This is a genomic window from Bradyrhizobium sp. HKCCYLRH3097 (assembly GCF_051167875.1).
Classification (GTDB): Bacteria; Pseudomonadota; Alphaproteobacteria; order Rhizobiales; family Xanthobacteraceae; genus Bradyrhizobium.
The window spans coordinates 56,216-223,626 of record NZ_JBNPTX010000013.1; the positions used below are offsets into that span (position 1 = coordinate 56,216).

The 167,411-nt window shown below is 63.8% G+C and carries 157 protein-coding genes, 1 tRNA gene and 2 pseudogenes (1 of these 160 cut by a window edge); 67 read left to right on the top strand and 93 right to left on the bottom strand.

All coding sequences use genetic code 11. The features are described 5' to 3' along the window. The 9 genes from ACQR0U_RS26535 to ACQR0U_RS26575 all read right to left on the bottom strand — a co-directional run. Positions 1–406, bottom strand: partial view of a hypothetical protein gene (locus ACQR0U_RS26535; protein ID WP_434842770.1) — the beginning only. 932 nt of this gene lie to the left of the window's left edge; 406 of the gene's 1,338 nt are visible here — the first part of the coding sequence; its start codon is at positions 404–406; its stop codon lies off the left edge, out of view. A 335-nt stretch (positions 407–741) separates the two neighbouring features. After that, positions 742–1,347 carry a DUF2478 domain-containing protein gene (locus tag ACQR0U_RS26540; RefSeq protein WP_434842769.1) on the bottom strand — a complete coding sequence of 202 codons (606 nt, stop codon included), beginning with the start codon at positions 1,345–1,347 and terminating at the stop codon, positions 742–744. A 45-nt stretch (positions 1,348–1,392) separates the two neighbouring features. After that, on the bottom strand, positions 1,393–1,686 hold the full coding sequence (locus ACQR0U_RS26545; RefSeq protein WP_315750143.1) for a hypothetical protein: 294 nt from the start codon (positions 1,684–1,686) through the stop codon (positions 1,393–1,395). A 10-nt stretch (positions 1,687–1,696) separates the two neighbouring features. Then, a complete protein-coding gene (locus ACQR0U_RS26550) occupies positions 1,697–2,521 on the bottom strand; it encodes a peptidylprolyl isomerase (protein WP_315827701.1) in 825 nt (274 codons plus the stop codon). Positions 2,522–2,524: 3 nt separating this feature from the next. Further along, entirely contained in the window at positions 2,525–3,247 is a 723-nt protein-coding gene (gene narI, locus ACQR0U_RS26555; protein WP_315714236.1) for a respiratory nitrate reductase subunit gamma, read from the bottom strand. 10 nt (positions 3,248–3,257) lie between these two features. Beyond that, complete coding sequence (narJ, locus tag ACQR0U_RS26560; protein ID WP_434842768.1) at positions 3,258–3,968, bottom strand: nitrate reductase molybdenum cofactor assembly chaperone; 711 nt, start codon at positions 3,966–3,968, stop codon at positions 3,258–3,260. Further along, positions 3,965–5,488, bottom strand: coding sequence for a nitrate reductase subunit beta (gene narH / locus ACQR0U_RS26565; RefSeq protein WP_434842767.1), 1,524 nt, complete (start codon positions 5,486–5,488; stop codon positions 3,965–3,967). The genes narJ and narH overlap by 4 nt, the downstream gene beginning before the upstream one ends. Further along, positions 5,485–9,237, bottom strand: coding sequence for a nitrate reductase subunit alpha (locus tag ACQR0U_RS26570; RefSeq protein ID WP_434842766.1), 3,753 nt, complete (start codon positions 9,235–9,237; stop codon positions 5,485–5,487). Before ACQR0U_RS26570 ends, narH begins: the two co-directional genes overlap by 4 nt. An 11-nt stretch (positions 9,238–9,248) precedes the next feature. Continuing rightward, positions 9,249–11,993 (bottom strand): nitrate/nitrite transporter, encoded by a 2,745-nt coding sequence (locus tag ACQR0U_RS26575; RefSeq protein WP_434842765.1) that lies wholly within the window; start codon positions 11,991–11,993, stop codon positions 9,249–9,251. 197 nt (positions 11,994–12,190) lie between these two features. On the opposite strand from ACQR0U_RS26575, the gene ACQR0U_RS26580 reads away from it, so the two are divergent. After that, entirely contained in the window at positions 12,191–12,889 is a 699-nt protein-coding gene (locus ACQR0U_RS26580; RefSeq protein ID WP_315750137.1) for a helix-turn-helix domain-containing protein, read from the top strand. 680 nt (positions 12,890–13,569) lie between these two features. Here the strand turns inward: ACQR0U_RS26580 and ACQR0U_RS26585 are convergent. Further along, complete coding sequence (locus ACQR0U_RS26585; protein WP_434872322.1) at positions 13,570–14,124, bottom strand: TetR/AcrR family transcriptional regulator; 555 nt, start codon at positions 14,122–14,124, stop codon at positions 13,570–13,572. Positions 14,125–14,238: 114 nt separating this feature from the next. Between ACQR0U_RS26585 and ACQR0U_RS26590 the strand changes: the two genes are divergently transcribed. Beyond that, positions 14,239–15,021 (top strand): SDR family NAD(P)-dependent oxidoreductase, encoded by a 783-nt coding sequence (locus tag ACQR0U_RS26590; protein ID WP_316169260.1) that lies wholly within the window; start codon positions 14,239–14,241, stop codon positions 15,019–15,021. A gap of 124 nt (positions 15,022–15,145) precedes the next feature. Continuing rightward, a complete protein-coding gene (locus ACQR0U_RS26595; RefSeq protein ID WP_434872323.1) occupies positions 15,146–16,066 on the top strand; it encodes an alpha/beta fold hydrolase in 921 nt (306 codons plus the stop codon). A gap of 155 nt (positions 16,067–16,221) precedes the next feature. Here ACQR0U_RS26595 and ACQR0U_RS26600 read toward each other — a convergent pair whose 3' ends face one another. The 5 genes from ACQR0U_RS26600 to ACQR0U_RS26620 form a co-directional block, all read right to left on the bottom strand. After that, the gene (locus tag ACQR0U_RS26600; RefSeq protein ID WP_315750133.1) at positions 16,222–16,710 is read right to left on the bottom strand and encodes a MaoC family dehydratase; all 489 of its coding nucleotides are present in this window, start codon (positions 16,708–16,710) and stop codon (positions 16,222–16,224) included. A 235-nt stretch (positions 16,711–16,945) separates the two neighbouring features. After that, on the bottom strand, positions 16,946–18,766 hold the full coding sequence (locus tag ACQR0U_RS26605) for an AMP-binding protein (RefSeq protein WP_434872324.1): 1,821 nt from the start codon (positions 18,764–18,766) through the stop codon (positions 16,946–16,948). A gap of 145 nt (positions 18,767–18,911) precedes the next feature. After that, positions 18,912–20,081 (bottom strand): iron-containing alcohol dehydrogenase, encoded by a 1,170-nt coding sequence (locus tag ACQR0U_RS26610; RefSeq protein WP_434872325.1) that lies wholly within the window; start codon positions 20,079–20,081, stop codon positions 18,912–18,914. Positions 20,082–20,226: 145 nt separating this feature from the next. Beyond that, entirely contained in the window at positions 20,227–20,940 is a 714-nt protein-coding gene (locus ACQR0U_RS26615) for an SDR family NAD(P)-dependent oxidoreductase (protein ID WP_434872326.1), read from the bottom strand. After that, positions 20,937–21,518 carry a 2-hydroxychromene-2-carboxylate isomerase gene (locus ACQR0U_RS26620; RefSeq protein WP_434872327.1) on the bottom strand — a complete coding sequence of 194 codons (582 nt, stop codon included), beginning with the start codon at positions 21,516–21,518 and terminating at the stop codon, positions 20,937–20,939. The genes ACQR0U_RS26615 and ACQR0U_RS26620 overlap by 4 nt, the downstream gene beginning before the upstream one ends. A gap of 497 nt (positions 21,519–22,015) precedes the next feature. On the opposite strand from ACQR0U_RS26620, the gene grxD reads away from it, so the two are divergent. After that, positions 22,016–22,342, top strand: a complete 327-nt coding sequence (grxD, locus tag ACQR0U_RS26625) for a Grx4 family monothiol glutaredoxin (RefSeq protein WP_315714222.1) — start codon at positions 22,016–22,018, stop codon at positions 22,340–22,342. A 230-nt stretch (positions 22,343–22,572) separates the two neighbouring features. Next, complete coding sequence (locus ACQR0U_RS26630; protein WP_434872328.1) at positions 22,573–23,898, top strand: 4Fe-4S binding protein; 1,326 nt, start codon at positions 22,573–22,575, stop codon at positions 23,896–23,898. A gap of 37 nt (positions 23,899–23,935) precedes the next feature. Here ACQR0U_RS26630 and ACQR0U_RS26635 read toward each other — a convergent pair whose 3' ends face one another. Both ACQR0U_RS26635 and ACQR0U_RS26640 read right to left on the bottom strand, forming a co-directional pair. Next, positions 23,936–24,970, bottom strand: a complete 1,035-nt coding sequence (locus ACQR0U_RS26635; protein ID WP_316169269.1) for an NAD(P)H-binding protein — start codon at positions 24,968–24,970, stop codon at positions 23,936–23,938. 66 nt (positions 24,971–25,036) lie between these two features. Next, the gene (locus ACQR0U_RS26640) at positions 25,037–25,627 is read right to left on the bottom strand and encodes a TetR/AcrR family transcriptional regulator (protein WP_315714219.1); all 591 of its coding nucleotides are present in this window, start codon (positions 25,625–25,627) and stop codon (positions 25,037–25,039) included. Between the two features lie 117 nt (positions 25,628–25,744). Between ACQR0U_RS26640 and ACQR0U_RS26645 the strand changes: the two genes are divergently transcribed. Beyond that, a complete protein-coding gene (locus tag ACQR0U_RS26645) occupies positions 25,745–26,530 on the top strand; it encodes an oxidoreductase (RefSeq protein ID WP_434872329.1) in 786 nt (261 codons plus the stop codon). Positions 26,531–26,643: 113 nt separating this feature from the next. Then, positions 26,644–27,738 carry an alkene reductase gene (locus ACQR0U_RS26650; RefSeq protein ID WP_434842763.1) on the top strand — a complete coding sequence of 365 codons (1,095 nt, stop codon included), beginning with the start codon at positions 26,644–26,646 and terminating at the stop codon, positions 27,736–27,738. Between the two features lie 49 nt (positions 27,739–27,787). Here the strand turns inward: ACQR0U_RS26650 and ACQR0U_RS26655 are convergent, their stop codons facing one another. Beyond that, positions 27,788–28,408, bottom strand: coding sequence for a TetR/AcrR family transcriptional regulator (locus tag ACQR0U_RS26655; protein ID WP_316186748.1), 621 nt, complete (start codon positions 28,406–28,408; stop codon positions 27,788–27,790). 219 nt (positions 28,409–28,627) lie between these two features. Here ACQR0U_RS26655 and ACQR0U_RS26660 point away from each other — a divergent pair, with 219 nt between their 5' ends. Next, the gene (locus ACQR0U_RS26660) at positions 28,628–29,824 is read left to right on the top strand and encodes an acetyl-CoA C-acyltransferase (RefSeq protein WP_315714215.1); all 1,197 of its coding nucleotides are present in this window, start codon (positions 28,628–28,630) and stop codon (positions 29,822–29,824) included. A 103-nt stretch (positions 29,825–29,927) separates the two neighbouring features. On the opposite strand, the gene ACQR0U_RS26665 is transcribed toward ACQR0U_RS26660, so the two are convergent. Then, complete coding sequence (locus ACQR0U_RS26665; RefSeq protein WP_315714214.1) at positions 29,928–30,422, bottom strand: winged helix-turn-helix transcriptional regulator; 495 nt, start codon at positions 30,420–30,422, stop codon at positions 29,928–29,930. A 161-nt stretch (positions 30,423–30,583) separates the two neighbouring features. Between ACQR0U_RS26665 and ACQR0U_RS26670 the strand changes: the two genes are divergently transcribed. The 4 genes from ACQR0U_RS26670 to fabF are packed head-to-tail and all read left to right on the top strand — an operon-like array spanning position 30,584 to position 35,571. Continuing rightward, a complete protein-coding gene (locus ACQR0U_RS26670) occupies positions 30,584–31,075 on the top strand; it encodes a (2Fe-2S)-binding protein (protein ID WP_315714213.1) in 492 nt (163 codons plus the stop codon). After that, a complete protein-coding gene (locus ACQR0U_RS26675) occupies positions 31,072–33,444 on the top strand; it encodes a xanthine dehydrogenase family protein molybdopterin-binding subunit (RefSeq protein WP_434842762.1) in 2,373 nt (790 codons plus the stop codon). Before ACQR0U_RS26670 ends, ACQR0U_RS26675 begins: the two co-directional genes overlap by 4 nt. Next, positions 33,441–34,295: an FAD binding domain-containing protein gene (locus ACQR0U_RS26680; protein WP_316225914.1), complete on the top strand. Its 855-nt coding sequence runs from the start codon at positions 33,441–33,443 to the stop codon at positions 34,293–34,295. The genes ACQR0U_RS26675 and ACQR0U_RS26680 overlap by 4 nt, the downstream gene beginning before the upstream one ends. A gap of 13 nt (positions 34,296–34,308) precedes the next feature. Continuing rightward, positions 34,309–35,571 carry a beta-ketoacyl-ACP synthase II gene (fabF, locus tag ACQR0U_RS26685; RefSeq protein ID WP_315714210.1) on the top strand — a complete coding sequence of 421 codons (1,263 nt, stop codon included), beginning with the start codon at positions 34,309–34,311 and terminating at the stop codon, positions 35,569–35,571. A gap of 81 nt (positions 35,572–35,652) precedes the next feature. Here fabF and ACQR0U_RS26690 read toward each other — a convergent pair whose 3' ends face one another. From ACQR0U_RS26690 to ACQR0U_RS26740, 11 genes and pseudogenes are all read right to left on the bottom strand, one after another. Continuing rightward, positions 35,653–36,201: a winged helix-turn-helix transcriptional regulator gene (locus ACQR0U_RS26690; protein WP_315768661.1), complete on the bottom strand. Its 549-nt coding sequence runs from the start codon at positions 36,199–36,201 to the stop codon at positions 35,653–35,655. A 110-nt stretch (positions 36,202–36,311) separates the two neighbouring features. After that, positions 36,312–37,576 (bottom strand): annotated as a pseudogene (locus ACQR0U_RS26695) (CaiB/BaiF CoA transferase family protein). Between the two features lies 1 nt (position 37,577). Continuing rightward, complete coding sequence (locus ACQR0U_RS26700) at positions 37,578–38,375, bottom strand: enoyl-CoA hydratase/isomerase family protein (RefSeq protein WP_434842760.1); 798 nt, start codon at positions 38,373–38,375, stop codon at positions 37,578–37,580. 99 nt (positions 38,376–38,474) lie between these two features. After that, positions 38,475–38,981 (bottom strand): annotated as a pseudogene (locus ACQR0U_RS26705) (fumarylacetoacetate hydrolase family protein); the annotation flags it as partial. 106 nt (positions 38,982–39,087) lie between these two features. Continuing rightward, positions 39,088–39,798, bottom strand: coding sequence for an SDR family NAD(P)-dependent oxidoreductase (locus tag ACQR0U_RS26710; RefSeq protein ID WP_316169282.1), 711 nt, complete (start codon positions 39,796–39,798; stop codon positions 39,088–39,090). Further along, positions 39,795–40,625 (bottom strand): enoyl-CoA hydratase-related protein, encoded by an 831-nt coding sequence (locus ACQR0U_RS26715; protein WP_315827682.1) that lies wholly within the window; start codon positions 40,623–40,625, stop codon positions 39,795–39,797. The genes ACQR0U_RS26710 and ACQR0U_RS26715 overlap by 4 nt, the downstream gene beginning before the upstream one ends. A 65-nt stretch (positions 40,626–40,690) precedes the next feature. Beyond that, positions 40,691–41,695, bottom strand: a complete 1,005-nt coding sequence (locus ACQR0U_RS26720; RefSeq protein WP_316172582.1) for an NAD(P)H-dependent flavin oxidoreductase — start codon at positions 41,693–41,695, stop codon at positions 40,691–40,693. A 19-nt stretch (positions 41,696–41,714) separates the two neighbouring features. After that, the gene (locus ACQR0U_RS26725) at positions 41,715–42,899 is read right to left on the bottom strand and encodes an acetyl-CoA C-acyltransferase (protein ID WP_434842759.1); all 1,185 of its coding nucleotides are present in this window, start codon (positions 42,897–42,899) and stop codon (positions 41,715–41,717) included. Positions 42,900–42,913: 14 nt separating this feature from the next. Then, positions 42,914–44,053, bottom strand: coding sequence for an acyl-CoA dehydrogenase family protein (locus ACQR0U_RS26730; RefSeq protein WP_316169284.1), 1,140 nt, complete (start codon positions 44,051–44,053; stop codon positions 42,914–42,916). Positions 44,054–44,077: 24 nt separating this feature from the next. Beyond that, a complete protein-coding gene (locus tag ACQR0U_RS26735) occupies positions 44,078–45,259 on the bottom strand; it encodes an acyl-CoA dehydrogenase family protein (RefSeq protein ID WP_434872330.1) in 1,182 nt (393 codons plus the stop codon). 12 nt (positions 45,260–45,271) lie between these two features. After that, positions 45,272–46,009, bottom strand: a complete 738-nt coding sequence (locus ACQR0U_RS26740) for an SDR family oxidoreductase (protein WP_315714199.1) — start codon at positions 46,007–46,009, stop codon at positions 45,272–45,274. 241 nt (positions 46,010–46,250) lie between these two features. Here ACQR0U_RS26740 and ACQR0U_RS26745 point away from each other — a divergent pair, with 241 nt between their 5' ends. Further along, positions 46,251–46,994, top strand: coding sequence for an SDR family NAD(P)-dependent oxidoreductase (locus ACQR0U_RS26745; protein ID WP_316172586.1), 744 nt, complete (start codon positions 46,251–46,253; stop codon positions 46,992–46,994). 10 nt (positions 46,995–47,004) lie between these two features. Further along, entirely contained in the window at positions 47,005–47,682 is a 678-nt protein-coding gene (locus ACQR0U_RS26750; RefSeq protein ID WP_316169625.1) for a glutathione S-transferase family protein, read from the top strand. On the opposite strand, the gene ACQR0U_RS26755 is transcribed toward ACQR0U_RS26750, so the two are convergent. Beyond that, on the bottom strand, positions 47,679–48,878 hold the full coding sequence (locus tag ACQR0U_RS26755) for a CaiB/BaiF CoA transferase family protein (protein WP_316172587.1): 1,200 nt from the start codon (positions 48,876–48,878) through the stop codon (positions 47,679–47,681). The genes ACQR0U_RS26750 and ACQR0U_RS26755 overlap by 4 nt on opposite strands. 85 nt (positions 48,879–48,963) lie before the next feature. Further along, entirely contained in the window at positions 48,964–49,590 is a 627-nt protein-coding gene (locus tag ACQR0U_RS26760; protein WP_434842918.1) for a 2-hydroxychromene-2-carboxylate isomerase, read from the bottom strand. A 245-nt stretch (positions 49,591–49,835) separates the two neighbouring features. On the opposite strand from ACQR0U_RS26760, the gene ACQR0U_RS26765 reads away from it, so the two are divergent. Continuing rightward, positions 49,836–50,354 (top strand): winged helix-turn-helix transcriptional regulator, encoded by a 519-nt coding sequence (locus ACQR0U_RS26765; protein ID WP_315827680.1) that lies wholly within the window; start codon positions 49,836–49,838, stop codon positions 50,352–50,354. A gap of 53 nt (positions 50,355–50,407) precedes the next feature. On the opposite strand, the gene ACQR0U_RS26770 is transcribed toward ACQR0U_RS26765, so the two are convergent. The 7 genes from ACQR0U_RS26770 to ACQR0U_RS26800 all read right to left on the bottom strand — a co-directional run bounded on the left by ACQR0U_RS26770 (position 50,408) and on the right by ACQR0U_RS26800 (position 59,748). Then, positions 50,408–52,084 carry a long-chain-fatty-acid--CoA ligase gene (locus tag ACQR0U_RS26770; RefSeq protein ID WP_434842757.1) on the bottom strand — a complete coding sequence of 559 codons (1,677 nt, stop codon included), beginning with the start codon at positions 52,082–52,084 and terminating at the stop codon, positions 50,408–50,410. Between the two features lie 63 nt (positions 52,085–52,147). Then, complete coding sequence (locus ACQR0U_RS26775; protein WP_434842756.1) at positions 52,148–53,350, bottom strand: ABC transporter substrate-binding protein; 1,203 nt, start codon at positions 53,348–53,350, stop codon at positions 52,148–52,150. Between the two features lie 634 nt (positions 53,351–53,984). Further along, entirely contained in the window at positions 53,985–55,439 is a 1,455-nt protein-coding gene (locus ACQR0U_RS26780; protein WP_434872331.1) for an aldehyde dehydrogenase family protein, read from the bottom strand. Between the two features lie 90 nt (positions 55,440–55,529). Beyond that, on the bottom strand, positions 55,530–55,988 hold the full coding sequence (locus ACQR0U_RS26785) for a 4-oxalocrotonate tautomerase family protein (protein WP_316191995.1): 459 nt from the start codon (positions 55,986–55,988) through the stop codon (positions 55,530–55,532). Positions 55,989–56,139: 151 nt separating this feature from the next. After that, on the bottom strand, positions 56,140–57,747 hold the full coding sequence (locus ACQR0U_RS26790) for a DUF2306 domain-containing protein (protein ID WP_434842754.1): 1,608 nt from the start codon (positions 57,745–57,747) through the stop codon (positions 56,140–56,142). A gap of 173 nt (positions 57,748–57,920) precedes the next feature. Further along, positions 57,921–58,580, bottom strand: coding sequence for a TetR/AcrR family transcriptional regulator (locus ACQR0U_RS26795; RefSeq protein ID WP_315750115.1), 660 nt, complete (start codon positions 58,578–58,580; stop codon positions 57,921–57,923). Positions 58,581–58,839: 259 nt separating this feature from the next. Beyond that, positions 58,840–59,748, bottom strand: coding sequence for an FCD domain-containing protein (locus tag ACQR0U_RS26800; protein ID WP_434842753.1), 909 nt, complete (start codon positions 59,746–59,748; stop codon positions 58,840–58,842). 101 nt (positions 59,749–59,849) lie between these two features. Here ACQR0U_RS26800 and ACQR0U_RS26805 point away from each other — a divergent pair, with 101 nt between their 5' ends. Genes ACQR0U_RS26805 through ACQR0U_RS26825 form a run of 5 tightly spaced genes read left to right on the top strand, consistent with a single transcriptional unit; the run spans position 59,850 to position 64,810 of the window. Next, positions 59,850–60,785: a hydroxymethylglutaryl-CoA lyase gene (locus ACQR0U_RS26805; RefSeq protein WP_434842752.1), complete on the top strand. Its 936-nt coding sequence runs from the start codon at positions 59,850–59,852 to the stop codon at positions 60,783–60,785. After that, positions 60,785–62,002 (top strand): CaiB/BaiF CoA transferase family protein, encoded by a 1,218-nt coding sequence (locus tag ACQR0U_RS26810; protein WP_316191999.1) that lies wholly within the window; start codon positions 60,785–60,787, stop codon positions 62,000–62,002. Before ACQR0U_RS26805 ends, ACQR0U_RS26810 begins: the two co-directional genes overlap by 1 nt. Before the next feature lie 49 nt (positions 62,003–62,051). Then, positions 62,052–63,098, top strand: coding sequence for an ABC transporter substrate-binding protein (locus ACQR0U_RS26815; RefSeq protein WP_315827671.1), 1,047 nt, complete (start codon positions 62,052–62,054; stop codon positions 63,096–63,098). After that, a complete protein-coding gene (locus ACQR0U_RS26820; protein WP_410052295.1) occupies positions 63,095–63,943 on the top strand; it encodes an ABC transporter ATP-binding protein in 849 nt (282 codons plus the stop codon). Before ACQR0U_RS26815 ends, ACQR0U_RS26820 begins: the two co-directional genes overlap by 4 nt. A 15-nt stretch (positions 63,944–63,958) precedes the next feature. Beyond that, positions 63,959–64,810 carry an ABC transporter permease gene (locus tag ACQR0U_RS26825; protein ID WP_316225910.1) on the top strand — a complete coding sequence of 284 codons (852 nt, stop codon included), beginning with the start codon at positions 63,959–63,961 and terminating at the stop codon, positions 64,808–64,810. Between the two features lie 43 nt (positions 64,811–64,853). Here ACQR0U_RS26825 and ACQR0U_RS26830 read toward each other — a convergent pair whose 3' ends face one another. The 3 genes from ACQR0U_RS26830 to ACQR0U_RS26840 form a co-directional block, all read right to left on the bottom strand. Then, the gene (locus ACQR0U_RS26830; protein WP_316169296.1) at positions 64,854–64,982 is read right to left on the bottom strand and encodes a hypothetical protein; all 129 of its coding nucleotides are present in this window, start codon (positions 64,980–64,982) and stop codon (positions 64,854–64,856) included. Positions 64,983–65,729: 747 nt separating this feature from the next. After that, positions 65,730–66,932: a DUF5666 domain-containing protein gene (locus ACQR0U_RS26835; protein ID WP_434872332.1), complete on the bottom strand. Its 1,203-nt coding sequence runs from the start codon at positions 66,930–66,932 to the stop codon at positions 65,730–65,732. Next, positions 66,929–67,804 (bottom strand): DUF6502 family protein, encoded by an 876-nt coding sequence (locus ACQR0U_RS26840; protein ID WP_434872333.1) that lies wholly within the window; start codon positions 67,802–67,804, stop codon positions 66,929–66,931. The genes ACQR0U_RS26835 and ACQR0U_RS26840 overlap by 4 nt, the downstream gene beginning before the upstream one ends. 116 nt (positions 67,805–67,920) lie before the next feature. Between ACQR0U_RS26840 and ACQR0U_RS26845 the strand changes: the two genes are divergently transcribed. Both ACQR0U_RS26845 and ACQR0U_RS26850 read left to right on the top strand, forming a co-directional pair. Continuing rightward, positions 67,921–69,126: a glycosyltransferase gene (locus ACQR0U_RS26845; RefSeq protein ID WP_434872334.1), complete on the top strand. Its 1,206-nt coding sequence runs from the start codon at positions 67,921–67,923 to the stop codon at positions 69,124–69,126. Between the two features lie 169 nt (positions 69,127–69,295). Continuing rightward, positions 69,296–69,850 (top strand): hypothetical protein, encoded by a 555-nt coding sequence (locus ACQR0U_RS26850; protein WP_434842750.1) that lies wholly within the window; start codon positions 69,296–69,298, stop codon positions 69,848–69,850. Positions 69,851–70,461: 611 nt separating this feature from the next. Here the strand turns inward: ACQR0U_RS26850 and ACQR0U_RS26855 are convergent. The 6 genes from ACQR0U_RS26855 to ACQR0U_RS26880 all read right to left on the bottom strand — a co-directional run bounded on the left by ACQR0U_RS26855 (position 70,462) and on the right by ACQR0U_RS26880 (position 74,147). Continuing rightward, a complete protein-coding gene (locus ACQR0U_RS26855) occupies positions 70,462–70,968 on the bottom strand; it encodes a helix-turn-helix domain-containing protein (RefSeq protein ID WP_434842749.1) in 507 nt (168 codons plus the stop codon). A 208-nt stretch (positions 70,969–71,176) separates the two neighbouring features. Further along, positions 71,177–71,253, bottom strand: a tRNA-Met gene (locus tag ACQR0U_RS26860). Positions 71,254–71,490: 237 nt separating this feature from the next. Continuing rightward, positions 71,491–71,841, bottom strand: coding sequence for a hypothetical protein (locus ACQR0U_RS26865; RefSeq protein ID WP_316192004.1), 351 nt, complete (start codon positions 71,839–71,841; stop codon positions 71,491–71,493). A 76-nt stretch (positions 71,842–71,917) separates the two neighbouring features. After that, the gene (locus tag ACQR0U_RS26870; protein ID WP_316192006.1) at positions 71,918–72,553 is read right to left on the bottom strand and encodes a class I SAM-dependent methyltransferase; all 636 of its coding nucleotides are present in this window, start codon (positions 72,551–72,553) and stop codon (positions 71,918–71,920) included. 27 nt (positions 72,554–72,580) lie between these two features. Further along, positions 72,581–73,777 (bottom strand): tRNA 2-thiouridine(34) synthase MnmA, encoded by a 1,197-nt coding sequence (gene mnmA, locus ACQR0U_RS26875; RefSeq protein WP_316192007.1) that lies wholly within the window; start codon positions 73,775–73,777, stop codon positions 72,581–72,583. Between the two features lie 142 nt (positions 73,778–73,919). Next, positions 73,920–74,147 (bottom strand): hypothetical protein, encoded by a 228-nt coding sequence (locus tag ACQR0U_RS26880; protein WP_316192008.1) that lies wholly within the window; start codon positions 74,145–74,147, stop codon positions 73,920–73,922. Here ACQR0U_RS26880 and ACQR0U_RS26885 point away from each other — a divergent pair. From ACQR0U_RS26885 to flbD, 8 genes are all read left to right on the top strand, one after another. Then, positions 74,134–75,735: a flagellar hook-length control protein FliK gene (locus tag ACQR0U_RS26885; RefSeq protein ID WP_316192009.1), complete on the top strand. Its 1,602-nt coding sequence runs from the start codon at positions 74,134–74,136 to the stop codon at positions 75,733–75,735. The two genes, ACQR0U_RS26880 and ACQR0U_RS26885, sit on opposite strands and share 14 nt — an antisense overlap. A 12-nt stretch (positions 75,736–75,747) precedes the next feature. Further along, positions 75,748–76,446, top strand: a complete 699-nt coding sequence (locus ACQR0U_RS26890; protein ID WP_315714169.1) for a flagellar hook capping FlgD N-terminal domain-containing protein — start codon at positions 75,748–75,750, stop codon at positions 76,444–76,446. A 272-nt stretch (positions 76,447–76,718) separates the two neighbouring features. After that, positions 76,719–76,994: a DUF1153 domain-containing protein gene (locus ACQR0U_RS26895; RefSeq protein WP_002714638.1), complete on the top strand. Its 276-nt coding sequence runs from the start codon at positions 76,719–76,721 to the stop codon at positions 76,992–76,994. A gap of 335 nt (positions 76,995–77,329) precedes the next feature. Then, the gene (gene fliF, locus ACQR0U_RS26900; RefSeq protein ID WP_315714168.1) at positions 77,330–78,928 is read left to right on the top strand and encodes a flagellar basal-body MS-ring/collar protein FliF; all 1,599 of its coding nucleotides are present in this window, start codon (positions 77,330–77,332) and stop codon (positions 78,926–78,928) included. A gap of 44 nt (positions 78,929–78,972) precedes the next feature. Further along, positions 78,973–80,067: a flagellar motor switch protein FliG gene (gene fliG / locus ACQR0U_RS26905; protein ID WP_315714167.1), complete on the top strand. Its 1,095-nt coding sequence runs from the start codon at positions 78,973–78,975 to the stop codon at positions 80,065–80,067. Then, positions 80,067–80,687: a FliH/SctL family protein gene (locus ACQR0U_RS26910; protein ID WP_316192010.1), complete on the top strand. Its 621-nt coding sequence runs from the start codon at positions 80,067–80,069 to the stop codon at positions 80,685–80,687. The genes fliG and ACQR0U_RS26910 overlap by 1 nt, the downstream gene beginning before the upstream one ends. Positions 80,688–80,717: 30 nt before the next feature. Beyond that, complete coding sequence (fliN, locus tag ACQR0U_RS26915; protein WP_015669138.1) at positions 80,718–81,065, top strand: flagellar motor switch protein FliN; 348 nt, start codon at positions 80,718–80,720, stop codon at positions 81,063–81,065. Positions 81,066–81,118: 53 nt separating this feature from the next. Beyond that, positions 81,119–82,498, top strand: a complete 1,380-nt coding sequence (flbD, locus tag ACQR0U_RS26920) for a sigma-54-dependent transcriptional regulator FlbD (RefSeq protein ID WP_316192012.1) — start codon at positions 81,119–81,121, stop codon at positions 82,496–82,498. Between the two features lie 444 nt (positions 82,499–82,942). Here flbD and ACQR0U_RS26925 read toward each other — a convergent pair whose 3' ends face one another. The 6 genes from ACQR0U_RS26925 to ACQR0U_RS26950 form a co-directional block, all read right to left on the bottom strand. Next, a complete protein-coding gene (locus ACQR0U_RS26925) occupies positions 82,943–83,098 on the bottom strand; it encodes a hypothetical protein (RefSeq protein WP_315714164.1) in 156 nt (51 codons plus the stop codon). A 91-nt stretch (positions 83,099–83,189) separates the two neighbouring features. Then, on the bottom strand, positions 83,190–83,765 hold the full coding sequence (locus tag ACQR0U_RS26930; RefSeq protein ID WP_316192014.1) for a flavin reductase family protein: 576 nt from the start codon (positions 83,763–83,765) through the stop codon (positions 83,190–83,192). Positions 83,766–83,779: 14 nt separating this feature from the next. Further along, a complete protein-coding gene (locus ACQR0U_RS26935; protein WP_315827662.1) occupies positions 83,780–84,640 on the bottom strand; it encodes an ATP-binding cassette domain-containing protein in 861 nt (286 codons plus the stop codon). Between the two features lie 9 nt (positions 84,641–84,649). Then, on the bottom strand, positions 84,650–85,456 hold the full coding sequence (locus ACQR0U_RS26940; protein ID WP_315827661.1) for an ABC transporter permease subunit: 807 nt from the start codon (positions 85,454–85,456) through the stop codon (positions 84,650–84,652). After that, positions 85,453–86,631, bottom strand: coding sequence for an FMNH2-dependent alkanesulfonate monooxygenase (gene ssuD / locus ACQR0U_RS26945; RefSeq protein ID WP_315827660.1), 1,179 nt, complete (start codon positions 86,629–86,631; stop codon positions 85,453–85,455). The genes ACQR0U_RS26940 and ssuD overlap by 4 nt, the downstream gene beginning before the upstream one ends. A 36-nt stretch (positions 86,632–86,667) precedes the next feature. Then, positions 86,668–87,624, bottom strand: a complete 957-nt coding sequence (locus ACQR0U_RS26950) for an aliphatic sulfonate ABC transporter substrate-binding protein (RefSeq protein ID WP_315714159.1) — start codon at positions 87,622–87,624, stop codon at positions 86,668–86,670. A 389-nt stretch (positions 87,625–88,013) separates the two neighbouring features. Here ACQR0U_RS26950 and napE point away from each other — a divergent pair, with 389 nt between their 5' ends. From napE to ppk2, 7 genes are all read left to right on the top strand, one after another. Continuing rightward, complete coding sequence (gene napE / locus ACQR0U_RS26955) at positions 88,014–88,199, top strand: periplasmic nitrate reductase, NapE protein (RefSeq protein WP_315714158.1); 186 nt, start codon at positions 88,014–88,016, stop codon at positions 88,197–88,199. Between the two features lie 16 nt (positions 88,200–88,215). Next, positions 88,216–88,536 (top strand): chaperone NapD, encoded by a 321-nt coding sequence (locus tag ACQR0U_RS26960; RefSeq protein WP_315714157.1) that lies wholly within the window; start codon positions 88,216–88,218, stop codon positions 88,534–88,536. 15 nt (positions 88,537–88,551) lie between these two features. Further along, on the top strand, positions 88,552–91,056 hold the full coding sequence (napA, locus tag ACQR0U_RS26965; protein ID WP_315750092.1) for a nitrate reductase catalytic subunit NapA: 2,505 nt from the start codon (positions 88,552–88,554) through the stop codon (positions 91,054–91,056). A 5-nt stretch (positions 91,057–91,061) separates the two neighbouring features. After that, the gene (locus ACQR0U_RS26970) at positions 91,062–91,532 is read left to right on the top strand and encodes a nitrate reductase cytochrome c-type subunit (protein ID WP_315714155.1); all 471 of its coding nucleotides are present in this window, start codon (positions 91,062–91,064) and stop codon (positions 91,530–91,532) included. After that, positions 91,529–92,191, top strand: a complete 663-nt coding sequence (locus ACQR0U_RS26975) for a NapC/NirT family cytochrome c (RefSeq protein ID WP_315714154.1) — start codon at positions 91,529–91,531, stop codon at positions 92,189–92,191. The genes ACQR0U_RS26970 and ACQR0U_RS26975 overlap by 4 nt, the downstream gene beginning before the upstream one ends. A gap of 267 nt (positions 92,192–92,458) precedes the next feature. Beyond that, the gene (locus tag ACQR0U_RS26980) at positions 92,459–93,568 is read left to right on the top strand and encodes an ATP-dependent DNA helicase (RefSeq protein WP_315733892.1); all 1,110 of its coding nucleotides are present in this window, start codon (positions 92,459–92,461) and stop codon (positions 93,566–93,568) included. Between the two features lie 146 nt (positions 93,569–93,714). Beyond that, positions 93,715–94,845, top strand: a complete 1,131-nt coding sequence (gene ppk2, locus ACQR0U_RS26985; protein ID WP_434842748.1) for a polyphosphate kinase 2 — start codon at positions 93,715–93,717, stop codon at positions 94,843–94,845. A gap of 10 nt (positions 94,846–94,855) precedes the next feature. Here the strand turns inward: ppk2 and ACQR0U_RS26990 are convergent, their stop codons facing one another. Next, on the bottom strand, positions 94,856–95,107 hold the full coding sequence (locus ACQR0U_RS26990) for a hypothetical protein (protein WP_315750090.1): 252 nt from the start codon (positions 95,105–95,107) through the stop codon (positions 94,856–94,858). Positions 95,108–95,285: 178 nt separating this feature from the next. Continuing rightward, the gene (locus ACQR0U_RS26995; protein WP_434842747.1) at positions 95,286–95,543 is read right to left on the bottom strand and encodes a hypothetical protein; all 258 of its coding nucleotides are present in this window, start codon (positions 95,541–95,543) and stop codon (positions 95,286–95,288) included. A gap of 761 nt (positions 95,544–96,304) precedes the next feature. Between ACQR0U_RS26995 and ACQR0U_RS27000 the strand changes: the two genes are divergently transcribed. The 6 genes from ACQR0U_RS27000 (at position 96,305) to ACQR0U_RS27025 (ending at position 102,580) form a co-directional block, all read left to right on the top strand. Next, positions 96,305–98,395, top strand: coding sequence for an AAA family ATPase (locus tag ACQR0U_RS27000; RefSeq protein WP_316169314.1), 2,091 nt, complete (start codon positions 96,305–96,307; stop codon positions 98,393–98,395). A 74-nt stretch (positions 98,396–98,469) separates the two neighbouring features. Then, positions 98,470–98,781 (top strand): hypothetical protein, encoded by a 312-nt coding sequence (locus tag ACQR0U_RS27005; protein WP_316169315.1) that lies wholly within the window; start codon positions 98,470–98,472, stop codon positions 98,779–98,781. Positions 98,782–98,797: 16 nt separating this feature from the next. After that, a complete protein-coding gene (locus tag ACQR0U_RS27010) occupies positions 98,798–99,901 on the top strand; it encodes a PD-(D/E)XK nuclease family protein (protein ID WP_316169316.1) in 1,104 nt (367 codons plus the stop codon). 760 nt (positions 99,902–100,661) lie between these two features. Next, the gene (gene msrA / locus ACQR0U_RS27015; RefSeq protein WP_316225897.1) at positions 100,662–101,375 is read left to right on the top strand and encodes a peptide-methionine (S)-S-oxide reductase MsrA; all 714 of its coding nucleotides are present in this window, start codon (positions 100,662–100,664) and stop codon (positions 101,373–101,375) included. Between the two features lie 112 nt (positions 101,376–101,487). Further along, complete coding sequence (gene msrB, locus ACQR0U_RS27020; protein ID WP_315750087.1) at positions 101,488–101,898, top strand: peptide-methionine (R)-S-oxide reductase MsrB; 411 nt, start codon at positions 101,488–101,490, stop codon at positions 101,896–101,898. Positions 101,899–102,295: 397 nt separating this feature from the next. After that, positions 102,296–102,580, top strand: a complete 285-nt coding sequence (locus tag ACQR0U_RS27025) for a hypothetical protein (RefSeq protein WP_315714146.1) — start codon at positions 102,296–102,298, stop codon at positions 102,578–102,580. A 99-nt stretch (positions 102,581–102,679) separates the two neighbouring features. On the opposite strand, the gene ACQR0U_RS27030 is transcribed toward ACQR0U_RS27025, so the two are convergent. Together ACQR0U_RS27030 and ACQR0U_RS27035 are read right to left on the bottom strand one after the other, a co-directional pair. Continuing rightward, positions 102,680–103,213: a DUF4112 domain-containing protein gene (locus tag ACQR0U_RS27030; RefSeq protein ID WP_315750086.1), complete on the bottom strand. Its 534-nt coding sequence runs from the start codon at positions 103,211–103,213 to the stop codon at positions 102,680–102,682. A 75-nt stretch (positions 103,214–103,288) separates the two neighbouring features. Further along, a complete protein-coding gene (locus tag ACQR0U_RS27035; RefSeq protein ID WP_315714144.1) occupies positions 103,289–104,248 on the bottom strand; it encodes a helix-turn-helix transcriptional regulator in 960 nt (319 codons plus the stop codon). A 261-nt stretch (positions 104,249–104,509) separates the two neighbouring features. Here ACQR0U_RS27035 and ACQR0U_RS27040 point away from each other — a divergent pair, with 261 nt between their 5' ends. Together ACQR0U_RS27040 and ACQR0U_RS27045 are read left to right on the top strand one after the other, a co-directional pair. Then, positions 104,510–104,755 carry a hypothetical protein gene (locus ACQR0U_RS27040; RefSeq protein WP_315714143.1) on the top strand — a complete coding sequence of 82 codons (246 nt, stop codon included), beginning with the start codon at positions 104,510–104,512 and terminating at the stop codon, positions 104,753–104,755. 32 nt (positions 104,756–104,787) lie between these two features. After that, positions 104,788–105,036: a GCG_CRPN prefix-to-repeats domain-containing protein gene (locus tag ACQR0U_RS27045; RefSeq protein WP_434842746.1), complete on the top strand. Its 249-nt coding sequence runs from the start codon at positions 104,788–104,790 to the stop codon at positions 105,034–105,036. A gap of 24 nt (positions 105,037–105,060) precedes the next feature. Here the strand turns inward: ACQR0U_RS27045 and ACQR0U_RS27050 are convergent, their stop codons facing one another. The 6 genes from ACQR0U_RS27050 to ACQR0U_RS27075 all read right to left on the bottom strand — a co-directional run bounded on the left by ACQR0U_RS27050 (position 105,061) and on the right by ACQR0U_RS27075 (position 112,046). Further along, complete coding sequence (locus tag ACQR0U_RS27050) at positions 105,061–105,498, bottom strand: DUF5413 family protein (RefSeq protein WP_315750083.1); 438 nt, start codon at positions 105,496–105,498, stop codon at positions 105,061–105,063. A gap of 54 nt (positions 105,499–105,552) precedes the next feature. Next, positions 105,553–107,202, bottom strand: a complete 1,650-nt coding sequence (locus tag ACQR0U_RS27055) for a hypothetical protein (RefSeq protein ID WP_434842745.1) — start codon at positions 107,200–107,202, stop codon at positions 105,553–105,555. A 36-nt stretch (positions 107,203–107,238) separates the two neighbouring features. After that, positions 107,239–108,531, bottom strand: coding sequence for an adenylosuccinate synthase (locus ACQR0U_RS27060; RefSeq protein ID WP_315714139.1), 1,293 nt, complete (start codon positions 108,529–108,531; stop codon positions 107,239–107,241). A gap of 347 nt (positions 108,532–108,878) precedes the next feature. Then, positions 108,879–109,562 carry an ABC transporter ATP-binding protein gene (locus tag ACQR0U_RS27065; RefSeq protein WP_434842744.1) on the bottom strand — a complete coding sequence of 228 codons (684 nt, stop codon included), beginning with the start codon at positions 109,560–109,562 and terminating at the stop codon, positions 108,879–108,881. Further along, positions 109,555–110,781 carry an ABC transporter permease gene (locus ACQR0U_RS27070; protein ID WP_315714137.1) on the bottom strand — a complete coding sequence of 409 codons (1,227 nt, stop codon included), beginning with the start codon at positions 110,779–110,781 and terminating at the stop codon, positions 109,555–109,557. Before ACQR0U_RS27070 ends, ACQR0U_RS27065 begins: the two co-directional genes overlap by 8 nt. After that, entirely contained in the window at positions 110,778–112,046 is a 1,269-nt protein-coding gene (locus ACQR0U_RS27075; RefSeq protein ID WP_434842917.1) for an efflux RND transporter periplasmic adaptor subunit, read from the bottom strand. Before ACQR0U_RS27075 ends, ACQR0U_RS27070 begins: the two co-directional genes overlap by 4 nt. Before the next feature lie 208 nt (positions 112,047–112,254). On the opposite strand from ACQR0U_RS27075, the gene mgtA reads away from it, so the two are divergent. Together mgtA and ACQR0U_RS27085 are read left to right on the top strand one after the other, a co-directional pair. Next, the gene (gene mgtA / locus ACQR0U_RS27080) at positions 112,255–114,813 is read left to right on the top strand and encodes a magnesium-translocating P-type ATPase (protein WP_434842743.1); all 2,559 of its coding nucleotides are present in this window, start codon (positions 112,255–112,257) and stop codon (positions 114,811–114,813) included. A 143-nt stretch (positions 114,814–114,956) separates the two neighbouring features. Then, the gene (locus ACQR0U_RS27085) at positions 114,957–115,886 is read left to right on the top strand and encodes a DMT family transporter (protein WP_315750078.1); all 930 of its coding nucleotides are present in this window, start codon (positions 114,957–114,959) and stop codon (positions 115,884–115,886) included. A 10-nt stretch (positions 115,887–115,896) separates the two neighbouring features. Here the strand turns inward: ACQR0U_RS27085 and ACQR0U_RS27090 are convergent, their stop codons facing one another. Further along, positions 115,897–116,679: a sulfite exporter TauE/SafE family protein gene (locus ACQR0U_RS27090; protein WP_434842742.1), complete on the bottom strand. Its 783-nt coding sequence runs from the start codon at positions 116,677–116,679 to the stop codon at positions 115,897–115,899. A gap of 41 nt (positions 116,680–116,720) precedes the next feature. Next, complete coding sequence (locus ACQR0U_RS27095) at positions 116,721–117,326, bottom strand: TetR/AcrR family transcriptional regulator (RefSeq protein ID WP_434842741.1); 606 nt, start codon at positions 117,324–117,326, stop codon at positions 116,721–116,723. Positions 117,327–117,522: 196 nt separating this feature from the next. Between ACQR0U_RS27095 and ACQR0U_RS27100 the strand changes: the two genes are divergently transcribed. Continuing rightward, complete coding sequence (locus ACQR0U_RS27100; protein WP_315750076.1) at positions 117,523–118,452, top strand: DMT family transporter; 930 nt, start codon at positions 117,523–117,525, stop codon at positions 118,450–118,452. Positions 118,453–118,509: 57 nt separating this feature from the next. On the opposite strand, the gene ACQR0U_RS27105 is transcribed toward ACQR0U_RS27100, so the two are convergent. The 6 genes from ACQR0U_RS27105 to ACQR0U_RS27130 all read right to left on the bottom strand — a co-directional run bounded on the left by ACQR0U_RS27105 (position 118,510) and on the right by ACQR0U_RS27130 (position 127,882). Beyond that, positions 118,510–120,195: a methyl-accepting chemotaxis protein gene (locus ACQR0U_RS27105; protein WP_315750075.1), complete on the bottom strand. Its 1,686-nt coding sequence runs from the start codon at positions 120,193–120,195 to the stop codon at positions 118,510–118,512. 117 nt (positions 120,196–120,312) lie between these two features. Next, complete coding sequence (gene ftsH / locus ACQR0U_RS27110) at positions 120,313–122,169, bottom strand: ATP-dependent zinc metalloprotease FtsH (RefSeq protein WP_315714130.1); 1,857 nt, start codon at positions 122,167–122,169, stop codon at positions 120,313–120,315. Positions 122,170–122,299: 130 nt separating this feature from the next. Continuing rightward, on the bottom strand, positions 122,300–123,967 hold the full coding sequence (locus ACQR0U_RS27115) for a mucoidy inhibitor MuiA family protein (RefSeq protein WP_434842916.1): 1,668 nt from the start codon (positions 123,965–123,967) through the stop codon (positions 122,300–122,302). A 444-nt stretch (positions 123,968–124,411) separates the two neighbouring features. After that, complete coding sequence (serA, locus tag ACQR0U_RS27120; protein WP_315714129.1) at positions 124,412–126,001, bottom strand: phosphoglycerate dehydrogenase; 1,590 nt, start codon at positions 125,999–126,001, stop codon at positions 124,412–124,414. Between the two features lie 275 nt (positions 126,002–126,276). Further along, on the bottom strand, positions 126,277–127,449 hold the full coding sequence (locus ACQR0U_RS27125) for a phosphoserine transaminase (RefSeq protein ID WP_315750074.1): 1,173 nt from the start codon (positions 127,447–127,449) through the stop codon (positions 126,277–126,279). Between the two features lie 145 nt (positions 127,450–127,594). Further along, positions 127,595–127,882 (bottom strand): hypothetical protein, encoded by a 288-nt coding sequence (locus tag ACQR0U_RS27130; protein WP_434842740.1) that lies wholly within the window; start codon positions 127,880–127,882, stop codon positions 127,595–127,597. A 106-nt stretch (positions 127,883–127,988) separates the two neighbouring features. Here ACQR0U_RS27130 and ACQR0U_RS27135 point away from each other — a divergent pair, with 106 nt between their 5' ends. Next, positions 127,989–128,975 (top strand): aldo/keto reductase, encoded by a 987-nt coding sequence (locus ACQR0U_RS27135; protein ID WP_316169321.1) that lies wholly within the window; start codon positions 127,989–127,991, stop codon positions 128,973–128,975. After that, positions 128,972–129,823 (top strand): amidohydrolase family protein, encoded by an 852-nt coding sequence (locus ACQR0U_RS27140; protein ID WP_434842739.1) that lies wholly within the window; start codon positions 128,972–128,974, stop codon positions 129,821–129,823. The genes ACQR0U_RS27135 and ACQR0U_RS27140 overlap by 4 nt, the downstream gene beginning before the upstream one ends. On the opposite strand, the gene ACQR0U_RS27145 is transcribed toward ACQR0U_RS27140, so the two are convergent. The 4 genes from ACQR0U_RS27145 to glmM all read right to left on the bottom strand — a co-directional run bounded on the left by ACQR0U_RS27145 (position 129,824) and on the right by glmM (position 133,916). Continuing rightward, positions 129,824–130,279, bottom strand: a complete 456-nt coding sequence (locus ACQR0U_RS27145; protein ID WP_316169323.1) for a GNAT family N-acetyltransferase — start codon at positions 130,277–130,279, stop codon at positions 129,824–129,826. Between the two features lie 28 nt (positions 130,280–130,307). After that, positions 130,308–131,135 (bottom strand): outer membrane protein, encoded by an 828-nt coding sequence (locus tag ACQR0U_RS27150; RefSeq protein WP_315750070.1) that lies wholly within the window; start codon positions 131,133–131,135, stop codon positions 130,308–130,310. Positions 131,136–131,323: 188 nt separating this feature from the next. Further along, a complete protein-coding gene (locus ACQR0U_RS27155; RefSeq protein WP_434842738.1) occupies positions 131,324–132,166 on the bottom strand; it encodes an outer membrane protein in 843 nt (280 codons plus the stop codon). Positions 132,167–132,566: 400 nt separating this feature from the next. Next, the gene (glmM, locus tag ACQR0U_RS27160; RefSeq protein ID WP_316169324.1) at positions 132,567–133,916 is read right to left on the bottom strand and encodes a phosphoglucosamine mutase; all 1,350 of its coding nucleotides are present in this window, start codon (positions 133,914–133,916) and stop codon (positions 132,567–132,569) included. Positions 133,917–134,324: 408 nt separating this feature from the next. Here glmM and ACQR0U_RS27165 point away from each other — a divergent pair, with 408 nt between their 5' ends. Then, positions 134,325–135,461 carry an alpha-hydroxy acid oxidase gene (locus tag ACQR0U_RS27165; protein ID WP_316166518.1) on the top strand — a complete coding sequence of 379 codons (1,137 nt, stop codon included), beginning with the start codon at positions 134,325–134,327 and terminating at the stop codon, positions 135,459–135,461. 265 nt (positions 135,462–135,726) lie between these two features. Here the strand turns inward: ACQR0U_RS27165 and ACQR0U_RS27170 are convergent, their stop codons facing one another. From ACQR0U_RS27170 to ACQR0U_RS27205, 8 genes are all read right to left on the bottom strand, one after another. Beyond that, the gene (locus tag ACQR0U_RS27170; protein ID WP_410051253.1) at positions 135,727–136,305 is read right to left on the bottom strand and encodes a hypothetical protein; all 579 of its coding nucleotides are present in this window, start codon (positions 136,303–136,305) and stop codon (positions 135,727–135,729) included. Positions 136,306–136,448: 143 nt separating this feature from the next. Beyond that, complete coding sequence (locus ACQR0U_RS27175) at positions 136,449–137,291, bottom strand: shikimate dehydrogenase (protein ID WP_315714120.1); 843 nt, start codon at positions 137,289–137,291, stop codon at positions 136,449–136,451. A 102-nt stretch (positions 137,292–137,393) separates the two neighbouring features. Further along, on the bottom strand, positions 137,394–139,157 hold the full coding sequence (locus ACQR0U_RS27180; protein ID WP_315714119.1) for a SulP family inorganic anion transporter: 1,764 nt from the start codon (positions 139,155–139,157) through the stop codon (positions 137,394–137,396). Between the two features lie 94 nt (positions 139,158–139,251). Next, positions 139,252–139,554 (bottom strand): helix-turn-helix domain-containing protein, encoded by a 303-nt coding sequence (locus tag ACQR0U_RS27185; RefSeq protein WP_315714118.1) that lies wholly within the window; start codon positions 139,552–139,554, stop codon positions 139,252–139,254. Between the two features lie 206 nt (positions 139,555–139,760). Continuing rightward, positions 139,761–141,809: an elongation factor G gene (locus ACQR0U_RS27190; RefSeq protein ID WP_315750067.1), complete on the bottom strand. Its 2,049-nt coding sequence runs from the start codon at positions 141,807–141,809 to the stop codon at positions 139,761–139,763. 176 nt (positions 141,810–141,985) lie between these two features. Next, positions 141,986–142,462 carry a DUF992 domain-containing protein gene (locus ACQR0U_RS27195; RefSeq protein ID WP_315714116.1) on the bottom strand — a complete coding sequence of 159 codons (477 nt, stop codon included), beginning with the start codon at positions 142,460–142,462 and terminating at the stop codon, positions 141,986–141,988. A 197-nt stretch (positions 142,463–142,659) separates the two neighbouring features. Further along, positions 142,660–143,184 carry a DUF992 domain-containing protein gene (locus tag ACQR0U_RS27200; RefSeq protein WP_316166516.1) on the bottom strand — a complete coding sequence of 175 codons (525 nt, stop codon included), beginning with the start codon at positions 143,182–143,184 and terminating at the stop codon, positions 142,660–142,662. Positions 143,185–143,304: 120 nt separating this feature from the next. Further along, on the bottom strand, positions 143,305–144,507 hold the full coding sequence (locus tag ACQR0U_RS27205; protein ID WP_315714114.1) for a pyridoxal phosphate-dependent aminotransferase: 1,203 nt from the start codon (positions 144,505–144,507) through the stop codon (positions 143,305–143,307). A gap of 191 nt (positions 144,508–144,698) precedes the next feature. Between ACQR0U_RS27205 and ACQR0U_RS27210 the strand changes: the two genes are divergently transcribed. The 5 genes from ACQR0U_RS27210 (at position 144,699) to ACQR0U_RS27230 (ending at position 148,006) form a co-directional block, all read left to right on the top strand. Continuing rightward, positions 144,699–145,931: a glycosyltransferase family 87 protein gene (locus ACQR0U_RS27210; RefSeq protein WP_316166515.1), complete on the top strand. Its 1,233-nt coding sequence runs from the start codon at positions 144,699–144,701 to the stop codon at positions 145,929–145,931. A gap of 193 nt (positions 145,932–146,124) precedes the next feature. Continuing rightward, positions 146,125–146,775, top strand: a complete 651-nt coding sequence (locus ACQR0U_RS27215) for a glutathione S-transferase family protein (RefSeq protein WP_315714112.1) — start codon at positions 146,125–146,127, stop codon at positions 146,773–146,775. 194 nt (positions 146,776–146,969) lie between these two features. Continuing rightward, complete coding sequence (locus ACQR0U_RS27220; RefSeq protein WP_316192023.1) at positions 146,970–147,221, top strand: hypothetical protein; 252 nt, start codon at positions 146,970–146,972, stop codon at positions 147,219–147,221. 67 nt (positions 147,222–147,288) lie between these two features. Further along, positions 147,289–147,483, top strand: coding sequence for a hypothetical protein (locus ACQR0U_RS27225; protein ID WP_315714111.1), 195 nt, complete (start codon positions 147,289–147,291; stop codon positions 147,481–147,483). A 61-nt stretch (positions 147,484–147,544) separates the two neighbouring features. After that, positions 147,545–148,006, top strand: a complete 462-nt coding sequence (locus tag ACQR0U_RS27230) for a GNAT family N-acetyltransferase (RefSeq protein ID WP_434842737.1) — start codon at positions 147,545–147,547, stop codon at positions 148,004–148,006. Positions 148,007–148,167: 161 nt separating this feature from the next. Here the strand turns inward: ACQR0U_RS27230 and ACQR0U_RS27235 are convergent, their stop codons facing one another. The 4 genes from ACQR0U_RS27235 to ACQR0U_RS27250 form a co-directional block, all read right to left on the bottom strand. Then, entirely contained in the window at positions 148,168–150,150 is a 1,983-nt protein-coding gene (locus ACQR0U_RS27235) for an AI-2E family transporter (RefSeq protein ID WP_315750063.1), read from the bottom strand. Between the two features lie 586 nt (positions 150,151–150,736). Beyond that, on the bottom strand, positions 150,737–151,057 hold the full coding sequence (locus tag ACQR0U_RS27240; protein ID WP_315714107.1) for an antibiotic biosynthesis monooxygenase family protein: 321 nt from the start codon (positions 151,055–151,057) through the stop codon (positions 150,737–150,739). A gap of 136 nt (positions 151,058–151,193) precedes the next feature. Then, on the bottom strand, positions 151,194–152,417 hold the full coding sequence (locus ACQR0U_RS27245) for a DUF1501 domain-containing protein (RefSeq protein WP_315714106.1): 1,224 nt from the start codon (positions 152,415–152,417) through the stop codon (positions 151,194–151,196). After that, complete coding sequence (locus ACQR0U_RS27250) at positions 152,414–153,934, bottom strand: DUF1800 domain-containing protein (RefSeq protein WP_315714105.1); 1,521 nt, start codon at positions 153,932–153,934, stop codon at positions 152,414–152,416. The genes ACQR0U_RS27245 and ACQR0U_RS27250 overlap by 4 nt, the downstream gene beginning before the upstream one ends. 140 nt (positions 153,935–154,074) lie before the next feature. Here ACQR0U_RS27250 and ACQR0U_RS27255 point away from each other — a divergent pair, with 140 nt between their 5' ends. The 4 genes from ACQR0U_RS27255 to ACQR0U_RS27270 all read left to right on the top strand — a co-directional run bounded on the left by ACQR0U_RS27255 (position 154,075) and on the right by ACQR0U_RS27270 (position 156,319). After that, positions 154,075–154,296 (top strand): cysteine-rich CWC family protein, encoded by a 222-nt coding sequence (locus ACQR0U_RS27255; RefSeq protein WP_315714381.1) that lies wholly within the window; start codon positions 154,075–154,077, stop codon positions 154,294–154,296. Next, positions 154,293–154,976, top strand: coding sequence for an HAD family hydrolase (locus ACQR0U_RS27260; RefSeq protein ID WP_315714104.1), 684 nt, complete (start codon positions 154,293–154,295; stop codon positions 154,974–154,976). Before ACQR0U_RS27255 ends, ACQR0U_RS27260 begins: the two co-directional genes overlap by 4 nt. A gap of 347 nt (positions 154,977–155,323) precedes the next feature. Then, complete coding sequence (locus tag ACQR0U_RS27265; protein ID WP_315714103.1) at positions 155,324–155,821, top strand: hypothetical protein; 498 nt, start codon at positions 155,324–155,326, stop codon at positions 155,819–155,821. Between the two features lie 15 nt (positions 155,822–155,836). After that, positions 155,837–156,319, top strand: coding sequence for a hypothetical protein (locus tag ACQR0U_RS27270; protein ID WP_434842736.1), 483 nt, complete (start codon positions 155,837–155,839; stop codon positions 156,317–156,319). Here ACQR0U_RS27270 and ACQR0U_RS27275 read toward each other — a convergent pair. Continuing rightward, on the bottom strand, positions 156,294–156,923 hold the full coding sequence (locus ACQR0U_RS27275) for a TetR/AcrR family transcriptional regulator (RefSeq protein WP_434842735.1): 630 nt from the start codon (positions 156,921–156,923) through the stop codon (positions 156,294–156,296). The genes ACQR0U_RS27270 and ACQR0U_RS27275 overlap by 26 nt on opposite strands. A gap of 96 nt (positions 156,924–157,019) precedes the next feature. Here ACQR0U_RS27275 and ACQR0U_RS27280 point away from each other — a divergent pair, with 96 nt between their 5' ends. Beyond that, entirely contained in the window at positions 157,020–157,802 is a 783-nt protein-coding gene (locus tag ACQR0U_RS27280; protein WP_316225881.1) for a crotonase/enoyl-CoA hydratase family protein, read from the top strand. On the opposite strand, the gene ACQR0U_RS27285 is transcribed toward ACQR0U_RS27280, so the two are convergent. From ACQR0U_RS27285 to ACQR0U_RS27295, 3 genes are read right to left on the bottom strand one after another with little or no spacing between them, the layout of a single operon-like run. Continuing rightward, complete coding sequence (locus tag ACQR0U_RS27285) at positions 157,799–158,494, bottom strand: glutathione S-transferase family protein (RefSeq protein WP_434842734.1); 696 nt, start codon at positions 158,492–158,494, stop codon at positions 157,799–157,801. The genes ACQR0U_RS27280 and ACQR0U_RS27285 overlap by 4 nt on opposite strands. A gap of 30 nt (positions 158,495–158,524) precedes the next feature. Continuing rightward, positions 158,525–158,764, bottom strand: coding sequence for a hypothetical protein (locus ACQR0U_RS27290; protein WP_434842733.1), 240 nt, complete (start codon positions 158,762–158,764; stop codon positions 158,525–158,527). A 7-nt stretch (positions 158,765–158,771) separates the two neighbouring features. Next, on the bottom strand, positions 158,772–159,536 hold the full coding sequence (locus tag ACQR0U_RS27295; RefSeq protein WP_434842732.1) for a TSUP family transporter: 765 nt from the start codon (positions 159,534–159,536) through the stop codon (positions 158,772–158,774). 90 nt (positions 159,537–159,626) lie between these two features. Between ACQR0U_RS27295 and ACQR0U_RS27300 the strand changes: the two genes are divergently transcribed. From ACQR0U_RS27300 to ACQR0U_RS27325, 6 genes are all read left to right on the top strand, one after another. Next, on the top strand, positions 159,627–160,550 hold the full coding sequence (locus ACQR0U_RS27300) for a LysR substrate-binding domain-containing protein (protein WP_315768693.1): 924 nt from the start codon (positions 159,627–159,629) through the stop codon (positions 160,548–160,550). A 65-nt stretch (positions 160,551–160,615) separates the two neighbouring features. Further along, entirely contained in the window at positions 160,616–160,828 is a 213-nt protein-coding gene (locus ACQR0U_RS27305) for a hypothetical protein (protein WP_035655128.1), read from the top strand. A gap of 201 nt (positions 160,829–161,029) precedes the next feature. After that, positions 161,030–161,212, top strand: a complete 183-nt coding sequence (locus ACQR0U_RS27310) for a hypothetical protein (RefSeq protein WP_315714095.1) — start codon at positions 161,030–161,032, stop codon at positions 161,210–161,212. A 188-nt stretch (positions 161,213–161,400) separates the two neighbouring features. Continuing rightward, positions 161,401–164,682, top strand: a complete 3,282-nt coding sequence (uvrB, locus tag ACQR0U_RS27315; RefSeq protein ID WP_434842731.1) for an excinuclease ABC subunit UvrB — start codon at positions 161,401–161,403, stop codon at positions 164,680–164,682. A 31-nt stretch (positions 164,683–164,713) separates the two neighbouring features. Continuing rightward, positions 164,714–165,022 (top strand): transcriptional regulator, encoded by a 309-nt coding sequence (locus ACQR0U_RS27320; RefSeq protein WP_434842730.1) that lies wholly within the window; start codon positions 164,714–164,716, stop codon positions 165,020–165,022. A gap of 411 nt (positions 165,023–165,433) precedes the next feature. Further along, positions 165,434–166,135, top strand: coding sequence for a BglII/BstYI family type II restriction endonuclease (locus ACQR0U_RS27325; protein WP_434842729.1), 702 nt, complete (start codon positions 165,434–165,436; stop codon positions 166,133–166,135). Here ACQR0U_RS27325 and ACQR0U_RS27330 read toward each other — a convergent pair. Continuing rightward, positions 166,132–166,767: an MT-A70 family methyltransferase gene (locus ACQR0U_RS27330; RefSeq protein ID WP_434842728.1), complete on the bottom strand. Its 636-nt coding sequence runs from the start codon at positions 166,765–166,767 to the stop codon at positions 166,132–166,134. The two genes, ACQR0U_RS27325 and ACQR0U_RS27330, sit on opposite strands and share 4 nt — an antisense overlap. Positions 166,768–167,411 lie beyond the last annotated feature (644 nt).

A 167,411-nucleotide genomic window follows, 5' to 3' on the forward strand; every position in this document is an offset into this window, starting at 1 on the left:
GAGTCAGGCCCAGATCGAGCGCGACCATCGCCAGACCCGCGCCGAGCACCACGCTGCCGGCCGGCAGAAGCCAAACGGCTGGAGCAATTCGTCCGGCCAGTGAGAGGAAGCCCAATATCAAGCAGACCAGACCGACGTTGATGAGGAACAAGGCCGGCAAGGCCCATTTGTCGAAGGGGAGCGGCCTTGCGACGAGAACGGGAACGAACTGGAACAAGGCGCCGCATACCGAGAGACTGAGCCAACCGATACAGACCGCATGCACAACGACAAGCGTATCGGGAGCGCCGAGCTCTGCGGCGGGGTAACCGAGTCCGCCGACCAGCATTGCCAAGGCAACGAGCAGCCACCCCAGCGCTGCCGCGAAATAGCTCATCGTCCAGCGCGAGATCTTCGCCCCAATCATGAGCGGCTCCAGTTGTTGATCGCGGACGCAGCACTCGCCACGACGATGCGCCATTCGGCAGTTGCCGTGGCGCCCGGAGGAACGCAGCCAAGGGGGCGCGAACAATGAGCTTGCGCCATACAATCCCCGGCGATCGGAAAGATGCTAAACTGGCGCGACCGGCCATTCTTTGTCGGAGCGCAACATTCCGTGTCATCAGCGTCGTGATGACCACTCCAGATCGACCGGCGGGTTTCCTGTCTCGTCGAGGAACATCCATGTCAGCCGGCAGACATCTTCGACGGTCTGGCTTGGCAGTTCTGTGTCCCCGACCCCTCGATTGCTCGCAATCGCAATCAGCGCAGCTGGCTGGCTGAGTCTATGGTTCGATCCTGCCGAACACTTTCCAGCCACCGCTCCACGTCTCCGCGGGCTTCGAGCTCAACCCCCATATCTCCGGCGAAACCTCTCCAGGCATCGATATTGCTGCGCGGCACGCCGACAATCGTCGGTATCGCAAGGTCCAACGCGCGGGCGATCAGATCAAGCGTTCCGCCTCCCCCGCACTCTGCCTTACCAAATTTGTTCAACACCAGGATGTTTGGACGCGTATCCAAGCTGGCGAGGACCCGAACTGTCACCTCTGCAAGCGCCGATTCATCCAGCCGGCAACCTCTCGCTCCCGATCCACGATCCTCGAAGATCGGGGTTTGATTTGCCGTGTCGATCTCCTCGAGCAGGACGTCGCACCTGCGATTTTCGTCGAGGAACAGCCTTCGCTGCAGTGCGCCGGCGACCTTCAATCGCGCTCGACGCGAGTGATCCACGAGGTGATCGAACGTCTCGTAGGGATATTTCCCGTCGTCGTATACGAGCGCCACGAGCGGCGCGGCCGCAACGCCGACTTTCTCTACCATCACATCGTGCATGCGAATCCCAACATCAATTTGACGCTTCGACATTTTTGACCCGCCCCTCCAGCACGGATAGCCTGCGGTGGATCCGTTCTAGGAGAGCTCGATTTCATCCCTCTGCAGCGACCACTTGATCATGGACGTCAGACAGACGATCGCGGGGTCGGCGGCGCGGTCGATAGCGCTCATCAACCCGAGCCAATCCTCATTCTCTGCGAGATTTGCAAAGCGCCGGACAGCAGCCGACGCATACTCACCGACATCCTCGCCGAGGCGATCCGCGACAGAGCTGATGCGCACCAGGAGCGTGAGGTCGCCGCACCCCTGCAACACCGCACTCGACTTCGCGTCGTCACTGAGATCGTGAATGAGATCCCCGAGCAGCATGATCGCCCCCCTACTGCGGCAGTACCGATTGCGGCGCCGGCAACGTCACGCCAACGATCTCCGCGCGGTCTGCCAGATTGGCTACATATTGCGCGAGCGCCTGATGCCGCACACGCTCGGTGAGATATTGCGAAATGCGCGCCCTTGCCATGTCGAACGGCAGGACTTGTCCGAGGGCCCGTCGGTCGAGGCGCACGACATGGATACCAAAGCGTGTCTCAATCAGACCGACCTCTCCAACCGACATCCGGGCCAGCGCGGCGTCGAACTCTGCGGTCGTCTGCCCACGCGACAGCTGCCCGAGCCTGCCACCATTCTCCGCCGAGACCCTGCAATCGGAGCGATCGCGCGCGATGGTCTCGAACAGTTCCGGGCTTCTCTGCACGGCCTCCACGATCGTCCGCCCCTCGTCTCGCGCAGCCGACCGAGCCAGCGAATCGCTGCTCGGCGCGATCAGCAGGATGTGAGACGCTTCGTAGAGTTCTCCGACCAGGAACCGCTGCCTGTTCTGATCGTAGAAGCGACGGCACGTCGATTCGTCCGGCTCGTGTATCAGAACCTCACGCGCGATCAGCGCCCGCATCGCCGCCTCTTCCTCGGTTTCGCTTCGACCTTCGGCATCGCGCAGAGGAGCGGCCGTTATGCCGAGCCGCATGACCTCCTGTCTCAGCAATTCGCGCACCGCAAGCGCGCGCGCCGCCGCTTGCCAGGCGAGGATCGGCTTGTCCGACGGATGGTTCTGAACTTCCCGGGCAATGACGTCGCGTTCGATCACGACCCCGTTCACACTGACCGGCTTCGGCTTTGGAAGCGCCGCGCCCAATGAACAGTCCATCGGCTACTCCGCGGGCTGAATTGGTTGCACAAGATGACGGCGCCCGTCGCGGCTGCGCACCACCTGATAGCCGCGGCGGCCGAGATACCACACCGGCGCACTCCAGATGTGGACAAGGCGGGTGAAGGGGAAGAGCAGGAAGATAGTCATTCCCAGGACCAGATGCGCCTTGAAGATCGGATGGACGTCGACAATGTTGGCGGCGATTCCGGGCTGCAACGTGAGAATGCCCTGCGCCCAGGCCATGAACTTGACCATTTCATGACCATCGAGATGACCGAGCGACACGGGGATGGTCGCCAAGCCAAGCAGCAGCTGGACGAACAGCACCAGAAGGATACCCGTGTCAGCAAAAGACGACGTCGCGCGAATCCTGGGATCGAAAAGCCTGCGATGCGCGAGGAGTGAAATGCCGACCAGGCACATCAGTCCGGCGCCGCCACCGGCGACGATCGCGAGCATCTGCTTGAAGCCGTGGGACACGCCGAGCATGTCAAACACCCAGATCGGCGTCAGCAGCCCGACGAAATGACCCGCAAAAATGAAGAGGATCCCAACATGGAAAAGGTTCGAGCCCCAGATCAATTGGCGCCGCCGAAGCAGCTGACTCGAGCCTGAGCGCCACGTGTATTGCTCACGGTCAAATCGAATCAGACTGCCGACCAGAAAGACTGTCAGGCAGAGATAGGGATACCAGCCGAAGACGATGGCATTGAGTGTTTGCATGGCCAATCCCTCATTGCAACTGTGACGGCGGCGCGTTGACCGCACGTTTGGCGTGGCGCAGTTTTGCGATCAGATTGTCGTGCCCACAGGCTGCCTGGTCGCCCCCTCCCGGGCCGAACCTGACCTCTTCATCCTCCCAGGCCGCGTCGAGCGCGTGCAGGTCCATCGGATCCACGTCCGCCGCCTTCAGCAGCTCATCGACGATCTCCGCGCGGGGCTGATCCGCGGCGATCTGGAGCAGCGCATCGAACACCGCCCGATAGCTCGACTGCCGACGCCCCAATCGTTCCGCGAGCGCGGCGATGATGTGGCTGGTCTGGCCAAGCAACTCGCGCGCGTCCGCAAGCTCCCGGGTGGCGAGAAATTCGAGGAACAGCGGCAGATAATCCGGCAGCTCGTTGCCGGCGATGACGAGGTTCGCACGGTCATACATGGCCCGCAGGTCGACCATGGCCTGGCCGCGGTCGCGGCCTTCGCCATGAACGTGCTCGAACAGATGCAGCGCCAGGGTCTTGCTGCGGTCGAACAGCAGGCCGTAGCGCTCCTGCAGGTCGTAGACGTCGCCCGTGGCGATCTCCTGCAGCAGCACATCGAGCTCCCGGCGATTGCCAGGCTGGACGAGGCCTTCCTGGTCGAGCACCCGCGCGAGCTCCGGGATGGCCGTGATCAATTCCCCGCTCGGATAGTTCAGCAATGCCGACAGCACCTTGAACGTCTTCATCCGGCGACCTCCATCGGGTTCTTGGCCTTACGCGGCGATCCGAACAGGTTGACTTCGCTTTCGCCCCCGGAGCAGCCGTTGCCGAACGAGAAGCCGCAGGAGCCGCGGATATCAAACGCGTCGGCACCGAGCTCGCGGTGCGCGGTCGGGATCACGAAGCGGTCCTCGTAGTTGGCGATCGCCATGATGTGGTACATGTCGTCGATCTGCGGGCCGCTCAGGCCGACGCGCCTTGCGATCGCCTCGTCGACCACGCCGTCGATGGTCTTGGCCCGCATATAGGCACGCATGGCCAGCATTCGCTCGAGCGCCAGCGTCACCGGCTTCTCGTCGCCCGCAGTCAGCAGATTGGCGAGGTACCGCATCGGAATGCGCAAGGATTTGACGTCGGGCATCTCGCCATCGTGCCCGATCTTGCCGGACGAGGCCGCCGACGTGATCGGCGACAGCGGCGGCACATACCAGACCATCGGCAGGGTCCGATATTCCGGGTGCAAGGGGAAGGCGACCTTCCATTCCATCGCCATCTTCCAGATCGGCGACCGTATCGCCGCCTCCAGCCATGCATGAGGGATGCCCTGGCGCTCGGCTTCCGCAAGCACGTTCGGATCGCTCGGATCGAGAAAGATGTCGAGCTGGGCCTGGTAGAGATCGCCCTCGTCGGGCTTGGCCGCGGCCTCTGCGATACGGTCCGCGTCATACAACACGACACCGAGATAGCGAATGCGCCCGACACAGGTCTCGGAGCACACGGTCGGCTGCCCCGCCTCGATCCGAGGATAGCAGAAGATGCACTTCTCCGATTTTCCCGAGGACCAGTTATAATAGATCTTCTTGTATGGACAGCCGGAGACGCACATTCTCCAGCCGCGGCACTTGTCCTGATCGATGAGGACGATGCCGTCCTCCTCACGCTTGTAGATCGCGCCGGACGGGCAGGATGCGACGCATGCCGGATTGAGGCAATGCTCGCACAGCCGCGGCAGATACATCATGAAGGTGTTCTCGAACTGGCCGTAGATCTCCTTCTGCACGCCGTCGAAATTGATGTCATGAGAGCGCTTGGCGAATTCGCCGCCCAGGATCTCTTCCCAGTTCGGTCCCCACTCGATCTTTTCCATCCGCTCTCCAGACACCAGCGAGCGCGGCCGTGCCGTCGGCATCGCAGATGCCTCGGGCGCACTTTGCAGGTGCTGATAGTCGAAGGTGAACGGCTCGTAGTAGTCATCGATCTCGGGGAGGTCGGGATTGGCGAAGATATTCGCCAGAACCCGCCACTTGCCGCCGATCCGCGGCTGGATCGACCCGTCGCGATTGCGCGACCAGCCTCCCTTCCAGCGGGACTGGTTCTCCCAATCCTTGGGATAGCCAACGCCCGGTTTGGTCTCGACATTGTTGAACCACGCGTATTCCATCCCCTCGCGGCTGGTCCAGACGTTCTTGCAGGTCACGCTGCAGGTGTGGCAGCCGATGCACTTGTCGAGATTGAGCACCATTGCGATCTGAGCACGGATCTTCATTCTGCAGCCTCCGAGGGGGTCGTGGCCGACCGGTCAGCAGTCGGCTGGTCCAGCCAATCAATCTTCGACATCTTCCGGACGATGACGAACTCGTCGCGGTTGGCGCCGACCGTGCCGTAGTAGTTGAAGCCATAGGCCTGCTGAGCGTAGCCCCCGATCATGTGCGTCGGCTTCGGAACGACACGCGTGACCGAATTGTGGATGCCGCCGCGCTGCCCCGTCTGCTCGGAGCCCGGCACGTTCACGATCTTCTCCTGAGCATGATACATCATGCACATGCCCTGCTTGACCCGCTGCGAGACCACTGCGCGCGCAACCAGCGCGCCATTGGTGTTGTAGGCCTCGATCCAGTCATTGTCGGCGATACCGGCACCCTTTGCGTCGATCTCGCTGATCCACACGATGGGACCGCCGCGCGACAGGGTCAGCATCAGGAGGTTGTCAGTATAGGTGGAGTGGATGCCCCACTTCTGGTGGGGCGTAATGAAGTTCAGGATAACGGACGCATTGCCGTTCGGCTTGCGATCGATCACCGGCTTGACGGTCTTGGTATCGATCGGCGGCCGATAGACGCAGAAGCCCTCGCCGAAGGCCCTCATCCATAGGTGATCCTGATAGAGCTGCTGCCTGCCGGTCAGTGTCCGCCAGGGGATCAGCTCGTGGACATTGGTGTAGCCGGCGTTGTAGCAGACCTTCTCCGACTCGAGCCCCGACCAGATCGGCGACGAGATGATCTTGCGCGGCTGCGCGACGACGTCGCGGAATCGGATCTTCTCGTCCTCCTTCGGAATGGCGAGATGAGCATGGTCGCGGCCGGTGAATTGCTCCAGGGACGACCACGCCTTGACCGCGACCTCGCCATTGGTTTCCGGCGCCAGGCTGAGGATCACCTCGCAAGCGTCGACCGCACTGTCGATGCGAGCCAGCCCCCGGGTCGGCCCGTCGTCGGCGACGACGCCGTTGAGACGCTTCAGGAGCTCGACCTCATGGTCGGTGTTCCAGGTCATCCCCTTGCCGCCATTGCCGAGCTTGTTCATCAACGGTCCAAGCGAGGTGAAGCGCTTGTAGAGATTCGGATAATCACGTTCGACCACGGTGACTGCTGGCATGGTCTTGCCGGGGATCGGATCGATCTCGCCCTGCTTCCAGTCCTTGACGTCGAACGCCTGCGCGATTTCGCCCGGACTGTCATGCATGATCGGCGTCAGCACGACGTCCTTCTCGACCCCGAGCACTTCGGGCGCGACCCTGGAGAAGGCCTCGGCGATCCCCTTGTAGATGTCCCAATCGCTGCGCGATTCCCACACCGGATCGATCGCCGCCGAGAGCGGATGGATGAATGGATGCATGTCGGACGTATTGAGGTCGTTCTTCTCGTACCAAGTGGCCGTCGGCAGCACGACGTCCGAATACATGCACGTGGTCGACATCCGGAAGTCGAGCGTGACCAGCAGATCGAGCTTTCCTTCCGGGGCCTCTTCGTGCCAAGCGACCTCGACCGGTCTATTGTGGCCCTGGTCGCCGAGATCCTTGCCGATCACGCCATGCTTGGTGCCGAGCAGATGCTTGAGGAAGTATTCGTGGCCCTTGCCTGAGGCGCCGAGCAGATTGGAGCGCCAGACGAACAGGTTGCGGGGCCAGTTCTTCGGATGGTCGGGATCCTCGCAGGCGAGCTTCAGCTCGCCCGACTTCAAGGCCTTCGCGACGTAGTCCTTCGGCTCCAGGCCCGCGGCGGCGGAGCGCTTCGATACCTCGATCGGATTGGCCTGCAGTTGCGGCGCGGACGGCAGCCATCCCATGCGCTCCGCGCGGACATTGTAGTCGATCAGCGCTCCCTCCCAAGAACCGGCCGGTGCGGTCGGTGAGAGAATCTCGCTGACATTGACCGTCTCGTAGCGCCATTGGTCGGTGTGAGCGTAGAACGCCGAAGTCGAATTCATCTGCCTCGGCGGGCGCCCCCAATCGAGCGCAAAGGCGAGCGGCGTCCAGCCCGACTGCGGCCGCAGCTTTTCCTGCCCCACATAATGCGACCAGCCACCGCCGGACTGGCCGACACAGCCGCACATCACCAGCATGTTGATGATGCCGCGATAGTTCATGTCCATGTGGTACCAGTGGTTCAGACCGGCCCCGACGATGACCATCGAGCGCCCCCGGGTCTTGGACGCGTTCGAGGCAAACTCGCGGGCAACCGCGATGATCTGGCCGCGCGGCACGCCGCAGATCGCCTCGGCCCATGCTGGAGTGTACGGTTCCAGATCGTCGTAGCTCCTGCCGAGGTGGTCGCCGCCGAAGCCGCGATCGACGCCATAATTGGCGGCGAACAAATCGAACACAGTGGCCACGGCCGCCTCGCCATCGGCAAGACGAAGTCGCTTCACCGGCACGTTGCGGGTCAGCACATCCGGATGATTGGTGCCGCTGAAGTGGTCGTGCTGACGGTTGCCGAAATAGGGGAATCCCACCGGTGCGATGTCGTCCTCGATGCCGGCCAGAGACAGCCGCAGCCGGGTGTCGTTGTTCGCCGAGCTCTTCTCTTCCAGGCTCCACTTGCCTTTTTCGCCCCAGCGGAAGCCGACCGATCCCTTGGGCACGACGATGGCCCCGCTGATCTCATCATAGGCGACGGTCTTCCATTCGGGATTGTTGGCCTCGTCGAGAGATGTGGCGAAATCCGAGGCGCGCACGAACCGCTCAGGAACGAGCCGTCCCTCGGATTTCACCAGCCGCACCAGAAATGGCATATCCGTATACTGGCGCACATAGTCGTTGAAGTACGGCGTCTGCCGGTCGATGTGAAACTCCTTGAGGATCACGTGACCCATCGCCATCGCGAGCGCCGCGTCGGTGCCCTGCTTCGGCGACAGCCAGAGATCGGCGAATTTCGCGGCCTCGGAATAATCCGGGCAGACAACGACGCTCTTGGTCCCCTTGTAACGAACCTCAGTATAGAAATGCGCATCCGGCGTACGCGTCTGTGGCACGTTGGAGCCCCACAGCATCAGGAAGCCTGAATTGTACCAGTCCGCGCTTTCAGGTACGTCGGTCTGCTCGCCCCAGGTCTGTGGCGAGGCCGGCGGCAGGTCGCAATACCAGTCGTAGAACGACATGCAGACGCCGCCGAGCAGCGACAGATAGCGCGCGCCGGCCGCGTAACTCACCATGGACATCGCCGGGATCGGCGAAAATCCGAACACGCGGTCCGGACCATGGGCTCTGACCGTATAGGCATTGGCTGCTGCGATCAGCTCATTGACCTCGGCCCAACTCGCCCGCACGAAGCCGCCCAATCCGCGCTTCTGCACATAGTCCGAGCGCTTGCCCGGATTCTCGACGATCGACTTCCAGGCTGCGACCGGCGTCATCCGCGCTCGCGCCTCGCGCCACAGCCTGAGCAGCCGCGAGCGCACCAGCGGATATTTCACCCGGTTTCCGGAATAGAGGTACCAGCTATAGCTCGCGCCGCGGGCGCAGCCGCGCGGCTCATGATTGGGAAGATCAGGGCGCGTCCGGGGGTAGTCGGTCTGCTGGGTCTCCCAGGTGACGATGCCGCCCTTGACGTAGACCTTCCACGAGCAGGAGCCGGTGCAGTTCACGCCATGCGTCGAGCGCACGATCTTGTCGTGCTGCCAGCGCTTGCGATAGCCCTCCTCCCAGGAACGGTCCTCGGTCGTCGTCACGCCGTGTCCGCCTGCGAACTCCTCCTTGGCCCGGGTGAAGAAGGTCAACCTATCGAGAAAATGGCTCATCTTTTACGTCCTCATTCAGCGGGTTGGGCAGCGGCCGCGATCGCCCGGCGTCGTTCGACGTCGTGCAGGACGCCGCCCTTGCGGGTGTAGACGGCCCAGGTGATCAGCACGCAGGTGACGTAGAAGCCGAAGAAGCCCCATAGGGCGGCCTGCACGCCGCCGGTGAGGTCGATCGAGGTGCCGTAGGATTTGGGAATGAAGAATGCGCCGAAGGCGGCAATCGCGGAGGTGAAGCCGGTGATGGCGGCGGATTCCTTCTCGGCCTGGCGCAGCCGCGTCTCCGCGTCCGCGGTCGGCATGAGCCGGATCATTTCCTGGCGCATGATGTTGGGGATCATCTGGAAGGTCGATGCATTGCCGACGCCGGTCGCGAAGAACAGCAGCAGGAACATCGCGAAGAAGCCCCAGAATGCGCCGGGCTGATCCTTGATGCCGAGGAAGTAGAGCACCCCGAGCACGCCGGCCATCATCAGCAGGAACACCCCGACGGTCACGCGCCCGCCGCCCCATTTGTCGGCCATCCAGCCCGTCGCGGACCGCGACAAGGCACCCACCAGCGGCCCGAGGAATGCGAACTGCAACGCGTCGACGGCCGGGAACTGGGTCTTCGCCAGCAGCGGGAAGCCCGCAGAATAGCCGATGAACGAACCGAACGTGCCGGTGTAGAGCCAGCACATGATCCAGTTGTGCCGCCGCTGGAAGATGACGGCCTGATCAGCGAAGGACGCTTTCGCGGAGGCGATGTCGTTCATCCCGAACCAGGCGGCGAAAGCACTGGCGACGATGAACGGCACCCAGACGAAGCCGGCGTTCTGAAGCCAGATCGGCATCGGCTGCGACCCGCTCGTCGCCATCGCCGGATCTCCGCCGAACCAGCCGAACACGCCGACCGTGATGACGATCGGCACCACGAACTGGACCACGCTGACGCCGAGATTGCCGAGGCCGGCATTGAGCGCGAGCGCGTTGCCCTTCTCGGCGCGGGGGAAGAAGAAGGAGATGTTGGACATCGACGAGGCGAAATTGCCGCCGCCAAAGCCGCACAACAGCGCCAGTATCAGGAACACCGGATAGGGCGTTGCGGGATTCTGCACCGCATAGCCGATTCCGATCGCGGGTATCAGCAGCGACCACGTGGCCAGCGTGGTCCACAGCCGGCCGCCGAAGATCGGCACCATGAAGGAGTAGAAGATGCGCAGAACTGCACCGGAGATCCCAGGCAGCGACGCCAGCCAGAACAGCTCATCGGTCGTGAACTTGAAGCCGACCGAAGGCAGCTTCGCAACCACGACAGACCAGACCTGCCAGACCGCGAAGGACAACAGCAGCGCCGGAATGGAGATCCAGAGATTGCGTCGCGCGATGGCTCGGCCCTGCTCCCTCCAGAACGTGTCGTCCTCAGGCCGCCAGTCGGTGAGAACCGCGCCGGACAGGGCTCCGATGTGCTCGGGCCGGTGGATCTCCTCCATTTCCGGCAGCTCCGGCAGCCGCTTCAGCGCCTCGCCGGCAACGCCGCGCTCCATCTGCCGGATCGAGAGATGCATCCAGACCAGCGCGACCCCGACGAGCAGGAAGAGCAGCATGAAGCAGCTGGTTCGCAGACCGGTGAGATCGACCAGCGCGCCGAACGCGATCGGGAGCACGAATCCGCCGAGCCCGCCGATCATGCCGACCAGGCCGCCGACGGCTCCGACATTGTTCGGATAGTAGACGGGGATGTGCTTGTAGACGGCGGCCTTGCCGAGCGCCATGAAGAAGCCGAGCACGAAGACGATGACGACGAACGGGACGAGCCCCATCTCCAGATGAAAGCCGACCTTTCCGTTGACGGTCGTCACGACGTAGTCCGTCGGCGGGTAGGACAACAGGAAGGTCGCGGCGACACCGACCAGAAATGTCCAGTACATCACGCGCCGGGCACCGAAGCGATCGGACAAGTGTCCGCCATAGGCGCGAAACACGCTGGCCGGAAACGAGAACATGGCGGCCATCATGCCGGCCGACTGGATTCCGACGCCGTAGACCTTGATCAGGTATTGCGGCAGCCACAGCGACAGCGCGACGAAGGCGCCGAAAACGAAGAAGTAATACAGCGCGAAGCGCCAGACCTGGATGTTCTTGAGCGGCGCGAGCTCGAGCCAGGCGCTGCCGGCCTTCTGCTTGCGCTGCCTTCGCGAGCGGACCACCGGGTCCTCCTCGGAGAACAGCCAGAAGACGATCGCCATGACGCCGATCGCGAGCGCCCATATCTGCGCCACGGTCTGCCAGCCATAGGCGACCAACACGAACGGCGCGACGAACTTGGTGACGGCGGCGCCCACATTGCCGGCGCCGAAGATTCCCAGCGCAGTGCCCTGCTTGGCCGTCGGATAGAACCGCGACACGTAGGCGACGCCGACCGCGAACGAGCCACCGGCGATTCCTACGAAGAGCGCGGCGACGAGAAATTGCGGATAGGTATGCGCCCAGGTCAGGAGATAGGTCGCGACCGCCGCGGCGAGCATCACGACGGTGTAGACGCGGCGCCCGCCATACTGATCGGTCCAGATGCCGAGCACCAGCCGGATCAGCGAGCCGCTCAGGATCGGGGTGCCGATCAGGAGACCGAACTCGGTTTCGTTCAGATCCAGCTCTTGCTTGATCCGGATGCCGATGATCGAGAAGATCGTCCACACCGCAAAGCAGATCGTGAACGAGATTGTTGAGAGCCAGAGTGCTCGCGTTCGGTGCTCAGGGCTGAAATCTACGGCGTCCATGGTGGCCTCGACATATGGCTTCGACGCCACAGCAGTTATTCGGGGCACCGGGAAAAGGTTTTGCGATGCATCAACCGGACGGTCCGGTCGGCCACAATCTGCCAAATGTCTCAGATCGAATTATCAGACTGCATGTATGCAATTGACTTTTGTCACAGTTCGGCGCGATAGCGGGTGAGTGACTCTTGGAGCTTCGCTTGCGCCCCGACGAACTCGCCCAGTTGAAGACGCTGCCGCTGTTTGCGGACCTCAGCGAGGAGAACCTGAAGCGGTTGCTCGGCGCGGCTCTGCTGCAGCAATTTCCGGCCGGGGTACGGTTGGCTCGCGAGGGAGATCAGGCGGACTTCCTGCATGTGCTGATTGGCGGGTTGGTGGAAATCTACACCGAGCAGGACGAGGCCGAGTGGGGCATCTCACTGCTGCGTCCCGTGTCGACCTTCATACTTGCTGCAGTCGTCGTCGATCAGGCGTATCTCAATTCAGCCCGCACGCTGACGGAGTCGCGGGTGCTGCTGATCCCCGCCCGCGATGTAAGGGCGCTCTTCGACGAAGACATCGCATTCGCACGGATTGTTGCTCAGGAGCTGGCGTATGCCTATCGCGCTTCTGTCAAGAAACTGAAGGGCACCCTGGCCCGGTCGAGCATCGAGCGCCTCGCCAACTGGATCCTCGCCGAAGCCCAGCGCGAGCCGGGGCATGCGAATATCGTCATCCCATTCGACCGCGGCACGCTGGCCTCCCACATCGGCACGACGCGCGAAAACCTGTCACGTAGTCTCGCCCAACTTACGAGCCATGGGGTTCGCGTCCGCGGACGAGAGATCGTCATCGACCACAAGGAGCGGTTGGAGCTGTTTGCCCGGCCAAAGCCCCTGATCGACGATCCCGGCTCGTAGGCTTCTTTTGCGATCGGTCCTGCCCCTCTGTTGGGAACGGCAAATCAGCAGAGTACGGAAACGGAGCCGTCGATATAGTTCTTCTCCGCCGCACACCCACCCCGCGTGGCAGTCGCTGAGACGCCCCGAAACCGATCGGCCCTGGAACGTGCGGCCGGCAAAACCGTGATCGCGGGCGATGCTGAGGAAAGCAAACCGGACCCCATGGAAACGGTCACAGCCTCACCGCTTGGCGGAGAGGCGTATCCGAGCCGAATGAAGCGAATGCAGGGAAAGGTGGTCGCGGGGGAGCGCTACCGCCTTTCCCCACAGCCGGCGGACCTACGATACTTCCTGCAATCCTACGCATAACGAGGCTCCTTGGTGCTGGCTCGGTCAGCACCTCATGCTGGACCATCGCTTCCGGCCTCGGACCCGCGTTCCAGGCGAGGCTCGGGCCGCCGTTGGATTTCTGCGCTAAGGGGTCCATGAAGCGTTCCGACATCGGCAGAGGCGATTGCGATGCGCACAGAAAGGTTTGGCGCCTACTAGACCGGAGCACCTTCAGGACCGCCTTTTGGCGATCTTCGGCGTTGCGCCCTCTTCGCGCACGTATCGAATTGACCGCCCGCTTCGCCAGCGAGGATCTGCGCGACGGCTTTGGACAGGCGATTATGACCGCACTTTGGGAATTCCAGCTCTCAGGGCTCCGCGCCGAGGAACGCGCGGGTCGCCCGTAGGATTTCGTCCGACAGTTCTTCTGAATCGGAGATGCGCGCGAGCAACATCGCCCCAATCATCGCTGCCCAACTGCCGATCGCCGCGACACGCTTCTGGTGCGGATCGTCACCTGGCGCCGAGGCCGTGAATTGTTCGATCTGCCGTCGCATCTCCTCGGTCAGGACGCGGCGTGTGGGCGCCGGCGCCCGCGACATCTCGGGCCCGAGCGCCGCGAAGACGCATCCCGCCCCCGCCGCATCCCGATGTTCTGGCCGCAGATACGCGCGGGCGAAGCCACGGACATCCGTCGGCAGCAGGGGTTGACGCCTGCTGGCCTCGAAAACGTCCGCCAGGGCCTCGGTCACGAGCTCCTGTTTGCTCGCAAAGTGCCTTGGAAAGCCGCCGTGCGTCAGCCCCGCTGCGTCCATGATCTCGGCGACGGTAACACCGTCAATTCCCTTTTCCCGGAACAACTTAGCGGCCGAGTTCACGATCGCCCGCCTGCTCTCCGCCTTCTGCTCCCGGCTTCTCGCCAAAATAGATCTCCCTCAATTCAAAAAATGTAGATGACAAACGTCATCTTTGCAAGTAGATGATGATCGTCATCTACATTTTGGGGACGGATTGGCCCCTCCCACGGAGAAGAAGACATGTCCACTGCACTCATTACCGGCGCCTCCAGCGGCATCGGCGCCGTCTATGCGCGGCGCCTTGCCGCGCGCGGCCATGACCTCGTCCTCGTCGCTCGCGCGACGGAGCGAATGGCGGCCCTGGCCGCGGAACTGCGCAAGGCGCACGGGATTGCCGTCGAAGTCCTGACAGCGGATTTGACGGATGCCGCGCAGCTGCAAATGGTGGCGAACCGGCTCCGTTCGGGCAGCCCAGTCGAGATTCTGGTCAACAACGCTGGCGCGGCGCTGCTCGGCCCGTTCGAGGCGGCGGATCCCGCCGCCATGGAGCAACTGCTCAAGCTCAATGTGACTGCGCCGACGCTGCTGGCTTCGGCGGCGATCGGGGGCATGGTGAAACGCGGAAGCGGCGCCATCATCAATCTCGGTTCGGTGGTGTCGTTCATGCCCGCGTTTTTTCCGGGGATTTATTCGGCGACCAAGTCTTACGTGCTCACGTTCTCGCAGGGGCTGGCGGCCGAGGTCGGGCCCAAGGGCGTCTACGTCCAGGCCGTGGTACCGGCGGCAACCAGGACCGAAATCTGGGAACGAGCGGGTGCCGATCTCTCGAAAATTCCCAATCTCATGGGCGTCGAGGACCTGGTCGACGCGGCGCTGGTCGGCTTCGATCGCCGCGAAGCCGTGACGATACCGCCCCTTTCGGACCTGGGCCTCTGGGAGGCGTTCGAGGGCGCACGCGCGGTTCTGCCCTCAGGTTTGGGTGCGCAGCCCGCCGAGCGCTACCGCGCGCGCGCCAGCGCCTAGTCCCAATGCTCCGATCGGCCGGCGATACCGGCCGATCGGTACTCCCGCTCCTCATCTCGAAACGCGTAGCCATCCCTTCGATCCAGCGTGCAGCCTCAATGCTGCCTCATCAGGAATTGCGGACATGAACTCTCAATCTCGTCGCACGATGATCACCGCCGGAGCGCTGGGCGCTGCGGCACTTGCGCTACCGCTGAAGGCGCAGGCCGCCGCCAGTTCGGCGACCGCCTCCACCCAGTTCGTCGACGTTGGCGGACGCCGCCTCGCCTATCGATCCGTCGGCACGGGCAAGCCGCTGGTCCTGTGCAACCGTTTTCGAGGCGTCCTCGATCTTTGGGATCCCGCCTTCATCGACGGATTGGCCGCACAGGGCTTTCAGGTCGTAACCTTCGACTATTCAGGTCTTGGCCAGTCGACTGGCGAAAAATCCTACAATCCGATGTCGCTCGCGAAGGATGGCAAGGATCTCATCGAGGCACTCGGCCTCAAGGACGTCGCGATCGGTGGATGGTCGATCGGTGGGATCGCCGCGCAGATCTTGCTGGCAATGACCGGGCCGATGGCAACTCATGTGGTTCTGCTGGCCACGACACCTCCGGGCCCGCTGGTCAAGACGGGCGAACAACTCTTCTATGATACCGCGGCAATCCCCGGCATCGCATTGGAGCAGTTCACGACTGTGTTCTTCGAACCTGCGGACGCAGGCAGCCGGGCGGCTTCAAAGCGCTCGTTCGATCGCATCATGGCGCGAAAGAAAGACCGCAGCCCCGACGTTCCGGCCGACTGGGCCATGGCGCAGATCGGCAACACGCCGCGTAACCCGGTGTTTCCATCAGACCAGATTTTGCAGCTCTTGAAGACGACGTCGGTTCCGATCCTGCACCTGGGAGCCGACCACGACATCGTGTTCCCGATCGAGAACTGGTATGCGTTGAATGGGCAGCTGCCGACCTATGCGCGAGCCGGGCACGGGCCGCATCATCAATATCCGGACGAGGCTTCCGCCCAAATCGGCGCTTTCATCAAGGCCACCAGCAAGGGCTGAACATTTTCGAGGCCGCGGAGCGAGGGGCAGTTGGACAAAAGAGATAACCGCTAACTGCTCCTTCTCTTCCGCGGCAGACGTTGCGAGCACAGCATAATGTTCGCGGCTCTTCTTCGCTATGTCGACCCGACGCAGATGGAAGTATCCGCGGCGAATTAGACGACGACGGCTTCGGCGAAATAGGCCACTCCGAGCCATTCGGCGATCAACGCGGGTTTTTGCGCCCCCTCGATCTCGACAGTGACCTCCAACTTGGTGGCCACCTCCTTCGGATTGCGAGCCGTCATATCCAGAAGTTTGAATCTGGCCCGCACCCGACCTCCGGATCGTACGGCGGACATAAATCGTATCCTGTCGAAACCGTAGTTGACCGCCATGACTCTCCCCGAAAGCTTCGGAAGCGCGTCAAACGCCATCGGCGCAAGCAAAGAAAGCGTCAGGAAGCCGTGAGCGACCGTTCCGGCAAACGGCGTCTCGGCGGCCTTTACCGGATCTATGTGGATGAATTGCCAATCCTCCGTAATGTCGGCGAATTGGTCGATGCGAGATTGGTCAATCTCGAACCAGCGTGACACGCCGACCTCCTTGCCCACCATTGCCGCATATTCCTTCGGCGAAATGTCAGGCAGGCTCGATCCTTTCATTGCCCTCGTCCTCGTTAGAGACCGATGATTTATTCCGCGTGAGCCGAGTCTGCGCCGCACCGACCATCGGCTCTCCTCTGATGAGGTCGACTGTCAGGCGCCGACGAGCGTCTCAACTTCAGCCGATGGCTTCGCCGCGATGACAACGTCTGAGATGGAGGGACCTTGCTCAGAGCCGGTTCAGCGCCACCTCGGACCTTCACTTCCAGGAGCACTCCTTGCGAAGTCGGGGCACTCAGATGAAGGTCACATCTTCAGCATGTGACCCGGCATACAATTCCTCAACGCTATGCGCCCGGTGGCCGAGTACAGCCCGCTGATTTACATAGGCCTTGTCGGTGATTTCACCAGCGGCAAGCGACGGAAGCTCCTTCAGCAACTTGAATGAGCGGATTCGTTCGCTGCTTCCGACTGTTTCGTTGTGTGCCCGAAAGCACTCTCTCAGGAATGCCAGCACGCCTGGATCTCGCTCGAGATCACCAACGGGCCCGGAGACGTGTTGTTTGGCTTGGCTGGGATTTAGCCAGGCAAGAACCGCGCATTGGTCCCGGTTTTCGCCCGCAATGACGACGTCCTGAAGAACGCCACGCGTTGCGCCGAGGATGGTCGCCCTGAGGTTCCCGACAACCACCCAGGTCCCGTTCGTGAGCTTGAAGTTTTCGGAAAGACGGCCCGTGAATCTCAATCCGAGATGCGGCTGCTCCGGGTCGAGGAAAGCCACGGTGTCTCCAACCCGGTAGTAGCCCTCCTCGTCGAATGCACTTTCCGTGAGATCGGATCTGCCGAAATATCCCGGCGTGACGTTCGGTCCCTTTACGCGAACCTCGTAACTATCTCCCGCAGGCAGCAGCTTGAGCCTGAGACCAGGTCCCGGAAGGCCGACCTCTCCCGGTTCCTCGGTGGCCCAGTGCGTCGTGCTGATCGTTGGCGCCGTTTCGGTCGTGCCGTACCCAGACATGACGGGAATGCGGCGGCCGGTCGCACGAAATGACAGGTCATAGAGCTTGTCCAGCGTGGACTGCGGAATTGCCGCTCCGGCGTAGGTCATTCGCTCCATGCGGTTGAAGAATGTATTTCTGAAATGCTCGTCCGCTTCGAGAGCATCACACAGGAGCGTGTAGCCGCCGGGCACGTTGAACATCGCTGTGGGGGAAATTTCCCTCAGGTTGGCGATGGTCTTATGGAAGAGTTGCGGGACGGGGCGTCCGTCGTCGATGTAGAGCGTCCCTCCATTCTTCAGGGTGCCCTGCAGAATGACATTGCCCCCCATCGTGTGATGCCAGGGCAACCACTCGACCTGAACCGGAGCTTGGTTTGCCGGCGCCAGCAGACTGCCCATTTCGAGGGCGCATGCCATCATGCGATGCGTGTTGATGACGCCCTTCGGCAGGCCGGTCGAGCCCGACGTGAACAGAATTTTTGCGATGGCGTCACGATCGAGGTTTCCGAACCGCCGCTGAAACTCCGAGGTTGGTCGTCCCTCGTACAGGGTCTCAAGCGGCAGAAGCCCGTCGGATCCACCGCATGCGATCCAAGTCGCCTCCTCCAGCCCACTAACTGATCGGGCTGCAGCAAAGGCGCTGCCGTCCTGCACGAATACAAATGATGGCCTGAGCAGCCGAGCGATGTCCGTCAAGCGGGACAGCCCGCCCGGCATCAATGTATAGTTGGGCGAAATGGGAGCGACGGCCATCCCGATCGACATGGCCGCGAACATGACGATTGCATGCTCGATCGAATTCCCCGAGAGAATTGCAATCCTGTCGCCCGGCTGAGCTCCGCGATCGATCAACCCCTGACCTACGGACTGAGTCCGTAGCCACATCTGCCGATACGAGATCTTTTGCCACCCGGCAGCTTCGCGTTGCGCCAGAAAGACGCGATCGGGCTCCTGCATCGCCCATACGGGTAGAAAGTCGGTGATCGACCAGCTCGGCTCGACGAAGTTGATCGGCGACCTCAGGATGAGGCTTCCGTCGGGTTGCGCTTCGATACTGACCTCGCGTGGAGCGAAGTTGACGTCAGACGTGGCGCGCGCGGCAACATTCGTCGTCATGGATTTCCTCCGCTCCCATTCACGAGCGACTTGAACACTCTGCAATTTGCTCGCCTTCCGTTCGGCCGGTCTATCCGATTGAAATAGACGAGCTTTGTACCGACCGTACGGCCCACCGCATCCCTGGCCGCCGGGCTGACACGCGCTAAGCGGCCATCCGGAGAATCTTAACGATGTCTTCGGGGCCTTTGATCGGACGCGGGTTTGCGCGCGTGAAAACCGAAAGCATCGCGTTCCGTCCGATCAGATCGAATTTGTCCTCGGCCACGCCAACTTCAGACAATCGACGCGGGAGCTCCAACTGTCGTATAAATTCGGCGAACGTCTCGCTTGCTTTCGCCCCCGGCACTCCCCAAGCTTCGGCGAGCTTGTCTTGTGCTCCAGCCGTATCCGGGCGATTGAACTCCAGCACGCTGGGCATCATGACCGCGGTGCAAAAGTAATGCGGCACATCGCATGTACCGCCAAGCACGTGTCCGATAGCATGGCTCGCCCCCATCGGAACCCGACACTGCAGCCCGAAGGCGGACAGCCACGACCCGAGTTGGCAGGATTGCCGGGCCTCAAGATTGTCCGGATTCATTTTTGTCGCGAGCAGCCCGTCATAGAGATAGCGCAGTCCTCGCAGGCAAACGCTTTCGACGAGGGGATTGCCTCTCGGCGAGCAGACGGCTTCGATCCCGTGGTCCATCGCGCGCGTTCCGGAGCCGAGCCACAAGTTTTGAGGTGTGTGAACCGTAATCGCGGGGTCGAGGATGATCGAACGAGGCATCATCAAGGGATGGTGAAAGATCTGCTTCAGTTTCCGCCGTGTATCGGTAACGAGGCTACCGGCGTTGTATTCGCCGCCGGACAATGTACTCGGGATGGCGATCATCCTGACGCTCGGAGCTCGAAACGGACCAGGGCGCGGGCCCTCCGGGGTCGAGACTACTTCAAACCCGTCGAGGCCGCCCTCATCGGTGATCTTGTGCTCAATGCACATCAGAACGATTTTTGCCGCGTCGACGACGGAACCACCGCCGACGGCCACGATCAGGTCGGCGCCCGCCCCGACCGCCCTTGCGGCTGCAGCTACGGCAGACGTACGTGTGGTGTGCTGCGGGACCCCATCAAACGTCCCCGCATACCTGGAACCTAATGCTTTGCGGATCTTTTCGATCTCGTCGGTTTTCGTATTCAACGTATGGCTGGCAATCAGAAACACCCTGTGCGCGTCGAGCCGCTCCGCCTCCTCGGCCAGCGCTTGCCCGGCAGGCTTTCCGAAGATCACCTGATCCATCGGGGGATATTGATGAAGTCCAACCTTGATCATGGGCTCCCTCCTAAAAAGAGGTTGTCGTCGCACCAACCGGGAGTTGGCTGTTTCCTCCCGATCAGTCAGGCGGGCTGCCCGATGACGTTCAGATGTGGAGCGCGGCGCCAACACCGCGAACGACGACGGACCGCTCGCCCTGGATCTACCAGGGTTCGCGGTACGGTCGCACTTCCGAGAGGAAAGACCACGCCGAGCGGTCCTGATGCGCGATGTGGTAGATTTCCTCGGCGATCGCCGCGGGTTTGATGAAGAACTCGTCGGGCGCGTCCTTCATTCGCTCCCGCTGCCATGGCACGTCAATGACCGCATCGATGACCAGATAAGCCACGTGAATCCCTTGCGGGCCGAGGTCGCGCGCGATCGACTCGGCGAGGATACGCTGGGCTGCCTTCGTCGGCGCAAAACCCGCGAAGTTCGCCTTTCCTCGCAGAGCCGACGTGTTGCCCGTTACGAGGAGCGCTCCGCCGCCAGCCGCTATCATTGGGGGCGCGACGTGCCGCGCGAGATGGAGCAGTGCCATCACGTTTGTCTCGAAATTGGCTCGGAGAACCTCGGGACCTACCTCCTGAAACTTTCCGAACGCCCCGCCAACCGCATTATGGACAACGACCTTCGGCGGGCCGGACCGCCGGTCGATCTCCTCGAGCACCCGCGCGAGCGCTGCCGAGTCCGAGACGTCACACGCCATCGGAATACTCGACGGAATCTCCGCCGATAGCGCGTCCAGGCGCGCCTTGTCGCGCGCGAGCATCACGACGCGATACCCTCCGGCCGCGAACCGCCTGACGATAGCAGAGCCGGTACCAGGTCCGACTCCGGTGACAATTGCCAGCGGCTGCGCATCAATCTTGCTCATGCTGCCCTCAGTGCTTCGCGAATGAATTCAAGGCGGTCATTGTCGAAAAACATTTCGTCGTTCACGATGAAGGTCGGCGCGCCGAAGATGCCGCGCGCTCCCGCTGCTTCATTTCCCTGCGTCAACCGATCATCCAATTCGGTGCTATCGGCTCTGGAAGCAACTTGGGGGTCACGTATTCCGGAAGCTTCAAGGATCCGCACCAGATCCCCGGCTGTGCTCAGCGGCAAGCCATGTCGCCAGAACGCCGGAAAGATCGCCGCAACGACCTCCTTGGCGAGACCGCAATCTTCCGCCGCGAGCACCGCGCGCAGCAGCCTGCGGCCGTCGATCGATTTTATGTCCTTATGCCGGCTCAGCGGTACGCCGTATCTCTTCGCCCGGCGCTGTAGATCTGCGCCGGCGTATTTGCCTTTGGTCGGACAGGTCAAGGCCGTCGGCGTGTTACCGACCTGCTTCATGGCTGCGACGATATCTACAGGATGGTCGCTCAGCTCAGCATCCAGCGTGCCGAGCTGAGAGTGGGCGAGATAGGAATAAGGACTGCGAAAGTCGAAATAGAAGTCGATGCTGGTCATTGCGCTCGTCATCCAACTCCCCGGCAGAAGCAGCGGAGCCTGCCAAGACGGACTGTTAAGACGCCTTGAGTCTGGACCAGACGAATTCGACCGCCCCGGTCGCCTTGAGCTTGCCGCCCCCTGATGCGCGGACAACCTCCAAATTCCAAAAATTGGGGTCGAGCGCCCATTTTCCCTCCTGAAACAGTGGCTTCGGCGCAGACGACAGCCATCAGTCTCTTCTTGTGATTGACCCGACTTTAGCTGCCACAGAGCGCTCGTCAATTCCTTTTTAGAATTGATATTCGATCCAATCGAGCGCCCGGTCGTTCTAATCCCTCCAAGCGATGGTCGACTGTCCGATCGACCGCATCCTTCGTGGACTCTGCGGAAAATAATAGCTACCGCGCCTTAGCGCGAGGCCGGCCAAGCAGGCTTCAAGGCAATTTCGCTCTTTTCTGGCCCGACCATTAAGTGCTAAATTCGAACTGATGCGACGGACAGATGGAGAGACCAACATGAGCGTTGCGCAGTTCATTCGCAGTGAGGTGGAGTCCAACGAGATCGTCCTGTTCATGAAAGGTACGCCCTCGTCGCCGGCCTGCGGGTTCTCGGCGCAGGTAGTTCGCATCCTCGATCATCTGGGAGTTTCGTTCAAATCGCACAACATCTACGAGTCGGAGGAGTTGCGGCAGGGTATCAAGGACTACTCGGACTGGCCGACCATTCCACAGCTGTATGTACGGGGCGAATTCGTGGGTGGATGCGATATCGTGACGGAGATGTTCCGGTCTGGAGAGCTGCAGGCCATTCTCTCGGAGCCGCAGGAAGCGGCGCGATCATGAACCACGGCTGGGCTCTCTGTCGATGGCCTACCCCGTCATCAGAGGGCGCCGATGTCGCGAAAACACATGAGCGTCCGCGCAATGTTTGGTCATTTGCCGTGTGATGTGCAGGGCCAAGCGCTATCGAGGATGGGGCAGCGCCTGGTGGCAGTCTCAGCATTCTTTCGTTGCATCAATCGCCGGTCGCTTCGCAGTCGGAATGACACTCGACGCATCTGAGGAGACGAAAATTGACCATTGAGGATCATCCGACGGTAAAGGCCTTTCGGTCGCGCAGCCTGGCCCGGACCGGCGCGGCGCCGCTGTCGGCGGAGCTCGTCAAGAGGATCGCGATAAGCTGTGGAGCGGACGATGTCGGGCTGGTCGAGATTGGCCGTCCGGCAATCAGTCCCCAAGTCGACTACATCCGAAAGGTCTATGGCCGCACGAAGTCCTTGATGGCGATCGCATGTCATATGAATCGCGAGCCGGTACGCTCTCCCACTCGCTCGGTGGCTAATGAGGAATTTCATGGAACCTATGACCATGTGAACGAGACTTCGCGCGCAATTGTCCGCGCCCTGGCGGAGCACGGCATCGCGGCCTGCAATTCGGTTGCCGCATTTCCCATGGAGATGGACCAGGCACGCATCATGATGGTGCAGCACAAGCCGGTCGCCGTCGAGGCCGGGCTGGGTCGCATGGGGATTCATCGCAACATCATCCACCCGAAATTTGGCAGCTTCATCCTGCTTGGAACGATCTTGCTGGCGGACGAGATCGATGCCTATGACCAGCCGATCGACTATAATCCTTGCTTGGAATGCCGACTATGTGTCGGAGCTTGCCCCGTCGGCGCGATAAAGCACGATGGGTACTTCGATTTTCAGACCTGCTTCACGCACAACTACCACGATTTTCTCGGAAACTTTACCAAATGGGTCGAAGAGGTTGCGGACTCGCGTGACGCGAAGGACTACAGGTCCCGCGTGAGCCCTTCCGAGACTCAGAGCATTTGGCAATCTCTCTCATTCAAGCCCGGGTACAAGGCTGCATATTGCGTATCGGTCTGCCCGGCTGGCGAGGATGTAATCGGACCATATCTTGATGACCGGGTGTCCTATGTGAATGATGTGGTCAAACCTCTGCTCGAGAAAGAAGAGACGCTGTTCGTGATTCCTGGATCGGACGCCGAGGAGAGTGCGCCACGACGGTTCCCGAATAAGACGATCCGGCATGTGCGCGCAGGACGTCCGATCGGAAGCGTTCAGGCGTACCTCTTTACACTGAGGCTCGGCTTCCAGCGTGGAAAGGCAAAGAAGCTCGATCTGGTCACTCATTGGACCTTTACGGGAAAAACTCCGTTCCAAGGGACAGTGCGCATCAACGACAAGATTCTGGATGTAACGCCCGGAACCCATGCCGGCGACGCCCGGCTTTCGATCACGGCCGATAGCGAGGCATGGCTCCGAGTGCTTAGCCGCGATCTCGAGCTTGCGGAGGCGATCGAGTCGCGGCTCATCGTTCCAAGCGATGCAGATCTGTTCGCCGCCTATATGCGCTGCTTTCCATTCTAGGGCTTTCAGGTCCGGAGTTTTGAGCGAGGCAAAGCCGCTATGCCTGCAAGACACGGGTCGGGTTCAGATCCTTCACTTCGCGGTGCTGCAGATGGTTTGGCGTCCCCCTCTCGAAGCGCCACGCCTCCTTTTCAATGACCTTCCTGAATGTGGTGGCCGGCCGGCCGAGCAGCTTCTCGACGTCCTGCGTTACCTCGGCAATATACCGATCACCGCCATTTTGCATGCACAGGTTTTCCAGATGCAACGCAGGATGCTCAGCGATATGAGGCATGAGCTTACGCATACGTTGCCGAAACTCTTCCATCGTCGTCGGCAGGTATTCGATCTTTCGACCGAGCGCCGCCGAGTAATCCTCGGCAAACCCGTACATGTCCTTTCGTTCCGGCCCCGTCAACTCGTAGGACTTCCCAGCGTGGCCGGCTGGGTCAGCTAACACCTCAATACAGACATCAGCGACGTCGGCCGTTGCCACCGGCGCGGTCTTTCCCAGGCCGAATGGCAGACGGATCGTGCCGTCCTCCTTGATGGTCATAGCCGGCACCCACAGTGTGATTGGGTTCTCGACGAACATCGCCGCCTGGATATGAACGATCGGCAGGCCTGACCAATCGAGGGCTCGCTCGCCCGCCCAATGCGCCCTTTGCTGGGGCGACCACTGGACGTCCACGCCCAGCACGGCGATGCGCTCCGCGTCCGGCGCCGACATGGTCTCGAGCGTCATGTAACATTGCTCATAGTCCGACATGTTGACGAATATCTCGGTGCCTCCTTCCTTCTTGGCCGCTGCGGCCATTAAGATGGTGGCATCGGCGTAGGACGGGTTCAGGCTCATGCTGAAATAGATGCGCCGCACACCCTTGACGGCCTGCGTGACGTCACGCGGATTTAGGAGATCGCCCACGAACACCTCGGCTCCCATGTCGCGCAAACTCTGCGCCCGCTCGTCATTTTTCCGCACGAACGCACGGACGGGAAGGCCGCGCTGCAGCAGGCCGCGAACAATGGTTCGGCCAACCGAGCCGGTTTGTCCACCGGCGCTCGTCACCAGAATTGGCGCCTTGCTCTTCATACTCGTGTCCTCCCTGATCTCGATCGTTTACTTGGTCTGATTATCTGAAAGCCGGACGAGACAAGCTCAGCGCTCTTGTTGAGGTACGAGCGCGAGCGCATTTGCTGCATGAATGCCAGCCGCAAGTATCGCATCCGACATCGACGAGTCTTCGGCGGCACGAGCAAGCTGGAGAGAGCCGACGAGTACAGCGAAAATTCCGATTGCGGCCTCTTGCGCGGCGCGGCTGGACGTTTTCCGCGGCAATCGCCTCTTTAGCTGCTCGAATATTTCGCGCAATCTAGCTGTGTAGGCCTTTCGGACGGATCGAGGTTGGCGACCGATCTCTGGAAGCAGTGCAGCCGAGGCGCATCCAACGTCCGGCCGATCGCGATGCTCCGCAGACAGGTAAGACCGGATCAGCGTGCTCAGTTCCCCGGGGACAACGTCGGCTTCACTCAGTCGCCGCAACTGCTCGTCCAGCGCCCGCTCAAGCCCTTCCCGAACGAGATCGCTTTTCGAGCCGAAGTGAGAATAGAAGCCGCCATTCGTAAGGCCCGCCTCGGACATAATTCCCGTCATTCCAGTCGCCGCAATGCCTTGGCGCCGGAATTTCCTTGCGGCGACCTTCAGTATCCGCTCGTGCGAACTATCCTTGTGCCCCTTGGCATACCGCATGCAGGCCCTCCGAACGAACAGCCTATTGTATGATGTAAATCATGTGATATGTATACCTTAATCTAACCTAGGGTTCAACTGCGTCAACGGAGAGCTTCTGTGCGACAGGACGGAAAAGTGGCGATCGTGACCGGGGCTTCGACGGGAATCGGGCTGTCCTCCGCAAGAGCATTGCGCGAGGCGGGATTCCGGGTGTTCGGGACCAGCCGACGAGCTGCCGCGAGCGATCCTGAGATGCTAAGCTGCGATGTGACGGACGACGCCTCGGTGAAAGCGGCCGTCGACAAGGTACTGGCTGCGACCGGCAGGATCGATGTTCTGGTGAACAACGCAGGCTTCGGCTTGCTGGGCGGGGCCGAAGAATCCTCGGCCGATCAGGCCAAGGCCTTGTTCGACGTGAACGTCTTCGGAGTGATGCGCATGACAAATGCGGTCCTCCCGACCATGCGAGATCGAAAAGCCGGACGGATCATCAACATTAGTTCGGTCTTGGGATTGATACCTGTGCCGTTTTCCGCCCTCTATTCTTCTACGAAGCATGCCATCGAGGGTTACTCCGAATCTCTCGACCACGAAGTGCGGACCTTTGGCGTTCGCGTTTGCCTGCTTGAGCCGGCCTATACGCGCACCTCGTTTGAGCAGAACATGGTGCTTCCCGACCGAAACCTGAAGGAATATGTGTCGGCGCGAACCCGAGCCAGCGCGCTGCTACGCGATGTGATGAATACAGCCGAGAGTCCCCAGGTTGTTGCCGAGAAGGTGATTTTGGCCGCGACAACGCCGTCACCTCGTCGGCGATACACCTGCGGAAAGGTTGCGCGCCAGGTGAGCATCCTTCGTCGTTTTGTGCCTGAAGGAATGTTCGACAAAAGCCTTCGCAAGCAGATGGGGCTGCCGGGGTGATCCCGTCGAAACAGTCGATCGCGAGCGATTTCCACGATCGCCGCGACAGGATGTTTGAACCTCCCGATCAACAACTTCGCGCGAACGCCTTGCAACCGTATTCCGGAGGCTAAATGCCGTCGCTGTTTGACCCCGTAACTATTGGCGATCTGCATCTGCCGAACCGGGTCATCATGGCCCCGCTGACCAGGCTACGCGCAGGCCAGAGCCGGATCCCCAATGCGATCATGGCGGAGTATTACGCGCAAAGGGCTTCGGCGGGTCTGATCATCACAGAAGGTGTTCCTGTTTCGCCTCAGGCAGTGGGCTATGCCGGCGTTCCCGGCATTTGGTCGGCAGACCACGTCGAGGGCTGGAAAGCCGTTACACGCGCGGTGAAGGCACGTGGGGGGCGGATTTTCATGCAGATCTGGCACGTCGGCCGGATCTCCGATCCAATATTCCTGGATGGTCAGGCGCCGGTCGGCCCCAGCCCCATCGCCGCGAAAGGCAACGTCAGCCTTGTCCGTCCGGAACGGGCTTTCAGCGCGCCGCGCCCGCTTACGACAGAAGAAGTCTTGGAGGTTGTCGAAGCATTTCGCAATGCTGCCAAGTTTGCCCAGATAGCTGGCTTCGATGGCGTGGAGCTCCACGGCGCGAATGGGTATTTGCTGGACCAATTCCTCCAAGATAGCTCCAACCAAAGGACGGATCGGTACGGAGGCTCAATCGAAAGCCGCGCCAGGCTCTTGCTCGAGGCCACAGATGCTGCAGTGTCGGTATGGGGACCCGACCGGGTGGGAATGCATCTTGCGCCTCGGGCTGACGTGCATTCCATGGGCGACTCCGACCGTGCCTCGACGTTCGGATACGTGGCAGCTGAACTCGGACGGCGCGGCATCGCCTTCATCTGCGCTCGCGAGCGCTTGGGACCCGACAGCTTGGGACCGTCTCTCAAGGCCGCCTTCGGCGGAAAGTATATTGCAAATGAAGGTTTCACTGCGGAAACCGCCCAGGCGGTCCTCGATGCGGGTTGGGCCGATGCGGTTGCCTTCGGAAAGGCATTCATTGCCAATCCGGATCTGCCTAAGCGCTTGGCGCTCGGCGCGCCGCTCAATCAGCCCCGCCCCGAAACTTTCTACGGTCCGGATGCCCACGGTTATACCGACTATCCTACACTGCCGAAATCTCCGGAGAACGTGGGGCGCGAAGATCCGGCGAAAACATAGGAGCGGGCCTCACCGAGCACCTCGGTGTGGAACAGAGGCGCCATCACGATCATTTTTTTTGAACTAAGCTCCTGGCCGCGCGATCGGACCGTCGAGCACCAAGTTCACCAATGATCTCTCGACCGGCCCCAAGAATATGGTCAGAAGCTGCTTTGCTGTTGACAGCACGGGCGAGCAGAATTGAACCTACCATGGTCGAGATGATGCCTGTGGCGATCTGGCGTGCCTCTTGAGAAGAAGCGCCGGAATTTAGCTCAGCTAGGACGTCGACCATTTGATCCAGCTTACGCTCAAAGCTCCGGCGTGCCCGCGCTTCTGATCGCCCGATGTCGGCGGCGAGCGCCGGAAGCGCGCAACCGTGCGTGGGATCGTCACGGTGGCGAGGACTGAGGTAATCGGCAACGATCGCATCAACGCACGTCGGGACAGCGCTCCCATTCGTCAGCCGTTTCCAGCGCTCGATAGTCTGATCCATTGCAAAGCCGGTTGCTTCAGCAACGAGAGCCGCACGGGACGCGAAATAGTTATAGAAGCCGCCATGTGTCAGACCAACGAGCTGCATAAAATCGACAACGCTGAGCGCTTCGGCACCTTTCTTGCGCAGACCGTAGGAGGCATTCTCGACGATCCGGTTGCGGGTCTGACGCTTATGATCTCTCACGTAACGCATCGTGCTTCATCCGATTTGCAGAAGATCTGTTGGGCGGCTCATCAGACGCCAAACGCCCCATGGCCGGCCGCTCCGATTCCAGCCGACATCTAAGCATCGGCGACGGCGTTTCAGTCCTGGATTTTGCGCCATGCCTCCCCGCAACATTTCATTGCAAGATGAGCCAAGTTATATGATTATCGTCATACAAACAACACCGCTTGTCGGGGAGATTTCATCATGTCCGCAGTCACCGATCCCGTTGTCATTCTTTCGGCCGTACGCACGCCTTTGGGACGTTTCATGGGTGAGTTGTCGCCGCTCTCGGCACATAAGCTCGGCTCTCACGCGATCGCGGCAGCGCTGGAGCGTGCCAAGCTCGCGCCGGAGCGGATCGACGAGGTCTTTATGGGTAACGTGCTGCCGGCCGGCCAGGGTCAGGCGCCGGCCCGCCAGGCTGCGCGCGGCGCCCGGCTGCCTGATGCGACCGGGGCCACCACGATCAACAAGGTTTGCGGCTCCGGCATGAAGGCGACCATGCTCGGTCACGACATCATCAATGCGGGCTCTGCCGCCATCGTGCTGTCCGGTGGCATGGAGAGCATGAGCAACGCGCCATATCTGCTGGCAAAGGCGCGCGCCGGCTATCGGGCCGGCCACGACCGGATCATCGACCACATGTTGATGGACGGCCTGGAAGATGCCTATGAGACCGGCCGTTCGATGGGGGACTTCGGCGAGGCCACGGCCGAAGCCTATCAGTTCACCCGCAAGGACCAAGACGCCTATGCGATGGAGACGCTGATCCGAGCACGCAAGGCCGTGGAAAGCGGCGCGTTCAAGGCCGAAATCGCACCGATCACTCTGGCCGAAAAAGCAGGGCCGCGCGTCATCGCCAATGACGAGCATCCGCTGAAGGTAGACCCTGCCAAGATCCCAGGCTTGAAGGCGGCGTTCCGCGCCAACGGCACCATCACGCCTGCCGCCTCCTCGGCGAACGCGGACGGAGCCGCCGCCCTGATCCTGGCGAAGCGCTCGCTCGTCGATCGCGAGGGACTGCCGGCGCTGGCGGAAATCAGGGGCCACGCCACCCATAGCCAAGAACCGCAATGGTTCACCACCGCGCCGATCCCGGCGATCCGCAAGCTCCTGGACAAGGTCGGCTGGAGCGTCGGCGACGTCGACCTGTTTGAAATCAACGAAGCCTTTGCGGTGGTGGCGATGGCCGCGCAGAAGGACCTCGGCATTCCCCGCGAAAAGCTCAACGTCCATGGTGGCGCCTGCGCGCTCGGCCACCCGATCGGCGCCACCGGCGCGCGATTGATCGTGACGCTGCTGCATGCGCTGGAAGCGCAGAACCTCAAACGCGGCGTCGCCGCACTCTGCATCGGCGGCGGTGAAGCCACTGCAATCGCCGTCCAGCGCATCGTTCGCTAGTCGAGGCCAGCTCGCAAAAAGAACTTGGCAAGCGGCCCACATGGTGTCGCTTGCCGATTTTCTATCGGGAAGCTCACCCCCGGTCCACCTTCTGCAATCCGAATCATCGCTGGTCGAACTTGGCGAGCCGCCACCGAACAAGGTCGTCAGCCCCTGGTCCGGCCAACGGCCGGACATCCCTCATGCGCACCAATTCTCCCGACTTGTCATCGACAAGAGCGAGCTTAACCGGACGTCCGCTGTTCTTGTTGATGAATTTGAGCGGCGGACCCGCATCCCCCGTAATCGCCCACTTGTCCCCGACCTGGGCAAGCGCCTGGATCACCAGGATAATGTCCCTGCCCTTTCGGGTCAGAAGGTATTCGTAGCGTTCAGGGCCGGTCTGATACCGACGCCGCTCGAGCAGTTCATTTTCTTCGAGATGCTTGAGCCGATCGGACAGGGTGGCATGTGTGACGCCGGTCGACTTCCTCAACTCGTCATATCTGCTCAATCCCAGTGACAGATCGCGCAGGATGAGCATGGCCCAGCGGTCACCGACAGCGTTCAATACGCCGGCGATCGAGCACGCCATTCCTTCAAAGCCCTTCGAGCGCATCATCCCTCCTAACAACACTTCTCAGCAGAATAATCATGCTCGGGACGCCATCCAAGCGCCAAGCCGCGAACATCGACAAGAAATGTCTTGCATTTTTGTCACTCTTATTATTAGAGTGACTATTGGATAACAAAAACCGCGCGCCGATCCCAGGAGGATAAATGCCCGACCCTCACAGCCGGCACTTGGTGACATTCGAGATAAACGGATCGCGCAAGACGGTTTTCGTTGAAGCGCGAAAGTTGCTGGTCCATCTGATCCGGGAGGATCTTGGCCTCACCGGCACCCATGTCGGCTGCGACACCTCCCAATGCGGTGCCTGCACCGTCGAAATCGATGGACTGGCGGTCAAATCCTGCACGGTACTGGCCGTGACGGCGGACGGCGCGTCGATCACCACGGTCGAGGGATTGACCGATCCCGGTGGCGAACTCAGCGCCGTTCAGGCCGCCTTTCACGAACATCACGCGCTGCAATGCGGCTTCTGTACGCCGGGCATGGTGATGAGCGTACGGCAGCTCCTGAGGGATCATCCCAATCCCGGCGAGCACGACATCCGCCATGGACTTGCCGGCAATATCTGCCGCTGCACCGGCTATCACAACATTGTCCGCGCCGTTGAAAGCCTCGCAGCGAAGGAGCAGCAGCCTTGAACGACACGCCTGCGATCCGCCATATCGGTCGGCCCTTAAAGCGGCGCGGAGATTTCAAGCTGCTCGCTGGCAAGGGCCGCTACGTCGATGACGTCAGGCTGCCGGGCATGCTGCACATGGCGGTACTGCGATCGCCGCACGCCCACGCCGAGATTAGAAGCGTCGATCTCTCTGCAGCAAAAGCCGCACCAGGGGTTCGCTTGGTCCTTTCCGGGATGGCGCTCGCCGGCAAGATTGGCCCGATTGTTCCGAACTGGGTTCTTCCGGGCAGCAAGGTGCCGTTCCGCCCTGTAGTCGCGACCGACCGCGTCCGCTTTGTCGGCGAATGCGTAGCGCTGGTAGTGGCGGAAACGTTGGCCGAAGCCTACGACGCCGTCGGGCTGATCGACGTCGGTTACGAAGTGCTGCCTGCCGTGATCGACGAAGAGACCGCAATCCGGCAGGACGTGCCGCAACTTCATGACAACGTTCCCGGCAACATCACTACGATCTACAAGGTGCGTGGCGGCGACTACCAGAAGGCCGCCCACGAGGCCGATCAGGTCATCGGACTGCGCGTCGTCAACAACCGCCTGATCCCGACCTGCATGGAAACGCGCGCGATCGTTGCCACGCCGGAGCCAGACGGGACGCTGACGGTCTATATTGGCAGCCAAGTTCCGCACATGCACCGGCGCTGGATCGCCGAGACGGTTCGTATTCCCGAGCATCAGTTGCGGGTGATCGCGCCTGATATCGGAGGTGGGTTTGGCGCCAAAATGCACCTCTACCCCGAAGACTTGCTCTGCCCCTATCTCGCACGCGAGCTCGGCGTGCCAGTCAAATGGTGGGAAAGCCGCTCCGAAAGCCATCAATCGACCAGCCACGGTCGCGCGCACACGGAAAATATCGAGATCGCGTTCAAAAACGACGGCAAGATCCTGGGCCTGAAAGTCGAGACCCTTGGTAATGTCGGCGCCTATCTGTCGAACATGGCGAGCGGCGGTCCCACCGTGAACACCGTCAACTTCGGTACCGGAACCTATAAGATCGATAACTACGAGGCGATATCCCGAGTCGTTGTCACCAATACGGTGCCGGTGGATGCCTATCGCGGCTATGGACGGCCAGAGGGCGCCTATATCGCCGAGCGGGCGATCGATGCGGTCGCGCGTCACCTTCATCTCGACCAGGTCGAGGTGCGGCGGAAGAATTTCGTTCAAGCAGCGGAATTTCCGTATCGACCGTATGGCAGCACGGGCGTGATGTACGACAGCGGTAATTATCAGGGACTGCTGGACAAGGCGCTTGCCGCCTTCGACTACGAAGGGCGCCGAAAGGAATGTGATGCCTTGCGGGCCAGCGGTGTCTATCGCGGCGTCGGCATCGCCGCTTATACGCATATGTGTGGCATGGCGCCGTCGCGGCGGCTGGCGCTCAGCGGATTTGATCGCGGCGGCTGGGAAAGTGCGCGGGTCAGCATCGATTCCAGCGGCCGGGCTACGATCTATTCAGGCTCGATGAGCCAGGGTCAGGGCCATATCACGTCGCTGTCGCAGATTGCCGCGGACGTGCTGCAGATTCCCGTTGAGGACATCGACATCGTGCAGGGGGACACGCGGCAAGTGCAGGCCGGCCACGGCACGTTCAATTCCCGCTCGATGGCGGTCGGCGGATCCAGTGTGCATGTGTGCTCGCAGCGCGTCGTGGCCAAAGCAAAGAAGATCGCGGCGAGCATGCTGGAAGTGGATGAGAAGGACGTTTCCTATTCCGCCGGTGCGTTCAGCGTGCCTGGCACGGATATCGCGCCGTTAACGTTCTCGAAGGTGGCCCGCATGGCTTATGTCGGCCACAAGCTGCCGGATGGCGTTACACCGGGCCTGGACGAAACGGAGTTTTACGACCCAACCGGTATGGGCTCGCCGTCAGGCGTCCACCTCACCTACGTCGAGGTCGATCCTGAGACTGGCATCGTCGACATTCTCGACTATGTCGCGGTTGACGACGTCGGCACCCTGATCAATCCACGTCTCGCGGCGGGCCAGATTCATGGTGGCGTCGTGCAGGGCATCGCGCAGGCGCTCTATGAAGAGGTCAGCTACGATCCAGACAATGGACAACTCCTGACCGGCTCACTGCTCGACTATGCCGTTCCGCGCGCCGAGCACGTGCCGAACATCCGCTCGCAGTTCCAGGAGACGCCCTCGCCGACCAATCCGATTGGCGTCAAGGGCATCGGCGAGAGTGGCTCGATCGCGGCGCCCCCCTGCATGGTCCACGCCGTACTCGATGCGTTGTCACCGTTCGGTATCAAACATCTCGATATGCCGCTGACGCCGCCGCGAATCTGGAAGGCGGTACAAGAGGCGCGCTCGGGAGAACTCCAATGATCCCGGCAGCCTTCAACTATGTCCGCGCGGCTTCGCTCGCCCAGGCCATCGATCTGCTGCGGGAAGATCCCGACGGAACGAAGCTCCTGGCCGGTGGCCATACCTTGCTTCCGGCCCTGAAGCTGCGGCTGGCGTCGCCCGAACTTCTGATCGATATCGGAGGCATCACCGAGCTCAAGGGCATCGAGATCGGCAAAGCCGGAGTCAGGATCGGCGCGCTGACGCGGCATGCCGACCTGCTTGCATCAGAGACGCTGTTCGAGGAATTGCCCATCTTTCGCCAGGCGGCGAGTCTGATAGCCGATCCCCAGGTGCGTAACCGTGGCACGATCGGCGGCTCGCTTGCGAATGCCGATCCGGCAGCTGACTGGCCGGCGGTCGTCGTCGCGCTGAAGGCAGAGATCGAGATCGCCGGCGCGAACGGCCACAGACGGGTCGCGGCGCAGGATTTCTTTGTCGATATCTTTTCTACTGTGCTGGAACCGGACGAGGTTCTCACCAGCATTCATATCCCGCGGCCGACAGCCGGCATGCGCTTCATATACCGAAAGATCCGGCATCCCGCGAGCGGCTTTGCTGTCGTGGGCATTGCGGTCGGCGTGCGCATGCGAGACGGCGTGGTGGCCGAGGTCTCCCTCGGCGTGACAGGCGCGGCGAACCACGCTTTCGCCGGCCAGGCCGCTGCCGATTTCCTGACCGGAAAGACGTTGTCGCGGGAGAATATCGACCAGGCGGCCACATTGCTGAGCGAGACCACCGAATGCCTCTCGGATCGCTACGCTTCAGCGGAGTATCGGGCGAATCTGATCCGGACCGAGACCAGACGCGCGCTACTTGCGCTTTCCTTGTGAGACGGAATCCGTGATGCGCCGAGTCGTCGTTACGGGATTGGGATTGGTATCGCCGGTGGGTTGCGGCAGCGAGCTGGCGTGGTCACGGCTGCTCGCGGCCCGTTCGGGGCTTGCCGCCCTTCCCGAGTGGGCGGCGGCCCTGCCGGCGCGGGTCGCAGGAATGGTGCCGACAAGGGCCAAAGATCAAGAGGGCGGATTCGATCCGGATCTGACCGTCGCGCCTAAGGATCAGCGAAGGATGGATCGCTTCATCCTGTTCGCGCTTGCCGCCGCGGCCGAGGCCATTGCCCAGGCGGAATGGACTCCGTCCGATGCGCATTCGCTCGAGCGCACGGCAACAGTGATCGCTTCCGGCATCGGAGGCTTTCCGGCGATCGTGGAAGCGGTCCGCACCACAGACCAGCGCGGGGTCCGGCGTCTCTCGCCTTTCACCGTGCCGTCCTTTCTCGCAAATCTCGCGGCTGGCCACATCTCGATCCGCTACGGCTTCAAGGGTCCCATCGGCGCGCCGGTCACCGCCTGCGCCGCGAGCGTGCAGGCAATCGGCGATGCCGCACGCCTGATCCGATCTGGAGAAGCCGACGCCGCGGTTTGCGGCGGTTCGGAAGCCTGCATCGATCTCGTGAGCCTGGGCGGGTTCGCCGCTGCGCGTGCGCTTTCGACCGGCTTCAATGAAACGCCCGCCCGCGCTTCCCGTCCCTTCGACCGTGATCGCGACGGCTTTGTCATGGGCGAAGGCGCGGGCGTCCTGGTCATAGAAGAGCTGGAGCATGCGATCCGCCGCGGCGCAAAGCCGATTGCGGAAATCGTCGGCTACGGAACGACGGCAGATGCGTACCACATCACGTCAGGGCCCGAGGACGGCGACGGTGCGCGCCGCGCCATGGAAGGCGCATTGCGGCAGGCCGGCCTCAAACCCGGTGACGTCCAGCACCTCAACGCGCATTCCACGTCAACGCCAGTTGGCGATGTTTCCGAACTGGAGGCGATCAAGGCGGTCTTCGGCCGCGAGGGGCAGATTGCCGTGAGTGCCACCAAATCCGCAACTGGCCATCTGCTCGGAGCGGCCGGCGGAGCGGAAGCAATCTTCACGATTCTGGCACTGCGCGATCAGGTCGCGCCACCTACTCTCAATCTCGAAACTTGCGATGCCGCCGCGGCAGGTGTCGACCTTGTCGCCGGTCAGGCCCGGCCCATGACGATGGAGCATGCGATCTCCAACGGTTTCGGCTTTGGAGGCGTCAACGCGAGCATCATCTTTCGGCGCTGGCAGTAGCGGGGTTCAGCTCCGGTAAAAGCGGAGCGGGCCACGGCTGCTGCGTTCTCCCGGCCGCCTTAGCCACATCTTGGCAAGCCGCTACTTCCGCTTTCGTCTTTGGGCGCTTGCCCTCACACCAGCCGAGGCTTCCGCAGAAGCCGTGCCACCAAATCGCTTGCGATTGAAGGGAACGGCGCCCGAGCCCGGCACGACTTCGACGTCCTCGAGCCGCAGAGGCTTGCCGCTGGACGTCCGCAGTACGGGAAATTCAATCGGGCGCCCAGCGACACGATCGCGGAAGACGACCTGCGGTCCCTCAGGCTCTGCGAGCCAATCATCGCCCCACTTCTTGAGAGCCAGGTAGGCCGGAAAGAAAGCGCGCCCCTTCTCGGTCAGCACGTACTCGTATCGTCCGGAATGTTCGGGCAGCGGCACGCGCGTCATCACACCAGCATCGACGAACTTCTTCAAGCGATTGCTCAAGATATTGGGAGCAATGCCAATGTAGTGTTCGAACTCATCGAACCGCTTCACGCCATAATAGGCTTCACGGAGAATCAGGATGGACCAGCGGTCGCCGACCACCTCCATGGCGCGGGCCATGGAGCATTCCTTATTGGCAAGACGGCTCTGCTTCGCACCGGACATCGTTTTCCTAAGCTTCGAATTCCGCTCATACCATATTGAGCCGAATCCCAGTATGTCCAGTGCCAGCTAGGGGGTTGCAAACCTTCGCAGCCGAATGGTTCTCTCGTATCTCAGGCCGCACGGCCCGACTCGGCCGGCGGCTTGACGCCAATCTCGGGCTCCAGAGCGCGGGGATGCGTGACCAGCACACCCGCTTCGCTCAAGCGTCTCAGTTCCTCCTGGCTCACGCCCAGTTCGCTGAACACCTCGAAATTGTGCTCTCCCTGGAACGCAGGTGCTCCGATCGGCTTCAACTCCTCCGCCGAGAACCGCCACGGCCGACCCGGCAGTCGATATTCGCCGCCGCTGCGGTCCGGCACGTGCTGCACTGCGCCCCAATAATCGCTCCATTCCGACGCGCTTAGTTCCTTGATCGAGCGGATCTCGCCCATCGCGATCTTGGCTTCGTCGAATTGGGCATCGAGCGTCGCCATGTCGGGGAAGGTCAAGATCCACGACTGGATGATCTGGTGCAGCACACCGAAATTCAAGCGACGCGCGGCCGCGCTCGCAAAGCGCGGGTCGTCCATCAAATCCACGCGACGCATCGCGCGCAGCCAGGATGGGAAGGTCCGGCTGCCGATAATGCTCGTCGCAACCGTGAAATGCTCTCCATTAGGTCCGGTAAAGAATGAGCAGTCCGTCGCGCCGAGCACGGCGGGCTCGGCTCCAATATCATCGTCGGAAAGATCGACATGTGCACGTTCGTTGACCGCGAGCAGTGTCGCAGCCATCGCGACATCGATATATTGGCCCTGACCTGTCCTTTGGCGGCTATTCAGCGCGCCAAGAATCGCGATGGTGGCCTGCAGGCCGGCGTAGACGTCCGCGTGCGAGAGGCTGTCCGTGCGCGGTTCAGTCAACGCCTCTCCATAGTGACGAATGCTGTTTTCGGTGAAGCCGGCCTCGGCCTGCACGGTCGGCGCATAGGCCATCCGGCTGCGCCAGGGTCCGCCCTGGCCATAGCCGGTGATCGAGGCATATACCAATCGCGGATTGCGCTTGGACAGGGTTTCATAATCAAGGCCGAAGAAGCCAAGCGTGCCCGCGCGGAAGTTTTCCACGAAGACATCGGCGGTATCGCAGAGCTTCAGTGCGAGTTCATAAGCACCGGGAACATTGAGATTGATGCTGACGTTGCGTTTACCGGCGTCTGCTGCGCGTAATAGCCCGACATCCCGTCGGTTGAGGGAAACGCGAAGCGTGAGACGTCCGGGCTTGGCGGCTCCACCTTGATGACCTCGGCACCGAGATCCTGCAAGGTTCGCGCGCATAAGGGGCCTGCCAACACACGGGAGAAGTCGACGACACGGATTCCGTTGAGAGGACCGCCCATGTCAGCGCCCCGCGAACTTGGCGAGACCCGGGCCGTTCTTGCGGAATGACGCAAGACCGGTTTTCAGATCTTCCGATGCCCAGATCGGCGCCTGCACTCTTGCCATCGCTTCGTCTGCCGCCACCACACCGTCGTTGACCGCAATATGCACAAGCTCCTTGGTCGCCGCGTGCGCTACCGTCGGCCCCTGCGCGAACTCCTCCGCGATAGACATCGTCGCCTTTTCCAAGGATTCCTCGGGCACGGTAAGATTAATCAGGCCCCACTTCTCCAATGTCGGCGCATCGTAGCGCCGTGCCAGCATCGACATCTCTTTGGCTCGCTGTGCCCCGATCCGCTGAACTTGCCGCTGGATTCCGCCAAGTAGCGGATGCAACCCAAGCGTCGCCTCGACCGAGCCGATCTTTGCTGACGAAGCCGCGATGACATAGTCGCATGACAGCGCGGGCTCGAGCCCGCCGCCGAGGCAAACGCCATGAACGCTGGCGATCAACGGAATCGGCAATAATTCCATGAAGCGGAGGAACTCGACGCCGCTCAGCAGCCGATTTTCACCGCTCTGATCAGATGTGCCCGCCGCTACGCGCTTGTCAAAGATGTCCAGGTCGGCGCCGGCAGAAAAGTGGCGCAATCCGCTTCTGATCACGATGGCACGGCTACCCGCCTTTCGCGATGCTTCCACCTGCTCCACGATAGCGTTGATGAGCTTCGGGCCGAGCAGATTGTACGGCCGGTAAACCATCGTCAAAACGGAGATATTGCCACGCTCCTCGCGCGCAACCATCGCTTCCTCGGACAAAGTTGCCTCCTGTTTTCCGGCCCCGCACCTGCAGATGCACACTCCGGCCCTTGCAGGCACAATACATGATGACTTGCGTTTTGCAAGTCGTCATCGATATCAACCAGTCCGGCGTTCCACGCGGTTCTTCAGGATGCCGATCTTCTCGACTTCGAGCTCAATGCTCTCTCCATGCTCGAGGTACCAGCCGAGTTCGAGGCCGCAGCCATTGCCAACCGTGCCGGACTCGATGAACTCGCCGGGCATCAACGTCTCATCCAGGGTGACGTGTGCAATGATTTCCTCGAACGAGAAAAGCACGCCTTCGCTGGTACCTTGAGAACGAAGTTCTCAGTTCACGCGAGCTTCCATCCTGAGTTTGTAGGAGTCGTCAATTTCGTCAGGCGTGACGATCCAGGGTCCCAGCACATTGCCCCCATCAAAGCTTTTACCCTTGGCCGGCCCGAGCCGGCCTGCCATCTCTATGAGCTGGACATCTCGCGTGGAAAAATCATTGAAAATCGTGTAGCCAAATATGTGATCGCGCGCCTTCGCAGCCATGTTCGCGCCTTTACGCTTAGTGACGAATCCGAACGCCAGTTCGTAGTCCATCACCTTCCTGCACCGTGAAGCGGAGCATAGGCCACGGCTTGCAATTGCACGTCATGACGCTGAGAAATTTCAGGTGCCCACGGGCCCGCCTCCCATGAATGAGGCACCGGCTTGACGGCGATCACCACCTTTCCTGGGAGGTACGGACATCAACTTCAAACGACCATGCTCGCGGTGATTGCCGGTAGAGGAACGCAAATGCGTCGACTATGCCCTCGATACTGACCAGGCTGTTCTCCCGCTGGGCTGCGTCGGGTATGCGCTTGAAGATCTTGTCACCGGCGATGGCTCCGTCGACAACGACGTGCCCTACATGGATCCCTTCGCTGGCATATTCCTTTGCCATGGCCTGCGCGAGAATCCGCAGGCCAGCTTTCGCCGAATTGAACGCGCCATACCCCGCTTTTCCGCGCAGCGAAGCACTGGCGCCGGTAAACAAAAGCGTGCCGGCCTTGTTCGGCAGCATGCGGCGAACGGCCTCGCGGCCAAACAGGAACCCACCGAAGCAGACGACACGCCAGCTTTGCTCGAAGTACCCCGCTTCCATCTCCAGAATACGTCCGGGTGTGTTGTTGCCCGCATTATAGATCGCCAGATCGAGTTCATCGCCGGCTCTGTCGAACATTGCTACTACATCGGCTTCGTTCGTCGCATCCGCCACTATCGGGAGAGCCTGTCCGCCCGATGAGGTAATGTCATTTGCGATCGTCTCGAGCGCGAGTTTCGTACGGCCGGCGACTATCACCCTCAAACCTTCAGCGGCGAATCTCTTGCACAACTGGGCCCCCAGTCCCCGCTCTGGGCCCACTCCGATGACAATTGCTGTCTTCATGGAATGCCTCGAAAATCAGGCGCGCGCTTCTCGATGAACGCCTTTACGGCTTCAGCATGCTGTGCAGTCTCCGCCGCCATGACCATGTTTTTGGCTTCATGGTCCAGCGATGTCACAAAATCTGTCGACAGCGCCAGATCGAGATTGTCTTTGATCGCTGCATACGCATGGGCCGGACCATTCGCGAGTGTTCTTGCGATGACAAACGCTTCGCTTAGCAGATCTGCATCGGGTACTACGCGGTTGACAAGGCCCAACGCCTCGCAGCGGCGGGCATCGATCCGTTCTGACAAATACATCAGCTCTCGCGCGCGCGCCGTTCCGGCCAACCGGGTCAGCAGCCAGGAAATTCCGTAGTCTCCGGTCAATGCAATCTTGGCATAACCAGTAGTCATTAAGGCAGATTCGGAGGCAATCCGGATATCGCAAGCAAGCGCGATGGCAAGGCCGGCGCCGGCGGCCGGCCCCGGAAGCGCCGCGATCGTTGGCTTGCGGACAGAAACAAGCGCCCCGGTCAGCGTCCGCTGCCCTTCCAGCAGGCGTACGACCTTGTCTCCATAGGCCATGGGCCTCGTGGACGACTTTGTGCCCATACCCTTGACATCACCGCCGGAGCAAAACGCGGTGCCGGCGCCGGTGATCAGCAGAGCGCCGACATCAGGATCGCTGCCAGTTTGCCTGATCATCCGGCGCAGCGCCGGCGTCAAGTGGTCCGATAGTGAATTCCGCGCTTCGGGCCGGTTCAGCGTGATAATGGCAACGCGATCTCGGACCGAACAGAGTAGTTCGTTCGTTCCAGTGTCGATCGAAATTGATCCATCGGTCATGATACGCAGCCTCCCGGCCCAGGACCATCAGCAATCCGCCACCTCGTTAGCGGACGTCTGTCGCCTCAAGCCCCCTTTCGGACGGAATTTTCGTCGGCGTCGAGGAAGCCGGTTAGTCGCTGACGGATGATCGCATCCGCATCGGTCATGATGCGATCGATCAGTTCCTTCACCGTTGGAATGTCATGGATGAGGCCGACGACCATGCCGCAGCTCCAGGCCCCGGCATCCATGTCGCCATCGATCATGACCCTGGGGTAGACGCCCGCGACCTGGTCGAGGATGTCCTCGATCTTCAGGCTCTTGCCCTTTTCACGCTCGATCTCTAGCAGGCGATCGACGCCCTTGTTCTTCAACACACGCTCGGTGTTGCGCAAGTTGCGCATTACAAGGCGGGTGTCGAGTTCGGTAGCTTCCAACAGCGCGTTCTTGACGTTGTCGTGCACCGGCGCTTCCTTGGTAGCGATGAAACGCGTGCCCATATTGATGCCTGCCGCGCCCATCGCCAGCGCCGCGACTAGGCTGCGGGCATCCGCCATGCCGCCCGACGCCACGAATGGGATCGACAGCTCATCGGCGGCGCGCGGCAACAGGATCATGTTGGGCATGTCGTCTTCGCCGGGATGACCGCCGCATTCGAAACCGTCGACGCTGACGGCGTCGCACCCGATTTCCTGGGCTTTGAGCGAATGCCGGACGGACGTGCACTTGTGGATCACCTTGATGCCGGCCGCCTTGAGCGCTGGCATGTATTGCTCGGGACTGCGGCCCGCGGTCTCGACGGCCCTGACGCCGCCTTCGGCGATGGCTTGAATGTATTCGGGATAGGGTGGCGCCGAAAAGGTCGGCAGGAAGGTGAGGTTTACGCCGAACGGCTTGTCCGTCATATCGCGGCAGCGCGCGATCTCCTTGGCCAACAGCTCCGGCGTCTTCTGCGTCAAGCCGGTGATGATGCCAAGGCCGCCGGCGTTGGACACCGCTGCAGCCAGTTCGGCAAAGCCGACATAATGCATGCCGCCCTGAATAATCGGATGCTGGATGCCAAATAGTTCAGTGATAGCTGTCTTCACGTAAGCCTCCAGTTTCCGATCAGTGCACGATCTCGAAAAGCCCGGCCGCACCCATACCGCCGCCGATGCACATCGTCACCACGCCGAATTTCGCTTTGCGGCGCCGGCCCTCGATCAGGATATGGCCGGCCAGTCGCGAGCTCGTCATGCCATAGGGGTGGCCGATGGCGATCGCCCCACCATTGACGTTCAATTTGTCCGGATCAATGCCCAGCTTGTCGCGGCAGTAGATCACCTGAACCGCATAGGCCTCGTTCAGCTCCCACAGATCGATATCGTCGATTCGCAAGCCGTGCCGTTTCAACAAGCGAGGGATCGCGGCCACCGGCCCGACACCCATCTCGTCGGGCTCGACACCCGCGGCGACGAAGCCGCGGAAAATACCAAGTGGTTGGATTCCCTTCTTTGCAGCAATCTTGTCGCTCATGATTACGCAAGCCGACGCGCCATCGGAGAGCTGGCTGGCATTGCCAGCACTGATGGTCTTGCCTTCGAACACCGGCTTGATTTTGGCCAAGCCCTCGGCCGTGGTCTCCGGGCGCGGACCTTCGTCTTTTGCCAGGGTAACCTCCTGGTAGGAGATCTCCTTGGTGTCCTTGTCGACGACAGCCATTTTCGTCGTGATCGGAACGATCTCGTCACTGAAGCGCCCACCCTGCAGCGCGGCTCCGACGCGACGCTGGCAGTCGAGCGAATATTCATCCTGGCGGTCGCGCCCGATCTTGTAGCGCTCGGCGACCACTTCGGCAGTCTCCAGCATCGACATGTACATTTCCGGCTTCATCGCCATCAAATCGGCGTCGACAGCGTGAAACTTGTTCATATACTCGTTCTGGACGAGGCTGATGGATTCGATGCCGCCTCCGATGGCGACATCGACGCCGTCAAGCATGATCGAGCGCGCGGCGACCGCGATGGCCTGCAAGCCGGATGCGCATTGCCGATCAATGGTCGTGCCGGCAACCGTCACCGGCAATCCGGCACGGATCGCGCCTTTGCGGGCGACGTTCATAACCATGGTGCCCTGCTGCATCGCGCAACCCATCACGATGTCCTCGACTTCGCCGGGCTCGATCTTGGCGCGCCTGACGGCTTCCGCGATCACATGGCCCGCCATGGTCGGTCCGTCGGTGTTGTTCAGCGCCCCGCGATAGGCCTTCCCGACCCCGGTGCGCGCGGTCGATACGATGACTGCTTCTGTCATATTTTGCCTCTGTTTTATGCGGCCGCATCGGTCTGCGCATAGCGCAGAACATGGAATGCGGGATCGCCGTACTGGATGTTGATGGAAGAAATCCGCTTGAAGTAGTGGCCGACATTGAGCTCGTCGCTCATGCCCATGCCGCCATGCAGTTGCACGGCCTGATCGGCCACGAATCTAGCGGCGTAGCCGACCTTTGCCTTGGCTCCCGACGCCAGTCTCGATAGGCCCGATTCGTTTGCCGCCAGACCTAAGTTGAGATGCTGCATCAGGGACACCGCTTCCTGATGCGCGATGAACATGTCTACCATCCGATGCTGCAAAACCTGGAAGGTGCCGAGCGCCACGCCGAACTGTTTTCGCGTCTTGGTGTATTCCAGCGTCGCCGAGTTCAATTCGGCCATCGCGCCGACGGCCTCGGCACACAGCGCGCCAATGACGCGTTCGGAAATCGCTTCTAGCGCGGCGGCGCCCCCTCCTTCTTCGCCTAGCAAGCTATCGTTGCCGACGCGCACGTCCTTGAGGCTGACCTCGGCCGCTCGGCGGCCGTCGATCGTCTTGAAGCCTTGCAGGTGAAGATTGGCGGCGCGACGATCAACGATGAACAGACTGACGCCTTCCGAGTCGAGACGGTGGCCCGAGGTGCGTGCTGAGACGATCAGGTAATCCGCCCAGGGGGCCGCGATCGCGACCGCCTTTTCGCCGTTCAGGACATAGTCACTACCTTCGCGGCGCGCCGTTGTTGTGACGTCAGCGAAATCGTAGCGCGAGCCCTTTTCTGCCCAGGCCAGCGCCCAGATTGATTTCCCGGAGATGATGTTGGGAATGAACTGATCCCTCTGTGCAGGCGAGGCTTCACTCTCGATCAGGCCGCCGGCCAGAACGACCGTCTCCAAAAATGGCTCGACCACGAGGTGACGGCCGAATTCCCTCATCACGATCATGGTCGCCAGGGGACCACCGCCGAGGCCGCCCGCATCCTCCGAAAAAGGTGCGGCAAGCAGGCCGAGTTCGGCGAACGAGGCCCAGTGCTTGCGACTGAAGCCTTCTTCGCTGGCTACGATCTTGCGACGCGCTTCAAAGTCGTATCGATCCCGCAGAAGCCGCTGCACGCTGGACCGCAATAGTTCCTGCTCTTCCGTGAACTGAATATCCATCCGATCCCCCGTACTCCGCTCGGCCTAAAGTCCGAGCACGGCCTTGGCGATGATGTTGCGCTGGATCTCGTTCGATCCGCCGTAGATCGAGAGCTTGCGTGAATTCAGGTACTTCTCGGACGCAGTGTGACCGTAGGCCGGGCCCGGCATGAAGTGGTTGGCACTGACGGGATGCTCCCGGATCGCCAGACCGTAATTACCGATTGCCCGGTGCGTCAGCTCGGTGATGTTCTGGAAGATCTCCGTACCCCGAATCTTGAACAACGACGCGGCGGCGCCTGGATCGATCCCGCGGGCCATTTGTGCCACCACGCGAAGCTCGGTTGCTTCCAAGGCCAACACGTCCAGCTCGATCCGTGCGATATCCCGCACGAATTCGAGATACGTCGGATCTTCTTCGGGAATCTCGGCCTTCACGATTTGCTTCAGCCGATCCAGGTAGCGCGTCGAACGGCCGATGCCAGCCATACTGGTGCGCTCGTTTCCGAGCAGGAATTTTGCGTAGGTCCAGCCCTTATTCTCCTCACCGATCAGGTTTTCGATCGGAACGCGGACATTTTCCAGGAAGACGTCATTGACCTCGTGGCTGCCGTCGATGGTGATGATCGGGCGCACGGTCACGCCGGGCGATTTCATATCGATCAGGAGAAAGGATATGCCGGCCTGCGGTTTGGCCGCCGGGTCGGTCCGCACCAGGCAAAAGATCCAGTCGGCGTGCTGCGCCAGCGTCGTCCAGGTCTTGTGGCCGTTGACGACGTAATGGTCGCCATCACGTACGGCCTTGGTTCTGACCGACGCAAGGTCCGATCCTGAGCCGGGCTCCGAATAGCCCTGACACCACCAGTCCTCGCCGGAGAGAATGCGCGGCAGGAATTTCTCCTTCTGCGCCTTGCTACCGAAAGTGTAGATGACGGGCCCGACCATGGTGACGCTGAATGCCAAAGGCGGCAGCGTCCCGGCTCGGCTGGTTTCCTGCTCGAAGATGAAGCGCTGCGTGATCGACCAGCCGGGCCCACCATATTCCTTCGGCCACAGCGGCGCGATCCAGCCCTTCTTGTAGAGGATGCGATGCCAAAGGAGCGTCTGCTCCTTGGTCAGGTCGGTCTCCGGGTTCGGCACCCGCATTTCCTGCGGATAGTGCTCCACGATGAATGCACGCACTTCATCGCGGAAAGCAGCATCCTCTTTCGAAAGCTCAAGCTCCATCGAAAGGCCTCGTTACCACTTTTCGCCGAACGGTCGAATTTCCATCTCGAACGTCCACGCGCTGCGGGGCTGTTGATAGAGCTGCCAATACGATTCTGCGACGGAGGCTGGGGGCATCAGCAGGTCGGGATTGTCCAGTGCATTCGGCCCAAGCGCCTCGATCCGTCTCTGGCGAACCCATTCGGTATCGACGCCGGAATCGATGACGAGGTGCGCGACGTGGATGTTCTTGGGGCCCAATTCGCGTGCGATCGCCTGCGCAACCGCGCGAAGGCCAAACTTTGCGCTGGCGAACGCCGCATAGCCCGTTCCGCCGCGGAGACTGGCGGTCGCGCCTGTGAAGAAGATGTTGCCCTTGCCGCGGGGCAGCATCAGCCGCGCGGCTTCGCGCCCCGCGAGAAAGCCGGAATAGCACGCCATTTCCCAAACTTTGCGGAACACCCGTTCAGTGGTGTCGAGAATGGGAAAATTGACATTGGCGCCGATGTTGAAGATGCAGACCTCGAGCGGAGCGTGCTTGTCGGCATCGCCGAGGAATGAAACGATCTCATCTTCCTTGCGCGCGTCGAGCGAACGCGCATGAATCTCGCCTCCTGCCTTCTCGATTTCCTTGACCAAGGGCTCCAGCTTGTCCCCGTTGCGGCGACCGGCGAAGACCGTGAAGCCTTCCGAAGCAAATTTCTTCGCGATCTCGGCACCGATATAGTCACCGGCGCCGATCACAGCGACGGTCGCGCTCCGCTTTTGCATGGCTTTTCCTCCGATCAGGCTAGATCTGGCGTCTTTGGCTTAGCGCCGGCAGCCCGCTCAGTCACCGCATCTAACGACGATTGAACGTTCTTTTTTAGAACTAGTCAATCGACATTTTCAGATTGATTTACCTGGCCTGTGCACCGAAACTGGTTCTCTCACTCGCAGACGCCGTTTACAGCATCGTCGACACAGTCTATTTACACAGTTTCAAATACGAACTTATGGGGGAGGAATTGAGATGGCGAGAGCCCGCGGAGTGGCGATACTTGTCGGCGCTGGCGACGCGATCGGGGCGGCCGTCGCCCGCCGCTTTGCGAAGGGCGGATATACCGTTTGTATCTGCAGGCGGGAGGCAGCAAAATCGCAGGCGCTCGTGGCGGAGCTGAGAGCGGCGGGTCACAGGATTCACGCCTTTAGTGTCGATGCTCGCCAGGAATCCGGGGTTCAGGAAATATTCGCGCGCATCGAGAAGGAGATCGGGCCAATCGAGGTCTGCCTTTTCAACGCCGGATCGAACGTCAACAAGCCTTTACTGGAGACAACCGAGAAGCTGTTCTCTAAAGCGTGGGAACTCGCCTGTTACGCCGGATTTCTGGTCGGCCGCGAGGCCGCACGCTACATGGTATCGCGCGGTCGGGGCAGCATCCTGTTCACCGGCGCGACCGCCAGCCTCCGCGGCGGAACGGGCTATGCGGCCTTCGCCAGCGCGAAATTCGGTCTACGCGCTGTCGCGCAGTCAATGGCCCGGGAATTGGGCCCAAAAAATATCCACGTGGTGCACCTCATTATCGATGCCGGCGTCGACAGCCCGGCGATCCATGCCCGAATGAAGGCGGCTAAAGGCATGGAGGCGAGCGAGATTCCACCGGACAGCCTGACGAAAACATCATCGATCGCGGAAGCCTATTGGTTCGCGCACGAGCAGACCAGAGATGGCTGGACCCATGAACTCGACCTCCGTCCTTCCGCGGAGAAATGGTGAGATGGACACCATGCCGAATCTGACGCTGTGGGGAGCAGGCACCAGCCGGACCGTACGGGCGCACTGGGCGATGTACGAGCTCGGTCTCGCCTACACGAGCAAGCCGATTGGGCCGCGTACTGGGGAAACCAAGACGGCGGAATATACCGCGCTCAATCCGCGGCAGAAGGTTCCGCTGCTACAGGACGGCGATTTCTGCATCGGCGAGAGTGCCGCCATCGTCGCGTACCTGTCACGCACTTACTCCACGCGGGACCGGGCGCTGATCCCAGAAAAGCAGCGCGACTATGCTGCCTGGCTGGAATGGTGCTTCTTCATCGTTGCAGAGCTTGATTCCACTAGCCTCTATGTAATGCGGCGCCATCGGGCAGATGGGCTTGGCACCATCTACGGCATTGCTCCCGAAGTCGTCGCCAGGGCAGGCGAGTATTTCCGCGAGCAATTGCGCCATGTGGAGGTCGCGCTTGCCGATGGACGCCGATACCTGATGGGCGATCAGTTCACCAGCGCCGATATCCTGCTGACCACGTGTCTCGAATGGGCGATCACCTATGAGGTGGGCGTCTGCGATAACGCCCTGCCCTATCTGGAGCGCATCCACGCCCGGCCTGCCTATCGGCTCGGCCAGGAAGCTAACATTCCGCTCGTTCCGATTACGCCGGTGCTGCCAAAAGCTCCGCCGGCTTAACCCGAGATCCGGACCGATTTTTCGGTCGCCATCTTCTCGATTGCGGCATTGTCATAGCCGAGCGCACCCAGGATCTCGCGCGAATGCTCACCGATTCGGGGGGCAGGGCCACCGATCGCAGCCGGATTGACTTCGAAGCGAGCGGCCGGCTTGGGCTGTCGAATGCGACCAACACTGGGCTGGTCCAACTCGGCAATGAGATCGCGCGCAATCACCTGCTCGTTGTGAATGATCTCCCCACGGCGCAGGATCGGCGCGCAGGGGACGTCTGCTGCATCGAGCCGCTCCAGCCATTCGGCGGTGTTGTGCTGCGCGATGTATTCAGCCATCTTGTTGATGCGAGCAGTCGCATTGACGGAACGCGCCGCCGGCGTCGCAAAACGTGGGTCGGTGCCAAGCTCCGGATCACCTGTCGCGCGACAAAACCCCTGCCATTCCGAGTCCGAGATAGTACCGCAAGTGATGTAGCCGTCGCTGGTCTTGAACACGAGGTCGGGGCGATCATTGGGATCGGCCGCAGCAGCCTCGGCGCCCACCACAGTGTATTGCATCATACCTTCTGGCCAGAGGTAAGAGATCATTGCATCCAGCATCGCGACCTGGATGTGATCCCCTTGTCCGCTCTTCTCTCGCGCATAGAGCGCTGCTGCAACCGCTTGTGCCGTCATGACGGCCGTGGTCTTGTCGCAAACGATGGTTCTGATCATCTGTGGCCGGTTCGTCACAGGCTGCGACTGGATGTCGGCGAACCCCGAGAGACCCTGAATGATCGGATCGTAGACGCGCTTCTTGACATAAGGGCCGGTTTCGCCGACGCCGCTGATGGAAACGTAAATCAGCCGCGGATAGCGGCCGCGCAACTCGGCGGCGCCGAGCCCGAGGCGTTCCATCGTGCCGGGCCGAAAATTCTGCACCAGCACGTCGGATTGCGCGACAAGTTTGGCAAGCACCTCGCGGCCGGCCTCGCTCTTGACGTCGAGCGCAAGCGAACGCTTGCCACGGTTTGATGAGATGAACAACGCCGAGAACTCACCGCGCTTGTCGATGGTGGCGCGGCTGCGGCGGGTGATGTCGCCACCAATCGGCTCGATCTTGATCACGTCGGCGCCCTGGTCGGCCAAAAACATCGTCGCGAACGGACCTGATACCACACCGGTCAGATCGAGCACACGAACTCCGCTAAGCGGCCCTGGCATGACGTTTCCCTTCCCCTGGCTGGTTCTTCCGGCCTTTACGCCAACTCCTTCGGCCAGGCCGCATTATCTCGTGTCGCGTTTCGTGTCACGCAATGCTGGCGGCAGGCTGTCGCATCTGCTCGACGATCGATTCCTCGACGTCCCGGAGCTGGTCCTTGCCGAAGAACATCTCCTTGCCGACGAAGAACGTCGGCGAACCGAATGCTCCGCGGTTGACCGCATCCGTGGTCAGGTCGATGAGCCTCTTCTTGACGTCGTCCTGCTGAGCTCGTGCCATCAGCCTGTCGATGTCGAGCCCTGAGGATTTGAAAGCCGCGCGGAACACCTCGACGTCGTCCATCTTCTTCGGATCCTCCCACATGTGATGGTAAGCGGCCCGGAAATACGGCTCGAACATACCCTCGAACTGAGCGGCGACCGCACCGCGCATCAGCATCAGCGTATTCACCGGAAAAAACGGATTTTGCCGAAATGTCGTGATGTTGTGGCGACGGATGAAGCGCTGCGTCTCGATCGCCATGTATTCGGGCTTGTTCTTGATGCCGTGCAGCGACTCCGCCGGGGACATGTTGCCGGTCGCCTTGTAGATGCCGCCGAGAAGTATCGGCACATAATCAAACTTCACGCCTGTCCGTCGCTCGACGCCAGGTATTGCGCGTTCCGCCAGATAGGCGTTGGGACTGCCGAAATCGAACTGGAATTCAACCTTCAGAGCTGTCACGCCGGCCTCTCCCGCATAGGCATTGTTGAAGTGGTCATGTTTGGTCCGCACGAACCGTATCGCCAACTCTCATACAGTTCTAAAAACGAACTGTCAATAAACTGGCAGTTTCTGCTATTTTGGCCCAGATCGGTTAGAGGTTGTTTGGAACGTAGTCCCTATCTAGAATGGCTCTTGAAAAGACGGTTGCGTTGGCGATTCGAGCGACCCGTCGCTGGAAGAGTGGAGAAGTACGAATGAAGTGGGATGCCCTCGAGGAAGAGCCATGTTCACTGGCACGAACCATAGGTGTAATTGGCGACCGTTGGACCCTTCTGATTTTACGCGAATGCTTTCTGCGCACCCGACGATTTGAAGGCTTCCAGTCTGCGCTCGGGATCACGCGCCATCTGCTTGCCGAGCGGCTGAAGAAGCTGGTGCGGAACGGCGTGTTGCGGCGAATTCCATATCAGGATTCACCCAAGCGCCATGAGTACATCCTGACGCAAAAGGGCCTCGATCTCTATCCGATCATGATGGCGCTCGTCCATTGGGGCGACACGCACATGGTCGACGAACGCGGGCGACCTCTGCTGCATGAGCATAAGAAATGCGGCAAGGTCTTCGATCCCGTAATGGTGTGCTCGGAATGCGGCGAACCGCTGTCGGCGAAGGAAGTTCATACCCATCCGGGCCCCGGCGCGCGCGCGAAGCTCGAGAAGGCCTCTCCCGAACAGAAGCCGAGCAAGGCAAGGACCCGCAGACAAGCAGCGTGATCCCGCGCGTTTGCCTTTCGGCGGGGACTGGCGACGGCTCGACGAGGTTCGCATCACGATGCGTTGCTCTGCGCTGAAGTGCCCTGTGGCACTCTTGCACTGTCCCCTCGCGCTGGCGCGGAATAATGCCGTGAGAAGCGTTGGCGTAGCTCCATCTTCTGGATCTTGCCCGTCGCGCCATAGCTGAGCGCGTCAACGAAGACGATATCGTCAGGCATCCACCATTTGGCGATTTTGTTGTCCAGATAGGTCCTGATCGATTGCGCCGTCACGGTCGCTCCGGATGTCGGCACGACGATAAGCAGCGGTCGCTCCTCCCATTTCGGATGAGGAACGCCGATCACGGCCGCCTCCGTGACTCCCGGGCATCCCTTCGCCAGGTTTTCCAGGTCGATGGACGAAATCCATTCCCCGCCTGACTTCACAACGTCTTTGGCGCGATCCGTCAGCTGGATGTAATTATCGTCATCCATCACAGCGAGATCCCCGGTATTGAACCAGCCGTCCTCCAGCAGCGGCTTGTCCTCCCCGTAGTAACCGCTGATGATCCACGGTCCACGCACCATCAATCGGCCGCTGGATTTTCCGTCGCGTGGCATCTCACTGCCCCGCTCGTCAGCGATCTTGATGTCGACGCCGTAGATCGGCTGCCCCTGGCTGGTCTTGCGTCGAAGCCGATCCTGCGGGGAAAGGCTCGCCGTGCGTCGCGACGGCTGCGAAGACGTACCGCAAGGACTCGTCTCAGTCATGCCCCACAGATGGTTGACAGAGACGCCCAGGCGCTCAAGACCCTCGATCAGGCTAGGCGCGGGCGCCGAACCGGCAACTATGATGCGCTCGAGCGTCCCAGCACCGGTACCCCTGGACTCTAAGTACTGGAGCAGGTTTGAATAGAGTGTCGGGACCCCGGCGGTCATGGTCACGCCTTCCCTGTCGATCAACTCCGCAATGGCGGCGCCGTCCATTTTGGGTCCTGGCAGGACCAGCTTGGCACCGACCATGGGAGCTGCATGGGTCAGGCCCCAGGCCCCGTTGGCGTGAAACATCGGAGTCATCGGCAGAAGCGTGTCGCGCGGCGCAATGCCCATTGCGTATGCACCGCAGATGCAGAGGCAATGCAGGATATCCGATCGATGCGAGTAGAGAACGCCCTTGGGATTGCCTGTGGTCCCCGACGTGTAGAACAGGGAGGAGGCCGAAAGTTCGTCGAATACCGGCCATTCAAACTCCTCCTTTCCCAAGTCCACGAATTCCTCGTAGCACAGCAAATTCGGAAGCGTCGTCCTTGGCATGTCGGCTCGATCCGCCATCAGGACAAACATCTTCACGGAGGAAAGCCCGGCCGCCAGCTTCTCCACGAGGGGAAGAAACGAGCTGTCGAAGAACAGGATCTTGTCTTCGGCGTGATTTGCAATGTAGCTGATCTGATCCGGGATAAGCCTCGGGTTGATCGCATGCCATACTGCACCGATTCCCGTGACGCCATGCTCGATCTCGAAATGCCTGAACGTGTTCCAGGCAAGAGTTGCGACACGATCGCCCTGCAAGATGCCATGGCGGGTCAAAGCATCGGCAAGCCTTCTGGTGCGACGCGCCGCATCCCCATACGTATAGCGATGAATCGAGCCCTCCACGGTGCGCGAAACGATCTCCGTCCGCGAATGGAAGCGCTCCGCATGCTTCAAGAGCGAGGACAGCAGCAAAGGCTGATTCTGCATCAATCCTTTCACGATAACCTCATTTCAGCTGCAGCGATTGACGCCACCGGCGTTAGCGAGACACCACCAACCTCATCACTCCGAGCTGGCATCGAGAACCTCGCTGAATTGATCCCACCGCGTCCCGGTCCAGCGCTGTAGCCTCATTTGCGTGAAATTCATGTTGATCTTGTCGCTTGTATTGACCGTGATCCCAGGCAGCAGCGTGGGAAGCGCGACGTTCTTGAGGTTCTTGGCCTGCCCGATGATATTTTCGCGCGACAGATTGTTCCCACACTGCTTGAGCAGGCGTTCGAGCAGCATGCCTTGCGTATACCCGAACAGATAGTTCGTGTCGGCGATATCGATTCCGGGCAAATACCGCGCGACAAATGCTCGAAAGTTCTTCATTCCGTCGTTGTTATCCCACTGCGAGTCGGTCGGGTCCATCGCCACCGTTCCAACGATGACGCCTATTGAATTATCGAGACCTGCGGGCTTCAGCGTGGCGCCAACCGAGCTTGATGGGTAGTTCAGTACGATCATCGGTTTCCAACCGATTTCGGCGGCTTTGCGGATTGCCTGTGCCGCGAACTTCGGGGTACCAGCCACCAACAATGCATCGGCGCCCGAACTCTTGAGACTCACCACCTGCGACTCCACCGTCGGCTCGCTGACCTCGTAGGCAATTGCGACGACCTTCTTGTCGAACTCGTCTTTAAGGACCCCCTTGAAAGCGTTGAGGTAGTCTTTTCCGAGATCATCGTTCTGATACAGGATCGCGTACTTCGCGTTCGGCAGCGTCTTGGTCAGGAACCTGGCGTAGATTTTCCCTTCGGTGTCGAAGCTGACCAGACTGGTCGTCGTCAGCGGAAACTCCGCCACATTCGTGAACTTGTTCGATCCCGAGACGATGCCGATCGCCGGCACGCCCCTCGACTTCAGATACTTTGCAGTGGCCGAGTTGCCGGGCGTGCCGAGCTGGCTGAACATGAAGGCCACTTCATCGCTTTCGACGAGCCTTCGCGCATGCTCAACCGCTTTTGGTGGGCTATAGGCATCGTCATACGCTATGTAGTTGACCTTTCGGCCGTTTACTCCGCCGCGGTCGTTAATCGACTGGACATACGCGAGAAGCCCTCGACCAACGAGACCGATCGACGAAGCAGGACCGCTAAAGGGAAAGATGCCCCCGATCCTGATCTCCGTTGGCGTGATCCCCGGCATATCAGCAGCAGAAGCCGATGACCCGAACGCCAGAAGCAGCACCGCGAAAGCAGACCTGAAGAGCCCCAGCATCACTTCCTCCCAAAAATGAGGATTGCATGCCCGAGTGGCACGATCCAACAAAGCGCGGCCTTGATCGACCGTCGTTCCTCGCCGATCTAACGTTCTTTTTTGGAACTAGTCAAGCCGCTCGAGTCTTCCCCTCGATCGCCAGAGCGGGACGCATCCGCTCAAGCTCACGACCACCTAGGCGCACGCTCGCTTCGGCCAAAAAACGCAAAATGAGATCATCTTTGAACTATTTACTTGTTGCAGCCCGCGACTATGCGTGTGCCGCCCCCTGACCCACCGTACCTCCTGGAGGCGCGCCTTCGAAAGCTGATTTAAATTCTTTTATAGAACTAATTCGGGTCCGACCGGTGGCGAGCAGACGTTCACGCTTTTACGCGCCGCAGCCAAGCCACATCTCTCGATTTTGATCGTCCATACCGACTTCGGTTGGCTACTTCGGACGACTAAAGTCGCCGCCGAAAGGCTCGCCCACGATATGAGTTCCCCTCAACGACCATGCGAGGGCTCGGCTCGACTACTACGGACTGGACGAGCCGGCGCCGCGCGTTCATCTCCGACCGTGCACGCAACGACCGCCGGCTCTGCTGCTGGGACCTACTGCCGCCGAACGGTTTCGACGCAACATTCGATCCTGTCAGTCCGCCGTTGCATGAATGACAGCCTTGGTCTCGAGGAATTCACTGAAGGCGAGTTCGCCCCATTCACGACCGTTACCGGACATTTTGTATCCGCCGAAAGGAGCTTCGGTATCTTCTGACGCGCCATTAATATAGACCACGCCCGCTTGAAGTCGGTCAGCGACAGCCCGGGCCTTTTCAATGCTCGCCGATTGCACATAAGCGCCGAGCCCGTACACGGTATCGTTGGCGATTGTTACTGCGTCGTCGACGTCCGTGTAGCCGATGATGGCGAGAACAGGTCCGAAAATTTCCTCACGCGCGATGGCCATGGTGTTTTCAACGTCCGCAAACACCGTGGGCTTGACGTAGTATCCGACCTTCATATTTTCCGGGCGCCCCATACCGCCTGTAACGAGCGTGGCGCCCTCATCGATCCCCGTCTTGATCAACCGCTGGATTCGATCCCACTGGCGTTCGGAAACGACGGGACCCATGTACACGTCCGTTTTTGGGTCGCCATAAGTGATCGACGCCACGACCTGTTTTGCAATTTGCTTGGCTCCTTCCATCTGGTTCTGGGGAACCAGCATCCGGGTCGGCGCATGACACGTCTGCCCCGAGTTGAGCATCAGTCGATAAATGTTCTCTGTGATCGCGGTTACGAAATTGGCGTCATCCAAGATGATGTTGGGCGACTTGCCGCCCAACTCCTGATGCACACGCTTCACGGTGTCAGCCGCGCGTTTCGCAACATCAATCCCCGCCGCAGTCGATCCAGTGAAAGAAACCATGTCGACACCGGGATGCGCGGATATGGCGGCTCCGACGGTCGCCCCATCACCGTCGACCAGATTATAGACGCCCTTCGGAACGCCGGCTTCGTGGAAGATCTCCGCGAGGACATGAGCAGTGAACGGGGCAACCTCGGAAGGCTTATGCACGGCGGTGCACCCAGTGGCCAGGGCCGGGATGACATTGACCATGATTTGGTTGATCGGCCAGTTCCAAGGCGTGATCATTCCGACCACCCCAATAGGCTCACGGCGCACCACTGTGCGCGGTCCCTGCGGATGCTCGAACTCGTAATTCTTCAGGGCATTGATTGCGGTCTGGAGATGCGCAAGGCCAACGCCGGCCTGCAATTCCATCGCGAACTTCGTGGGTGCGCCGAGTTCTTCGGTAAGAGCGGCGCCGAGATCGGCATGGCGCTTCGCGTACACGTTCAAAATGCTGGAAAGGATATCGATCCGCTCCTGGCGGCTGCTGCGGGAGAAGCTGGCAAATGCCGTTCGCGCGGCCTTCACAGCGCGATCGACGTCCGCAGCGGTTCCTAGAGTGATTAGTCCTGCCGGCTGCTCGTTGGCGGGATTGATCACGTGGATCGCGTTGCCACCGAGTGGTTCCACCCAGTCACCGTCGATGTAGAATCGGGGTATAGTTACGCATTGAAGACCTTCCCTGATTGACATTTTCGCGTATCGAACCGCCTGCCTCTTGCAGGCAGTCCGAGCGCTATCTGCCGACGAGCTAACCGCGGCACGGGCGTTGCCGCCCTTCTTTCATTTGCCCTTTGTCTGCGGTCCCACAGATTGCATGAAATCGCGATCCGCTGCCGGCAGATTGGCTGTCCACGCCGGTTCATCGCCGGCCTCTGGCAGTACGTGACCAAATTCGATCATCTGCCGCGCTGGAAGCTCGCCGACATATACCCATACGCTGCGGTGATCCGCGGCAGAGGCGGCAACCGCGACGGCTTCTGCCATCAATTTGATCATTCGTGTCTTGTCGATCGCAGCGCGCCCGCCTCGGATGTGACCGTAGACAAACACCTGGTCATGCGTCAGTGGCGCGCCGCCCATAAAGTAGTTCTCAGCTTTCACGTCTTCGAAAATGACTTGCGCGAAGTAGGTCGGCGCTCCCGTCACCTCCGCATGGATCCGCGTGATCTCAGCCGCAATCGCACTCTTCTGCCTGCCCGAAAGGCGTCCCTCGATGCTGGAGCAATAATAGGTTGGCATTGACATCACTCCTTTTTGTAGGTGGCCTCTCCCATCAGGAGAAACCCTCTGGTTATCGCACCAGTTGGACTCGTGGGTCGGGCTCCGCACGTCGCGGCGCGTGGGCGAGGAGGACTCGTCCCCGCCCTTGATGGCCACCGCGGCTCCGGTTTCAGCGAGCCAGTCTGCTTTGGGTTGCTTGTCCATAGGCCGCGTAGATGAAGGCGCCCATTATCGCCACCAACCATTGGCCAGCGAGGGCCAGGCGGAAGATGTGGCCCTCCCTCACCCACTGTGCGTCAAATCCGGACGCGCCCATAACGGGCAGTAGAAAGTAGAAGGTGGGCGTAGCCGCGATGCAGGCGAGGACGAATACGCCCCATTCCTTGACCCAGGCCACCTCTCCGCGGCGCAAGGCGAAGGCAAGCAGAACCGCGAACAACAGAGTGGCGGCTCCTCCAATCATGTGCATCGAACCGCCTGCAAGGGTAGCGAAGCTCGGCATACCCATCCGCAGGCCCCAGTACATCAATACAATTCCCGCGACGGCGCCGGAGAACGCCAACGCCCAGGACGACGCAACCAGAACACCGTTCGGTTGCCGTCGGACGAAGGCGATCCACAGCAGATGCGCTCCGCTCAACAAACCAACTAACGTCGCCAGAGCAAACGTCGCGCGGCTTACGACATCGCTTGCAATCACGGTGTCATGAAGGTGGATGACACCCGCCGGGACCAGTTCTCGGGCGCTGAAAGCCTGCTCCAGCGCGGGGGTCACCATGTAGTATTGAACAACAATGGCGGCGGCTGCGACGAGAGCGGGGAAACTCACGAGCGCGAGGTTGCGTGCAAGATGCGCGCGCTTTTCGGAAGCCGCAGTCATGCTTGCGGACTCGGCCCGTCGAACCGGCTGCACCCAGCGGTTGATCGTAAACAGAAGGTAGCCGACCGTCAAAGAAAGGGGGATCAGCACCCCTGTGACGGCATAATTTGCTTCGGTAAAGCGGATGCCCGGATCCAGCGCGCCAAAAAGCAGCCAGCCGTAACGCTGGATGGGTGTGCTCAGCAAGAGCCCGTAGCTTATGCACATCCAGGCTTGGTGGTTAGCAATCTGCTTGCGCCACAACGCATGTACGGCCATCCAGAGGCTGAACGATATGCCCAGGGCCAGGCCCCACAGTCCCACGTAGAAAAACAGATGATCCAGCGTGTCGGCAACCGACGTGCGCACAAGATGGATCATGGCGGTGATCATCGTGCCCTGCAGTACGACGATATAGATGCCACCGGATATGCGGTGCCACTTGGGAAAGCGGCGGCGAAAAGCGGGCCAGAATTGCAGGCCGCCGAAAAGCATGCATACGCCGCCCAGCGAGGAATGGACCATGAGCATTGCGGCCTTTTCCTTGCTCATGACATTGTAGACAAGGAGATGCTCGGCGATGCTCTCCTTGCCATAAGCATAAGTGGACGAACTGACCGATCCCACCAGCGCGACCGTGCTGCCAGCGTACTCCTCGACTTTTGAGGGAGTATCCACGGCTTGGCCGGCTTCGGCGGCGTTCAGCAGCGCGATGCGCTTTGCAGCAATCTCAGGATTCCCGGCTCCTTTGTAATACGCGATCCCCGCCATAATCGCCGCGAACCCATCAAGGGACGCAGCCAGGAGAAGCGCCAGCGCGATGGCGCGGAGCAGCCAGATGCGCAACGGAATTGCTGGTAGCCGAACAAGCGGCGTCGACCGGCCCTGAGGCGAATCAGGCAGAACTGATACAGCCATACAAATCCTCCCTCTGTTACGAGCGCCAGTTCAGATGCTGGCGTCACTGCTTGAGCAGCCATAACGATGTTATTAACCGACGATAACATCGTTATAGTGCAAACGCAAGGAGTGCTGAATGTCCCTATTCGTTTCAGGGAACGGGCGTAAGGATCAACAGAGAGCGGATGCCCTCACCTGACGCATGGCATCATGGAGGTGACGGCGCGTTCCGGCGTGTCGCCGAGGCCAACCAACATATTTATTGCCATCGGGAAAAGGATCTGTTCGACGCTGTCATCAAAGCGAGCCAAGAGGCCAGCCAATTCGAGGGTAATGAACCCGTGCACGAAGCCCCACAGCTGTACCGCGATGACATTCGGATCATCGTCGCGGATCCGGCCAGCCTCGATAAGACGAGTCGCGGCTCGAACCACATGGCCAAAGGCTTCTTGAAATGCAGGGGATTCCGAGCGAGACAGCGGAGTAGGATCATACTCGATCGCCCGATAGGCTCCTCGAGTTGATAGCCCGAACATGAGATCGTAGAGGTGCGGGTTCTGCCGGGCCACGTCGCGGTAACACAACGCCAAACGGAAGACGTCTGTAACGGGATCATCGGTCTTCGGCGTCCCCTCAAAGGCAGAGGCCAGATATCGGAACCCTTGATCGGCAACTGCGCGCAATAGCTCCGGCATGCCTCCGAAATGGCTGTAAACAGCCATCGTAGAGACGCCAGCCTCATTGGCCACGGACCGAGCTTGAACGGCCGCCGGACCTTGCTCGGCCAGCAGCTTGATCGTGGTATGAATCAACTTGGTGCGGAGATCAGGAAACGCCGTGCCGGTAGCCATAATTGACATTATTACCACTATCGTTGCGCGCTACAGAAGCTCAAAAGAAAAACCTCAAAAGTGTTATTCGGCGTGCATCACAACGAACTTCTGGCAAACTTCAATCTGTCCCCTCGTATGTCGTCGGGTCCGCCTCGAACGCTTGCTTCCCCTTTGCGGCCCATAGCCGGCTGTTACTCCTTCCAGGGATCGCAATCGAACGGCTCAGAAGTTGCTACTTGCTGTTCCGCTCCGACTACATGCCGCGGAGCCAAAAAGCTCAAGGCAAGCGCGATGATAGCGGACGCTGAAGGTGACTTCGCATCAGCTCGGCGGCATCTTGATTACGTCCTGCTTCGAGCAGATTAAGCAGGCGCAAATGCTCCTCGACGTGCCGGCGCATGCCATCTCGATCGGCGAAGCTGCGATAGGCGAACAGGCGGCGGATCGAGTTCACGCGTCGCAGCGACTCGACGAAGAACGGATTGCGGGCGCCGCGCGCGATCTCCTCGTGAAACTCGCAGCCCGACTGATAGACCTCGCCGATCGTCATCTTGTCGAGCTCGCCACCGAGTACGCGCTGCTGATGCTGGCGAAGCTTCGCGATGACGTCCTGCTGAAGCCCGAAGCCGGGCTGCAGAATCGCTGCCGGCTCGATCACGGCCCGGAAGGCCGCAGCCTGGTCCTGGGCTTCTGGGCTCGACAGCGTCTCGGCGAAGCGCCAGCCATAGCCGGGCAGGCGGGCGATCCAGCCCTCGGCCGCGATGCGATCGAGCAGGCGCTGCAGCTCGGTGCGGCTCAGCTCGTAGCGGCGCATCAGCTCGGCCTCGGTGACGTCGGCCTCGATGCGCCGGTCGAGAACGTCGGCCGCGATGTCCGCATAGGCCTGCTCGGCGCGGCTCACCGCGGCGAGCGTCGGGCGTGCCGCACCGCTCGTCGGGTTCTGGGTCAGCACGAAGCCGCGATGGGGCTCGCCCCGCGCCAGCCCCGCCGCCTCCAGGGCCTTCAGCCCGAGCCGGATCGGCGCACGCGACACGTCGAGCGCATCGGCCAGCCTTTGCTCGATCAGGCGGTCCCCGGCCTTCATGCCTTCGCGGCGTGCGAACGCCAGGATCAGGCCGGCGAGCTGCTCGGCGCGGTCGGTCGTGCCCGTCCGTGCGGCGGAGGGCGATGCGTCCCAATCGGTCATGATGCCGAGGAAACCTCTTTCAGCTTGACAGATCGTCGATCAGATTGTTCTTTATATGAAAAATATACAATCGAGAAGCGAGCGACGGGGAAGCAACGCCAATGATCCGTGAGCCGGACGTCCATATCTGCGAGGTCGCGCCGCGCGACGGCCTGCAGAACCTCGACATGTTCGTGCCGACCGAAGCGAAGTGCGCGCTGATCGACGCCATCGCGGCCGCAGGGGTGCGCGAGATCGATGCCGGCTCCTTCGTGCCGCCGAAGGTCGTGCCGCAATTCGCTGATGTCGATGCGGTGATGGCCCATGCGCTGTCTCATCGAGAGACGAGGATCGGCGCGCTGGTCCCCAATTTCAAGGGCGCGGAGCGCGCCATCGCCGCAGGCGTGGACAACATCTATTTTGTGATCTCGGCCAGCGAGACCCATAACCGCGCCAATGTCCGCCGTACGGTCGCCGAGCAGGTCGAAGCCTTCCATGCCGTTCGCGCCGCGATCGATGCCCGGCCGGCCGCCGAGCGGCCGCAATTGATGGGCGCGATCTCCACCTCGTTCGGCTGCTCGCTCGAAGGCGATGTCAGCGAGGCGGCGGTCTGCGATCTGGCGCGCCGTTTCGCCGAGGCGGGGGCCGACGAGATCGGTCTTGCCGATACCGTCGGCTACGCGACGCCCACGCTCGTCAAGCAGGTCGTTGCGGCCGTCCGGCGCGAGATCGGGCCTGATATCACGCTGCGCCTGCACCTGCACGACACGCTCGGCGCCGGCCTCGCGAACGCGGTCGCCGGCCTCGAGGCCGGCATCCGCCGCTTCGATGCCGCGGTCTCCGGGCTCGGCGGCTGTCCGTTCGCGCCGGGCGCCCGCGGCAACATCGTCACCGAGGATCTCGTGTTCATGCTCGAGCGCATGGGTCTATCGACCGGGATCGATCTGGACCGGCTGATGCTCACGCGCGAGATCCTGGCCCGTCACATCGCGCCGAAGCACCTCACCGGCCATCTGCACGAGGCCGGCATCCCCAAGGTGCTGCGGAGGGCAGCGTGATGGGCGCGGCCCGAGAGCACGACGCTCCGCTTCGGCCGCTCGAGGGCGTGCGCGTCGTCGAGTTCAGCCAGATGGTGATGGGTCCGAGCTGCGGACTCATCCTCGCCGATCTCGGCGCCGACGTGATCAAGGTCGAGCCGATCAAGGGCGATCGCACCCGCTCCTTCAAGGGACCGGCGGCCGGCTTTTTCGCCACCTACTGCCGCAACAAGCGCAGCATCGCGCTCGATACGTCGACGGCGCAGGGCCAGAATGTTGCGCGCAAGCTGATCGCGCGCAGCGACGTGCTGATCGAGAATTTCCGCCCCGGGCTGATGAAGCGCATTGGGCTCGACTACGAGTCCGTGGCGGCGTTCGCCCCGCAGCTGATCTACTGTTCGCTGAAGGGCTACCTGCCGGGGCCTTACGAGAACCGCCTCGCGCTCGACGAGGTCGTGCAGATGATGGGGGGCCTCGCCTACATGACCGGCCTGCCTGATCGCCCGATGCGCGCCGGAGCCTCGGTCAACGACATCATGGGCGGCATGTTCGGGGTGATCGCGATCCAGGCCGCGCTGGCCGAGCGTCAGCGCACCGGGCGTGGCCGTTACGTGCAGAGCGCGCTGTATGAGAACAACGTGTTCCTGATGGCGCAGGCCATGATGTACGAGGTCGTCACCGGCCAGCCCTCGATCCCCTATTCGATCAAGGACAGCCCGTGGCCGGTCTACGATCTGTTCGACACAAAGGACGGCTCGAAGCTGTTCGTGACCATCGTCGGCGAGGAGCAATGGGTGGCGTTCTGCCGCGCCTTCGAGCGCACGGAATGGCTGGACGATCCGCGCTTCGCCACCGCGCAGGGCCGGGTCGATCATCGCGGCTGGCTGATCCCCGAGATCGCCGCGATCTTCAGGACGTGGGCGAGGGACGATCTCGCCGCGGTGCTGGAGCGGCTCGAGCTGCCCTACGCGCCGGTCAACAAGCCCGGCGACCTGTTCGACGATCCGCATCTCAACGCATCGGGCGGCCTGACCGAGATCCGCATGCCCGACGGCCGTCGCGCCAAGACGCCGGTGCTGCCGGTGTCGCTGGACGGGCAACGGCTGCCGAACCGCTACGATCCGCCTGATGTCGGCGAGCACACGCGCGACGTCCTGGCCGAGATCGGGCTGCTGCCCGACGAGATTGCCATGCTGGAAGCGGACGGAACGATTTCGCCTGTGAAGCCGCCAGGGTGAGCGGTCACGTCGCACATCGTCGAGAACATAAGAACTGCGGGAGGATTCCATGACGATCACACGGCGCCGCGCGCTCGCGTCCGGCGCGGCCTTCGCGGGCGCTTCGCTGCTGCCAGGACGGCTGCTGGCCGAGACGCGGCCTGCGTCGATCGCGTTCGGACCGGTGTCGCCGGTCTATGCGATTGCAATGATCGCGGAGCTGAAGGGCTACGTCAAGGACGAGGGCCTCGATCCCAAGCTCCTCACCGGCAATTCCGGCACCTTCGGCCGCCAGACGCTCGCCGCCGATCAAGCGCTGTTTGCGCATGGCGACGCCAGCCACCCGCTGCAGCTCACGGCACGCGGCAAGCCGTGCAAGATCCTGCTGGCAACCGAGATGGTCTGCTCCTACGCCAACATCGTGGTGCGACGTGATCTCTACGACAGCGGCATCACCTCGGTCGAGGCGCTCGCCGCCTCCAGGCGCGCCGACGGTGCGAAGCCGATCGTCGCCGCCACGGCGATCGGATCGGGCACCTGGGTCTACGGCACCTATGTGTTCGAGTCGCGCGGCCTGGGCGACAAGGTGAACTGGGTCGCAGGCGGCGGACCGAACACGATGTTTCCATCGCTGCAGACCAAGCAGTTCGACGCCATCATGGCGCCGCCGAGCTGGATCGTCGAGGTCGAGAAGAAGGGTTTTGGCAAGGTGATCTACGACACCTCCAAGCCCGGACTGTTCGAGAAGGATTTCGGCGGCACGGTCCCGGTGCTCGTCATCTACGCTTTGAAGGACACGATCGAGCAGGACAAGGCGCTGGTGCAGGCCTTCGTCAATGCGATCACCCGCGCCATGGCCTGGGTCAAGGCCACGCCGCTCGCCGAGGTGCAGGCACTGGTGACGCCGAAGTACTTCTCCGGCATCGATCCCGAAGCGGTCAGCGCCGAGCTCGGCTTCGACACCGCCACCTGGGCCTATGACGGCAGCATCGACCCCGCGTCCTATGCGCGCGGCGCCAAGCCCTGGTACCGCAAGGGGACGGACATTCCCGAGATCAAGTACGAGGACATCGTCGATCCCAGCTTCCTCGCGGCGGCGAAGGCGAAGACCAAATGATGCCGCCCTCCAATGCAGGCTACGCCACGGTGCGCGGCGCCGAGAGCCCTGCCGCGGAACGCACCCGGATCGCGGTGCAGGGCTTGATGAAGACCTACAGCACCGGCGGAAGCGAATTCGTCGCCGTCGACAACGTGTCCTTCGATGTGCGGGAGGGCGAATTCGTTGCCCTCCTGGGTCCGTCCGGTTGCGGCAAGAGCACGATCCTCAACATGGTCGCCGGGCTGCTGCCGCGCTCGGGCGGGCGCATCCTGATCGACGGCGACACGGTCGAGACCGGCAAGGTGAATCCAAGGGTCGGCTACGTGTTCCAGCGCGACACGCTGTTTCCGTGGCGGACGGTCGAGCAGAACATCGGCTACGGCCTGGAGATCGCCGGCGTGCCGAAGCCGGAGCGCGCGCAGCGCGTCACCGAGGCCATCGGCAAGGCCGGGCTGCAAGGCTTCGGCCGCAGCTTTCCGCGCATGCTGTCCGGCGGCATGCGGCAGCGCGTGGCGCTGATGCGCACGCTGATCCTCGCGCCGGAGATCCTGCTGATGGACGAGCCGTTCGGCGCGCTCGATACCCACACCAAGCTCGAGATGCACAAGACCCTGCTCGAGATCTGGGAGCGCGAGCGGCAGACCGTGCTGTTCGTGACCCACGATCTCGGCGAGGCGCTGACGCTCGCCAGCCGCATCATTCTCTTGTCGGCGCGGCCGGGCCGCCTGAAGGACGACTTTGAAGTGTCATTCCCGCGGCCGCGCGATCCCGTGAGCCTGCGCGAGACCGCCGAGTTCGGCCGGCTCTACTCCCACATCTGGCATTCGCTCGGCGAAGAATTCCGCCGCACCAAGGCTGACTGAGAAGGCTGACCGATCATGTCGACCCGTCGCGCCGCCATCCTGTTCTGGCAGATCGCCATCCTGGTCATTGTGCTCGTGGTCTGGCAATGGGGCTTCGAGTGGAGCAAGGCGCTGCTGCCCAAAGCCTATGTGCCGAAGATCCTCGATCCCTACTTCGTCGCAAAGCCCTCGCTGATCTGGCAGAGTTTTCTGCGCCTCGGCTGCTTCAGCGCCCCCGCCGGAGTCGTCGCCTGCATCGGAGCCACCGACAACAATCTGTGGACCGCGACCCTCGTCACGCTCAAGAACACCTGGTGGGGTTTTCTGTTCGGCGCGCTGACCGGCATCGCCGCCGGCGTGGTGCTCGGGCGGTCGGACTTTCTCGCCCGCGTGTTCGGTCCCTACATCATCGCGCTCAACTCGATCCCGCGCATCGCGCTGGTGCCGCTCGTCATCCTGATCTTCGGTCTCGGCGATCTCTCCAAGATCGCGACCGCATGGCTCGTCGTGTTCTTCGTCGTCTTCTTCAACACCTTCGAGGGCACCCGCGCGGTCGACCGCGACCAGATCGCCGCGGCCCGGCTGCTGGGCGCGAGCGAGCTGACCGTGCTGCGCACCGTCGTCGTCCCGTCCGCACTGGCCTGGGTGTTCGCCTCGCTGCTTCCAGCGGTCTCCTTCGCGCTCGTCGGCGTCATCGTCGGCGAGTTCATCGGCGCCGAGCGCGGGCTCGGCAAGCTGATCATCGAGGCCGAGGCCCGCGCCAATGCGAGCGAGATGATGGTGGCGATCTTCATCATGATGTTCGTCGGCATCCTGCTGGCGCTCGCCGTCCAGTCGCTGCAATCCTACTTGCTCCGCTGGCAGCCGCAGTTCGAGCGCGCGGCCTGACCAAGACGACTGTCCATAGCTCGTCTCGGACTGCTGATCCCGCTCAGCGCACAACCCGAAGGTCAATGAGCTCGCGGCAGAACGTAAGCGCGTAGAGGCCGAGCTTGCACAGATCGCGGCCGGTTCCGACATCGTCACCGTGCACCCGGCGGCGATCGAGCCGGCCGATCATGTCAAGATCTGAGGCCATGTGCAGCGGCCGGACGCTTACATCGGGCGTCTCTCCGCCTTCATCTTCGACGTGATCGTCTCCTCTGTTCGATACTACACGGCTGCACACGAGCGGTCGACAACATAGCATTGGTCCGGCTTCCGTCGTGATCTCGCGGTGATGACATCTGGTGGTCCATCCGAGAGTCCGTGCTCAGCCCCGCCTGCCAAGCGGGCGCACATGTCCTCGTCAGGATCGCGGGGCAACACAGACACAATAGCGCGCTCGACGTCTCAATCGAGTTGTCATCGCCGGCAAGATAGCGTGCTCTCCGCATCCGCTTCGATCCACCAAACGTCTCTCCGCCGATCAGCGGAAACTCAGCCAATCTTCTGTCGTCGCACCGTCTGCGAGACGGCGCTCGCCAGAGCGGCGAGCGCCGTCGGGTTGTTCATATTCTGCTCAGCCGCGGGCTCGTCGCTCCGTGCGTCGCAGAAACATCGCGCGGCGGATCCACCCGCATCGCCACGCCCTTGGGAATCGGGGAGGTCTTCACTACAACCATTCTCGCCCGAAATCGAACACCCCACCCTTTGCAGATTAATTACTTAGCTCGCCAAAAAAATCGCAAAATCCCGATTTTCGAGCGCGAATCCGCGAACTCGAGCTAGCTGTTCGCAGCGCAAGTTGCTCGCGATGAATCGCATAGCGAAGCTGGACGACGCTGCGAGCGCGCGCCTCTCGCCCGCTCTGCCAAATCTTCGTTGTTCATCGCCGGCCGCGGCCGCCGCCCAGGCCAGGAGGACTGCCGCCGCCCAGGCCGGGAGGACCGCCACCGCCAAGGCCGGGAGGACCGCCACCGCCAAGACCGGGAGGACCACCACCGCCAAGGCCGGGAGGACCGCCACCGCCAAGGCCGGGAGGACCGCCACCGCCAAGGCCGGGAGGACCGCCACCGCCCAGCCCGGGAGGACCGCCGCCCGGCACAGTAGCGCCACCGCCCGGGACGTCCGAGCCGCCGGGCGTCGCGCCCGGAGTTTGCTCGGATCTCGTACCTTGGATCGAGTCACCCGGAAATTTGTTGACGGATTGGATGGATTCAACCCGCAAGCCACGGGAACTGTCAAAGGTGGCGTTCACGACCACGCGGGCATTGCCTGAGGATGCGAAGCGACTATCGTCATGCGCGACATAGCCCGAGCCGAATTGCAAATAGCTGCCGATGCGGCGGACATAGCCTTCGATTGACAGACGATTCGCGCCGAAGAAATCAGAAAGGTTGTCAGCCCTTATGCGCGAGATCTGCATCACGCCTTGCGTAACGCGGCCCTCAGCCTGAACACGTTGTCCGACGAGTGCGGCATCGGCGCCGTTGAGTCGCAGCCCGCCTATTCGCAGGCCGCCGCGATCGCGTTCGAGTGGTCCGGAAACCCGCGTTGTCGCGTTAAGGCGTTGCTCGACCAGGCTTGAGACGATCACGCCGTCGATGCGGCGCACCCCGAAGACCGCGACATTGGCGCCCGGACGGCGCCAGCTTTCGTGGCCGGCCGCTATGATCCGCTGGCCCAGCACGGTCATCTCGCCGTCCCTGACGCTTTCGATCGGCCCCATCACCTCACTGACCACGTTGACGCCGCGGGTGATCAGCGAACCGTTCGCCTGCGGCAGCGCCAGCACACGGGCCAGATGTCCGATCTTGAGCGCCTTCGCCGATACCGGTTCGCCATCGATCCGCACCGGGACGTTCGGCGCATAGCTGATGCGTTGGCCGTTGACGAAAATGCTGCCGAAACGCTGAATGACGCCAACAATGCCGGTGCCGCCGATGCCCTGATCGTGGCCACGCGTGATACCGGTGCCGCCGATACCCTGATCGCTGCCGCGGCGCACCTGTGCCCAGGCGGAGGACGATCCGGCAAGCCAGAGTCCCATAAGCAACGAGCGACGCGAGATGACGGGCTGCCTGGTCATGACGAGCCGCCTTCGTCAACATCACCATTCGCCGCGTCGTCCGGACCTTCGCTGTAAATGTAGATGCCGAAATTCCAGCGGTGGTCGCCGCCCTTGTCCCTGGCGAGCGCGCGGTTTGCTTCCCGGTTGGCGATCTTCAGGGCGTCCATGGCCAGTTCGCGCGAACGCCCTTCGAGACGTTTTGCGAGCTTGGCCGAAAGGCCGTCATAGTGCACCGCGCGTTCGAGGAAACGGGGTGCTGGCCCGGATACGTTTTCGGCGGCTGCCGCGATATGATCATGCAGGTTACGGCCGAGATAGTGCCATTTGCGCTCGTCGTCGCCGCGCGGAACGAAGCCGGTGTCCACCAACACGATCTCTTCATCGCCGTTGATGGTCACGAGTTCGCGGTCCAGCCATTCATCCAGCACTGCGCGCGGGCGGACATCCTTCGTGATCGAACTGACGAGCTGCTCGAACGAGGGCGCATCGCCACTGGCCACGCGCGGCAAGGGGAGCGGATCGCCTTTCCCGTCCGTGAACTCCGGAGCGGCGAGCCAGCGTGCCATGATCGCGCTGGTCAGCGACAGAGTGGCAGGCGTTTCATTGACCGGCGCACCGGCGCCGCGCAGCCGCGCAACCTCCTTGCGGTGAATTCCGGTGAGCAGACTCACGCGGCTGTCGGTCTGCTCCTTTCCCTCCAGGGCAAAGTCGTGCTCGGCAACATTGACGAAGAGTTCTCGCAACAGCTGAGCCAGCTCAGGAAATGTCATTCCGCCGCGGATGCATAGCCGAACGAGCGGGCGCAGCAGGCGCGCCAAGGGCGCGCGCAGGCTCGCCGCCGCAATCGGCTGATGCGAAGCCGACTTCGATTTCCGGGATTTGGCGTTCATGGCGAAATTGTAGCGGCGAGCCCCGTGGGATACAATCCCACTTTTCCGTCGAGACCAATTGACGTGTGAAATTTTCCCACATATACAGAGAGCGCTCAGTCATGGAGAGTTCGGCCATGCTCGCTCCCTCTCGGCGCCTCTCGGTGCTTCACATCTTCAATGACTGCTATCCCGACCTGTTCGGCGGAGCCCCGTCGGTGATCCGCGACATATGCGCAGGACTGAAAGACGCGTTCACCGCCTGCGTGCTGGTCTGCTCCAAGTCGAACGGGCAACGGCGCATCGTCGTGAACGGCGTAACGATCGAGCGCGTGCGCTCGTTCGGCGATGTAGGTTCGCTTCCGGCCGCGCCGACTTATCCGCTGCGGTTGTGGCGCCAGGTCGCCGATCACGATCTGCTCGCGCTTCATGCACCGTTTTCGCTCGCCGATCTCATGCTCGCCCTGGGGTTGGGCCGCGATCGACCTTTGGTCGTGCACTACCATGCGGACATCGCTTCGCATGCCGGACTGAGGTGGTTTATGAAACCGCTGTTGCGCCGGACGCTGCGGCAGGCGGACGCAATCATCGTGTCCAATGCCATTCTGCTGTACAGCAGCCCGCTGCTGCAGGAATTCGCTGAGAAATGTCACGTCGTTCCGTTCGGCGTCGATGCCTCGAAGTACGATTGGCCAGAGCCGCGCGACAATGACGCTGCCGAACGCGATCGTGGACGGCTCGTGCTGGCTTGCGGGCAACTCGTCCCCTACAAGGGCTTCGATGTGCTGGTGCGAGCGGCGGTCGGCCACCGCTTTGAGGTCTGGATCATCGGCGAGGGTCCAGAACGGGCACGGCTTGAACGAATGATTCATAGCCTCGGCGTCGCGGATCGCGTCCGCCTGCTCGGCTCCGCTCCGAAGGCCAAACTCGCCAGTCTCATGTGTACAGCGGACGTCTTTGTCCTGCCGTCCCTGACCAATGCGGAAACATTTGGCATCGCTCAACTGGAAGCGATGGCGGCGGGACGGCCGATCATCAATACATGGCTTGACACGGCCGTTCCACGCGTGGCGCGCCACGGCATCGAGGCCATTACCGTTCCACCCGGCAATCATGTTCGGTTGGCGGAAGCGATCGAAACATTGCTCCGCGATCCGGAGCGGCGCTGGCGCATGGGCCATGCCGCCCGGCTTCGCGCAACGACGCAATATTCCGTCGACGCCTTCGGGAAAGGAATCGAAACTGTCTATCGCCATGCCGTGACGACCAAGGCATCAAGCCGGTCGACCCTGGCTTCACGTCCCGGAACAATCGGAACGGGTCCGGAAAATCGACATTGCTGAGACTGATTGTGCTGAAACTCGTCGCGCCGGCTCAGCTCGCGATCACGATCCGTGAATAGTCAGGAAGGAGCTACTTATGTACTCGCAAAGCATACCTCTCGTAGAGAATGCGTGGGACGGGCCTGCGCGCGATCCAAACGCCCGATTCGATCCGCGGATTGGACGGCCCATGAAACCGCCTGGCCGTTCTCCTCGCCCCTCCGGCCTCAACGACGACAATATCGCGAGCGACCGGCCGTCGATTGGCAGGCGAACACTCCATACCCTTGCCCGGTTTGTTATTGCAGTTCTCATCGGTATCGGCGCCACCCTTGCCTGGCAGTCCTACGGTGACGCAGCAAGGGACAAGGTAGTGGCCCGGGTTCCATCGCTGGGCTGGTTGTTATCCGTCTCGACGACGAAGTCGCCAGCCATTGCTTCAACTGCCCCGGACCCGATGCAGCAGCTTGAGCCCCTGGCGTTCAATCTCGATGTCGTGCGGCGCAGCGTAGAGCAACTCACCGCCAAGCAAGAGCTGATGGCCCAAAACATTGCGACACTGCAAGCTGTCGCAGACGACATCAGACAGAGAATGTCAACAACCCCGCCTTCGTCGCTGTCCCAGCAGCTAGCGGCCCCGATCTCGCAGCATAAACCCTCGCAACCCAGGGCGCAGTCATCGGCTGTGCAGTCGTCAGTGCCTCGTCCGCTGCCCTCTGCCGGACCACCCCTGCTCCCGCGCTGATGGCCCAGATTGCCGGCGGGCTTCTTATTGATGGGACGTAGACGCGCGCGGCATGACGGTGCGTAAGCTGCGCCTCAAGTCGTGTATCGTGAATTTGTCGATACCCGCTTCCCAGCTCTCGGAAAATGCATTGTGTACCAATGATGGCTTCCGGACAACACGAGGTGGCCCCCTGATTGCCAAGTGATCTTAAGGTTTCCTGGAATCGCCCTCTGTTTCAGCCTAGAGAGGATGTTGCCCCCAACGGGCCGCACCAGTCTCGCACCAGAACGATCCGAACAAACCGCAACGAACTCAATCGAAAACGAACGAGAACGCAGCAAAATCAACGAAGCCGATCGATACCTTGCCGCCCATAACGGCCCGGTCGCAGCCCTAGCGTGATAAGGTCTCACGGACGATCAACGCGTTAGCGGGATCAGTACTTACTTCAAATCCTCACGCACCAATACCGCACCAAGCTGGGCCCGGTCGCGCGACTCCCAAGTATAGAGGGCTACTGGCGCTGGCCGATCGGCCGACGTGGCTGGTCTTCACTATAGGGGATAGCCCGAGCGATTGTCGCCAATTCTGCCAGAGCACCCCAGCGAAACGAGCACCAGAGGCTCTGGTCAAGGTTTTAGAAATTCGCTGGGCTCTACGCCGAGCGCCTTGGACAGCTTACCGAGCATCGTCACAGATGCGCTGTATACCCCTGTCTCCAGCTGACTGACATAGCTCCGATCGACTTTTGCTCGGAACGCAAGCTCCTCCTGCGTCCAGCCCTTCCCCGTTCGGAGGCGACGCAAATTCCGAGCAACAGTATCCCGCAAATCGTTCATTCGTGAGCGAAAATCGATTGGCATGCCAAAGCGGTTCGCCTGCTTATCGAGGCAGTCTGTGAAGCGGCCGGCAAACCTGTTCCCGCAATCATACTGGATAATTGAGCTTCTTTTTCTTCGCTGCGGCATCCAGCTGACGCCATCGCCAAGGGGCATGGCGATCCTTCGATTCTCGGCCCGCGGTCCACGGCTCTGGATGCCGATCGGAAGCGGATCATGGCTGAATTGCAAAGCCAGCCCTCCGCTCCGCAGCCGATTGCGCTCCACCCCGTCATTCTTCGGCGATACGAAGAGCAATTGGTGCGGCTCGAAAATGCGCTCGGCAAAGGTCTGAGCGCAGGCGACGAGGAGGCTGCCGAAGCAATTCGAGATCTTGTGGAGACGGTGACGGTGTCGAGAGATGACAGGCGCCCGGGCGGGGTCTGTGTTGAAATTGCTGGCCGTCTCAACTCGCTGATTGGCGGGGAGGCATACCCAAGCAGAGTAAAGGGAGTGTGGGGAAAGGTGGTAGCGGGGGAGGGACTCGAACCCCCGACCCCAGGATTATGATTCCCGTGCTCTAACCAGCTGAGCTACCCCGCCACGATGTTCGATCAAGGCAAGACCGGTCGAAGCGGGCGCCGGGCCTTGTGAACGGGCGGCATATAAGGAGGCGTCTCCGCCCCTGTCAAGCAAAGCTCGCGGGCAGCAGCGGTTTTCACACCAGGGGATTTCCGGACGACTCTCCAAGGCCTTGCGCATGTATTCGCCGGTCGTCGAGGGCCGCAGGCCGACATGTGCGCCAAGAGCGACGGCTCGGCAATGCAGTTCACAAGAGGCTCATTTCGGCTGCACGTTCGGATTGCCGCCGGGGCTGCCGGGCGGCGGGATCACCGGCGTCGTGCCGCCCTCCGGGGTCGGCGCGTGCATCTCCGGATCGACCCCGCTCGGCGGACACAACACACCGTTGGTCTTCGCCAGCTTGTCGCCGAGCGGCTCGCCGGCACTGCCGGTGGTGATGCCGTCGGGCGTCGCCGTCGCGCGGGCATTCGGCGCACAGGCGGCATTCGCGTCGGGGGCCGGCGCCGTCGCCTGCGGAGGTGTGGCCGCCGTTGGCGGCGCCTGGGCGTGGGCCGCAGCCGCGGTCGAGACCAGTGCGAAGGAGAGGAACAAGGATTGCCTGATGCTCATGGCGGGGCAACGCAAACCCCGCGTTCGCGTTCCGCGCGGATGGCGTGGCAAAGCGCACGGCCAGAGGATCTGGCGGTCAGCCCTTGCGGTAGCGAATGAGCGAGAAGTGTCCGAGCGGTGGCATCGGCCGGCGCTCGGCCAGCGTGACGCCGCCATGCTTTGCGGCCCAGTTCACCAGTCGGGCCCAGGGGAACTCCGGCCGCCAGCCGAGCCGGCGCGCGATCGGCGCGAAGGCGAGCTCGAAGATGCGGCGCGGGCCGCTCTCGGCGCCGATATGGTTGACCAGGATCAGCTCGCCGCCCGGCTTCAGCACGCGGATGAAATCATCGAGCGTCGCTTCGGGATCCGGCACCGCGGTGATGACGTATTGCGCGACCACCGCGTCGAAGAAATTGTCGGGAAACGCGAGATGCTTGGCATCCATCACCGCGAGCGTCTCGACATTGAGGAGCTTCAGCTCGCGCACGCGGGCCTGCGCCCGCCGCAGCATCGGCTCGGAGATATCGACGCCGCAGATCTTCGTGGTCCGGGCATAGTCCGACAAGGACAGACCGGTGCCGACGCCGACGTCGAGAATGCGGCCGCCGATGCGATCGGCTTCCGCGATGGTCGATTGGCGGCCCTGATCGAAGACCTTGCCGAACACCAGATCGTAGACCGGCGCCCAGCGCTCATAGGCCTTTTCGACCCCCGCGCGGTCGATGTCCCCCATGCCCCTGCCCCGAATGATGGATGCTGATCAGCCGCGGACCGGCTCGGCCACGCGCTGCGGCCTGATCACGTTGCCGCCCGAGCTGCTGCTTTCCGCAACAGCGCTCTGGATGAAGCCGCCACCGAGCACGCGGGCGCGGCCGGACGCGGCATCGTAGAACACGCAGGCCTGGCCCGGCGAGACGCCCTCTTCGCCGGCGACCAGCTCGACCTCGTAACGGCCGTCCGCACCGCGCAGCCAAGCCGGCTGCGGCGGCCGCGTCGAGCGCACCCGCACGAACAATTCGAGGCCCTCGCGCGCGGCGGCGTCGAGCGCGCCGTCACCGATCCAGTTGACCTCGCGCAGCGTGATGCGATGCGTGCGCAGCGCCTCGCGCGGGCCGACCACGACGCGGCGGGTGGCGACGTCCAGCTTGACGACGTAGAGCGGCGCGCCGGCAGCGATGCCGAGGCCCTTGCGCTGACCGATCGTGTAGTTCGCGATGCCCTGATGCACGCCGAGAACGCGGCCATTGAGATCGACGATCTCGCCCGGCTCCATCGCGTTCGGGCGCAGCTTGCCGATGATGTCGGTGTAGCGGCCGGTCGGCACGAAGCAGATGTCCTGGCTGTCGTGCTTGTCGGCGACCTCCAGTCCGAAGCGGCGCGCGAGTTCGCGCACCTCCGGCTTGGTCATGTCGCCGAGCGGAAAGCGCAGATAATCGAGCTGCTCGCGCGTGGTCGCGAACAGGAAGTAGCTCTGGTCGCGATCGCTGTCCGCCGCGCAAGTGAGCGCGCGCGATCCGTCCGCCAGCCGCCGCGAGGCGACGTAGTGGCCGGTGGCGAGCACGGAGGCGCCGAGCTCGCGCGCGGTCTTCAGGAGATCGCCGAACTTGATGGCGCGGTTGCACTCGATGCACGGCACCGGCGTTTCGCCCGAAGCGTAGCTGGCGGCGAAATTGTCGATCACCGACTCGCGGAAGCGGTCTTCGTAGTCCAGCACGTAATGCGGGATGCCGAGGCGCTCGGCGACGTTGCGGGCATCGTGGATGTCCTGGCCGGCGCAGCACGCGCCCTTGCGGTGCGTCGCCGCGCCGTGATCGTAGAGCTGCAGGGTGATGCCGACGACGTCGTAGCCTTCCGACTTCAGCAGCGCGGCCGTCACCGAGGAGTCCACGCCGCCGGACATGGCGACGACGACCCTGGTGTCTTCAGGACGGCCTTCGAGATCGAGACTGTTGAGCATGATCCGGTCACTGCGATCGCGGCGTCAAGCAACGGGTTCCCGGCGCGGGAACGCCTCGCATGCGCCGTCTTTGCGGATGGCTTGCTTCGGGCGATCTCCGGACAGGATGTCCTGATCGGAAACAACACGAAAGCATCTGTCTCTAATATAGGCGCACTTCCTGCGAAGCAATTGCGCCGGTCGCAGATGCCGGCGGCAAATCTTGCCGGCCGGGCAGAAATGGCGAGGACGCGGCGGGGGATCCGCGCCGCGATCGATTCCATAAGAAATTGAATTTATTGACTATTTTCAGTGGCGCCGGCTTGGCCCGCTCCTTGCTGAACTGCTTGGTCGAGTTCATCGCGAGAGGGTCCAAGGTGTTCAGCGTCACGTCAGACATCCAGGCAGGCACGGTTCTCAAGACCACGGCGCCGAGACAGTCCCGTCAGGACGCTCCGCAGCCGTCCGACAGCTTCTCGGCGCTGGTCGACGCCGCGACTCCGGATCCGTCGACAGCGTCGCCGCCCACCTCCGCGTCGCCGTCACCGCGCGCCGGCAGCGCTTCCAGCCCGAGCCGCGAGCCGGCGCGGGCCGGCGACGCCGATCGCACCCAGGCCAAGTCGCAGGACAAGCCGGCGGACAAGGCCGACGGCAGCACTGCGGGCGCCGACGCCAGCGGTCCCGATACCACGGCCGACGCGACCACCGGCACGCCGACCAAGACCGATGCGGCCGGGACCGCCGACGGAAAGACCAGCGACGGCAAGACGGGCGACAAGAAGGACGGCGATCAGGCCAGCACGGATGCGAGCGCTGCGACGACCGCTATAGCCGAGCAGACCGTGGCCGTGCCGACGCCGGTCGCCGTCGTCATCCAGCCCGACATCACCCTCGCCAACCCCGCCACCGGCGATGGCACGGCGGGCGGCGACGGCAAAACCAATGCGCCCGGCGCGACCGCGCCCGTCGGAGCGGCCGGTGTTGGCCCGCAGGGCTCGGTCGATGCCGCGGCAGGTCTGCTGGCGGCCGCAGCCAAATCCACCGGGGCGGCCAAGGATGCCGACGGCGCCGGATCAACCGCGACGACGCCCGAGACGGCAGCGGCGGCCTCCGGCGACGCTGCCGCATCTGCCGATCAGACCTTCACCGCCGCGCTCGATACGGCCGTTCCCGGCAGCACCAAGACGACGGGCAAGCCGGGCACACAGATTAAGACGGGGCTCGCCGACGGCGCAGCCGGCAAGGTCACCGAACCGGGCAATGGCAACGTCCAGTCCACTCAGCAGCCGGGCCAGGGCGCGCTCGCGCAACAGCCCGCTGTTGCAGCCAAGCCGGACTCCGTCGAGGCCGGCGACGGGAAGGCGAACGGCAATTTGCAGGCACCGGCCTCACATGATCGCAACGCCGCGCCGACGACCAGCCAGACCAACGCGCCGGCGCCCGATCCGAGTGCACAGGCCACGGCCGCCGCGCAGCCCCAGCTGTCGACGCCGGCCGCATCGACCAGCCAGATCACCGCGGCCAACCTGACCGCGACGGCCGCTACGGCGGCCGCTGTGCCGCTTCATGGGCTTGCCGTCGAGATCGCAGCCTCCGCGCTCAACGGCAAGAGCCGCTTCGAGATCCGACTGGATCCGGCCGAGCTCGGCCGCATCGACGTCCGCATCGACGTCGATCGCAACGGCCAGGTGACCTCGCATCTGCGGGTCGAGAAGCCGGAGACGCTGGCGATGCTGCAGCAGACGGCGCCGCAGCTCCAGCAGGCGCTGCAGGACGCCGGCCTCAAGAGCAACAACAGCGGATTGCAGTTCTCGCTGCGCGACCAGAACTCGTCCGGCCAGAATGGCGGCGATTATCAACAGAATGGCAACCCACAACGCCTGATCGTGACCGAGGACGAAAACGTCCCGGTCCAGCTCGCCGGACGATCCTATGGACGGATGTTCGGCGCGCAAGGCGGCGTGGATATCAGGGTTTAACAGGAGGCTTCCATGGCAATCGGCGACGCAATCACGTCAAGCCCGCCAGTCTCGGGCACGACCAACACCAATTCGTCAACCGGCAACAACAGCCTCGGCTCGAGCGCAGGCTCGACGATTGCCGGCAATTTCCAGACCTTCCTGACGCTGCTGACGACGCAGCTGCAGAACCAGAATCCGCTGGATCCGCTGGACACCAATCAGTTCACCCAGCAGCTCGTGCAGTTCGCCGGCGTCGAGCAGCAGCTCAAGACCAACGATCAGCTCGCATCGCTGCTCACGATGCAGCAGACGGCACAGGCGACCCAGGCGCTGGCCTTCGTCGGCAAGACCGCGGTCGTCGCCGGCGACACCACCAGCCTGTCCAGTGGAAAGGCGAGCTGGGGCCTCACCATCCCCAAGAACTGCAATCTGACGGTCAACATCATCAACAAGGCCGGGCAGACCGTCTTCACCGGCAAATATACGGCCAACGCCGGTGACAACCAGACCTACAGCTGGAATGGTCAGGGCAATGACGGCACGCAATGGCCGGATGGACAGTACAAGATCACGACGGTGGCGACCGACGCCACCAACGGCAATCCGGTTGCGATCAAGACCCAGGTCCAGGGCGCGGTGTCCTCGGTCGACCTGACCCAGCAGCCGCCATTGCTGACGATCGGCGGCCAGACCTACACGGTCAACCAGATCCGGCAGATCGTCGGCTAGCCCCCAAGGCCCGCAACCGGCTCCTGAGACCGCGGATGCGCCTGCAGCAGAGCTTGAACATCAAGCTCTGCTGCCGCGACGACATGTCAGCGTAAGCGCCGGAAATTCTTAACCAATCATTCACCACGATTCCGCTCCCGGGGCGCAGCGCCACCGGAAGTGGCGGCGTTCGCGCGCAACGCCGGATTCGCGCCCTCGGCTTAGGCAAATTTTAAGCGAGGCGGCGTAGGGTCTTACCGTGAGTTCAGTGGTTAAGAGTTTGTGAGTACGCCATGACAGAACCCCATCGCCCGAGGGTGAAATACGTCATCGGGCCTGACGGCAGCCCACTCACCATCGCGGATTTGCCTGCGCCAGGCACCAAGAGGTGGGTCATTCGCCGGAAGGCTGAAGTCGTTGCCGCCGTTCGCGGCGGCTTGCTGTCCCTCGAGGAAGCGTGCAGCCGCTACACCCTGACCGTCGACGAATTCCTGTCGTGGCAGTTCTCGATCGACCAGCACGGTCTCGCCGGCCTGCGCACCACCCGAATTCAGCAATATCGCCAATAGATCGTTGCCGACGCGACGGGATTTCTTCGAAAATCGGCTTGGCCCTGCCAAGCCGATTTTTTGCATGTCTACACTTTGTTAGGACCCTTTAACCACCGTTAACCATATCGAAACCTTCCCATAGGCAATAATTGCCCAGTGGTTCGATTCAACCTCCGCGCCCCGTCCCGCGAATGGCGGGGCAGCGGCTGACATCGGATCGCCACCTGGAATGCGGGTGCTGGTGAAGGTTAAGGATTGAATTTCGCGATCTATGCAACCGGCCGTAAAGGCCCGCGAAGCTCAAATCACCTTTCAGCGGCCACCCGTCGAATGCCGAACTATGGGGCAGTTGCTTGCAAGGTCTCTTGGACTTCCTGAAGGGTTTGGGCGCCGCGCGGCTCACCGCCATGATCGCAGTCACCGCTGCCTTAATCGGCTTCTTCGGCTTCGTCATCATGCGCGTGACCGCGCCGCAGATGACCACCCTCTTCACCGACCTGACGATGGAAGACTCCTCCAGCATCATCAAGGATCTGGAGCGGCAGGGCATTCCCTTCGAGATGCGCAATGAAGGCAGCGTCATCCTGGTGCCCAAGGACAAGGTGACCCGGCTGCGCATGAAGCTCGCCGAGGGCGGCCTGCCCAAGGGCGGCGGCGTCGGCTACGAGATCTTCGACAAGTCGGACGCGCTGGGCACCACGAGCTTCGTCCAGAACATCAACCATCTCCGCGCGCTCGAGGGCGAGCTCGCCCGCACCATCCGCGCCATCGACCGTGTCCAGGCGGCGCGCGTCCATCTCGTCCTGCCGGAGCGGCCGCTGTTCTCGCGCGAGACCCCGGAGCCGTCCGCCTCGATCGTCGTGCGCGTGCGCGGCACCCTCGAGCCGGCGCAGATCCGCGCCATCCGCCACCTCGTCGCCTCCGCCGTCAACGGCCTGAAGCCGCAGCGGGTGTCGATCGTCGACGAGGCCGGCCAGCTGCTTGCCGACGGCACCCAGACCGACATCGACCAGCAGGTCGGCGACGAGCGCCGCAACGCCTTCGAGAAGCGGATGCGCAAGCAGGTCGAGGACATCGTCTCCTCGGTGGTCGGAGCGGGCCGCGCCCGTGTCCAGCTGTCCGCCGACTTCGACTACAACCGCATCACCCAGACCTCCGACCGCTACGATCCGGAAGGCCGCGTGCTGCGCTCGAGCCAGACCCGCGAAGAGCAGTCGGCGACCAACGAGAACAACGGCCAGGTCACGGTCAACAACGAGCTGCCGGGCAACCAGCAGAACGCGCCGCCGCAACAGCCGCGGGACCAGAGCAAGAAGACCGAAGAGACCAACAATTACGAGATCTCCCGGACCACCAAGACCGAAGTCACCGAGGCCGGACGGGTCAACCGCATCTCGGTCGCGGTTCTGGTCGACGGCGCCTACTCGAAGAACGAAAAGGGCGAGCTGGTCTATCAAGAGCGCAGCAAGGACGAGCTCGACCGCATCGCCGCACTGGTCCGCTCCGCCATCGGCTTCGACCAGAAGCGCGGCGACCAGGTCGAGGTGGTCAACCTGAAATTCGCCGACGCTCCCACCGTGCCGCAGATCAACGAGCCCACCGGCTTCCTCGGCATGCTCCACTTCACCAAGGATGACGTCATGTACGTCATCGAGCTCGCGGTGATGATGCTGCTCGGCATCGTGGTCGTGTTCATGGTGGTGCGGCCGCTGGTGAAGAAGATCATCGCCAGCGAGGAGATCGCCGCCCCGGGCGGCGGCCTGCCGGCCCTCACCGACGAAACCATCCAGGCAGCCGCTCACGCCCAGCAGACCGCCAACATGATCGACGTCGCCCAGGTCCAGGGCCAGGTCCACGCTCAGTCCGTCCACCGGGTGGGCGAGCTGGCCGACCGCAACCCGGGCGAAGCCGCCGCCATCATCCGCCAGTGGCTCGCCGAGCCGCAGAGCTGACCCGATCGACGTGAACCGCCTGAACTGAAAAGAACGTAGACGCCATGTCGCTGCCGCAGACCCAGAACGCCAACGCCAACAACAACGACATTTCCACGGTCATCGCGACCTTGGCGAGCCGCCAGGCGCAGCGCGAGAAGACCGAGCCCTTGAGCGGCCCGCGGCGCGCCGCCGTGATGATGCTCGCGCTCGGCGAGCAGTATGGCGGCAAGATCTGGCAGCAGCTCGATGACGACGAGGTGCGCGAACTGTCGCTGGCGATGTCGACGCTGGGAACCATCGAAGCCGACGTGGTCGAGGACCTGATGCTCGAATTCGTCTCGCGCATGTCGGCCTCCGGCGCGCTGATGGGCAATTTCGACGCCACCGAGCGCCTGCTGCAGCAATACCTGCCGCCGGAACGCGTCAACGGCATCATGGACGAGATCCGCGGCCCCGCCGGCCGCAACATGTGGGAGAAGCTCTCCAACGTCCAGGAAGAGGTGCTCGCCAACTACCTCAAGAACGAATATCCGCAGACCATCGCGGTCGTGCTGTCCAAGCTGAAGCCGGAGCATGCCGCCCGCGTGCTCGCGATCCTGCCCGAGGACATGGCGCTCGACGTCATCGGCCGCATGCTGCGCATGGAAGCGGTGCAGAAGGAGGTCATCGAGCGCGTCGAGCAGACCCTGCGCGTCGAGTTCATGTCGAACCTGTCGCAGACCCGCCGCCGCGACGCCCACGAGGTGATGGCCGAAATCTTCAACAATTTCGACCGCCAGACCGAGACCCGCTTCATCACGTCGCTCGAAGAAGAGAACCGCGAATCGGCCGAGCGCATCAAGGCGCTGATGTTCACCTTCGACGACCTGATCAAGCTCGATTCCGCCTCGGCGCAGACCCTGCTGCGCAATGTCGACAAGGACAAGCTCGGCGTGGCGCTCAAGAGCGCCAACGAGGAGGTCCGCAACTTCTTCTTCGGCAACATGTCGTCGCGCGCCGCCAAGATGCTGCAGGACGACATGGCCGCCATGGGGCCGGTACGGTTGCGCGACGTCGACGAGGCGCAGGCCCTGCTCGTCAATCTCGCCAAGGACCTCGCCGCCAAGGGCGAGATCATGCTCAGCAAGAACCGCGCCGACGACGAACTGGTGTATTGATGGCTCAGCCTGCGAAATTCCTGTTCGATACCGACTTCGCCGCGCCGGAGAAGACGACGCGGGAGCGTGCGGCCACGTCCGCCGAAATCGCACAGAAGGTCGCGGCCGCCGAAGCCGCCGCCTATCGCAACGGCTACGAGGCGGCGCAGCGCGAAGCCAAGGTCGAGGCCGACCGCCGCGTCGCCTCGGCGCTGGAGCAGATCAACATCCAATTGCAGGGCATCTCCGCCCGCTTCGAAGGCATCGAGCAGCGGATGGAAACCGAGGCCGTCGATGTCGCGGTCGCCGTCGCCCGCAAGCTGTGCGCGGCGCTGGTCGAGGCGGAGCCGCTCGGCGAGATCGTCGGACTCGTGCACGACTGCTTCGCGCATCTGGTCGCCACGCCGCACCTCGTGCTGCGCATCAACGAGACGCTGTACGAGCTCGCCCGCGAGAAGATCGAGAAGCTCGCCAAGCAGAGCGGCTTCGAGGGGCGCCTCGTGATCCTCGCCGAGCCGGAGATCGCGACCGGCGACTGCCGTATCGAATGGGCCGATGGCGGCGTCGTGCTGGAGCGCGCTGCGATCGACGCCAAGATCAACGAGCTGGTCGGACGCTACATGGCGTCCAAGAAGAACTAGGCCGCTGTGGTGGCCGAGGGAGTTTAAGTCATGAGCGACAACGAGATCCCGCTTCCCGACCTCAATGCGGCGGACGCGCCTCCGCTGGGCGGGGACGTCGGCTACAATGAAGAAGAGCATGCCGCGCGCATCGCGGCCGACCTCGAGGCGGTGTTCGACGTCCCGGTCCAGGTCTCGGCCGTGCTCGGCCGCTCCAAGATGGATGTCGGCGAGCTCCTGAAGCTCGGGCCCGGCACCGTGCTCGAGCTCGACCGCAAGGTCGGCGAGGCGATCGACATCTACGTCAACAACCGGCTCGTGGCACGCGGCGAGGTGGTTCTGGTCGAAGACAAGCTCGGCGTGACGATGACCGAAATCATCAAGTCCGACCGCAACTGACAGACATGACCTGCGTGCCGATCGAGAGCGGCACGACCGAATAGGAGACCAACATGCGGCTTCTCATCGTCGGAACGCTGAAGGGCCAGCTGACGACGGCCACCAAGATCGCCATGGAGAACGGCGCCACCGTCACCCATGCCGAGGACAACGAGCAGGCGATGCGGGTGCTGCGCGGCGGCAAGGGCGCCGACCTGCTCCTCGTCGACGTCGCGCTCGACATCCGCGACCTGGTGATGCGGCTCGATGCAGAGCACATCCACGTGCCGATCGTCGCCTGCGGCATCACCAGCGATGCCCGCGCCGCGGTCGCCGCCATCCATGCCGGCGCCAAGGAATACATTCCGCTGCCGCCGGATCCCGAGCTGATCGCCGCCGTGCTCGCCGCCGTCGCCAATGACAGCCGCGACCTCGTCTATCGCGACGAGGCGATGGCGAAGGTGATCAAGCTCGCCCAGCAGATCGCCGGCTCCGACGCTTCGGTGATGATCACCGGCGAGTCCGGCACCGGCAAGGAGGTGCTGGCGCGCTACGTCCACACCCGCTCGGCCCGCGCCAAGCGTCCCTTCATCTCGATCAACTGCGCCGCAATCCCTGAGCACCTCCTGGAGTCCGAGCTGTTCGGCCATGAGAAGGGCGCCTTCACCGGGGCCGTCGCCCGCCGCATCGGCAAGTTCGAGGAGGCCAATGGCGGCACGCTCCTGCTGGACGAAATCTCGGAAATGGACGTGCGGCTGCAGTCGAAGCTGTTGCGCGCCATCCAGGAGCGCGTGATCGACCGCGTCGGCGGCACCCGCCCCGTCCCCGTCGACATCCGCATCATCGCGACCTCCAACCGCAACCTGGCCGACGCCGTACGCGAGGGCACGTTCCGCGAGGACCTCTTGTTCCGGCTCAACGTCGTCAACCTGAAGATCCCTCCCCTGCGCGAGCGCCCCGCCGACATTCTCGAGCTGGCGCAGCATTTCGCGCGCAAATATTCCGAGGCCAACGCCGTACCGCTGCGGCCGATCTCGGCGGAGGCCAAGCGCATCCTCACCACCAACCGCTGGCCGGGCAACGTGCGCGAGCTGGAGAACACGATGCATCGCGCGGTGCTGATGGCGCAGGGCGACGAGATCGGGCCGGATGCCATCCTCACGCCTGACGGCACCCGCCTCGACATCGGCAAGACCCAACCCGCCGTAGCGCATGCTACGATGGCGGCGGAACAGGTCACGCGCGCCTTGGTCGGCCGCACGGTCGCCGATGTCGAACGTGACCTGATCCTGGAGACCCTGAAGCACTGCCTGGGCAATCGGACACATGCGGCCAATATCTTGGGCATCTCGATCCGCACGTTGCGCAACAAGCTCAACGAATATGCCGACGGCGGCTTACCGATCCCGCCGCCGGGCTCCGGCGATACGCCGCGCATGCCGAGCCCCGTATAATCTGACCATCCGGTTCGTTCTCGGCGGCGCGCTGGCCCTCGGCGCGCCGCTTGCCGTTTCCCCGGCTGATGCCGCAACGCGCGGCGTGCTGTCAGGCTGCTGGGAGCAGACGTCGCACGCGCCGCTCGTCAATCCGTCGTCGGGTCAGGAATGGGGCGCCCGGAGCTGGTGCTTCGCAGGCAAGGGCAAGCTGATCTCGCGAACGGTTGCCTGTGGCAGGGAGGGCTGCGACGGCTGGGACAATGAACGCAGCTATCGCTGGCGGCCGCCCACCCTGTCGCTATCCGATGTCGAGACGTCGCCGGATGGCGGACACATCAAAGTGTGGCGCCGCTGCCGCGTGCAGTTTCTGACCGACGATTGGATGCAGCTACAGGACTGTGAACAGTCCCCTGATCCGTGGGTTCGCGAGAATACGCCGGCGCGTCGTCGCCGGGCACAGCCTCACGAATAGTTCGGCGCCTCGGGATTGCGGAAGATGTGAATGGGATCGCCGGGCGTGAACTCGCGTTGCGTCAGCACGGCATAGGCATAGAGCGCGAGATACAGGATCGCGGCCGTGCCGATCACATAGAGCGCCCAGGTTCCGATCCGTTTCATCAGCTCCGCCGCAAACACCGCCTCAAGGCCGCGGTGCTTTTACGGCGTCCAGCTTCGGGACGCCACCCTGCGGCCAACCGCCGCTCACCGCCTAGGGCTCGTCCTGCGGATCGGGGCCGCCGAGGGGGGCGAGCCGGGCCACGTCCTCGTCGCGGTCGACGTGCACATAGCCGCCATGCCAATATGCCAGGGCTGCCGATTGCGGCGCCACCTCGACATGCACCACGCGGCCGATCACGATGCCATGAGAGTGCCGCTCGATGATCTCCTCGACCTCGCAGTCCAGCGCGGCCAGCGCCCCGACCAGGAGCGGCACGCCGGTCACGTGCTTGCGCCACTCAGCGCCGGCGAACCGCTCGGCGCCTCTGAGACCACCTTTACCCGAGAACCGCTCGGCCACGCCGATCTGGTCCGCGGCGAGCAGATTGGCGCCGAAAACACGCTCCCGCTGCAGGATCGGCCAAGACGAGGCGTTCCGATTGAGGCTCACGATCACGGACGCCGGCTCGATGGAGAGCGATGACAGCGAACTCACCGTCATGCCGGTGACCTCATCGCCGCGCCCGACGGTGATCACGCTCACGCCCCCGACCAGCTGGCGCATCGCGGAGCGGAAATCGGGCTGAAGCGCGGTGGCGTCGGGCATGAGGCGGACGATGGAGTTCATTGCGATATTCTCTCCTAACCCGCCGCGCCCGGTCCAAGCAACTGGCCCAGGATCGAGCCTTCCTGCGCCGCAAGCTCCGCAGAGCCACGCTGGCGCGGGCGCGGCAGATCGACCATGATATCCTCGGCGATCCGGCCATTCTCGATGACCAGAACCCGGTCGGCCAGGGCCACGGCTTCCGCCACGTCATGGGTGACCAGGATTGCGGTGAAGGTTTGATCGGCCCAGACCCGCTCCAGCAGCCGCTGCATCGCGATCCGCGTCAGCGCATCGAGGGCGCCGAGCGGCTCGTCGAACGCCAGCAGGCGCGGACCGCTGACGAGCGCGCGCGCCAGCGCGACGCGCTGCTTCTGGCCGCCGGACAGCACCGCCGGCCATTGGTCGCGCTTGTCGGCGAGACCCACTTCCTCCAGCGCCTGCCGCGCGCGCTCATGCGCGCCGGCGGCCTTGCGCTCGCGGCCGAGGCCGACCTCGACGTTGCCGAGCACCCGCGCCCACGGCAGCAGCCGCGGTTCCTGGAACATGACGCGGACGTCCTCGGGCCGCGCCGCGGCTTCACCGAAGCTGATGCTGCCCGACGTCGGCTTGTCCAGACCTGCGATCAGGCGGAGCAGCGTGCTCTTGCCGCAGCCACTCTGACCGACGATCGCCACGAACTGACCGGCCGGAATCTCGAGATCGATGCCGCGCAGCACCTCGTTGTCGCCGAACGCCTTGCGAAGGTCGCGGATCACCAGCGGCAGGCCGCGCGTCGCGGGTTTGGCCGGGGTCACGCCGGGCTTCCGCGCGTGGCGGAAGGCCGCGGCATGCCTGATCACGTCAGTGCCGTCGACCGCCTCGGCGCCGGACACGGGAATTCGGAGCGCTTGCTGCATTTACGAACCTCAATGTTTGCTGAAGGCCGGATGCCAGGACAGCGTCATCCGTTCCAGCACCCGCGAAGCGCTGTCGGCGACCTTGCCCAGCAGGGCGTAGATCAGGATGGAAAGCACGACGACGTCGATCTGCATGAACTCGCGCGCCTGCATTGCCATGTAGCCGAGGCCCGAAGAAGCCGCGATCGTCTCGGCGACGATCAGGGTGAGCCACATGATGCCGAGCGCGAAGCGCAGACCGACGAAGATCGACGGCAACGCACCGGGGAAGATCACGCGGCGAAACAGTTCGCCGTCGGTCATGCCGTAGACGCGGCCCATTTCAATGAGTTGCGGATCGACGGTGCGAATCCCGTGCAGCGTGTTGAGGTAGACGGGGAAGAACACGCCGAGGGCCACCAGGAACAGTTTTGCGCTCTCGTCGATGCCGAACCACAGGATGACCAGCGGGATCAGCGCCAGATGTGGCACGTTGCGCACCATCTGCAGCGTGGTGTCCGTCAGTTTCGCCGACAGCTGCGACAGGCCATTGGCGAGCCCGAAGGCGAAGCCGATGCCACCACCGATCAAGAAGCCGATGGACGCGCGCCAGAAGCTGACCCAGATGTTGCGGCCGAGTTCGCCTGATAGCAGCAGCTTCCCTCCGGCGCGTGCGACGTCGGTCGGCGCCGGCAGTACCCGCGGCGACACCAGGCCGGCGACCGAGGCCGCCTGCCAGATCAGGATGATCGCGAGCGGCACCAGCCAGGGGATCAGCGCATCCGCGCGCGGTACCGCGAGCTTGCGGACCTTGGGAAGACTTTCGATCAGGCTCATGACTGCGAGGCTCTCTGCAACGGACGATGCTCGTTGGCGATGGTCTCACCGAATGGGCCGGTGTTGGTGCGCAGTTTGGTCACGTTGCCGGCCTGCTCGGACACGTTCAGCCCAAGCTTGGGAAACACCAGCTCGGCGAAGCGGTAGGCTTCTTCGAGATGCGGGTAGCCGGACAGGATGAAGGTGTCGATGCCGAGCTCCTGGTACTCGCGGATGCGCGCCGCGACCGTGTCGGGATCGCCGACCAGCGCGGTGCCGGCGCCGCCGCGGACGAGGCCCACGCCGGCCCACAGATTCGGGCTGATCTCGAGCTTGTCGCGCCGGCCGCCGTGCAGCTGCGACATGCGCTGCTGGCCGACCGAATCCATCCGCGCAAAAATCTTCTGTGCCGAGGCGATGGTGTCGTCGGTGACGTGCTTGATGAGGTCGTCGGCGGCGACCCACGCCTCCGCGTTGGTCTCGCGCACGATCACATGCAGGCGGATGCCGAACGACAGCCTGCGGCCACGGCTGTCGGCGACTGCTCTCACATTGGCGATCTTCGCCGCGACATCTGCCGGCGGCTCGCCCCAGGTAAGATACTTCTCGACCGTATCGACGGCGACGTCGATGCCGGCATCCGACGAGCCTCCAAAGAACAGCGGCGGGCGTGGCGACTGCACCGGTGGGAACAGCAGCCGGCCATCCTCGACCTTGATGTGCTTGCCGGCGAAGTTGACGGATTCGCCTTCGAGCAGCGCGTTGTAGACGGTGAGAAACTCGCGGGTGACCTCGTAGCGCTCCTCATGCGACAGGAAGATGCCGTCGCCCTTGTTCTCGACCGGATCGCCGCCGGTGACGACGTTGACCAGCAGGCGACCGTTGGTGACGCGGTCGAGCGTCGCGGTCATGCGCGCGGCCACGGCCGGCGATTGCAGACCCGGACGCACCGCGACGAGATACCGCAGCTTCTCGGTGAATGGCGCCACGGCCGACGCCACGATCCAGGAATCCTCGCAGCTGCGTCCCGTCGGGATCAGCACGCCGTAATAGCCGAGCTGATCGGCGGCCTGCGCCACCTGGCGCAGATAGTTGAAGTTGACCTCGCGGCCGCCTTGCGAGGTGCCGAGATAGCGGCCGTCGCCATGGGTCGGCAGGAACCAAAGCACATTGGGCTTCGACGAAGCGTTGCTCATGTCGTTCTCTTTCGGATTTGAGTGGCGGGACAGCCGTCAGGTGGACGGCGTCCATTTCCAGACGATGTCGGCGACGTTGACGGCTTTGGGAATGAGGCCGACACGGGCGAAGCGGTCGGCGACGGCCTGCTGGCTCTTGATCACTTCGTCGTCGATCGGCACGACGCTATAGACCGAGCGGTCGACGAAGCGCTTGACCGCCTCAAGATCGACGCCGGTGGCCTCGGCCTGCGCCTTGGCGACCTCCTCGTGATGGCTGTTGGCCCACACGCCTTCGGCGGCGAAAGCCGCGTTCAGCCTGGCGACGACGGCCGGATACTTTTCGACGAAGTCGGAGCCGACGATGTAGAATGAGTTCGGCTTGTGGACATCCTTGTCCCACACGATCACGCGCGCATTCTCCTTGAGCTCGGCAAGCGCGAGATACGGATCCCAGATCGACCAGGCATCGACCGAGCCTTTGACGAAGGCGGCGGTGGCATCGGCGGGCGCGAGCGGCGCCGGCGTGATGTCGGTCCAGGACAGGCCCGCCTTCTCCAGCGCGGCGACCAGGAGATTGTGCGCGCTCGAGCCCTTGCCGAAGGCGACGCGCTTGCCTTTGAGATCGGCGAGCGACTTGATCGGCGAGTCCTTGGGCACGATGATCGCCTGGCTGCTGCCGTTCTGCTTGACGGCCGCCGCGTAGCGGATCTTGGCACCGGCGGCCTGCGCGAAGATCGGCGGCGCGTCGCCGACATAGCCGAAATCGACGCTGCCGACATTGATGGCCTCCAGCAGCGGCGGGCCGAACTGGAAGTCGACCCAGACGATGTCGATGCCGACGGGCTTGAACGTATCCTCGATGGTGCGGCGCGCCTTCACCGCCGGGAAGAAGCCGCCCTTCTGGGTGCCGATGCGGATCTCCTTCGGCTTGTCCTCGGCGCGCAGCGGCGCCGCTGAGGCCATCACCGCAGCCGATGCCAACGACAATTTCAGAAAATCACGACGCTTCATTGCCCTCTCCGACCAAGACTGCATCCGCATTGATGCGATGCACGGAATGATGGTGGCAGGCGCAACGCGTGTCGAGCGTCCCGGAAAAATAGCGATGCGGGTCCTATCGGCTTACGGCCGGAGGGGATGTTCGTATCGAGACCGCGGCGCAGAGCAGCGAGAATTTCTCGCAAGCAAAGCTGCGATCACGCGTCTTCACAGCCCGTCAACCAAGAGCTCAGTGGGGACCGGCGCGACTCCGCTCTGGCGGTGCGCCGGTGTGCGCGGGGTTCCGCCCGCTTGATCCAGGTCAACGCCGGTTTCCGGAGCCTTCTTAAACATAAGATCAGGCGCGGCCCGGATGCCGCAATCCCTCCTGAACTGAACCTCCCCTAGCAGAGAATTCTCTCATGTCGCTCGTTGGCGGCGATGCGAACGCGCGTGCGCGTCGCAGACGCATGGAAATTGTTGCCTTCCTGTTTCTCACCGCTGTGCTGATGCCCGCGCTCGCGGTCGCCACCGTCGGCTCCTACGGGCTCACGGTCTGGGTTTACCAGATGATGGCCGGGCCACCCGGGCCGCCCGCGGCGCACTGATCGGAAGGACCCCGCCATGCTCTCACACCGCACCTCCCTCGACCGCCGTGCTCTGATCACCGGCCGAGTCCTCACCGCCGATCCCGTCGTCGCACTGGCCAAGGGCGAGATCGCCAGCATCATCGTGCAGACCCGGCCCGAGCAGCTCGACCGCGTCGAAGCCGACATCCTCGCGCTGTCCGGCTGCGAGATTCACGGCCGCGACGCACGCGGCAAGCTGATCGTCGTCGTCGATGCGCCCGATGCCGGCGCGCTCGGCGCCACCATGAACCGGATCGGCCTGCTGCCGCACGTGCACTCCGCCTGCCTCGTCTTCCACGCCATCGACGCCGGCTAATCACACGAGACACCAATGACCGACATGAAGATCGATCGTCGCCAGATGCTGAAGCTGGAAGCCGCCGCGATTGCCGCGGCCGCCGCCGGCATGCCCGGCAGCTCGCTTGCGGCGAACCTCGTCACCGAGCGCGAAGCCAGCGAGCTGAAATGGGACAAGGCCGCCTGCCGCTTCTGCGGCACCGGCTGCAGCGTGATGGTCGCGACCAAGGACAACCGCGTCGTCGCCACCCATGGCGACATCAAGGCCGAGGTCAATCGCGGCCTCAACTGCGTCAAGGGCTACTTCCTCTCGAAGATCATGTACGGCCATGACCGCCTGACGCATCCGATGCTGCGCAAGACGAACGGCAAGTACGACAAGAACGGCGAGTTCACCCCCGTCTCCTGGGACGAAGCGTTCGACGTCATGGCCGCGAAGTACAAAGACGCGCTGAAGAAGCGCGGTCCCTCCGGCGTCGGCATGTTCGGCTCGGGACAGTGGACGATCTGGGAAGGCTACGCTGCGTCAAAGCTGTTCAAGGCCGGCTTCCGCTCCAACAACATCGATCCGAATGCGCGGCACTGCATGGCCTCGGCCGTCGCCGGCATGATGCGCACCTTCGGCATCGACGAGCCGGCCGGCTGCTATGACGACATCGAGGCGACGGATGCGTTCGTGCTGTGGGGCTCCAACATGGCGGAGATGCATCCGATCCTGTGGAGCCGCGTCACCGACCGGCGCCTGTCGGCGCCGCATGTCAAGGTCGCTGTGCTCTCGACCTTCGAGCATCGCTCGTTCGACCTCGCCGACATCGGCATGGTGTTCAAGCCGCAGACCGATCTCTATCTCCTCAACGCGATCGCCAACCACATCATCAAGACCGGCCGCGTCAACAAGGAGTTCGTCCAGGCGCATACGGTGTTCAAGAAGGGCCAGACCGACATCGGCTACGGCCTGCGCCCGGAGCATCCGCTGCAGAAGAAGGCCACCGGCGCAGCCAAGGCCAACGACGCCACCGACATCTCGTTCGACGAGTATGCCAAGTTCGTCTCCGACTATACGCTGGAGAAGGCCGCCGAGATGTCCGGCGTGCCGCTGAATCGGCTCGAGGCGCTGGCCGAGCTCTATGCCGATCCGAAGACCAAGGTGGTCTCGTTCTGGACCATGGGCTTCAACCAGCACACCCGCGGTGTCTGGTGCAACAACCTCGTCTACAACATCCATCTCCTGACCGGGAAGATCGCAGAGCCCGGCAACAGCCCGTTCTCGCTGACCGGCCAGCCCTCGGCCTGCGGCACCGCGCGCGAGGTCGGCACCTTCTCGCACCGCCTGCCCGCCGACATGGTCGTCACCAACAAGGAGCACCGAACCAAGGCCGAGCACATCTGGCAGTTGCCGGAAGGCACGATCCCCGACAAGCCGGGCTATCACGCCGTGCTGCAGAGCCGGATGCTGAAGGACGGCCTGCTGAACGCCTATTGGGTGCAGGTCAACAACAACCTGCAGGCCGGCCCCAACGCGAACGAAGAGACCTATCCGGGCTTCCGCAATCCGGACAATTTCATCGTCGTCTCCGACGCCTATCCGTCGGTCACCGCGCTCGCCGCCGATCTCATTTTGCCGACGGCAATGTGGGTGGAAAAGGAAGGCGCCTATGGCAATGCCGAGCGCCGCACCCAGTTCTGGCACCAGCTCGTGTCGGCACCGGGCGAGGCACGCTCGGATCTCTGGCAGTTGATGGAGTTCTCCAAGCGCTTCAAGATCGAGGAGGTCTGGCCCGAGGAGCTGATCGCCAAGAAGCCCGACGTGCGCGGCAAGACGCTGTTCGACGTGCTCTACAGGAACGGCCAGGTCGACAAGTTTCCGCTCGACCAGATCGAGCCGGGCTATGCCAACGACGAGTCCAAGGCGTTCGGCTTCTACGTCCACAAGGGCCTGTTCGAGGAATACGCCTCGTTCGGCCGCGGCCATGGCCATGACCTGGCGCCGTTCGAGGCCTATCACCGGGAGCGCGGCCTGCGCTGGCCGGTGGTCGACGGCAAGGAGACGCGCTGGCGGTTTCGCGAGGGCTCTGATCCTTACGTCAAGGCCGGCACCGGCGTGCAGTTCTACGGCTTCCCCGACGGCAAGGCGCGCATCTTCGCTTTGCCCTACGAGCCGCCGGCGGAATCGCCCGACAAGGACTATCCGTTCTGGCTGTCGACGGGACGCGTGGTCGAGCATTGGCATTCCGGCACGATGACGCGCCGCGTGCCCGAGCTCTACAAGGCGTTCCCCGAAGCCGTCTGCTTCATGCATCCGGACGATGCCGAGGCCGCGAACTTGAGGCGCGGTGACGAGGTCAAGGTCGCCTCGCGCCGCGGCTTCATCCGCGCCCGCGTCGAGACCCGCGGCCGCGACAAGCCGCCGCGCGGCCTCGTCTTCGTGCCGTGGTTCGACGAGTCGAAGCTGATCAACAAGGTGACGCTCGACGCCACCGATCCGATCTCGCTGCAGACCGACTACAAGAAATGCGCCGTGCGCATCGAGCGGGTGTGACCATCATGATGAGAAAAATCGCTGTCATGCTGATCGCGGCCAGCGTTGCGGCCGGATCGAGCGCCCTGCTCGCCCAGAGCGTCTCGTCCTCGCTGCGCGGTCCTGCGCCGCTCAACGACGAGGGTCCTGCGCCGCCGATGCAGCCGATGAAGAACACCGCCGAGAAGGAGGTGCGCAACTATCCGGAGCAGCCACCGGTGATTCCGCATGCCATCGACGGCTATCAGGTCGACATGCAGGGCAACAAATGCCTGTCCTGCCACGCCCGGGCGCGCACGGCGGAGTCGAAGGCGCCGATGCTGTCGATCACCCATTTCATGGATCGCGACGGCCAGTTCCTGGCGTCGGTGTCGCCGCGGCGCTACTTCTGCACCCAGTGCCACGTGCCGCAGAGCGTCGCCAATCCGCCGGTCAGCAACGACTTCGTCGACATCGACACGCTGCTGGCGCACGACAGGCCGGGGGGCAAGCGATGAGCAGCGCCGACATCCCGGAGGGCGCCAAAGCGCCCGTCCCCGAAAAGCGGCTCGGCCTTGCCGGCCGCGCCTGGCAGTTCATTCTCGACCTCATCGACGTGCTGCTGAAGCCGAGCTCCGTGTTCGGGCTCGGCGTGCTGGTGCTCGCCGGCTTCCTCGCCGGCGTCATCTTCTGGGGCGGCTTCAACACCGCGCTGGAGATCACCAACACCGAGAAGTTCTGTACCGGCTGTCACGAGATGCGCGACAACGTGTTCGCCGAGCTGAAGACGACCGTCCACTTCTCCAACCGCTCCGGTGTGCGCGCCAGCTGCCCGGACTGCCATGTGCCGCACAACTGGACCGACAAGATCGCGCGCAAGATGCAGGCCTCCAAGGAGGTCTGGGGCCATCTGTTCGGCTCGATCGACACCCGCGAGAAGTTCACCGACCGAAGGCTGGAACTGGCGTTGCACGAATGGGCGCGCTTCAAGGCGAACGACTCGCTCGAATGCCGCAACTGCCACAGCGCGCAGTCGATGGACATCACCAAGCAGTCGCCGCGCGCCGTCGAAGCCCACCAGCGCTTCCTCTTCACCGGCGAGAAGACCTGCATCGACTGCCACAAGGGCATCGCGCATCACCTGCCGGACATGCGCGGCGTCCCGGGCTGGCAGTAGGCCTCCTCTGGAGGGGAACGAGCGATCGCCGCAGGCACGCTGTGCCCCCTCCCCCGCTTGCGGGGGAGGGCTAGGGGTGGGGGGCGCCACACGGGCAGTCCCGCCGGAGCGTTCCCCCACCCGCATCGCATCTTCCGATGCGATGCGACCTCCCCCGCAAGCGGGGGAGGCGTGGACCCATTCACATCGAGCGCTTGATCTCTCCCCGTCAGCCCTTAGGTTCACGGAATGTCCCCGAGTCGCCGCGCGGCTCCATTTCGTTGAGCCATGACCACCTTCTCCCCGCATCAGGATTCCGCCCTCAAGGCCGTCGGCGACTGGCTGAAAGCCAAGCCAGGCAAGAACGGCACGCCGCAGGTGTTCCGGCTGTTCGGCTATGCCGGAACCGGCAAGACCACGCTGGCCCGCCACATCGCCGAAGACGTCGACGGCGAGGTCAAGTTCGCGGCCTTCACCGGCAAGGCGGCGCTCGTGATGCGCAGCAAGGGCTGCGACAATGCCTCCACCATCCACTCGCTGATCTATCGCGCGCAGGAGAGCGGCGAGGAGCAGCCGAACTTCGAATTGTGGGACGACGCGCCGGCGTCCAAGGCCAAGCTGATCATCATCGACGAATGCTCGATGGTCGACGCCGATCTTGGCCGTGATCTCCTGTCCTTCGACTGCCCGTTGCTGGTGCTCGGCGATCCCGCGCAGCTGCCGCCGGTCAAGGGCGGCGGCTTCTTCACCGAGAGCGAGCCCGACGTGATGCTCACCGAGGTGCATCGCCAGGCCAAGGACGATCCGATCGTGCGGATGTCGATGGACGTGCGCGAAGGCAACACGCTCGACATCGGCCGCTACGGCGAGAGCGAGGTGGTGGAGCGCCGCGAGCTCGATCCGTCGCGCGTGATGGAGGCCGACCAGGTGCTGGTCGGCCGCAACGCCACCCGCCGCGCCTACAACAACCGCTTTCGACAGCGCCTCGACATCGAGGACGCCCTCCCCGTCGCCGGCGACAAGCTGGTCTGCCTGCGCAACAACCGCAAGAAGGGCCTGTTCAATGGCGGGCTATGGCGGGTGAAGTCGCGCGCGACCTCGAAATCCAAGATCGTGACGATGCGGGTCGCGCCCGACGAGGATCTCGGACGCAAGGTGACGAAAGTCTCGGTGCGCGGCGAATGCTTCGGCGGCGGCATCGAGGACATCCCGTGGGAGCAGCGCAAGCCTTACGACGAGTTCGACTACGGCTACGTGCTGACCGTGCACAAGTCGCAGGGCTCGCAATGGGACGACGTGGTGCTGTTCGACGAGAGCTTTGCCTTCCAGGAGAGCCGCGCCCGCTGGCTCTACACCGGAATCACACGGGCCGCGAAGCGGCTGTCGATCGTGGTGTAACGCCGGCTTTACCGCGCGAGACGATTTCGCTCGCCTCGCTGGTACCCACCTGCGGCCGGTTGATCCACGTCAACCTGACGCAGGGTCCTTGGCGGATAAAAATCGATTCACATCTCTGTTAAACCAACAGCAGGCAGCGGAATCGCATGGCAAAGTCCAAGACCACGAAAGCCAAGGCCTCCAATGGCCGACGCATGAAGCGCGCAGCCGCCACCATGCGCGCCCCGCGCCGGCAATCGGCTGCGGGGCTCGATCCGATCGCCCAGTCGCTGGTCGACGAACAGATGCAGGCTGCGCAGATCACCGGGCTGTCGGCGTTCGAGACCGTGCTGAACGGACCGCCGGCGCTCGACGCCGACAGCGCACCGATCAGGGCCATGCTGGACGGCGCAGCACCCGACGATGCCAAGCTGATGAAGGCGCTGATCGAAGGCAAACAAGCCAAGCGCGACAGGCGCCACACCTCCGACGAGCTCGCCGACAATTGGCGCCAGGGCGGCTACCCCTACAAATACCGGATGTATCGCAAGGACTACGAGGAGCAGAAATTCATCCTGCAGACCGAGCTGCTCAAGCTGCAGAACTGGATGAAGGATGCGCGGCAACGCCTGGTGCTGCTGTTCGAGGGCCGCGATGCCGCCGGCAAGGGCGGCACCATCAAGCGCTTCATGGAGCATCTCAATCCGCGCGGCGCCCGCGTCGTCGCGCTGGACAAGCCGAGCGACGTCGAGCGCGGCCAATGGTACTTCCAGCGCTATGTCGAGCACCTGCCGACCGCCGGCGAGATCGTGCTGTTCGACCGCTCCTGGTACAACCGCGCCGGCGTCGAGCGCGTGATGGGCTTCTGCTCGCAGGCCGAATATGACGAGTTCCTGCGCCAGGTGCCGGAGTTCGAACGCAACCTCGTACGCAGCGGCATGCACCTGATCAAGTTCTGGTTCTCGGTCAGCCGCGAGGAGCAGCGCCGCCGCTTCAAGGAGCGCGAGGCGCATCCGCTGAAGCAATGGAAGCTGTCGCCGATCGACACCGCCTCGCTCGACAAATGGGACGACTACACCCGCGCCAAGGAGGCGATGTTCTTCTCCACCGACACCGCCGACTGCCCGTGGACCGTGATCAAGTCCGACGACAAGAAGCGGGCGCGGCTGAACGCGATGCGCTGCGTGCTGCATTCGCTGCCCTATGCGGGCAAGGACGTCTCACGCATCGGCCAGGTCGACGATCTCATCGTCGGCCGCGCCAGCGTCATCCACGAGCGCGAGGAGCACGCCAACTGAGGCGACGCGCTCAGCGCCGATGACGCCGATGCGGCCCCACGCGATCGGCCGGAGGCATCGCTGCATTTGCATTCGGAAAGGCCGACGTGCCACGGCGTGCCAGTTCCGCCTGCGCCGCCGGCGTCAGCGCGCCGCCATTGAGCACGTCGCGTTCGGGATGCATGGCCGCATAGGCCGCCGGCTCGGAGAATTGGGCCGATGCCGCGGTGGCCGCCAGCGTCGACATCAGCAGAGCTGCCGCCAGGCTCCTGAATGCGATCATGATTGGTCTTCCCTGTTGCGCACCAATTCGCGCAGGCGATGATGTAGGCAGGCGAAAGCGGCATCCCAATCACGACCGCGCGAGCCGACGGCCGTTCGTGATCGCGCCCATCGCTCAGACGTAGCGCGGCAGCCGCTGTCCGGGCAGCAGATCATAGGGGCGCCTTCCGGGCGACGCGTCATCGCCGCTGCGGCAGCCGATCATACGGGCGAAGATGAGCCGGCGGCGGAAACACGAGCACCGCGCCGGAGGCGCGCACCAGGCCCATTCGTCCCGCCGGCGTCAGTGCGCCGCCGTTGAGCACGTCGCGATCGGGATACATCGCCTGAAACGCCCCCGGCTCCTGCTCGCCGTAGAACCAACCCTGCGCCGATGCAGGCGCGGCAGTCGCCGTCGACAGCAGCACGGCTGCCGCCTTCGATTTCCACATTGTCATGATTGTTCTCCAGGTTCTCAAGGGGCGGAGAGCGCGCACTCGATTGATCGATGCCCTGGTCAGGGCCCTGCCGGTCGAGGCGCGACCGCCTCTGTATTGACCATCGGATGGAGGAAATATTCGCGGCGTCCCGCCGCGCCGGCATCACGACCGCGACAATGGAATGACATCATGGTTCGAGGATCGGCGAAGCGTGATGGGATCGTGACCTGGCGGGTTGGACGTCGCGCGTCGCGCCGTCGACGATATCGCCCTTGGTCGCGAACTTGGTAGCTACCCGCCAAGGCATGGATGACGGCACCTTCCTCGCATTCGGCAGCACCGCTCAAATCGGCCAACGACGACACAAGTCGTCAAGGCGCGATGGTCTACGGACGAACGGCATGGTGCGGACGGCGAAGGCGTGTGGTCCTGGCCTCCGACGCTGAGGCCAAATCGGCTGTGATTATTCGCCGGCGATTCGGGCAAGACAGCCGGTCCCCGGGGAGAGGACGTATAGGGGTTAAAACCATCGTGCAGGGAGAGTTCGACGATAAAAGCCGAATGAAAACAACGTGAGAGGCACTTTTCTAGCCGCCGCCCGCTCACGATCCGCTGAGCCATCAATAGCTGTGTAAAACGCGGCCGCCCCACTTTCTTCCGATTTTCACACACCAAGTTTCTCGAGGCTTTTCGTCGTATTGTGGACTGTAGAAGCCAACCGCATTGCGCTTGTTTTCTTTCCGGTACAATCTCCTCGCGAGTGCGGGAAGGGGGATATTATGCGATTGGTCAGATTTCAGGTCACCAATTTTCGATCCGTTGTCGATAGTGGCTGGATCGACGCAGAGCGAGTTACAGCGCTCATCGGCGTCAATGAGTCGGGCAAAACCAATCTGTTGCTTCCGCTGTGGAAATTGAACCCGGCCCGTGAGGGTGAGATTAAGCCAACCTCGGATTATCCAAAGGGCAACTACGCTGCCGTGCGGGCGGCTCCAGGTTCATTTCCGTTCATACGTGCGGAATTCGCACCGAGTGACGCGATCAAGACGAAGCTGATCGAGCTTACGGGATTGGATGAGGCCTCGGTCGACCTTGTTTGCGTCCATCGATTTTTCGATGGGAGATACGCGGTTACGTTTCCGAAATTCAAGAAGGTGAATACGCTCAGCAGCGCGGACTTAGTTGCAATCCTAACGACCGCCGAAACTGAGATCACCGCAATGAACCAGCTCAACAAGGAGGGGAGCTTAAAGGCCGACATTCAAGCAGCCTTGGCGTCTACAAAACAGAGCGACGGACCAGTCTCGTCTTATAACACCAAAGCGCTACACGAGTTAATTGAACCATTCTTGGCGCTCATTCCTGATGTACCAGCGCCAACAAGCTCGATCGTGCCGCGCTTAAAACTACTGATTCAAGACCTGCAGGCCGCCGAGCAAAAATTATCGACTCCTGCGCCGAATGAAATCGATGCAGTGAAGCAACTAATCATCGAGAGCCTACCGCGATTCGTATATTACTCGAACTACGGAAACCTCGATTCCGAAATCTACTTGCCACACGTCGTTCAAAACCTGGCACGTGAAGACCTTGGCGCAAAAGAGGCGGCAAAGGCTAGGACACTTCGGGTCCTATTCAATTTTGTCCAACTGCAGCCACAGCAGATCTTGGAGCTCGGACGCGACTTCAAAGATCCAAACCGCCAACCGAATGAGCAGGAGATTGCAGAAATCGCGACTAAGAAGCGTGAACGCACGATCTTGTTGAACTCAGCCGGAACGGATTTGACAAAGAAGTTCCGCGAATGGTGGAAGCAAGGAAATTATACATTCGAATTTCAAGCGGACGGCGACCATTTTCGGATTTGGGTGAGCGATTCAAGGCGACCTGAAAAGATCGAACTTGAAGATCGCAGCAGTGGACTACAATGGTTTCTGAGCTTCTACCTTATTTTCCTGGTGGAAAGCAGCGGTGTTCATGCCGATGCGATCTTGCTCCTGGACGAGCCAGGACTCTCCCTCCATCCGCTGGCTCAACGCGATTTGTCGACCTTCTTCGAGAGCCTTGCGTCAACTAATCAAATTTTTTACACGACACATTCACCCTTCCTCGTCGATGCTGACATGCTCGACCGCGTTCGGAAGGTCTTCGTCTCGGAGGACGGCTCAACTAAATGCTCCCCGGATTTACGGCTGGGCACCGATGATCCTCGACGAGCGGGGGCTACGTATGCGATTTACTCGGCACTCAACATGAGCCTCGCCGAAAGCATCCTATACGGCTGTCATCCGGTGATCGTGGAGGGCCCGTCGGACCAGCATTACCTAGCTCTTATAAAAACTGTCCTGATCGCGAACAAGAAGATAAGCCCAAAGCGAGAGATGGTCTTCCCGCCCTCGCACGGCGCGAACAACGCCAAGGTGATTGCGAGCATCCTTGGCGGTAAAGATGAGGTCTTGCCAAATGTATTTCTTGATGGGGACGACGCCGGCAAAAGGATGGCCCGAGATCTGCAAAATGGCTTGTATCAAAGCGCAAAAGGCAAGGTAAAAACGACGGAGAAGTATGTCATCTTCGCTAATTCAGAGATCGAAGACCTTTTCCCACAGGGCTTCCTTGTCGGAGCCATTGATCGCTGGGGACGCAAAGCAGATGTGCCATTTGCCGACGTAGTGAAGCCGGGAGAGCCTATTGTTCCGCAGATCGAGGCATGGGCGAAGGTACAAGGCGTTGCGCTTCACGATGGATGGAAGGTGGACGTGGCTCGCGAGGCCAAGAGGCGAGCCTTGGAGTCGACCAAACCTCTTTTCGATGAAGCCACCTTGGATACCTGGAAAAAGCTTTTTGAGGATCTGCAGAGCGAGAGCTAATATTCAGCTCGCGTGCTCGGCGTTTTCTCGTTCGCCCGCCCCCTTGCGCGACCTTAGAGCTAGGATGCACCCAAATGACCGAATCCAAGGAGAAGCGAAAAGTATATCTTGCCCGTCGCGCCGAGATGCTGGCAGCGATGGTGGTTACACGCGCTCAACTCAACAAGAAGAAGAATCGGAAGGCCGCGGGTCACGAAAGACATCCCGAGGCCGACCCCGACTTGGTCGACGTTTGGGATGACGTTATCGACACCTCGCGACCGGCCACCGGCGATGAAGCGGAGGCGATCAAAAAGATCAACAAGGGATGGGTTTCGAATGCCTGGGGCCGGCTGCAGGGCAGCCCAACGCAGGGTGGCCTGCCATCGCTCGGAAAACGTCGATAATCCAGTTGAAAATCCAATGTCCTCCCTATTTTGGAACTTGTTCAAATACAGAGACGGAGAAATGAGATCTCCTCGCGAGGATTATCTCACAGAGTGCTTTGCCAATGTCTTCAATCGATTGCCACCGTCTGCGCAGCGATACCTAGTTTCGGAACTACTTATCCCGGAATCTTTGAAGCAGGCGTTCGATCAGATACTAGAAACAGCCGCACCGCTGAAGATGGAGACTCAGCATTACATCGAGGGCGGGCGGATTGACCTGGTACTTTACGCAGGCGGTCATCCGTTGGTTGCGATCGAAAACAAGATCAATGCGCCCGTTTTAGACCAACAACTCGTACGATACGGACAATGGATCCGAAGCGAAGCGGCCGGTCCGATAGCGGTAGTTTGCTTTCTTACCCATCTTACCCAACCGCCGAGTGGCTTTCTTTCCGGCAGAGCATCAAGTGGCCATGCCGTTCCTCACATCACCACGTGGGCCGGAGTCGCTGACTTGCTCATGCGTCTTTTAAGGAACAAAGAGCTGGACGCAGCAGCGATGCTGCTATGCAACGAACTAAGATATTTCTTGGAGGAGAACGATATGAGCACCGAGTACGCAGGGCGCGACGAATTTGCTGCCGCTCTCCTTTATCTCCGGGCTGGCTCCTTAATGGACCGCACATTTAGTGACATCTACTCACATATCAAATCGCTCGACGGTCATTTCAGAAGGAACGAGTCATCGAGAGAGTATAGCTTGCAATTTAGGACTGAGCTGAAGCTGATTTGGGGCTGGGCCTATTTGACGCACCCGAACTTCAACGAGTTGTTCTTTGGCTACGGCATCGCACTAGAGCCGCAGACGGTCTTCAAGGGCGGAACTATTCCCTCCTCAGATTCCGTTTTCATCTGCTTAGGCGCAGACGACAGGCGAGGCACTAGCGCGTTGCGCGCAGCAAGAGACATACCGGAGAAGCCCTGGACGTGGGCGGACATCACCGATTGGTTTGCTCTCGTCTGCTTCAAGCCTCTCCACGAATTCCTTCGGAATCCAACCGAATTCGCGCCCAAGATGATTTCGTGGATCGACGATGAGCAAGCGGACGTAGATAAGTTCGTGACCAATCTGAAATAGCGATGCGGTCCGTCTGTCCCGCCTGAACGTGGCCAGTTGTCCCGCCGGGCAAATCACCCTGTTTCGACAAAAGCTGTCAAGGTCTTCTGAAAAACATAAATCATTTCGCGCCGTGCCCAAATCAGGCTTATGATGTCTGCGTTTCGTTGCACGGCAGGGGACGTATCGCGATCGTCACGGACGTTGGCAGCGAAATGCGATGGATGCGGCATGTTGCAGCGGGCGAAGCGCCTGCCGACGAACGGCATGGCGCGGACGGCGAAAGCGTGTGGTCCTGGCCTCCCGACGCTGAGGCCAAGCTGGCGGTGATGATCCGCCGGCGACGGGGGCAAGACAGCCGGTCCCCGGGGAGAGCACGTATAAGCGTTAAAACCATCGCGCAGGGAGGGCCGGATCTGTCCGGCTGAACCTGTGGTACCTGCCGCCTGCATTTTTTCCGCAGGCGGGCCACGGGCCTCAGTCGAGGTCCGGCCTTCCCTGCGCCCTCCGCTTTCGGAGGGCCAATGAACCGGCATCCCTCGGGCAATTCGGGCCGCGAGAACAGATCACCATGCCTGGAACGCTCTCGCCACAACTCCCAGCGCCGTCCCGGCACCCATTGGGCGATAGCGCACGCCTCGCGCCACCCGCCTGTTCACGCAGTCGTGTCACGTCCCCCGTAACGCCGGCCGGGCACCGACGTATCTTGCAGCAGAGGCCGGACCGGGCCAGTGTTTCCGGCCGGCGAGACGAGACAAGCCCCCCTCACGAGGATCCGAAGATGCGCCTCACCCGCTCCCTTTTCGTCAAGACAGCCGTGCTCGGTGCGATGGCGGCCGGCATCCTGGCCTGGCAGCCGCTGCACGCCGCCGAGCAGGCCGTTGTGATCCCGCCGCCGGCCCAGGACCAGCCGGCCTCCGACGCGCTGGAAACCGCTGTCGTCGCCGGCGGCTGCTTCTGGGGCGTCCAGGGCGTCTACCAGCACACGGCCGGCGTGGTCAGCGCGGTGTCCGGCTATGCCGGCGGCACCAAGGCCACGGCCGATTACCGCACGGTCTCGAGCGGCACGACGGGCCACGCGGAATCGGTCCAGATCAAGTACGACCCGAAGAAGATCTCCTATGGCAAGATTCTGCAGATCTTCTTTTCGGTCGTGCACGATCCGACCCAGTTGAACCGACAGGGCCCGGACTCGGGACCGCAATATCGCTCGGCGATCTTCACCACCTCGGAGGCGCAGAGGAAGGTCGCGGAGGCCTATGTCGCCCAGCTCGACAAGGCCAAGGTGTTCGGCAAGCCGATCGTCACCAAGATCGGCAAGCTCGACGCGTTCTATCCGGCCGAGGCCTATCATCAGGACTACCTGACGCTGCACCCGAGCCAGCCCTATATTGCCTATAACGACCTGCCGAAGATCGAGAATCTGAAGAAGATCTTCGCGGAGAACTATGTCGAGAAGCCGACGCTGGTCGGCGAGGCCAAGGCAACGAACTGAGGCGACGAACTAACTGGGTAACGAACTGAGGCGACGACCTGCGGCCGCGACCGAGGCCGATCAGCGCAATGACAGGGAGCGGACCAGTTCGGTCCGCCCGGAGGACAACGGGATGAGCGACACCAAGACGAGCGACAAGGTCATCAAGAGCGAGGCGGAATGGCGCGAGGAGCTGACGCCGATGCAGTACGCCGTGCTGCGCGAGAAGGCGACCGAGCGCCCGTTCTCGGGCGAATACGAGCATGAGCATCGCGCCGGGACCTACGTGTGCGCCGGCTGCGGCCAGACCCTGTTCGAGTCCGACGCCAAATTCGACTCCGGCTGCGGCTGGCCGAGCTTCACCCAGCCGGCGACGGAGAGCCACATCGACGAGGAGACCGACCATACCCACGGCATGGTCCGCACCGAGGTGCTGTGCTCGAAATGCTCCGGCCATCTCGGCCATGTCTTTCCCGACGGCCCGGGGCCGACCGGCCTGCGCTATTGCATCAACTCGGCGGCCCTGAAGCTGAAGCCGCGGTGACGTCTCCATCGGCCTCGGTTCCGTCACGGACGGTAATCGGGGCCGCTGGGCTGGCGGCCGGCGCGGCGCCGGGGGCCAAAACCGGCCACCAGGGGCGAGATTTTAGCCGTGCAGATCGGGCTCTCCTGCATTCACAAGTTGTGGATCGATTAAACCATTGAAAAAATAGGATATTTCAGTAGGCCCCGAACCAGGCCGGATTTACGATGTGAGCGTGCAGGATTCGCATTTCTGCCAAATCGGCCTATATTAGAGGCCGTAACTGACTATGCAGGGCCGGGCCGCCTGGAGCGGCAAATCCCGCCCTCCACCCCCGCAATCGCTGGCGTCATTGCCAAGCTGAATGTTTTGAAAGCTCGCGTCAGCGCTTCCAGCCGACAAGAAGAGGTCTCAGACCATGCGTCCACTGCGTCCGTTCAACTTCAACACCTCTGCCGAACTGTTTCCCGCCGCCATCCGCAAGAAGAAGCGGGCGGGCTTCGCCTACCGGCGGTTCGGCACCGCGGCTGAAGCCGTGCGCTTCGCCATGGAGGAGTTGCCTGCGGATTCGCTGAATGGCGCCTACCTGCAGGTCGAGGAAGCCCGCTTCGACCAGAACGGCATCCGCACCTTGTATGAGAGCGAGGCGTTTCCGTTGCCGCGCCGGGGGGTCGACAAGGCGCAGGACGCCGATGCGGCCTGACGGCTGCCAGACCAGTCTTCAACACCCTGCCCCGCCTCGCGCGGGGCAGTTTTTTTATGGGGGTCGGTTTGCGAGGTTTTGGCCCGGTCTCGCAGCGCCTCAACGCGACTGGGTATCCAGCCACCGCCGCAGGATCTTGGCGTTGCGCATGTTGGCGCGGAACAGCACGTCGAAGGCGTCGCCCGCGACGGGGACCATGCCGATCACCCCCTCGACCGCGACATTGCCCAGCATCCGCGTAATGACGTGCCAGGGCGCGCCCAGCGCACGGGCCTCGCGCACCAGCCACAGCGACAGCGCGGTCGCGATGAGGTCGCCGACCACCGGGATCAGGCCGATGATGCCGTCGATGCCATAACGGATGTTGGTGCCGGGCAGGACGAAGGCGACGTCGAGCAGCTTCGCCACGGCCTCCAGCCGCGCGATGCGCTGCTCACGGGTCAGATTGCCGAAGGGATTGGCGGTGTTGAAATCGAAGCGCACACCGTCCGGACCGACGAAGGCGCCGTTGAACGAGGACCGGAAGGAGCCCTGCGGGATCTCACGTCCGTCCTGGTCGATGATCGGTCCGCGCGCCTCATTGGCGTCGAAGTGCGCCTGCGAGGCGCGTCCGCGGCGGGGCGAGGGAGCCATGTGGTCTTGCATACCCATGAGATGGCAACGCGCGGGGCTCGGCACAAGTTGCGTCGAACCGTCGCCTTGTCTCGCCTAGCGGCCCCGGGCGCCGGTCGGCGTCAGCCCGAAGCGGCGCCGGAAGCAGCGGTTGAAATAGGACAGGTCGTTGAAGCCGCAGGCAAACGCGATGTCGCTGATGCGGCGTCCGCCGCCGGCCAGCAGGTCCATGGCCTTGCGCAGGCGCAGCTCGTTCAGCCGGGCCGAGAAGCCGGCGCCGGCCTCATGCAGCAGGTCATTGACGTAGCGCTCGGACAGCCCGGCCGCGACGGCGAGCTTCTGCGCCGAAAAATCCGGCTCGGTGAAGCGGCTGTTCAGAATCGTCAGCAGCCCCGCCAGCCGAACACTGCGCAGGCCGCCGCGGCCGGCCTTGCGCATCGCGTCGCCGCGCACACCGAGCCCGAGCGCCACCAGATCGAGCAGATGCTGCGCGATCGCCGGGCCGGCCTCGTCGGCCGCGGCGGGATGGGCGAGCAGCAGCTCGCTGTAATCCATCGCCAGCGACAGCGCGCCGCCCGGCGCCAATTCGCGTCCGACCAGATCATCGACACCGGAGACCATCGAGCGCAGCGTCATCATCGGCAGATGCACGTTGACGAAGCGCTTGTGGCTGGCGCCGTCGGCGCTGAAGAAAGGCTCATCGAGCTTGAGCAGCACCATTGCGCCGGGGCGCAGAACGAACTCGCGTCCGCGATGGACGACCATCGCCTCGCGGCTGCCGGCGTTGCGCGCCAGGCAATAGCGGTCGTCATTGGTCGCGAGCACTTGGCGCCGTTCGCGCCTGACACGGGTGAAGGTGCCGTCGCAGCGCCCGAGCAGGGTGGTCCCGATGTGGATCGCGTTCATTGCGGCGCGAAACGGCACGTCCTCGGCCGGATCGAGCTCACCCGTGTTGGAGAAGTGCTCGAACAATTCCGCAAAGCACAAGAAGCGCTGCCTGTCGTCGAGCCCTTTCGGCAGCATGTCGGTCGACAGCATTTTCCTGACGATGGTCATCGAAATCGGACCCGAGGCAAAGGAATTTCCGAAGCAACGCGATCAATGTGGCAGCGGCGGGATGAACGGCCGCTGAAGTCGGCAGAGCTCATCGAGACGGGATCGGGAGCGCCGATCAGTCCAAGTCGCGCGACCGTTCATGCCGATGAGTCCAAGACAGCGGCAACGGGTTCAACTAGCGATGCCGATGGACGCACGCGGACATGCGTTGCGGCCTGCACCCTTCAAGTCGAACAGCCATGAGTACGAGGAGAGATTGAAATGACCATGTCTTCCGCGGCCCGCAAGCTCTGCCTCGGCGCCGCCCTCGCGGGTTGCATCGGGATCGGCTACGCGCTCGGCGCGCAGCCGCACATGACCGCGACTATCACCATGCTGCAATCGGCGCGGGCCGAGCTGGCTCAGGCGACACCGAACAAGGGCGGCCATCGCGAGCGCGCGCTGGGGCTGATCGATCAGGCCATCACCGAGGTGCGTGCCGGCATCGCCTTCGCTGCCGGCGGCTGACCCTTTCGCAAGTCACACCAGGGAGACCATCGATGCGAACCATCCTCACCAGCGCGCTCCTGTTGGAAGTTCTCACCGTCGGCGCATCTGCGATGCCGCTGGCTCCGATCGACGCCGGATCCAAGCCTGAGGTGATCCAGGTCGCCGGCGGCTGCGGCCCGGGCTGGCACCGCGGTCCCTATGGCGGATGCCTGCGCAACTACGCCAATCCGGCGGCGCACGCCTGCCCGCGCGGCTTTCACATCGGCCCCGGCGGCCGCTGCCGCGGCAACGGCAGGTAGGGCTGATCGGCTCGTGCGATCGGCTTACGCAGTCGGCGGCTCAGTAGCGACCGCCGGCTGCGGCTCCTCAACGAATCTGTGCACCAGCCACGATGACACCGTCGCCGGGATGAAGCCGACCAGCCCGTACAGGATCCACTGCACGATGCCGTATTCGGAGCCATGCGAGGCGTAGTTGAAGGCCGCGAGCAGGAAGGCGATGCCGCCCACCAGCAGCATCCGCAACGTCGGCCCGATGCGCCTGACGTGGAACAGGATGTCGTCGATCGCGCACATCATCAGCGCCGGCAAGAAGCCGAACAGGTAGCTGTATTGCAGCGAGGTGACGAAGACCTTGAACAGCTTGGCCACTTCGCCCGGATTGGTGTTGGTCCAATAACCGGACATGTAGGTCGTGACCAGGAGCAGCGCGAAGCCGCCCAGCGCCGGGCCTACGGCAACGAAGATGAGATATCGCTTCATGCCCAATCTCCTGCCTCGCCGATCCGCCGAACGCGCGAGGCGCGTGCGGCCTGCTCAGTCACCCCACAGCGCGAAGGCGTCGTTGAACGCACGCTCGCCCGGCGCGCCCTTCTCGATCGCGATGATGGCCCGGCGCTGATTGGTGTAGACCAGGGGAACGTCGAACCAGGAGCGCTCCTTCAGGAGCTGCACGTTGCGGGTCCGGTCGGCGTCGACATTGGACAGGCCGACCAGGAAGAAGCCGTCGGTGACCTTCACCGCAAGGCCCGCCAGCGGCGTTCCGCGCGACTGTTCGTTGGACTTCATCAGGATGCCCGGCACGTTGCCGACGCCGCCGCCTGAGAAGTCCTGCGGCAGGATGAAGGTGAGTTCGGCGGTGTGGCTCGCCGGCAGCGACGTGTCGGTGTTGCGGCGGAACGACATCGTCATCTTGAACTTGCGATCGGGAATCTCGATGTCGGCGCGCACCGCGATATCGGCCTTCTGCGTGCCCGTCGCCTTGATCTGCTCGGTACGCCAGACCACCGAGCCGATGTACTGCTTGCCCTTCGGATCGGCGGGATCCTCGTCATACAGCACGACGCGCTGTGCGACCGGCGCGATCTGGTCCGAGGACGGCGACTGGCCGACGCGGTCGGTGATCTTCGGCTTGCTCAGCGGCGCGCCGGTGTCCTTGGGCGCCTCGACCGTCGAGGACGATTTGAACAGGCCGTTGACCATCCCGACCAGCGGCCGGCCCCACAGAATTCCGGCGCCGATCAGGATCAGCACGATCCCGGCGGCGATGGCGGCCTTGAACGGAAAGGTCGAGCCGCTGCGCTCCGGCTTCTTCTTGCCCTCGCGATCCGGAGCGGCGCCACGCTGGCGGGTCGAGGTGGCCGGCAGCGCGTAGCGCTCGGCCTCCTGGACCGACTCGTCATAGGAGTACGGCGCCTCGGGCAGCGGCGGCCGGTCATCGTCGTCGCCCTCGAGCCGATCGAGATCGGTGGCCGGAACGTTGGCGTAGGTCTTGCGCGCCGCGCGGTTGGCCTGGGCGGTGGCCTTGCCGAGATCGTCGACATCAGCGGTGATGTCGCGGAAGCCGCGCATGGCGGGCGGCGTTGCCGGACTGCCGTTGTCCTGAGCACCGCGGCGGGCGGCAGCCGGACGTTCGCGCACGGGAGGCGCCGCCCCATCCTGTGGAGGCGTTTGAGGCGGCTGGGGCCGCGGTGGCACAGTTGGTGCGCCAGCGGCAGCCGGCGGCGCTTCCGGTCGCGGATTGCGCGCCGGACGCAGCTCGGCCGTCTCGGCGCCGAGCGGCGGCCGCTCGGCCCGGGCAGCGGCCGATGCCGCCGGTCGTGGCCGGGGGGCGGCAGTGGCGGCCTGGTCTGGAGTCGGAGTGGGCTGAGCCGAGGGGGCTGCCGGAGCATCCGAATTGCGCGCACCGGCCCGCCGGAGCGCATCACCTGGGCGGGCAACGCCACTGGACGCCCGCTGCGCCTCGCGGGCACGCTGGGCTGCTTCCGCCTCGACCTTGCGAACGGCCTCCTCGAGCGACAGCCGCTCGCGCGTGATCTCGGACTCGCTGAGCGGCGGCTGGACGCTGCGCAACTGTGCGATCAACGCCGCCCGGGCCCGCTCGTAAAGCGCACGCCGGCTTTCCCCGGGAGCGTTGGGGTCCAATCCGGCAATGGCACGGGCTATCAGCGGGTAGTAGTCGGCCATATCAACTCAATTCGCGCGCTCAGCTGTCGGGTCCCGTCACGCCTCGAAGGGATTCTGGACCAGAATAGTATCCTCGCGTTCGGGGCTGGTGGAAAGCAGCGCGATCGGGCAACCCACCAGTTCCTCGATGCGCCGGACGTATTTGATGGCCTGTGCCGGCAGATCGGCCCAGGAGCGCGCGTTCGCCGTCGGCTGTTTCCAGCCTTCGATCGTCTCGTAGATCGGTTCGACCCTGGACTGCGCGCCCTCACCTGCCGGGAAATGATCGATCTCCTTGCCGTCCAGCCTGTAGCCGGTGCAGACATCGATGGTGTCGAAACCATCGAGAATGTCCAGCTTGGTCAGCGCAAGACCGTTAATGCCGCAGGTCCGGACCGCCTGACGGACCAGGACCGCATCGAACCAGCCGCAACGACGCGGCCGGCCGGTATTCGTTCCGAATTCGCGGCCACGCTCGCCGATCTTGCGGCCGGTCTCGTTGTCCTGCTCGGTCGGAAACGGCCCCTGCCCGACCCGGGTCGTGTAGGCCTTGCACAGGCCGAGCACGTAGCCGATCGCGCCCGGCCCGAGGCCGGCGCCCGTGGCCGCCTGCGCCGCCACCGTGTTGGACGAGGTCACGTAGGGATAGGTGCCGTGGTCCACGTCGAGCAGCGCACCCTGCGCGCCCTCGAACAGCATGCGCTTGCCTTCGCGGCGCTTGATGTCGAGCAGCCGCCAGACCGTCTCCGCATAGGGCAGCAGCTTCGGCGCGAAGGCGGTCAGCTCGCGCAGGATCTGCTGGCCGTCGATCGGTTCGAGGCCGAGGCCGCGGCGGAGCGCATTATGGTGCGCGAGCAGGCGGTCGATCTTGTGCGGCAGCGTATCGAGATCGGCGAGGTCCATCAGCCGGATCGCGCGCCGGCCGACCTTGTCCTCATAGGCCGGGCCGATGCCGCGGCGGGTGGTGCCGATCGCGGTCGCCGCGCTCGCGGATTCCCGCAGCGCGTCGAGTTCACGGTGCAGCGGCAGGATCAGCGTGACGTTCTCGGCAACGCGCAGATTGTCCGGGCTGATGGCGACGCCCTGCGACTGGAGCTTGCCGACCTCGTCCAGGAAGGCCTGCGGATCGAACACGACGCCATTGCCGATCACCGACAGCTTGCCGGTGCGCAGCACGCCCGACGGCAGCAGCGCCAGCTTGTACGTCGCGCCGTTGATGACAAGCGTATGACCGGCGTTGTGGCCGCCCTGGAAGCGAACGACGATGTCGGCCTGCTCCGACAGCCAGTCGACGATCTTGCCCTTCCCCTCGTCACCCCATTGGGCGCCGACGACGACGACGTTAGCCATTCGCAGCTCTTTCCTCTGCCAAGATCCAAAACAGCACGATCGGTTCGGACGAAGTCGCTTCCGATGAGGGGCCAGCCTGGCCAACCATGCGCCCAGCCCAAATCGCGGCCAGGACCGCTCGCTTGCGAGGCGACCCACCGGATAAAGGAAGCCGCCGGGCTAGGCAAGCGAGAACGGGCCTTCGGAGCACACAAGAGCGCCACCAAGCCTTTGATAAGCCCCAAAATTTCAAGCCGCCCCGGCTGCGGATCGGGCGACCCGGCCGTGCGCTTCTGGCGGCGCATCGACCCGGGCAGTTCCATTGAGCCCTCGAACGGCGGCGAATCTACGATCGAAGCGGCCCGCCCTCAGCTCTGGATGCGGCCGTCGACAACCTCGATGATGCGATCGCAGCGCCGGGCCAGATCAAGGTTGTGGGTGACGAGCAGGAAGCTCGTGCCGACCTCCCGATTGACGTCGCGCATCAGGCCAAAGACCGCCTCGGCAGACTTGGTGTCGAGGTTGCCGGTCGGCTCGTCCGCCAGGACCAGATCGGGGTTCATCGCCAGCGCCCGCGCCACCGCGACGCGCTGCTGCTGGCCGCCCGACATGTTGCTCGCGAGATGGTCGGCGAATTTCGCCAGCCCAACCTGGTCGAGCAGCTTCGCCGCCTGCGCCTCGATCTCGGGGCCCGGGAAGCCGCGATCGACCAGCAGCGGCATCATCACGTTCTCCTTGGCCGTGAAGGCAGAGATCAGGAGATGAGACTGAAAGATGAAACCGATGGTATGGCCGCGCAGATGGGTGAGCTCGGTATCACTGAGCGATGCAGTATCCTGGCCCTTGATCGTCAACCGGCCGGAGGTCGGCCGGTCCAAGAGACCGACGATGTTCAGCAGAGTGCTCTTGCCGGAGCCGGACGGACCGATCAGCGCGACGAACTCGCCGCGGTCCACCTCGATGTCGATGTCGTGCAGCACCTCGGTCTCGGTCGGCAGCCCGACATTGTAGGCCTTGCAGACCTTCTCCAGTCGCAGCAGGACCTCAGCCACGGATCGCCACCACCGGATCGAGCTTGGCCGCGCGCAGCGCCGGCGCGGTCGCGGCGAGCAGGCCCGTCACCGTCGCGAGCAGGGCCGTGATGAGAAACAATCGGCGTTCGAGGATCAACGGAAACAACTCCGAGCCATCGGCCTGGCGCTGCACCGCATGCCAATAGATCAGCGCACCCGCGCCCATGGCCGCGCCGAACAGCGAGCCGACGAAGCCGAGCAGCCCGCCCTGCAGCAGGAACACGCGCAAGATCTGTCCGCGCGAGGTACCCATCGCACGCAGGATCCCGATCTCCTTGGAGCGCTGGATCACCGAGACGATCAGCACGGCCGCGATGCCGAACGCGACCGAGAGCGCGACGAAGACGCGGATCAGCGTGTTGGATGTCGCCTGCGCGCGCACCGCCGTGAAGAACTGCGCGTTGGTCTTGATCCAACTGTCGGCCTTGACGCGATTGGCGGCCTGGATGCGCTGCGCAATGTCCTCAGCGGCATAGATGTCCCGCACGGTGATGTCGATCGTGGTGACGCCGCCGACCATGCCGAGCAGCGACTGCGCCGTGCGCAGCGCGACATAGGCGGAGCGCTGATTGGCGCCCTTGCTGCCGAGATCGACGAGACCAGTCACGATCAGCACGCGGTTGGCGCCGGATGCCGCCTGAACATTGAGCTTGTCGCCGACGATGGCGCCGAGATCCCTGGCGAGCTCGGTACCGATGATGATGTCCTCGCTGGTCAGCCGCGGCTCGCCGGCGACGATGTAGTCCGGCACGCGCACGATTGTGAAGTAGCTCTCCGGCTCGATGCCGGACAGCGTCACGGCGCGGCTGGCGTCGCCGCGAATGGCGAGGGCGGAGCCGGAGATGGTCGGCGACACCGCGGTGATCTCCGGCATCGCCAGCATCTGATTGCGGATCTTCGGCCATTGATCGATCGAGATCACGCGCTGGCTCGGACGCTGCACGATGGCATCCTCGATCACGCCATTGTCGTTGCGCAGGGGACGCGCAACCTGATCCGGCGTCAGCAGTTGGATCTGCGGCTGCGAGGTCAGCACCCGCTTGATGAAATTGGCCTCGAGGCCAGCCAGCATCGCCGACATGAACACGATGACGCCGACGCCGATCGCGATGCCGCCGATGATGAACAAGGTCTGCAGCCGGCCCTCGCGCAGGAAACGCACCGCCGCGATCCACTCGAAGGGCAGCCAGCGGTTCACGGCAGCACCGGGCGGAAGCGCTGGCCGGTCAGGATGCCGGAACTCTGGGGCACGGCGATGTCACCGGCGTTCAAGCCGTCGACGATCTCGACATGGCTGTTGCCGCGGATGCCGACGCGCACCGGCTGCTTGGCGGCGCGGCCGTCCTTCACCCCGAGCACCCAGGGCTGGCCCGAGGTGATATCGTGAACCGAGCGCACCGGCAGCTCCAGCGTATCCTTGCGGGAGGCGACCTCGATGTCGACAGACACCGTCATGTCCTGGCGCAGATAGTCGGGCGGGTCCTTGACGATCAGCTTGACCTGGACGGACGCGCGGGAAATATCGATGCCGGGGTTGATGTAGCTGACCACAGCGGGGAAGCGCCTGTCGGGGTAGGCATCGGCCGACGCGAGCGCCGTCTGGCCGAGCGCCAGCTTGCCGAGATTGCGCTCGTCGATCTGCAGGACGAGCTGGAGATCGCCGGCAGGCGCCAGGACGAGCAGCGTCTTGCCGGGCTGCGCCACGGTGCCGCGCTCGACACTGCGCGTGATCAGCACGCCGTCGCGCGGCGCCGAGATCGTCGCATAGCCGAGACGAGACTGCGCCGTGTCGAGATTGGCGCGCGCCTGGTTCAGCTGCGTCTCGGCCATGACATAGTCGCTGCCGCCGGGGCTCGCCGTGAAGACCTGGAATTCGGCGGCACGCTTCTGGGCCAGCGCAACGTCGAGCGTCTTCTGGGCCTCGTCGAGCGCCGCGCGCGTGGCATAGCCGTTGCCGGTCAGCTGCGACGTCCGGTCATAGGTCTGCTGAGCATTGAGCAAGGTCGCCTGCACCTGGCGCAAAGCCTCCTTCGCCGACGGCAAGGTCAGCTCGGCGAGCTGGCGCATCCGCGCCTCGGCCTGCGCCACCTGCCCTTGTGCCTGCACCACCGCAGCCTTCAGCTCGCGCGACTCCAGCGAGATCAGCGGCTGGCCCTTGGTGACGTGCTGGCCTTCCAGCACCAGCACCTCCTCGACGGTGCCGGTGATCTGGCTGCCGATCTCGACGCGGAACGGCGTCTCGACGTGACCGCTGGCAACGACCGCCTCGACGAGGTCGCCGCGCCGGACCTGATCGACCACGATGGCAGGCCCAAGCATGACCCGGACGCTTTGCCAGCCGCCAAGGCCGAGCAGCACGATGATGGCGAGAGCGAACCAGCGATGCGCCCAGACCGCCGCTAGGACGGTCGGACCAACGGCGGCTTTCGTAGGGGACGGGAGAGCTGCGGCATGATCGGCCATGATCGTCAACACAAACTCGTCAATGCGGATGATGCCCAGTGACGCGCCATCCATTCCTTGAGTGCGGCCGTCAGCCCGCGGCGCATTGCACACAAAGCTAGGGGATCGCGACAGCAGGATGTTGCGCTAGGTCAACCGGCGGACGATCGTTCATGCAAATCAGGCATGATGACCATTACCAATCATCCACGAACATGAACGGACGCATGTGAGCACTGATACGACCCCCGGTCTGCACCGGTTCTGGCGCCTGTCGCCTGCGCAGGCAGGCGCAGCGCTGGCCTGCGACCTGGACGGCCTCGGCAGAGCCGACGCCGAGCAGCGGCTGCAACGCTACGGCCGGAATGCCGACTCCCCATCGCATGTCGTGGGGCCGATGCGCGCCGTGCTCCGCCGCCTGCTCGAGCCGCTATCGCTGATCCTGCTGGTGGCCGGCATCATCTCGATGGTGACGGGCGACGTGATCGGCGGCGCCATCATCGTCCTCATCCTCACGCTGTCGATCGGACTCGATACGGTTCAGGAGGGGCATGCCGTCAAGGCGGCCGAGGAGCTCCGCCGCTCCGTGGCCCTGAAGGCCGAGGTCAAGCGGGACGGCGCCTATCGCGAGATCGACGTCGACGCCGTCGTTCCCGGAGACATCCTGCGCGTCCGCGCGGGCGACATCGTTCCTGCCGATGCGCTGATCATCGAAAGCAAGGCCTTCACTGCCGGCGAGGCGGCGCTGACGGGAGAGCCCTATCCCGTGACGAAACAGGCCGGTATTCCCAGCGATGAGAACGACACGTCGAATGCGCTGTTTCGCGGCTCCGTGGCTCAGACCGGAGAGGCCGTCGCGCTCGTCGTCAACACCGGGCCGAACACGATGTTCGGCGCTGCCGCCTCGGCGCTGGCCGAAGCGCAGGCCCGCACGCCGTTCGAGCGCGACCTGCACGAGTTCGGCCTCGTCATCGCGCGGCTGACGCTGGCGCTGGTCGTGATCGTGCTCGCGGTGCGCGTCGTGTTCGGCCGTGATGTGCTCGACTCGCTGTTGTTCTCGGTGGCGCTGGCCGTCGGACTGACGCCCGAGCTGCTGCCGATGATCACCACCGTGACCCTGTCGCGCGGCGCGCTTCGCATGGCCAACCGCAAGGTGATCGTGAAGCGGCTCGCGGCGATCCATGATCTCGGCGCGATGTCGGTGCTGTGCACCGACAAGACGGGAACATTGACCTCAGCAGAGATCACGCTCGCCCGAAGCATCGCGCCCGACGGCAGCGACGACCCGCGAGCCGCGGAGCTCGGCGCGATCGCTGCCGCGCTCGGCGGCGATCGGGGCTCGCTCGACACCGCGCTCATCGCCGGCGCGGACCGTGCGGCAGCAGGATGGACCCTGGGCGGACAGCAGACCTTCGACTTCTCGCGCCGGCTCGGCTCGGTGCTGGCGATCCGCGGGGCAGATCAGATCCTGATCGTGAAGGGCGCGCCAGAGGCGGTGATCGAGCTCTGCACGCAGCAACGGCAGGGCAGCGCGACTACGCCGATCGACGCCAGCGGCCGCAACGAGATGTGCGCGCGCGTTCACGCGCTGGCGCGCGAGGGCCTGCGCACGGTCGCAATCGCGTCACGGCCCTGGACCGGCGCGCCGCGCGAGATCGAGACCGATGACGAGCAGGAACTGATCTTCGAGGGTCTGTGCGCGTTCGCCGATCCGCCCAAGCCGACCGCAGCCGCGGCCATCGCACAGCTTGCGCGCGCCGGCATCGCGCTGAATATCCTTTCCGGCGACGATCCGGTCGTGGTCAAGCGACTGGCCGGGCTGGTCGGACTGAGGGCGGATCGCGTGCTGTCCGGCAGCGACATCGCCGAACTCAGCGATGACGCGCTCGCGGTGCAGGTGCGCTCGGCCGACGCGTTTGGCCGGCTCGCCCCCGATCAGAAATCGCGCATCGTCAAGGCGCTGCAGGCCTCGGGCCACGTCGTCGGCTTCCTGGGTGACGGCATCAACGACGCGCCGGCGCTGAAGGTGGCCGACATCGGCCTGTCGGTCGACGGCGCCACCGCCGTGGCGCAATCCGCCGCCGACATCATCCTGCTCGCCTCCGATCTCGAGGTTGTCGCCGACGGTGTGGAGGAAGGGCGGCGCACCTTCGCCAACATCCTGAAATACGTGCGAATGGGCGCGAGCTCGAATTTCGGCAACATGCTGTCCATGGCGGTCGCTTCGATCATACTGCCCTTCCTGCCGATGCTGCCGACGCAGATCCTGCTCAACAACCTGCTCTATGATCTCTCCGAACTCGGCATCCCGTTCGATCGTGTGAGTCCGCAGGCCACCGCGCGGCCGCAGCGCTGGGACATGAAGCGGCTGCTGCGCTTTGCCGCGATCATGGGCCCGCTGTCGTCGCTGTTCGATTTTCTCACTTTCGGCGCCCTGCTCTATTTGTTCCATGCGACGCCCGACGAGTTCCGGACCGCCTGGTTCCTCGAATCGATGGCGACCCAGATCCTCGTCATCTTCATCATCCGGACCAACGGACGGCCATGGAGCAACCGCGCCGATCCGATGCTGACTGCGTCGTCACTGACCGCGCTCGCCGTCGCGCTCGTCGTGCCCTTCACCCCGGCCGGCGCCTGGTTCGGCTTCGTGGTGCCGCCGATCGCCGTGCTGGCCACCATCGCGGCTCTCGTTATCGCCTATCTGGTCTGCGCCGAAGGTCTCAAATCGGTCGCCGTACAGTCCACGACCTTGCGAACTCACCGGCGGCATCACCACCGCGGTTCATGACCAGCGCCGCTGCATAGTCGCGATGCATCTGCCCTCTTGATAGGCAGCTGCAATTGGTGTCTGTCGACGAGGCCGGGGAGGACCAGCGGCCGGGATGACCGGGCCGGATGCCGCGGCGCACGAACCGGGGCCAACACCGCCGCATGTCTGCCGCCGATCCCACCGCGTCCGCCGCGCCCGCGCGCGCCTGGATCGCCAACCAACCCTATGTGCTGCTCAGCATCACCGCGCTGTGCTGGGCCGGCAACGCGATCGTCGGCCGGCTGGCCGCCGGGCACATTCCGCCGGTGACCTTGTCGTTCCTGCGCTGGTCGCTGGCGTTCCTGATCATTCTGCCGCTGGCCTGGAAGCAGCTCCGCCAGGACTGGCCGGCGATCCGCTCCAAGCTCGGCGTCATGATCGCGCTGTCGGTGACCGGCATCGGCGCCTTCAACACGCTGCAGTACTGGTCGCTCGAATACACCCAGGCGCTCAACACGCTGCTGCTGCAATCCGGCGGTCCGCTGATCGTGGCGCTCTGGTCGATGCTGCTGCTGCGCGTGCACCTCACTTTGGCGCAGGCGATCGGCATCGTGCTGTCGATGATCGGCGTGCTGCTGATCCTCACGCGCGGCCATCCGGCGGCGCTCGCCGACATCAGCTTCAACAAGGGCGACCTGATCTTCCTGGTCGCGATGGCGGTGTTCGGCTTCTACTCGGTGCTGACGATCAAGCGACCGCAAATCCATGGCCTGTCGATGGTCGCCTTCACCTTCGGCTGCGGAGCCGCGAGCCTGATTCCGCTGTTGATCTGGGAGCTCAACACGCGCCCGGTGATGGCGCTCGACACCCAGAACCTACTGTCACTGCTCTACGTCGCGATCTTTCCCTCGACCATCGCCTATCTGTGCTTCAACCGCGGCGTTCTTCTGATCGGTGCCAACCGCGCAGCGCCGTTCTTCCACGTGGTGCCGGTGTTCGGCTCGATCATGGCGTTCGTCTTCCTCGGCGAGCGGCCGCAGATCTTCCACGTGATCGGCTTCGCCCTGGTGCTGAGCGGCGTCTACGCGGCCTCGCGCAAGCAGGCGACATGAGGCGAACGGTTCATCCGAGCGCCTTGAGCGTCATGCAGACGGCCATCAGCGACACGAAGCCCACCAGCAGGACGCGCAACCGTTCCGGCGGAACGCGGTTCGCGAGACGCGCGCCGACATCGGTGCCGACCGCGAGGCCGACGATCACCGCGACGAGGGTGGGCCAGGCCGGCATGGCGCCGTGCCGCCAGTAGATCCAGGCGGATGGAAGCGTCGTGGGCACCAGCGTCAGCGCCAGGCTGATCATCTGGGCGCGGTGCTGTGCCATGCCCAGCACCGCGCTCAAGCCAACCACCGTCGCGAGCCCGCCGCCGATCCCAAGAAAGCCTGAGGACACGCCGGCCGCGCAGCCAACTGCAAGGAGCGCTGCTCGATGTGGATCCGGCGCAGCGCCGGTTGCTTCGGCGGACTCCTTCGCCCGTCGCCTGCGCAGCAGCAGAGCATCGAGCAAGAATAGGTAGATCACATAGGCCCATTGCAGGACCGCCGCCGTCGTCCAGTTCGCGATCAGTGCGCCGACGATGCCGCCGACCAGGAATCCCAGGCCGAGCCAGAGCAACACCGCAGCCGTCACCCGATTGCCGCTATCCCAATAGCGCCTGATGCCGGCCGCGCTGGTCGGCGGGATCTGCGCGACCAGCGAGAGCCCTTGCGCGGTGTGCTGCTCGGCGCCGAGCAGCATGACCGCGAACACGACGAGCCCACCACCGGGAGTGACGCCGAGCAGCCCCGAAGTGAAGCCGCCGACCAGCCCGGTGCCAAGACCGCCAATGAGATCAGGAACGCTCGTCATTGAGACCCGCCCGGTACGGTTGGAGAGGCACTCGCTTCAGGTCATCGCCGCGCCGTGAGTCCCGTCAGCAGCGTCTCGAATGCGGCCATCGCTTCGGATGACGAGAACGGCTCGCCCCACAATCGCTGCAGCACGAACCCCTGGAACATCGCGACGATCGTGCGGGCCATGCTGCGTGGATGAACGGAGCGGTCGATGACGCCGAGCCGCTGGCCCCGCTGCAGCAGCTCGGTGATCAAGACGGCCGGCTTGCGCACACCGTCCGTCACCTGCGCGCGGATATCATCGTCCCGCAGCGCCTCGGCCCAGAGCTGCAGCGCGATGCGCCGGTGGCGCAGGCCCTCTTCCTTTTGCATGTCTGCCAACGAGGCGCGCGCAATGGCGCGCAACGCTTCCAACGGATCAGAAATCTCACGCGCCGTGGCCAACAGGGCGGCATCACGGGCATGGCGATGCTCGCCTATCGCCTGAATGAGCTCTTCCTTGCTGGCGAAATGGCCGTAGATGCAGCCCGCGCTCAAACCAGATTGCGCAATGACATCGGCGATCGTGGTCTGATGGAATCCCTGCCGGGCGAAGCAGGCCTCGGCGGCCTGCAGGATCTCGTCCCGGCGCGCGGCCATCGTCTCGGGCTTGAGTTTCGGCATGCGCAGCTCCTGCCGAGCGGTCGCAGGGTGCGGCTGTCGGCTCGATGGCGTTCCCGTCTGCGATGAGCATACAAAACGAATATTCGTTTTGTAAAGGAGGCCCATTGGTATTTCGACATGGCGGCCTTCCGCCCGGCGCTCTTGTCCCGCCCGCCATTTCGGGCACAAGCTCCGGTCAACAAGGGAAGCCGATTCCTTGCCCACCGCATCGCATCCGACCTCGCCGCTGGCCTGGCTCAACAACCAGCCCTATCTGCTGCTGACGCTGGCCTCGCTGTTCTGGGCCGGCAACATCGTGCTGGCGCGCTATGTCGCCGGGCACGTGCCGCCGCTGACCCTGTCCTGCATCCGCTGGATCGGAACTTTCCTGATGCTGTGGCCGTTCGCGCGGACGCATCTCGTACGCGACTGGCGTACCTTGCTGGCCAGCTGGCCGCTGCTGCTGGTGCTGGCGCTGACCGGCTTCGCCATCAACAATGCGCTGTCCTACTGGGCGATGCAGTACACCCAGGCGCTCAACGGGCTGCTGATCCAATCCTCGGCCCCCCTGTTCGTAGCGCTATGGTCGCTCGTGCTGTTCGGGGTCAGGCTGACGGCGGCGCAGTTCGCCGGCATCGCGATATCCTTGACCGGCGTGCTGGTCATTTTGCTGCGCGGAGACCTCGGCGCATTGGCCGCCATTCAGTTCAACCGCGGTGACTTGATGTTCGCCGGGGCGCTGCTGGTGTTCGGGATCTACTCGGCGGTCATGACGCGGCGGCCGGCCGTGCACCAGCTGTCGCTGATATCGTGCTGCACGGCCTTGGGCGCCCTGCTGCTGCTGCCGCTGGCCGCGTGGGAATACGCGTCCGGCTTCGTGCTGCAGCTCGATCTGCTATCGCTCCTGACCCTCGGCTACGTCGTGGTGTTCGCCTCGACGCTCGCCTATCTGTTCTTCAATCGCGGCATCGGCCTGATCGGGCCGAACCGCGCCGCGCCGTTTCTGCATCTGGTGCCGCTGTTCGGCTCTGTGCTGGCGATCCTGCTGCTCGGCGAGGAGCTGAAGCCGTTTCATCTGATCGGCTACGCGCTGGTCATCGCCGGCGTGATCATCGCCTCCCGCACCGGCCGCACCAAGGTCGCGTGAGCGCCTGCAAGCTCACGCCGTGCTTTCAAGGCCAGGCCCGGTCCATCACCGCTGCGACTAGGCCGTGCGCACCTTCGCCATGAAGCCATCGACGGCCTGCTGCAGCAGGCTCGACTGGCTGTCGAGCTCACGTGCGCTCGACAGCACTTCGGCGGCAGCCATGCCTGTCGCTTCCGCCGCCTTGGTCACGCCGCCGATGTGCGCGCTGATCTCGTTCGAGCCGGCGGCGACCGACTGGATGTTGCGCGCGATCTCGCGCGTCGCGTCGCCCTGCTGGGCGATCGAGGTCGAGATCGAATTGGTGATCTCGCTCATCTGCGCGATGGTCTGGGTGATGCCGCTGATGGCGGTGACCGCATCCTGGGTCGAGGTCTGCATCGCCGCGACCTGCGCCGAAATCTCCTCGGTCGCCTTCGCCGTCTGGTTGGCGAGTGCCTTCACCTCCGAGGCGACGACGGCAAAGCCCTTCCCGGACTCGCCGGCGCGCGCGGCTTCGATGGTGGCGTTCAGCGCCAGCAGGTTGGTCTGCGCCGCGATCGAGTGGATCAGCTTGACGACCTCGCCGATCTTCTCGGCGCCGGTCGACAGCACCTGAACGGTGGCATTGGTGCGCTCCGCGTCGCCCACGGCTTTGCTCGCAATCTCGCTGGAACGGGCGACCTGGCGCGAAATCTCATTGACCGAGCTCGACAGCTCTTCGGCCGCGGCCGCGACCGTGCCGACATTGTCATTGGCGCTCTGGGTGGCGGCGCTGACCGTCGAGGCGCGCGAGCTGGCATCGCTCGCGGTCGAGGTCATCGATTGCGCGGTGTGCTGCATGCCCTCGGCCGCCGACGCCACCGAGCGGACGATGCCGTTGACGCTGCGCTCGAAGTCGGCGGCCAAATTCTGCATGGCCGCGGTCCGCTCGGCGGCCGCACGCTGCTGGGTGGCGGCCTCGGCCTGCTCGAGCTCGCGCATCCGCAGCGCGTTGTCCTTGAAGATCTGGACAGTGGAGGCCATCCCGCCGATCTCGTCGCCGCGGCCGACACCGGGAATCTCGCCCTCGAGCCGGCCATCGGCGATCTCGCGCATGCGGACGCCGAGACGATCGAGCGGCACGCTGATGCTGCGGCTGATCAGCCAGGCGATCCCGCCGGCGACGACCGCGATGCCTGCGCAGGCCATCCAGATCAGCCATTTCAGCGGCTTCATCTTCGCGTCGAGATCGTCGACATAGACGCCGGTGCCCACGAACGTATTCCAACCGGGAATCATCACGGCATAGGAGATCTTGCGGGTCGGCTGCTCCTGGCCGGGGCGCAGGTATTCGTAGTGCAAGGTGACTTCGCCATCCTTGGCAACGCCGTCGCGCAGCTCGACGACGAGCTTGCGGCCGTTGAGCTCGAAATCGATCACGTTCGAGCCGCGCTGCTTCGGATCCTGGGAAAGCACCACATTGCCGTCCATCGTATAGGCGAACAGATAGCCCGTGCCCTTGTCGAAGGTCATCGTTCTCCCGCGATTGACGAACTCGTCGAGCGCAGCCTCCTTCGTCAATTTGCCGGCTTCGACATCCTTGATGAGGCCGAGGGCCATGTTACGCGCGGTCTCGACGATCGCCCGGCACTGTTCGATGCGGGCATTGACCATCTCCTTTTGCATCAGAGTGCCGGCAAACGTACCGGCCGCGGCAAGGCCCAGCATCGCCACGCCGACGACGATGGCGAGCTTGGGGGCAATCTTCAGGTTGTTCAGCAGCACGCAACGAACTCCGCCCGGTCCCCGATCGACGACCTCGATCTGTCAAGGTGAGCCGCTGGTTAACTGATCAGGCGATGGTTAGAGTTCGGTTGCGAACGCCCTCCGTAGAATCCCGGATCAGCTCGGGGCAACGGCATCCCGGACCGGGACCGCAGCGGAGGCCGGCCGCAACGGCGCGAACTCATCGGCGGTCAGCGTCTCCTTGGCAATCAGGAGCGCGACGCCGCGCTCGAGGTCCGGGCGATGGCTTTCGAGAATCGCCCTGGCACGGGCATCGCCGTCTGCAATCAGATCCCGTACGGCGAGGTCGATCTCGCGCCCGGTCTCCTCCGCCGCCGACACGATCTGATCCTGTGGCTGCAGGAACGACACCTGTGGACGCGGCGCGTAGGTGCGCTGCCCGACGGTCGCATCCATCCCGTATTTGGTGACCATCTCGATCGCGATCTCGGTCGCGCGCTGCAGATCGTCGGCGGCGCCGGTCGAGACATCGCCATCGAAGATCAGCTGCTCGGAAGCCCGCCCGCCCATCAGCACGGCGATGCGGTTCTTCAACTCGCTGACCGCGAGCAGGAAGCGATCCTCGGTCGGGCGCTGCATCGTGTAGCCGAGCGCGCCGACGCCGCGCGGAATGATCGAGACCTTCTGCACCGGATCAACGCCGACGAGATTGGCCGCGACCAGCGCGTGACCCATCTCGTGATAGGCGACACGGCGGCGCTCGGCGGGACTGAGCACGCGGCTCTTCTTCTCGATGCCGGCGACGATGCGCTCGATCGCCATCGTGAAATCGTCGAACGTCACCTCGTGGCCCTTGCGGCGGGTCGCCGCGATCGCGGCCTCGTTGATCAGGTTGGCGAGGTCGGCGCCGGTGAAGCCGGTCGTCAGTGCCGCGACCTTGTCGAGATCGACGCTGTCGGCGACCGTAATCTTGCGGACATGCACCTTGAGGATTGCGAGCCGCCCGCCCCTGTCAGGACGGTCGACCAGCACCTGACGATCGAAGCGGCCGGCGCGCATGAGCGCGGGATCGAGGATCTCCGGCCGGTTTGTCGCGGCGAGCAGGATGACGCCGGAGCTTGGGTCGAAGCCGTCGAGCTCCGCCAGCAATTGATTGAGCGTCTGCTCCTTCTCGTCGTAGCCGCCAAACTGGCCGCCGACGCTTCGGCTGCGGCCAAGCGCGTCGAGCTCATCGATGAAGATGATGCAAGGCGCGGCCTTGCGGGCCTGCTCGAACAAATCGCGCACGCGGGCAGCGCCGACGCCGACGAACATCTCCACGAACTCGGAGCCGGAGATGGAGAAGAACGCCACGCCCGCTTCGCCCGCTACGGCGCGGGCGAGCAGGGTCTTGCCGGTGCCGGGCGGGCCAACCAGCAGGATGCCCTTGGGCACGTGCGCGCCGAGCCGGCCATAGCTCTTCGGATCCTTCAGGAACTGCACGACCTCCTGCAGCTCGAACTTCGCCTCGTCGACACCGGCGACGTCGGCGAAGGTGACCTTGGTGTCGGTCTCGACATAGACCTTGGCGCGCGACTTGCCGATCGACATCAGACCGCCGAAGCCCTGGCGATCCATCACCTTGCGGCCGAGGAACACCCAGATGAGATAGAACATCAGCGCCGGCACGACCCAGGACAGCAGCGCCTGAATCAGCCCGCCCGAGGGCACGCCGGTCACCGTCACGCCCTTCGCGGCAAGCTTCGCGGCCAGCGGCGGATCGACGCGCGCGGTGATGAACGACGTCTTGCCGTCGGACTGCTTGTCCTTGAACTTGCCCTGGATGGTGTCCTGGCTGACCGACACCTCGGAGATCTTGCCCTGCTCGATCAGCTGCTCGAACTGGCTATAGGGAATCGTCTCGACCGTGTTGTAGGTCGTCAGAAGCCATTGCAGCAGCAGCATGCCGACGCCGGCGAGGAAGATGTAGCCGACGGCGACGGCCTGCTTGCGGGTGTTCGGGTCGGATTCCATGTCGGCGCTCTCGGTCGAGATCGATCACGGCCGGACAGGACGTGATCGAACGGGGTCCCACTCGCGCATAACAGGGCCGGGACCGGGCGGCTTGTCATGGATCAAACGGCGCCGATCCCACGCCGGGCAATCAGCCCGACGGCTGCAACACGATCGACTTGTCCTTAGGCCAGCGCACACGCCAGGCGAAGGCGATATCCTTGGCCTCGCCGGGTCTGGCGTCGATCACCCATTCGACGACACCACGCCGGTCGCGGACGTTGGTCGAGGCCGGCGGCGTGGTCGCAGGAAGCATCTCAACCGTGATCTCCTCGTTCTCGCTGACCGGCAGTTGATCCTGGATCGCGACCTTGATCGGGAATTCATGCGCGTTGCGGACCGTGGTTTTGAAGGCGCGCTCGTCGATCTTCGCCGTCGTCACGATCAGACCGGCCGAACCTTCGTTCCGTTTGACGACACTGCGCTCGACTTTGACCTTGTCGTCGGCCCCGAAGCCGACATGAACGACCTCGTCCTTGCCGGCCGACGCCAATCTGCTGGTGCCGACGAACATGCCGTCGCGATAGATCGAGACCTTGCCCGGCAGCAGCGGCGCCTCCTCGCTCTGCGGGAAGCTCGCTTCGAGATAGGCGGTGGGATCGATGAGGGGCGCCGAACGGATCGTCAGTTCGGGCGTGATCGTCGCGGTGGAAATACGCAGGCTCTTCGCGCCATCATTGGCACCGACGCTGACGCGTCCGGGGAGGTGGAAGACGGTCTGAAAGGCGCTGATCTCCGCGACCGTCTGCTGCTCGACGGCCTTGTCCGCGACATCTCCGAACGTCGTCCCTCCGCCAAAGCGAAACTCCTGCCGGCTCTCCATGAGTCCTCGTGCCGCGCTGACGGCCGCCGGCTTCGGCGCTGGCTGTGGCGGCGGCGGATATTGCGCGATGATCGTCCTGAGCTCGGGCGCGCTGCCGCCGCGTCCGGTGCGCACCGTCGAAACCGTGAGCGCGACCTCGGACCAGTCCTCCCCGGTGGCCTGCTGGATCTCGGCGCGTCGCACCAGTTCGAGAGCCGGTTTGCGGTCCTTCGCCGTCGTGTCGAGACGCGCGTCGTAGAGCGGCACCCAGCGGGCATTGCGCACCGCGTAGGTCACGCGCAAGGTCGCCTTGGTCGCTGCCGCAGCCGACAATTCGATCCGCACCTCCAGCTTGCTCGGGGGCTTCGTCGTGAGATTGTCCTGCAGGCGCGCGATCTCGCGATCGATCTCGCGCTGCTTGCGTTCGGCATCACGGATCGCCGCGTCGGCCTGTCCAACCTCGTCCGCAACGGCGGCGAACGCGGCACGCCATTCCGTGATCGGACGCGCCTCGCCCTTTTCGCCGAGCCCGGCCGGCGATGCCTCGGCAAAACGCTCGGCAAATTTCTTGCGCGCCAGGGCCGCGGCGATCGTGCCATCGAGATTGGCGCGCTCGTCCTTCAGCGCTTCGATGCGCTTGTCGATGTCGGGCAGGTTGACGGGCGGCGCCGCACGCGGTGGCTTGGCGTCGACGGTGCCGATCACGAGCTTGGCGCCGGCCTCGCCTTCCACACGAAGCGAGGACGCATCGAGTCCGAGCGGGAAGTCCTTTGCGATCGCCGTCGTGTCACCGGTGGGAAGGTCGAGCGAGATGACCCGGGTCACGGTCGCGCCGTCGGGATACACGGTGACGGCATCGACGGTGGACGTCGCGTCGAGGTTTGCCGCACGACCCGGCGCCGCCGCCAGCGAGGCACCGAGAACGAGAGTTGTCGTAACCAGCCACGTCGTTCGCATTGCCATCGATCTCTCCGTATCCCAGCGCCCCTGAGAACCGGATGAGCCGGTCCCTTGCGGGGCGTTAGACGCCACGAGAGGTCCGCGGGTTCAAATCGTGCGACCGCAAAGCTTGCCGTTGAAATTCCGCCGAGCACAGAAAGGGGCAGCACGGCCACGGTGCCGTGCTGCCCCTTTCCGGTCGACCAATTTGGCCCAGCGCGTGAAGAGTCGAGGTCTGGTTGCGAACCGCGAAGGATGTGCGCTCCCTCTCCCAGTTGGGGGGAGGGCTGGGGTGGGGGTGCCTCCTCGATTGAGGCTGCCCGAGTGGAGGGAACCCCCACCCGGCGCTTCGCGCCGACCTCCCCCGCTCTGGCGAAGCGAAGCTTCGCTTGACGGGAGAGGTGAACCGAGCCAGCGGCGAAGTCGATTCAACCAAGAAGCACCGCGCGCTCTAGCGCGTCATCAGAACGCCAGCGCCTTGGCCTGCTTGACCTGCGGCAATGCCTGGATCTTGGCGAGCAGATCGGCCGGCACCGCGCCGTCGACCTCGACCAGCGCGATCGCGTCGCTTCCCGGCGCGACGCGGCCGAGATGGAAGGTCGCGATGTTGATCTTCGCGTCGCCGAGGAGGCTTGCGAACTTGCCGATGAAGCCCGGCTTGTCCTCGTTGGTGACGTAGATCATCGACTTGCCGAACTCGGCGTCGACACGGATCCCCTTGATGTCGACGAGGCGCGGCTTGCCGTCGGCGTAGACCGTGCCCGACACCGCGCGCTCCTGATGCTCGGTGGTGACCGCGACCGTGATCAGGCTCTCATAGTCGCTCTCGCCGGCGCGCAGCACCTCGTCGACGATCATGCCGCGCTCCTTGGCGATCACCGGCGCCGATACGACGTTGACCTCGCCCAGCATCGGCCGCAGCAGCCCGGCCAGCACCGCCGAGGTCAGCGCCCGGGTCTTCATCTCGGCGACGTGGCCTTCATAGGTGATCTGGATCTTGGTGATGCTGCTTTCGGTGAGCTGGCCCGCGAACGAGCCGAGTTTCTCGGCGAGTGCGATGAACGGCTTCAGCTTGGGCGCTTCTTCCGCGGTGATCGACGGGAAGTTGATCGCGTTCGAGATCGCGCCGGTGAGCAGGTAGTCCGACATCTGCTCGGCGATCTGCAGCGCGACGTTCTCCTGCGCTTCCGTGGTCGAGGCGCCGAGATGCGGCGTGCAGATCACGTTGGCATGACCGAACAGCGGATTGCTGGTCGCCGGCTCCTCGGCGAACACGTCGAGGGCCGCGCCCGCGACATGCTTGGAGTTGAGCGCCTCCAGCAGCGCCTGCTCGTCGATCAGGCCGCCGCGCGCGCAATTGATGATGCGCACGCCCTGCTTCATCTTGGCGATCGCCGCGGCATCGATGATGTTGCGGGTCTTGTCGGTGAGCGGCGTATGCAACGTGATGAAGTCGGCGCGCTTCAGCAGCTCCTCGAGCTCGACCTTCTCGACGCCGAGATCGAGGGCGCGCTCCTCGGTGAGGAACGGATCGAAGCCGATCACCTTCATGCGCAGGCCCTGCGCGCGATCGCAGACGATCGAGCCGATATTGCCGCAGCCGATCACGCCCAGCGTCTTGCCGGTGATCTCGACGCCCATGAAGCGGTTCTTCTCCCACTTGCCGGCCTGGGTCGAGGCGTCCGCCTGCGGAATCTCGCGCGCCAGCGACAGCATCATCGTGATCGCGTGCTCGGCGGTCGTGATCGAATTGCCGAACGGCGTATTCATCACGATGATGCCCTTGGCGGTCGCCGCGGGGATTTCGACATTGTCGACCCCGATGCCGGCGCGGCCGATCACCTTGAGCCGCTTGGCACGCTCGATGATCTTGGCCGTGGCCTTGGTCGCGGAGCGGATCGCAAGGCCGTCATAGTCGCCGATGATGTCGGCGAGCTTGTCCTTGTCCTTGCCGAGATTGGGCTGGAAGTCGACCTCGATGCCGCGATCCTTGAAGATCTGCACGGCGGCCGGGGAAAGTGCGTCGGAAATGAGAACTTTGGGTTTGGACATGACGATGTTCCTTCACGCCTCTCGCGAGAGAGGGACAGCGCATCGGCGCCGGAATGGGTGGAAGCAATCGAATCGTAGGGTGGGCCAAGCGCAGCGTGCCCACCGTCTTTCGCGTCGGTTGACGTTGATGGTGGGCACGGCGCTTCGCGCCTTTGCCCACCCTACGCGTCTTGAATTTCGTCATTGCGAGGAGCGGAGCGACGAAGCAATCCAGACTTTCTTCGTGGCCCTGGATTGCTTCGCTGCGCTCGCAATGACGGCACGAAGAGCGTGCGTCACGCCGCCTTCGGCAGCGCGGCCTTGGCTTCGGCGAACGCCCAGTCGATCCACTGCGTCAGCAGCGCGACGTCGTTGGCTTCCACCGTCGCGCCGCACCAGATGCGCAGCCCCGCCGGTGCATCACGATAGTGCGCGAAGTCGAAGCCGGCGTTCTCCTTCTCGACCAGCGACACCAGCTTCTTGGCGAACTCCGCCTGGGCATCGGCCGACAGCGATGTGATCGCGGGATCGACGACCTTGAGGCACACCGAGGTGTTGGAGCGGATGGCGGGATCCTGGGCGAGAAAGTCGATCCACGGCGTCCGCGCCTTCCAGTCGGCGAGGACCTTGGTGTTGGCGTCGGCGCGGGCGATCAGCGCCTTGAGGCCGCCGATCGACTTGCCCCAGTTCAGCGCGTCCAGATAGTCCTCGACGCACAGCATCGAGGGCGTGTTGATGGTCTCGCCCTCGAAAATGCCGGCGTTGAGCTTGCCGCCCTTGGTGAGGCGGAAGATCTTCGGCAGCGGCCAGGCTGGCTTGTAGGTCTCGAGACGCGCCACCGCGCGCGGCGAGAGGATGAGCATGCCATGCGCGGCCTCGCCGCCGAGCGCCTTCTGCCAGGAGAACGTGACGACGTCGAGCTTCGGCCAATCGAGGGCTTGCGCGAATGCGGCCGAGGTGGCGTCGCAGATCGTCAGGCCTTCCCGGCTCGCGCTGATCCAGTCGGCATTCGGCACGCGCACGCCCGACGTGGTGCCGTTCCAGGTGAAGACGACGTCACTGGCCGGATCGACCTTGGACAGATCCGGGATCTCGCCATAGCCGGCGTGCAGCTTGGTGACATCCTTGAGCTTCAGCTCCTTGACGATGTCGCTGACCCAACCCTCACCGAAGGATTCCCAGGCGATCGTGGTGACAGGCCGCGCACCGAGCAGCGACCACAGCGCCATCTCGACCGCGCCGGTGTCGGACGCGGGCACGATGCCGATCTTGTAGTCGGCGGGCACTTCGAGGACGTCGCGCGTCAGCTCGATGGCCTGCTTGAGCTTCGCCTTGCCAATCTTCGCGCGATGCGAGCGGCCGAGGGGAGCGTCTTTGAGATTTTCGGAGGTCCATCCGGGGCGCTTGGCGCAGGGGCCGGAGGAGAAGTGCGGCACGGCAGGCCGCTGCGAGGGTTTCGCTGCAGTCATCGTCTATCCTTCCAGATAGTAAGCCTCCCGTTGGGGGGAGGTGTCCCGCCGGCGTGAATACGGTAAGGGTCGTTCCGCGTCAAGGAACTTCGCGCGCCTTCTGTCTGCGTTCACGCGGTCGTGCTGGCATGCAAGCGAATGCAATTCATTCCGGCGCGGCGCCGACCGGTGCCTGACCAGCCGGCGGACGATGCAGGGTCATCGAGCCGTAGGCGCCGATCCAGGAGCCGACCGCCGCGAATGCGACGTAGATCCAGTTCTCCGTGTAGCTGATCACCGCGAATGACGACAGCATGTACCAGATCGAGCTCCAGGTCGCCGCTGACAACCGTCGCTTGGCAACGACCGCCGACGTGAACATGACGTAGACCGCGTCGGTGGCAGCCGTCGCCAGCACGACACCGAAGGCCGTCAGTGGATTGATCGCCGACATCGTCCTCTCCTCTTCGTTGTACTGCACCATGCGACGTCATTGTTTCGTCGAACGCATCCGTGCACAATGACGCGATCTGCACGCGCCGAACAACAAGGATAGAAGAATGGAACGCGTCCGTCTCGGGAGGAGCCCGCTCGACATCACCCGACTCGGCCTCGGGACGGCGCCGCTCGGCGGTCTTTTCGAGCCGGTCAGCGACGGCGATGCCGAAGCCACGATCGCCGCGGCGTGGGCGCGCGGCGTGCGCTTCTACGACACCGCGCCGCTCTACGGCTTCGGCCTCGCCGAGCAGAGGCTCGGTGCATTTCTGCGCCGGCAGCCGCGCGACAGCTATGTGATCTCGACCAAGGTCGGCCGGCTGCTGCGGCCGGACCCGACCGCCTCGGGCGAAGATCCGCACTACAAGGGCACGCCGCCGCTGCGGCCGCGGTTCGATTACTCCTATGACGGCGTAATGCGTTCGGTCGAGGAGAGCCTGGTCCGGCTCGGCCTCGATCGCATCGACATCCTGCTCGTGCATGATCCCGACGATCACTATGACGAGGCTGTGGCCGGCGCCTTTCGCGCGCTGCAGCGGCTGCGCGACGACGGCAGCATCCAGGCGATCGGCGCCGGCATGAACCAGTCGGAGATGCTGACGCGCTTTGCGCAGGCCGTTCCGGTCGACTGCTTTCTCCTGGCGGGCCGTTACACGCTGCTCGACCAGGGCGCGCTGACGACGCTCTTTCCAATCTGCCGCGAGAACAACATCGCCATCATTCTCGGCGGCATCTACAACAGCGGCATTCTCGCCAACCCTCACGGGCCGGCGAAGTTCAACTACGAAGATGCCGATGCCGCGCTGGTGGCGCGGGCGCGCCAGCTCGATGCGCTGTGCAGACAGCACGGCACCGAGCTCAAGGCTGCCGCGATCCAGTTCTGCCTGGCCCATCCCGCCGTGACCGTCGGCCTGCAGGGCGCCCGCAATGCGCAGGAGGCGGCCGACAACATCGCGATGGCGCAAGCTCCGATCCCCGCCGCGTTCTGGCGCGACCTGCGGGCCAGCAATCTCGTCGATGCCCGGGCGCCGCTGCCGGGAGACGCGCCATGAGCCGTGCCATCGATGCGCATCAGCACTTCTGGGATCCCGGTCGCCCCGACTATCCGTGGATGGCCGGCGACGCGCTGGCGCCGATCCGCCGTCCGTTCGGTCCCGCCGACCTTGCCCCGCTGCTGGCCGAGAACGCTCTCGACGCCAGCATCCTGGTGCAGACCCGCTCGTCGCTCGACGAGACCGAGGAGTTCCTGCGCATCGCCCATGCGACGCCATTCGTCGGCGGGGTCGTCGGCTGGGTCGACCTGACCGATCCGTCGGTAGGGTCGACGATCGACCGGCTGCGCGGCCTGCCCGGCGGCGACAGGCTGGTCGGCATCCGCCACCAGGTCCATGACGAGGCCGATCCGGCATGGATCTTTCGCGGCGACGTCAGGCGCGGCCTCGACAGCGTGTTCGCGCACGACTTGACGTACGATCTGCTGGTGCGCACGCGAGAGCTGCCAGCGGCGATTGCGACGGTGCGCGCCTTTCCAAGAGCGCGCTTCGTGCTGGACCACGCCGCCAAGCCGCCGATCGCAACCGGCTTCGATCAGGACTGGGCCGATCGCATCGCCGAGCTCGCGGCTTGCGGCAATGTCTGGTGCAAGGTGTCGGGGCTCGCCACGGAAGCCGTCTGGACCGACTGGGACGCGGAGCGGCTGCAGCCCTACGTGACACATGTGGCGCGCTGCTTCGGCGCCGACAGGCTGATCTTCGGCTCGGACTGGCCGGTCTGCCTGCTCGCCGGCAGCTACCGTGAAATCAAGCAGGCGCTCGAGCGCTGCCTGAGACAGCTCGGCTCGGACATCCGCGACAAGGCGTTCGGCCTGAACGCCGTCGCGGCCTACCGCCTGCCGCGCTGATCAGAACCGCATCACCATGCCGAAATGGCTCTTGGCGAAGCCGAGCCGCCCGTAGAAGCGTTGCGCGTCGGTGCGGCTTTGATGCGTCATCAGCTCGACCAGATTGCAGCGCTGCTTGCGCGCCTCGGCGATCGCCCATTGCAGCAGCTGCTCGCCGATGCCGCGGCTGCGACGGTCGGCGGCGACCCGAACATCCTCGACCAGCGCGCGCGACGCGCCTTCCGAGCTGAGCCCGGGCAGGATGCAGAGTTGCAGGCAGCCGACCACCCGGCCCGCCTCCTCGGCAACGATCAGGGTAATGTTCCCATCCCGCGCGATCGTCTCGAACGCGTCGTAGTAGGACTGCGGCAACGGCTGCTCGAGGCGCTCGCGCGCCCGGCCGAGATGATCGTCGGCGAGCATGGCGACAATGGCAGCGACGTCGTCGCGCTGCGCAGGACGGATGCTGACGGACATCGGCATACAGGACAGGCTTGCAATCAGCTCAGAACTTGTAGCCGAGGCCCGCGCGCACCGTATTGATGCTGGTGTCGACCGTCGAGGTGAAGCGAACGTATTCGTATTCGGCCCGCGCAAACAGGCCCCCGACCAGATTGACGTCGACGCCGAGACCGGCGCTGTAGCCGTAGATCAAGTGATTGTGCTGAAGGTTGTTGGCGCTGAGCGGCGCAAGCGGCGTGTAGGTGCCGAGAAATGTCGTGCTGACCCGGTCCTGAACCGTCACGGACTGGCCGATATCTGCGTTGCCGAGTGCAAGGCCGAAAAATGCGTAGGGCAGGAAGCAACCCATCGCATAGCCGGCACGACCGCGGATCGTCGCCATGTCGGTGATCGAGATCTGCGAGGACTGCGTCGACGTCACGGCGTGGAAGTTGCCGTCGGTCAGTGCGGCCGTGCTGACGAGCGTGCGGCTCGAAGAGGCCATGCCGCCGTATTTGCCGTGCAGATAGCTCGCCTCGACGCCGAGCACGACGTCGTCCCACTGACTGTTGTAGCCGACGAAGGCGCCGAAGCCCGATGCGCGCGAGGATTGCTTGCCGAGATTCGGGTTCCAGGACGATACCTGCATCTGGCTCTCGATCAGCGTGTTGGCCAACACCGCCGCCGTCATGTTCTTGGTCGAGCCGTTGAAATTCTCATCGGACGAGCCGTAGCCGCCCTGGACGCCCACATAGTAACCGTCCCAGTTGACCCGCGAATTGTTCAGGCCCTCGGTCAGGCCACCGCGCAGGATCGGAAGGTCGGACAAGTCCGCGGCCTGGGCCGCGGAGACCATGCCGCACACCGAAACCGCCACCACCAGGCTACGCATCGCAACGCTCCAATCAGCACTTGACTCTCTGTTCCGATCATCGCGCGTTAACCTTAATCATTCGTTGTCGCAGCGCTCTGCACGGAAATTCTTTCAGCGAAAGCGCGCGGTTCGCTCGATCAGAAACGCGAAACGGCGCGGGAGGCCCGCGCCGTTCGTTCGATTTGCAGTGAGGGCGAGCGCTCGATTCAGCCCTTGCGGATCAGCGCCGGCATCGGCGGCGGCGGAGGATTGTCGAAATTCCAGCGCACGCCGAGCTTCAGGTCGTGCGAGGTGATGTCCTTGAACTTGAAGACGTTGCCGGTGGTGTTGCCGACGTAGTCGGATAGTACACCGGTCTGCCCGTGACCGAGATCGACGTAGCTGTAGGCCAGCTCCAGCACCAGGTTCGGATTGACGTTGTAAGCCAGACCGGCATGGGCCGCCCATGCGAAATTCCATTTCGAGGAGGTCGGCGCCGTCGCGAAGCTCGTGGTCGTGAACGGCAGGTTGTTGATGCCCGTGTCGGTGAAATTCGAAATCGTCACCCGCGCACCACCGACACCCGCGCCGATGAACGGCGTCACGCACCACCAGGTGCCGAGATCGACATAGGCGTTGGCGAGCACCAGCCATTCGGACTTGCTGCCGCTGTAATTGTCGATGCCGCTGTAGGGCACGCCGCCCGCCGTTGCATTGAAGCGGTCGGTGGCCTTGAAGTTCGCATTGCCGCGATACTGGCCGGTGACGTCGGCGCGGAACCAGCTGTTGAAGCGATAGCCGACGCCAACGCCGTAGATGCCCGCGGTATCGAACGCCGAGGTCTGGTTGAAGGACGTCATCGGCGTGTAGGCGGATTCGCGCGAGTAATGGATGTCCTTGACCTTCTGATTGCTGAAACCGATGTCGCCGCGCAGATACCAGCCACCGAAATCGGCCGCCGGCGGCGGCGCGTAGACCGGAGGGGGCATGATGGGCATGTCGGCAGCGAAGACCGAAGTGGAAAACAGAGTGGCCGCTCCGGCGGCGATCAGAAACTTAACGCTACGCATTTTTTCGTCCCTTTGGCCGGTGAAGCAATCGGAGAATTGCTTCCACATCACGCTGATGCCACACTATCACGCCAAATGCTTAAGCAGCGCTTAACCCTAATAATTAAGGTTGATTTTTCATGAGCGCGCGGAGTCGTTAACGGCCAAGCAACCCCTCCTAACAATTCGTTAGCGACAATTTTGACCGCAGGATGAAGAACAACTAATTAGTTGAGTCCCATCTCAATCGGTCGCAGCCAAGGCGCTGGCGCGCAGTCGATCGCGTCCGGCAGTCCGACGCGCCCTGCTCGCTCAGGCACATCCGCTCCCATCAGCTTGCGAGCAGAGAAGGGACCAACAAAAAGGCCTGCCATCCGACGTCGATGGCAGGCCGCAGAGATTGATATATTCCCGTCCGCGATCAAGCAGCAGCCGCAGCGTTGCCGACGGCAGCGACGATCTCGTCGACGACCTCTTCGACCAGATCGCGGTCGTCACCCTCGCCCATCACGCGGATCACCGGCTCGGTTCCGGAGGAGCGTACGAGCAGTCGGCCATGGCCGTTGAGGCGCTTCTGTCCGGTGTCGATCGCCGACTTCACCTCGTCCGCGTCGAGCGGCTTGCCGCTGCGATAGCGGACGTTCTTGAGAATCTGCGGCAGCGGGTCGAAGCGATGGCAGACCTCGGAGACCGGACGGCGCAGCCTCTGCACCGTCGCCAGCACCTGCAGCGCCGCGACGAAGCCGTCGCCCGTCGTCGCGTAATCCGAGAGAATGATATGGCCCGACTGCTCACCGCCGAGATTGTAGCCGTCGGCCAGCATGCGCTCGAGCACATAGCGGTCGCCGACCGGCGTACGCACCAGCTCGAGCCCCTGCCCCTGCAGGAAGCGCTCGAGGCCGAGATTGGACATCACCGTCGCGACGATACCGGCGCGCGCCAAGCGGCCGTCTTCCTTCCAGCTCTGCGCGATGACCGCGAGCAGCTGATCGCCATCGACGATGTGGCCGCGCTCGTCGACCAGGATCACGCGATCCGCGTCGCCGTCGAGCGCGATGCCGATGTCGGCGCGCATTTCCCGTACCTTCCGGCACAGTGCCTCCGGCGAGGTCGAGCCGCATTCCTTGTTGATGTTGAAGCCGTCCGGCTCCACGCCGATCGAGATCACGTCGGCGCCGAGCTCCCACAGCGCCTCGGGCACGACCTTGTAGGCCGCGCCGTTGGCGCAATCGACCACGACGCGAAGACCGTCGAGCGAGAGATCGCGCGGCAGGGTGCGCTTGGCGAATTCGATGTAGCGATCGTGCACGCCGTCGATGCGGCGGGCCCGGCCGAGGCTCGCGCTCTGCGCCAGCTTCTTGTCGAGCGATTCATCGAGCAGTTGCTCGATCTGCCTCTCGACATCGTCGGACAGCTTGAAACCCTGCGGCCCGAACAGCTTGATGCCGTTGTCCTCGAACAGATTGTGTGAGGCCGAGATCATGACGCCGAGATCGGCGCGCATCGACTTGGTGAGCATGGCGACCGCGGGCGTCGGCATCGGGCCGACCAGCAGCACGTCCATGCCGACCGAGGTGAAGCCGGCCACCATGGCGTATTCGATCATGTACCCGGAAAGGCGTGTATCCTTGCCGATCACCACCCGGTGGCGATGCTCGCCGCGCTGGAACAGAAGACCTGCGGCCTGCCCGACCTTGAGCGCGAGTTCCGGCGTGATCAGGCCGTTGGCGCGGCCACGAATCCCATCGGTCCCGAAATAGTTACGGCTCATATGACCCCCAGCAACGGCTTCTGGATTTCGTTACCGGCGAGCGCGAATCACAGGACCCGCCCTGCCGGTCAGCCCGCGGGTTATAGTCGCCTTAAGGCTAAGATGGCTTCAAAAAATGTGATGAATCATTACCACGAAACCGCCATGACCTCTGTAAGCCGTTGTTAAGACTAATTTTTCATTCGACCTGACGGCTCTGGAGGGCTCACCCGTCGGAGCCCCGCCGCAGCAGGAAGGTGCTCGCTCCGGCAGCCCTGACGTCATGTTGTTGCGGGACGCTCGCAGTTCGCCCTGCTTTGCCCAGACGCCGTGGCGGTTCCCAAGTTGGATTTGGCAGCCGCCGCAAAGATGCTAGATGACTGCCCCAGCCCTAAGAAACGAGACGCCGGTGGGGAGCCGAAGACCGCGATGAAACACGTCACCTGCATTGAAGACCTGCGCCTGCTGCACAAGCGCCGCGTGCCCAAAGCCTTCTTCGACTACGCCGATCGTGGCTCCTATGCCGAGGAGACGCTGCGCGCCAATCGCGAGGATCTGCAGAAGATCAAGTTCCGCCAGCGCATCCTGGTCGACGTCTCCAAGCGCGATCTGTCGACGACGATCCTCGGCGAGCCCTCGTCGATGCCGCTGATCCTGGCGCCGGTCGGCCTCCTGGGCATGCAGCACGGCGACGGCGAGATTCACGCCTGCCGCGCGGCGCAGGCCGCCGGCATCCCGTTCACGCAGAGCACGATGTCGATCTGCTCGATCGAGGACATCGCGGGCAGCGTCGAGAAGCCGTTCTGGTTCCAGCTCTACGTCATGAAGGACCGCGGCTTCATCAAGGCCCTGGTCGAGCGCGCGATCGCTGCGAAGTGCAGCGCACTATGCCTGACCGTCGACCTGCAGGTGATCGGCCAGCGCCACCAGGACATCAAGAACGGCATGAGCGTGCCGCCGGAATGGACGCTGTCGAAGCTGTTCGACTTCGCGATCAGGCCGGCCTGGGTGCAGGGCGTGCTGCAGGGCAAGCGCCGCACCTTCGGCAACATCGCCGGCCACGTGAAGAACACCGAGGATCTCACCAAGCTCTCGGCCTGGACCGCCGCGCAGTTCGACACCTCGCTGAACTGGAAGGACGTCGACTGGATCCGCTCGATCTGGCCGGGCAAGCTGATCATCAAGGGCATCCACGACATCGAGGACGCCAAGCTCGCGGCCGCGACCGGCGCGCAGGCAATGGTCGTGTCCAACCACGGCGGCCGCCAGCTCGACGGCGCGCCGTCCTCGATCCACGTGCTGCCCGGCATCGCGGAGGCGGTCGGCGACAAGATCGAGATCATGTTCGATGGCGGCATCCGCTCCGGCCAGGACGTGATGCGCGCGCTCGCGCTCGGTGCCAAATCCTGCATGCTCGGCCGCGCCTATGCCTACGGCCTCGGCGCCGGCGGCCAGGCCGGCGTCGCCAAGGCCATCGACATCATCCGCAACGAGCTCTTGACGACGATGGGCCTGTGCGGCGTCAACACGGTGGCCGAGATCGACCGGAAGGTGCTGGCGGATTAGCTCGAGAATCGGCGAGCAAGGTGCTCGGACTAATCAGCTTACGCGCCCCCGACTTCCACCATGCAAAAGCTGTCGTCCCGGACAAGCCGTGACGCGCGTCAGCGCGGCGCGGCGCTGATCCGGGACCCATACTCCGCGGCCGTCGTGTTGGGCAAAAGCCCAATTGCCACTGCGCCCTAAACTCCTCCCTGGGGGTATGGGTCCCTGCGTTCGCAGGGACGACACCGGCAACGGAGACGCAGTTGAGCACACAGAGAAAGGCAGGTCACATCGGCGGCGTCAGCCCATCGCGGCCGACGCTGACGCGGCTGGTCTCGAGCGAACCGTCAGGCAATTGCTTGACGGTGGCGATCACCTTGGCGCCGGCTTTCAGCTCGGACTCGTCGCCGGGCACGAAGGTGACGATCGGCGTGTCCGGCGTAATGTCGACGCGCTTTTCGCCCCCCTTGTACTTGACGAGCAGCGAGTGACCGTCGGTCGAGACCGAGCTTTCGGACACGGTGGCGTTGGTCATGCTCGAGTTCGGCTTCAGGTCCCACGACCGCGAGCCTTCGCCCGTTCCGCGCATGTCCTCGGGAAAAATGTGGATCTCGACCGCCTTCGGCGCGCCATCCGGGCCGGGCACCGTGGTGGCGCCGATGAACGAGCCCAGCTTGATGTCGGAAAGCTGCGCCTTGACGACACCCGAGACGCGCAGATCACCGGCCATGCGCAGCTTGAAGATCTCGCCGCTGCGGGCTTTCACCGTCATCGTATTGGCGTCGACGCTTTCGATGGCGCCGCGCACGCGCGTCGGCACCGGCGCCTGCTGGGCGATGGCGAGCGCGGATACAGTCGCAACCATGGCGAGTGAAGCGACGGAACGGAACAGGATGAGACGAGCGGACATGCATGGCTCCGAGGGCGAGAGAAGATCATCCGCGTCCAATGCGGGGCTACGCGGACGCTCGATCAATGAGACGCCGACCATCTGCGCTTATTCCGCGCTCAAGCCCTTGTGAGATCGGCCTCGACCAGCGCGCGCAACTCGGGCGTGACCTGCGGACGGCGGCCGAACCACAATTCGAAGCCACGCACGGCCTGGTGCAGCAGCATGCCGAGTCCATCGGCAGTGCGCAGCCCCCTCGCCCGCGCCGCCGCGAGCAACTGCGTCTCCAGCGGCACGTAGACGATGTCGGCGACGACGGCCTGCTGCGGCAACAGCTCGACGTCGAGCTCGAGCGGCGGCTGACCGTGCATGCCGAGCGAGGTGGTGTTCACGAACAGGCCCGCGCGCGGCAGCAGCGCGCCGACGCGGTCCCAGCCTTCGGCAACGACATGGCTGCCGAACTGATCAGCCAGGGCTTGTGCGCGCGCCGCGGTGCGGTTGATGATGTGGACGCGGCCGATGCCGCGCTCGAGCAGGCCGAACACGACGGCCCGCGCCGAGCCGCCGGAGCCGAGCACCAGCGCCTCGTCGGTGCGGTCCCAGCCTGGGGCAGCGGCGTCCAGATTGCCGATGAAGCCTTCGACGTCGGTGTTGGTGGCCCGCAGGATGCGGTCCTCGTACCAGAGCGTGTTGGCCGCGCCGACGGCGCGGGCACGCGCGTCCGGCTCGCTCAGCTCCAGCACGCGCTCCTTGTGCGGGATCGTGACGTTGGCGCCGACGAAGCCGCGACGGTCGAGATGCATGACGAAGTCCGCCAGCTCTTCCGGCGGCACCGCCTCGATGGTGTAGCCGCCGGCAATGCCGAGCTCGTGCAGCCAATGATGATGGATCAAGGGCGAGCGTGAATGCGCGGCAGGCCAGCCGATCAGGCACGCAGCGCGGGGTTTGGCGGCAAGGGTCATGGCCGTGACATCGGACAAGCTCCGGCTGGAGTCAATGCTGGGGCTCGGCAGTCGCCCCCAGGCGCCATGGCCCAAACGGCGACGCGGCGTTGAGGTCGCGTGTCAGCTCGCGGCGAGCCCATCGGCGACGTCCGCCGGTGCCGTCTCCTTGCCCTTGATGTCGGCCACCGCGCGCTCGATGGTCTCGCGGTAGCGCACCAGCGGCGGCCGCACGCCATGGGTCAGCAGCGCCCGACGCACGGTCGGCGACGCCCCGGTGATGAACAGGCGGATGCCCTGGCGCTTGGCCTTGGCGGCAACGCGGCTCATGGCGTTGGCGGCCGTCGAATCCAGGAACGGCACCGCTGCGAAATCGACCACGAAGGCCTTGCGGCGGTCGGCGATCGAGTCGAGCACGGTGCCGACGGTCGAGGCGGCGCCGAAGAAGAACGCACCGGTGATGCGATAGACCAGCACGTCCTTGTCGGCGCTGAGCTTCGGATTGTACGGCACCCGCGCCTCATCCTCGAAGTCGGCGCGGTCCTTTGCGACCAGAGGCGACCCGTCCTCGACGCCGGTCATCTGCGCCATCCGGTTGATGAACAGCACGGCGCCGAGCGCAAAGCCGACCAGGATGCCCTCGGTGAGATCGCGGAAGACCGTCAGCCCGAAGGTCGCGAGCAGCACCGTGGCATCGCCCCAGGACGATCGGATCAGGGTGGCGAACTCGTGCTTCTCGGCCATGTTCCAGGCGACAACGACGAGCACCGCGGCGAGCGCCGACAGCGGGATGTAGCTCGCCAGCGGCGCCGCGATCAGCATGAACACCAAAAGAAACAGCGAATGCAGCATGCCCGACACCGGTCCGCGGGCGCCGGCGCGAACATTGGTGGCGGTGCGCGCGATGGTGCCGGTGACGCAGATGCCGCCGAACAAGGCCGAGCCGACATTGGCAAAGCCCTGCGCCACCAGCTCGCAGTTGGAGCGATGGCGACGGCCGGTCATGCCGTCGGCGACGACGGCCGACAGCAGCGATTCGATGGCTCCGAGCAGTGCGAAGGCGATCGCGTCGGGGAACACCGCCTGGACCTTGGCGAGCGAGAACGCCGGCAACGCCGGCGCCGGCAGCTCGCGCGGGATACCGCCGAATTTCGTCCCAATGGTCTCGACCGGAAGCTGCAGCGCGAAGGTGATGATGGCCGCGACCACCACCGCGATCAGGATGCCGGGCCAGGTCGGCCGCAGATGCTTGAGGCCGATGATGATCGCGATCGACAGCGCGGCCGTCACGACCGCAGACATGCTCGCGGTCGGCGCGCCATGCGCGAGCGCCGTGAGCTTCGGAAGCAGCTCGCCCGGCTCCTTGCCCGCAAGCGTGATACCGAACAGATCCTTCAGCTGGCTGGCAAAGATGATGACGGCGATGCCCGCGGTGAAGCCGACTGTGACCGGATAGGGAATGAACTTGATGTAGGTGCCGAGCCGCAGATATCCGGCGATCACCAGCATCACGCCGGACATCATCGTCGCGATCAGCAGGCCATCGAGACCCTGGCGATCGACCGTCGCAGCGACCAGCACGATGAAGGCACCCGCGGGACCGCCGATCTGAAAGCGGCTGCCGCCGAGCAGCGAGACCAGGAAGCCGCCGATCACGGCGGTGTAGAGACCACGCCCCGGCGAGACACCGGAGGCGATCGCGATCGCCATCGACAGCGGCAGCGCCACGATCGCCACCGTCAGGCCCGCCAGCGCGTCGGCGCGAAAGTCGCTGAGGCCGTAGCCCTCGCGCAAGACCGTCAGGAGTTTGGGGGAATAAAGCTCGGCGAAGGTCGGCTCATGATGTCCGACCCGCCCGTGCGAACGGTGTTCGTTTGCGATGCTCATGCCCATCACGCTCCCGTCGCCTCATCGGGCCGCGGCGCAGCCGACGATGCGTCCCACACGAAGCGCCCAGGGGCCCCGTGCCCGCGCGATGAGCCTAGCTTGCGTCATCGCGCGCGATGTCAGTTTGACGGCCCATGCGGCGGGGCGGCCCCGGGTCCTTCAGGCGAACACCACGCCCGCCGTTCTCGCTGCGGGAATGCTCACCGATCAGATCCACGCCCGCGCGATTGAGCGCATCGACGACCTTGGTCAGCGAGTCCACCACGCCGCGGACGTTGCCCGTGGAGGCTTCCATCCGCTGGATCGTCGGCAGCGACACGCCGGCCAGCTCGGCCAAGGTTCTCTGATCTATCCCGAGCAGCGCTCGCGCTGCCCGCATCTGGAACGACGTGATCACGCTGGCCTCACGTGGCAGACACCATAAATGATGTCTGAGACAAAGACAATGATGTAAAATACATCACAAACTGATCTCGGACGCAAGCTGGAACCCGGCCCTCGCCGTTTGTTCCCTGCGCGCGCGAGCAAAGGTCCCGACGCGATCCGGCCCGCCATCCCGAGAGAGGATGACGGGCCGGCGCTGTTCGGCGCGGAGCGTTCGGCTCAGGCGGCGTCGCGATGGGAGGCGATGATGTGGTCGGCGGCGCGGCCGGTCACCTCGGCCATGTGGTCGAATTGGCGGGTGAAGCTGCCGGCGCCGGCCGTCGCCGAACGCAATTCGACGATCAACTCGCCGATCTCCGCCTCCGGCATCATCGCCCGGACGCAGTCCCAGCCCGGCCAGCCGTCACGGGTATCGAAGGACAGGATCTGGCCGCGCCGCGCCGAGAGGATCGCATTGATCCTGGCGGTCGCCTCCGTCGGGCAGACGATCTCGACGGTGTGAATCGGCTCCAGCAGCACCGGCTGGCATTGCGGCAGCCCCTCGCCGACGCCGACCCGCGCCGCGGTGCGGAACGCGAGGTCGGACGAATCCACGCTGTGATAGGAGCCGTCGGTGAGCGTCACCTCGACGTCGATCACCGGAAAGCCCAGGGGGCCGCGGGCCATTGCGTCGACGACGCCCTCCTCCACCGCCGGGATGTAGTTGCGCGGCACCGCGCCGCCGACCACCTTCTCGGCAAAGCGGAAGCCTTCGCCGCGCGGCAGCGGCCTGATGTCGAGCACCACGTCGCCGAACTGGCCGTGCCCGCCGGACTGCTTCTTGTGGCGGCCGCGCTGCGTGATCGGCTTGCGGATGGTCTCCTGGTAGCCGATCGCGGGCTGGTGCGATTTGACGTTGACGCCGAAACGGTCGCGCAGCCGCTCCAGCGCGACGCGCAGATGCATCTCGCCCTGCCCCCACAGCACCGTGTCGTGGGTGCGCGGGTTCTGCACCATGGTCAGCGACGGATCCTCCTCGTGGAGCCGCTGCAAGGCCTGGCCGAGCTTGACGTCGTCCTTGCGGTCCACGGCGGCGATCGAGAGCGCCAGCACCGGCGGGCACGCCTCCACCTTTGCCAGCGGCGGTGGTGCCGTCTTGCCGGTCGCAACCGTATCGCCGGTCTTGACCGCATCGAGCTTGCCGAGCGCCACCGTGTCCCCGGCCTGGGCGCCCGCGCGCTTGCTGTCATAGGCGCCGGTGGCAGCCAGGATGCCGGATACGCGCGCCGCCTCGCCCGAGGCGGCATGCAGCGTCGCGCCGTCGTCGAGATGGCCGGACAGCACCCTCGTCAATGACAGCTTGCCACCATGCTGCAGATGCAGCGTCTTGAAGACATAGCCGAGCGCCTCCTTGGTGTCCTTCACACCGAGCCGCTGCGCGGTCTCGGCGATTCCGGGCGCCTCGTGGCGCAGCGCCTTCATCAGCCGCAGCACGCCGTTCTCGCGCAACGCCGATCCGAGCAGCACCGGGCAGATCAATCCCTCGCGCAATTCGCGCGCCAGATCGTCGAACACGGCGTCGCGCGGCGGCGGGATGTCCTCCAGCAGCTGCTCCATCAGCGAATCGTCGTGATCGGCGAGCTTCTCCAGCATCGAGAAGCGCGCCTCCTTCTCGCGGTCGAGATCGCCGCCTTCGAGCGCGATGACTTCCGACGCCTTGTGCTCGCGATAGATGAAGGCGCGCTCCAGCGCGAGGTCGACGAACCCTTCGATCAATTCGCCGTTCCAGATCGGGATCTGGCGCAGCACCAGGGGCACGCGCGAGGCCGGCTGCAATGTGGCAAGCGTCTCCCTGATCCGCGCATTGGCGCGGTCGATCTTGTTGAGAAACAGGAAGCGCGGAATGCGCAGCTCCTCGAGCTCGCGCAGGATGATCTGCAATTGCGGCAGCTTCTTCTCGTCGGCCTCGCAGACCACGATGGCGGCATCGACCGCCGGCAGCGCGGCGCGCATGTCGTGGATGAACTCGATCGAGCCAGGACAGTCGAGGAAGGTGTAGCTGTCGCCCATGAAGGTCGTGGTCGCCGCCGTCATGGCGACGCTCATCTTGTGCTGACGCGCCTCCGGGCTGGCATCGCCGACGGAGGTGCCGGCGTCGACGCTGCCCGCGCGCGGGATCGCGCCGGTCCGCGCCAGGATCGCCTCCAAGAGAGTGGTTTTACCGCTTTGGAAAGGGCCCACCAGCGCGATGCACCGTGGACCTCGGGGACTTCTCAGGTCTTGTCCCATTCGCCGCCTCCTCGTTGTGGAGCTCGGCCCTTGATTGGGTCGGCAAAGCCGAATGCTCTGCCTCGGCTGCCGCTTTGGCAAGCAGGCGGCCTGCGAAAAACGTTGCTGCAGTGCGGGGGATCGCGCCGTCTTCCCGCTCGATGGCGGGAAGAGCGCTGTTCACGGCAAAGGGAAGATCACCGCCCCGGGCGCAATTCGAGGCTTTGCAACCCAGCCGAGACGCTGAGGCCGACCTGGCCCTGGACGCTGAGCGGCTGCAGCGCGATCGAGTTGGCGGAGCCGCCGACCAGCACGTTGCCGCCGACACCGACGCCGACCGCGGCCGAGCCCTGGGCGCCGGCATAGTCGCCGGAGAGATCGCCCGGCCCGAGCCGCGCGACCGGTGCATAGACCACCCAGGCCAGCAGCGATTCCTGGGTGATGCCGAGATCGAGGCCGACCTTGCGGATGGTCGCGACGTAGCGGTCCTCGGGCAGGCCGTCGGCGCGCAGCACGCAGCCGAGATGGGTCACCGAGCCGACGATGAAGCCGACACTGGCGCCGCCGCGGCATTCGAGGACACCGACCCGCACGCGATCTTGCGCCTGGGCAGCGCCGGTGCCGGTGCAGAGGACGACCGCAGCGGCGAGCCCGGCGAGGATGGTCGAGCGCATGAATAGAACTCCGGCTGAAATGAACGTGTGATGCAGACCCGTCGATCGGACGCACGATCACAGGGCACCACATCTATGCCACAAGCCTTACAGTCGCACCAGATTCGCCGCGCCGTCGGCACGAGCCGGCGCGCCGACGCAGGCAGCGATTGCGACGCGTTCGCCTGGACGTGTCCGAGTCTCTCCGATCGAGCGCCTCAGCGATAGAAGCGCGAGAAGTAGGACGATGAACGGCTCGGGCTCGGGTGGATCGGCAGCAGCGGCACCAGCTCGACCTCGGTGATTCCGGCAGCGAGGTTCAAGCCGGTCTGCCCCTGCAGGCTGATCGGCTGCAGCGCCGCGGCGCGATCGGTGTCGCGCACCAGGAAGCTGCCGCCGAAGCCGACCAGAGCCGCGGCATTGGCGGACAATCCGCCATAGCGCCCGCGCAGCTCGCTGCGGCCGAAATCGTTGACCGGTGCGCTGACCGCCCACGCCATCCTGGTCACATCCGTCAGGCCGAGATCGAGGCCGTAACGCCGGACCCTGGCGACATAGCGCTCCGGCTGGCGGCCCTGACTGCGAAACACGCAGCGCAGGCGGGACTGGGACATCACGAGCTTGCCGGAGGTCTTTCGTCCCTCGCATTCGAGCACGCCGGCGCGCATCGGCCGCCCCTGATGGGCCTGCGCGAGCGGCACGATCATCACCATCAACGCGATCGACAGCAGAAGCAGCCGCATCGAACTCCAACCCTACGCCACCAGACTTGTCGGCCGACAAAAGAAAGGCGCCATGTTCAAAACATGGCGCCTTTCGGCCTGGAAATTGGCTTCTGGTGTTTCGAGAGGGATGTTGCCCGATTACCTCAGATTGCCGCAGAAGCGCTGGATGCGCTTGCAGGCGTCCTCGAGGTCGGAGGTCTTGGTCGCGTAGGAGATGCGGAAGGCCGGGCCGAGGCCGAAGGCCGAGCCCTGCACCACGGCGACGCCCTCGGTCTCCAGCAGCTCGGTGACGAAGGCCTCGTCATTGTCGATCACCTTGCCCGACGGCGCGGTCTTGCCGATCGTCCCGGCGCAGGACGGATAGACGTAGAACGCGCCTTCCGGCCGCGGGCATTCGATGCCATTCGCCTGGTTCAGCATCGACACCACGAGGTCGCGGCGCTCCTTGAACACCTTGTTGTTGGCCGGGATGAAGTCCTGCGGACCGTTCAAGGCCTCCACCGCCGCCCATTGCGCGATCGAGCACGGGTTCGAGGTCGACTGCGACTGGATCGTCGCCATCGCCTTGATCAGGTGCGCCGGGCCGCCGGCATAGCCGATGCGCCAGCCGGTCATGCAATAGGCCTTGGAGACGCCGTTCACGGTCAGCGTGCGGTCGAACAGCGAGGGCTCGACCTGCGCCGGCGTGGTGAACACGAAGTCGTCATAGACGAGGTGCTCGTACATGTCGTCGGTCATGATCCAGACATGCGGATGCTTGACCAGCACCTCGGTGAGCGCCTTCAGCTCGGCCTTGGTGTAGGCCGCGCCGGTCGGGTTCGACGGCGAGCACAGGATCAGCCACTTGGTCTTCGGCGTGATCGCCTTCTCCAGCGCCTCCGGCTGCAGCTTGAAGCCGTGGGCGGCGGTGCAGACCACCGGCACCGGCTCGCCGCCGGCGAGCGCCACCATCTCGGGATAGCTGACCCAGTACGGCGCCGGGATGATCACCTGGTCGCCGGGATTGATGGTCGCCATCAGCGCATTGTACAGCACCTGCTTGCCGCCGACGCCGACGATCACCTGGTTCGGCTTATAGGTGAGGCCGTTCTCGCGCTGGAACTTGCCGATGATGGCTTCCTTCAGCTCGGGAATGCCGTCCACCGCGGTATACTTGGTCTTGCCGTCCTGGATCGCCTTGATCGCGGCCTGCTTGATGTTGTCCGGCGTGTCGAAATCCGGCTCGCCAGCGCCGAGGCCGATGACATTGCGGCCCGCCGCTTTGAGGACGCGCGCTTTATCCGTGACCGCGATGGTCGCGGACGGCTTCACACGGTCGAGCGCAGCGGCGAGAAAGGACATCATCAGCTCCTATGCAGGCGTCGTGGATCACCCCCTCGGGGCCACGACCAGTCATGTCAGGGAAACGCCCATTTGTAGGGCCCCCAGCGCTGCATCGCAAGAAGCTTGGGCACATGGCTCCCAAGACTTTAGAGAACGTTAAAGCCGCCCCGCTAGCGTGGACCGACGATTGTCCAGAGTCTCAGGCCGAAATGACCACTATCGGGTACGCCCTGCGATCCGGCGACTGGCTGACGGCCACGCGGATCAAGTCCTACAGCTGGATGCTGCTCGCGGTCACGATCGCGGCAATCGCCGGCTGGATCGCGCTGTCCGATGGCCTGGTCGACCGCAACGGCAAGCCGATCGGCACCGACTTCTCCAACGTCTATGCGGCAGGCGTGCTGACCCTTCAGGGCAAGGCGGCCGATGCCTATGATCCGCCGCTGCAGCATGCGACGGAAAAGGCCGTGTTCGACGGCCGCGACGTGCCGTTCTTCGGCTGGCACTACCCGCCCTTCTTCTTCGCGATCGCCGCCATCACCGCCCTGCTGCCCTATGCCGGAGGGCTCGCGCTCTGGGTCGTGTCGAGCCTGCTCGCATACCTCGCGGTCATGCGCGCGATCCTGCCGCGTTCCGAGACGCTGCTGGTCGCGATCGCCTTTCCCGCCGTCTTCGTCAACATCGGTCACGGCCAGAACGCGTTCTTCACCGCGGCGCTGCTCGGCGGCGCGCTGTTGCTGATGGAGCGCGGCCGGCCGTGGGCGGCCGGCGTCCTGATCGGCCTGCTCGCCTACAAGCCGCAATTCGGCGTGCTCATTCCCGTGGCGCTGCTCGCAGGCACGCGCTGGCCGACGATTGCTGCGGCAGCCGCCACGGTGGCCGCGCTGGTCGCGATCAGCTTCGTCGCGCTCGGCAGCGACGTCTGGCACGCCTTCTTCCAGTCGATGACCTTCACACAGAGCGTCGTGCTCGAGCAAGGCGGCACCGGCTGGGAGAAGATCCAGTCGGTGTTCTCGGCCGCGCGTCATTGGGGCGCCGATATCAGGTCCGCCTATGCGCTGCAGAGCCTGCTGGCGCTGTCGCTCGCGGCCGGACTTGCATGGCTGTGGCAGAGCGAGGCCGCGTTCGATCTCAAGGCTTCGGCACTGGCGAGCGCGAGCCTGCTGGCGACGCCCTATGTGCTCGACTACGACCTCGTCGTCGTCGCGGTCGCGATCATCTTCTTCGTCCGGCACGGCCTCGCGAACGGCTTTCGCGACTACGAGCTCAGCGTGCTCGCGGCCGCCTGGATCGTGCCGCTGCTCTCGCGCAGCGTCGCCGGGCTGACGACGATACCGCTGGGCCTCATCGTTCTGATGGCCCTGTTCGCGCTGACCCTGCGCCGCGCACTCACCGATCGCGCCGTCGAGATCGGTGGACACGCGCGCATCGCGCAGGCGTGATCTCGATTGTTTGAATCTATTGGAAAGTTGTTATTCGAGAGTGCAGTGCAGTAGCGCATTTCGACTTTTTCCATCCGCCGGCTCTTGCAGCCTGCGCCCATCGGCATCATTGTCTGGCCGCATTGCGGGACGATCTGGCGTCTGGATGTGCGATGCGTCCAACCTTTGATTCCTCGAACTCGAAATCGGCCGGATGTACAAGCTCTATTCGATGCAGCGGTCAGGCAACAGCTACAAGGTCCGCCTTGCGCTCGCGCTTCTGAACGCGCCCTATCAGGCGATCGAGATCGACATCCTGCGCGGCGAGAGCCGCACGCCGGATTTTCTCGCCAAGAATCCCAGCGGCCAGGTGCCGCTGCTGGAGGTCGGCGAGGACCGCTTCATCGCCGAATCGAACGCGATCCTCTGGTATGTCGCCGGCGGCACGCCGCTGGTGCCGGAGCAGCGCATCGAGCGCGCCGAAGCGCTGCAGTGGATGTTCTTCGAGCAGCATGCGCTGGAGCCGAACATCGGCGCCGCCTATTTCTGGCTGCTGCTGGTCAAGGGCGGGCGCGACCTGCAGACACATGCGCTCGAGGACTGGATGGAGCGCGGCTACGCCGCGCTCCAGGTGATGGAGAATCATCTCAAGAGCAACGACTACTTTGCCGCGAAGCAGCTGACGGTCGCCGACATCGCGCTCTACGGCTACACCCACGTCGCCGATCGCTGCGACTTCGACCTGTCGACCTTCCCGAAGATCCGCAACTGGCTGCGCCGCGTCGAACAGACACCCGGTTTCGTCGCGATGGATTGGCAGCCGGCGCTGATCGATTCGGCCGGCATCGCCGCCGACTACGGGTGAGGCATTCACCGTAAGACTACGGACCGTCCGTAGAACAGCGGGGAAAATACACGCTTCGGCGGGAACAAACACCGCCAGCGCCATGTTCCTGCCTTTTTTTCCGATTTGCCGCCGCAATCCTGCCCAGCGCGACCTTAGAATTTACCTCTGCGAGTGATTCGCTCGCGGATGTATGGGTAAGGGATTTCGACTTCATGTCCGGGTGGCGTCTTGCTTCCGTTCCGAGGTTCAGTTGGGTCCGCGGCCATGCGTCGCCGCAGCAGTCGGACCATTGTCGAGGGCTCCTCACGCCGATCAGCGGCTTTCACGACGACGCGACGCTCACCCTTTCGCCCAGCCTGACCACCGCCGTGGTCGCAACGATCGCGGCCAGCACGCTCTCATTGGGTGTCTGCGTCACCATCGCGGTGGTGTCGATCCGCGCCGTCTTGTCGATGCCCGCTTAACAGGAAGCCATTTTGACAACCCTTCGCGGTTTTCGCGACAACAGGCGATGATTGTCTCGCGCACAAAATGGCGATGAAATCAACGGTCGTAATCGTTGCCGTGACCCTGGCACTCGCGATCCTGCTGGCGGCGTCACTGCTGATCCTGATCGAGCGGCGGGGCGAGCTCTCGCTCTCGCCGCTGACCGAGGAAGATCGGTCTGTCTATGTCGAGCTGGTACGGCCGCCCGCTGCCGAACCGGTGCAGCCCGTCCCGGATTGATCGCCAACGCGGCTGCGCGTATCGAAGGTCCGTCGAGATTCAAACGGACGGCGAAGCCTTCATGCACGAAGCACTCACTGTGCGCGCCATCGCGCGCGACGACCATGATCGCTGGCTGCCGCTCTGGGACGGCTACAATGCCTTCTACGGCCGTTCGGGGCCGACGGCGCTGCCGGCCGAGGTGACCGCGATGACATGGTCGCGCTTCTTCGATGCCGACGAGCCGGTCCATGCCCTGGTCGCCGAGAGCGGTGGCGAGTTGATCGGCCTGGCGCACTACCTGTTTCATCGCGCCACCACCACGATCGGGCCGCTCTGCTATCTCAACGACCTGTTCACGAGCGAGGCCGCCCGCGGCAAGGGCGTCGGACGGGCGCTGATCGAGGCGGTCTACCGCGAAGCGCGTCAGGCCGGTGCGCCGCGGGTCTATTGGCAGACGCACGAGACCAACACCACGGCACAGGTGCTCTACGACAAGATCGCCGAGCGCTCGGGCTTCATCGTCTACCGCAAGGCGCTGTGAACGGGCGGTGTCACGCCGCCGTCACGGGGCAGGCCTACGCTCCATCGAGCGCCTGATCATCCCCCGTCACCGGTCACGCGTTTCAGCGGTCCCCGTCAGTCGCCGTCTCTGACCGGGGCCGCATTTTTTTGTCTGGCCTTGGTCGTTGGACGTGGCGCGTCTCACGCTACGTTGGTCGTCGTGTTCTGCTGCTTCAATGGGACCTGCTGAGAAGCCTTCGCCTGCGCGACTTCGACGCACATTCTGACAGCCTCACCCATGCTCGCCGCGACCAGATCGGCCTTGGTGGCTTCCTGCAGCACCTTCGCGGCCTCCTGATCGACGTCGGCCGCGCAGCAGACCAACATCACTCTTGCCTTGGGGAGTCGTCGCTTCAAGCGACGAACGGAGTAGCGCATATGTGCAACGCCGGAATTGCCGATATAGATCAGGCAGGCAATCGCAACACCTGCGGGCTCGAGCTTGATGACGTTCGCCGTCGAGAGCGCCTCCGCTCCTGAGACCTTCGCGCCCAACCCGTGCACCGACGACAGTTGCGCGAGAATCACCGCCGCCGCTTCGTCGATCGGGGTTCGCCCGGCCACGCACAGGACCGGCTGCTCGCTCCGCCATCCTTCGGCGAGATTGTCCTTGCTGAGGATGGGTATCGTGTCGATTGCCCCACTGCTGGCCGAGCTGTCGACGGCCGATGCAGCTTCCGGATCGCTGGTGGTCTCGCGTTTCGCCAGCGGACCATCATTTTGATCGGAAAGATCGGCGGTCAACTCGGCGACGGCGTCACGGATCGTTGCAAGGCGATCATAGGCGAGCGCCCCTCGGTCGGCGTCGGCTTGGGCCAATTGCAGTCCCTTCACCGCGACCTCGTCGCAATAGGCAATCAACGAGCGCTCCTTCAAGAACTCCTCTGCCTTCTCGGCCGCTTCCGTCGGATCGTTCGCAAGCATGCGCTGGTAGAAGATCTCGGGAGGAGACAGCGCTGGACGATCACCGAACATGACGTCGAGGAACTCCAGGCGCTCCACATGTCGTCCGATGACGACCAGGCAGACCGTCAGCGGCGTCGCGAGCACCAACCCGATTGGGCCCCACAGCGCGGTCCAGAACGCGGCTGAAACGACCACCGCCACGGGGGACAGGCCCGTGCTGCGCCCATAGACCATCGGTTCGATGACGTGGCCGAGCAACGGCTCGACCACGAGAAACAGGGCCAAGGTCCAAATCAGCATCGACCAGCCAGGGTCGACCGCTGCCGCCAGAGCAAGCGGAAACGCCGCGGCGATGACGGCGCCGATATAGGGCACGAACCGAAGCGCTGCGGCGAGGATCCCCCAAAGGAGGGCGCTGGGGATGCCGATGAACCACAAGCCGACGCCGATCACGACGCCGAATCCGCCGTTCAGGGCGAGCTGGGTGAGGAACAGCCGGCTGAGCCTGTAAGCCGCATCATCGAGCGCCGCCGTGGTGCGCTGCAGGTCGGATGAGCCCGCAAGGCGAATGAGCCGATTCCGCAGGTCCTCGCGTTGAAGCAATATGAAGATCACGAAGATGATGATGATGCCGGTCGTCGCCAGCGGATGAATGAGCGGCGAAATCAGCGTGCGGAGACTGTCTAGCGCTCCGGGATCGGGCTGCCGGACCTCCACCGGGATCGGGGTCACAGGGACTGAGGAATTCGTTCGCAGTCCGCTCGGCGGCCGAGCCGCTTCCGGCTCATTCGGTTTGTCGAGTTCCTTGCCCAGATCCTTGAGCATGTCCGATGCACGCTCGAGCGTCCCTCTGCCGGCTTTGGTGTCGCGGAACGACTGGATCTTGTTGCTCATCGTCGATTGATAGTTCGGCAGCTCACTGGCAAGCTGGGTGAGCTGGGTGGCGAGCAGGCTGCCCAGTGTAAAGATCACGACGAATGCGAGAACGACCACGCTGACGACGGCCAGTCCGCGCGGGGCACGAAGCCGCTGCAGTTGCGCGACCAATGGCGCCAATACGAAGCTGAGCAGGATGGCCAGGGCCACGGGGACCAGGATATCGCGACCGAAATACAGCAGCGCGATGATGATGACCGCAAAAATGGCGACGGCCAGCGCGCTGATCAGCCCGAGAACTTCCTCTGGGGTGCGGACCTTGAGCGGCTGTCTGATGATCATCGAATCTCTCTCCGAACGAGGAAGGGCGGCGCGCGTCGCTCAAGCGGTCAGGCTGTCAACGTCGACGAAGGTGGCGCGTTGCAACGGAGGGAAGCTTCTGACGATGTCGCCGGCGCCGGTGGTCATATGCCGGAAGGTTCGTCCTCGATCCGAGCAACCATCCGGGCCTTCGCTAGAACAGAACGACCGAGGGCGCTGGCTGGCGCTGCCCGCCCTGCCGGACATTCGGCTTCCTGTTTCAGACACGCGATAACAGCCTCGTGAGGCTCCAGTTCCCGAGAGCGCCTGAGTTCGCATGCGCGTCTGCCGACGGCGACGACTGGTCAGCGTCGGCACACCGTCGCATCTCCGCGACTCAGCCGGAGCTTCACTGGGGCGTCGTCCTTGTTGATGTCAGCAGGTTCGGCGGTACGGCTTGCCCGGCGAGGCCCGGCGCGAGCAGCTTCCGAGGGCGCACGACCGGCGACCGTCCGGGTCCTGTCGGCCGCCGTGTCGTTCAGCGCAAATCAAGCGTCCGCTCGGCCGTGCTCAGCCAAGACGGGCCGCGGAGACGGATCTCGTCTGAATGGTGGACTCTGTCCTTGTCCTACGTCTTGCTGCCCACCGTTTGGCGGACCTCGAACCCCTCGAACTGCGGCGGGCCGAGATAGTGCACCTTGGTGTCGCCGGCCCGGTGGTGCGCGGCGCGGAAGGCTTCGGACCTGGTCCAGTCCTCGAACGCAGCTTTCGACGCCCAGATCGTGTGCGAGGCATACAGCGTATGGTCCTCCGCTTCCGGTCCCTTCAACAAGTGAAACTCGACGAAGCCCGGTACCTTGTCGAGATGGCTGTCGCGCGACAGCCAGACCTGCTCGAAGGCGGCCTCCGAGCCCTTGGCGACGCGAAAACGATTCATGGCGATGAACATGCTGATCTCCTGAGGGGTGAATGCCGCAGGTCGAGGAGTAGCAGACTTCGCGGTGCAATGCGCCAGCGGCGGTGGCCGCTGATGCCGCGATGTGGAATGCTTCAGAGCCCCGATCAGGACAGGGCGCAAGCGAGCCCTAGGCCACGAGCCCCTTGATCGGCTTCACGGCCGCGCTGTCCGGAAACACCGCGCCGCCGAGCGCGTGCTCGCCGATGCCGAGATGATCGGCGAGTACGCCCTTGAACACCGCGCGCAGATCCGTCGTCGGCGCAAGATCGCGTCCCTGGTAGAGGCTCGCCATCTTCAGCGTCGGCCAGTCGGCGATCACCCGCCCGCCCTTCACCGCGCCGCCGGCGAGCAGCGCAATCGTCCCGGTGCCATGATCGGTCCCCTGGGTGCCGTTGATCTTCGCCGTGCGCCCGAACTCGGTTGCGACCACCACGACCGTATCCCGCCAGCGCGGGCCAAGACCGCTCTCGAACTCGGCGAGCGCGCCGTCGAGGCCCGACAGGAGCTGCGCCAGCCGGCCGATTGCGCCGCCTTCATTGGCATGCGTATCCCAGCCGTCGAAGGCCAGCGCCGCGATGCGCGGACCATCATCCGCCGCGATCAGCTTCGCCGCGCCGCGCGCGACCTGGCGCATCGCCGCGATCTGGTTGCCGCCCGGCTTGGGCTTCATGTCGTCACCGAACGCGACCTTCTCGAGCTTCAGCCCTTGCGACAGCGCAGCCGCCAATGCGGGATCGCGATGCGCATAGAGGTCGACCAGCCGCGTCGCGGTGTCGTCATCGGCCTGCGGCAAGGTTACCGGCGCCCAGCCGACGGTGGGCGCTGCGCCGCGCAGCACCAGCGGTGCCGTCGGACCGACCGCGAGCGCGCCCGTGACGCGGGGGCCGCGCGGCAGCGCCTCGACTGCGCGGTTCAGCCAGCCCGATTGCACGCGGCCGGGACCGGCGAAGCCGCTTTCGAGCACGTCCTGGCCATCGAAATGCGAGCGCTCGCGATATGGTGTCGCGACCGCGTGAACCACGGCAGCCTGCTTGTCACGATACATGCGCGCGAATTCCGGCATCGACGGATGCAGCGCAAAGAACGAGTCGAGCGGCAGCGCCGGAGTTGGTCCCGTCGTCGTCAGCGCGATCGCGCCATGCAGTCCGGCGTAGTCGGGATCGCCGACCGGCGCGACGGTGGCGAGACCATCGAGCGCGCCGCGCAGGATTACGACGATCAGCCGCGGATCGCGCTGGTCGGCGGCGCGGGCGAATTTCGGCAAATAGCCCCACGCGGCGAATGACGCGCCTGCCAGCAGCAAGTGGCGTCGCGAGGTCGACAGCGAGGTCGCGATCCGGTCCATCGTCATCTCCTCTGGAATTCCGGCGACATCAGCAGCAGCGCCAGCGCCTGCTGGCGCGACTCCGCGCGCTCGATGGTGCGGCGTGTCTCAGTCGACGCAGCATCGCCGGCGACGAGCTCGAGCAGCTCGCGCGGATCGAGATTGTTGCCGAGTCGGCCGCCGAGCTGCGACGAGATGTCCAGCCGCAGCTTCATGCCCTCCGGCGCGGCCCACACCGCATTGGTATCAGCGAATCCGTTTGGTCCCGCGGGCGTCCACAACGGCTGGCCCAGCGTGTTCAGGGAAGTGAGATAGAAGCCGGGATCCTCCGGCACGCGCGCCAGCAGCCGGCCGCCGGCGACCAGGAACTCATAGGGCGAGCGGATCTTGGTGAGCGGCGCCGACCAGGCATCGTCGGAGTCCACCAGCGCCAAGGTCAGCGCCTTGAGGTCGCCATCGCTCCTCCTGAACACGGCTTCGAGTCGCGCGACGAGCGCGGGCGGCGGATCGTCGGCAATGAAATGGCGTGCGAGCTTGGCGGCGATGAACTTCGCGGTCGACGGATGCCGCGCGATGTCCGCCAGCGCAGCTTCGCCCTGGGCGAGGCCATCATCCGCATAGACCTTGCCGAGCAACGTCTGCGGCCCCGGCTGATGCGCATTGGCATTGAACACGAAGCTGCCGGGCGCCGCGTTGCGGGCGTTGCGGCCGGCGAAGCTCCAGCCGGTGATGATGCGCGCCAGCGAGGTCACGTCCTCCTGGCTGTAGCCGCCGCCGACACCCAGCGTGTGCAGCTCCATGATCTCGCGCGCGAGATTCTCGTTGAGGCCGCGCTTGCGGTTCTGGCCGGCACGTGAGTCCGGTCCGAGCGATTCCTGGTTGTCGAGAAAGAACAGCATCGCCGGATGCTGCTCGACCGCCTTCAGCATGTCGACGAAGCGCCCGAGCACGTGCGGCCGGATCGCCTCGCGCTCGAACGCACCGGCCCACATCCGCGCCAACTCGCCCTTGCCGGCGGAGATGCAGAAATGATTCGACCAGAACGCCACCAGCCGCTCGGTGAAGCCGCAGTCGGCGAGCACCGCGCGCTGCAGCCGCGCCAGCGCTTCGGCACGGAACGTCTTCTGGACGACGTTGGGCGGCTGCTGGGCTTGCGCGGGCTTTGCCGGCGCTCCCTGCATCGCGGGTGCGGGGTCGGCACCGGCCGCTGGGGCCGCCGAGGGCGTTGCGGCCATGGCTTTGTCCGCGCCGTTCGTGGACAGGCCGCGCGTGGGGCTGGACTGCTCCTGCGGCGCAGCCTCCGACTTCGCGGCCTCGCGGGCCCGCTTGACCTCGTCCTGATAGGCGAAGACGGCAGCGGCGAGTGCTGCCGTCGGCTGCAGACCCGGGGCCTCCAGCAGCGCTCCATCGGGACGGCCGAGCTCGGCCTTGACGAAGCCGCGCGGGTCCGACGCCGCATTGACGAGATCGCCCGAGGCACCGCCACGCGCGCCGAAGCCGAAGCGATTCAATGCGACAAGAGCCGCTCGAGCATCACGCGCCATGCCACATCCTCGAGCCCGTCATCGCGGGAGCTCCCGAAACGCTGTGTTGCCGCGACCGCAGACTGCGATGGCGCGGCAGATTGTCACGCACTATACTTGCCCCTGCAGATGAACCGGACATGAAAAGGGGCTGGTCGGACGTGGTTCCGAAGGTGACAAATCGTTTAGCGGACATGACCGCGCGGCAGCTCATCTGCGAGTCGTGCGGCACGGCGTTCAGCTGCGATCCGGGCGGCTCCTGCTGGTGCTTCGACGAGACCGTGCGCCTGCCGCTGCCCAAGACCGGACAAAGCAATTTCAAGGACTGCCTGTGCGCCAACTGCCTCAAGAGACTGGCCGGCAAACCGGAGCCGGGCTCGTGACGCGCTGGCACGTCGAAGCCGTCCTGCTCGACATGGATGGCACGCTGCTCGACACCGAGAAGGTCTATCTCGAAGCTGCGATCGCGGCACTGAATGCGCTCGGCTACAGCGACGGCGTCGTCGAGCTCTGCCATGCGATGATCGGCATTCCCGGACCCGACAACGAGCAGACCCTGCGCGACCATTTCGGCGACGATTTTCCGCTGGCCGAAGTCAACCGCCTGTTCGCGGCCAAGACGGTCGAGATCCTGCAGGCGGGCATGCCGCTGAAGCCCGGCGTCATCGCGCTGCTCGATGCGATCGACGCGGTCGGCCTGCCCAAGGCGGTCGTCACCTCGTCCTCGCGCCGCACGGCCGCGGAGCATCTCCGCCTCGCCCGCATCGATCACCGCTTCGATGCGGTCCTGACACGCGACGACGTGGCCCGCGCCAAACCGCATCCGGACCTCTATCTGCTCGCCGCGGAACGGCTGCGGACGCACGCGCCGGCCTGCGTCGCGATCGAGGATTCCAATCCCGGCGTCGCCTCGGCGCACGCCGCCGGCGCGATCACCCTGATGGTGCCGGACATCGTGCCGCCGAACGATCATTCGCGGGCGAATGCGGCGGCCGTGCTGCCGGATCTCGATGCCGCCATCGCGCTGCTCGCGCGCCGTTCGGTGTTGCCCGTCAGGACGTGACGTCACCTCGGCAGGCCGTGAATCGCCGTGCAGCCTTCTCATGAGCCATTTTCTTCAAACGCGGCCGAACACGGTCACGATCGGTTCACGTCGTTGCGCGCCGTCCGCAGTCCTATCGGATGCATTAACCCGCACGCACTACTTTGCTGGGCGTTGGCGGATGGGCTCATTTCATGTTGCGATTCATTGGCGCCGCGGGTGCGGCATTTTTGGCTGCGTTCGCAGGTGTGAGTTGGGCGGTCAGGGGATTTCCGCTTCCGGATGGACCGTGGCGGGGCATGATGCGGACAGCTTCGATTGAAACGGTCTCAAACCTTGCTGCGCCGGCGCCGGGGGGCGTGGCTGTCGTGGCTCCCCTATCCCCGACGGTCGACATGACCTTCGGCGGCCCCGAGGCAAAGGAGTTCGACCGCAAGGCGTGGCTCGCGCAGCACACCTCGCAGAGCGACAAGAATCCCAAGCTCGACGCGTTGCGCATGGACGCGTTGCAGGCCGCGACGGCCTACAAGCTGTCGCCGTGCGACAAGACCATGAAGCAGAACCTGGTGGACGCACTGACGGCCTACACCCGCGCCTATGTTGCCAAGCTGGATTGCAAGCGGCAGTTCTGGGGCGCAAAGATCTGCACCGACAAATCGCTCCAGGAGGCGGCCGACAGCGTCGGCACGCCGCTCGATCAGCGCGTGAAGGAGGCGTTGTTCGAAGCCTTCGAGGAGAAGGGGATCACCAAGGCGGACTTTCCGGCCGATGTGCGCGAGGAGGTCCCGCAATTCGCCGGACCCGCTTTCTGGTCCGACGAGTCGGCGGTGTGCCGGACGCGGCAGGCGCAACGGGACCGGCGATAGCAAACGAGCGCTGCCATGAACCGGCTGATCTTCATCATTGCGGCCATCGTCGTCTGGCAGGTTGGCGGACGCCTGTTCCTGACCGAAGCGCCGACCGCGGCGGCGTTTCCGCCCGTCACCGGCGCGGAGTTTCAGGACCACGAGAAATACACCGAGGACGCCCGGCGTTCGCAGCGCGAAGACGCGCTGAAGTCGCTCGACCTCGCCTGGAGCGACCGCTGCGGCGCCAAACGCGACAGCTTCATCAGCGGCCTCAACCACTACTACTATCACCGGCAGAACCAGAACGAGCGCTATCCCGAGACCTATGGTCCGGCCGGCGCCGCCTATATCGCCGGCGTATGGACCACCGCCGAGGATCGAAGGATCGAACGGCTCACCCAGGAAGCCTACGCCGCCGGCTACATCAAGCCATCCGATTTCGACGGCATGGCGAGCCGGATGGTCGCGACGATCATTCGCGGCGAGCAGGTCAGGGGACGCGGCTGCGCCGGCTGACAGTGCTGCGGGGAGCGTATCGCCTTCCCTTTGGCAGCGCCGCCGCGACCAGCGTTCGCGCCGCGGCGCCCGCGGTTTCCATGTAGCTGGCGTCCCGATGCAGCAGCACGACCGCGAACGCGCCGTCGAGCAGCAGCAGCATCTGCCGCGCGAGTTCGCCGGCTTCGGCAATTCCCTGCTCCTCGAAGATCGCCTGCAGCCAGGCCTCGAACTTCTTCTTGTGGGCGGCGCCGATCCTGATCGCGGGATGGCCGGGCAGATTGGCGAGTTCCGCGGTGGTGCGCAGGAAGCCGCAGCCGCGCCATTTCGGATGTCGCGCAGCGCGCGCGAGCCGGTTGAAGATCCCGGCGATCTTGTCGGGCAGCCCGCCCTCGGTCTCGTCGAACCAGCGCTTGAACAGCGTCAGGTTCGGCTGGTCGCGCGCGGCGAGATAGGCCGCGACCAGATCGTCCTTGCTGCGGAAATGATAGTACAGCGTCTTCTTGGTGACCCCGGCCTTCTCCGCCACCGCGTCGACGCTGACGGCGCGGATGCCCTCGGCATAGAACAGCCTGCTCGCGGCGGCGATGATGCGGGCGGGCGTGGGATCGGAGGAACGGGGCATGGCGGCGCTCGGTCAATGTATACTGACCAGTGAATATACCTCGGCTGCCGCGGCGCCTAGTCTTCACCTGCTCCAACCGCCAGCCTGCGAGACACCATGACCGACCTCATCCTGCTCGACATCTCCGACCGCATCGCCGTGATCACGCTGAACCGGCCGCAGCGGCTGAACGCGCTCAGCTACGCGCTGATCGATCGATTGATGGCCGCGCTCGACCGCATCGAGACCGATGCCGGCGTCAGGGCCGTGGTCCTCACCGGTGCGGGACAACGCGCCTTCTCGGCCGGCGCCGACATCGACGAATTCACCGCAAGCGTCCGCCAGGGGCGCGCTGCCGCGCTGCGCGACTTCGTTCGGCGCGGCCAGGCGATGACGGCGCGGCTGGAGGCGTTCCGCAAGCCGGTCATCGCCGCCGTCAACGGGCTCGCCTTCGGCGGCGGCTGCGAGATCACCGAGGCCGTGCATCTTGCGGTCGCGAGCGAGCGCGCCAGCTTCGCCAAGCCCGAGATCAGGCTCGGCATGCCGCCGACCTTCGGCGGCACGCAGCGGCTGCCGCGGCTGGTCGGCCGCAAGCGCGGACTCGAACTGCTGCTGACCGGCGATTCTTTCCCGGCGCCGCGCGCGCTGGAGATCGGCCTCGTCAACGCCGTCGTGCCGCATGACGAGCTCTTGCCGGCGGCGCGCGCGCTGGCCCAGCGCATCATCCGCCACGGGCCGGACACCGTCGCCGGCATCATCACCGCCGCGACGCGCGGGCTCAACATGGCGATCGGCGAAGGGCTCCAGGTCGAGAGCGAACAGTTCGCGAGCCTCGTCGGCAGCCGCGATCTCGCGGACGGGCTGGCGGCCTGGCGCGAGCGCCGGCCGCCGCGTTGCTAGACCGGGTGGCCCGGCGACTTGCGCGCCAGCCCATCGAACGCATCGAGCAGCCGCTCGCGCCAGGCATGGACGCTGTCGCTCTCCTCCAGCAGCCGGAACGGGCTCACCACGCGCGCCCATTGGAAGCCGCCGAACACGATGTAGTCGGCATAGTCAGGCGCATCGCCGCCGATGAAGGCCTGCGTCTTCAGGGTCTGGCGCAGCGGCTCCAGCGATCTGCGGAAGCCGATGACCGCCTGGTCGCGCGAGGCCATGACCTCTTCGAGGCTCTTGCCGAACCGCGCCTCGCGCGACTTGCGGAAATAGTCGGCATCCTCGGCGGCGAGGTTCTTCGGAATGTCGGCGATGATCAGCGGAAAGATGCCGCCGACGATGGCGATATCGCCCCAGGCATTGAGGAAGCGCCCCATGGCGCGGCCGCCGGCGCCGCCGAACAGCGAGGGCCGGTCCGGATAGGTGTCCTCGAGGTAGTTGGCGATCGCCCAGGAATCGGCGACCGCGCGGTCGCCGTCGAGCATGACCGGCACCTTCTCCGATCCATGCGGCGCGATCGCGCTCTTCTCGGTGAAGCGCCACGGAATCGTATCAGCGCTCAGCCCCTTGTGCGCCAGCGCCATCCGCGTGCGCCAGCAATAGGGACTGAACGGTCGGCTCGCATCGGTCCCGACGAGTTCATACAGTTTCACGGCCATTCCCGGTCCTTCCTCCAAGTCCGGACCGTTCTAGCGCACGACGCGGCCGTTGTCGCGCAGCAGCCGCGCGCCGGCATCGGTGACGATGATGAAGAGGCCGGCGCCCGCGATCGCCTCGCGCGTGACATAGCCCAGATCGGCGGCATCCTCCCACACCGTCAGCCGCGGGCAGCTCGTTCGCCACGTCGCCACCACCTCGGCATGGCTGCGCGGCGCGCGCGCGATCCATTCGACGAAGTCGAGCACCAGGGGGTCTGCCGATCCGGCCATGCTCGCCTCACTCCGCCGCCGCCGAGCTCTGCGCGGCCAGCAGCAGCCAGCCGCCATAGAGGATGTAGTAGCTCGCCACCGCCGTGATGATGCGGTTGGCCCAGGTGCGGAACTGCTGCTCGCTCATCGCCTCCAGCAGCCGCCGCGCCAGGCTCGTGCCGAGCATCGACGCGCCGACGGCAACGAGCGCGAGCACCGGATCGAGGCCCGCGGCCTGGTCGATGATGCCGCCGAAATAGATCAGCTTGGTGAGGTGGCTCGCGACCTGACACGTCGCCTTGGTGGCGACGATCGAGCGGCGGTCGAACCGCGCGCCGAGAAAGAACGTGTCGAGCAGCGGCCCCGACACGCCGGTCATCAGCATCAGCCCCATGCAGATCGTGCCGTAGATCGCGCCCTGCCAGACGCTGTCCGGATCGGGCCTGAGGCCGGCCGGCATCAGCCGCGCCATGAACGGGGTGACGCCGAGCAGCAGGAGCGCAGCCGGCTTGTCGGGCACGTAGCGCACCAGCGCCCACAGGCCGAGCGCCAGCGCGCAGCCGACGAGATACACCGCGACCGGCCGCCAGCGGATGTGCCGGCGCCACAGCACCGCGCGCCAGCCATTGGACGCCATCTGCGTCGCCGCGTGCAGCACCATCGCCGCCGGCAGCGGCATGATCGCCAGCAGCACGCCGATCAGGATCAGCCCGCCCGCCATGCCGAACAGGCCCGACAGGAACGCCGTCGCCACCATCAGCAATCCGAGCGCTGCAATCAGGGCGGGTGTCATGGCTGATCTCCTCGCCATGCAATTTGTCGCACTGGCGATATCAGTACAAACCGAGTTATCTTGCCCTCCATCAGTTTTCCTGAGGGCGCGATGAGACGGCTGCTGTTCCTCAACGGCATCAAGGCGTTCGAGGCGGCGGCGCGCACCGGCAGCTTCGCCGCGGCAGGCAGCGAGCTCAACGTCTCCGCGGCCGCGATCAGCCGCATGGTCAACCTGCTCGAGCAGCGGCTGGGCGTCGTGCTGTTCGAGCGCAAGGCCAACCGCCTGGCGCTCACCGCCGCCGGCCGCGCCTATCAGAGCGGGCTGACGCCGATCTTCGATGCGCTGTCGAGCCTGACCGCGCAGATCATGGCGCCGTCATCGATGCGGGTGCTGACGCTCGGCGTCGGGCCGACGTTCGCGATGAAATGGCTGATCCCGCGTCTGGCCGATTTCAGCACCGAGCAGCCGGACATCGAGGTCCGCATCACCACCGGCGGGGCGGCGGTGCCGTTCGGTGACGACTGGAGCTGCGGCATCAAGCTCGGCCACGGCGCCTGGCCGGGCCTCGTCGCCGAGCCGCTGTTCGCCGCGGATCTCGTGCCGGTGTGCACGCCGCGGCTCGCCGCGACCTTGAAGAAGCCTGCCGATCTCAAGGGCTCGAGCCTGCTGCGGGTGTCGCATGCCGCCGAGGATTGGGCGTTGTGGCTGAAGGCCGCGGGCATCACGCGCGTCAGCGCGCGCGGCACCGAGTTCCAGTACTATGGACATGCGCTGCAGGCCGCGATCGACGGGCTCGGCGTCGCCATGGGCATCCGTCCCTATATCGACGACGACCTCGCGGCGGGACGCCTGGTTGCACCGTTTGCATTGACCGTCCCAAAAGGCGAGCGCTGGTATCTTGTCTACCGCCATTTCCAGGCCGGCCAACGTGATTTCGCCGCGTTCCGGCGCTGGATCATGCGCGCGGCGTCACAGCCCGCGACCCGGAATTCTCAGCGCAGGGACGCCATCAAAAAAGACGCTGACGTGTGAACCCGTTCACAAATGCTCGGACCAATTCATGCTGTCGTTGCCGTTCGGGACATCAGGACTGCGCAATGACGTATTTGTACGAGGACTTCGCCATCGAGCCGTTCGAAGCAGGACGCGGCTTGTGGCACGCGCGGATCCGCCGCGCGGACATGACCCCGGTGGTGATCAATGGCGTTTCGTTCCCCTCGCTCGAAGTCGGCTTCGCCTGGTCCGATGCGGACATGGCGATTGCCGACGCGAAAAGCCATATCGACCGCTTTCGCAAGCGGTGGCGCTGACAGCTGCAGACCGAACCGCAGCACTTTGAAGCACGCGACGGAGGATATCGACCGACCCCCGGGAAAAGACGGATAGCGCGACGTGGAACAATCTCCGAGAGTGAAGTCCCCGAGAGTCCCCCCGCGCGGCCAGACGGTTCCAAGCCAACATCAAACGCCAATTCGAAATGCCGAGTGTATTCGTAATGCGGACTGCAATTCATGGCTGAGCCTGCCGTCAAACACCTCGCTTTTTCGGTGCGTACGCGATGCCCGGACTGCGATGCGGAGCTGAGCGTCCTGAGCGTCATCAACGGCCGCGGCGGTTCCGAGTACTGGGCCCTGCAATGCGTCGCCTGCCACGGCGTGCATCTCGACATCGTCGAGCAGCCGACGCGGCATTGAACGGCAGCGTGGCGTCGCGGCAACGCGATCGCGCGCGCCATGGCTCGCGAGTCGCCCGCTGATCTCGTGTGGCCTTTCGGGAGCACGTGCGTCTCGATGCCTGCTGCTGCCACCATGCTGTCAGCAAGGCTGGTGCGCGGCGCCCGATCACTCTTTCAAGTCGGCGCCATCCGTCCCATATTCGGGCCATGGCGAAGACCCCCGACACTCCCAAGAAGCCAGGCCGAACCCCGAAATCGAAAGCGCACCGGCCCGACGTGCAGCCGATCGCGCCCGCGCTCGCCGAGCTGCTCAATCCCGCCATCAACCGGGGCGAGAGCGGCATCGGTTCCTCAACGGGACTGAAGCCGCCGCCGGACAATTCCTGGGACCGCCGCAGCGGCGGCGAGGCCGCCGCGCACCGCGCGCGGGCGTCGACCAAGGGCAGGAGTGCCGAGGTTGCGGCCCGCGACACGTCCGATCGCCCGATCCCGCTGCGGCCAAATCCGCAGCCGGTGGGTGGACGTTCATCGTCAAACAACGATCCGTCGCATGGCCCGCCCCCACCCAACCCTCCCCCGCACGCGGGGGAGGGCTCCAGGCGGCAGGCGCCGCGTGCCGGCGCCAGCGATGATGCCGAGACTGCGCCGCTAGCGTCCCCTCCCCCGCGTGCGGGGGAGGGCCAGGGTGGGGGCCTCCCTCCGCAGCATCACCCCCTCGGGGCGGATGACGCCGCCTCAGCCTCCGGACTCGCCGAAGCGCCGCAAGCCAATTACGGCACCGCCGCCACCATCCCGACGCTCGATCCGGAACTGGCGCGGCAGCTCGGCCTGCCCACCGCCGAGGACGACGAGGAGGCGCTCGCCCGCCCGCCGCGCAACAAGATGGAGGCGCTCGGCGTCAAGGCCACGGCGGAAGCGCTGGAGTCGCTGATCCGCGAGGGCCGTCCCGAGTTCCGCAAGGACGACGGCTCGGTCAAGGTGTGGACGCCGCACCGGCCGCCGCGCCCCGAGAAGTCGGAAGGCGGCGTCCGCTTCGAGATCAAGTCGGCCTATGAGCCGAAGGGCGACCAGCCGCAGGCGATCAAGGAGCTGGTCGAGGGCATCGCGCGCAACGACCGCACCCAGGTGCTGCTCGGCGTCACCGGCTCCGGCAAGACCTACACCATGGCCAAGGTGATCGAGGCGACGCAGCGCCCGGCCATCATCCTCGCGCCGAACAAGACGCTCGCCGCGCAGCTCTATGGCGAGTTCAAGAGCTTCTTCCCGGACAACGCGGTCGAGTACTTCGTCTCGTACTACGACTACTACCAGCCCGAGGCCTACGTCCCGCGCACCGACACCTACATCGAGAAGGATTCCTCGATCAACGAGCAGATCGACCGGATGCGCCACGCCGCGACGCGCGCGCTGCTCGAGCGCGACGACGTCATCATCGTCGCCTCGGTGTCCTGCATCTACGGTATCGGCTCGGTCGAGACCTACACCGCGATGACCTTCGCGCTGAAGAAGGGCGAGCGCATCGACCAGCGCCAGCTCATCGCCGACCTCGTCGCTTTGCAATACAAGCGAACCCAGCACGATTTCACCCGCGGCACCTTTCGCGTGCGGGGCGACGTCATCGACATCTTCCCGGCGCACTATGAGGACCGCGCCTGGCGCGTGAACCTGTTCGGCGACACGGTGGAGAACATCGAGGAGTTCGATCCGCTCACCGGCCACAAGCAGGACGAGCTGGAGTTCATCAAGGTCTACGCCAATTCGCACTATGTGACGCCGCGCCCGACCCTGGTGCAAGCGATGAAGTCGATCAAATCCGAGTTGAAGATGCGGCTCGACCAGTTGCACGCGCAGGGCCGCCTGCTCGAGGCGCAGCGGCTCGAGCAGCGCACCACCTTCGATCTGGAGATGATGGAGGCGACCGGCAGTTGCGCCGGCATCGAGAACTACTCGCGCTATCTCACCGGCCGGCTGCCCGGCGAGCCGCCGCCGACTTTGTTCGAATACGTCCCCGACAACGCGCTGGTGTTCGCCGACGAGAGCCACGTCACCGTGCCGCAGATCGGCGGCATGTTCCGCGGCGACTTCCGCCGCAAGGCGACCTTGGCCGAATACGGCTTCCGCCTGCCCTCCTGCATGGACAACCGTCCGCTGCGCTTCGAGGAGTGGGACATGATGCGGCCGCAGACGGTGGCGGTGTCGGCGACCCCCGGCGGCTGGGAGCTGAACGAGGCCGGCGGCGTGTTCGTCGAGCAGGTCATCCGCCCGACCGGGCTGATCGATCCCCCCGTCGACATCCGCCCCGCGCGCACCCAGGTCGACGATCTGCTCGGCGAGGTCCGCGCCACCGCGCAGGCCGGCTACCGCTCGCTGATCACGGTGCTGACCAAGCGCATGGCCGAGGACCTCACCGAATATCTGCACGAGCAGGGCATCCGCGTCCGCTACATGCACAGCGACATCGACACGATCGAGCGCATCGAGATCATCCGGGACCTCCGGCTCGGCGCGTTCGATGCGCTGGTCGGCATCAACCTCCTGCGCGAGGGACTCGACATTCCCGAATGCGCGCTGGTCGCGATCCTCGACGCCGACAAGGAAGGTTTTCTGCGCAGCGAGACCTCGCTGATCCAGACCATCGGCCGCGCCGCCCGCAACGTCGACGGCAAGGTGATCCTCTACGCCGACCAGATGACCGGCTCGATGGAGCGCGCCATCGCCGAGACCAACCGCCGCCGCGAGAAGCAGGTCGAGTACAACACGGCCCACGGCATCACGCCGGAGAGCGTCAAGAAGTCGATCGGCGACATCCTCAACTCGGTCTATGAGCGCGACCACGTGCTGATCGAGACCGGCGGCGGCACCACCACCGACGACGTCATCTCGATCGGCCACAATTTCGAGGCCGTGCTGGCCGATCTCGAAACCCGCATGCGCGAAGCCGCCGCCGATTTGAACTTCGAGGAAGCCGCCCGCCTGCGCGACGAGGTCAAGCGCCTCCGCGCCACCGAGCTCGCGGTGGTCGACGACCCCACTGCCAAGCAGCGCACCGTGCAGAGCAAGGCGGGCAGCTACGCCGGCGCCAAGAAATACGGCGACGCCGCCAATCTCCCGACCACGGCGATGAAGGGCCGTGGCGCTGCGGCACGCGCTGGCGGCTCCTCTTCACCCTCCCCTGGAGGGGGAGGGTCGGCCGCCAAAGGCGGCCGGGGTGGGGTGAAGCCCCGCGACCCGCTCGCGCCGTCCCTCGACGACATCATCAGCGGCGGCCCAAGCACCGGCTCCAAAGTCCACAAGCCGCATCTCGACGAGATGCACGGCCCGGAATCCCTGCCCTACCGCCCCAACGCCAAGCTGCCGCCAAAGCCATTCGGCAACAGCAGCAAGATCATCCAGCCCACCAACTCCCGCGAGTCCGGCCCCGAATTCGGCCCGGCTCCGCGCTCGACCGGCGGCGCGCCGGGAAAGCGCGGCGGGTGGAAGAAGCGGTGAGGTGTACACTGCGTGGAATGGAGCGAGAAGCGTGAAGACAAAGCGTTTCGACAAGCTGGTTCATCGGCACGCGAAGGCGGACGCGAGATTCGCAGCAGCGCTTCTTCGCGAAGGTGTCGACGCAATGCTCAGCGGCGACATGGAAACCGGCAAGACGATTCTTCGCGACTGCATCAAGGCGACCGTCGGATTCGAAAAACTCGGCGAGGCGATCGATACACCACCCAAGAGCCTGATCCGCATGTTCGGCCCGCAGGGCAACCCGCAAGCCAAGAACCTCTTCAACGTGATCGGCTATCTACAGAAGCAGGCGGTATTGCAGCTTCACGTCGCCGATTAGACGATCGAGCGTGGGACAAGTCATAAGCTCCATCCGGACGAGAACGTCGTCCAAGATGGTTTCAACATAAGGTCCAGCTACCGTTTCGGAACGCTAAATATCGCTAAGCGCAGCTTCCCTTTGTTGATCGTGTCAATTAAAGACCCAACGAAAACACGCTTGGTTTGCGTGTTCACAAGACGATAAGGTCCAGCGAGCATCTTCTCGCCCCTTCGAGTTTTTACACCGTGGATCGTGACGCTGGTTGGTCGAGAGATTACAGACTTTCTCTTGTTCGATACCTTCTTCACCGCTGTGCTCCCAATACAATTTGAAGGTCTAGAGCAATCTGCTTGGTCTAATTTCTGTGCTAGCGGATGGGCTTTCCTCTAGCTATCTTGCCTCTGATTCGGCGCTGGATGTCCAGGGATAATGTTCGAAACCTACACCTATGATGATCCGACCGTATTGCCGGCCACGGCACGCGATCACTGGGAGTACATGGAGACGAACTCGGCGGCCGCAGTAATGCAAGCGGTCTGCGGTCCTGAATGGCAAGACATTGTTGATGTTCTTTCAACCTACCGACTTAGTCCAGAGTATTGGCTAAAGCCCGGAGGAAACCGGGGTGACATCGCCGATCAAATCGATACTCTTTTTTCAGCTCGTGGTTGGCGCGAAGCCCGCCTCGATCTTGAGACCACGGGCATTTTGCTCGACCGAAACAATAACCTGATAGAGACGCTCCCGCCGGTGCGCCAGGAAGGTTATCTCGTCGATAACTACAAGGGCCGCGTTGTCCTTGACGTCGAGTGGAACGCAAAGGATGGAAACCTCGATCGTGATCTGGCTTCCTATCGGTCTTGGTACGAGGCCGGAGTGATCTCGGCCGGAGTCATTATCACCAAGGATCGGCTGAGCCTATTGAACTTGGCTAGACGTATCTGGTCCGAGTATCAGGCAACACTTCCTGAGGCAAACCGGTCCACAAGGCTCCCCATCGACTTAAGCACTTCAACCGTGACCGCTTTCGACAAGGCGAAAATGCGCGTCCGCCGTGGAGTGATGGGAACGTGCCCGGTTTTGATAGTAGCGGCCAGTGAGCGAACTTGGGATGGGCAGCCGTACCGCTAGTCCGCGCTGAGCAGACCAGCCTGCGAATGATTGGAATATGTCTTCCACGTCGGCTTGTAATCCTCGGCTTGGTTTCCCCAGGTCGACCAACCCTTGCGCGGACCGCGTCCGAACAACTCAATGAACGGACCGGGTGAGCAGGCTTCGATTATATCGTACTGCTCATCAGGCTTCCGGGAGTGTTCGCGCTTGCGGGTCTCGATCATGTTCACTTGCCGACGCCCCGGCGCCAAGGTCCGAGCATTCTTGCCGCGCACACCGAAGAGGATCAACTCGGTGACATTTCGAAAGTAAAACCCGACGCCTCGCCCGTCCGAGCCACCATCCTTGCGTATCTTGTGCCAGACGATGTTGGACTTGTACGTAAAACCCCAAGCCTTCAACACAGCGAGACCATCCGGCAACAGCGCGTTGGGGCACCACATGTAGAGATGCGAAGTCGCAGCGGAAATTTGACCTAATGGCAGCTCGCAGATTTCATCGAGCTTCATTGTGCCGTAGCGCGCGAGACGCTTATGTTCCGGCGCAACTTTGCCCGTCTTGTTTGTAAACTGCCAAGGCGGGTCTGCAAGGATCGTCCCGAAGCGCCGGCCATCTGCAAAGCGAATAAGATCTTCTCCGGCCGAGAGCATTGCCGACTCCACGTGAGACATTTGATCGGTATACGGGCTATGGCAGGATTTAGATATCATGTTCGCTATATGTTCTCAAGATGTCCAGTGGATAATTTCGAGCTCGATCTGATGCAACGGCAATGCTCGCGCAGTTGTCCCTGCGTCTCGTCTAGAAAAACGAAGACAGACGCCTCTCTGTCGGGCTGCTGTCTCGCCCTAAAAGCCCAATAGCGGTCCTCGCATCGCGGGCATGTCAGCCCGCGGGCCACAACTTCGGAGAGGAGCCGCAGTCCAGAGACAGGCGCACGAGCTCCATCCGACAGCGCGTGAGACGCAGCGTTCGTTCCGAAAAATAAAAACATCTTGCGTATTTTCGGAAATCATGATTATCTCCCCGCATCCCGCCTCACCGCAGAGGGGCGTAGCGCGCGATCGTCACGACACGCGAGGCGGGGATGCGATGGCCGCGAGAGATCGCAGCATCTTCTCACGAAGGCGCGGACGAACGATCGCTTGCGGACGTGAAGTCGCAGCGTCCTGATACCCCGACGCTGGTATCAACCTGGCGCAATGCGAGCGCATTGTGCTGGGGATGGTGGCCAACAAGCCCGGCGCACCAGGGAGACTGCGTATAAGCGTGAAGACCGTCGCGCAGGGAATGC

Bases quoted from the DNA above. Each gene is read 5' to 3' on its own strand.
- ACQR0U_RS26540 (WP_434842769.1), bottom strand. From the start codon at position 1,347: ATGTCGAAGCGTCAAATTGATGTTGGGATTCGCATGCACGATGTGATG.
- ACQR0U_RS26545 (WP_315750143.1), bottom strand. From the start codon at position 1,686: ATGCTGCTCGGGGATCTCATTCACGATCTCAGTGACGACGCGAAGTCG.
- ACQR0U_RS26550 (WP_315827701.1), bottom strand. From the start codon at position 2,521: ATGGACTGTTCATTGGGCGCGGCGCTTCCAAAGCCGAAGCCGGTCAGT.
- narI (WP_315714236.1), bottom strand. From the start codon at position 3,247: ATGCAAACACTCAATGCCATCGTCTTCGGCTGGTATCCCTATCTCTGC.
- narJ (WP_434842768.1), bottom strand. From the start codon at position 3,968: ATGAAGACGTTCAAGGTGCTGTCGGCATTGCTGAACTATCCGAGCGGG.
- narH (WP_434842767.1), bottom strand. From the start codon at position 5,488: ATGAAGATCCGTGCTCAGATCGCAATGGTGCTCAATCTCGACAAGTGC.
- ACQR0U_RS26570 (WP_434842766.1), bottom strand. From the start codon at position 9,237: ATGAGCCATTTTCTCGATAGGTTGACCTTCTTCACCCGGGCCAAGGAG.
- ACQR0U_RS26575 (WP_434842765.1), bottom strand. From the start codon at position 11,993: ATGGACGCCGTAGATTTCAGCCCTGAGCACCGAACGCGAGCACTCTGG.
- ACQR0U_RS26590 (WP_316169260.1), top strand. From the start codon at position 14,239: ATGTCCACTGCACTCATTACCGGCGCCTCCAGCGGCATCGGCGCCGTC.
- ACQR0U_RS26595 (WP_434872323.1), top strand. From the start codon at position 15,146: ATGAACTCTCAATCTCGTCGCACGATGATCACCGCCGGAGCGCTGGGC.
- ACQR0U_RS26600 (WP_315750133.1), bottom strand. From the start codon at position 16,710: ATGAAAGGATCGAGCCTGCCTGACATTTCGCCGAAGGAATATGCGGCA.
- ACQR0U_RS26605 (WP_434872324.1), bottom strand. From the start codon at position 18,766: ATGACGACGAATGTTGCCGCGCGCGCCACGTCTGACGTCAACTTCGCT.
- ACQR0U_RS26610 (WP_434872325.1), bottom strand. From the start codon at position 20,081: ATGATCAAGGTTGGACTTCATCAATATCCCCCGATGGATCAGGTGATC.
- ACQR0U_RS26615 (WP_434872326.1), bottom strand. From the start codon at position 20,940: ATGAGCAAGATTGATGCGCAGCCGCTGGCAATTGTCACCGGAGTCGGA.
- ACQR0U_RS26620 (WP_434872327.1), bottom strand. From the start codon at position 21,518: ATGACCAGCATCGACTTCTATTTCGACTTTCGCAGTCCTTATTCCTAT.
- grxD (WP_315714222.1), top strand. From the start codon at position 22,016: ATGAGCGTTGCGCAGTTCATTCGCAGTGAGGTGGAGTCCAACGAGATC.
- ACQR0U_RS26635 (WP_316169269.1), bottom strand. From the start codon at position 24,970: ATGAAGAGCAAGGCGCCAATTCTGGTGACGAGCGCCGGTGGACAAACC.
- ACQR0U_RS26640 (WP_315714219.1), bottom strand. From the start codon at position 25,627: ATGCGGTATGCCAAGGGGCACAAGGATAGTTCGCACGAGCGGATACTG.
- ACQR0U_RS26650 (WP_434842763.1), top strand. From the start codon at position 26,644: ATGCCGTCGCTGTTTGACCCCGTAACTATTGGCGATCTGCATCTGCCG.
- ACQR0U_RS26655 (WP_316186748.1), bottom strand. From the start codon at position 28,408: ATGCGTTACGTGAGAGATCATAAGCGTCAGACCCGCAACCGGATCGTC.
- ACQR0U_RS26660 (WP_315714215.1), top strand. From the start codon at position 28,628: ATGTCCGCAGTCACCGATCCCGTTGTCATTCTTTCGGCCGTACGCACG.
- ACQR0U_RS26665 (WP_315714214.1), bottom strand. From the start codon at position 30,422: ATGCGCTCGAAGGGCTTTGAAGGAATGGCGTGCTCGATCGCCGGCGTA.
- ACQR0U_RS26670 (WP_315714213.1), top strand. From the start codon at position 30,584: ATGCCCGACCCTCACAGCCGGCACTTGGTGACATTCGAGATAAACGGA.
- ACQR0U_RS26680 (WP_316225914.1), top strand. From the start codon at position 33,441: ATGATCCCGGCAGCCTTCAACTATGTCCGCGCGGCTTCGCTCGCCCAG.
- fabF (WP_315714210.1), top strand. From the start codon at position 34,309: ATGCGCCGAGTCGTCGTTACGGGATTGGGATTGGTATCGCCGGTGGGT.
- ACQR0U_RS26690 (WP_315768661.1), bottom strand. From the start codon at position 36,201: ATGTCCGGTGCGAAGCAGAGCCGTCTTGCCAATAAGGAATGCTCCATG.
- ACQR0U_RS26710 (WP_316169282.1), bottom strand. From the start codon at position 39,798: ATGAAGACAGCAATTGTCATCGGAGTGGGCCCAGAGCGGGGACTGGGG.
- ACQR0U_RS26715 (WP_315827682.1), bottom strand. From the start codon at position 40,625: ATGACCGATGGATCAATTTCGATCGACACTGGAACGAACGAACTACTC.
- ACQR0U_RS26725 (WP_434842759.1), bottom strand. From the start codon at position 42,899: ATGACAGAAGCAGTCATCGTATCGACCGCGCGCACCGGGGTCGGGAAG.
- ACQR0U_RS26730 (WP_316169284.1), bottom strand. From the start codon at position 44,053: ATGGATATTCAGTTCACGGAAGAGCAGGAACTATTGCGGTCCAGCGTG.
- ACQR0U_RS26735 (WP_434872330.1), bottom strand. From the start codon at position 45,259: ATGGAGCTTGAGCTTTCGAAAGAGGATGCTGCTTTCCGCGATGAAGTG.
- ACQR0U_RS26740 (WP_315714199.1), bottom strand. From the start codon at position 46,009: ATGCAAAAGCGGAGCGCGACCGTCGCTGTGATCGGCGCCGGTGACTAT.
- ACQR0U_RS26745 (WP_316172586.1), top strand. From the start codon at position 46,251: ATGGCGAGAGCCCGCGGAGTGGCGATACTTGTCGGCGCTGGCGACGCG.
- ACQR0U_RS26750 (WP_316169625.1), top strand. From the start codon at position 47,005: ATGCCGAATCTGACGCTGTGGGGAGCAGGCACCAGCCGGACCGTACGG.
- ACQR0U_RS26755 (WP_316172587.1), bottom strand. From the start codon at position 48,878: ATGCCAGGGCCGCTTAGCGGAGTTCGTGTGCTCGATCTGACCGGTGTG.
- ACQR0U_RS26765 (WP_315827680.1), top strand. From the start codon at position 49,836: ATGAAGTGGGATGCCCTCGAGGAAGAGCCATGTTCACTGGCACGAACC.
- ACQR0U_RS26775 (WP_434842756.1), bottom strand. From the start codon at position 53,350: ATGCTGGGGCTCTTCAGGTCTGCTTTCGCGGTGCTGCTTCTGGCGTTC.
- ACQR0U_RS26780 (WP_434872331.1), bottom strand. From the start codon at position 55,439: ATGTCAATCAGGGAAGGTCTTCAATGCGTAACTATACCCCGATTCTAC.
- ACQR0U_RS26785 (WP_316191995.1), bottom strand. From the start codon at position 55,988: ATGCCAACCTATTATTGCTCCAGCATCGAGGGACGCCTTTCGGGCAGG.
- ACQR0U_RS26790 (WP_434842754.1), bottom strand. From the start codon at position 57,747: ATGGCTGTATCAGTTCTGCCTGATTCGCCTCAGGGCCGGTCGACGCCG.
- ACQR0U_RS26795 (WP_315750115.1), bottom strand. From the start codon at position 58,580: ATGGCTACCGGCACGGCGTTTCCTGATCTCCGCACCAAGTTGATTCAT.
- ACQR0U_RS26800 (WP_434842753.1), bottom strand. From the start codon at position 59,748: ATGACCGATTGGGACGCATCGCCCTCCGCCGCACGGACGGGCACGACC.
- ACQR0U_RS26805 (WP_434842752.1), top strand. From the start codon at position 59,850: ATGATCCGTGAGCCGGACGTCCATATCTGCGAGGTCGCGCCGCGCGAC.
- ACQR0U_RS26810 (WP_316191999.1), top strand. From the start codon at position 60,785: ATGGGCGCGGCCCGAGAGCACGACGCTCCGCTTCGGCCGCTCGAGGGC.
- ACQR0U_RS26815 (WP_315827671.1), top strand. From the start codon at position 62,052: ATGACGATCACACGGCGCCGCGCGCTCGCGTCCGGCGCGGCCTTCGCG.
- ACQR0U_RS26820 (WP_410052295.1), top strand. From the start codon at position 63,095: ATGATGCCGCCCTCCAATGCAGGCTACGCCACGGTGCGCGGCGCCGAG.
- ACQR0U_RS26825 (WP_316225910.1), top strand. From the start codon at position 63,959: ATGTCGACCCGTCGCGCCGCCATCCTGTTCTGGCAGATCGCCATCCTG.
- ACQR0U_RS26830 (WP_316169296.1), bottom strand. From the start codon at position 64,982: ATGATCGGCCGGCTCGATCGCCGCCGGGTGCACGGTGACGATGTCGGA.
- ACQR0U_RS26835 (WP_434872332.1), bottom strand. From the start codon at position 66,932: ATGACCAGGCAGCCCGTCATCTCGCGTCGCTCGTTGCTTATGGGACTC.
- ACQR0U_RS26840 (WP_434872333.1), bottom strand. From the start codon at position 67,804: ATGAACGCCAAATCCCGGAAATCGAAGTCGGCTTCGCATCAGCCGATT.
- ACQR0U_RS26845 (WP_434872334.1), top strand. From the start codon at position 67,921: ATGCTCGCTCCCTCTCGGCGCCTCTCGGTGCTTCACATCTTCAATGAC.
- ACQR0U_RS26850 (WP_434842750.1), top strand. From the start codon at position 69,296: ATGAAACCGCCTGGCCGTTCTCCTCGCCCCTCCGGCCTCAACGACGAC.
- ACQR0U_RS26865 (WP_316192004.1), bottom strand. From the start codon at position 71,841: ATGAGCATCAGGCAATCCTTGTTCCTCTCCTTCGCACTGGTCTCGACC.
- ACQR0U_RS26870 (WP_316192006.1), bottom strand. From the start codon at position 72,553: ATGGGGGACATCGACCGCGCGGGGGTCGAAAAGGCCTATGAGCGCTGG.
- mnmA (WP_316192007.1), bottom strand. From the start codon at position 73,777: ATGCTCAACAGTCTCGATCTCGAAGGCCGTCCTGAAGACACCAGGGTC.
- ACQR0U_RS26890 (WP_315714169.1), top strand. From the start codon at position 75,748: ATGGCAATCGGCGACGCAATCACGTCAAGCCCGCCAGTCTCGGGCACG.
- ACQR0U_RS26895 (WP_002714638.1), top strand. From the start codon at position 76,719: ATGACAGAACCCCATCGCCCGAGGGTGAAATACGTCATCGGGCCTGAC.
- fliG (WP_315714167.1), top strand. From the start codon at position 78,973: ATGTCGCTGCCGCAGACCCAGAACGCCAACGCCAACAACAACGACATT.
- ACQR0U_RS26910 (WP_316192010.1), top strand. From the start codon at position 80,067: ATGGCTCAGCCTGCGAAATTCCTGTTCGATACCGACTTCGCCGCGCCG.
- fliN (WP_015669138.1), top strand. From the start codon at position 80,718: ATGAGCGACAACGAGATCCCGCTTCCCGACCTCAATGCGGCGGACGCG.
- flbD (WP_316192012.1), top strand. From the start codon at position 81,119: ATGCGGCTTCTCATCGTCGGAACGCTGAAGGGCCAGCTGACGACGGCC.
- ACQR0U_RS26925 (WP_315714164.1), bottom strand. From the start codon at position 83,098: ATGAAACGGATCGGAACCTGGGCGCTCTATGTGATCGGCACGGCCGCG.
- ACQR0U_RS26930 (WP_316192014.1), bottom strand. From the start codon at position 83,765: ATGAACTCCATCGTCCGCCTCATGCCCGACGCCACCGCGCTTCAGCCC.
- ACQR0U_RS26935 (WP_315827662.1), bottom strand. From the start codon at position 84,640: ATGCAGCAAGCGCTCCGAATTCCCGTGTCCGGCGCCGAGGCGGTCGAC.
- ACQR0U_RS26940 (WP_315827661.1), bottom strand. From the start codon at position 85,456: ATGAGCCTGATCGAAAGTCTTCCCAAGGTCCGCAAGCTCGCGGTACCG.
- ssuD (WP_315827660.1), bottom strand. From the start codon at position 86,631: ATGAGCAACGCTTCGTCGAAGCCCAATGTGCTTTGGTTCCTGCCGACC.
- ACQR0U_RS26950 (WP_315714159.1), bottom strand. From the start codon at position 87,624: ATGAAGCGTCGTGATTTTCTGAAATTGTCGTTGGCATCGGCTGCGGTG.
- napE (WP_315714158.1), top strand. From the start codon at position 88,014: ATGTCGCTCGTTGGCGGCGATGCGAACGCGCGTGCGCGTCGCAGACGC.
- ACQR0U_RS26960 (WP_315714157.1), top strand. From the start codon at position 88,216: ATGCTCTCACACCGCACCTCCCTCGACCGCCGTGCTCTGATCACCGGC.
- napA (WP_315750092.1), top strand. From the start codon at position 88,552: ATGACCGACATGAAGATCGATCGTCGCCAGATGCTGAAGCTGGAAGCC.
- ACQR0U_RS26970 (WP_315714155.1), top strand. From the start codon at position 91,062: ATGATGAGAAAAATCGCTGTCATGCTGATCGCGGCCAGCGTTGCGGCC.
- ACQR0U_RS26975 (WP_315714154.1), top strand. From the start codon at position 91,529: ATGAGCAGCGCCGACATCCCGGAGGGCGCCAAAGCGCCCGTCCCCGAA.
- ACQR0U_RS26980 (WP_315733892.1), top strand. From the start codon at position 92,459: ATGACCACCTTCTCCCCGCATCAGGATTCCGCCCTCAAGGCCGTCGGC.
- ppk2 (WP_434842748.1), top strand. From the start codon at position 93,715: ATGGCAAAGTCCAAGACCACGAAAGCCAAGGCCTCCAATGGCCGACGC.
- ACQR0U_RS26990 (WP_315750090.1), bottom strand. From the start codon at position 95,107: ATGATCGCATTCAGGAGCCTGGCGGCAGCTCTGCTGATGTCGACGCTG.
- ACQR0U_RS26995 (WP_434842747.1), bottom strand. From the start codon at position 95,543: ATGACAATGTGGAAATCGAAGGCGGCAGCCGTGCTGCTGTCGACGGCG.
- ACQR0U_RS27000 (WP_316169314.1), top strand. From the start codon at position 96,305: ATGCGATTGGTCAGATTTCAGGTCACCAATTTTCGATCCGTTGTCGAT.
- ACQR0U_RS27005 (WP_316169315.1), top strand. From the start codon at position 98,470: ATGACCGAATCCAAGGAGAAGCGAAAAGTATATCTTGCCCGTCGCGCC.
- ACQR0U_RS27010 (WP_316169316.1), top strand. From the start codon at position 98,798: ATGTCCTCCCTATTTTGGAACTTGTTCAAATACAGAGACGGAGAAATG.
- msrA (WP_316225897.1), top strand. From the start codon at position 100,662: ATGCGCCTCACCCGCTCCCTTTTCGTCAAGACAGCCGTGCTCGGTGCG.
- msrB (WP_315750087.1), top strand. From the start codon at position 101,488: ATGAGCGACACCAAGACGAGCGACAAGGTCATCAAGAGCGAGGCGGAA.
- ACQR0U_RS27025 (WP_315714146.1), top strand. From the start codon at position 102,296: ATGCGTCCACTGCGTCCGTTCAACTTCAACACCTCTGCCGAACTGTTT.
- ACQR0U_RS27030 (WP_315750086.1), bottom strand. From the start codon at position 103,213: ATGGCTCCCTCGCCCCGCCGCGGACGCGCCTCGCAGGCGCACTTCGAC.
- ACQR0U_RS27035 (WP_315714144.1), bottom strand. From the start codon at position 104,248: ATGACCATCGTCAGGAAAATGCTGTCGACCGACATGCTGCCGAAAGGG.
- ACQR0U_RS27040 (WP_315714143.1), top strand. From the start codon at position 104,510: ATGACCATGTCTTCCGCGGCCCGCAAGCTCTGCCTCGGCGCCGCCCTC.
- ACQR0U_RS27045 (WP_434842746.1), top strand. From the start codon at position 104,788: ATGCGAACCATCCTCACCAGCGCGCTCCTGTTGGAAGTTCTCACCGTC.
- ACQR0U_RS27050 (WP_315750083.1), bottom strand. From the start codon at position 105,498: ATGAAGCGATATCTCATCTTCGTTGCCGTAGGCCCGGCGCTGGGCGGC.
- ACQR0U_RS27055 (WP_434842745.1), bottom strand. From the start codon at position 107,202: ATGGCCGACTACTACCCGCTGATAGCCCGTGCCATTGCCGGATTGGAC.
- ACQR0U_RS27060 (WP_315714139.1), bottom strand. From the start codon at position 108,531: ATGGCTAACGTCGTCGTCGTCGGCGCCCAATGGGGTGACGAGGGGAAG.
- ACQR0U_RS27075 (WP_434842917.1), bottom strand. From the start codon at position 112,046: ATGGCCGATCATGCCGCAGCTCTCCCGTCCCCTACGAAAGCCGCCGTT.
- ACQR0U_RS27085 (WP_315750078.1), top strand. From the start codon at position 114,957: ATGTCTGCCGCCGATCCCACCGCGTCCGCCGCGCCCGCGCGCGCCTGG.
- ACQR0U_RS27090 (WP_434842742.1), bottom strand. From the start codon at position 116,679: ATGACGAGCGTTCCTGATCTCATTGGCGGTCTTGGCACCGGGCTGGTC.
- ACQR0U_RS27095 (WP_434842741.1), bottom strand. From the start codon at position 117,326: ATGCCGAAACTCAAGCCCGAGACGATGGCCGCGCGCCGGGACGAGATC.
- ftsH (WP_315714130.1), bottom strand. From the start codon at position 122,169: ATGGAATCCGACCCGAACACCCGCAAGCAGGCCGTCGCCGTCGGCTAC.
- ACQR0U_RS27115 (WP_434842916.1), bottom strand. From the start codon at position 123,967: ATGCGAACGACGTGGCTGGTTACGACAACTCTCGTTCTCGGTGCCTCG.
- serA (WP_315714129.1), bottom strand. From the start codon at position 126,001: ATGTCCAAACCCAAAGTTCTCATTTCCGACGCACTTTCCCCGGCCGCC.
- ACQR0U_RS27125 (WP_315750074.1), bottom strand. From the start codon at position 127,449: ATGACTGCAGCGAAACCCTCGCAGCGGCCTGCCGTGCCGCACTTCTCC.
- ACQR0U_RS27130 (WP_434842740.1), bottom strand. From the start codon at position 127,882: ATGTCGGCGATCAATCCACTGACGGCCTTCGGTGTCGTGCTGGCGACG.
- ACQR0U_RS27135 (WP_316169321.1), top strand. From the start codon at position 127,989: ATGGAACGCGTCCGTCTCGGGAGGAGCCCGCTCGACATCACCCGACTC.
- ACQR0U_RS27140 (WP_434842739.1), top strand. From the start codon at position 128,972: ATGAGCCGTGCCATCGATGCGCATCAGCACTTCTGGGATCCCGGTCGC.
- ACQR0U_RS27145 (WP_316169323.1), bottom strand. From the start codon at position 130,279: ATGTCCGTCAGCATCCGTCCTGCGCAGCGCGACGACGTCGCTGCCATT.
- ACQR0U_RS27150 (WP_315750070.1), bottom strand. From the start codon at position 131,135: ATGCGTAGCCTGGTGGTGGCGGTTTCGGTGTGCGGCATGGTCTCCGCG.
- ACQR0U_RS27155 (WP_434842738.1), bottom strand. From the start codon at position 132,166: ATGCGTAGCGTTAAGTTTCTGATCGCCGCCGGAGCGGCCACTCTGTTT.
- glmM (WP_316169324.1), bottom strand. From the start codon at position 133,916: ATGAGCCGTAACTATTTCGGGACCGATGGGATTCGTGGCCGCGCCAAC.
- ACQR0U_RS27165 (WP_316166518.1), top strand. From the start codon at position 134,325: ATGAAACACGTCACCTGCATTGAAGACCTGCGCCTGCTGCACAAGCGC.
- ACQR0U_RS27170 (WP_410051253.1), bottom strand. From the start codon at position 136,305: ATGGTTGCGACTGTATCCGCGCTCGCCATCGCCCAGCAGGCGCCGGTG.
- ACQR0U_RS27175 (WP_315714120.1), bottom strand. From the start codon at position 137,291: ATGACCCTTGCCGCCAAACCCCGCGCTGCGTGCCTGATCGGCTGGCCT.
- ACQR0U_RS27180 (WP_315714119.1), bottom strand. From the start codon at position 139,157: ATGAGCATCGCAAACGAACACCGTTCGCACGGGCGGGTCGGACATCAT.
- ACQR0U_RS27190 (WP_315750067.1), bottom strand. From the start codon at position 141,809: ATGGGACAAGACCTGAGAAGTCCCCGAGGTCCACGGTGCATCGCGCTG.
- ACQR0U_RS27195 (WP_315714116.1), bottom strand. From the start codon at position 142,462: ATGCGCTCGACCATCCTCGCCGGGCTCGCCGCTGCGGTCGTCCTCTGC.
- ACQR0U_RS27200 (WP_316166516.1), bottom strand. From the start codon at position 143,184: ATGCGGCTGCTTCTGCTGTCGATCGCGTTGATGGTGATGATCGTGCCG.
- ACQR0U_RS27205 (WP_315714114.1), bottom strand. From the start codon at position 144,507: ATGTCCTTTCTCGCCGCTGCGCTCGACCGTGTGAAGCCGTCCGCGACC.
- ACQR0U_RS27210 (WP_316166515.1), top strand. From the start codon at position 144,699: ATGACCACTATCGGGTACGCCCTGCGATCCGGCGACTGGCTGACGGCC.
- ACQR0U_RS27215 (WP_315714112.1), top strand. From the start codon at position 146,125: ATGTACAAGCTCTATTCGATGCAGCGGTCAGGCAACAGCTACAAGGTC.
- ACQR0U_RS27220 (WP_316192023.1), top strand. From the start codon at position 146,970: ATGTCCGGGTGGCGTCTTGCTTCCGTTCCGAGGTTCAGTTGGGTCCGC.
- ACQR0U_RS27225 (WP_315714111.1), top strand. From the start codon at position 147,289: ATGGCGATGAAATCAACGGTCGTAATCGTTGCCGTGACCCTGGCACTC.
- ACQR0U_RS27230 (WP_434842737.1), top strand. From the start codon at position 147,545: ATGCACGAAGCACTCACTGTGCGCGCCATCGCGCGCGACGACCATGAT.
- ACQR0U_RS27235 (WP_315750063.1), bottom strand. From the start codon at position 150,150: ATGATCATCAGACAGCCGCTCAAGGTCCGCACCCCAGAGGAAGTTCTC.
- ACQR0U_RS27240 (WP_315714107.1), bottom strand. From the start codon at position 151,057: ATGTTCATCGCCATGAATCGTTTTCGCGTCGCCAAGGGCTCGGAGGCC.
- ACQR0U_RS27245 (WP_315714106.1), bottom strand. From the start codon at position 152,417: ATGACGATGGACCGGATCGCGACCTCGCTGTCGACCTCGCGACGCCAC.
- ACQR0U_RS27250 (WP_315714105.1), bottom strand. From the start codon at position 153,934: ATGGCGCGTGATGCTCGAGCGGCTCTTGTCGCATTGAATCGCTTCGGC.
- ACQR0U_RS27270 (WP_434842736.1), top strand. From the start codon at position 155,837: ATGAACCGGCTGATCTTCATCATTGCGGCCATCGTCGTCTGGCAGGTT.
- ACQR0U_RS27275 (WP_434842735.1), bottom strand. From the start codon at position 156,923: ATGCCCCGTTCCTCCGATCCCACGCCCGCCCGCATCATCGCCGCCGCG.
- ACQR0U_RS27280 (WP_316225881.1), top strand. From the start codon at position 157,020: ATGACCGACCTCATCCTGCTCGACATCTCCGACCGCATCGCCGTGATC.
- ACQR0U_RS27285 (WP_434842734.1), bottom strand. From the start codon at position 158,494: ATGGCCGTGAAACTGTATGAACTCGTCGGGACCGATGCGAGCCGACCG.
- ACQR0U_RS27290 (WP_434842733.1), bottom strand. From the start codon at position 158,764: ATGGCCGGATCGGCAGACCCCCTGGTGCTCGACTTCGTCGAATGGATC.
- ACQR0U_RS27295 (WP_434842732.1), bottom strand. From the start codon at position 159,536: ATGACACCCGCCCTGATTGCAGCGCTCGGATTGCTGATGGTGGCGACG.
- ACQR0U_RS27300 (WP_315768693.1), top strand. From the start codon at position 159,627: ATGAGACGGCTGCTGTTCCTCAACGGCATCAAGGCGTTCGAGGCGGCG.
- ACQR0U_RS27305 (WP_035655128.1), top strand. From the start codon at position 160,616: ATGACGTATTTGTACGAGGACTTCGCCATCGAGCCGTTCGAAGCAGGA.
- ACQR0U_RS27310 (WP_315714095.1), top strand. From the start codon at position 161,030: ATGGCTGAGCCTGCCGTCAAACACCTCGCTTTTTCGGTGCGTACGCGA.
- uvrB (WP_434842731.1), top strand. From the start codon at position 161,401: ATGGCGAAGACCCCCGACACTCCCAAGAAGCCAGGCCGAACCCCGAAA.
- ACQR0U_RS27325 (WP_434842729.1), top strand. From the start codon at position 165,434: ATGTTCGAAACCTACACCTATGATGATCCGACCGTATTGCCGGCCACG.
- ACQR0U_RS27330 (WP_434842728.1), bottom strand. From the start codon at position 166,767: ATGCTCTCGGCCGGAGAAGATCTTATTCGCTTTGCAGATGGCCGGCGC.